This window comes from Microbacterium fluvii (assembly GCF_025515205.1).
Classification (GTDB): Bacteria; Actinomycetota; Actinomycetes; order Actinomycetales; family Microbacteriaceae; genus Microbacterium; species Microbacterium fluvii.
On sequence record NZ_JAOPFX010000001.1, the window covers coordinates 1 to 227,436 of the forward strand.

Below are 227,436 nucleotides of genomic sequence, written 5' to 3' on the forward strand. Positions count from 1 at the left end.
CCCGCCAAAACCCCCGCTTCACCGACCTCAACACCAACAGCATCGACACCCCTCACATCAGGGTGTTGCACTGACCCCTTGAGACCGCCCATCCGATCGTCCTGCGTAGGCCGAATCACCTGATCTGAGCGCCGCGAGCCGCGCGTCGCGAGCCGCGAGAGTGGGGGAACGGGCCGAGCAAGCCGAAGCCCGAGCAGCCTCAGAAGGTGGGCGCCTCGTCGGGCTCGGCGGCTCCCCGCGCGTGCAGCGTGAGCGCGTTTCGGGCGTCGCGGATGCTGCCCACCGACGAGTCGATCACCGTGCGGTAGCCCAGGCGCGCGGCCTCGCTGCGGCGCTGCGCCTGCTGGGTCACCGGCCGCACCTCGCCTGCAAGGCTCAGCTCTCCGATGACGGCGACGCCGCGCGCGAGCGCATGATTGTCCATCGAGCTCGCCACCGCGATCGCGATCGCGAGGTCGGCCGCCGGCTCCGTCAGCCGCACGCCGCCGACCGTCGAGACGTAGACGTCGCGGGTGCTCAGCTGCAGATTCAGGCGCTTCTCGAGCACGGCCAGCACCATCGCGACACGCGATCCGTCGACGCCGTTGACGATGCGCCGGGGGTTGCCGCCGTTGCCGGGGATCGTGAGCGCCTGCACCTCGACCGGCAGGGCGCGGCGTCCCTCGAGGGCGATCGTGACGCACGTGCCGGCGACCGGCTTGCCGTGACCGAGGAACAGGGCGCTGGGATCGGGCACCTCGGCGATGCCGGCGCCGGTCATGTCGAAGCATCCGCTCTCGTCGGTGGGTCCGAAGCGGTTCTTGAGCGCGCGGAGGAACCGCAGCGACGTCTGCCGGTCGCCCTCGAAGTGGCAGACGACGTCGACGAGGTGCTCGAGCACGCGAGGGCCGGCGATCGTGCCGTCTTTCGTGACGTGGCCGACGATGATGACGGGCAGATCGCGGTCTTTCGCGACGCGGATGAGCGTCGAGGCGACCTCGCGCACCTGGCTCGGATGCCCGGCCACACCGTCTGAGAGCGCCGACGAGACCGTCTGCACCGAGTCCACGATAATGAGGTCGGGCTGCACCTCGTCGACGTGCCCGAGGATCGTCGCGAGGTCGGTCTCTGCCGCGAGGTACAGCTCGTCGTGCAGCGCTCCGGTGCGCTCGGCGCGCAGCCGCACCTGCGCGGTCGACTCCTCGGCGCTCGCGTAGAGCACGCGGCGCCCCGCCCGCGCCGACTGCGCGGCGACCTCGAGCAGCAGCGTCGACTTGCCGACGCCGGGCTCGCCGCTGAGCAGGATCGCCGCCCCCGGCACGATGCCGCCGCCGAGCACCCGGTCGAACTCTCCGACTCCGCTCGTGCGTCGGGGTGCATCCGCAGTGTCGACCTCGGTGATGCGTCGCGCGGCCCTCTCGGCCGACGGCGCGACGGGAGTCATGGCGCGCAGGATGCCGGTCTGCTCGGATGCTTCGACCACCGTGCCCCACTGCTGGCACTCGCCGCAGCGGCCCACCCACTTGATCGTCGTCCAGCCGCACTCGGTGCAGCGGTACGGCGCGGTCGGGGTGGGGCGTCGGGCCATTCCCTCAGCGTAATCGTGGCCCGCGACATCGCCGCGAGGCCCGGGGCGTCAGTCGCGCAGGTCGTCGGCGACGGCACGCAGCGCGTCGGCCGAGCGGCGGAACAGGCCCAGCTCGCTCGGCGAGAACTGCGTCTGGCGGATCGGCTCGGCACCGGCCGCCGACACCACCGACGGCACCGACAGGGCGACGCCCGAGACTCCGTGGAAGTCGTCGAGCACCGTCGAGACCGGCATGACGGCGTGCTCGTCGTCGAGGATCGCCTCGACGATGCGTGCGCTCGACAGGCCGATCGCGTAGTTGGTGGCGCCCTTGCCCTGGATCACCTTGTAGGCCGCGTCGCGCACGTCGACGGCGATCTGGTCGAGCTCATCGACCGTGAACGGAGCCTGCCCGTCGAGCGGCTGCCACTCGAGGATCGGCACCTGGCCGATCGTCGCCTTCGACCACTGGGGAAACTCGGTATCGCCGTGCTCGCCGACGATGTAGGCGTGCACGCTCGCGATCGACACGCCCGCGCGCTGCGCGAGCTTCCACCGCAGGCGCGACGTGTCGAGCACGGTGCCCGACGCGAAGATGCGGTTGACCGGAAGCCCGGTCGTCTCCTGCGCGAGCACGGTGAGCACGTCGCACGGGTTGGTGACGATGACGAAGACGGCCTCGGGAGCCACCTCGAGCAGCTGCGGCATCATCGACTTGAGGATGTTGGCGTTGACTCCGGCGAGCTCCGTGCGGGTCTGCCCGGGCTTCTGCTTGGCGCCGGCGGTGATCACCACGACGTGCGACCCCTCGGCCACCGAGATGTCGGCACCGCCGATGATGTCGCTCGACCCCGTGAACATCGCGCCGTGCGAGAGGTCGAGCACCTCGGCCTCGGTCTTCTCGGCCGCGATGTCGTAGAGGGCCACGTGGCGGGCCGACCCGCGGATGAGGGCGGCATAGGCGACACTGGATCCAACCGCGCCGGCTCCGACGACGGTGAGTTTCGAGTTCTCGATCACGCTCATGTGCTCAGTCTGTCAGTGGACGGATGCGGCAACCAGAGGTATTTCTGGGGGCATTCTCTTCCGCGGCGGCGGCAGGCCGCATCCGTCAGCCGTGGCGGTGTTCGGCGCCGTAGACGGCGGCCTGCGTGCGGTGCGACATGCCGAGTTTGGCCAGCAGCCCGCTCACGTAGTTCTTCACGGTCTTCTCGGCAAGGCCGAGGTGCGCGCCGATCTCGCGGTTGGTCAGCCCGTCGGCGATGAGGTCGAGCACCTGCCGCTCGCGGTAGGTGAGTGCGACGCCCTCGTCGTCGTGCGGGGCGGGGGCGAGGGATGCCGCGGCCCGCCGCAGCAGGTCGGCCGACTGCACCGTGCCGCCCGCGGCCGTCTGCCGGATCGCGTCGATGAGCGATGCGCCACGGATGTCTTTGAGCACGTATCCGCTCGCCCCCGCCAGCGCCGCCGAGCGCAGGGCCGCGTCGTCGTCGTAGGCGGTGAGCATGAGGCACGCGATCTCGGGGCGCCGGGACCGCACCGTGCGGCACAGGTCGATGCCGCTGCCGTCGGGCAGACGCACGTCGAGCACCGCGACGTCGGGAGAGGTGGCCTCGATGCGGCGCAGCGCCTCGCGGGTGGTGGCCGCCTCGCCCACCACCTCGAGCCCTGCGGCCGAGCCGATCAGCTGCACGAGCCCCCGCCGCACGATCTCGTGCTCGTCGACGACGAAGACGCGGGTCACGCGGTGCCGCCTTCGACCAGCGGCACCGTCCAGGTGAGGGTGGTGCCGGCGACCGCGGCCGATCCGCCGCGGGCGGCGGCGCGCTCGCCGGCCACCGCGGCGAGGCCGTCGCCGATCCCCGGCAGATGCACCTCGAGCGTCACCGAGCCGGCGGCGGCGGTCAGCGAGACGTCGAGCGTCGGGGCGGCGGTGGCCGCCGCATCCGCCACCGCACGGCGCAGCAGAGCGGCGACGTCGTCGGCGACCTCGCGCGAGACGAGCGTGTCGATCGCCCCCGCGAAGCGGATGGTCGGGTGCAGCCCGACGTCGCCGCTGGCCTCGGCGAGCGCCGTGACGAGCCGCTCGCGCGCGCCGTCGGCAGACGGGGCGCCTTCGGCCCCGAGCGCGAGGATCACGGTGCGGATCTCGCGGATCGTGTCGTCGAGCGCGTCGATCTGCTCGTCGAGGCCGGTCGCGGGCGCCTCGGCGGCGAAAGCCTGCAGGGCGAGCCCCGCGCCGTAGAGGCGCTGGATGACGTGGTCGTGCAGGTCGCGGGCGATGTGCGCGCGGCTGCGGGCGAACTCGAGGCGGCGGCGGTCGTCGCGGCCGCGGGCGACCTCGATCGCCAGGCCCGCCTCGCCGGCGAACACGAACGCCATCTCGAGGTCGATGTCGCCGAAGGTGGGGGCGCCGGGAGCGCGCGAGATCGTGAGCACCCCGAGCGCCTCGTCGCCGGCGAACAGCGGCAGTGCGACGGTCGGCCCCTGCGGGGCGTCGGAGAGGGATGCCGCCGGCAGCGCCTCGACGCGGGCCGCGCGCCGCGAGCTCAGGGCGCGGCCCGCGAGCGTGCCGGTCGCCGACGAGACCCGGCCCCGCACGGTGTCGGCGGCCTGGCCGTGCGCGGCCGTGACGACGAGGTGCGTGCCGCCGCGCACCGGCACGGCGAGGGTCACCAGGCGTGCGCCGAGCACGGGGGCCACCCGTTCGACGACGACGTCGAGGGCGTCATCGCCGGTGGCGTCGAGCAGCGCCCCGAGCACGTCGGCCAGAGCCGTCGTCCAGGCTTCGCGGGTGCGGGTGCGCTCGTAGAGGCGGGCGTTCTCGATGGCGATGCCGGCCGTCGCGGCGAGCGCGACCACGAGGTCTTCGTCGTCGGCGGTGAACTCGCCCTGCGCGTCGGCGAGGTAGAGGTCGCCGTAGACGGCGTCGCGCACGCGGATCGGAACCCCCAGGAAGGGGTGCATCGGCGGGTGGTGGGGCGGGAAGCCCACCGAGCGCGGGTCGTCGCTCACGTGGGGGAGGCGGATCGGATGCTCGGCCGCGATCACCGCGCCCAGCACACCGCGCCCGTGCGGAGGGTCGCCGATCGCGCGGGCGGCGTCTGCCGGGATGCCGCGGTGGATGAACCGCTCGAGCAGCCCGTCGGGGCCGAGCACGCCGAGTGCTCCGTACTGTGCGCCGGTGAGGGAGCGGGCAGCATCCACGATCGCCGTCAAGACCTCGTCGAGCTCGAGATGCTCGACGACGCTGGTGCTGGCGCGCAGCAGATCGCGGAGTCGATCCCCGGCGGCGGCGGTGCCGGCAGCATCCATCTGAGCCTCCCGGGGGAAGTGTAGCGAGGGCCGATCCGCCGATGGCGGACCGGCCCCGCGTTCCCTCCGCACCCCTGAGGAGGGTGTCTGTGTCAGCTCTTCTCGCCCGGCACGATGCAGACCGGGCAGTGCACCTTGAACAGGATCTCCTGCGCGACCGAGCCGAGCATGGTGCCCACCCACAGGCCGCGGTGATGCGTGCCGAGCACGATCATCGACGCGCGGTCGGCGCGTGCTCGCAGGGCCGCGGCCGGGTGGTCGTTGACGAGCACCTCTTCGACGCCCAGTTCGGGGAACTCCGCTGTGACGAGCCGCCCCGCGTCATCGAGGATGCGCCGGTGCACGTTCTTGACCTCCAACGGCGACGACACCAGCGCGACGGCGCCGTCGATGGCGGGTGCCGGCATCTGCCAGGCGTGCACGAGCCGCAGCGGCACGTCGGCCCAGCTCGCCTCGTGGGCGGCCAGCCTGATCGCCGCATCCGCCGACTCGTCGACGTCGACGCCGACCATGACCGCCTGGCCGTTGGGCACCCAGCCTTCGGGCACGAGCACCGTCGGCACCGTCGCGCGCGCCGCCGTGCGCGTGGGGATCCAGCCGCGCAGCGCCGTGTGCATGGGGCGGGTGTTGGTGATGCCGACCACGAGCAGGTCGGCGCGCTCGGCCTCGCGGATGAGCGTGTCGGGCATCGAGCCGTCGGTCCAGTGCGATTCGACGTCGACCTCCGGAGCAAGCTGCCTCAACTCCCGGGTGCCCTTCTCGAGGGTCTCTTCGGTGTGGGTGTAGTCGCTCAGCAGCATGTTGGTCACCGTGACGACCTCGACGCTCGTGCGCCCGCGGGTCGCGCGGTCGGCGACCCAGGCCAGGGCGGAGTCTGCGGCGGGGCTGCCGTCGTATCCGACAACGATGTGCACCATGGTGTCCTCCTCGACGTTCGTGCGGCGCGGTGCCGGTCTCTGATTCGGACGTTAGGGGAGGGCGGATGCGGTGGGCAGGGCCGAAGGTCCCGCGCCGCCGTGGGACCTTCGGCCCTGCCGCCGGCGAGGGTGCGGGGCTTGGGTGGACCCCAGGGGAGCGGAGGAAAGGAGCACACCATGGACGAGCGATTCGCGACGGACGGGTGCCCGATCATCCCGACGGATCCGGATGCCGCCACTCCCGTCACCGGAACGCAGATGCCGCTGCAAGCACCGGGGGTGAAGGTGCGGCACTCCGAGTCGGTGACGCGCAGCGAGCGCCCGCGGCCCATTCCGCACATCACGCCGCGCTCGTGAGAGCGGGGCTGCGGCCCCGATTCGCGGCATCCGCCGACGTGACGTAAGCTATTCGGCGGTGACGTGTCCGAGCGGCCGAAGGTGCAACTCTCGAAAAGTTGTGTAGGGTAACCCCCTACCGTGGGTTCAAATCCCACCGTCACCGCCAGAAAAACCCCTGTTTCTCAGGGGTTTTTCCATTTGCCGACGTGCTCGTGCGAAAGAAATGCGCAAAGTCGGCGCGGCGTCCGGGCAACTGAGACCCGCGGAAATCCGCAGAGTTCGGCATTACATGCGAGTTCGCGCGGGCCCTGCGATGGGAACATGTCCCACCGCAGGGAAGGCGCAATCGCCCCCCGGCGGCGCCCTCGTCCATCTCCTCGGCGTGGTGCGGTGGGCGTCGCCGGCGCCGCGTCCGCGCCGACCGGGAACGGGGATCCGGGCCGGTGAAGTGCTCAGTCGAGGGTGTCGCGTGAGTAGCCACCATCGTGCAATTCATCGAGCCGGTCATGCGAACGATCGGGTGCCGGTCACCGGTAGCCCGCGACGATGCCGGTCGTCGACTGTGCCCGGGCCGCTGTGGATGGACCTCGAGTCCACCTCGCTGTGTCACCGCGCTGTTCGTTGAAGGACCGGCTACCGCGCGGCGTCAGACTATGCGCGGTAGCAACTCATCAGAGGTCAGCCATCGTCCGATTCGTCGGCGCCGTCGGATCGTTTTCGGTTTCGTTGAATGTTCGCGAAAGCGGCGATGCCACCCGTCGCTACCGCGCTGGCGACGACACGTCCAACGTCGAACGGTGCGCCGGATACCCAACTCCATAGTCCGTAAGCCGTGAAGCAAGCAAGGAGTGCGCAGACAAGCCAGAAGGCGACCAGGAACACCATTTCCATGATCGGAAGTCGGGCCATGGGTGAATCCTACGGGTAGCCAACGAGACAGCATGTAGGCAGCCAAGTCGGCAGCGCGCATCGGGACTGGCTAGCGAATCACGGTTCCCGGATTCGTCCGCAAAGATGTCGGATATGGAACTCGTTGTCGATGTGTTCCCAGTCGCGAGAGATCGGTGGATTGCCGTTGTCGGCGCGCCCCTCGGCGAGTTCTCGACAGAAGCCGTGACCCCGGATCGGATTCCTGACGAGGTCGCCTCGGCCATCTTCGGTGTCCTCGGGAGCAGCCACTCATGGCTGCTCGTGGACGAGCTCGGGCTTCCGTGGTCGCCCGACTCCGCACCGACGCAACTCCTTCGCATGCTCGGACTCGATAGCCCCTAATCATGCGTCAGTCGTCGACCGGCTTCAGGGCGAGGAAGAACTGCTCGGCGACGTTTGCGGGTCGGTGATCGTGCGTGTCATGTCTGCGTGTTCGGGTCGCCGTTCAGCCATGTTCGTGCGTGCTCGTCGGCTCCTGGTCCGAGTAGCCACTCAAGCGTCGCGCTTCCGGACCTGAGCGTATATATGTCGCCCGCAAGTGGGGCGCTCTCGAATAGTCGCGTTCGCCTGACCGGATCCGCGGACAGTTCGGAGACGCCAAGGCGCAGTTCGTCGATTCGCAGTTGGCCGACAGACACCTCGATGTCGCCGTACCGCCAGTCCTGCTTGTAGAAACCGGGAAGGTCGCCGGCCGTCACGCGGAGCGCGCTACGCAGTCGATGGCGACGGGTGTTGGACGCGTCCCGAATGCCCTCCGCGGCGCCCTGAATCGCGCCTTCTGCTGCGACGCCGAAGATCGCCTCCCAGAGCATGGGGCAAGGTTAGCGCGGCCGATCGGTTGGGCTGCAGACGGCTCGCGAACCGGAGGGACGGTGTTCGTGTCAGTCGATGAACAGACGGATCCGCTCGGCGAGGTCGACATTCATTCCCTGCTGCACGAGCCGCTCGAGGAGTTGTGTGTCCCCACCTCGGATGGCATCTTCGAGCGTGCTGCCCAGCCACGCGACGACCCAGTCGTCTTCCGGACGTTCGGGGTGATTCAGTGCCGCGAGCAAGAATTGATCAGCCCACTCGGGTTGGCGCATCACCGCTTCGACCTCTTCGTCGATGCGGTACAGATCCCCGCCCCACGACATCACCCTCACTCGCTCGTCTCGACGTGGGCTGCGAGATGCGGATTCGGCCTCCCAATACCGTGTCACCAGGGACGCGAGCGGATCAGAGTTCACGACAGCATCATTCCGCAAGAGGACCTCTCGCGGTGCTGCGTCACGAGGTGGATTTCGCGGAAGAGACCGCAAGCCCCCCACCCGCATGCGAGCGAAGGATCGACCGTGCAACTTACCCGCGCTCACGGCCTGGCAGCGGTGCACCTGCCAGAAACGCCTCATATGGCGTCCGTGCGTCATCGTCGACTATCGGCGTGTGATGGCGATAACGGGCGTCCGTCTGATCCCGCTTCGGCCCCGAGATCCAGTAGCGCTCTTGGGTCTCGACGTCGTAGAAGTTTGCATCGAAGTTCGAGTACGCGGTGCCCGTAATACGTCGGAGAGCGCGTCCATGAAAGTGGGCCGTGCGCCAGGTCTTGGTGAACCGAACCAAGCTGATCCAGGACGGGCCGGCGTCGGTGTCGTATCCGGTCTTGAGCTGGACGAACATGATCCGATCGGGCATGCGGCGATCCTATGGCGAGCGCGCCCGATGGTCAGTCGAACCCAGGTTAGCCAGCGTCGTGTTCCGCTTGCTTCAGGACCGGTGATCGCGCGTCACGCGGTGTGAGCTTTGGCGGACAACTTGGGCGCATGGCCTGCCGGACGGCCGGTCGTAGGTCGGCGCCGAGTAGCATCCGCTATGTGGGTGATCGTGTTCAGCCTCGGGTGATCGGTCGCGCGTACGAGTACGCAGGTGAGTCCAGTGTTCTTCTGAATCCCTGGCCGGCTGCGTCTGGACTGGTGAATCGGGCTACGCAAATGGCGATCCTCGGTGAGTGGGTTGATCTGTTGAGCGGACCGACGTCCATTGAGGACTTGACCCTGTGGGGGCGGGTATCGGATCGCCTGATGCAGGCGCTGGCGGGGCAGTCTCAGCTTCGCCGTTTGGAGCTCAAGTGGGGTCCGTATACCGATCTGGCGCCAATTGGTCAAATGGCGGACCTTGAGGAACTTGTTCTCGGTGGAGCGAGCGCGGTCACCGACTTGCGCCCGCTGGCGCGGTTGTCGCAGTTGAAGGTCCTCGATGTGGAGAACGGGCGGAGGGTCCTGGATTACTCGCCGCTAGGCGGTATCCCCTCATTGCGTCGACTCGCCGTAGGTCCGAGCATCAGCGGGAGCCGCACAGATGCGGAGTCCGTAGAGTTCCTCCGGACACTCCCGGATCTTGATGCTGTGTGTTGGGATCCTCGGGTCCGGTCCCTCGACTACTCACCCTTCCTCACCCTCACGAACGCATCGATGATTGCTCTGCGCGGACAGAAGGGGATGACGCCCAGCCTCGCGGATCTTGAGTGGGCACTACCTGGAATGCAGGCTCACGCCGCCGAAGTCGCGGACGAACAGTGGGTGCTTCACTCCCACGACGGAAGCGTCGCGGTGCTCGATACCGACATCACCGGACGAAGGGCCTTCCGGGAACCCACTGAACAGGAACGAGAGACGATTCTCACCACCCCGTTCGCGACGAAGACAGACGAGTGGGAAGACGAGCTGCGCGGTGCGATTTCCGGTACGACCATCCGAACTCTCGGTTCGACCGCAAGGACGCGGACCGAGAAGTTCTGGGTGCGCGTCGAGAGTCCCGAACGGGCGGACCAACATCCCCTGCCATTGCACCGCGAGCACATCGTCGGGAAGTTCGCTTTCGTGGGATCAGCCGAAGGGCCGTTACTCATCTGGGACTCACCCATCGCAAGCGAAGATGATCCCACATCGATTCACGCTTTTTTCACCGGCAACGTTGACGCGGCCACCTCAAGACCGGAACCCGAGGCTGTCGACGACGACGACTACTACGACTACGAAGATTGCGTCTCGCTGTCGCCCGCCCGGGCACTCGTACGCGTCGAGGGGACGCTGCGTGAACGTGTCGTCCTCGTCGACCTCGAGCGTGCAAGCCCCGGCGGTACATGGTCTGCGATCGTCGCCGCGTTCACGCAGTTCGGCGGCGAGATCGTCGCAGGACCGGAGCTAGGGCCAAACACAATCCCCCACCTGCCGACCGTGGAGCCGGTCTTCTGGATCCGCCGCCGTTCCAACGAGCCCGAAGGTTCCTACCTCTCACGATACGGCGCCAGCCCCCAACACTGACCACGAGAACACCGGCCGCCTGATTCGCGGAAGGATCCGCGCACCCACCGTCATGCGTCCCAGGGGGCGACGCGATCTCGGCCAAAGTCGATGAGGCGATCGAAACGCGATCGCCTGAAACCGCCGCGCGCGAGAGATTCAATTTGGCCCACAATCAGCCGGACGTGCGCGACCTCATCGTCGTCGAGCATCGGCTCATCCTCGAAGAAGATGAAGCGACCGCACTCCAGCGTGAACGACCAGTCAAAGTTCGCGTACAGAGTAATGATTGCACCGTCGGGGTTCGGTGGGACGAAATCGACGAGTGTGCAGTACTGCCCCTCGCGCTCCGGGGTCAGTTCTACGCTCACCGCGGGAAACGACTGCTTGACTTGGCTCGCGACAGCGTCGGCGAGGCGCGCGCTCCCTCGCTCAGCCGAATCACTCACCGAGCCAAACTAACCCACTCGCGGCGCCCGCACGCCGACCGTGCTGCGGTCCGCGGGGCGCCAAGCGTGGCTCGTCACGGTCTTGCCTGTCTCGAACTGCTCCGAACGAGCTACCTCGACCAGGGGTACGCGCTCGAGGGCGCAGCCTGACCCGGTCCTACTCCACCGACGTCAGCGTCAGGATGTAACGCTCCTGCAGATCCGGGTCGACTTCGTCCCACTCGGGCTCGTTGTGACCTGGGCGGTTCCGTCCCTGAACTCGCACGGTGTACCGGCCGGCGCGAGGAAGTGTGAATGCTATGCATCCGCCGAGACCACCGAGCGGTATCGCTTCCATCTCGATCGTGCTGAGTTCGATGTCGACGAGTGCGTACTCGATCCAACTTGGGTCGTCAGATGTTCGGCCGATCTCGTCGATGACGATCTTGACGCCGACGAGGCCGGTGTGCGTTCCGGTGATGAGCATGAGACCGTCCGGTGGGTCCCGTGAGCAGTGCGCAATGGGGCTTGCCGGATGGAGTCGCCCGTGGAGACCTGTCAACGCTCATTGTCGGACTCTCGCGAGGGTCCGGTATCGATCAGCCGGCATCCGCCGCGTTCGTATGATGTCGCGTGTGGAGATGAAGTGGTTCACCGCGGCGCTGCTTTGGGGTGACGGTGACGACGATGACCCGTATGCCCGGTATCGAGCCCATCTCGCGACCATCGAACCGGTGCTTCCGGTGGGTGTGCGTACCTTGGCGTACGACGTCGAGCTTCATGACGCGCGCGTGGAGTCGGTCGATCACGTCGGCTCGTCACTTGTTATCGATGTGATCACCAACGACGACGGTGGCACGTATCGACGTGTTCGACTCGCGTACAGCGGTGCGGAGATCCTCGACCCTGTCACGGGTGACCTCGCCGCGCTGCATCTGCTTTCTGACGAGGCGGAGATTCTGTACGACGAGGTCGATGTCACTGATGAGGGCAACTTCGTCCACCGCGGCTGGGTCTGGCCCACCGGGCAGTTCACCGTCACGTTCACCGGGCTCACCGTTGAGATCCGACCGGCAACTGCGGGTGAGTTCGAAGCGCTGCAAGGCCCGGACCGTGAACCCTTGACTGAGCACCCCTTGTCCGACAAGTGGCTCGACTTCGAACCGCCCCTGATCGCGGCCGCAGCCCGCGGGGACCTGGACGAGGTTCGGTCGTTGCTGCAGGACGGTGACGTCGTCGACACCACGACAGCCGACGGCGCGTCCGCATTACACCTGGCGGCCAGCCGATCCCACCTCGACGTGTGCGCCGCGCTGATCACCGCCGGCGCCACCGTGGACCTCTTGGACGTGGCAGGCGAGACACCGCTGTTCGGAGCGCTCCGCAGCGGAGAGGGCGTCGTGCTTCGCTACCTCATCGATCACGGAGCGGACCCTTTCGGACGTGAAACGGACCACGGAATGCTTGCGATCCACCAAGCAGCTAGCGGACCCAACATCGATGCCCTTGCACTGCTCCTCGAACACGGCGCCGCCATCGACGCCCAGGACGAAGACGGTTACACGGCCCTGATGTATGCCGCCGAAGCTGACACCGACCCCGCCGCCGTCAGCTTCCTCCTGGCACACGGAGCGAACCCGCACCTGCGCACCGGCAAGGACACCGACCCCACAAGCAGACACAAGCTCGCCTCTGAACTCGCGGAACGCGTCGGCCACCACGACATCGCTGCGGCAATACGCACCGCCGAACAACAGACCGCGCCATCAGCCCGCTGAAGGACCCGCAATCGCCCGCTCTCCAGTGCGCACGCCATCTGCCCCAGCGCGCCGGGTCGCGATCCGTACCTAGTAGCGCAAGAGCCAGTGCCGAGCTCGAGGTGACTCAAACCAGTCGGGGTCGAACGGTTCGCTGAGGCCGGTGTAGCTGGCGATCAGAAGGAGCGATGACGAGATGTGTCGACCCATGCTCCAGTCCAAGGCTGCCTCCGCGGGAAGCGGGTCGCCTTCGCCTTCGTCCGTCTCTCTGCGGAAGAGCGGGTCGAACTCTCGTGTGATCTGTCCGTCCTCGCCCAGAAGGAGGCGCGATACCGCATTGACGTTGACGAAGACAGAACCAGCCGGACCAGGCTCACAGAGCCGACGGAACTGCTCTTCGCTCGCCCCGAGATACCCGTTGTCTTCCCAGACGATCACATGGTGGTCGGTCTGAATCGTGATCGTGTGGCTGACCAGGCCATCATCCGCCCACGAGGCCTCCTGTGCGGCTTCGAAGCTCGCCATCTCCTGCGCACCCGGCAGAAGAGCGTGAATAGCGGCATCCGCTGAAGGCATGACAGTGACCGAAATGCACGCCACCAGTCCGTCGTCAGCCCACGGGTATTCAGTCATCGACTCGCTGCCTCCAGAGGCTCATCAGAAGAGTGCGGCATGGTTCAGCCGCGCCGCCATGCTCTCACCGTCCCCGCCAAAAGGGCGTGTCGCCTTCGCCGCCAGCGAGGACGGAGTGATCGGAGACAGTCGTGGCATACGCCGAGATGCGGCGATCAAGCGTGCGCGGCGCCGCGAGGGACATGTCGCACAATTGGTGGATGAGCTCGAAGACCTCGCTGCGGTTTGAGCTGTTCTGGTTCGTGTTCTCAGTGGCGGCGGTCGTGTTGTTCACGTCTACAGCGATTACGACAGTCGCACACCGAAGCGACTGGACGCCGGGATTCGTCGACCTCCCCGGCTGGGAGATGGAGCTCCCGACGTGGTTCACCTTCGGCGTGAACTGCGTCATCCTGGTCCTCACCGCGAGTCTCGCCGTGCTGACCGCGGCGCTCCTGATCCGTCGCCTGCGAGGTCAGAGCGAATCCGACATCGACGAAAGCAATTGATTCGACTTGGCGACCCAGGGTGGACACTTCGTGCGATAGGGCGACGAAGCCCGGTTCTCGGCGGGTGCACCATCCGCCGCCACGGAGCGGGCTGGTCGGCTGCAGCCGCTGAGAGATGCGCCCGAGCCTGCTCGTGGCCTTACGCCCCGAAGCCAGCTTGAGCAACGCGAGCAGTCCGCAGCGAATCCGGGTGCGCGATACTTCAGTCATGCCCCAGAAGCGGACTGCGCGCGTGGTGCTGCGGGATGTCGTCACCTCGGCGGACCGTGCGACGGTCCTCCATCTGCGTCTCGGTCCTGGCCAGGAGAGGTACCTCAACTCGATCGAGTCCATCTTCGAGGAGGCTGACAGCGAACCGCAGGGAATGCCGCACGGGTGGTCTGTTCGGGATGCAGACACCGACGAAGTCGTCGGTTTCGTGATGATCAGCGACAACATCCCCGATCCCATTCCGGAAGACATGGTCGGGCCGTACTTCCTGTGGAAGCTGCTCATCGATGAGTCGGCGCAGCGTAGGGGATATGGCACGGCGACGCTCGATGCTGTCATCGAGTACGTGAGGTCGCGCCCGGGTGCCGAGGTGCTCTCCACGAGTTGCTCAGACGGCCCAGGCTCTCCGCGCGGCTTCTATCTCGGCTACGGCTTCGTCGATACCGGTCGGGTGATGTGGGGCGAGAACATCCTGGCCATCGACCTGCAGCCACCCCGTCCCACCTCTGGTGCGAGCTGACGTCATCGGTCCACCTGGGCACGGCGACAGTGCGGCCGGCGTCTCGGTGGGAAGGCGCACAATGTCACTCTTCGAGCGGTTGAGTGACATTGTCGGGGGCGAGTTGCCCTTCAGGGCGCGTGACCGCTCGCCGGTGCCGAGATGCTCGCCGCAGCGTCACCGCCGGTCGCCGCAACCGCATCCTCGCGGGTCGCGCGGAACGGCACCTCTTTGATGAACAGCAGCAGCACGAACCCGGCCGCGACCATCGGAACGAGCACCAGGAAGACCGGGGTCAGCGCGTCGTTGTACGCGCCGACGATGAGGTCGCGGATCGCGTCGGGCAGGTCGTTCACGACGCCCGGGGTGAGCGCGTTGAGGTCGCCCGCGGCGCCGGTGCCTCCGAGGCTCGACAGCCGATCAGTGAGCAGATCGGTGAGGCGACTGGTGAACAGCGCGCCGACGAGTGCGCCGCCGATCGAGGCGCCGATCTCGCGGAAGAAGTTGTTCGAGGCCGTGGCGGTGCCGACCTCGCTGTCGGGGAACGAGTTCTGCACGACGAGTACGAGGATCTGCATCCCGAGTCCGATGCCGGCGCCGAGCGTGAACATGTAGCTCAGCAGCGCCCACAGCGACGTCTCGACGGTGAGCGTCGACATCAGCGTCAGGGCGATGCCGATGACCACCATGCTCGCCAGCGGCATCCACTTGTACCGGCCTGTGCGCGAGGCGAGGGCGCCGGTGGTGATGGTGGTGATCATGAGGCCCGCGATCATGGGCAGCATCAGATAGCCCGAGACCGTCGCGTTCACCCCGGTGACCATCTGCAGGTACGTCGGCAGGTAGGCGAGCGTGCCGAACATCGCGATGCCGATGAACAGCCCGGCGACGGTGGCGAGCACGAAGTTGCGGCTCTTGAACAGCTTCAGCGGGATCAGCGGATCGGATGCTGTGTGCTCCGCCAGCACGAAAGCGGCGGATGCGGCGACCGCCGTGACGATGAGCCACACGATCTGAGGCGAATACCACTCGTAGGTGTTGCCGCCCCAGGAGGTGACCAGGATGATCGAGGTCACCGCGACCGCCATCGTGAGTGTGCCCCTGATGTCGTACCGGAATGCGACTCGCCGTCGGGGCAGGCGCAGGAAGACGGCGGCGAAGATGATCGCGATGAGGCCGAGCGGGATGTTGATCCAGAAGGCCCACCGCCACCCGATGCCCTCGGTGAACCATCCGCCCAGCAGCGGCCCGATGACGGCCGAGAGGCCGAACACCGCGCCCATGATGCCCATGTACTTCGAGCGCTCCCGCACCGGGACGACGTCGGCGATGATCGCCTGCGACAGGATCATGAGGCCGCCGCCGCCGATGCCCTGGATGGCGCGGCCGATGATGAGCCACGTCATGTCCTGCGCCATGCCGCCCACGACCGAGCCGATCACGAAGACGCCGAGCCCGCCGATGAACAGCCACTTGCGGCCGACCAGGTCGCCGAGCTTGCCGTAGATCGGCATCACGATGGTCGCGGCGACCATGTATGCGGTCGTCACCCACAGCATGTGCTCGACGCCGTCCAGTTCGCCGACGATGGTCGGCAGCGCGGTCGAGAAGATCGTCTGATCGAGCGAGCCCAGCAGCATCGCCATCAGGAGGCCGGCGAAGACCAGAAGAACAGTGCGTCGGTCGATGGAGGGCGCCTGCTCGACGGGCGCGGTGGCGGTGAGGGAGGTCACTGTGCCACCTTCGCCGTCGAGGGCCGGTAGCCGCGTCCCCCCGAGGGGTGCACTTGTCGTACCCCAGCGGGGGTAGGCGCGATGGTCGATCTCGTCGGCCCCGGCGATCTCCGTCCGTCGGCTTCGCCGAGTTCCGTCGCCGCGACCTCGCCCGGGACACTCAGTGGTCGTCGTTCTCGAGGATCATGCCGACCGACGTCGCGCAGGCGTCGCCGCGCCATGCCTCGAGGCCCTCGCGGATGGCGAACCCGGCGATCACGAGTCCGGCGATGGCGTCGGCCCACCACCAGCCGAGAAGCGAGTTGAGGACCAGACCTGCGAGAACCGCTGAGGACAGGTAGGTGCAGATCAAGGTCTGCTTCGAATCGGCGACCGCGGTCGCCGAGCCGAGCTCCCGGCCCGCGCGCCGCTCCGCGAAGGAGAGGAACGGCATCACCACGACGCTGACCGCGGTGATCACGATGCCCAGCGTGCTGTGCCTCGGCTCGACGCCGCCGGACAAGGCGAACAGTGAGGTGGCGATCACGTACCCGGCGAGTGCGAAGAAGGCCACCGCGATCACCCGCAGCGTGCCCTTCTCCCACCGCTCCGGGTCGCGGCGGGTGAACTGCCAGGCGACGGCGGCGGCAGACAGCACCTCGATCATCGAATCCAGACCGAACGCGATCAGCGCACCGGACGACGCGAGCGTCCCCGCGGTCAACGCGACGCCCGCCTCGACAAGGTTGTATCCGATCGTCCCTGCGACGATCCACCGGATACGCCGTTCCAGCACGTGACGACGATCAGCAGCGAGAGTCGTTGTGCTCATGCGCAGGTGCACCCCTCACCCGTGCAGCAATCCGGCTCCACCGACAACACCACCTGCAGCAGCTCGCCGAGCGCCGGGGCCAGGTGCGGATCGGCGAGACGATACGAGGCGCGACGCCCCTCCGGTACGGCTTCGACCAAACCGCACCCCCGAAGACAGGCAAGCTGATTGGACATCACCTGCCTCGACACCCCCAGGGACTCCGCAAGATCCGACGGGTACGCGGGCCCGACGCGCAACGCGAGCAGCACCCCGGTGCGGGTCGTATCCGACAGCGCATGCCCCAGCCGGGCCAACGCTGCAGTGTGTGACATGGTCGCGGTCACCATAGCGCAACAGTACAGCAATCCGTGAACTAACCGCCTTTGACCGGTACTGGCCGTGTGGACGAGGTCCTCGAAGAGGACTGAGGTCACGTCGCCACCATGCTGTCGCGAGCGAGACCAGCGGCTACGCTGTGGCCGTGCCTGTGCCTGCCGACTGGTATCCACACCGCCGCCCCGACGGCGAGGGAGTGGGCTGGATCGTTCCCGACGGCGAAGGATTCCAGGCAGTCGATCTGCTGGGCCGCACGATCGGGCCGACATCTGTGGACTGGCTCGCGGCCGAAGTGCTGCTCGAAGAGCGCGGGATCGGCTATCTCGCCGACCGGTACACGCTGCGACTGCCGGACGGCACCGAGCGCAGCGTGCGCATTGCGGAAGTCAGCAGCGAGGGCATCAGCGTCGTCGCCGATGAGTTCGGGATCGCGTCCGCCGTCGGCGCGGTGCATGAGCACTTCCGGTTGCCGTTCCCGGCCCCGGAGGAACTCCAGATCATTACGTAGGAGCGACCGGAGTTCGGGTGGCGCGATCACGCCCGGATGCTGCGCCACGTCTACCCGGAGTCTCCGGGCCTGGTGGGCGGCGAGCGCGAGTTCTAGCATGTCGCTCGTTGATGCCGTCATGCCGATGGGGGTGGGCGATGGACGACGCGGTGGATCGCGACGGCGGGGAGGCCGACGAGCGGGCGGTCGACGACTTCGCGGGGTGGGTGTTCGACAGGTTCCTCGGCGGCATGGAGACGCTGTCGATCCACATCGGCTCCGCTCTCGGGCTCTATGCCGCACTCCGGGATGCGCCGGCCACGGCATCCGAACTCGCGGCGCGAGCCGGGATCGATCGACGGTATGCGCGCGAGTGGCTCGAGCAGCAGGCGACCGCCGGCATCCTTGCCGCCGACAGCAGGAGCGACGAGGTGACCTTCCATCTGCCGCCTGCGCAGGCAGAGGTGCTCACCGACCGCACGTCGCTCGGATACGCCGCGCCATTGGCCCGCATGTTCGCGACGGTCGCACTGCGCCTGCCCGACCTCATGGACGCCTATCGCGCAGGTGGGGGTGTTCCCTGGGCGGCGTTCGGCGCCGGCATGCGAGACAGCCAGGGTGACATCAACCGCCCATGGTTCGAGAGGATGCTCGCGGAAGCACTCGCATCCGTCCCGCAGGTGCACGAAGTGCTCTCTCGATCGGATGCCGGCATCGCCGACGTCGCGTGCGGGCACGGGTGGTCGACGATCGCGCTCGCCCGGGCGTATCCGGATGCGCTCATCGACGGCTACGACATCGATGCCCCCGCCATCGAGGCCGCCCGGGAGCATGCCGCAGATCTCGAGAATGTGACCTTCTCCGAGCTCCGAGGAGAGCAGCTCGCCGACGAGGGTGAGGATCGCTACGACGCCGCATTCGTGTTCGAAGCACTGCACGACCTGCCCGATCCGGTCGCCGTGCTCTCGTCGATCCGACGCGCGGTGCGAGACGACGGGGTCGTCGTGATCATGGACGAAGCGGTCGCCGAGACGTTCTCACCGCCCGGCGACGAGGTCGAGCGGGTGATGTACGCCTACAGCCTGCTGATCTGTCTGCCCGACTCGATGTCGACGCCCGACTCCGTCGCGACAGGAACGGTCATGCGACGCGCGACCCTCGAAGGCTACGCACGCGACGCGGGTTTCTCAGGCGTCAGCATCCTGCCGATCGACGGATTCAGCGCCTTCCGCTTCTTCCTGCTGGAGCGGTGAGGCTCATCGTCCCGAACGCCGCGGCCGAGCTCACGCGGCGGTGAGCGCGGCCTTCGTCTTGCCGCGGTGCAGAAACCACACCGGGCGGCCGTCATCTTTGCGGATGAGGGGCTCGAACGCCCACCACATCAACAGGGCGAACCCGGTGCCGCACACCAGCCCGAAGATCGTGTCGCTCAGCCAATGGGCGTTGATCAGGGTGCGCTGCCAGACGATGCCGACCATGAGCAGCCCCCCGATGATCCACCACGCGGCGCGCGCCGTGCGGCGCACGGCGGGGATGAGCGCCGCGACGCCGATGACGAGCGAGCCCACGGCGACGGCGTGTCCAGACGGGAATGAGCCGTGGTCGACCGAGAACAGCGGGCCATAGAGGCCGAGCGCCTCATCGGCGGCCGGCCGGGGGCGGTCGACGAGGCGCTTGAGGATCTGGGTGACGACGGCGATCGCGCCGAAGGTCGCGACGAAGAAGAAGAGCGCCGACCGCCAGCGTCCGACGATCAGCAGGGCGATCGGAATGCCGAAGGCGATCACCAGCTGGCCGAGCTCGCCGATGAACTGGAAGAACATCGGCAGCACCCAGGTGTACGTACCGCTGTCGGGCGTCGCGCCGTTGATGCCGCGCCACCAGTCGTCGACGCCCTGGGTGAACGGCGCCGACGGGCTGAGGCGAACGGCGACGGCCATCATCAGCAGCGCTGCGAGCAGACCGAGCGCCCACCAGAGCAGGGCTGCGGTGCGGCGAGGGGAGGATGCGGGGGCCGCGTGCGCCGCGGGCGCGGCGAGGGGGCTCTCAAGGGGTGACATCTTCGTCGAGTGGTCCTCTCAGCATCCGCCATGGACGCTGACGAAACCATATGCCACTCGGTATTGAAGAGCAAGCGTTGTTCGGGTTTCACACCTCCCGCGGCGCCGTCACCGCCGTCTCGGGCGCGGGGGAGCGGCCGCCGCCTCGCGTTCGGCGATCTGCGCGGCGACCTCGCGGCGGAGCACCTTGCCGATCAGAGAGCGGGGCAGGTCGTCGACGGCGACGACGCGCCGCGGCACCTTGTAGGCCGTGAGCCGCGAGCGGCAGTGATCGCGGAGCGCCTCGACATCGAGCGTCGCGCCGGCGCGCAGCACGACGGCCGCGACGACCTCTTCGCTGCCGTCGCCCTTGCGCGCTCCGACGACGGCCGCCTCCATGACGTCGGGATGCGTCTCGAGCACGTGCTCGACCTCACTCGGGGCGACGTTGAAGCCGCCCGTGATGATGAGCTCCTTGATCCGATCGACGATCGTGACGAATCCATCGGCGGAGACGGTGGCGATGTCGCCCGTGCGCAGCCAGCCTCCCTCCACCAGCGCGGCGGCGGTCTCGTCGGGTCGACTCCAGTAGCCGCGGAAGAGCTGAGGTCCGCGGATGAGCAGCTCGCCCGGCTCGCCCAGTTCGAGGTCGACGGTGGGGTCGTCCGGGTCGACCACGCGGATCTCGGTGCTCGGGAACGGCACTCCCACCGTGCCGGCGCGGCGGGTGGTGCCCATCGGATTGCCGAGGGCGACCGGCGAGGTCTCGGTCATCCCGTACCCCTCGACGAGCAGACCGCCGGTGACCGACTCCCAACGTTCGACGGTCTCTGCGGGCAGGCTCATCGCGCCCGAGATCGCGAAGCGCACGGTCGAGAGGTCGACGTCGCCGCGCTCCGCCGCGGCGGCCAGTCGATCGTAGATCGGGGGGACCGCGGGCAGGAACGTCGGAGGGCTGGTCTTGGCGGCCGCGACGACGAGGCCGACGTCGAAGGTGGGGAACAGCACGAGCTTCGCCCCGATGCTCATCGCGAAGGTGAGGCACAACGTCAAGCCGTAGGCGTGGAAGAGCGGGAGCACGCCGTAGAAGACCTCTGCGCCGTCCTTGAGACCGGGCACCCACGCGCGGCCCTGCATCGCGTTCGCGCGCAGCGCGGAGTGCGTGAGGATCGCGGCCTTCGGCGACCCTGTCGTTCCGCTCGTGTACTGCAGCAGCGCGATGTCGTCCAGGGCGGGGCCGGCGACGCGGCGGGAGACGCGGCGGTGATCGAGCAGCTTCTTCCACGTCTGCGCGGGCGCGGTGCGCGGAGTGCCCGTCAGTCGGCTGCGGGACTGCCGGGCCTTCGCTACGGGAAGCCGCAGCGCCAGGCGCTTGAGCAGCGGCAGCGCCTGCGTGATGTCGACGCTCACGATGTGCTCGATCCCGACGTCTGCGGGGAAGCCGGCGATCGTGTCGACCACCTTGTCCCACACGATCGCGACCCGCGCGCCGTGGTCTTCGAACTGATGCCTGAGTTCGCGGCCGGTGTAGAGCGGGTTGTGCTCGATGACGATCGCGCCCAGGCGCAGCGCCGCATAGAACGCGACCACGTGCTGGGGACAGTTGGGCAGCACGAGCGCGACGCGATCGCCCTTCGTCACGCCGAGTCGTCTGAGCCCCTCGGCGGCGCGCTCGATCTGCTCGCCGAGCTCGCGATAGGTCGTGACGGCGCCGAAGAACTCCAGCGCGGGCCGTTTGGCATGTGTGACGACACTGGCCGCGATCATCTGCGAGAGCGTCTGGGTCGGCTTGTCGATCTGCGCTGGCACACCGTCGGCGTACGAGGCGAGCCACGGTTTGGATTCGTAAGGGCTGTGCGGCACGGCGTCATCCCTCCTGATCGCCGATGAGGACTGGTGCGACATCCCGATCCGGCTCTCGAAGACTAACCCTTCCTGCTATCAGGCACCCGAGAGCGCCGCCCAGGCGATACCCGGCTGACATCTGAGAGCATCGATGCATGTCGTATGCCCCCGCACGCCGCTCGAACCCGACCGCCTGGGCCGCCTTCTGGCTGGGGCTGGCGGGGCTCGTGCTCATGCCCATCCCGCTGTTCATCGGGCTGATCGTCGGCGGCGGCCTCTCGATCATCGCCGCGGTGTTCGCGGTGATCGGACTTCTGAAGGGGCTCGCGCGCGGCGGCACCGGCATCGCCCCGGTCGTGTTCGCAGCGATCTTCATCGCCCTCACGTGGGGCGGCATCTCACTCGGCGGAGGCATCATCTGGTGAGCCGCCTGACGACGGTGTCGCCGGGAGCAGGTGGATGAGGTTCAGGCGCGCATCGCCTCGTCGGGGATCGCCTCGACGGGAATGATCGACACGTCCTGCATCTTCCAGTCGAGATCGGCGATGGCACGGGCGGCCGCGCTGAGCTTCGCCGTCGACACGCGATCCCGGTGCGGCACGACGAAGGCCTCGACGTGGAACACCTGCCCCATGTCTCGCATGCGCACACCCGCGTCCCGCACCCAGGGCTGTCGCTCGAGTTCGTCGACGATGCGCGCGACGAGCGGATGCGGGCCCGCATCGTCGACCGTCTGCGCGCGCTGATCGATGAGGTCACGCACCGCTGCGCGCGTGTTGCGGTACCCATCCCAGACGATGCCGAGCGAGATGAACAGCGCTGCGGCTCCGTCGAGCCACCACCAGCCGATGCCGATCCCGAGCACCCCGACGATCGACGCGACCGTGGTGGTCCAGTCGGCCTTCGCCATGTCGGCGTCGGCATAGAGCACCTTGTTGTGCAGCTGGGGCGCGAGCTTCGCCTTGGCGTGGCCATAGAAGAACGGCCCGACGACGATCACCGTCATGACCGCGATCATCAGCCAGCCCAGCCACACCGTCTGCCCGAACAGCTGCACCGTGCCGATCGCGGGGTGCTCCGCGCGCACGAGCCCGGCGATGGACTCCACGGCGAGATTGCCTCCGACCGCGAGCAGGGCGACGCCGGCGACCAGATGTCCCACGCCCATCACCCGGTGCAGACCGAAAGGAAAGGCCTGCGTCGGTCGTCGACGGATGAACAGCAGGGCGACCAGGAACGCGATCTGCGGAATGAGCGACAGCATGTCTTCGATCCACGCGGTCTTCATCGCCTGGGAGCCGCCGACGACCAGAGCGATCACTGCGATCGTGACGCAGGTGTAGCCGATGGTGAACCACTCCCAGCGGATGGCGCTGCGCAGTGCCTGCTGCTGCTGGTCGGGCAGGTCGACGCGCCCGACCGATTTCACGGCCCCACCTCTTCGTCGAGGTAGGTCTCGAGCGCTGTCTGCAGGGCGTTCTCGCCGAGCGGCATCAGCACGACCAGCGCGCGACCGTCGCTGCCGTCGATGCCGGTGTATCCCCGTGACACCGACACCCGGTCGCCCCACGGCGTGTCTTCGGTGATCCCGCCGACCCCGAGGTCGAGTTCGCCGTGCTCGAGGTCGTCGACGATGGTCTCTTCGCTGGCCACCACCCAGTCCACGTGAGCGCCGTTCGCGCGCGCGAACCCTTCGATCGCGTCGGCCAGCGGGCCGGTCACGTTCTGTTCGTCGATGACCAGCGCCCGTCCCGCCGGTGTCGCTCCCACACGAAGCTCTCCGCTGGTGGCGATGCGACCGAGTGTGCCGTCGGGATCGGTGGGGATGCTGATGCCGCACCCGGCGGTCAGCAGAGCGAGCGCCGCCACCGCGACGGCTGCCACCAGCCTCGAGCTGACCCGTGTCGTCGACCGCACGCGACTGAGGGTACGCCGCGGGCGGCCCGCAGCGAGGCCCTTGACACGCGCCGGCGCGGACCGCACGGCTACGCCGTCGCCGTGAGCGGCTTGCGCAGGAACACCTGCTCGATGCCTTCCGACTGCGGCACTCGCTCTGTCTCGCGATAGCCCAGTCGCAGATACAGCTCGAGGTTCTGCGTGCTCAGCGACCCCGTGAACAGCTCGGCCTCTGTGCATCCATGCTCGCGGCCGCGCTGCTCGACGACATCGAGCAGCCGGGGCCCGAGCCCGTCGCCCTGCTGGTCGGGCGCGATCGCGATGCGACCGACCAGCAGCAGAGTTCCGGAGGCGACCGCCCGCGCCGCCCCGACGATGCGCCCGGCGCGCTCGGCGATGCAGCCGAGGTTGCCGTGGAGCTCGTGCTCGAGCTCGGCGAGGGTCTGGGTGAGCGGCCCCATGTCCGCGTCGCCGTAGAGCAGCGCTTCGCTGACGAACGCAGCCCGCTGCACGGTCAGCACCTGTCCTGCATCGTCGACACGGATGGGTCGAAGGGTGATCGCGTTCTCGCCCATGAGGTCAGCGGACTTCCTCTCGTTCGTAGCCTGCCGAGATGTCGCCGGCCGCCGCCACGAGATCCTCACGAAGATATCGGGCGTATCCGCCTGGGGCGCGGCCGAAAGGACGGCCACTGGTGAGCACCCACGCAGCATCCGACGCGACCATGCGCGCGCCGCCCGAGCGGATCGCCTCGACGAGCAGCACATCCTCGTGCAGCGGGGTGGCCGCGAAGCCGCCGGCTCCGAGCAGCACGTCGGCGCGAACACCGAGGTTCGCGCCATGGACGTGACCGTTGGCCTCACCCGGGACGTGCGTGGCCAGCCAGGCGGTGCGCTGGGCTTCCGTGAGATCGTCGAAGTCCGGTCGCACGGTGCCGATCATCGCACCAGCGCCCCCGCGGGCCAGTTCGATCTGGTGCGTCAGCCAGTGCGGCGGCACGACCGAGTCGGCATCGGTGTGCGCCGTCCAGATGTGCGCGGTCGGCAGCGGTGCCAGCATCGACAGCGCGCGCTCCACCCCTGCCGCCCGCGCCGCGCCGACGCAGCGCGCATCGACGGTGACGACCTCGACCCCATGCGTCCGTGCGATCTGCGGCGAGGCGTCGCGACATGCGTCGAGCACGACGCAGACGATCACCTTCGGCATGAGGCGTCGCGCGTTGCGCACCGCCGACTCCAGGGCCCGTAGGCAGGCGGGCAGCAGCTGCTCTTCGTCATGGGCGGGCACGACCACCGCGACCGCATCGATACGTGCACTCATGCCAGACCCTCCGCTGCGGCTATGCTCTGTGCGCCGGGGCGGGTGAACACGTCGAGGACGAGGTCCGCTTCGATGTGGTGCACGGCCCGCTCCCATTGCGCACTGCGCGCCAGCAGCGCATGCACCTGATCGCCCGTGAGCGGCGCGTCGGAGATCGGATGACGCCAGTGGCAGGCGACCACGACACCGTCATCGGTCAACGACGCTGCGATCAGCTCCCTCGCTCGGATCAGGTCGTCCACCGCCCAGTAGTACCCGAGCTCGGACAGCACGATCAGGTCGAAACGCCCAGAGGGCCAGTCGGCCGGCAGGACCCTCTGCTCGAACACGACGGCGGTGCCGGCCACCCGGGCAGAGGCGTGCGCGAGAGCGGAGGCGACGGCGTCGACGGCCACGACGCGATCCGCGCGCTTCGCGAGCTGGGCGGTCAGCAGACCCGTCGCACAGCCGAGCTCCAGCGCATGTGCGAACCTACGCCGGGGCAGGGTCGCGAGCAGCAGATCGCGTTTGCGCTGTTCATACCATCGCGTTTCGTAGCCCCATGGGTCGTCGCGGCGAGCGTAGCGCCGTTCGAAGTCCGCGACCGCGACCGATTGATCGGCAGCCCGATCGGACGCGATGAACACCTCGACGTCGCGGGAGAAGTGCGCGGCCATCGACTCGTGCAGTATGGCGGCGTCGCCAGGATGCGAGGTCGCGGGCAGGGTCTGGGATTGATGCCGGCCGACGGCTCGCTTCTTCGCGGCCCTCGCCCAATCGGGGAGAGTCAGCGAACGCCAGTGGGCGGTGTCGACGGCATCGGGCCGGCCCCAGTGCCACAGCCAGATCGGGTAGCCGACGACTCGCACGCCCGGTCGCTGCAGGCGCAGGGCGATCTCTCCGAGAATCCGGTGGTCACGATGCCCGTCGCCCCACCACGGCGCGACCAGCAGCACACCCTCCGGTGACGGCCCGAGCTCGCGCTCGACCGCCGTCGAGACGGCGTCGACGTGCTCGCGCAGGCCCCCGTCGGGCATCCCGAGAAACCGCAGGCCCGCTGTCGGCGCGAGATCGGCCAGCGCCTGCGTCGACTCCAGGCGCCGCATCCTGGCCACCTCCGCAGGCGCGGTCGCGGGGTGTGACCCCTCGCCGTCGGTTGCGATCACGACGGTCACGTCGGTTCCTGCGGCGCACGCCACAGCGACCAGCCCGCCCGCCCCGAGGGTCTCATCGTCGGGGTGCGCGGCGAGCACGATCAGCCGCTCCCCGGCGATGACCAACTCCGGTGCGGCCTTCCACGGTGCGGCGGCGAGCCACTCCGCCTCCGCGGTTCCCGGATCTCTGTGGTCGAACGCGACACTCACGGCCGCACCAGGAGCCGGCCCAGTCGCGCGGCATCGCGCTGAGCATGGTGCTGACGGAGGTAGATGCGAAGGTCGGCGACCCGGCGGGCGTGATGTTCGTCGGAGGTCAGCGGAGCGGGTCCGAGAGCATGGTCGGCGATGATGAGCACGTGCTCGACTGCTTCGGCAACGACCGCACGGCATCGCTCGGCCAGCACCTTGGCGGCATCCGCCTCGGTGCCGGCATCGGCGGCGTCCGCAGCCTCGGCCAGCACCGCCCGGGCGGCCCAGAGGGCGGCATCCGCCTCTCCCAGTCCGGCCAGAGCGAGCTGATCCGCCTCCTCGCGCTCGGCGGCACGCGCGAGGGCGTCGCGCAGCGGCATCGCTGCGCCCCACCACACGGCGGCGACGCCGATGCCGCCCCACGCGAAGCCGGGGCGGCGCAGGTACCACTCATCGTCGCCGACCGGCTCGGCGGGAACGCCCTGGAAGTCCACGGCGGCGCTCACGATCTGCGAGAGCCCTCGAGACACCCACGGGCCCCTGTGCGCCGTGACGCCCGGCGACCGCAGTGCCACCGCGAACAGGCGCCGGGTGCCGGGCCCTGTCCACGCGGTCACCAGGGCATGACTGAGCTGTTCGGCCAATGAGCACCACGGCTTCGTGCCGCTGAGTGTCCACGAGCCGTCGGCGTCGCGGTCCGCGGTCAGACGCAGGTCGGGCGCCTCGGCCGCGAACACCCCCCATGTCGAGTCGGGGCCCGCGCCCAGAGCTTCGAAGGCGGGGGCGCCGTCGGCGGTCTCGGCCGCCTGCGCCAGGATCGAAAGGGCGTCCAGGCTCGAGAATGCGGGCGGCCCCGACATCGAGCATCGCCGTCGTCGCGAGAGTCTCCCAGGCTCGCGACGTCGCGCCGCGGCCAGGCAGCGGCGCGTGCCGACCGATCTCCACCGCCCAGTCCAGAGTCGCGGCGATGTGGGTGCCGAACCCGATCACCCTGCCGCTGGATTCGATGAGCGCAGAGACGTCGGCGCCCGGCGAACGGTGAAGCGGATGCAGCGACAACGGTGCGGGCTCGGTTCCCGTCTCCGTGCGCCCCATCTCGCCTCCGTCTCGTGACCGACGATAGGACTCCCGGTCGATGCCGCCCGTGGGATTGATTCGGTCCACCCCCTCTGCTAGACCGATCGCCGGTCGGCCCGCTTGCGCATTCAGCTCGCGGCGTCAACCCCCGCGATCTCGGCCAGCGCGCTGTCTAGCGTCGGAACGAGGAGGAACGACATGCCTGCTTCTGTGAGATGGATGCTCGTGATCGCGCTCGTCGGCGCCGCCTATGTGGCCGGCGCCAAGGCGGGACGCTCGAGATACAGGGAGATCAGTCGCGCCGCGCGGAACCTGTGGGACGACCCTGGCGTCAAGAAGGTGCGTGACAAGACCTACAAGAAGATCGAGAAGGCCGCCTCGCGGGCGGCGAAGAAGATCGGCGCCTGACCGGCGAGGGGGAGAATGCCATGACCGACCCGCGCACGGTCCACCACGACGGCGGCTTTCCCGATCAGGAGCAGGAGCAGCCGGGCCTCATCGACGCGATGATCCCGGAGCCCGACCACGGCGAGGAGTCCTACCGCGGCAGCGAGCGGCTGATCGGCCGCCGTGCCCTGATCACCGGGGGAGACTCCGGCATCGGGCGAGCCGTTGCGATCGCGTTCGCGCGCGAGGGTGCGGACGTTGCGATCGTGCACCTGCCCGAGGAGCAGGACGACGCGGATGCCACGCTGGCCCTGGTGGCAGAAGCCGGCCGCCGCGGAGTCTCGATCGCGGGTGACCTGCGCGAGGAGTCCTTCGCGACCGACATCGTCGACCGCGCGATCGATGCACTCGGGGGGCTCGAGATCGTCGTGCTGAACGCGGCCTATCAGAAAGACCGCGACGGCGTCGAAACGCTCGAGACCGAAGAGCTCGACCGGGTCTTCCGCACGAATCTGTACAGCATGGTGTTCACCGCACGTGCGGCACTGCCGCGACTGCAGGCGGGAGCATCCGTCATCGTCACGTCGTCGATCCAGGCGTTCCATCCCTCGCCCTCGCTCATCGACTACGCCATGACCAAGGCCGCGCAGGTCGCCTTCGTCCGCGCGCTCGCCGAAGACGTGGGGCCGCGGGGGATCCGCGTCAACGCCGTCGCCCCCGGTCCGATCTGGACGCCGCTGATCCCTGCGACCGGGTGGGATGCCGACCGGCTCGCGACCTTCGGACAGGACACCCCGCTGGGCCGCGCGGGTCAGCCCGCCGAGCTGGCCGGCGCGTACGTCTATCTCGCGTCGGATGCCGCCACCTACGTCTCGGGCGCCGTGCTGCCGGTCACCGGCGGCAAGCACCTGTGACGGCGCCCTGTCAACCCCCGTGCCGCCGCGGCCGTGCCGGGGTTAGCGTCGCGACGACGAAGGAGTCGAGATGAACACCGAAGACGATCGCAACGCACAGACCCCGCAACACGACGAAGAGGGCACGACCAAGCCCGGCGGGCTCGGCAAGGACGGCACCATCCCCAACGAGCCCGACGGGGTGGCGGCGGGGCACACCGGTGAGCCGTCGACGTTCGAGCCTGAGGAAGACGAGGCCGCTCCCGACGCGTGACGGCGACGCTGGTCGGCGGACTCTTCTCGGCCCTAGTGTCGTATCCGAGCGTGGCCGTTCGTGGATCTCATAGGCGGCCACCGGGGCCGTCGCGACCGAGAGCCGCGAGACGGCTCTCGTCCCGATGAGAAGGAGACGACAGTGCCGAAATACCTGATCGCATTCAACGACGAGTGGGTGCCGCCGCAGACCACCGAGCAGCTGCTGACCAAGAGCGCGGCCTCGAACGCCCTGCTCGACGAGATGACGGAGGCCGGCGTCTTCCTCTTCGCCGAGGGCGGCATCGACGCCTCGACCGCGATCTTCAGCGTCGTGTGCGACGGCGGCGAGCCGGTGTTCACCGACGGTCCCTTCGCCGAGACGAAGGAGCATCTCGGCGGGTTCACGGTCATCGAGGCCGCCGACGACGAGGCGGCGCGCTACTGGGCGGGCCGCATGGCCGTCTCTCTCGACTGGCCGCAAGAGGTGCACCGGTTCCCGGACGGCATGGACGAGATCGTCGAGCACCACGCCGTCGATGCGGTGGTGGAGTCGTAACGCCCACTCCCGTCGATCAGGCGATCGCCCGCGCCCACCGCGAGGAGTGGGCGCGGCTGGTCGCCGTGCTTGCGCGGCGGTTCGGCGATCTCTCCCTGGCAGAGGATGCCGCATCCGACGCCTTCGTCACGGCGCTGGAGCGCTGGCCGGGCGAGGGCGTGCCGCCCAACCCCGGCGGCTGGCTCACCACCACCGCGACCCGCAAGGCGATCGACCGGCTGCGACGCGAATCGCAGCGCGACGACAAGCACCAGGCGGCCCGCATGCTGCACGACGACACTCCGCCGGAGCCGATCGGCGCGGTCGACGACGACCGGCTGCGGCTCGTGTTCATCTGCTGCCATCCCGTGCTGTCGATCGAGGCGCGCGTCGCTCTGACACTGCGGCTGGTCGGCGGACTCACCGTCGTCCAGATCGCCCACGCGTTTCTCGTGCCGCAGGCGACGATGGCGCGGCGCATCACCCGCGCGAAGGCGAAGATCGCGGCGGAGCGCATCTCCTATCGGATGCCGTCGGCATCCGACCTGCGAGAGCGGCTGGCCGGAGTGCTCGCGGTGATCCTTCTCGTCTTCAACGAGGGGTATCTCGCGACGACGGGCGACGAGCCGGTGCGCGCCGACCTGGCCGACGAGGCGATCCGGCTGGGGCGCCTGCTGCACGGGCTGCTTCCTGACGAGGGGGAGGTGACGGGGCTTCTGGCCCTCATGCTGCTCGCCGACGCTCGGCGCGAAGCGCGGGTGACCGGGGCGGGAGAGCTCGTGATCCTCGACGAACAGGACCGTGCCGCGTGGAACCGCCCGCAGATCGCCGAGGGCCATGCCCTCGTGCGCGAGCGGATCGCCGCGGTCGCCGCCGGCGCCGAGCCGCCGGGGCGCTTCCAGCTGCTCGCCGCGATCAACGCGGTGCACACCTATCCCGCCTCTGCCGCCGACACCGACTGGGGCCAGATCGTCGCGCTCTACGACCGCCTGATCGCCGTCGACCCCTCGCCGATCGTGCGGCTGAACCGTGCCGTGGCGGTGGCCGAGCTCGACGGCCCCGACGTGGCGCTCGCCGAGGTCGAGCGGGTCGCCTCGGCCCTTGACGGGTACCACGCCTTCCACGCCGCCCGCGCCGAGCTGCTCCGGCGGGCGGGGCGCGACGGCGACGCGCGCACGGCGTACGACCGCGCCATCGCGCTGGCGGGCAACGCGGCCGAGCGCGCGTACCTCAGCCGACGGCGCGACCAGCTCGCCGGCTGAGCGCCGGGTGGGATACCACGCCAGGGTGACGCGCCCCGCACGGCCACGCGACAGACTGGGGGCATGACCGGCGACCTCGACACCGCACTCCCGCGGCTGCATCCGTCGCCGCCGGCATGGGTGGGCGATCTGATCGCGGTGCTGCTGATCGTCGCGATCGCGTTCGCCCCCTTTCCCGACGACGACTTCCGTGCGACGACGCCGCTCACGTGGATCCTCGTGCTGCTGCCGGCGGGGCTCGTCGTGCTGCGCCGGCGATGGCCGATCCCCGTGCTCGCCGCGTGCGTCGGGGTGTACGCGGCTCTCATGCTGCTGGGGGTCGTCTCGCTCGGTGCGGGGCTCGCCCTCGCCGTCGCGGCGTTCGGCGCCGCGAACCGGGTGCCGCGCCGCACCGGACTCATCGCGATCGCCGTGGTCGAGGCGGTCGTGATCGGTGTGAGCGTGCTGGTGTCGCTGCGCGGCGGCTTCGATCCGCGCACCGTGCAGGTCGCGCTCGCCATCGCCTTCGCCGCTGCGGCAGGCGATGCCACCCGCTCGCGCCGCGAGTACCTGCAGGCGGTGATCGACCGCGCTCGGCGCGCGGAGGAGACGAAGGATGCCGAGGCGCACCGCCGCGTGAGCGAAGAGCGCCTGCGCATCGCGCGCGACCTGCACGACGCGGTCGCGCACCAGATCTCGGTCATCAGTCTCAACGCCGGCGTGGCCTCGGCCTCCCTCGACGCGCGGCCCGAGAAGACCCGTGAGTCGCTGGCCACCATCCGCACCGCCTCCCGCGCCGTGCTGGGCGAGATCGGCGACCTCATGGCGGTGCTGCGGGCAGGCGACGACACGGCGTCCGGCCCCGCGCCGCAGCCGACGCTCGCCGAGCTCGACGCGCTCACGGCGGCCTTCGCCGAGACGGGCCTCGAGGTGGCGCTGCGCGTGGAGGGCGACCTCGCGGCGGCACCGCCGTCGGTCTCGCGCGTCGCGTACCGGGTCGTGCAGGAGGGGCTGACGAACGCCCTCAAGCACGGCGCCGACGGCCGCGCCCACGTGCTCGTGCACGCGGGCGCGCACGACCTGCAGGTCGTCGTCACGAACCCCGTGGCCGCGGCATCCGCAGAATCGGGCGAAGCTCGAGGCGGCTACGGCCTGGTTGGGCTGCGCGAGCGGGTCGCCTCGGTGCGCGGTGTGGTCGAGACCGGGCTCGTGCCGGGCGGGTTCCGCCTCGCCGCCGAGATCCCCTACCCCGAGGAGCCGCGATGACCACCGTGCTCGTCGTCGACGACCAGGCGCTCATCCGCGCCGCCGTGCGCGATCTGCTCGACGCCGACCCCGACATCGACGTCGTCGGCGAGGCGGTCGACGGCCGCGAGGCGGTGGATCAGGCGCGGATGCTGCGCCCCGACGTCGTGCTGATGGACATCCGCATGCCGCGGCTCGACGGCATCGCCGCGACGGCCGAGATCTGCGCCGACCCCGCTCTGGAAGAGACGCGAGTGCTCATCCTTACGACCTTCGAAGAAGACGAGTACCTCGTCGCGGCGCTGCGGGCGGGCGCGAGCGGCTTCATCGGCAAGGGCGCCGAACCCGACGAGATCGTGCGGGCGGTGCACTCCGTGCACGCGGGCGACGCTCTGCTCTCACCTGCGGCGACCCGCAGCCTCATCACGAAGTACGTGCTGCCGCATCCGTCTTCCGCAGCGGTTCCAGAGGAGCTCGCCGAGCTCACCGAGCGCGAGCGCGAGGTGCTGCTGCTGGTCGCCCGCGGCCGCTCGAACGACGAGATCGCGGCCGACCTGTTCATCTCGCCGCACACAGCCAAGACCCACCTCAAGCGCATCATGACCAAGCTTGCCGCGCACGACCGGGCGCAGCTGGTGATCCTCGCCTACGAGAGCGGGCTGCTGACCCCCGGCAGCTGAGATACCCCGGCGAGGGTACGCCAGGTGTCACCAGCGGGGGGACGCGCGCGAGGGCACCGCCGACAAGGCTGGAAGCATGACTTCAGCCCTCCCCGACACCCTGCTGTCGATCACCGACATCACCAAGACCTATGGCCGCGGCCAGAACCGCTTCGACGCGCTCCGCGGAGTGAGCCTTGACATCCGCGAGGGCGAGAGCCTCGCGATCGTCGGCAAGAGCGGTTCGGGCAAATCGACCCTCATGCACCTGCTCGCCCTGCTCGACGAGCCGTCGACCGGCACCATCGTGCTCTCGGGCGCCGACCCCCGGCGCCTCCGCGGCCGCTCGCTCAACCGCACCCGCAACAAGACGTTCGGCTTCGTCTTCCAGCAGTTCTTCCTCACTCCGAGCGCGACCGTGCTCGACAACGTGATCCTGCCGATGAAGATCGCCGGCGTCGGCCGCCGCGAGCGCCGCCGCCGAGGCATGGCCGCCCTCGAGCAGCTGGGCCTGGCCGACAAGGCGAAGAACAAGGCGACCGACCTGTCGGGCGGGCAGAAGCAGCGCACCGTCATCGCGCGGGCCCTGGTCAACAACCCTCGCGTCATCTTCGCCGACGAGCCCACGGGCAACCTCGATTCGGCCACCGGCGCCGTGGTCGAAGACATCCTCTTCGACCTCAACCGCGAGCACGGCATCACCCTCATCGTCGTCACCCACGACGAAGACCTGGCCGCCCGCTGCGACCGCCGCATCCACATCAAAGACGGGCTCATCGTCCCCGCGGAGGTGGCGGCATGAACACCGGCGACCTCATCACGACCGCGGCGGCCAACACCTTCCGCTCCAAGACGCGCTCGATCCTCACGATCCTCGCGATCTTCGTGGGGGCGTTCACCCTCACGCTGACCGGCGGCCTCGGCACGGGCATCAACGCCTACATCGACGACACGGTCAGCGGGGTCGGCGCCTCCGACGCCATGACGGTGACCAAGGTGCAGGATTCGGGCGTCACCTCGCCCGGCGACTCCGGACCCGTCGAATACGACCCGGATGCCGTCTCGACCGGCATCCCGGGGCAGACCGTCATCTCGCTCACCCCCGACGACATCGACACGATCGAGGGGATCGATGGGGTGCTCGATGTGCAGGCGAGCCGCACCATCAGCCCCGACTACATCGTCTACGGCGACGGCACGAAGTTCGTCGCGTCGGTGGGAAGCCTCGTGCCGGGGCAGACGACGCTGCTGACGGCGGGCGTCGCGCCCGACCCCGACAGCGCGGAGTACGAGGTGGGGCTCCCCGACAGTTACGTCGAGCCGCTCGGATTCGACTCCGCCGAAGATGCCGTGGGCTCCACCATCTCGATCGCCATCACCGACGCGAACCGCGAGCAGCACGTGCTCGAGGCCACCGTCGTGGGCGTGACGGAAGAGAGTCTCGCGTCTCCGCTGGGCTCCAGCATCCTGCTCGGAGATTCGCTGAGCGACGCGCTGTTCGAGGCGCAGAGCACGGGGCTGCCCGCCGACCAGGCCGACCGGTTCGCGTCGGCGACCGTGTGGTTCGACCCCGACGCGACGGATGCCGAGATCGACGCGCTGAAAGACGCGCTGGCCGACGAGGGCTTCACCGGCACGACCGTCGCCGACCAGCTCGGCACGATCACGAGCGTCATCGACGGCATCGTGCTGGTGCTCAACGGCTTCGCCGTCATCGCGCTGCTGGCCGCGAGCTTCGGCATCGTCAACACGCTGCTGATGAGCGTGCAGGAGCGCACCCGCGAGATCGGCCTCATGAAGGCGATGGGCATGGGCTCCGGCCGCGTCTTCTCGCTGTTCAGCCTGGAGGCCGTCTTCCTCGGGTTCCTCGGCAGCGCGATCGGCGCCGGCGTCGCGATGATCGCCGGCACCGCGATCAGCGGAGTGCTGTCGGCGGGGCTGCTCGCAGACCTCAACGGGCTGAGCCTCATCGCGTTCGACCCGGCATCGATCGCGACGATCATCGGCGTCGTGATGGTCATCGCGTTCCTGGCGGGGACGCTGCCCGCGTGGCGGGCGGCGAAGGCCGACCCCGTGGAGTCGCTGCGCTACGAGTGAGCCGCGGCCGGCGGCGGGCGTGGGACCCGTCGCCGGCCGTCTCGCTCTGGCCGGGTGCCGACGTCCTGCCCTAACGTCGTACCCGTGAGAGCGACGGACCCTCCGTCGCACGAAGCGGAGCGGACCGTGGGTGACTCCCAGCGCGCGACGAAATTCGGAAGGCCGACCGGCAAAGACGTCATCTCGGGCCTGGTCACCGGTCTGTTCTCGATCCCCGAGGGCATGGCCTACGCGAGCATCGGCGGGTTCGCCGCGCCGCTGGGGCTGTGGTCGGGGGTCGTGCCCACGATCGTGGGTTCGGTCTTCGCCCGCACGGTGCTCATGGTGACGACCCTCACGAGCGCCATCGCGCTGTCGGCGCAGAGCGTGCTCGCCGACGCCGGGCTCGACGCGGGTGACGTGGGGGCGCTGGCCACCCTGACGGTGCTCGTGGGCGTCGTCATGCTGATCCTCGGACTGCTGAAGCTCGGATCGGTGATGTCGTACGTGTCGACCGCCGTCATGGCGGGTTTCACCACCGGCATCGCCGTGCAGATCCTCGCGGGGGTCATCGGCGACGTCACCGGCTACGACCCCGACGCCCACAACACGGTCCTGAAGTTCGTGGACGCGTTCGCCCACATCGGCGAATGGGATGCGGTGGCCCTGCTGGTCTCGTTCGCGACAGTGGCCGTGTGGTTCCTCATCCGACTGGTCCGACCGCTGCGCAGCTATGCGCTGCTGGGCGCTCTCGTGATCGTGTCGGTGGTGGTCGGGCTGCTGCACACCGGGGTGGAACTCGTCGCCGACATCGCGGCGGTGCCGCGCTCGCTGCCGCCGTTCACTCTGCCCGACCTGGGGGCGTTCCCCGCGCTGATCACCGGCGCGGTCGCGATCGCGCTGGTGGCGCTCGCGCAGGCCGCCGGCATCGGTGCGGCCGTCCCCAACCCCGACGGCACCCGCTCCGACACCTCGAAGGACTTCTCCGCCCAGGGCGTCGCCAACATCGCCGGAGGCTTCTTCGGCGCCCTGCCGACCGGCGGCTCGCTCTCGCGCACCGGCGTGGCCACGAGCGCCGGTGCCCAGACGCGGTGGTCGGGCATCTTCGCGGGGGTGTGGCTGGCGGTCATCGTGCTCGTGGTGGGGCCTGTCGCGGGGCAGATCCCGATGGCGGTGATCGGCGGCCTCATGCTCGTCGTCGGCGGCGAGATCATCGTCGGCCGAGCCCGCGACATCGGGCTGGTGCTGCAGACCTCGGTGTTCTCGGCCGTCGCCATGATCGCGACCTTCGTGGCCACCACGATGCTGCCGCTGCAGCAGGCGATCTTCCTCGGGGCGGGGCTGTCGATCATCCTCACGGCGATCAGCGTGGGGCGCACGGCTCGGCTGACCGAGTTCACGCGCGACGTGGCCGGGGGGTGGACGGTCGCCGACCCGCCCTCAGAGCTGCCCTCCGGGAGGACGACGGTGCTGCACTACTGGGGTGCGGGGTTCTTCTCGGAGGTGAACCGGCTGCAGGAGGAGTGGCCGGACAGTGCGCAGGCGACGGATGCCGCCGTCGTGCTGTCGCTGCGCGGCTCGGCGCAGGTGCCGTCGGCCACCTTCCTCAAGGCGCTCGAGAAGGAGGTCGCGGTGCTGCGCTCCCGCGGCATCCACATCGTCGTGTGCGGCGTGCCTGAGCGCCAGCTCGCCGTGCTGCGCCGCACGGGAGCGCTCGAGCGGATCGGCGCCGACCGGGTGCTGCCATCGGAAGCCTCGCTCACCGGCGCCGTCGAGCGCGCGTGGGAACTGGCCGAACGGCTGCGCACGGCGCCCGACGAAGCAGCGGGGCAGGTGTCGCCGGATGCTTGAGGTCGGTCGCCGGACGTGTTTGCATGGCCGGTGGGGCACAGCGCCCTGATCACCCCCCAAGAGGGAGACACCCATGCAGCAGAACGCCGCGACCGAGGCCATCATCGCTCAGCAGCGCACGCTGCGCGAGACGCTGCCGTTCGACGACACCCGCGACTTCGCACAGGCCGACCGCGGCTACCTCGGCACGATCGCGGGCGGCGCCATCACCGCCCCCGACGGCAGCGTCGTGTGGGACACCGAGGAGTTCGACTTCATCGCGGGCGATGCTCCAGACACCGTCAACCCGAGCCTCTGGCGCCAGGCCACGCTCGTTGCCAAGCACGGGCTGTACGAGGTCGTCGAGGGCGTCTACCAGGTGCGTGGGTTCGACCTCTCCAACGTCAGCTTCATCGAGGGCGACTCCGGGGTCATCGTCATCGATCCGCTCATCTCGAAAGAGACCGCCGCCGCCGCCCTCGCGCTCTACCGCGAGCACCGCGGAGACCGCCCCGTGACGGCGGTGATCTACACGCACTCGCACATCGACCACTTCGGCGGCGTCTTCGGCGTCACGACGGCGGAGGAGGTCGCGTCGGGGGCCGTGCAGATCATCGGCCCCGCCGACATGGTCGGTCACGCCGTCGCCGAGAACGTCTACGCCGGTGTCGCGATGGGTCGCCGAGCCGGCTACATGTACGGCGCCGCCCTCGAGCGCGGGCCTCGGGGTGCGGTCGGGGCCGGCCTCGGCCAGTCGACCTCGACCGGAAGCGCCGGCATCCTCGTTCCCACCCTCGATGTGCACGAGACGGGTGAGACGCACGTGATCGACGGCCTCGAGATCGAGTTCCAGATGGCGCCGGGCACCGAGGCCCCCGCCGAGATGCACTTCTACTTTCCCAAGTACCGCGCGCTGTGCATGGCGGAGAACGCGACCCATACCCTGCACAACCTGCTGACGCTCCGAGGCGCGGTCGTGCGCGACCCGCACGTGTGGTCGCGCTACCTCACCGAGGCGATCGAGACGTTCGGCGACCGCACCGACGTCGTCTTCGCCTCGCACCACTGGCCCACATGGGGCGCCGACGAGATCCGCGAGTTCATCGGACAGCAGCGCGACCTCTACGCCTACCTGCACGACCAGACCCTTCGGATGCTCAACCAGGGCCTGACCGGAACCGAGATCGCCGAGGTCATCGAGCTGCCGCCGGCGCTCGTGAACGCCTGGAACACCCACGGCTACTACGGCTCGGTCAGCCACAACGTCAAGGCGATCTACCAGCGCTACATGGGCTGGTTCGACGGCAATCCCGCCCGCCTCTGGCCGCACCCGCCCCAGCCGCTCGCCGAGCGCTACGTCGCCGCGATCGGCGGCATCGATCGGGTCGTCGAGCTCGCGCGGATCGCCTATGAGGGGGGCGACTTCCGCTGGGCGGCGACGCTGCTCGACCACGCTGTGTTCGCCGACCAGACGCACGAGGCCGCGCGTTCGCTCTATGCCGACACCCTGGAGCAGCTGGCCTACGGGGCCGAGAACGGCACGTGGCGCAACTTCTTCCTCTCCGGGGCGACCGAGCTCCGCGGCGAGAACTTCGGCACTCCGACCACCACGAACGCCCCGGAGATCGTCGCGCAGCTCAGCCCCGAGCAGGTGTTCGATGCCATCGCCATCTCGATCGACGGGCCGAAGGCGTGGGATCTCGACCTCGCCTTCGATGTCGTGCTCAGCGACCTGGGCCGGTCGTTCCGCGTGACGCTGCGCAACGGCGTGCTGGTCTACGTCGAGAAGGCTGCCGATTCGGGCACCGCTCAGGCGACGCTCACGCTGACCAAGCCGCGGCTCATCGCACTGCTCGGCGGCGACACCCAGAGCGACGGCTTGGAGCTGACAGGCGACACCGAGGTTCTGGGGCGTCTGCTGTCGGTGACCGTGCAGGGCGACCCGTCGTTCAATATCGTGACCCCGTGACGCGAGCCGCATGTGCCCTGTCTGCGATAGCGCGTCGTGAGCGCGCACCACCCGAAGCGACGGCACGCCGTCGCTCGCCACGGACAGCTCACCTCGCCGCATCCGCTCGCCCGACTGGGGATCATCGCGGCCGTCACGGTGGCGGTGCTGGTGGTGTCGATCGGAAGCGTCGCAGGGTTCGCCGTCTGGGAATCGCTGCGAACGATCACGGTGAACGCCGTCGAGATCGAGCAGGACGCGGATGCTGCCCCGCTGCCGCCGTCGATCGGCGAGATCGAGGGCGGCGCGAACGTGCTCGTGGTCGGCACCGACTCGTGCGAGGGACAGGACATCGCCCAGTTCCCCCGGTGCGCGCACGACCCCGGCGGCGAACGCAACGACGTGACGATGCTCGTGCACATCGGCGACAACCCGCACCGCGTGACGGTCGTCTCGTTCCCTCGAGACATGCTCGTGCCGATCCCCTCGTGCCCCCGTGCCGACGGCACCGGATCGTATGCCGCGATGAGCTCGCAGATGATGAACGCCAGCTACATGTACGGCGGGCTGCCGTGCACCGTGATGACGGTCGAGGCGCTCACCGGCATCGACGTGCAGTTCGCCGCCGCCGTGCGCTGGACCGGGGTCATCGAGATGTCCGACGCGATCGGCGGCGTCGAGGTGTGTGTGTCTGAAGACATCTCCGACCGGCACACCGGGCTGAACCTGACCGAGGGCACGCACACGCTCGAGGGCGAGGAGGCGCTGCAGTTCCTGCGCATCCGCCACGGCATCGGCGACGGCTCCGACCTCGGACGCATCTCGAACCAGCAGCAGTTCATGAGCTCTCTCGTGCGCAAGCTGCAGAGCGAGGGGACCCTCTCCGACCCGTCGAAGCTGTTCTCGCTGGCATCCACCGCGTTGCAGCAGGTCAATGATCACCAGCTGATCCTCGACAAGAACCTCGCCGATCCGACTCGCATGGTGCAGATCGCGATGGCCGTGAGGAGCGTGCCCTACGACGAGATCGTCTTCGTGCAGTACCCCACCACCTATGCGGCCGACGGCAGCCACGTGCTGCCGGTGACCTCGGCGGCAGACGTGCTGTTCGACGCGCTGCGCGCGAACAAGGCGATCGAGCTCACCGGCGAGTCGAGTCAGGGCAACGGCGTCACCGTGATCGGCGAGGCGACCCCCACCCCGAAGCCCACGGCCAGTGCGACTCCGACCGCCACGGCGACGCCGGGCGGGACACTCAGCCCCACCCCCACCCCCACGGAGGCGGCCGTCGAGCTGCCGGGCAGCATCGCCGGTCAGACGGCGGCACAGGTGACGTGCACCAACAAGGAGCACGGCTGATCGCCCGGCGGAGGCGGATGTGCCAGGGTGAACGCATGACCGAGGTCGCAGCGAGGACGTCGGCGCGCCGACGCATCGGTACGGTGCTCGCGCGATTCCCGGTGACGCTCGGGCTGGTTCTGGCGATCCTGGCCGCCGGGGTGATCTGGCAGGGGCTGTGGACGCCCTTCGAAGACAGCGCGTGGTTCGATCGGGTGGCCTACGGCCTGCCCGCGCTGGAGGCGGGCCGGTGGTGGACGCCGATCACGGGTGCCTTCTTCGTCGTTCAGCCCTGGGTGTACCTGCCGACCATCCTGGCACTGTGCGGAATGGCCTTTCTCGAGCACATGCGCGGCTGGAAGGTGGCGCTCGCCTACTTCTGGATCGGCCACCTCTTCGCCGTCTTCGCGACGGCGTTGACGGTGTGGCTCCTCGCCTTTGTTGAGAAGTGGGCGTGGGCGCAGGAGCAGGCCGCGACGCTCGACGTCGGCCCGAGTGCAGGAGCATTCGCGTGCATGGCGGCCGCCGCGGGGCTGTTCGTCACGCCGTGGCGTGTGCGGGCGTGGCTGGTGCTGCTGGCAACGGCCATCGTCGGGCTGCTGTTCCTCGGAACCGTCGCCGACCTCGAGCACGTGTTCGCGGCACTGCTCGTTCTCGGCGTCGACCGCTCGCTGCACCTGTCGAAGACGACCGTGCGAGAACAGCGCCTCATCGCGTTCCTCGCGATGCTGAGCTTCGCAGCCATCGAGGTGATCTTCGCGCTCGTGCCCACCGACGGCCCGTTCGGCACCTCCGAGCCCCTGTCGGGGTCGGTGTGGACCACGGTGTTCGACGTGATCGTCGTCGTGCTGATCTCCGACGGACTGCGTCGGGCGCGCCGGTGGGCGTGGATCGTGGCGGTGGTGCTGCTGTCGTTCAACGTGCTTCTGGCGGCTCTGCTGGGCGTGCTGGTCGTGTTGGGCTCCGCGCTCGGGGTGCGAGGGCTGTTCGACGCCGAGGTGTCGCTCGACCTCGCGGGCGGCGTGCTCGCCCTGCTCGTGCTCATCTATCTCGTGCGGGTGCGTGCCGCGTTCCGCTGGCGGCGCCGTGGCGCGCTCGGCCTGCTGCCGGCACCCGACGTCGACGAGGCGCGGGCGCTGCTGCGCGCGTCCGGAGGCGGCACCATCTCGTGGATGACGACGTGGGAGCCCAATGCCTACGCCCGCACGTCGACCGGGATCATCGCCTATCAGCGGCGGGCGGGGGTGGCTCTCGCGCTGGCCGACCCGCTCGGGCCCGAAGTCGGTCGTGCGCAGTCGATCGCGGAGTTCATCGACCTCAGCCAGCGCGCCGGACTCACCCCGTGCTTCTTCAGCGTCGGCGAGCCGACGCGGCAGGCAGTGCCCGAGGGGTGGCGCAGCATCGTCGTCGCCGACGACACGATCGTCGATCTGCCGGGGCTCGCCTTCACCGGCAAGAACTGGAACTCGGTGCGCACCTCGCTCAACCGCGCAGGGCGCGAGGAGATGACCTTCCGCATGACGCGCCTGCGCGACGAGCCGTGGGGCGTCCAAGCCCAACTCGAGGCCATCTCGGCGATGTGGGTCGGCGACAAGAGCCTGCCCGAGATGGGATTCACGCTCGGCACGCTCGCGCAGGCCGAAGACCCCGAGGTGCGGCTCGCGCTCGCGATCTCGCCGCGGGGCGACGTCGACGGGTTCCTCTCGTGGCTGCCGGTCTACGGCGAGGGGGCTGTGCGCGGGTGGACCCTCGACCTGATGCGCCGCCGCGAGGGTGGGTTCGGCCCGGTGATGGAGTACCTCATCGGCATGTCGGCCACGCACTTCCGCGATGAGGGCGCCGAGATCATGTCGCTGTCGGGTGCGCCCCTGGCCCACGAGTATCCAGAGGGCGCCGGCGTCATCGCGGATCTGAGCGAGCGGCTGGCTGACATGCTCGAGCCGGTCTACGGGTTCCAGTCGCTGCACCGCTTCAAAGAGAAGTTCCACCCCCGCTACGAGACGATGTACCTGCTCTTCCGCGACGAGACCGACCTCCCGCGCATCGGCGCGGGGCTGACCAGGGCGTTCCTGCCCGACGCGACTCTGCGGCAGTTCGCCGGTGCCGGTCTCGAGCTCGTGCGCCGCGACGACTGACGTCAGCTCAGGCGGTCGGCGATCACCTTCGCCGTGGCGGCCGGGTCGGCGCGGTGCATGACCGACTCCGGCACGATCACCAGCTCTGCCTCCGGCAGTGCCGCGTGGAGCCGGTCTGCGGCGGAGATCAGCATGGGGAAGGTCTGCTGCCCGCGCAGGATCGTGATCGGATCCGGCACTCCCAGCATCCGTTCGGTCGGGGTCGAGACCTGCCTGGTCAGCCGCGCGTCGTAGACGGTGGACTGCGCGAGCAGTGCGAGGGACGCCGTCATTCCGGACGCGCGCATGCCCTCGACCATCTCGGGCGGGAGGCCCACGCCCTCGAGCTGGAAGGTCGCGACGGCGTCTTGGAGCAGACCCTCGTCGACGAGGCGCTGCAGTCGGTCGGCGAGGTCGTCGGCCGGCTCGTCCACTCCGAAGTGGAACGGCGGCTCGGAGAGGAACAGGGCACCCGTGGGTACCCCGAGCGATGCGGCGAACAGCGCGAGCACGGCGCCGGACGAGTGGCCGAGCACGCCCTCGACCCCGCCCGCCGCCGCGATGACGGCGGCGAGGTCTTCGGCCTCGCGCTCGGGGGCGGAGTCTCTGGCATCGCCGCTCGCGCCGCGGGCCCGGCGATCCCACGTGACCACCCGGAAGCAGGCGTCGGCCAGCGCGGCGGCGAGTTCGGCGGCATCGGCAGCAGTCGACATCGCGCCGTTGACGATGACGATCGCCGGCCCGTCGCCGGTCGTGTCGAAGAAGATCTCGGTGCCGTCGGCCGATGTCGTCGTGGTCATGCAGTCAGACAAGCACGGGCCGCCGACACGCGCCACTACCGCTGCCCTGCCGCCGTCGTGGATAGTGGGCGGGTGACCGATTCGCCCGCCGTCGCCTGGTCGTGGCGCAACGCCGCGCACGGTGCGGTGCTCGCGCTCCCCGCGGCGGTGCTCGGCTTGCTCGATCCGTCGCTCGCCCTTCCGCTGGCCGTCGGCGTGCTGCCTGCCGCCGCGCTCGGGCTTCGGAGCACCCGGCAGGAGCGTGCACTGGTGATGGTGGTGGGGGCGACGGCCGCGATCTCGCTCTTCCTCGGTGCCGCCGTCTCGCCATGGCCGGTGGTCGCCGTCGTCACGGTCTTCGTGCTCTGCGTCTTCGTGGCGACTCTGGCAGCCGATCCCACACGCCGGCTCGCCCCGCTCGTGCTGACACTGGGACTCCCTCTCTACGGGGCGGGGCTCTCGGAGGGGTCGTGGGCCAAAGGGCTGGCCGCGGCCGCACTGCTGCTGGCGGGTACGGTCTACGGATGGCTGGTCTCGCTCGCGTGGCCGGAGGGGGCGGCATCCGCTCGCCCGTCGCACGCCACAGCGCCGCGGTCATTCCTCATCGTCTACGGCGTGCAGATCGGGCTGGCCGCGGCGGTCGGCGCGGCACTGGGATACGCGCTCGGAGTCGATCACCCCGGGTGGGCCTGTGCGGCAGCCCTGCTGGTGAGCCGCCCCGACCGCGCGCAACTGGATGCGCGTGCGTGGGGACGATCGATGTCGGTGATCGCCGGCGCGCTGGCCGCTGCGCTGATCGCTGTGCTCGCACTGCCTCCGGCGGGGCTCTCGGTCGTGCTGATCGCGCTGCTCGGGGCCGCTGCGGGTGTCTCCGGGAGTCGCTCGTACATCTTTCCGTTCTTCTCGACCGCACTCGTGCTCGCACTGCTGATCGGTGACGAGCCGCAGACGATCGGGCACTGGCTCGTCGAGCGCGTCGTACTCACGATCGTCGGCGTGCTGCTCGCGCTCGGCGCCGCATGGCTGGTTCCGGCTGTCGCCCGGCGGCTGGGGGCCGCCGGGCAGGCGTCGAGATCTGAGCCGTGAACGACCCTCACTCGGCGTGAGGGAGGAGGCCGGGGAGGGCCGCGAGGAACGCGTCGCCGTCGAACTCGTCGAACAGTGCGCTCTGCAGCACGAACCCGGGGATGAGGCTCATCGTCACGGGAGCAGTCGCGTGCGCCCACCGCGCCGGATCGTCCGGCACCTGGTCGGGATGCGCCACGGCCCACCGCTGGAGAGCGTCTGCGATGGTGCCGCGCATGTCGCCGAGGGTGTGCTGCAGCAGGGTGCGCAGCTCGGGATCGACAGTCGCCTCTCCCCACACCTGGATGAGCACGGGCAGCGGTGCCTCGCTGCGCACGCCCTGCACGAGCAGCTGCGCGATGCCGGCAGGCGAGAGTGTGCGCTCGGTCTCGGCGAGGGCGAGCTCGGCCCGCCGTGCATCGAGGATGCGGGCGGCGACGGTGAGCACGAGGTCCGACTTGCTCGGGAAGTAGCCGTAGATGGCGCCGGCCGACAGGCCCGACTCGGCGATGATGTCGGCCATCGAGGTGCGCTGGTAGCCCGACCGCTTGAAGCAGCCCAGTGCGGCGTCGACGATCTCGGCGCGCCGCGCCTCGCGCTTGGCATCGCTGATCTTCGGCATCGGCGCCCTCCTGTTTGACAACTGTATCCGCCGGTCTCATTATAAAGAACGATCATTCGTTTTGTTTTGAAAGGCAGTGCCATGAGCACTCAACCCCCGGTCCTCGACCCAGAGGCCACCGTCCGCACCTCGTGGGCGCGCGTGCCCCTCATCGCCGCCGCGCTCTCGCTCGTGGTGGGCGTGATCCTGCTGGCCTTCGCGTGGCCGGCGGTCACGGCATCCGCCCACGATCTTCCCGTCGGCATCGTCGGCACCGACGAGCAGGTCGATCAGGTGACCGACGCCATCGACGAGAAGGCCGACGGCGCCATCGAACTCATCCGCTACGACGACCGCGACGCCGCCGTCACCGCCATCGACGAGCGGCAGGCCTACGGCGCCATCGTGCTCGGCGCCGAGCAGACTGACGCGCCCGAGGTGCTCAAGGCGACGGCGGCGAACTCCTCGGTGGCCCAGATGCTCGACGGCATCGCCGCGACGCTGCAGACCCAGATCGACGCGCAGATCCTCAGCGCTGTCGAGGCGAACATCGCCACGGCGCAGGAGAAGGCCGCAGAGAGCGTCAAGGCCGCGATCCAGGCCGCCGTGCAGGCGGCACTGTCGGGGCAGACGCCCGAGGCGCCCTCGACCGGCGACACCGCCGCGATCGAGATCCCCACGATCACGGTCGAGGTGACCGATCTGGCCCCGTTCGCCGACGCCGACCCGCGGGGCGCGGGCCTCACCGCCGCGATGTTCCCGCTCGTCATGGGCGGCATGATCGGCGGCATCGGCCTGACGCTGCTCGTCAAGGGCGGCGGCGGACGTCGCGCCGTGGGAGTGGTCGTGTACGCGGCGGCCGCGGGCATCGTGCTGGCGGGCGTCCTGCAGGGCGCGTTCGGTGCGCTGCAGGGCGACTGGTGGCTCAATGCCGCGGCGATCGCGGTGTCGATCGGCGCGATCTCGGGAACGATCACGGGCCTGGCCGGCCTCATCGGGCCGGCAGGCGTCGGCGTGGGTGCGGCGTTCACGATGCTCGTCGCCAACCCCATCTCGGCGGCGACGCTGCCCGTGGAGTTCATCGCGGCGCCGTGGGGCGCGATCGGCCAGCACCTGCCGCCTGGAGCGGCTGCGACCCTCATCCGCAACCTGTCGTACTTTCCGGATGCCGACGTCTCGGGCGCCTGGACGCTGCTGATCGTGTGGGCCCTCGTCGGCCTCACGCTCACCGCGATCGACATCCCCGGCCGCCGGCTGCGGGCGGGCGTGTCGCGGGCCGAGCACCCGCTGACCACCTGATCCGAAGCGGTTCGACTCGTGCGCCACGGGTGAGATTCGCTCTCACCCGTGGCGCGCGGCGCGTTAGTCGCTAGCGTGGGCGGGGTGGACCCGGTGACCTGGACTTTCCTCATCCTCGGCCTCGCCGTGCTCGCGTTCTTGAGCACCAAAGTGCCCCTCGTGATCGTGGCGATGGGCGTCGCGCTTGCGCTCTGGGCCACCGGGGTTCTCACCCTCAATGAAGCGCTCGCCGGCTTCGGCGACCCGACCGTGGTCTTCATCGCGGCACTGTTCGTGGTCAGCGAGTCGCTCGATGCCACGGGAGTCACCGCCTGGATAGGCCAGACCGTCGTCGGGCGTGCCGGCACGCGCCCTCGCCGGCTCATCGCGATCGTGGGCGCGATCGTGGCACTGCTCGCGGGCTTCATCAGCATCAACGGCGCCGTGGCGGCCCTGCTGCCGGTCGTGGTGGTCGTCGCGATCCGTGCGGGCCTTGTTCCCTCCAAGCTGCTGATCCCACTGGCCTTCGCCGCCAGTGCGGGGTCGCTTCTCACGCTTGCCGGAAGCCCTGTGAATCCGGTGGTGTCGGAGTTCGCCGCCGCCAGCGGCGGTCGTGCATTCGGCTTCTTCGAGTTCGCCCTGGTGGGTGTGCCGCTGGTGGCGCTGACCCTGCTCATCGTCGCGGTCCTCGGGCCACGGCTGCTTCCCGACCGCACGCCGGAGGCGCTGACGGTCGCCGCCGATCCGCAGGCCGCTGCCGCCGGCATCCGTCAGAGATACGAGGTCGACCTGTCGACCACGGCGATGTTCAGCGTGCGCGAGGGCGTCGTAGAGGTGCTCATCGCGCCGAACTCCCACTACATCGGCCGCACCGTCGCCCCCGGCATGGCCACGAAAGACGAACGGCTGGTGATCCTCGCCCTGCACCGCGGTGGCGCCGATGCGACCGACGCCGACTCCGACGGATCGCTCACACTCCAGGCAGGAGACGCGATTCTCGTTCAGGGGCCGTGGGCGGCGCTGGACCGCTACGTGCAATCGCCCGACGTCATCGCGACGACACCGCCCCAGGCGCTGCAGCGGGGCGTGCCGCTGGGGCGCGGAGCCAAGCGCGCGCTGGTGATCCTCGCGGCGATGATCGTGATGCTCGCGACGGGCGTCGTGCCGCCCGCGGTCGCCGCGCTGCTGGCCGCAGGAGCGCTCGTGATCACGCGCGTGCTCACGGTGCCGCAGACCTACCGCGCCATCTCGTGGACCACCGTGATCCTCATCGCAGGAATGCTGCCGCTGGCCACGGCATTCTCGACCACCGGTGCCGCCGACGTCGTCGCCGACCTCGTGCGCACCTCCGTGGGTCGGTCCTCTCCGCACTTGGCGCTGCTGGTGCTGTGCCTCGTCACCCTGGTGTTCGGTCAGTTCATCTCGAATGTCGCCACCGTGCTCATCGTGGCGCCGATCGCCGTCTCCCTGGCCGGCTCGATGCACGTGAGCGTGCAGCCGTTCATGATGGCGCTGTGTGTCGCGGGCGCGGCGGCGTTCTTGACGCCGATCGCCACACCGGCCAACACGATGGTGATGCAGCCGGGCGGATACCGCTTCGGCGACTACTGGCGGCTGGGGGTGCCTCTCGCGCTCGTGTTCTTGGCCGTCGCAGTACTCGTGACGCCGCTCATCTGGCCGTTTTGACGCGCGCAGCGCGCGTATCGAGACCCTTCCCATCACCGCTTCTTGACGGGATCCACCGAGACGTCGATCTTGTCCTGAGCGCCCAGCGACGACCACGCGCTGGCCTTGCCGGCGGCGGCATGGGCTGCGGCGCGCACCGCGCGCTCGTCGGCCCACTCGTTGAGGCGGTGGCCGCGGTGGCCCCGCACGTGCTCGAGCTCGACGTCGGGAAGCCCCGCCGCCCGCCGTGCGTCGCGCACGTCGATCAGCTGCTCGAGGATGTCCTGGTTCTTCACGGGCGCCTTGGCCGCCGTCTTCCAGCCGCGGCGGCGGTGGCCGTCCATCCACTTCTCGTAGGTGTCGATCGCGTACTTCGAGTCGGCCTGCACGTGCAGGTGCGTCACGTCGCCGTGATCGCGGATCGCGTAGAGCAGCGCGAGCAGCTCGCCGATGTTGTTGGTGCCCTCGACCAGCGATCCGGCCGCCCAGTGCCCGTCTTCTCCGACCCACGCCCAGCCGGTCGGCCCCGGGTTGCCCTTGCATGCGCCGTCGGTGGCGACGGTGTATCGATCGACCATGTCCTGCTCTCTGAGAAGTGCCCCAGCCAGGGTAACCACCGCGCGGGCCCGGCGCTGCAGCATCCGCCCGCCTCCTCGCCTCGGGCGAGGAGAATGCGGCAGGCGAGGGCTGGAATCGGCGATGCGATACTCGCTTCGCGAGACTTCCTCGCCTCGGGCGAGGGCGGGGCGGATGCTGAACGCAGCGGCGCCCCGGAGGCCGAAGCCGCCGGGGCGCCGCCACCCAGGGGGGATTACGCGGCCGACCAGCCTCCGTCGGAGGCGAGGGTGACACCGTTGATGTTCACGCCGTCGTCGCTCAGCAGGAAGGTGATGGATGCCGCCAGCGCCTCGGCCTCGGCGGCGTCGGGCAGGATCGTCATCGCCAGCTGCACGCGCTCGGCGCCCAGCGGCGAGGCGAAGCTGGCCTCGATGTTGGTGATGGTGGGTCCGGGCGCCACGGCGTTGCAGCGGATGCCGCTCGGGCCGTACATGAACGCCGTCGACTTCGTCAGGCCCACGACCGCGTGCTTCGATGCCGTGTAGGCGGCGCCGGCGGCCGAGCCGCGCAGGGCCGCCTCGCTGGCGGTGTTGACGATCGAGCCGCCGCCCTGAGCGAGCATCGTGGGGATCACGGCGCGCATGAGCTTCATGGTGCCGGTCACGTTGATGCGGATCACGCGCTCCCACACGGCGTCGGACATGTCGCCCACGGGCGTCATGTCGTCCATGATGCCGGCGATGTTGGCGAGGGCGTCGATCGTGCCGCCGGCCGCCTCCACGATGCGGGCGACGCCCGCGTCGTCGGTGATGTCGGCGGTGAGGGGCACGATGTCGGCACCGGCGTGCTCGGCGACGAACTCGTCGAGGCGCTCCTGGCTGACGTCCACCGCGATGACGCGGCCGCCCTCTCGCGCGACGCGCGACGCGGTGGCGCGGCCGATGCCCGAACCCGCGCCCGTGACGATGACGGTCTGCCCGGTGAACCGGCCCTGGTCGAGGCGCTCGGTCCACTCGCGCAGTTCGACGGCGGCGGGGGCTTCGGCCTGCTCCTCGCTGTCGGCGACGGGGGTGGTGGCGACAGCGGTCGGCACGAGGCCCGACTGCACGCGGCCGACCATGTCGTCGAGCATCTGCTGCGTGAACGCGCCCTTGCTCAGCTTGACGAGTCGCTTGATCGCCAGGCGCCGCACGGGCTTGAAGACCTCGGGAGTCTGCCCGCCCGCGGCGAGCATCTCGGTGAGGATGGCATTGCCCGCCGGGTCGGCGAGCCAGTCGGCGATCGAGGAGTCGCCGGAGAGGGTCTTGTTGCCCATGATGTTCCAATCTCTGAACCGGACATCTATGTCCGGTAATAGGCTACGTCCATGTCGCCCCCAGAGGAAGCGCCGGCGAAGACCAATCGCGGGCCGGCCGCCGGCCCCGAGAACCGGCGGGCGCTCATCGCCGCGGCGCGCGAGCTGTACGCGCGCGACGGCTTGAGCACTCCCTTCAGTGCGATCGCCAAGCGGGCGGGCGTGGGCCAGGGCAGCCTCTATCGGCACTTCCCCGATCCGACCGCGCTGGCAGCCGCCGTGTTCGAAGACAACGTGGGCGAACTCGAGGCCTACGTCGCTCCCGCCGATCGCACGCTGGAAGACCTCTTCGACGCCATCGTCGGGCAGGCCGTCACCTCCACGGCGCTCATCGACCTCATCGGCGCGCATCGGCACGACCCCGCGGTCTTCCGGCTCGGCGAGCGGTTCCGCGCCGTCGTCGAGACCCTGCTCGAGCGCGAGCACGCGGCGGGCAACGTCGGCGCGCACGTCGAGCCAGAAGACGTCATGCTGGCGGTCGGGATGCTGGGCGGCGAGCTCGCCCGCAGCGACGAGAGTGAGCGACCCGACGTCGCCCGACGCGCCAGGGTCATCTTCCGCACGGCGTTCGCGCCCTCGTCATCGCACTAGGCTCGGCGACATGGGGAGATTCATCTACGACACCATGTCGAACTCCGTCGACATCGACGATCGCACGCTGGCTCACCTGCGCATCGTCGTGATGAACAAGCTGCGCCGCGCCGAGTCGTTCATGTTCGACGTCGAGATGGGAGACGGCAGCGGGCGCCGCAGCTTCTGGATGCACCCCGGCGTGCCGATCCAGTTCCACTTCTTCGGCAGCCGTCAGCCGCGCATCAACCGCGCCTGGGTCGAAGACCTCATGCAGGCGGCGAGCGGACCCAACGGCCTGACGATCACGCCCGAGCCCCCAGAAGACGCGGCGCCGCTCATCGACGGCTGATCCGCCTACCGCGGGTCGTCCTGCTCGCCCTCGACGGCGAGGTGCTCGACCGACATCTCATCGACGGCCATCCGCGAGATCTCCACCGCCGCGGGGTTCGGGTCGACGATCGGGATGGGGCCCGTGACGATGTGCTCGGGCACCAGCATGATGCCGCCCGACGAGTTGGCCGAGTTGGCAAGGTCTTCGATCCACTCGCGGCTCAGCTCGGTGGGCTCGGGATCGTCGAAGACGAACCGCAGCGGGATCGACGGGTGCATCCAGATCGTGCTGCGCCCGCGGGGCTCGTCGTCGGGGTGACGCCACGACACCGTGAAGCTCTCGTTGCGGCGGAGTTTGGTGGCGATGACCACTTTGAGGTGCGCGAGCGCCCGGTCTTCGATGTGGATCGGCGTGGCGGTGCCCCCGTAGTAGATCGTCCCCATGGGGCGAGGATAACCCGGAACGGCCGGTCGATTAGCCTGTGCGGGTGACCGCGTTCGCCAAACTGCTCGCCGCCGCCCGGCGCCGACTCGCCGCTGCGCCGCGCGAGTCGCTCGGAGAGGTCGTCGCACCCCGCCGCATTCTCGGGATCCCCCGCGCCGAGCGCATCGTGCCCTGCGGCACCGCCTGGCACCTGGGGGTGCTCCTGCTCACCGACGACGCGGTGCTGGCCACCGGCGAGATCGTGCGGGCGCACGAAGACGTGCGCCGAGGATTCGCCGCCGAGTCCCAGCGCCGCCGCGCCGAAGTGGCGGCGGCCGCCCGGCGGGGCGGGTTCGCCGAGGGGCAGACGGTGCACATCGGGTGGCGGATGCTGGAGCTGCCCGGCGGCGAGGACGCTGCGGCATCCGACCCGCTGCGCCTGATCGACGGCGTGCCGTCGGTGCGCTGGAGCGCCGGCGGCGGATATGTGCCGCTGGCGGCATATCTCGACGAGCGGGTGGGACTGCTGCTCGAGCCTCCCGCCGGCGCATAAGCGGTCGCCGCGGCGCTGTCAACCCGGCGACAGCGAGGGGCGGACCGACCTAAAGTGACGGCATGAGGGCGTCGGATGCCGTTCGGCAGGCCGCGGTCGTGCTCGCCACCATCGCGATGATCGTGCTGGCCATGATCGGCACGGGCCTGTTCGGCGGCGTGCGGGTGCAGGACCTGCAGCAGGGAGCGCTCGACGCCGACGCGACCGTGCTCGCCCCCGGCCGCCCCGCCTTCGCGATCTGGACCGTGATCTATCTGGGGCTCATCGCCTATGCGCTCTGGCAGGCGCTGCCCTCGCAGCGCGAGAGCGTGCGCCACCGCGCGGTCGGCTGGTGGGTGGCCGCGTCGTGCCTGTTCAACGGCGCCTGGCTCGTGCTGGCGCAGGAGACGACCCTGGCGCTGACCGTGCTGGGCATCATCGGGCTGCTCATCGTGCTGTGCGTGCTCTTTCGCATCGCCGTCGCGACGCGCTCCCGCTCGGACGGCTTCGTCGACGCCCTGCTCATCGACGGGGTCACGGGGCTGCATCTCGGGTGGGTGACTCTGGCCACCGTCGCCAACATCACGGCGTGGCTCGCGACTCTCATCGACCCCGGGGGCTCGGCCGAGCTGATCGGCTGTCTCGTTCTCGCCGCCGTGGGTCTGATCGGGGTGGCGCTCGGCTGGACCAGCGGGTGGCGCCTGGCACCCGCCCTCGCGATCGCGTGGGGGCTGTCGTGGGTGGCGGTCGAGCGCCTGAGCGGCGAGCCTGCGAGCACGTCGGTGGGCATCACGGCGGCCGTCGTCGCGGCGGTCGTGCTCGTGCCGACCCTGGTGATCCGGCTGCTCAAGCTGCTGCGCTCGAACACCGATTGACCGACTGACCGAGCGGATCAGCCCGCGGCGAAGCGGTGGGCGAAGGCCCGCAGCAGCCGAACGGGTTCGGTGATGGATGCGGCCAGCACGCGCGCCGAGATGGCGTCGTAGGCCGACGACTCGAAGTAGCCGTCGTTGCGATAGATCGCCATGCGCTCGGTGAACGCCTTCGCGGTCGGCTCGGGGTGGAACTGGGTCGCATAGAGGCGGTCGCCGACGCGGTAGGCCTGCACGGGGCACGCGTCGTTCGTCGCGAGCAGCACGCCGCCCGGCGGCACGTGGGCGCTGCCCTCCTTGTGCGCCGTGAGGGCGCTGAAGCGGTCGGCGAGGCCGCCGAAGACGGGATCGGCCCTGCCTTCGGCGGTGAGTTCGATCGTGGTGGGCCCGGTGTCTTCCGGGAAGGCACGGCTGACCTCGGCGCCCAGCATCCGCCCCACGACACCGATGCCGTAGCAGGTGAACAGGGCCGCCGGCCCGTCGGCGGAGGCCGCCGCGGCGGCGATGCGCTCGAGCGCCGCCTCGAGCCGTCGCTGCGGGTCGGTCTTGGTCGACTCGGGGTCGGTCGCGTTGAAGGGGCTGCCGCCGACGACGAAGCCCGAGTAGCGGTCGAAGACGTCGTCGGGCAGGGCCTCGCGCACGAGGTCGAGCCGGTGCAGGCCGCTCTCGTCGAGGCGCGCGGCCGCACGGAACGACTCGTACTCGGCGGCCGCCGCGCCCTGCTGCGGGCGCACGCAGACATAGAGCAAGGTCATGGCGCGATTCTAGGCGGCCCCTCCCCTTCCGCAACTTGGCAGCTGTTGCCGCCTGCGAGGGGTCGAAGCCGGCAACAGGTGCCAACTTGCGGAAGGGGAGGTGGGGCGCCGGGGAGGCGATCAGGAGCGGGAGGAGTTGGCCGTGCGGCCGCGGACGATGCCGACGAACGCCTCGACCGCCGGCGTCGTGGCCTCGGCCGGCCAGGCGAGGGCCACGCGCGAGGTGGGGGCGCCGCGCAGCGGCCGGTAGTCCACGTCTTTGCGGCGGTGCAGGCGCGCGAGCGACATGGGCACGACGATCACTCCCACGCCGGCGGCGACCGTGGCGATGGCCTCGGCGGTGTCGACGGGCGGCGTGAACGCGGGGGCGACGGCACCGGGGATCACCGCGGCCAGCACGTCGTCGCGCGGCACGATGACGATCTCGCCGGCGAGGTCGTCGAGGGTGAGCTCGTCGGCCGCGGTCAGGTGCGAGTCGACCGAGACCACCGCGACCGGCACCTCGTCGTAGAGCGGGATGACGTGCAGTCCCTCGCGGTCGAGGGGCAGCCGCACGATCGCGGCGTCGATCTCGCCCGAGCGCAGCTGCGCGAGCTGGTCGGCGACCGAGAACGGGCGCAGCTCGAGTGGCGCCTCGGGGTGGCGCTGCTGCCACGCGTCGATCCACTTGCCGGGGGTCGCCCCCGGTACGACGCCGAGCACGAACGTCCCGGTGAGCGGCGCGGGCTGCGGTTCGGGCTTCTGCGCGCGCTTCGTGGCACTCTTGGGGCTGCCTGCGCCCGAGCGGCGCGCGGCAGAGGCCGACCGAGCGGATGCCGCGGCCTTCGCGCCCGCCGCGGGGCGCCGCTTGCGGGAACCGCCGCCACCGACCATGCCGCAAGCCTAACCGGGGCGCTACGTTCGAATCATGGTGGCGATCATCGGAACGGTCTTCGCGGCGTTGGCCGCTCTGCTGCACGTGTACATCTTCGTCATGGAGTCGGTGCAGTGGACCCAGCCCCGCGTCTGGAAGCGCTTCGGCCTCACGAGCCAGGCCGATGCCGACACGACCAAGGGCATGGCCTACAACCAGGGCTTCTACAACCTGTTCCTCGCCATCGGCGCGATCGTGGGCATCGCCCTGTTCTGGGCCGGCGAGCCCTCCACGGTCGCGGCGGTCGCGGGGCGCACCCTCGTGCTGTTCTCGCTCGGCTCGATGGTCGCGGCGTCGCTCGTGCTGCTGACCTCGGGCGGCAAGTACCTGCGCGCGGCGCTCACCCAGGGCACTCTGCCGCTGATCGGCTTCGTGCTGTTCCTGTTCGCCTGAGGCCTGCTCAGCCGCACGCTCCCCACCGTCCGACCCCGTCGGCGCGCGCCTGAGCGGTGCCCGCTTCGAACAGCGCCTCGTAGGTCGTGTTGGGCTCGATCGACATCGGCTCGGCGGCCCCGGAGGCGGTCAACTCGTAGTTGATGAAGCGGCCGTCGTCGGTCCAGAGGTAGAAGAGCCACCGGTCGTAGCGGTCGAGCGGATCGGCGTCGGGTGCGGCCCAGATGGTCGAGCCGACCGGCGCGAGGGCCAGCAGGTCGTCACGCGCCGACATCGCCCCGCACTCCTCGTCGGGCGAGCGCTCCGGGGTGTCGATGCCGATGAGACGGATCTTGATCTCGTCGGTGCCGACCAGATCGCTCGATTCCTGCGCGACCGCGCGCAGCGTGTCGCCGTCCCACACCGAGGCCACCGTCAGCGCAACGGCATCGTCGGGGCGGGCGGGCAGATCGGATGCCGTGGCCACGGCATCCGCTTCGCCGGCCGGCGCCGTCAGCTGGAAGGAGGCCCAGCCGACGCCGATGGCGACCACCGCGACCGCGAGCACCGCGATCGCGCCACGGCCCCGACGTCTGCTGCGCACCCTGCGAGGCTAGCGGCCGCCTCGGACACCCGAGGGTCAGGCGGCCAGACGCAGCCCTCGGCGGTCGGTGGCGACCCGGTCGCCGTCGGGGATGGTCTCGTCGTCGCCGATGAGCGAGCCCGTCGTGACGGTCGCGTCGTTGCCGACGTGCGCGCGGATGCCGATCTTGGCATGCGGTCCGATCGCGGCGCGGGCGCCGATGTGCGCGTGCGGAGCGATCTCGGCGCCTGGTCCGATCTCTGCGCCCACTTCGACCCACACGCCGCGCCCGATGTGCGCGTCGGCGGCGATCTTCACGCCCGGTTCGACATAGGCACCCGTCTCGACCACGGCGGTCGGGTGCACCTTCGCGCCGTGCGCGATCAGGCCACGGCCGTTGACATGCTTGCGGTAACGCAGCGTCTCGCCCCGGTCGTTCTCGATGTCGATGTAGTTCTTCCCCACGGATTCCTCCCACAGCGCAGACTTCGCTGAGTACATCAACAACCACCGACCGCCCGCATTCATTCCCAATGGGTTCGGGTACCCTTGCACGTCGTGACCGACGCCCCCGAGCCCGACGAGGCAGCCCCCACCGGCCCCACCCTCGTGTTCGAGGGGCAGGCGGCGCCGCACAGTCTGCTCGAAGACGTGCTCGGCATCCTCACCGGCACGTTCCTGGCCTCGCTGGGGCTGATGCTGCTGCAGGCCAGCGCCTCGGTCACCGGCGGCACGGCGGGCCTCGCCCTCATCGTCGACTACGCGACCGATCTGCCGTTCTGGCTCGTCTTCGCGATCGTCAATCTGCCGTTCGCGGCCCTCGCGATCTGGCAGAAGGGGTGGGACTTCACGATCCGCTCGGCCGTCTCGATCGCGCTCGTCTCGGGCTTCTCGGTCGTGCACCACGCGTTCTTCCAGATCGCCGCCATCGACCCGGTCTACGGCACGCTGGGCGGCAACGTGCTGGCCGGCGTCGGGCTGCTCATCCTCTTCCGACACCGCGCGAGCCTGGGCGGGGTCAACGTGATCGCCCTCGTGCTGCAGGAGCGCGCCGGCATCCGCGCCGGCTGGACGCAGATGGCCTTCGACGTGCTCATCATCGTCGCGGGCCTGCTGGTCGTGCCGTGGCCCAACGTCATCCTCAGCGCCGTCGGCGCGGTCGTGCTGAGCCTCATCCTCGCCCTCAACCATCGCCCGGGGCGCTACATCGGGCACTGAGCGGATGCCGCGGCGTCACCCCGCAGGCGGTGCGCCTCGCCGGGGCCTGCGCGCGACGAGGTAGATCACGCCGGCGACGATGCCGGCCGCCCCGATGCCGATCACCCAGGGCACCCAGCCGGGGGTGCCGGTCTCGGACGATGCGGCCGCCTCGGTCGGGGTGGGGGTCGGGGTCGCGCTGGGGGTCGCGGTCGGCGTGCTCGTCGGCGTGACCGTGGGCTCCGTCGTCGGCTCCACGGTCGGCTCTGTGGTGGGTTCGACGGTCGGTTCTGTGGTCGGTTCTGTGGTCGGCTCGGTCGTCGCCGAGTCGGTCGGGGTGGGCGTGCGGGTCGGCAGCGAGGGCTTCGTGCGGGTCGGCGTCGGGGTCGGCACCGTGCGGGTGGGCGTGGGCATCACCGCGGTGCGGGTGGGGGTGGGCATCGTCGCGGTCGGCGTCGCGGTGATGCGGTCGATGACCCCACCGGTGCAGGCGGTGAGGGCGGCGGTCAGCGCCAGACCCGCGAGCGCGGCGGCGACGCGGGCGGCGGGGGAGATTCTGGGCATCGACGGGCTCTCTCACGTGCGGGCGGGCTGACGTGAGAGTGGCACCGCCGACCGGCGCAGGGCATCGCCCGAGTGGGGTGAGAAGTCGCCGCGCGCTCAGCGCTGGCAGGTCGGGCACCAGAACACGATGCGCTCCCTCGTGGGGTCGGCGCCGAGCGCGCCACCGACGATGAGGGTGCCGCACCGCCGGCACGGCCGATGCTCGCGGCGGTAGACCCACGTCGTGCGGCCGGGGCGGGCGTCACCGGTGAAGGTGCGGTCACGGCGGTCGCGGTTCGCTCGGATCATGCGGGCGCCGAGGTCGATCGTGGCCGCGGCATCCGTCTGCGACGCGGGGGTCGTCGGAAGGATGCCGCGCACGAAGAGGATCTCGTTCGCGTACTCGTTGCCGAACCCCGCGACGTTGCGCTGATCCTGCAGCGCCACGTGGATCGCGCGATCGTCGGCCTGCAGGTTCGCGGCGGCGCGCGCCGGATCCCAGTCGCCGGCGAGCGGGTCGGGGCCGAGGTGGCCGACGAGACTGTGCTCGTCGGAGGTGGGCACGAGGCGCACCTCGGCGAGGTCGAAGCCGACCGCTTCGTGCGCGGCGGTGCCGACGACGGCGCGGGCCGTGTGCGCGGGCTTGCGCCAGCGCTCACCGGGGGAGAAGACGCGCCACGAGCCCTCCATCTTCAGGTGCGAGTGCAGCGTGAGATCGCCGATGCGCAGGAGCAGGTGCTTGCCGTGCGCGGCGCTGTCGACGACGCGCTCGCCGGTGAGGTCGGCCGTCGCCGCGCGGGGCACCCGCAGGTCGAACCGGGTGACCTCTTCGCCCACGAGCGCGTCGAGGCGGCGCGCCGTGCGCCAGACGGTGTCGCCCTCAGGCACGGGCCGCGCTCCGCACCGCGTCGCCCGCCGTGGCCTTGCGCAGTGTGAGGCCGCGCGTCGACTCGACGAAGCCCGCGTCGCGCAGGGCCCGCCCCACCGCCGTGCCGAACACGAACTCGCCGTTGACCTGCTCGATCGTGAGGGTCTCCAGGCGCCGTGCGTGCGCCGTCTCGGCGAGGCTGCGGGTGGCGGCGGCGAGGCGCTCGTCGGCGTCGGTGAAGGCGAGCGCCGACTTGCCGCCGCGCTCGAGGTAGAGCGTGAGGGCGCCGTCGACGAGCACGACGAGCCCGCCGGCCTTTCGGCCGGGGCGGTGCGTGACGCCCTCGAGCGGAGGCCATGCCAGCGCCGCGCCGTAGGGATTGGCGGGGTCGGTCGCTGCGAGGGTCACCGCCCGCAGCGGCGGCGGGTCGGCAAGGCCCGCGAACTCGCGCAGGCGGTCGACGGTGGCAGACGCCGCGAACTGCGCGGCCCCGAGCTTCTCGATGACGTAGCCGCGGCGGCAGTGGCCGGCCTGCTCGAAGCCGGCGAGCACCCGGTACACCTGCGCGAACCCGCCGGGCACACCCTCGGACTGCACCGAGCCGCGCGTGACGACGCCGTAGCGGTCGAGCAGCAGACTCGCCGATGCCGTGGCCCGCAGCGCAGGGTCGCCCTCGGGGGCGGGCAGCAGCGACCAGCGCCCGCCGAGCGCGGGCGGCCGAGGGGCAGCGGCGGGGCGAGGCAGAGAAGCGCCACGGTACATCCGCGCCCGCGGCGTCTTGCGCGCGGCGCGGTGCGCCTGGGAGCCGCCGCCCAGCAGCATCCGCACCGGCGCGAAGGTGTCGTTGGTGATGCGCCCCGCCCACGTGAGGCTCCACAGCGCCTCGATGACCGACTGCTCGTTCTCGGCGCCGGTGAGCTGCTGCAGCTGCGCGGCGAAATAGGCGCCGCCGCCGGCGAGGGCGGCGAGCAGCTGCGCTTCGAGCGAGCCGGGGGCGACCTCGTCGTCTGGTGGCTGCAGGGTGAGGGGCGCGGCGTCTGCCGGATGCAGGGCGATCCAGCCGTCTCGGCCCGGCAGCGTGCCGTGCCCCGACCAGATGACCTCGCCGGTCGCGGTGAGCTCGTCGAGCATCCCGGGCGCGTAGTCGCGCACGCGGCTCGGCAGGATCAGCGACTCCCACGCACTCGCCGGAACCGGCACGCCGGCCAGCTGCTCGATGACGGCCGCGACGCCGTCGAGTCCATCGAGGGGACGGGTGAGGTGCTGCCAGGTCGGCAGGAACCGCGCGTACGCCTCCTGAGAGACCGGTTCGACGCTGCCGCGGATCGCCGCGAGCGAGCGCATGCGCAGCCGCCGCAGCACCTCGGTGTCGCACCACTCCGGCTCGTCGCCGGCGGTGGCGCTCGCGGGCCCTGAGCCTGTCGCGGTCCCTGAGCCTGTCGAAGGGTCGGGCAGGAAGAACCCGCTCGACAGCCGCCCCTGCGCCTCGAGCCGCTGCAGCGTGAGCCGCGCGACGGCCGTGCCGATGCCGAAGCGGGTGGCGACGGCATCCGTCGTGAACGGGCCGTGGGTGCGCGCGTGGCGGGCGACGAGATCGCCCAGCGGATCGGCGAGCGGCTCGAGGAACGCCGTCGGGATGCCCACAGGCAGGGCTGCGCCGAGGGCGTCGCGCAGGCGCCCGGCGTCTTCGATCGCGGCGAAGCGCGCAGAGCCGGCGATCGACACCGCGATGGCGCGGCGGGCGTCGACCAGCTCGTGCAGCAGGGCGGATGCCGTGGCCACCGCTGCGCCGTCCGCCGAGCCCGTCGAGGCGTCGGCTGTCGGCTCGAGCCGGGCTGCGACCTCCTCGGCGTCGAGGGGGCCCAGCATCCGCAGCAGATCGGCGACGCCCTCGACGCCGCGCGCGCGGCGCTCGGGGTCGAGACGCTGGGCCTCGCGCTCGAACTGCGCGATCACCTCGGGGTCGAGCAGCTCCCGCATCTCGACCTTGCCGAGCAGCTCGCTCAGCAGCGCGGGGTCGACGGCCAGCGCGGCGGCGCGGCGCTCGGCCAGTGGCGAGTCGCCCTCGTACATGAACGCGCCGACATATCCGAACAGCAGATCGCGGGCGTAGGGACTCGGCTGGGAGGGCTCCGTCTCGACGAGGCGGATGCGGCGCTCGCCGATCGCCTTCGCGATGCGCAGCAGGGCGGGCACGTCGTAGACGTCCTGCAGCACTTCGCGCAGGGTCTCGAGGATGATCGGGAACGTCGGGTAGCGGCGGGCGACCTCGAGCAGCTGCGCCGAACGCTGCCGCTGCTGCCACAGCGGGGTGCGCTTCTGCGGATTCATGCGGGGCATGAGCAGGGCCCGCGCGGCGCACTCTCGGAAGCGCGAGGCGAACAGCGCCGACCCGCCGACCTCCGAGGTGACGATGTCGTCGAGCTCGTCGGGGTCGAAGACGAACAGCTCGGCCCCTGGCGGCTCGGCGGTCGCGTCGGGGACGCGGGCGATGATGCCGTCGTCGCTGGCGACGGCCGAGCCGTCGACGCCCAGGCGCTCGCGGATGCGCGCGCTCACCGCCAGCGCCCACGGCCCGTGCACCTTCATGCCGTAGGGGGAATGCAGAATGATGCGCCAGTCGCCGACCTCGTCGCGACCGCGTTCGACGGTGAGCGTGCGGTCGGTCGGAAGGGTGCCGGTGGCCTCGCGCTGCTCGGCGAGGTAGGCGAGCAGGTTCGCCTGCGCATAGCCGTCGAGGCCTGCCTCGGTGAGGCGGTCGGCGGCCTTGTCGGGCTCGGCGGCGGCGAGCTCCCGCGAGAACTTCCCGAGCGCCTCGCCGAGCTCGGCGGGCCGGCCGAGGCCGTCGCCGTGCCAGAACGGCACCTTGCCGGGCTGCCCGAACGCGGGCACGACGTTGACGCGATCGTGGGTGATCTCGACGATGCGCCAACTGGTCGTGCCGAGGGTGAACACGTCGTTCACGCGCGATTCGTAGACCATCTCCTCATCGAGCTCGCCGACGCGCGCGTTCTGCGTCTCGCCCGCGACGAACACGCCGAAAAGGCCACGATCGGGGATCGTGCCGCCGCTGGTGACCGCGATGCGCTGGGAGCCGGGGCGACCGGTCAGGGTGCCGTGATCGCGATCCCACACGAGGCGCGGGCGCAGCTCGGCGAACTCGTCGGAGGGGAAGCGGCCGGCCAGCAGATCGAGCGTCGCCTCGTAGGCCGAGCGCGGCAGGGTGCGAAACGGCGCCGAGCGCTTCACCGTCTCGAACCAGCCCTCCACATCGATCGGGCCCAGGGCGGATGCGGCGACGGTCTGCTGCGCGAGGATGTCGAGCGGATTCTGCGGCACCGCGATCGCCTCGATCCTCCCCGCCAGCATCCGCTCCGTGACGATCGCGGTGTGCAGCACGTCGCTGCGGTGCTTGGGGAACAGGGCCGCGCGGCTGACCTCGCCGACCTGGTGTCCGGCGCGGCCGATCCGCTGCAGGCCGCTCGCGGCCGACGGCGGGGCCTCGACCTGGATCACGAGGTCGACGGCGCCCATGTCGATGCCGAGCTCGAGGCTCGAGGTGGCCACGACGCAGCGCAGGGCCCCGCTCTTGAGCTCTTCTTCGACCTGGGCGCGCTGCTCCTTCGACACCGAGCCGTGGTGGGCCTTCGCGAGCACGGGGTCGGCGCCCGCCGTCGCGCCGGACTGTGCCATCATCCCGGCCGGGATCGCCGGCTCCGGCAGCTCGAGCCCGAGCCGCTCGGTGTAGATCTCGTTGAGCCGCGCGGTGAGGCGCTCGCCGAGGCGGCGCGAGTTGACGAACACGATCGTCGAGCGGTGCAGCAGGATGCGGTCGACGATCGCCTCTTCGACGTGCGGCCAGACCGAGCCGGTCATCTCTGTGGCTTCAGGCCGCGCGCGGGGGCCGCCGTCTCCGAACCAGTCCTCGTCGATGCCGCCCTCGGTCCCCGAGCCTGTCGAGGTGTCGTCCGCTCCCGGCGGCGGAGGCGGGTTGAGCATGTCGTCGACCGGCACGACCACCCGGAGGTCGAACGCCTTGGTCGCCCGCGGAGCGACGATCTCGACCGGCTCCGCACCGCCGAGGAACCGCGCGACCTCGTCGATCGGCCGCACCGTCGCCGACAGGCCGATGCGCTGCGCCGGCTTCGCATCGGGGTCGGCCGCCCGCCGCAGGGCGTCGAGTCGCTCGAGGCTCACCGCGAGGTGCGCTCCGCGCTTGGTGGCCGCCACCGCGTGCACCTCGTCGATGATGACGGTGTGCACGCCCCGCAGCGTCTGGCCCGCCTGGCTCGTGAGCATGAGATACAGCGACTCGGGGGTCGTGATGAGGATGTCGGGCGGATGGGTGAGGAGCTTGCGTCGATCGCTGGAGGTCGTGTCGCCCGAGCGCACCCCTACCGAGATCTCGGGCACGCGCACGCCCAGGCGCCTGGCCGACTGCCCGATGCCCACGAGCGGAGACCGGAGGTTGCGCTCGACGTCGACGCCGAGAGCCTTCAACGGCGAGATGTAGAGCACCTTGGTCGGCGCGCCGGCTGAGGCAGCCGCATCCGCCTTGTCGTGGAAGAGCCGGTCGATCGCCCAGAGGAACGCCGAGAGGGTCTTGCCCGAGCCGGTCGGGGCGACCACGAGGGCGTGCTTTCCGGCCGAGATCGCGTCCCAGGCGCCCGCCTGCGCCGTGGTGGGCTGGGCGAAGGCGCCACGGAACCAGTCCTGCGTGGCAGGACCGAATCGTTCGAGCACATCGCCCATCCCCTCCATCTTCGCCGGGATGTGCGACATCCGGGCGGATCCGGCCGATCGGGGCGACAATGGGGCATGGCCGCGATCAAGACCCAGCCGACCGATGCAGATGTGCAGGCCTTCCTCGAGGCGGCGACCCCCGCCAGGCGACGCGACGACGGGCTCGCCCTCGCGCGGCTGTTCGCCGAGGTCACCGGCGCCGACCCGGTGATGTGGGGGCCGACGATGGTCGGCTACGGCAGTTATGTGTACGTGTCGCCGTCGGATCCGCGTCGCCGAGGCGAGTGGCCCAAGACGGCGTTCTCTCCTCGCAAGGCGCAGCTGTCGCTGTACGGCCTCAAAGACCTCCCGGAGGGCGCGGCGCTGCTGCCCGAGCTCGGCCGGTACACCGAGGGCCCGGGCTGCGTGTACGTGCGCACGCTCGACGACATCGATCTCGACGTGCTGCGCCGGCTCATCGCGATCGCCTGGACCCGCGGCGACGACCCCGGGGCGTGAGACCCCGGGGCACCGGCGCCCGCCTCATTCCCGCTCGATGAGGCCTCCTTCCCGGTCGAGCTCGAGTGTCAGGTGCAGGCCGAGCCTGGCCAGGAACGCGTCGTCATGGCTGACCACGAGCACGGCGCCGCGATAGGCCGACAGGGCGTCGACGAGCTGGTCGACCGTGTCGAGGTCGAGGTTGTTCGTCGGCTCGTCGAGCACGAGCAGCTGCGGCGGCGGGTCGGCCAGCAGCAGCCGCGCCAGCGCGACGCGGAACCGCTCGCCGCCCGACAGCGCCGCCACCGGCCGCAGCACCGTGTCACCGCGCACGAGGAAGCGCGCGAGACGGTTGCGCAGCGCGACGTCGTCCGCTCCGGGGGTGCGCACGTTCTCGAGCACCGAACGGGCGTCGTCGAGCCCGTCGACGCGCTGCGACAGATAGCCGATGCGGTCGGTGTGCGCGCGCACGGGGCCGACCGCGCCGGCGACCAGCCGCTCGAGCAGCGTGGTCTTGCCGACGCCGTTCGGCCCAACCAGAGCGACGCGCTCCGGCCCTTGGATCACCCACGACCGCTCGCCGTCGCCGAGCGTCGCGATGCGCCGGCCCGCTGCCACGGCGGGGTCGGGCAGGTCGATCAGCACGCTCTCGTCGTCGCGCACGCGGCGCTCGGCCGCGTCGTGGGCGGCGCGGGCCGCCGACTCGCGTTCGCCCATCTCGCCGCGGAGCCTGCCGGCCGACACCTGGGCCGCGCGCTTGCGGGCGCCGGCGATGATGCCGGGCACGCGCTTCTCGATCTGCGCCTTGCGGCCCACGGCGGCGCGCCGCGCGAGCTTGGTCTCGGTCTCGATGCGCTCGCGCTTCTCGCGCCTGACCACCTGGGCAGCCGCGCGCTCGGCCTGGCGGGCCGCGGCCTGCTCGGTTTCGAGCCATGCGCGCCATGCCGAGTACGGCCCGCCGAACACCGACAGCTCATTCGCGTACAGCTCGGCGGTCTCGTCCATGAGCTCGAGCAGGGCGACGTCGTGACTGACGACGACCAGGGCTCCCGGCCAGGCGCGCACCATGGCGTACAGCCGTGCCCGCGCGTCGCGGTCGAGGTTGTTGGTGGGCTCGTCGAGCAGCGTCACCGGTGCGCGTCGCAGGCGGATGCCGGCGATCGCGGTCAAGACGGCCTCGCCGCCGGAGAGCTCGCCCACGGTGCGATCGAGCGCGTCTGCGGGCAGCCCCGCGTCGGCCAGCGCCGCGATCGCGCGCGCCTCGACGTCCCAGTCGTCGCCGACGGCATCGAAATGGGCGGGGTCGGGATCGCCCGACTCGATCGCGCGCAGCGCGCGCAGCGCCGGGCCCACGCCGAGCAGGTCGACGACGGGCCGTTCGACACCGAGTGTGAGGGTCTGCGGCAGTCGAGCGACGTCGCCGGGGACGCAGATGTGACCGGAGGTCGGAGTGAGCTCTCCCGCGATCAGGCGCAGCAGCGTCGACTTGCCGGTGCCGTTGCGGCCGACCAGTCCGGTGCGGCCGGTGCCGAACGCACCGGAGACGGCGGAGAGGGCGGGTGTGCCGTCTGGCCACGCGAACGTGACGCCGTCGAGCACGACAGAGGGGGTGAGGGTGTGGGCGGGCATGGTGATCCTTCGGTGTCGTGGATGCACTGACACCGGGATGCCGCGAAGGCCCTGAACAGGGAGGCGGGGAGTCGACGGGTCAGCGCGGATGGGGGCGCGGACGCGTCGGTCGACGGTCGGCGCGGGTCACAGCGCGGACGCGAAGATCTCCACCGATTCGATTCCTCACACTCGGAACAAGGACTCCCGACTGTACCCGAAGACCATGGGAGCGGGCCAGCCGCTCAGCCGTCGGCCTTCAGCCGCAGGCGCAGGAAGGCCACGACGTCGTCGAGCTCGTCCTGAGAGACGCTGTGCGCCAGCTGCGGATAGACCCGGCCGCTGAGGGTGGAGTGCTGCGGCAGCCACTCGGTCGTGTGGGCGACCAGGGGTGCCGGGATCACCTGATCGTGCGATCCTCGTCCCCAGAAGACCGGCGGTCGCAGCTCCCGCAGCACCGCGTCGCCTTCGAGCTCACCGGGGGCGGCGTACCCGGCGAGGTTCACGACGAACGCGAAGCGCTCCGGCCGCAGCCGCAGCGCCTGCACCGCGACGACCGAGCCCTGCGAGAAGCCGAGCAGACCGATCGGGCGGTCTGCGGCATCCGTCGCATCGATCCATTCGATGAAGCGGGATGCGGCGGCGGTCACCGTGTCCGGGTCGTGCGCGTCGAGGTTCTCTATCGCGTACCAGGAGTGTCCAGGCATGGGGAAGGGCGGCGTCAGCGGTGCGCGCACGGCGGCGACGGTGAACTCCGCGGGCAGATGCGGGGCGAGCCCGAACAGATCGGACTCGTCGGTGCCGTAGCCGTGCAGCAGCACGAGCAGGGGAGCGTCGGGGCGGGCGGTGAGCGGCTCCGACCACCGAACGGCGGCCGAGTCGAGCGGCGGGATCTCTGGCAGCACCATGCCGCCATCCTGGCAGGAGCCTCCGACGCGGGCGGCATCCGGCGATGGAGGCGTCAGCCCGCAGATCCCGCGCGCTGCGCCGAGTCGAGGATCATCTCGACGCCGGCCTGGAACATCTCCACGTCGCGCAGCTCCGCCAGCGGCACGCTGTTCGCGGCGATGAGGGGGAACTCGCGCGGGTCGACCAGCACCGGCCCGTCGAGCCAAGTCGTCTGAGTGTGGTCGGCGTCGGCCCGCTGTGCGCGTACACGGGCGATGTTCGCCGCCGTCGAGAGCACGTGCGCGGCCAGCACGGCGTAGTGGCGCACGAGCTCGTCGCCGGTGAGGCCGGCGCGCGTGAATGCGTCGAGCATGAACTCGATGGCGCGGTGCTCGGCCGGTCCGCCGGTGGTGAGCACGATCGCCTCGACGCCGATCGCCGGGTACCGCTCGAACTCGGTCAGCGTTCCCGTCGCCAGCTCTCGCAGTCGATCGCGCCAGGCCGCGGGGTCGGCCGTCACATGCTGCATCGCGCGGTCGGCGAGATCGTCGAGAAGCGCGGCCATCAGCTCTTCCTTGTTGCGGAAGTGCCGGTACACGGCGGTCGGGTCGACGCCCAGCTCGGCGCCGAGGTCGCGGAACGAGATCGTCGAGACACCTGGGGTGCCCGCGAGGGTGCGGGCGGCGTCGAGGATCGTCTCGCGGTCGAGGCGGTGGCGCGCGGGTGTCGCCTTTCGAGTCGCCATCGCCGGCCTCCCTCTCCGTGCCACCTGCACGGTCGACCGCCAGCTTAGCGGCCGGAGTCCTCGATCCTGTCAACAGCGTTGACAAAGACGTTGTCATGCGCATAGTCTCCCTCCCACCGCACCGCGCAGACGAGCGCAGCACGAGAAGGAGGCGACGATGCCGACAGCAGACGTCCTGTTCACGGGAGGGGCGATCTTCACCGGAGCTGGTGAACCCCTCGACGGCTTCGCCGTCGCGGTGGTCGGCGACCGCATCGCCGCGCTCGTCCGCGCCGACGAGACGGCCGCACTGATCGGCCCCGCCACCGAGGTCGTCGACCTATCCGGCGCGCTGCTGTCACCCGGCTTCCAGGATGCGCACGTGCACCCCGTCGCCGGCGGCACCGAGCTGCTGCAGTGCAACCTCGCTGACTCCGCCGACGCGGCCGAGTCCATCGCCCGCGTCGCCGCCTATGCGCTGAGCCACCCCGACGTGGAGTGGATCCTCGGCGGCGGCTGGTCGATGGACCACTTCGCCGGCGGCGCTCCCACGCGGCAGGCGCTGGATGCGGTCGTGCCCGACCGCCCCGTGCTGCTGATGAGTCGCGACCACCACAGCACGTGGGCCAACACCGCCGCCATCCGCCTCGCCGGCATCGACCGCGACACCTCCGATCCCGTCGACGGCCGCATCGAGCGCGAGCCCGACGGCGCGCCGGCCGGCACCTTCCATGAGGGAGCGGGCGACCTGTTCGCCGCCGCGCGCCCCGCCTTCGACGACGAACTGGCCTACCGGGGCCTGCTCGCAGCCCAGGCGGAGCTCATCCCGCTCGGGATCACGGGGTGGCAGGACGCCGCCGTGCGCGCCTCGGGCGCGGGCATCCCCGATCCCGTGCCCGCGTATCTCCGCGCCGCGGCCGACGGCACCCTCAAGGTGCACGTGGTCGGCGCGCAGTGGTGGCGCCGCGACGGCGGCATCGAGCAGGTCGAGGCGATCGTCGCCGAACGCGACCGCATCGCCGAGCTCGTCGACCCGCGCAGGGTGAGCCTGGGCGCCGCCAAGCTCATGGTCGACGGGGTGGCAGAGAACGGCACGGCCGCGATGCTCTCGCCCTATCACGACCACCACGGCCACCCGACCGACAACAGCGGGCTGTCGTTCATCGACCCCGAGCTGCTGCGCGAGGCGGTGACGGCGCTCGATGCGGCCGGCATCCAGGCGCACTTCCACGCCCTCGGCGACCGCGCGGTGCGCGAGGCGCTCGACGCCGTCGCCGCCGCGCGCGGGGCCAACGGTCCCGGCGGCGCGCGCCACCACCTCGCGCACCTGCAGATGATCGCCGAGAGCGACGTCGACCGCTTCGCCGAGCACGATGCCGTGGCGAACCTGCAGGCGCTGTGGGCCACCCACGAGCCGCAGCTCGACGAGCTCACCCTGCCGTTCCTGCCTGACGGGGCGGAGTCGCGCCACTATCCGTTCGGCGACCTCGTGCGCGCCGGCACCCGCCTGGCCGCCGGCAGCGACTGGCCGGTCTCGAGCGCCGACCCCATGCAGGCGATCCACGTGGCCGTCAACCGCACCTTCCCCGGCAGCGACGCCGAGCCGCTCGGCGGTGCCGCACAGCAGATCGACCTCGTCACGGCGATGACCGCCTACACCTCGGGCACCGCCTACGTGAACGGCCGCGAACACGACACCGGCAGCATCCGCGAGGGCTACCTCGCGAACCTCGTCGTGCTCTCACCCGACCCCTTCGCCGCACCGGCGGAGCAGCTCCACCGCACCACCGTCCTGTCCACCTGGATCGAAGGCGCACCCGTCTACCGCCTGTCGTCCGTCACCGTGAAGGAACCGTCATGAGGCATCACCTCCCCCGCGCCGTCGCCGTCGTCGCCGGCCTCGCCGCCGCTGCGCTCGCCGTGAGCGCGTGCTCGGCATCCTCCCCCTCCCCGCAGACATCGGCGGTCGAGTGGGAGCTCACCGACACCACGGCGGCGCCGTCCGGCGACATCGACACGATCTCGTGGGCGACCTATGCCGAGCCCTACTCGCTCGACTACGCCTATGCGTTCGACTACGCCGACAACCAGATCCTCGCGAACGTCTGCGAGTCGCTGCTGCGCCTGAATCCCGACTACACGCTGTCGCCTGGGCTGGCCGAGTCGTACGACCATCCCGACGCGAACACGTGGGTCTACACGATCCGCGACGGCGTCACCTTCCACGACGGCACGCCGCTCACGGCCGCCGACGTCGTCGCGTCGATGAACCGCCACCTCGATCCCGCGGTGGGCTCGTTCTGGTACTCGGTGTACCAGAACGTCACCTCGATCGAGCAGACCGGCGACCGCGAGGTCACCGTGACCCTGTCGGTGCCGGGCTCGCAGTTCAACCTCGCGATGGGCAGCTCGGCCGGCGTCGTCGAGTCGGCCGCGACCCTCGCCGAGAAGGGCGCCGACTACGGCAACTCCACCGGCGGCGTCAACTGCACCGGACCCTTCAGCCTCGAGGAGTGGAAGTCGGGCGAGTCGATCACCCTGGCCCGTTACGACGACTACTGGGACGCCGATCTCACGCCGCACGCAGCCGAGGTCGAGTTCGACTTCATGACCGACCCCACGGCGCGCGTCAACGCGTTGGCCTCGGGCGAGGTCGACGGATCGTGGATGCTGCCCTCCTCGGCGTTCGCGCAGCTGCAGTCGTCCGACGTGGGTGACGTGTACTTCGGGCTCACGAGCGCCGTCGGCAGCCTCGTGGTCAGCGACCTCGAGGGGCCCCTGGGCGACGTGCGCGTGCGGCAGGCGCTGCTGATGGCGATGGACCGCGAGGGCATCCTCGATGCCGCAGCCGGCGGCGTCGGCGAGGTCACCGACGTGCTGACCACCGACTCGGTCTGGGTCGACGCCGACCCCGCGGCGGTCACGACGGCCTTCGAGGACGTGACCGCCTACGAGCACGACCTCGATGCGGCCAAGGCGCTCGTCGCCGAGGCCGGCGTCGAAGGCCAGGAGATCACGATCATGACCGCGCCGATCTCGAACGAGTTCTCGGTCGTCTCGCAGGCCGCCGCCGCAGCCGCCGAGTCGATCGGCCTCACCGCGAACATCGAGTCGGTCACCCCTGGCGCCTACACGGCGCTGTTCTCCGACCCGAGTGCGCGCGAGGGCGTCGACCTCTTCTTCACGAGCTGGTACCTCTCCAGCCCCGACCCGCTCGAGATGTACAGCGTGCTGCGCACGGGCGAGTTCAGCAACTACGGCGGCTGGAGCGACCAGGAGTTCGACGACACCGTCAACGGGGCCATCGCGATCGACGACCCCGCCCAGCGCAGCGTCGAGACGGCGAAGGCCCAGCAGATCGCGAACGAGCAGCTGCCGTGGCTCCCGCTGTACACGACGCCGATGTCGGTGTTCCTGGGCGAACGCATCACGGGTCTGTCCCCGTCGATCGCGTTCCTCTACTATCCGTGGGCGGCCACCCTCGGCGCGAGCTGAGCGGCCCGCATCCGTCATGATCGCCGTCCGTCGCGTCGCGGGGAAGCTGGGTGGGCTCCTGCTCACCCTCTTCCTCGCCTCGCTCCTGGTGTTCTTCTCGCGGTTCCTCGTGCCCGGCGACCCGGTGAGCTTCCTGCTGCGCGGCCGCAAGCCGAGTCCCGAGGCGGTCGCCGAGGTGACCGCCCAGTACGGGCTCGACCTGCCGCCGTGGCAGCAGTACCTCGCCTGGGTCTCCGGCATGCTGCACGGCGACTTCGGCCGGTCGCTGCAGTACCGGCAGGACGTGACGGCGGTCATCGGCGAGCGGCTGCCGGTGACACTGGGCCTGGTCGTGCTGGCCGGGATCATGATCGCGATCGCGGGCCTCGCGGGCGGCACGATCGCGGCGCTGAGCCGCGGGCGGCTGCCCGACCGGCTCGTGCTGATCGTGCTGACGATCCTCGGCGCGATCCCGTCGTTCGTCGGGTCGATCGTGCTCATCTCGGTGTTCTCGGTGCAGCTGGGGTGGTTCCCCTCGTTCGGGTCGGGGGAGGGCTTCGTCGACACGGTGTGGCACCTCGTGCTGCCGGCCACGGCCCTCGCGATCGTCTTCACGGTGCTGGTGGCCAAGGTGACCCGCTCGGCGATGGTCGAGCAGCTCGACCGCGAGCACGTCGAGGTCGCCACGAGCCGCGGGCTCACCCGCGCGGTCGTGGTGCGCCGGCACGTGCTGCGCAACGCCCTGCGGCCGATCCTCACCGTGAGCGGTGTGCTGGTGGCCGGTCTCATCGTGGCGAGCTCGATCGTCGAGTCGGCCTTCGGGCTGGCCGGGATCGGGTCGCTGCTGGTGCAGTCGGTCGACCGGCTCGACTTTCCCGTCGTGCAGGCCATCGTGCTGCTGGTAGTGACGGCGTTCGTCGTCGTGAACGCCGTGATCGATCTGCTCGAGCCGTGGGTCGATCCGCGCACGGCGGCGGGAGCGGGTGCCCGATGATGGTCTCTCCCACTCTGTCGGTGCGCGTGCTGCGCACTCCGCGCGCGGCGCGAGGCGACCTCGCCGTGACCGTGAGCCTCATCGTGCTCGCCGCCTTCGCGCTCGCCGCCGTCTTCGCCCCGTTCCTCGCGCCCTACGACCCCGAGGCGGTCGACTTCGGCGCGGTGCACGCCGGTGCGAGCACCGCCCACTGGCTCGGCACCGACGCACTCGGCCGCGACACGCTCAGCCGCATCCTCTACGGCGCCCGGACGGCCCTGCTCGGTCCCCTGCTGGTGGTCGTGCTCTCGACGGTGCTGGGCGCCCTGCTGGGACTTCTCGCCGGCTGGCGGGGCGGCTGGCTCGATGCGGTGCTCGCGCGGCTGTTCGACGTGATCTTCGCCTTCCCGTCGCTTCTGATCGCGATCATGGCGGTCGCGCTGTTCGGCAAGGGGCTCACGGCGCCGGTGGTCGCGATGAGCATCGCCTACATCCCGTTCGTCGCGCGACTGACCCGCACGCTCGTGATCGCCGAGCGCCATCGGCCCTATGTCGCGGCGTATCGCGTGCAGGGCTTCGCCGGGGCCTGGATCGCGCTGCGCCGCGTGCTGCCCAACGTCACCCCCGTCGTCGGCGCGCAGTCGACGCTCAACTTCGGCTACGTGCTGGCCGAGCTCGCGGCCCTGTCGTTCCTGGGCCTCGGCGTGCAGCCGCCCACGCCCGACTGGGGCGCGATGATCAACGAGGCCCAGTCGGGCGTCGCCGGCGGGTACTTCCTGCCGGCGCTCGCCCCCGCCGTGGCCGTCGTGATCGTCGTGGTGGCCGTCAACATCGTCGGCGAAGAGCTCTCTCGCCGCGTGGGAGGAGCATCGTGAGCCTGCTCGAGATCGACCGCCTGGGGCTCTCACTGCCGGACGGCAGGATGCTGCTGCACGACGTCTCGCTCACCGTCGAACGCGGCCAGACCGTGGGCCTGGTCGGCGAGTCGGGCTCGGGGAAGTCGCTCACCTCGCGCGCCGTGCTGGGGCTGCTGCCCGCAGCCGCAGCGACGACCGGCGCCGTGCGGGTGGAGGGCGCCGACGTGCTGGGTGCGGGCTCTCGCACCCTGACCGACGTGCGCCGGCATCGGGCGGCGATGGTCTTCCAAGATCCCCGCGCCGGAATCAACCCGATGCGCACGATCGGCGACCACCTCACCGAGGCGCTGCGGCTGAACGAGGGGTGGGGCGCCCCGAGGGCGCGCGACAAGGCCCTGGAGCTTCTCGCCGCCGTGCAGCTGCCCCGCCCGCAGGAGCACCTGCGGCAGTACCCGCACGAGCTGTCGGGCGGCATGCTCCAGCGCGTCATGATCGCCGGCGCCCTCACGACCGACCCGGCGCTGCTGGTGTGCGATGAGCCGACCACGGCGCTCGACGTGACGACCCAGGCCGAGATCATCGCGCTGTTGAAGCGTCTGCGCGACGAGCGCGGCATGGGCATGCTGTTCGTCACGCACGACCTGAACCTGGCGGCATCCCTCTGCGATCGCCTCGTCGTGCTGCGCGCCGGGGTCGTCGAAGAGGAGGGGCCCGCCCGCGAGGTGCTGCGCAGCCCCCGCTCCGACTATGCGAGACGGCTGATCGCGGCGACGCCCACGCTCGCCGGCGCCAGCCCCGACGCGCCTGCCGGGCCCGAGCCGATGCTCGAGGTGCGCGGCCTCGCCAAGACCTACACGCCCCGGGGCAAGCAGCCGGTCGTCGCCGTGCGCGACGCCGACCTCGACGTGCCCGCCGGTGGCGCCCTCGCGATCGTGGGGGAGTCGGGGTCGGGCAAGTCGACGCTCGCGCGCATGATCGTGGGGCTCGAGCAGCCCGACGCCGGTGAGATCCGCATCGCCGGGCGCGAACGCACCGCGGCTCCGCGGGGCCGCGCGGCGCGCCTCGCGCACGCCCGCAGCGTGCAGATGGTCTTCCAAGACCCCTACCTCTCGCTCGATCCCCGCATCCCGGTCGGCCGCGCAGTCGCCGACGCCCTGCGGCTGCACGACGGGGCGGCGGATGCGGCGACCCGCGTCGACGAGCTGCTGGCGGCCGTGGGGCTCGATCCGGCTCTCGCCGGGCGGCGCCCGCGCACCCTTTCGGGAGGGCAGCGCCAGCGCGTGGCGATCGCCCGTGCGCTGGCGGTCGAGCCCGACGTGCTCGTGATGGACGAGGCCACCAGCGCCCTCGACGTGTCGGTGCAGGCGCAGGTGCTCGAGCTCGTCTCGCGCATCCGGGCCGAGCGGGGTCTCACGCTGCTGTTCATCAGCCACGATCTGGCAGTCGTTCGTCAGGTGTGCGAGGAGGCGATCGTCATGCGCCGCGGAGAGATCGTCGAACGCGGTCGCACCGCGCGGCTGCTCGCCGCCCCGCAGCACGACTACACCCGCGCGCTGCTGGCGTCGGTGCCCGCCGCCCTCGGCGCCTGATCACGGCTTCCGGCGCCCCTGGGGTATACAGGAGACATGCCGGTGCGCACCCCTGACCCCGATCCCAACGAGAGCGACGACGAGGGCACCCCTCGCGATCCCCTCGGCGGCATCGGCGCGTCGTTCGGGCGCAGCGGCCATCCCGTCGGCGACGGCAGCTTCGGCTCGCCGGCGCCCGGCAACGCGGCCAACCCCGGCTGGCTCACCGACATCGAGCTCGCCGAAGCACGTCGGCGCCTCCCGATGCTCTACGTCGAGGCCGTGCCGGTGCGCACCGACGGCGTCGGGCAGGTCACCGAGGTCGGGATCCTGCTGCGCGCCACCCCCGTGGGCGAGATCGCCCGCACGATCGTCTCCGGCCGCGTGCGCTACGGCGAGACGGTGCGCGACGCCCTCTTCCGCCACCTCGAGAACGACCTCGGGCCGATGGCCTTCCCGCTGCTGCCGGCCCAGCCGACGCCGTTCACCGTCGCCGAATACTTTCCCATCCCCGGCCTCAGCGCCTTCCACGACGACCGCCAGCACGCCGTGTCGCTCGCGTTCGTCGTGCCGGTGACCGGCACCTGCGAGCCGCGCCAGGATGCGCTGGAGGTGACCTGGATGACACCGGAGGAGGCGGCATCCGACGCCCTCGCCTCCGAGATGGAGGGCGGCCGCGGCACGCTCGTGCGGCTGGCGCTGGCCAGCGTCGGCGCGCTGCGCTGAGGGTCGGTATGCGCAACGAGGTGATGATCGAGTTCGCGATCGCGCTGCCGATCGCCCTGCTGGTCTCATTCCTGATCGCCCGGATCATGCTCGGGATGTTCGGCGCGCGCCTGCGGATCGGCCTGACGGCGCTCACGATTATCTCCGCGGTCGGGCTGAGCATCGGGATCCTGCTCGCGGCCCTGCTCATCCCCGACGTGCGGGTGTGGATGCTGCCCACGTTCCTGCTCGCGTTCGGCTGCAGCCTCGCGCTGTCGTTCCTCGTCGCGGGCATCGCGACGGCGCTGCACCGCGGCGCCGGCGACGTCGACGTGGCTAAGGTGCTCGCGGCGGGGGAGTCGGATCGCGTCGAGTTCAAAGAGACGGCCCGCTGGAACGTGCGGGAGGACAAGAAGGACGCCCGCATGGAGCTGGCGATCGCCAAGACCGTCGCCGCATTCCTCAACACCGGCGGCGGAACGCTCATCATCGGCGCGAACGACGCCGGCGAAGCGGTGGGACTCGACCGCGACCTCGCCACGCTGCGGGTGCCCGACGTCGACCGCTTCGAGCTGTGGCTGCGCGACCTCTTCTCGAATCTGCTCGGCCGCAACGCCGCGGGGCTGCCGCATCTGCAGTTCGGCGAGGCGGCGAACGGCGTCACGGTGTGCGCCGTGGTGTGCCCGCGGGCCTCCAAGCCGGTCTTCCTCAGCCAGGCCAAAGACGGCAGCTCGACCGACCTGTGGGTGCGCATCGGCAACTCGACGCGCTCGCTCGGAGTCGATGAGGCGGTCGAGTACGTCGCGCGGCACTGGCGGCCGAGCGTGTCGAGCCTGCTTCTCGGCCGGCCGACGGCGCGCTGAACGCGTCCGCCTGGGCGGATGCTGCCGCCTTGCGCGGAGTGGGCTATGAATGCCCTGAAATCGTGGTAGGCGAACCCGTCGGTGCGGCGGATAATGGAGGCACCCCCCGGCGCCGTATCGGCGCGCCCACCCTCTCGCATTCCCGGAGCGCCCATGTCCGACCAGCAGACTTCGACCCGCCCCTCCGACGACGAGAGCCGTTCGCCGTTCGATGAGCTGATCGGCGCCGTCGCGCCGGCGTCGGCCGCCGTCGAGACCGGGTTCACGACGGCCTTCCGCGGCTATGACAAAGACGAGGTCGACGCGGCGTTCGCGCAGCTGCAGCAGCGCCAGCGCGCCGCAGCCGACGAGGTCGCGGCCCTCGAAGACCGCTGGCGCCGCTCCGCCGACGACGTCGTGACCCTGCGCCGAGAGCTCGAAGACGCGCACTCGCGCGGCGCCGATGCCGAAGCAGAGTCGGCCGAGGGGCGTGATGAGCTGCAGCGGCTGCGCGACGAGCTGACGGCCGCCGATGCGCGCGCGGCCGCGGCCGAGCAGAAGATCGACGCGCTCACCGAAGAGCTCATGGGCGCCGGCGGCGAGAGCGAGAACCGGCAGAAGTTCGAAGAGATCCTGCGGGTGGCAGAAGACCAGGCCAGCCAGCTCATCAAGAACGCGAGCGTGCAGGCCGACCGGCTTCTGGAGGCCTCGCGCGAAGAGATCCAGAACCGCCGCAAAGAGCTGCAGGCCGAAGCGGAGGCCGTGCGCTCGCAGGCCCAGCACGACGCCGCCCAGGTGCGGTTGCGCATCGACACCGAGCTGACCGCGCACGAGGCGCAGCTCGAGCGCGAGGCCGCGCACGCCGCCGAGAAGGTCGCGCAGGCCGACCAGGAGGCCGCGGCCATCCGCACCGAGGCCGAGAAGGGCGCCGCCGCACTGCGCTCGCTCGTCGCGCGCGAGACCGCGCAGGACCGGGCCGACGCCGAGGAGGCGGTTCGGGAACTGCGGGTGCGCACCCTCGAGTTCGAGGAGTCGCTGACCCGCCGGCAGGACGACGCGCAGCAGGAGTTCCTCATGCTGCACAACCAGGCCGTCGCCCACGCCGAGCGCATCACCCAGGACGCCAACGAGCAGGTGGCCGCGTCGCTCGAGCACGCTCAGCGCGTGTCGGCCAAGGCCGAGGACTTCGACAAGCTCATGCGCGCCCAGGCGCAGCAGATCGAGGCCGACGCGACGCTGCGCGCGAACGAGATCCTCGATCGCGCCCGCGCGAAGGCCCAGAAGATCATCGACACCGTGACGAACAACTCGCAGTCGGTGCTGCGCGATGCCGAAGACCGCACCCGCCAGCTGCGCTGGCAGCAGCACCAGCTGACGAGCTTCATGGCCGAGGTCAAGGAGCTCATCCGCCCCGAGGCGCCGCTGCCCGGCGAGGCGGCGGATGCTGCCGAGGTCGAGGCTGAGGCTGAGGCTGAGGTCGAGCCGGAGTCGGAGTCGGAGTCGGAGTCGGAGTAACGGCCCACGGGCCGCAGTCGCAGAAGGTGCGGGTTGCGGCCGCCCGGAGCCGCATCTTGTGCGACCGGGGGCGGTGTCGTGTCGCAGAAGCTGCGGGTTGCGGCCGCCGGAGTCGCAACTAGTGCGACCGGCCGCCGCGCGAGGTCGCAGCATCCGTCGCCCGACGCGTGCCCAGTCGCCCTATAGTGCGACCGGGGTCGGGCGGGCACCCGGTGTGGCTCGGGCGTCGACCGCGGAGTCGACCGCGAAGGAGCCGCCGAGTCTGCAGCGGCACCGATGGCCGGTCGCAGAAGGTGTCGGATGCGGCTGCCTCAGCCGCAGGTTGTGAGACCGGCGCCGTGACCGCGTCGCAGAAGGTGCGGGATGTGGCTGCCTCAGCCGCAGGTTGTGAGACCTGCGAGCGTGCCCGGTCGCAGCATCCGCGACCTTGCGACGTCCCGGTCACCCTATAGTGCGACCGGGTCGGTCGAGCCGAGTGGGACCCGGGTCGGTCGAGCCGGGTGCGACCGGGGACGGTCGAGCAGGCCCCGACCGCAGCCGGTCGAGGCGGCTCACCCCGTCACACCGGCGCCCCGGCCAACCGGATAACGGAATTCTCGGCCCGTCATGTATCACCGACGGGGTCGCCGTGCTCCTGTCGATGTGGCCAGAATGGGCGCTATGACCGAACTCGACCCCTCGCACCTCCGGAACGACCCGGACGGCGAGGGGCAAGACGGCGTGCCCGAGACCATCTGGCAGCGCGCCGCCGCGTCCTTCGCGCGCTGGCGGGCCGGCGACACCCTCGCGATGGACGAGCTCGTGCGCACCATGACGCCCGTGTTGTGGCACGTCGTGCGCGCCTACGGCGTCGAGCGGATGCTGGCAGAAGACGTCGTGCAGGCCACCTGGATGGCGTTGGTCACCCACCACGAATCGATCGCCGACGAGCGGGCGGTGGCCGGCTGGCTCACGACCTGCGCGCGCCGCGAGGCGTGGCGGGTCGGCAAGGCGCATCAGCGAGTGCGCCCCACCGAGATCGTCGACCTCGAGCCGCACCTGCCCGTGGAGGAGTCCGCCGAGGCGCGGGCGCATGTCGCCGACCGCGACCGGCGCCTGTGGACCGCCGTGGGCGGGCTCGACGAGCGCTGCCGGCGACTGCTGCGCATCGTGGCGTTCGAGGAGCGCCCCGACTATGCGCGCATCGCACACGACCTGGCGATGCCGATCGGCTCGATCGGCCCCACGAGGCAGCGCTGCCTCGGCAAGCTGCGCGCGGCGCTGCAGGCGGACGGATGGACGGGAGACGACCATGACCTCTGACACCCCGAATACGGATGCGGCCCTCTTCCGCGCCCTGCGGCGCACATGGGAGACGGTGGACCCCGTGCCCGCCGACCTCGTCGATCGGATGATCGCGTCGGTGGCCACGGCAGACCTCACCCGCGAGTACGCACTGCTGGCGCTGGTGGAATCGGCCTCGGAGAGCGCCGTGCGCGGCGACGCCGACATGCTCACGCTGCAGTTCAGCGACGGCAAGACCAGCGTGCTCGTGCACGTGACCCCGACCGAGTCCGGCGGACGACGCCTCGACGGCTGGGTCGACGGATCGGCGGCCGAGATCGAGCTCATCCAGGACGGCGGCTCGCAGACCACGGCTCCCGAGTCGGGGCGGTTCGCCTTCGACGAGGTGCCGGTGGGGGTCGCACGCCTGCGGGTCGTGCTGGCGGCCGAGCAGGACGCCGAGCTGACCACCCCCCGATTCGAACTGTGAGCGGCAGCATCCGCTTCTGAAACAGGCGCCGCGGCGCCGACACGAGTGAGGAGCCATGATGGCGGACGACGACGTGCGTGCGGGCGGACCCCTGCCGAAGGGCTGGTCGTGGCGCGACCGGGCCAAGGGCACGATCCCCGAGGGCGTGCTCCTCGACCCGGCGGCCGAGCCGATCGACGGCCTCGAGGTCTTTCCGACCGTGTACGTGCCCAGTCGGCTGCTCGTCTCGGGTGGGCCGGACGGCAAGCTGCTCGGGGGCGGGTTCGACACCGTCGTGAAGGCGGCCGAGCAGTTCGGATGGAGCGCGAAGCGCGAGCTGCTCGACGGCACGCCGCTCGACGGCGACGAGGTGCCCCGATCCGAGGTGCCCGGCACTCCCGTCGTCGTGCGCGTGCGGCTGGAGGCGACGCCCCACGACGACCGCACCGGCGCCGTCTCGCCCGGCATGCCCGACGCGTGGCGGGTGCTGCAGCAGATCCGCCGCGACGTGCTGTTCGACGAGAAGGGCAACGACCTCAGCAAGGGCGACCGTGAGGCGCGGGCGCGGCTGCTGAAGGATGCCGGCGCCGACCGCATCGGTCTCGACCACGTGCTCACCGTCGACCCGATCGGGATCAACCCGTTCGCCAAGACCAATCCCTATGCCCGCACCAACCCCTACGCGAAGACGAACCCGTACGCGAAGACCAACCCCTATGCCAAGACGAACCCGGTGAGCGAATACGGCGACTCCGGCTCGGGCGGCAGGCAGCCGGTGAGCTGGATCGGCCCCGACCTGCCGCGCACGCGACTGACCGACGGCACCCGTCGCCGAGCCGTCGTGGCGGTGCTCGACACCGGCGCCGGCGACCACTGGTGGCTCGACGGGGTGGTCAACCGCGAGGTCACGCTCGACGGGCGCCCGGTGGGGCTGCACGACGACGCCAATCCGGAGTACTACCCCGACCTGTACGGCCCGCTCGACGGTGAGCTCGACCCCGTCGCCGGTCACGGCACCTTCATCGCCGGCATCATCCGGCAGGCAGCACCCGAGGCCGACATCCTCGCCATCCGCGTCGCCGATGCGCTGGGGGTCGTGGAGGAGACGAACCTGCTGCAGGTGCTGCGCGACCTCGTCGTGCTGGTGCAGCGTCATCGCGACGGTGTGCACGGCGGTCAGGCGATCGACGTGCTGAACATGTCGCTCGGGTACTACCACGAGACCCCGGAAGACGGCCTCTACACCCATGACCTCTACGACCTGCTGACGCAACTGCGGGCCCTCGGCACGGTCGTCGTGGTCTCGGCGGGCAACGACGCCATCGACCGGCCCACCTTCCCCGCGTCGCTGTGGCGCTGGCCGGGCTCCGACAACGGGCTCCCCGACGACGACTACGCGAAGCACCTGTCGGTGGGGGCGCTCAACCCCAACGGCACGACGGCGCTGTTCTCCAACGTCGGCCCGTGGGTGCGCCGGTACGCGCGGGGGGCGTCGGTGGTCAGCATCCTGCCCGCCTTCACCGGCGGCATCCAGGCGTCGGCGCGCGACGACGAGTACGACCGGCAGCGTCTCACGATCGGCCCGGAGGACTACCGCGGCGGCTTCGCCGTGTGGAGCGGCACGTCGTTCGCGGCTCCCCTGGTCGCCGGCCGCGTCGCGGCGCGGCTGCACACGCGGCCGCTTCAGGCCGAGCCGGTCGCGGATGCCGTGAAGGATGCAGCGGCCGCCGTCGACGCCGTGCTCTCGGGTCCGGAGGTGAAGCTCGGCGCGGCCGACTGAGGCCCGACCTCGACGCCGTGCGAGCCCCGGAGCGCGCACGCCGGGCCCTGAGGCGCCATATTGGAGGGGTGACCCCCTCGGCAGCGGATCTGCATCAGCGTGGCGTGCGTCTGACCAATCAGCGCCGCTACGCCGAGGCGGTGCCGCTGCTCGAGCGCGCCGCGGCGGCGACCTCCGACCCCGATCTCGCCGCGCGCATCGCCGGAACGCTCGCCTACGCCCTCGGTCAGCTGGGTCGGCTCGCCGAGGGCGAGCGCATGGTGCGGGAGGCCCTGGACGCACCGGGGATCGGCGCGGAGACCGCGGCGATCGTGGCGGGGCAGCTCGCGAGCCTGCTGTGGAACCTGGGCCGGCTCGACGAGGCGCAGGAGTGGTTCGCCCTGGCCATCGGCGGGCTCGACGGCACCTCGATCGCCGGGGCCAACCTCCGGATGAACCGATCGATCCTGCTCATGCAGCGGGGCGAGCTCACGGCGGCCATCGCCGATCTCGAGCAGGCCTACGCGACCTATGACGCCGCCGACAGCGCGGCCGACCGCGCCGAGGCTCAGCACAACCTCGGCTACGCCGCCCTGCTCGGCGGCGACCTCGTGCGCGCGATGCGCGAGATGGCCGCCGCCCGCACCGTCGTGGCGGTCGTCTCCGTCGAGAACGCGGCGATCGGCGACATGGACATGGCCGAGGTGCTGCGCGACGCGGGGCTGGTCACCGAGGCGGAGCGGCTGCTCGAGGGTGCGGCCGCGGTGTTCGCCGACAAGCGCATCCCGCAGGCGCGCGCGGAGGCGGAGTTCCATCTCGCCCGCTCCCTGCTGCGCCACGACGCGCAGCGCGCGGCCGACGTCGCGCGCGACGCCGCGCGGGGGTTCGGGCGCCTGGGCAACGAGCTGTGGCAGGCGCGCGCCGAGGCCGTGGCACTGCGTGCCGCATTCGCGGCGGGCGCGATGGACCGCAGCGGTCGCATCGTCGAGGGGGCACGCACCCGGGTGCGCGCGACGGAGGTCGCCCGCGTCGCCGAGCTGCTCCGCCGTGGGGGCATGCGCAGCGACGCGATGGCGCTGCGCCTCGACCACGAGCTGTGGCTCGCGCGCCGCGGCGATGCGACCCATCGCCTGCCCGTGGTGCCGGCGTCGGCATCGCTGGAGGTGCGGCTGCTCGCCCACGAGGTGCGCGCCACCCGCGCCGGCAACGCGGGGCGCAGGGCGCAGGCACGCAAGCACGCCGCAGCGGGCCTCGACGAGCTCGCCCGCTGGCGGGCCTCGTTCGGAAGCCTCGACATGCAGACCTCCCTCGCGATGCATGGCAACGCGCTGCTGCTGTCGGGGCTCGATGCCGCCGTCGCCGCACGCCGCGCCGACCAGGTGTTCGAGTGGTCGGAGCGCGCCAGGCACCTGAGCAATCAGGTCGTCCCGCTTCGCCCTCCGCCCGACCCGGAGCTGGCGGCCGACCTCGCCGAGCTGCGGATGCTGCGCGCCGACCTCGCCGGCCGGGACTGGCTCGCCGACCCCCGGGCCGCGGAGCTCAGCGATCGGCTGCGGCACCGTCAGTGGGTCGCCACCGGAGCCGCGGGCCTGGAAGACCGCATCGACCTGGTCGCGCTGCAGGCGGGACTCGACGCCGACACGGCGGTGCTCGCCTACGTCTACAGCACGGCGGGACTCAGCTGCCTCGTCGTGACGTCCTCCGACGCGCGGCTCGTGGACCTGCCGGAATGGTCGGCGGTGCGCACGACGCTGTCGGGCCTGCGCTCCGACCTCGACGTGTCGGCTGCCGTGCGCACGGGGCCGATGGCCGCCGTCGTGCGGCGTTCGCTCGACGCGCGGCTCGCCGACCTCTCCACGGCGCTGCTGAGCGGTGCGCTCGCCGCAGTCGACGCGCACCGGCTCGTGCTGACCACCCCCGGTGTGCTCGCGGGGCTGCCGTGGGGCATGCTGCCGGGGCTCGCCGGTCGCCCGTTCACCCTCGCCGGCTCGGTGTCGCGGTGGGCGCACGGGCGCGGCGAGGTCCGCGCCGCGGCGACGGCGGGCTTCGCCGTGGGGCCGCGGGTGGCCAGGGCTCAGGAGGAGGCGCAGGCGGCGGCATCCGTCTGGTCGTCGGCGTCGATGCTCGCCGAGGGTGAGGCGACCGTCGATGCCGTGACGGCACTGGGCGGCCGCGTCGACGTGCTGCACGTCGCGGCCCACGGGCGTCACGCGGTCGACAACCCGCTGTTCTCGGGCCTGGAACTGGCCGACGGAGTGCTGTTCGGCTACGACATCGACAGGATGCCGGCCGTTCCCCCCACCGTGATCCTGTCGGCCTGCGAGGTGGGCCGCTCCGCCGTGCGGTGGGGGGAGGAGGCGGTGGGCATGACGCGTGCGTGGCTGCACGCGGGAGCGCGCTGCGTCGTGGCCGCCCCCGTCGTGGTCGCCGACGACGATGCGACCGAGCTGCTCGGCGCGATGCACGCGGGGCTCGCGGTGGGGCGCGCCCCGGCCGTCGCGCTCGCCGAGGCGGCCGCGGTCACCGGCATCCGCGCGCCCTTCCAATGCCACGGAGACGGATTCTGAATCCGATGTATCAGGCCGCGGGGCCGCCGCTCCTGGTCAATGGAACGACAATCCGGTCACGACGCGCAGTCGCGATCGGGCCGCCGCGAGGGTGAATTCGCTGGGGCGCGGCGGAGATCGTTCCCGAGGACGGCCGTTCCGGGGGGTTCATCGCCCGTCCGAGAGGGGTCGGCGGCTCTTGGGGGGAGTCGCCGGCCCCGGTACCCGCCTCAGCGAGACGTGAGGTTCGACAGCTCCGCGACGAACGCGTCGACGTCGGCCTCGGATGTGTCGAACGAGCACATCCAGCGCACCTCGCTGCGGGCCGCGTCCCAATCGTAGAAGCGGAAGCTCTTGCGCAGCTCGTCGGCCACACCCTCAGGCAGGGTCGCGAACACGCCGTTGGACTGGGTGGGCTGGGTGAAGGCGACACCGGTGATCGTGCCGTCGGCGATGCCCGTCTCGACGCCCTGGCGCAGGCGCTGGGCCATCGCGTTGGAGTGACGCGCGTTGCGCAGATACAGGTCGCCCTCCAGCAGCGCGATCAACTGCGCCGAGACGAAGCGCATCTTGCTCGACAGCTGCATGTTGAGCTTGCGCAGGAACAGGAGCCCATCGGACGCCGCGGGCTCGAGCACGACGACGGCTTCACCGAGCATCGCCCCGTTCTTGGTGCCCCCGAAGCTCAGCACGTCGACGCCCACGTCGCGGGTGAAGGCGCGCAGCGGCAGGTCGAGGGCCGCGGCGGCGTTGGAGATGCGTGCGCCGTCCATGTGCAGGCGCATGCCCAGCGGGTGGATGTGGTCGGCGATCGCGCGGATCTCGTCGGGCGTGTAGAGAGTGCCGAGCTCGGTGGACTGCGTGATCGAGACGACCAGCGGCTGCGCGCGGTGCTCGTCGCCCCAGCCCCACGCCTCCTGGTCGATGAGCTCGGGGGTGAGCTTGCCGTCGTCGGTGGGAACGGTGAGCAGCTTGATGCCGGCGACTCGCTCGGGCGCCCCGCCCTCGTCGACGTTGATGTGCGCGGTCTTCGCGGCGATCACCGCGCCCCAGCGGGGGAGCATCGACTGCAGCCCCGTGACGTTGGCGCCGGTGCCGTTGAACACCGGGAACGCCTCGACGCCCTCGCCGAAGTGGTGGGCGAACACCTCCTGCAGGCGGGCCGTGTAGGCGTCTTCGCCGTAGGCGATCTGGTGCCCCTCGTTGGCGTCTGCGATCGCGGCGAGCACCTCGGGGTGCACGCCGGAGTAGTTGTCGGAGGCGAACCCGCGCACGGCGCGGTCATGCAGGGTGGTCACGATCATCCAGCCTAAATCCCCGTCTGCAGATCGCCGCGCGGCCGTTCACCCCGGCGCCACGCGGCGGCAACCCCGGCGTCAGCGAGCGCGTGTTCGCTGAGCCGGTGATCGAGAAGCGGATGCCGTCGCTCGCCGCCGCGGCCGCGGCGGGCGCCCTCATGCTCGGGCTGAGCGGCTGCGCCGCCGCGGAGCCGGTGGGCGCAGCATCCGCCGTCTCGACGAGCGCTGCGGATGCCGATGCCTACGCCGTCGTGCCCGAGCCGGGTCGCACCATCGCGGCGCGGGCGCCGGAGCACGCCGAGGAGCTTCCTGGCTACCGCATCGCGGCGGTGGTGCCGACCGCAACTGCCGGCGCCGATCGGCTGGCGGCGGCCCTCGGAGCATTCGCCGCGCGTGCGGGTGCCGAGGTGGAGGTCTTCTCTGCGGCCGACGACGGCGAGGTGGGCGACGCGCTCGCCCAGGCGGTCGAGACCGAGCCGGACCTCGTGATCGGCCTGGGCGAGGGCGTCGTCGACGTGTTCTCGCTGGAGACCGCGCAGCGACTCGATCAGCAGTTCCTCATCGTGGGCGCGCAGGTCGCCGAGCCCACCGCGAACGTCACGGCGGTGATCTGGCCGGGGGCGACCTCCCGCGGTGCCGCGGCGTCGGCCGACGGCGCCATCGAGGCCGCCGCGATCACCGAGCGGCGCGGCCTGGACGCGCTCGCCGCCGGCATCGCGAGCGTGCGCGACGGGGTCACCGGGATCGTGCTCGACCTCGGCGAGTGAGCGAAGACCGCGCCGAAACCGAGGCTTCTTCTCGTGTTCACCCTGCGGGGGGCACCCCGTCACCGCGCCCGGCCAGCCTGATCCGCGGTGCGCCCGTCGCATCGTTCCCCCGACTGACACCCAGATAGGCAGAGGCATTGAGAAACACTGAACTCCCGCCGGTCGAGCGCGCTTCCCGCGTGCGCCCCGGCCGCCGCACCGTCGCCGGCGTGGCGCTCTTCGCGCTGACGGCCGGCACCCTCGCCGCCACGGCGCTGCCGGCATCGGCCGCCGTCGCGCTGCCGGAGAGCTACCTCGGCGGCGCGACCGTGTGGGCGTACTCCGACGACGGCTCCGACCCGTCCGGCGACGGCACGCTGTCGTGGACGACCGAGGCCTTCGACGACTCGGCGTGGAAGGAGGCCGCCGGCGCGTTCGGCGCGAAGAACAACTCCGCCACCCCGAACCTCGGCTCCGCCTTCCCGGTGACCACCGTGCTGCGCCACTACCTCAACGGCACCTCGCAGCCGACCGTGCCGACCTATCACTTCCGCACCGACGTCACGATCACCGCCGCCGAGCTCGATGAGATCTCGGCCCTGCAAGGCTCGATCACCTACGACGACGCGGTGCGCGTCTACGTCAACGGGCAGAAGGTCGCCGGCTTCGTCGACAGCCGCGTCGACGAGGCGACCAACCAGAACGTCACCTACGCCGGCAACAGCGCGGGCGACCCCGCCACGAGCACCTTCAGCATCCCCGCCGATGTGCTCGAGCCTGGCGAGAACACGATCGCCGTCGCGCTCTACCAGGATCGCGCGTCGTCGAGCGACATCTATCTGAACCTCGCTTCGCTCGCCCCCGTGCACAAAGACCTGCCTGTCACCATCTCCGACATCGTGCTGGGCGTGGGCGCCACCGAGGCCGAGCGCAACCTCACGTGGTACTCCGACCAGGACGTGGCACAGGTGGCCCAGCTCGCGAAGACCTCCGAGGTCGTCGGCGACGCGTTCCCCGCCTCGGCGACCACGTTCGCGACCACGGCCGGTGGCGCGACCACGAGCGGCGAGTTCTTCCGCGACACGACGCTGAGCGGCCTCGCCGAGAACACCGAGTACGCGTACCGCGTCGGCAGCGATGAGAACGGCTGGTCGCCGGTCTCCACCTTCCGCACGCAGAGCTTCTCGGGCGACTTCTCATTCCTCTTCTTCGGCGACCCCCAGGTCGGCGCCTCCGGGAACCTCGCGAACGACGAGGCCGGCTGGGTCGACACCGTGAACGTCGCGACCGAGACCTACCCCGACGCCGAGCTGCTGTTCTCGGCAGGAGACCAGGTCGAGAACGCGTCGAACGAGGCGCAGTACGCGACCTTCCTCGCCCCCGACCAGGTGCGCAGCATCCCGGTCGTCGCCACCAACGGTAACCACGACGTCGGATCGAAGGCCTACGAGCAGCACTTCAACGTGCCGAACGAAGACCTCACCGCGGGTGCCGCGTCGTCGGCGACCGCCTCGGGTGGCGACTACTGGTTCATCTACAAGGATGTGCTGTTCGTCAACATCAACTCGAACAGCCGCGACTACGCCTCGCACAACGCGTTCCTCGAGGACGTGGTGGCGGAGCACGGCGACGAGGCCAGCTGGAAGGTGCTCGCCTTCCACCACTCGATCTACTCGGTGGCCTCGCACACGGCCGACAGCGACATCGTCGACCGCCGCGCGAACCTGCCGACCGAGATCTCGACGCTCGGCTTCGACGTCGTGCTGATGGGCCACGACCACAACTACACGCGCAGCTACCTCATCGAGGACGGCGAGCTCGCCGATGCGCAGGAGCTGTCCGGCCAGGCGACCGTCGAGGCGAAGGACGGCGAGGTGCTCTATCTCACCGCTAACTCGGCGAGCGGCTCGAAGTACTACAACACGACTGCCCCCGACGCCTGGTTCGCCTCGGTGATCAACCAGGAGAAGGTGCGCAACTACTCGGTGGTCGAGGTCACCGGCGACGCCATCACGCTGCGGACCCTCCGCAGCCAGGCCTCCGGCGACGAGAAGCCCGTGAACAGCGTCGTCGACGAAGTGACGCTGAAGCGGGATGCCGCACCCGAGCTGACCGTGCCGGCCTCCGCGTCGGTGAGCTACGGCTCGGCCTTCGATGCGCGTGCAGGGGTCTCGGCGATCGACAACGTCGACGGCGACCTCACGGCATCCGTCACGATCTCCGGCTCCGTCGACACCTCGGTGCTCGGAGCCCACACGCTGACCTACGCGGTCAGCGACGCCCGCGGCAACCAGGCGACCGAGACCCGCGTGGTCACCGTCGTCAAGGCCGCGCTGACCGCGGCGACACCCGCCATCAGCGGCACGGTGAAGGTCGGCTCTACGGTCAAGGCGTCGGCCGGCACCTGGACGAAGGGCGCGAAGCTCACCTATCAGTGGCTGCGAGACGGCAAGGCGATCAGCAAGGCGACGGGCTCGTCGTACAAGCTCGTGCGCGCCGATGCCGGCACGCGCGTCTCGGTGAAGGTGACCGGATCGCTCGCGGGCTACGAGACGGTCGCGAAGACGTCGTCGGCGAAGACCGTGGCCAAGGGCACGCTGAGCACCAAGACCCCGACGATCAGCGGCACCGCGAAGGCGGGCAAGACGCTCAAGGCGAAGACGGGCACGTGGACCAGCGGCACGTCGTTCACCTACCAGTGGCTCCGAGACGGCAAGGCCATCAAGGGCGCGTCGAAGTCGTCGTACAAGGTGGTCTCGGCCGACCGCGGCCACCGCGTCTCGGTCAAAGTCACCGGACACCTGACCGGCTACACGACCGTCGCCAAGACCTCGGCGAAGAAGTACGTCCCGAAGTCGCGATAGCGCGTATCGGAGGGCGGGGCCGCACGTGTGGCCCCGCCCTTCGTCGCGCCGGGGGCTAGCCGATGTCGGAGGCGGTCCGTAGCCTCGATGCCATGGCCGACGAGACCGCTTCCGCCGCGCAGGCCCCGCCCCGCCAGGTGCCGCCCGACGGCATGCGCGTGTTCCTGCACGTGCTCGTGAACACCGCCGCGGCCAACATCACTACGAGCTTCCTGTGGTTCGCCCTCACCTTCTGGGCCTACCTCGAGACGAAGTCGGTGCTGGCCACCGGCGTCATCGGCGGCGTCTACATGCTGCTGATCGCCGTGTTCGGCATGCTGTTCGGCACGATCGTCGACCGGCACCGCAAGCATCCGGTCATGGTCGCCTCCGCGTTCGTGACGCTGGCGGCCTTCATCATCAGCGGCGGGCTCTTCTTCGCGCTCGGCGAGAGCACGATGTCGAACCTCGGCGAGCCGTGGTTCTGGATCTTCTCGGCCGTGCTGCTGCTGGGCGCCGTCGTCGAGAACCTGCGCAGCATCGCGCTGTCGACGACCGTGACGCTGCTGGTGCCCACCGAGCGCCATGCCAACGCCAACGGGCTCGTGGGCACCGTGCAGGGCGTCGCCTTCATGATCACGAGCGTGTTCAGCGGGCTCGCCGTCGGCCTTCTCGGCATGGGGTGGACCCTCGTGATCGCCGTCGTGCTCACGGCGGTCGCCCTCGTGCACCTCCTGACGATCCGAATCCCCGAAGACCAGCCGGCCGCGGCCGGGCAGCGCGTGCCGTTGATCGACCTGCGGGGCAGCATCCGCGCCGTCGCCGCCGTCTCCGGGCTGTTCGCGCTGATCCTCTTCTCGACCCTGAACAACCTCATCGGCGGCGTCTACATGGCGCTGATGGACCCCTACGGCCTGACCCTATTCCCGGTGGAGTGGTGGGGTGTCGTGCTCGGGGTGACGGCGACCGGGTTCATCATCGGCGGCGGGCTGATCGCGAAGTTCGGGCTCGGGCGCAACCCGATCCGCACGATGCTGGTGTTCGCGATCGGCATGGGGCTGCTCGGGAGCCTGTTCACGATCCGCGAGTGGTGGTGGCTGTACGCCCTCGGCATCTGGGTGTACATGTGCCTCATCCCCGTGATCGAGGCGGCCGAGCAGACGGTGATCCAGCGTGTCGTGCCCTACGAGACGCAGGGGCGCGTCTTCGGGTTCGCGCAGGCGTTCGAGGCGGCCGCGGCGCCCGTCACGGCGTTCGTCATCGCACCGCTCGCGCAGTTCTGGATCATTCCGTACATGGAATCGGACGCCGGACAGCAGCAGTGGGGGTGGCTCGTCGGCGAGGGAGATGCGCGCGGCATCGCACTCGTGTTCTTCTTCGCGGGACTCGTGATGGTGGTGCTGGCCCTGCTCGCCTTCACGACCAAGGCGTACCGCACGCTGTCGGCCGAGTACGCCGAGGCGCCGGCGTCGGTCGAGGCCGCCGAGGTGCCCGCGCCCGAGGCGCACGCGCGCTCAGGCGCGACCGACCTCGACGCCCCCGACCACCGCCGCTGAGGGCGTCGCGCGTCAGTCGCGCCCCGTGATCCCCACGGTCGACTCGATGACGGGCTTCATCTTCTTGTCGAGCGCCTCGAAGAACATCGACAGCGGGAACTCGTCGTCGAGCACGGCGTCGGTGAAGCCCTTGGGTGCGCCCGCGAGCACCTCGTCGGACAGGCCCCGCGCCCACTGCGACGCCGGGTGCGGCGTGAGCGTCGAGCGCACGAGGTCGTAGGCGGCGAGCCAGTGCGCCGTCTTCGGGCGATCGATCGAGCGCCAGTACAGCTCGTCGATCGCGTCGCTGAGGGCGACGACGGCGGCAGGGACCGCCTCCCAGTCGAAAGCGAGGGCCGTGTCGGTCCAGTGCAGAACGCCGCGCTGGTGCAGCCATGCGAACAGCAGCTGCCCGCCGAGGCCGTCGTAGTTGCGCACGCGCGACCCGGTGATCGCGAAGCGGAAGATGCGGTCGAAGATCACTGCGTACTGCACGAGCACGGCGTGGTCGAGCATCGCCTGCTCGGACGGCTCGAGGGTCTCGCCGCCGTCGCGCCGCGCGCGCAGGCGCTGCGTGATCCCGACGCACTCGCGGAAGGCGGTGAGGTCGCACCGCAGCTCTTCGAGCGAGTAGAGGAAGTACGGCATCCGCTGCTTGATCATGAACGGGTCGAACGGCAGGTCGCCGCGCATGTGGGTGCGGTCGTGGATGAGGTCCCACATCACGAACGTCTCTTCGGCCAGCTGCTGGTCGTCCAGCATCCGCGCTGCGTCGGCAGGCAGGTCGAGCTTCGTGATCTCGGATGCCGCGCGCACGACGCGCCGGTAGCGCGCGGCCTCCCGGTCCTGGAAGATCGCGCCCCACGTGAAGGTCGGGATCTCGCGCATCGCGACGGTCTCGGGGAACAGCACGGCGCTGTTGGTGTCGTAGCCGGGCGTGAAGTCGATGAGCCGCAGCGAGACGAAGAGCTTGTTGGTGTACTCCGTCTCGAGCTGCGCGATGAACTCGGGCCAGATCACCTCGACGATGAGGGCCTCGACGTGGCGGTCGCGCGAGCCGTTCTGCGTGTACATCGGGAAGACCACGAGGTGCCGCATCCCGTCGACGCGATGCTGCTGCGGCTGGAACGCGACGAGCGACTCGAGGAAGTCGGGCACCGCGAACCCGCCGTCGACCCAGCGCTCGAAGTCGTGCATGCTCGCGGCAAGGTACTCGGCGTCGTGCGGGAAGGCGGGCGCGAGCGCGCGGATCGACTCGACGATCGCCTGGACGCACGAGCGGGCCTCGGCGTGGTCGTCCGCTTCGGGCACCGAGCCGTCTTGCGCCTGCAGTGACTGCAGTGTCGTCGCGGCGTCTTTCAGGGCGAGCCACGCGGGCGAGGTCTCGACGACGGCGGCGTCTGCCACGACGGCCGGGGACAGGCGGGTTGCGGTCATGTGTGCCTCCGATCAGACGACACGACAGGAATAATTCCTGTCGAGCAAGTGTTCTGCAGATATTCTTCCATGTATGGAGGATGCTGTCGATCACGCTCTCGTCACCGCCATCGCCGAGGACGGCCAGGCCACCCTCGCGCACCTGTCGGAGCGGGTCGGGCTGTCGGTCTCGGCGGTGCAGGCCAGGCTCAAGCGGCTCGAGGCGCGCGGCGTCATCTCGGGCTACCGGGCCGTGATCGACCCGGAGTCGGTCGGCAAGCCCCTCGCGGCCTTCGTCGAGATCACCCCGCTCGACCCCGCCCAGCCCGACAACGCCCCCGAGCTGCTCGAGCACCTCGCCGAGATCGAGGCGTGCCATTCGATCGCGGGAGATGCCGCCTACATGCTGTTCGTGCGGGTGGCCTCGCCTCGGCGGCTCGAGGAGCTCATCCGCGACATCCGGCAGGCCGCATCCGTCAACACCCGCACGACGATCGTGCTGCAGACCTTCTACGAGCACCGCCCGCTCCTCCCCGCGTGAACGACCGAGGGGCCCGGGCGCATGCGCCCGAGCCCCTCCGCAGTGCCGTTGCGGTTACTGACCGCCCTCGGTGAGGGTCACGTCGATGGGCGTGTACTCGCCCGCCACCTCGACGCCCTCGTCGGCGAGCTCCGACAGCGCCTTCTCGATGTACTCGTTCGAGTAGGCAGAGTCGGCGGGCTCGGCCGTGATGAGGTTCAGGCCGTCCTGGTTCTTCGCCGACAGGGCGCCGGCGACCGTCTTGTCCCACGCCGCGTCGTCGACCACGCCGAAGTCGGCGCCTGTCCAGATGAGCTTGTTGACCTCGTTCATCTGCCACAGCTGGTGCGTGGGGCCGACCGGGTAGGCCAGCTCCGCGTTCGAGGCGATGTCGAAGACGATGGATGCCGCATCCTCGGGGTTGTCCCTGGCGTACAGCCAGCCCTTCGTGATCGCCTTGAGGAAGCGCACGGCGGCGTCGGCGTAGGCCGGGTCGCTGTCGAGCCGCTCGGTGTCGGCCCAGATCGCATCCTGGAGCATGGCGCCCTCGGTGTCTTCGTACGAGACGACGTCGAAGTCCTCGGGCTGGTAGAGCTCGCCGGTCTCGGGGTTGGTCACCTCGAGGATCTGCGCCCACTCGTTGTAGGTCATCGCCTGGGCGGCGTCGACGTCGCCGTCCAGCAGCGCGTTCATCGAGAAGTCCTGCGTCGTGATCGAGACGCTGGTCGAGTCGAGGCCCTCGGCTGCCATCGCCGCGAAGATCTCCCACTCGTTGCCGAAGCCCCACGAGCCGATCTTCTTGCCCTCGAAGTCGGCGACCGAGGTGATGCCGTCACCGGCCCACGACACCTGCAGGGTGCCCGACTTCTGGAAGACCTGCGCGATGTCGGTCAGTTCGACGCCGGAGGCCTCGAGGGTGCCGAGCACCTTGGGAACCCACGCGATCGCGAAGTCGGCGTCGCCGGCGACCAGGGCGTCCTGCGGGACGATGTCGCCGCCCGAGGGGATGATCTCGACGTCGTCGAAGCCCTCCTCCTCGAAGTAGCCCTTCTCCTGCGCGATGTAGTACCCCGCGAACTGCGCCTGGGGCAGCCACTGCAGCTGGAGCTTGATCGAGGTGAGCGGCTCGAAATCGGCATCGGCCGATCCGGACGAGGCGGGCTCGGACGAGCCGGAGCACGCCGCGAGCGCGAGGGACGCGATCGTGACGACGGACGCGGCGGCGAGGCCGCGACGGATGCTGTGTCTCATGCTGTGTTCCTTTCTGGTGGTGCGGTGGTGGTGCAGGGTGTCACGGTCGACCTCGGGTCAGGTCGGCCGCCTTCTCGTGGCGAGGCGCTCGGCGAGCGCCGTGACGAGGAAGAATGCGAGTCCGATGCCGATGCCGCCGGCGACATACGCCCACGCGAGGGCGGCGCGGCCCGACTTGGCATAGGTGGCGATCGCGGTGCCGACCCCGTCGGCAGGACCGCCGAAGTACTCGGCGACCAGCGCCGAGATGACGGCGAGGGATGCCGCCAGCCGCAGGCCCGTGAGCAGGTACGGCACGGCGGTGGGAAGAGTCAGGAAGCGGAAGGTCTGCGCACCCGAGGCGGCCGACGCCCGCAGCACATCGCGGTGCACGGGGCGCGTCTGCCGCAGCCCCCGCAGCACATTGACGAACACCGGCACGAACGCCGCGATCGCCGCCACGGCCTGCCGGCCGAACTGGCTCGATGCGCCGAACATCGTGTTGAGGATCGGGGTGAGCGCGACGATCGGCACCACGGCGACGGCGGCGACGAGGGGCGCCAGCATCCCGTCGACGAAGCGCATCGATGCCGCCAGGCCCGCCAGCAGGATGCCGAGCACACTGCCGGCGACGAGACCGATGAACGCGTTGGTCGCGGTGATGCCCATGTCTTCGGCGATGATCGGCCATCGGAGCACGAGCTCCTGCGCGATGGCGACGGGGCTCGGCACCATGCGCGGAGCGGTCTGCAGCACCTCGACCCACACGTACCAGAGCACGAGTCCCACGACGCCGACCACCGCAGGCGCGGCCCAGCGCAGCCAGCCGGGCAGCGGGCGCGCGTCGGCCGTCAGGGCGCTCACCGCTCGTTCGCCCTTTCGACGGGGGCGCCGTGCAGCGCCTCGCGCACCGCCGTGACCCGCTCGAAGTACTCCGGAGACTCGCGCAGCGCCTCGTCGCGGGGACCGCCGAGCCCGATCGGGAGCACGTCGGTGATGCGTCCTGGCCGAGGGCTCATGACGACGACGCGGTCGGAGAGGAACACCGCCTCGGGAATGGAGTGGGTCACGAACACGACGGCGGCACCCGTCTCGGCGGCGATGCGGGCGAGCTCGGACTGCAGGTACTCGCGGGTCATCTCGTCGAGGGCGCCGAACGGCTCGTCCATGAGCAGCAGCTTCGGCTGCGACGCGAGGGCGCGGGCGATCGCGACGCGCTGCTGCATGCCGCCGGAGAGCTGGTCGGGGTAGCGGTCGGTGAACTCGGTCAGGCCCACCAGCTCGACGAGTTCGCGCACGCGGGCGGCGCGCTCGGCCTTGCCGGTGCCGTGCAGCTGCAGCGGCAGGCCGATGTTGTCGGCGACGGTGCGCCAGGGGAGGAGCCCCGCCTGCTGGAAGGCGATGCCGTAGTCCTGGTCGAGCCGGGCGCGGCGTGCGTGCTTGCCGAACAGCTCGACGGTGCCCGAGGAGGCTTGGTCGAGGTCGGCGATGAGCCGCAGCAGGGTCGACTTGCCGCAGCCGGAGGGGCCGATGAGCGAGACGAACTCGCCCGCAGCGACCTCGAGCTCCACCCCGGTGAGGGCGACCACCTCGCCCTCACGGGTCGAGAAGATCTTGCCCGCGCCGGCGACGCGCACCGCGGGTGCGGTCGTGGTCGTCGAAGGCTGCGCTTCGCTCTGGTCCAGGGTCATGCTGTTTCCTCGCCTCTGCGGTATCTGTGAAGTCCGATGCCGAGCACGGCGACGGATGCGGCCGCCACCAGCCCGAGCGCGATGGTGCCGAACGTCGGGCCCCACGGTGCCGCCGGATCGCTGGAGGCCTGCCCTGCCAGCTGGATCAGCATCCTCCCGATGCCGCCGCGCATGCCGATCGAGACCTCCGCGACGATGGCCCCGACCACCGCGTTGGCGGCGGCCAGGCGCAGCGCCGGCAGCAGGTGCGGCACGGCGGCGGGAAGCCGCAGCCGGAAGAGGGTCGCCCAGTACCCCGACGCGTAGGTGCGCATGAGGTCGAGGTGGATGCGATCGGGGGAATCGAGGCCGCGGAGCACGCCGACCGCGACAGGGAAGAACGCGAGGTACGACGCGATGAGGGCCACCGACAGCCACTGCGGCCAGGGGAACCCCTCGCGGTCGATCTGGTTGCCGATCGCGTTGACCACGGGGGCGAAGGCGATGAGCGGCACGATCTGGCTGAGCACGATCCAGGGGAGGAGCCCCCATTCGGCCAGGCGCCAGCGCTGCATGACGGCGCCGAGCACGAAGCCGACGACGACGCCGATGATCCAGCCGGCAGCGGCGATGCCGAGGGTCACCAGGCCCGCTCCCACGACGGTGACCCACAGCGGCGGGGTGTCGCCGCCGCTGGTCGGGTCGAACAGGCGCGCGACCATGTCCCACACGTGCGGCATGGCGCGGTCGTTGGTCCGAGGCAGGATGATGACGCCCGAGCCCGCCTCGCCCTCGACCCCGCCCACGACGACGCCCTGCGCGGGACCTGCGAACTTGTAGAGCTCCCACAGCGCGACCACCGCGAAGATGCCGAGCGCCCCCCATGCGGCCGCGACCCACGGCCTGCGGCGGGGCCGCACCCGCCGCGCGGCCACGGGCCGGGTCGTGGTGGGGCCCGCGGTCATCGCTTGGCCGTCACGTGGGTCTGCAGGGCCGGGATCACGGTCTCGCCGTAGACCCGCATCGTCTCTTCCTTGTTGTCGTGCTGCAGGTAGCCGGCGAACTGCGTCACGCCGAGCTCGCGCAGCTGCTCGAGCTTCTCGATGTGGTGCTTGGCGGAGCCCAGGATGCAGAAGCGATCCACGATCTCGTCCGGCACGAAGTCGACGTGGTCGTTGTCGCTCTTGCCGTGCGTGTTGTAGTCGTAGCCCGTGCGCCCGGCGATGTAGTCGGTGAGGGCCTCTGGGACTTCGCCGTGGTGGCCGTACTTCGACACGATGTCGGCGACGTGGTTGCCCACCATGCCGCCGAACCACCGGCACTGGTCGCGCATGTGCTCCCAGTCGGTGCCGATGTACATGGGGGCGGCCACGCAGAACTTCAGCGACTCGGGGTCGCGTCCGGCGGCGGCAGCCGCATCCTTCACCGTCTTGATCATCCAGGCGGCGATGTCGACGTCGGCCAGCTGCAGGATGAACCCGTCGCCGACCTCGCCGGTGAGCTTCAGGGCCATCGGGCCGTAGGCGGCGACCCACACGTCGAGCTCGGAGCCGCGGCTCCACGGGAACTGCAGCGTCGCGCCCTTGTATTCGACGGGGCGCGAGTTGCCGAGCTCGCGGATGACGTGGATCGACTCGCGCAGCTCGGCCATCGTCGTGGGCCTGCCGTTGGTGACCCGCACCGCCGAGTCGCCGCGGCCGATGCCGCAGATCGTGCGGTTGCCGTACATCTCGTTGAGGGTCGCGAACACGCTCGCCGTCACGGTCCAGTCGCGCGTGGCGGGGTTGGTGACGAACGGCCCCACGACGACTCGGTTGGTCGCGGCGAGGATCGCCGAGTGGATGACGTAGGGCTCCTCCCACAGCAGGTGCGAGTCGAAGGTCCACACGTGGCTGAAGCCGTGCGCCTCGGCCAGCTGCGAGAGCTGCACGACGCGGGCGGCGGGCGGATTGGTCTGAAGGACGACGCCGAAATCCACGGGCTACACCAGGTACTGCGACAGGCCGCGCTTGAGGAAGCGCCCGTCGCCCTTCGATCCGAGGTACTGGCCGCCGTCGACGAGCACCTTGCCTCGCGAGATCACGGTGTCGACGTGTCCGTCGATCTCGTAGCCCTCCCACGCGGAGTGGTCCATGTTCATGTGGTGGGTCCTGCCCTCGCCGAACCCGATCGAGGTGTGCCCGTTGGGGTCGTAGACGACGATGTCGCCGTCGGCACCCGGCTGGATGACGCCCTTGCGGCCGTAGAGCCCGAACATGCGCGCGGGGGTGGTGCTCGTGAGCTCGACCCAGCGCTCGAGGGTGATCTTGCCGGTCACGACGCCCTGGTACATGAGATCCATGCGGTGCTCGACCGACCCGATGCCGTTGGGGATCGCGCGGAAGTCGCCGAGACCGAGGTCTTTCTGGCCCTTCATGCAGAACGGGCAGTGGTCGGTGGAGACCATCTGGATGTCGTTGGTGCGAAGGGCCTGCCACATGTGGTGCTGGTGGCCTTCCTCGTGTGAGCGCAGCGGCGTCGAGCACACCCACTTCGCGCCCTCGAACGTGCCCCACTCGTCGCTCGAGGCGCCCAGCTGCTCTTCGAGCGAGAGGTAGAGGTACTGCGGGCAGGTCTCGCCGAACACGTTCTTGCCGTTGTCGCGGGCCCAGGCGAGCTGCGCGACGGCCTGCTTGGCCGACACGTGCACGACGTACAGCGGCGCCCCGGTGACGTCGGCGAGCATGATGGCGCGGTGCGTCGCCTCCTCCTCGAGCTGCCACGCGCGGGCGACGCCGTGCCAGTAGGGGTCGGTCTTGCCCTGTGCCACGAGCTGTTCGGCGAGCACGTCGATGGCCGGGCCGTTCTCGGCGTGCATCATCGTCAGCATCCCGGTCTCCGCCGAGACCTGCATGGCCTTGAGGATCTGCGCGTCGTCGGAGTAGAAGACGCCGGGGTAGGCCATGAAGAGCTTGAAGCTCGAGATGCCCTCGTCGACCAGGCCCCGCATCGCCGCGAGCGAATCGTCGTCGACGCCGCCGATGATCTGGTGGAAGCCGTAGTCGACGGCGCAGTTGCCCGCGGCCAGCTCGTGCCAGTGCGCCAGGCCGTCCTGCACGCGCTCGCCGGTGCGCTGCACGGCGAAGTCGATGATGCTCGTCGTGCCGCCCCACGCCGCCGCCCTGGTGCCGGTCTCGAACGTGTCGCTGGCGAACGTGCCGCCGAAGGGCAGCTGCATGTGCGTGTGGGCGTCGATGCCGCCGGGGATGACGTACTTGCCGGTGGCGTCGATGACGGTGTCGACGGATGCCGTCAGGTCGGTGCCCAGCAGTTCCGAGCCGGGCTGCAGCACCGCGACGATGGTCTCGCCGTCGATGAGGACGTCGGCCTCGCCGCGCCCCGTGGCCGACACGACCGTGCCGCCGGTGATGAGAGTGGTGCTCATTGTTCTCGCTCCAGAGGGTCAGGGTGCCGTGATGTCGCCGTAGGTGTCGGGCCGGCGGTCGCGGTAGAACTGCCAGTCGTCGCGCATCTGCTGCACCATGTCCATGTCGAGGTCGCGGATCAGCACCTCCTCGTGCTCGCCGGAGCCGATCGCCCCGACGAAGTTGCCCCGAGGGTCGATCACCTGGCTCGAGCCGTAGAAGGTGACCGCCTCGTCGCCGTATTCGTTGTCCTCGCGGCCGACGCGGTTGGGCTGCAGCACGAAGTAGCCGTTGGCGACGGCGGCGCAGGGGCCCTCGACCTCCCACAGCCGGTTCGACAGGCCGGGCTTGGTGGCGTTGGGGTTGAACACCATGTGCGCCCCGTTCAGGCCCAGCTCGCGCCACCCCTCGGGGAAGTGCCGGTCGTAGCAGATGTACATGCCGACCTTGCCGACGGCCGTGTCGAAGACGGGGTAGCCCTGGTTTCCCGGTCGGAAGTAGAACTTCTCCCAGAACTTCTCGACGTGCGGGATGTGGTTCTTGCGGTACTGGCCGAGGATCGTGCCGTCGGCGTCGACGAGCACGGAGGTGTTGTAGTACACCCCGGTCTGGGCCTCTTCGTAGATCGGCAGCACCATGACGGTGCCGAGCTCCTTGGCGATCGAGGCGAAGCGCTGCACGATCGGGCCGTCTGCCGGCTCTGCGTACCGGTAGTACTTCTTGTCCTGCGTGATGCCGAAGTAGGGACCGTAGAACAGCTCCTGGAAGCACACCACCTGTGCGCCCCGCGCGGCGGCATCCCGCGCGAAGCCTTCGTGCTTGTCGAGCATGGACGCCTTGTCGCCCGTCCAGGTGGTCTGCGTGATCGCTGCGCGCACCGTCGTCATCGTCGCCTCCTCAGGGAAGGGCCGATCCGCCGGCGGCTATCGGGTGCGTCGGTGGGTCGACCTCGTTCTGTTATCTTTCGGGTTGAACATTTCTCAGCGGTTTCGTCCTGTGTCGCGAGCGTAAATGCTCAGGTCGCGGCGCGAAAGGGTGGATGTGAACGCAGCCGATTTTCCTGACCGCTCTCCGCAGGGCATCGCGAGCGTCATCGCGCGGCTCGGGGCCGAGGGCGTGCTCGCCCCCGGCGACCGGCTGCCGACCGTGCGCGACCTCGCCGCCGAGCTCGGCGTGAGCCCCGCGACGGTGAGCGCGGCGTGGCAGGCACTGGCCCGCACCGGCATGATCGTCTCTCGGGGGCGGGCGGGCACGTTCGTCCGAGGCGTGCAGCGCGATTGGCTCACCCGGCGCGTCCGCGGGCTGGCGCCGACGGCGGCGGAGTGGCGGCTCGACCTGTCGCTGGGCACCCCCGACCCGGCCCTGCTGCCCTCCCTCGAGAGCGCGTTCGCGCGCGTGTCGCTGCGCGCCGACACCGGCAGATACCACGACCTCCCCGTGCTGCCCGAGCTCTTCGCGGTGCTGCAGCGCTCGTGGCCCTCGCACCCCGAGGCGCTCACGGTGGTCGACGGCGCCCTCGACGGCATCTCGCGCACCCTCGAGCAGGTCGTGCGCTTCGGCGACCGGGTCGCCGTCGAATCCCCCGGCTTCCCCTACTTCTTCGATCTGCTCGATGCGCTCGGCGCCGAGCCGCTGCCCCTCGAGGTCGACGACGAGGGGGTGGTGCCGGCATCCCTCGCCCACGCCCTCACCGGCAGGCCCTCGGCCGTGCTGCTGCAGCCGCGGGCGCAGAACCCGACGGGCGCGTCGATGTCGAGCGAGCGCGCCCGGCGGCTGGCGGCCGTGATCCGCGCCGCGCGCGACGGCGATCGGGCCCTGGTCATCGAAGACGACCACTCCGGGCTCATCTCGATGGCGCCCGACGTGACCCTCGGCCGCTGGCTGCCCGAGCAGGTCGTGCACGTGCGCAGCTTCTCGAAGTCGCACGGCCCCGATCTGCGCATCGCGGCCCTGGGCGGACCCGCGCGCGTCGTCGAGCGCATCATCGCGCGACGGATGCTGGGCCCGGGGTGGACGTCGCGGCTGCTGCAGACCGTGCTGCTGGACATGCTCACCGACCCGGGCGCCCTCTCCGCCGTGCGCGCGGCGCGACTGATCTACCGCGACCGCGAAGAAGCACTCGTGGCTGGGCTGCGCCGCGAGGGGATCGCGGCGGCGCACCCCGACGGCCTGAACCTGTGGCTGCCGGTCGTCGATGAGCGCGCCGCGATCGTGCACCTGGCGGCGTCGGGCATCGCCGTGGCGGCCGGTTCCCCCTTCGTCGTGGGCGAGGCCGCTCCGCACGTGCGGGTCACGAGCGGCCTCGTGGCCGCCGATGCGTCGGACGTCGCGCGCGAGCTCGCCGCGGCATCCCGCGCACCCGCCCGCTGAGCGCGCGCCCTTCGGATACATCGCGAGACGGATGCCGCCGGCGCCGGTCTCGCGTAGCGTCGATGCCGTGCTGCGCGCCCTCACCCCCACCCAGCGCGTCATCGACGTCACGGCGGCGGCGCTGTTCGGGCTCATCGCGATGCCGATCGAGCTGGAGGCGGGCAGGGCGACGGACTTCAACGCTCTGTCGACGGCCCTCGTGTGCGTGCTGTTCGCGGGGGCGCTGGCGCTGCGGCGGTTGGCGCCCGGTCTGTCGCTGACTGTCGCCTGGGCCGCAGCGTCCGTGCAGATGGCCTTTGCGCGCCCGCCGAGTTTCGTCGACCTCGCGATCTTCGGCGTGCTCTACGCGACCGCGGCCTACGGCTCGCGGCGGGTGTTCTGGGCCGGCCTCGTCTCGGCTGTCGTGGGGGCGGCGGTCATCACGGCGTACATCTTCGTGCCGGCTGCGGCCGCGGGCGGGGTGAGCGGGTCGATGGTCACGACCGCCGTGGCGGTGCTCGTGGCGGCGCTGTTCGGCCTGGGTCTCGCGTGGACCGTCGGCGCGCTCGTGCGCACGGGGCTCGCCGCGAGGGCGACCCGCGCCGCGCAGGTGAAGGCGGAGGCGGAGGCACAGGCCGAGGCCGAGCGCGTGCGCATCGCCCGCGACATGCACGACATCGTTGCGCACTCCCTCGCCGTCGTGATCGCACAGGCCGACGGCGCGCGCTATGCCGCGGCCGCCGATCCCGAGGTCGCCGGCGCCGCCCTCGGCACGATCTCGTCGACGGCGCGTGCCGCCCTCGCCGACGTGCGGCTGCTGCTCGCGCAGCTGCGGCACACGCAGGGCGACGGTCCGCAGCCGACCCTCGCCGACCTCGAGCAGCTCTATGCCCAGGTGCGCGCCGCCGGCGTCGACCTGCGGGTCGATGTGGATCCGGCCCCGGCCGCGGAGCCGCCCGCCGCCGTGCAGCTGGCGGTCTACCGCATTCTGCAGGAGGCCCTCACCAATGCCCTCCGGCACGGCGACGGCGGAACGGTCGAGGTGGTGCTCGCCTGGCGGGCGGATGCCGTCGACCTGTCGGTGCGCAACGGCATCGCCCCCGGGTCGCCAGAGCCCCGCGGCGGGCACGGCCTCATCGGCATGCGCGAGCGCGCGCAGCTCGTGGGCGGCACGATCGACGCCGGCGCGGAGGGCGACGCATTCGTCGTGCGGGTCGCCGTCCCGATCGGGAGTGGGCCGATGGGGAGCGCGTCGTGACGGCATCCGTCATCCGCGTCGCGCTGGTCGACGACCAGGCGCTGTTCCGTGCGGGCATCCGCATGCTCGTCGACTCGCAGCCCGACCTCGAGGTGGTCGCCGAGGCCGGCGATGGCGCCGAGGCACTGCGCATCGTGCGCGAGACGCGCCCCGACGTCGTGCTCATGGACATCCGCATGCCGATCATGGACGGCCTGGCCGCGACCGCCGAGCTGCTGCGCGACGCCGATCCGCCGCGCGTCGTCATGCTCACGACGTTCGACCTCGACGAGGCCGCCGCGCGCGCCATCCGCCAGGGCGCGAGCGGGTTCCTGCTCAAAGACGCCGACCCCGAGTTCCTGCTCGCGGCCATCCGCACGGTGCACTCCGGCGCGGCGGTCATCGCCGCATCCGCGACGCGCGACCTGTTCGCACACTTCGCCGACGCCGCGCCGCGGCCCGTGCCGCCGGCCTTCGACGGGCTCACCGAGCGCGAGCGCGAGATCTTCGCCCTCGCCGCCCGAGGGCTCTCGAACGCCGAGATCGCGGCGCGCGAGTTCCTCTCCGAAGCCACCGTCAAGACCCACATCAGCCGCATCCTCGCCAAGCTCGCCCTGCGCGACCGCGTGCAGCTGGTGGTCTTCGCCTTCGAGCACGGCCTGGCCTGAAACGTCATCCTTGGGATGTAGGCGGATGCTCCGCCCGGCCGACGCGGCGGGGCGCCGGTCGTCCGTAGCTTCGGTGGCATGGAGATCTCAACCACAGAGCTCGGGCTCGCCGCCCGGGTGCAGCAGCTGACCAAGACCTACGGCACGGGCTCGGGCGCCGTGCGCGCACTCGACGGTGTGACCGTCGGCATCCGCCGCGGCGAGTTCACCGCGATCATGGGCCCGTCGGGGTCGGGCAAGTCCACCCTCATGCACATCATGGCGGGGCTCGACGCCCCCACCGCGGGCCGCGCCTGGCTCGCCGACACCGAGATCACCGGGCTCTCCGACCTCGAGCTCACGATCCTGCGCCGCCGACGCGTCGGATTCGTGTTCCAGTCGTTCAACCTCGTGCCCACCCTCGACGCGATCGGCAACATCCTGCTGCCGTTCGACCTCGACGGGCGCCGGCCCACGGCGCTCGAGCGCGCCCGCATCGACGGGCTCGTCGAGACCCTCGGGCTCGCGGGGCGCCTGCGGCACCGCCCGCACGAGCTCAGCGGCGGCCAGCAGCAGCGCGTCGCGATCGCCCGGGCTCTGGCCACCGCCCCCGACCTCGTCTTCGCCGACGAGCCCACCGGCAACCTCGACTCCCGCAGCGGCCGCGAGGTGCTCGCCCTGCTGCGAACGGCGAGCGCCGAGCACGGGCAGTCGATCGCGATGGTCACCCACGATCCCGTCGCTGCCGCGCACGCCGACCGCGTGATCTTCCTCGGCGACGGCCGCATCGTCGCCGACAAGCCCCGCCAGAGCGCCGAGCAGATCTCGGCCTACATGCTCGCCGCCGAGCCCGTCGCTCCCGCCGAGGCGGTGGCCTCGTGACCACCGTCGCGCTCCCCACTGCCCGGCCGCGGGCGGCCGCGCCCTCGCTCGCCTGGCTGCGTGAGCGCGGCATGGGCGCCAGCATCCTGGTCTCGGCGATCTCGACCGCCTTCGGCGTCGTGCTCATCACGATGACCGGGTACATCGGGGCGATGCTGCAGGCGGTGCCCGACTACGGCACGTCCGACACGCTCGCGGCGATCGTGATGATCCTCGGGATGCTGCTGCTCGGCGTCGCGGTCTATGTCGGGGCGATCGTCACGGCGAACACCTTCGCCACGATCGTCGCGGGCCGCACGCGCCGCATCGCCCTGCTGCGGCTCATCGGCGCCTCCGCCCGCGCGCAGCGACAGGAGGTCGCCGGTCAGGGCCTCGTGGTCGGACTCATCGGCGCGTTCGCGGGGCTGGCCGTCGGCACGGCGGGCGCCTACGCGCTCGTCGCCGTCGCCGACCGGCTCACCGGCACGACGGCCGAGTACGCCGTCGCGCGGCCCGAGCTGCTGCTGCCGGCCATCGCCGTCGCCCTCACCACCTGGACCGCCGCCTGGGCGGGCTCGCGCCGCGTGCTCGCGGTCACCCCGCTGCAGGCTCTCGGCGGCACGGTCGAGCTCAGTGCCGACGAGGTCTCCGGCCGCCGCGGCCGCCACGCCGCCGCGATCGTGCTCGGGGTTCTCGGGCTCGCCCTGTTGGCCGGCGGCGTCGCGATCGGCATGATCACCCCGCTGGGGGTCGTCGTCGCCTTCTTCGGCGGGCTGTTCTCGTTCACGGCGCTGACGATGTCGGCCGCTGCCGTCATGCCGCCGCTGCTGCGGCTGACCGCGCGGCTGTTCGGCCGCTCGGTGCCGGCGCGCATGGCCGCGCAGAACGCCCTCCGCTACCCCGAGCGCTCGAGCCGCATGGCGATCGGCGTCGTGATGGGCGTCGCGCTCGTGACGATGTTCGCGGTGGCCACCGAATCGGTCAAGGCGATGGCGGCCGTCTCGGCCGGCGGGCAGCTCGACGCCGCGTTCGCGCAGATGATGGACTCGTTCTCGGCGGTCATGATGACCCTCGTGGCCGTCAGCGCCGTCATCGCCGCCGTCGGGCTCGTGAACCTCCTCACGATCGGCGTCGTGCAGCGCCGCCGTGAGCTCGGGATGCTGCGGGCGCTGGGCCTGAGCGCCGCGCAGGTGCGTCGCATGGTGCTGCTGGAGGCCGTGCACCTGACCGTCACGGCGCTCGTGTTCGGGCTCGTGCTCGGCATCGGCTACGGGTGGATCGCCGCGCAGTCGGTGCTCGGCTCGGTGCCGATGCCGCCGGCCTGGCTGTCGCCGACCTTCGTGCCGCCGGCCGTGCCGCTCGTGCCGGTGCTCGTGGTCGTCGTCGCGACAGCCGTGCTCACGCTCGTGGCCGCCGTCGTGCCGACGCGGCTCGCGACCCGCGTCGCCCCGGTCGAGGCGCTGGTCGAGTAGCGGTCAGTCGGCGGTCGGGTCGCGGCCGTCGGCGGGCGCCGGGTCGTGCGCCCAGGTCGGGGCGAGGGCGCGGATGCGGCCGGCCCGCCACTGCCAGATGCCCCACAGCACGGGCCACAGCGCGGGGGCCGCGGCGCCGCCGATGACGAGGCGCTCGCGCCAGAGGGTGGTCGCCTCGGATGCCGGGGAGACCGCCATCTGGTGATCCCACACGTCGAGGGCCGACAGGGCGCCGGTCAGCGGCATCCCGCTGTCGCGGAGGATCCGCACGGGGCCCTCGGCAGACTCCACGAACCGGTCGCTCACGTGGATGAGCTGCCGCCCGAGCGGCACCGGGCCGACGGTCAACTGCACCGGAACGTCGGCGCCGGGTGCGAGCGAGGGGGGCATGCCGCCCGCCTCGAGCGGGGCGAGTTCGAGCAGCGGACCGTAGAGTTCGGCGATCGCGCGCGGGGAGTGCAGCGCCCGCCAGGCGGCGTCGGCGTCGCAGTCGATGACGAGCTTCAGCATGATCCGCATGCCCCAGTGTCGCACCCGCATAGGCTGGACGGATGCCCGAGAGCGCGCCGTTCGACCAGTCCCGCTATCAGGTGCGGCTGGAGTGGGGTGTGGCGGGGCTCGCGCGCCTCGCGCCGGCCGAGACCGTCGTGGTCGTCGACGTGCTGCGGTTCTCGACGACCGTGACCGGCCGTCTGGAAGAGGCGGAATCCGTCGCGTTCGACGACGCGCTGCGCACCGCATCCCTCAACGGCGCCGCCGTCGCCGATGCGGCGGCTGCGGCGGGGGCCACCGTGCTGCTCGGGAGCCTCGTCAACGCGACCGCGGTCGCGCACGCCGTCATGGCCGAGCAGCATCGCCGCGCGGCGCGCACCTCGATCGCGGTCGTCGCCGCCGGCGAGCTCGCCGCCGCGGCCGGCCCGCTGCGCGTAGCTGTCGAGGACCAGCTCGGCGCCGGCGCCGTCGTCGACGCGCTCGGGTCGCTGGGCATCGACCACACGTCGCCCGAGGCGGCCGTCGCGGGCGAGGGCTTCCGCGCCCTGCGGACGGCGACCCGGCACCTGCTCACCGCCTCGGGGTCAGGGCAGGAGCTCGTCGAGCGGGGCCTCCGCGACGACGTGCTGGCGGCGACATCCGTCGATTCCTCGGCGGTCGTGCCGGTGCTGCGCGGCGGCCTCTTCGTCGCGTTCTGAGCGTTTCGTCTCGCTTCGCCCGCTCAACGCCCGATGGGCGGGCGGACCGTTCGTCGCCTACGGGGCGTCGCGAGGGGTCATCGCGGCGAGTCTGGTCGCCGGCGTGATCTCGCGTCGCGCCCAGTGGAAGAGGAACCGCTCGCTGTAGGCCGGCGCGCACGTCGCGCACGAGGTCTGCCTGGTCGGGCGGCGGTGGCGGTAGGCGACGTGACCGGCCGGGCACACCCCGACCCACGGCGCGAGCTCGGTGGCCGTCTCGCCCTGGTGGGTCGTGCCGCCGACGTAGCCGAGATCGCGTGCGATCGCCTTCCACCGCGAGCCGTGCCCCGCCGCCGAGCCCGCGAGGGCGTGGGCGACCTCGTGCAGCAGCGTCTGGTGGTTGGTCTCGTCGTCGTAGCGGGCGGCGAGGTAGCGCGACACGCTGATGCGCTTGCGTGAGTAGTCGCACAGCCCCGCTCGTCGCTTGGCGTTGTCGAACCCGAAGGTCCAGCTCGCATCGAGGTGGGCCGTGATCAGCGCCTCGGCCCAGTGGCGCACACGTTGCAGATCGGACATGCCCGTGAGATTAGAACAAACCTACGACACTAGCTCGCGACGCGAGCCCGGCGGCGGTCGGCGGCGTCGATGGCGGCCAGAGTCGTCTGCAGCTGCGCGTCGTCGGCCCCGGCCTCCTGCCGCAGGAACAGCGCCCGCTTGAAGTCGGCGCGGGCGGCATCGAAGTCGTGCGCGTCGTAGTGCACCTTGCCGCGGTGCTGGTAGGCGAACGCCGCGATCGCGCTCCACCCCTGGCCCTCGGCCTCGTGTGCGCAGGTCGTCAGCTCCTGGTCGGCGGCGGCGAACGCGCGGCGCACCTGCAGCACCGAGGCGTGCAGGATGCGGGCGCGCAGCAGGTCTTTGCGGGTGCCGGCCATGCGGGCCACGCGCACCGACTCCTCCGCCAGCACGAGGGCGTCGTCGGGGCGGTCGAGCACCTTCAGCAGCCAGACCCGCTCCAGCAGGGCCGGCAGGCTCCGCTTCTCGCCGATCTCGTCCAGGCGCTCCAGGCACTCGTGCGCCACCACCTGTTCGCGGAGGGTGTCGGGGTCATACCCGTGGATGTAGCTCACTGTCGACTCCTTCCGCGGCGGCTGTGTTCCAGTGTCACCCGCCCTCGCCCTCACCCCCGTCCGGCACGCCGCCCCCGTCCGTTTACGGTCGCGACGCGCCGTGCGCGGGTCGCGACCTCGCGGCGCGTCGTGACCGTAAACGGGTCGGAAGTCAGCGCTCGAAGAGGGATGCCGCGGGCTTGGGCGACGGCCCGGCGTCGGCATCGGTGGCCACCGACGACCCCCGCGCGAACTCGACGACCTCGGCCCCTTCTGCCACCTTCGCGGGGTGGGGTCCTGCCGCCATCAGGCGGGGCAGCCACTGCGTCGGCAGGGGGGAGGCCGATGCCGCGACAACGAGATTGCCGAACCGCCTGCCCTTGAGCGTCTGCACCTCGGCGAGCACGATGACGTGCTCCAGCACGCGCTGCACGGTCGCCACCTGCCGGCGCGCGAAGGCGAGGCCGGCTCCGTCGGCGACGTTGACCAGCAGCACCCCCTCTGGTGCCAGCATCCGCGCCGCCTCGCGATAGAACTCGATCGTCGTCAGGTGCGCGGGCGTCTGGGCCCCCGAGTAGACGTCCGACACGAGCAGGTCGACCTGGCCGACCAGCGAGGCGGGCAGGCGCGCGAGCCCCGCGCGGGCGTCTCCGATCCGCACCCTGATCGCCGCGCCGCGGGGCAGCGGCAGGTTCTCGCGCACGAGGTCCCACAGGCCCTGTTCGAGCTCGATCACCTGCTGGCGCGAGCCGGGCCTGGTCGCCTCGATGTAGCGCGGGATCGTCAGCGCCCCCGCTCCGAGGTGCACCGCCGTGAGCGGCTGCCGCGGCATCCGCAGCTGGTCGATCACCGCTCCCATGCGGGCGACGTACTCGAAGTGCAGGTGCGTGGGGTCGTCGAGATCGACGTGGGACTGCGGGGTGCCGTCGACCACGAGCTCGAAGCCGGTCGTGTAGTCACTGGGCACGACGCGGGCGACCGAGCCGCCACCGAGCCGCGCCTGCGGCGCCGCGTCGTCGTCGCGCCTGGTCCTGCCCACCCCTCCACGTTAGCGAGTGCATCGAAACACGATCGAGACACAGGCGTAATGGTCGGCACCCCCGGCCGCGGGTAGCGTCATGACATCATCCCCAACTCATGGAAGGTGCACAGCATGCTCCAAAGTCCGAGGAGGCGCCTGCTCGCAGGCGTCGCGGCGCTCGCCGTCAGCGCGATCGCCCTCACCGCCTGCGCCAGCGAGCGCGGCAATGACACCGACACGACCGCCGACAGCGATGTCGACAGCACGTTCGTGTTCGCCTCGTCGGGAGACCCGGCCAGCCTCGACCCCGCGTTCGCCAGCGACGGCGAGACGTTCCGCGTCGCCCGCCAGATCTTCGAGGGCCTCGTCGGCACCGTGCCCGGCACCGCAGACCCGGCGCCGCTGCTCGCCAAGAGCTGGGAGCAGCCCGACGACACGACCTACGTCTTCACCCTGGAAGAGGGCGTGACCTTCCACGACGGCACCGACTTCAACGCCGAAGCGGTCTGCTACAACTTCGACCGGCAGAACGCCTTCACCGGCGTCGCGGCGTCGCAGAGCATGGCCTATTACTGGGGCGTCATCATGCGCGGGTTCGGCGACGACTCGATCTACGACAGCTGCACAGCCGACAGCGACACCCAGGCGACCATCACGCTGAAGCAGCCCTTCGCCGGATTCATCCCGGCGCTGTCGCTGCCGTCGTTCTCGATCCAGAGCCCCACGGCGCTGGAGAAGTACGGCGCAGACGAGGTCGGCGGCACCGAAGAGGCGCCCGTGCAGAGCGAGTACGGCCAGGGCCACCCCACCGGCACGGGGCCGTTCGTCTTCGACTCGATCTCGCCCGGTGAGCAGGTCGTGCTCAAGGCCAACGCCGACTACTGGGGCGAGCAGGGCCAGGTGCAGGAGGTCATCTTCAAGGTGATCGCCGACACCACCGCTCGGCGCCAGGCCCTCGAGGCCGGCAGCATCGACGGCTACGACCTCGTCGCCCCCGCCGACCTGCAGGCGCTTGACGACGCGGGCTTCTCGCTCGTGAACCGTGAGCCGTTCAACGTGCTCTACCTGGGCATCAACCAGGCCGCCGAGGGACTCGACGACATCAAGGTGCGCCAGGCGATCGCGTACGCGATCGACAAGGACGCCCTGATCTCGCAGGTGCTTCCCGAGGGCACAGAGGCGGCGACGCAGTTCATGCCGCCCGCGGTCATCGGCTGGAACGAGTCGGTCACGACCTACGACTACGACCCCGCCAAGGCCGAGGAGCTGCTCGCCGAGGCAGGCTACGACGAGTCGAACCCGCTGGAGATCACCTTCAACTACCCGGTGAACATCTCCCGCCCGTACATGCCCAACCCGGAGCAGATCTTCACGAACCTCTCGAGCCAGCTCGAGGCGGTCGGGATCAAGCTGACGCCCGTGACCAACGAGTGGGTCGAGTATCTCGACCTGATCCAGGGCGGCTCCGACCACGGCATCCACCTGCTGGGCTGGACCGGAGACTACAACGACCCCGACAACTTCGTGGGCACGTTCTTCGGCCTTCAGACCAACGAGTGGGGCTTCGACAACCCGGAGCTGTTCGACGCGCTGAGCGAGGCCCGCGGCCTCGCCACCGAAGAGGAGCAGGAAGCGGCCTACATCGACATCAACGAGCAGATCATGCAGTTCCTGCCCGGCGTGCCGCTGGCCCACCCGGTTCCGACCCTCGCGTTCGACCCGCGCGTCACGTCCTACCCGGCCAGCCCGGTGCAGGACGAGGTGTTCAACATGATCGAGCTGAGCGAGTAAGACGCACACGGATGCTGCGCCCGCCCGCCCCCGTATCGTCGGGGGCGGGCGGGTCGCCGCATCCGATCCGTCCTTCGTCGCCTTCGTCTGCACCCTGGAGCCCTTCACGTGCTGCGCACCATCGGCAGGAGACTCCTGCTGCTCATCCCGACCCTGCTGGGGCTGACCGTCCTGCTCTTCTTCTGGGTCAGGGCCCTCCCCGGCGGCCCCGCCGTGGCCCTCCTCGGTGAGCGCGCGACCCCCGAGCGGGTCGCCGAGATCAACGAGCTGTACGGCTTCAACGAACCCCTGATCATCCAGTACTTCACGTGGCTCGGGCGCCTCTTGCAGGGGGACTTCGGCGTCTCGCTGCAGACGCAGCGCCCCGTCACCGAGGAGTTCGCGCGGCGCTTCCCCGCGACCCTCGAGCTCACGATCTTCGCGATCACCGTCGCCGTCGCCGTGGGCGTCGCACTCGGCTACTGGGCCGCGCGCCGCCGCGGCAAGGCCGTCGACCACTTCGCCGTGTTCGCGAGCCTCATCGGCATCACGATCCCGGTCTTCTTCCTCGCGTTCATGCTCAAGTGGCTCTTCGCCGTGCAGCTGGGGTGGCTGCCCTCCGACGGCAGGCAGGATCCTCGGCTGGATGCGACCCACTACACCAATCTGTATGTGCTCGACGGCATCCTCACGGGGGAGTGGGATGCCGCGTGGGATGCCTTCCTGCACCTGATCCTGCCCGGGCTGGCGCTGGCCAGCATCCCGCTCGCCATCATCACGCGCATCACGCGGGCCTCCGTGCTCGAGGTGCAGAACTCCGACTACGTGCGCACCGGCATGGCCAAGGGCGTCTCGCGCTCGACGATCCGCGGCCGGTTCATCATGCGCAACGCGCTGCTGCCGGTGACCACCACGATCGGCCTGCAGGTCGGTCTGCTGCTGGCCGGCGCCATCCTCACCGAGTCGGTCTTCGCCTACCCCGGCATCGGCTCGTTCCTGCAGCGGGCGATCTTCACCAGGGACTTCCCGGTGCTGCAAGGCTTCATCCTCTTCATCGCCGTGCTCTACGCCCTGATCAACCTGATCGTCGACGTGTCGTACAGCTTCATCGACCCGAGAGTGAGGGTCCAATGAGTTCCGCCATGCTTCCTCCCGCCCCTTCGGGCGGGCCGGTCGACGACACCGCCGTCGTCGACCGCGGCCTCATGGAGGCCAAGACCCAGGGCGGCGGCTACTGGCGCGACGTGTTCCGCCGGCTGCGGCAGAACCCGAGCGCCTGGGTGGGCGCCGTCATCATCGTCATCTTCGTGCTGGTCGCCGTGTTCGCCCCGTGGCTGGCGCCGTACGGCGGCGAGGAGCTGCCGGGGCAGAAGTACATCACCCCCTCGCACATCCCCGGCCCCGGCGAGATCCCCGGGTTCCCGCTCGGCCTCGACCGCTTCGGCGGCGACATGCTCTCAAAGCTCATCTGGGGTGCCCGCGCCTCGCTCGTGATGGGCGTCGTCTCGACCTTCCTCGGGCTCGCCGGCGGCATGGCCCTGGGGCTTCTGGCCGCGACCTTCGGCGGCTGGGTCGACACCCTCATCATGCGGTTCGTCGACATCCTGCTGTCGGTGCCGTCGCTGCTGCTGGCGGTGTCGATCGCGGCGATCATGGGGCAGACCCCCGTGGCGATCATGATCGCGATCGGGGCGGCGCAGGTGCCGATCTTCGCGCGGCTGCTGCGGGCATCCATGCTCCAGCAGCGCTCGAGCGACTATGTGCTCTCTGCCGGCACCCTGGGCCTCGGCCGCGGGCGCATCACGATGACCCACGTGCTGCCCAACGCCGTCGGCCCCGTCATCGTGCAGGCGACCCTGACGCTTGCGACCGCCGTCATCGAGGCGGCGGGGCTCGCCTACCTCGGCCTCGGCGGCGGCGTGCCGCAGACGGCGGAGTGGGGGCGCATGCTCGCCTACGCGCAGCTCGAGCTCGCGGTCAACCCGTGGGTCGCGTTCCTGCCCGGCATCTGCATCACCGTCACGGCGCTGGGCTTCACGCTGCTGGGCGAGTCGCTGCGCGAGGCCATGGATCCGCGCACCCGCGCGCGCTGAGTCCGGCCTCGGTCGCCGCCCCCGCCGCCGAGATCAGGTGATTCGGCTGGGACAGGTCGTTCAGCATCCGATCGTCCTGTGCCGGCGAGATCTCCTGATCTCGCACCGGGCGCGACAGGCGCAGGGCCCGCGGGCTCAGACGGCGATGTCGAGCTCGTTGCCGGGGATCGAGGCGAGGAGCTTGCGCGTGTAGGGGTGCCGCGGGTTGGTGAAGATCTCCTCGCTCGAGGCGGCCTCGACCATCTGCCCGTTCTGCATCACGCAGACCCAGTCCGAGATGAGCCGCACGACGGCGAGGTCGTGCGAGATGAACAGGTAGCTCAGCCCGTACTCGCGCTGCAGGTCGCCGAGCAGGTGCAGGATCTGATCCTGCACGAGCACGTCGAGCGCCGACACCGGCTCGTCGCACACGATGAGCTCGGGCGAGAGAGCGAGGGCCCTCGCGATGGCCACGCGCTGGCGCTGTCCGCCCGAGAGCTCCGACGGGTACCGGCGCAGCATCGACTGCGGCAGGGCGACGTCGTCGAGCAGCTGCCGCACGCGCGCCGTGCGCTCCTTCGACGAGCCGCGCCGGTAGAACTCGAGGGGCTCCGAGATGATCCGCTCGATCGAGAACATCGGGTTCAGCGACGAGTACGGGTCTTGGAAGATCGGCTGCACCTTCTGGCGGAACTCGCGCAGCGGCTTGCCCTTGAGCCCCGCCACATCGGTGCCCTCGTACGAGATCGACCCGCTCGTGGGGTCGTAGATCTTCAGGATCATCCGCGCGGTCGTGGTCTTTCCCGACCCCGATTCGCCCACGATCGCGACGGTCTCGCCGCGGGGCACGACGAACGACACGTCGTCGACGGCGACGAAGTCCTCCTTCTGCCCGCGCACCGGGAACACCTTGGTGAGGCCCTCGACCTCGATGATGTTGTCGGGGGCGGATGCGGGGGCCGCCGCATCCGCCGCCTCGACGTCGACCGGGGCGGGCTCGACGACCTCGGCCGCGGGCTGTGCGCGGAACACCTCGGGCCGCAGCCGCACGGCGGCCACCGACGGAGCCGCCTTGACGAGCGCCTGCGTGTACGGGTGCTGCGGGTCTTCGAGGATCTGGCGGGCGGGGCCCTGCTCGACGATGCGGCCTCGATTCATCACGACGACCCGCTGCGCGCGCTCGGCGGCGAGCCCGAGGTCGTGGGTGATGAGCATGACGGCGGTGCCGAGCTCGCCCGTCATGCGGTCGAGCTGGTCGAGGATCGTCTTCTGCACCGTCACGTCGAGGGCGCTCGTGGGCTCGTCGGCGATGAGCAGCTTCGGGTTGCAGGCCAGGCCGATCGCGATGAGGGCGCGCTGGCGCATGCCGCCCGAGAACTCGTGCGGGTACTGCGTGGCGCGCTTCTCGGCGTCGGGGAGGCCTGCCGCGGCGAGGGTCTCGACGACCTTGCGGTCGACGTCCTTCTTGGTGGCCAGGCCGTGGGCGAGCAGGGCCTCGGCGACCTGCGTGCCGATCTTGGTGACCGGGTTGAGGTTCGACATCGGATCCTGCGGCACGAGGCCGATCGTGCGGCCGCGGACGGTCCGCATGACCGACTCGGGGGCGCCGACGAGGTTGCGGCCCTCGAGCAGGATGCTGCCCTGCGTGACCCGGCCGTTGCCTGGCAGCAGTCCGATCACGGCCATCGCCGTCGTCGACTTGCCCGAGCCCGACTCGCCCACGATCGCGAGCGTCTCGCCGGCGGCGAGGTCGAGGTCGACGCTCTCGACGGCCTTCACGGGCCCGTCCATCGTGCGGAACTCGACGGCGACGTCGCGCACCTGCAGGAGCGGGGCACCGGGAACGGGGGCGGATGCTGCGGACATGCGACCATCCTGCCGCCCTCGGCTCGCGGCGGCGAGCGGGGCGGCGCAGGCGTAACCCAGTCGTAACGCCCTCGGCGCGGGCTACCGTGGTGCCATGGCCACGATCGACCTCAACGCCGACCTCGGTGAGACGGTCGACGGGGTGCCCACCGCCGACGACGCGGCGATGTTCGCGGTGATCTCGAGCGCCTCGATCGCCTGCGGCGGCCATGCCGGCGATGCCGTGTCGATGGCCGAGGCCGTCGGCGTCGCCGCGCGCTCGGGTGTCGCCGTCGGCGCCCACCCCTCCTACCTCGACCGCCCGGGTTTCGGCCGCCGCGCGCTCGCCGTCGACCCCGAGCTGCTGCGCACCCAGGTCTCCGGTCAGCTCGACGCGCTCGCGGCGGCGGGTGCCGACGTGCGCTACGTCAAGCCGCACGGCGCGCTCTACCACGCGGTCTCGGCCGACGCCGCGGCCGCCCGGGCCGTCGTCGCGGCCGTCGTCGCACTGTCCGACTCCCTCGGCAGGGCCGTGCCGGTGCTCGGCCTCGACGGCCCGATCGTGCGCGAGAGCGCCGCAGCCGGGCTCCCCTTCGTGCGCGAGGCGTTCCTCGACCGCGGATACCTCGCTGACGGCCGGCTCGTGCCTCGGGGCGCGCCGGGCGACCTGCTGCACGACCCCGACGAGGTCGCCGCCCGCGCCGTGCGCCTCGCGCTCACGGGCGACGTGATGGCCGTCGACGGGTCGGTGGTCACCGCCGATGCCGTCTCGCTGTGCCTGCACGGCGACACCCCCGCCGCCGTGCTGATGGCCCGTGCCGTGCGCGCAGCCCTCGAGGCGGCCGGCGTCGGGGTGGCCGCGCCGTGGTGAACGCGGATCGCCCGGTGATCCTGCACCCGATGGGGGAGTCGGCGCTGCTCGTCGAGGTCGATGCGCTCGAGGCCGTGCTGCGTCTGCGCGCCCAGCTGGCGGCATCCGCCCCCGAGGGCGTCGTCGACCTCGTGCCGGCGGCGCGCACGGTGCTGGTGCGGGTCGATCCGCACGTGCTCGCTCTGCCGGCGGCGCGCGCGTGGGTGCAGCGTGCGGCCGCGGCGGATGCCGTGGCCCGCGCATCCGCCGAGACCGACGAGGTCGAGCTGCCTGTCGTCTACGACGGCGCCGACCTCGCCGAGACCGCGGCGCTGCTGGGCGTCTCGGTCGAGGCGCTCGTGCGTGCGCACCTCGCCGCCGCGTGGACGGTCGCTTTCACGGGCTTCGCCCCCGGGTTCGGGTACCTCGTGAGCGACGACTGGCCGTTCGACGTGCCGCGCCTCGACAGCCCGCGCACCCGCGTGCCGGCCGGTGCCGTGGGCCTCGCCGGTCGGTTCAGCGGCGCCTACCCCCGCGAGACCCCGGGCGGCTGGCGCCTCATCGGCACGACCGGCGCCGCGCTCTTCGACCCCCGCGCCGCGTCGCCCGCGCTGCTGCGCCCCGGCGCCCGTGTGCGCTTCGCCGTCGCCCGAGCGCCGGCCTCCGTCGCCGCCGCTGCGGCGCCCGTGCCGGCCGAGCCTGCCGTCCCTTCCGCGAGACGGCAGCTGCCGGACGAGACCGCGGTCAGCACCGGCGGTCTCGGCAGCCGGATGCAGTCTCGCGGCGAAGCGGGGGCGGCGCCGGCGGATGCGGATGCGCACGGCCCGGCGGCGTTCGAGGTCGTGGAGCCGGGGCTGCTGGCCACCGTGCAAGACCTCGGGCGCGCAGGGGCGGCCTCGCTCGGTGTCGCCCGCTCGGGTGCTCTGGACCGCGGAGCGCTGCGCACCGCGAACCGGCTGGTGGGAAACCCCGAGGCAGCCGCAGCGGTCGAGGTGACGATGGGCGGGCTGCGCGCGGTCGCGCGACGCGACCTGTGGGTCGCGGTCGCCGGGGCGTGGGGGCCGATCGTGCTCGACGGCCGCGAGGTCGATCCCTACCTGGCGCACCCCTGGCCCGCCGGCACGGCGCTGCACCTCGACTGGTTCGGGCACGGGGCGCGGGCCTACCTCGCGGTGCGCGGCGGCGTGGCGGCCGACCAGGTGCTGGCGTCGCGGGCCACCGATCTGCTCGCCGGGCTCGGCCCCGCGCCGCTGCGGGCCGGCGACGTGCTCGCGGTCGCCTCCGAGGCGACCGCCCCGATCCCGCCTTTCGACATCACCCCCTGGGGTGCGCCGCACGACGACGAGGTCGAGCTCGACTTGCTGCCGGGGCCGCGTGCCGACTGGTTCTCGCCCGAGGCCCATCGCCGCCTGTTCGAGGAGGTCTGGACGGTCACGAACGACGCCGACCGCGTCGGCGTGCGCCTCGACGGACCGGTGCTCGACCGCATCCGCCAGGGGGAGCTGCCCAGCGAGGGCATGGTGCCGGGCGCCTTCCAGGTGCCGCCGACGGGGCGCCCGACGGTGCTGCTGGCCGACGGGCCGGTCACCGGCGGCTACCCCGTCATCGCCGTGGCGACCGAGGCTGCCCTCGACCTGCTCGCTCAGGCGCGGCCTGGCACCCGCATCCGCTTCCGCCACGCCCGCCCCTGACGCCCGTCCCTCCCCGCAACTTGGCACCTGTTGCCGCCTGGCCGGCAGCCGCAGCGACCGCAGGTGCCAAGTCGCGGGAGGGAGAGGGGCGGATCACCAGTGCGCGAGCGCGTCGCCGAGCCCGGCGCGGGCCTGGTCGGGCAGGGCCACCGCGATCGCCTCGGCGACCGACAGCTCGGCGCCCGCCGCCTCGCCGGCGGCCAGCGCCGACGGATCGCTCTCGCGCACGGCCTTCAGGTGCGGCGTGTGCACCGTGAAGGCCTCGACGTCGAAGAATCCGATGCGGTGCCTGATCGATCCGGCCGCCGTCGACAGGGCGCCCGCCCGCCACGCCTCGCCGCGCGCGGCGGCGACGGCGCACAGGCCCTCCAACCCGTAGGCCACGCCCTCGTCGTGGTGCAGCCGCACCGACAGCACGAGCGTGCGGGCGAACCCCGCCGCCGCCGCATCGGTCTCGCCGCGCATCAGCTGCAGCCGTGCGCGCTGGTTGCCGGCGACCGACTGCGTGAACAGGTCCTGCCCCGCCTCGGCGACCCCCGCGGCGTGGTCGAAGTGCTCCATCGCCTCGTCGGTGCGCCCCTGTAGCCACGCCAGCCGCCCCAGCGACACCTCGGTGATGGCCTCGGCCCAGCCGTTGCCGATCTCGTGCAGCTTCGCCGTGGCCTCGGTGAGCTCCTCGAAGGCGAGGTCGGCGTCGCCGTCGGGGAACTGCACCCGCGCCGTCGCCCGCGCGGCCTGCGTCATGGCGGCCGCGTCGTCGTCCCCGCTCTCGCGGAAGAGCCGAACGCACTCGCCGAGGCCGGCGATCACCTGCTGCGACGGATGCTGCCAGAGCTCGCCCCAGAGGGTGAAGAACCAGGCGACGGCTCTCGTGTGCTGCGAGATCGGGCTCTCCTTCTCGAGCAGCTCCAGCATCCACACCCGCACTTCGGCGAAGAAGCCGGCGATCCACCAGTAGATGAGCATGCTCCAGGCGAAGTCGCCCGCATCGTCGAGGCGGTCGGTGAAGACGAGGTGGCGCGCCGCGGCGCGCAGGTTGGTCAGCTCGAGGCCGAGCTGCTCGACGGCCTCCGCCTGCCCCTCGCCGCGCAGGGCGGGGGCGAGCCGCGTCACGAGGGCGCGGTAGTGGTCGGCGTGCGCGGCGCGCATGCGGTCGGCGTCGCCGCCGTCTTTCAGGCGCCCGACGGCGTACTCGCGCACGATGGCCAGCAGCGACAGCACGGGGCGGCCGCCGATCTCCTCCTGCTTGACGAGCGACCCGTCCACCAGTGCGGCGATGCCGTCGATCGCCGTGCCGTCCCACACCCGGCCCGCCCCGATCGCCTCGACGGCGTCGAGGGTGAAGCGCCGGGCGAACACCCCGAGGTCTTCCAGCAGCGCGCGGTGCTCGGGCACCAGCAGGCTCAGGCTCCACTCGATCGTCGCGCGCATCGTGCGGTGCCGCTCGGGCAGGTCGCGCACCGCCGCCGTCAACAGCGGCAGGCTCTTCTCGAGGCGCTGGGCGATGCCGCGGGTGCCCAGCAGCCGCACCTTGGCGGCGGCCAGCTCGATGGCAAGGGGCAGCCCCTCCAGCCGCCGGCAGATGTCGACGATGTCGTCGGCGTTCTCGTCGGTCAGGCAGAACCCGGGCTTGGCGGCCTCTGCGCGGTCGACGAACAGTGCGACCGCCGACGACCGGGCCGCCGGCACCCGGCCGGTTCCGGCCGGCGTCGTGAGCGCGGCGACGTCGTACACCTGCTCGCCGCGGATGCGCAGCACGACCCGGCTCGTCACGAGGAACGCCGCATCGGGCGCCACGGTGTACAGCCGCACGAGCACGGGGGCGGCATCCACGATCTGCTCGAAGTTGTCGAGCACCAGCAGCACGCGGCGGCCGGCGAGCGCGCGCGAGATGCGCTCTTCGAGCGCGGCCTCGCCGTTGTCGCGGATGCCGAGGCTGTAGGCGATGGTCGGCAGCAGCAGTCCGGGCTCGAGCACGCCCTCGAGCGCGACGAAGTAGATGCCGTCGGGGAAGAGATCCTCGGTCGCGTAGGCGACCTCGATGCCCAGGCGGCTCTTGCCGATGCCGCCGGGGCCGATGAGGCTCACGACGCGGTGGTCGCCGCCGGCCAGCAGCTGCCGCACCCTGGCGATGTCCTGCTCGCGACCGATCGTGGTGGTGTAGGGCACCGGCACCCGCGAGACCAGCGAGGCAGCTGCACCCTCGACGGGCTCCGGCTGGCGCGACTGCTCGAACCGCTCGGCCAGCAGCACCGCCAGGTCGTCGGCGATGCGGCCCTGCAGCTCGTCGGCGTCGTCGAAGGGCAGATAGGCCGCCGTGTCGTCGGAGCGGATGCGGTCGATCAGGGCCGCGAGGCGCTCCTCCCGGCGATCGCTGGCCTTGATGTAGATGAGCTTGGGCATCTCGCGCGGCGCGAGCACGTACTCGTCTTCCAGGCCCGAGATCTGCTCGTCGGGGGCGATCCAGCCGTAGCTCTCCCAGTAGATGCCCACGAACACATCGCTCTGATCGAGGTACGACCGGTAGAGCTCGCGCGGCGGATGCGGCCTCGCGCCCAGTTCGAACATGACGGGCGCGAGATGCATCGCCTCGATCGCGCGCCGCACGGCGCGACGCTCGTCGGCGAGCTCGCGCAGGGTGGAACTGACGAAGACCCGGATCCGCTGATCAGGCGTGCGGATCACGGGTTCGAAACCCCCGGCCATGTGCGCGGTTATACCGCAGCCGCAGAAACTCGTCAAGGATCCGCTGGACAAGGCGCGTCGCGACACGTATAGTTGGTAGTTGCGCTCTTGGATTCCCCCTGCCTTCATATGGTGGTCGGCTGGTCTGCGTGCCCCCGCTTTCGCGAGCGGGTGCGGCATCCGGACTTCGGGGACGAGAGCACTCCACCCTGACGACAAGGAAACGAGCCCTACGGGCCCACGGAGGTAATCCCCTTGGCTGCTGCGCGCAACGCATCCACCACCACCCCCAAGAACGGACGCGGAGCTTCCCGCCTCTCGTTCGCCAAGATCTCCGACACGCTGACGGTCCCCGACCTGCTGGCGCTGCAGACGGAGTCGTTCGACTGGCTCGTCGGAAACGACGCCTGGAAGGCCCGTGTCGCACAGGCGCAGGCCGAGGGCCGCACCGACGTGCCCCAGGTCAGCGGCCTGGAGGAGATCTTCGAGGAGATCTCGCCGATCGAAGACCTCAGCGAGACGATGCAGCTGAGCTTCACCAACCCCTACCTCGAGCCCGAGAAGTACTCGATCGAAGAGTGCAAGGAGCGCGGCAAGACCTACGCCGCCCCTCTGTACGTCGAGGCCGAGTTCATGAACCACCAGACCGGTGAGATCAAGACCCAGACCGTCTTCATGGGCGACTTCCCGCTGCAGACCGACAAGGGCACGTTCATCATCAACGGCACCGAGCGCGTCGTCGTCTCGCAGCTCGTGCGCTCGCCCGGCGTCTACTTCGACAAGACGCCCGACAAGACCAGCGACAAGGACATCGTCTCGGCGCGCATCATCCCGAGCCGCGGTGCGTGGCTCGAGTTCGAGATCGACAAGCGCGACCAGGTCGGCGTGCGCATCGACCGCAAGCGCAAGCAGTCGGTCACGGTGTTCCTGAAGGCCCTGGGTCTTACCACCGAGGCGATCCTCGACGAGTTCGCCGGCTTCGACTCCATCGAAGAGACGCTGTCGAAGGACACGATCCTCACGAAGGAAGACGCCCTCCGCGACATCTACCGCAAGCTCCGTCCGGGCGAGCAGGTGGCCGCCGAGGCCGCACGCGCGCTGCTGGACAACTTCTACTTCAACCCGAAGCGCTACGACCTGGCCAAGGTCGGTCGCTACAAGATCAACCAGAAGCTCGGCCTCGACTCGGCCCTCAGCGACTCGGTGCTCACGGTCGACGACATCGTCGCCACGATCAAGTACCTCGTGCGCCTGCACCGCGGCGACACGACCTTCGACGGCGTGCGCGGCGGGGCTGCGGCCGAGATCCGTCTGGACGTCGACGACATCGACAACTTCGGCAACCGCCGCATCCGCGCGGTCGGCGAGCTCATCCAGAACCAGGTGCGCACGGGCCTGTCGCGCATGGAGCGCGTCGTGCGCGAGCGCATGACGACGCAGGACATCGAGGCGATCACGCCGCAGACCCTGATCAACGTGCGCCCCGTCGTGGCCGCGATCAAGGAGTTCTTCGGCACGTCGCAGCTGTCGCAGTTCATGGACCAGAACAACCCGCTCGCGGGCCTCACCCACAAGCGCCGCCTGTCGGCGCTGGGCCCCGGCGGTCTGTCGCGTGAGCGCGCAGGCGTCGAGGTGCGCGACGTGCACCCCTCGCACTACGGCCGCATGTGCCCCATCGAGACCCCCGAAGGCCCGAACATCGGTCTGATCGGCTCGCTGGCCTCGTTCGCGCGCATCAACGCGTTCGGCTTCATCGAGACGCCGTACCGTCGCGTCGAGGGCCGCAAGGTCACCGACCAGATCGACTACCTCACGGCGAGCGAAGAGAGCGATTACATCGTCGCCCAGGCCGGCGCCGAGCTGAAGGCCGACGGCACGTTCGCGAACGAGCGCGTGCTGGCCCGCCGCGGCCAGGGTGGCGAGGTCGACCTGTTCCACGCCGACGAGATCGGCTACATGGACGTCTCGCCCCGCCAGATGGTGTCGGTCGCAACCTCGCTCATCCCCTTCCTCGAGCACGACGACGCGAACCGCGCGCTCATGGGCGCGAACATGCAGCGTCAGGCCGTGCCGCTGCTGCGCAGCGAGTCGCCCGTGGTCGGCACCGGCATGGAGGGCTTCGCGGCCATCGACGCCGGTGACGTCATCACCGCCGACAAGGCCGGTGTCGTCGCCGAGGTCTCGGCCGACGTCGTGACGATCCAGCTCGACGAGGGCGGCACGCAGGACTACTACCTGCGCAAGTTCGACCGCTCCAACCAGGGCACGTCGTACAACCAGCGCGTCGTGGTCTCGGCCGGCGAGCGCATCGAGGCCGGCGAGGTCATCGCCGACGGCCCCGCGACCGAGAACGGCGAGCTCGCGCTCGGCAAGAACCTCCTCGTCGCGTTCATGACGTGGGAGGGCCACAACTTCGAAGACGCGATCATCCTCAGCCAGAACCTGGTCAAGGACGACACGCTCTCCTCGATCCACATCGAGGAGTACGAGGTCGACGCCCGCGACACGAAGCTCGGCAAGGAGGAGATCACCCGTGACCTCCCCAACGTCGCTCCCGACCTGCTGAAGGACCTCGACGAGCGCGGCATCATCCGCATCGGCGCCGAGGTGCGCCCCGGCGACATCCTCGTCGGCAAGGTCACGCCCAAGGGCGAGACCGAGCTGTCGGCCGAGGAGCGGCTGCTGCGCGCCATCTTCAACGAGAAGAGCCGCGAGGTCCGCGACACGTCGCTGAAGGTCCCGCACGGCGAGCAGGGCACGATCATCGCGGTCAAGGAGTTCAACGCCGAAGACGGCGACGACGAGCTCGGCTCTGGCGTCAACCGCCGCGTCGTGGTCTACATCGCCCAGAAGCGCAAGATCACCGAGGGCGACAAGCTCGCCGGCCGCCACGGCAACAAGGGTGTCATCGCCAAGATCCTCCCGATCGAAGACATGCCCTTCCTCGCCGACGGCACGCCGGTCGACGTGATCCTCAACCCGCTCGGCATCCCCGGTCGAATGAACTTCGGCCAGGTGCTGGAGCTCCACCTCGGCTGGATCGCCAAGCAGGGCTGGAAGGTCGAGGGCAACCCGGAGTGGGCAGTCCAGCTGCCCGAGTCGGCCCGCGAGGCCGCGCCGGGCACGAAGGTCGCCACGCCGGTGTTCGACGGTGCGCACGAGGAGGAGATCGCGGGTCTGCTCGACTCGACGAACCTCACGCGCGACGGCGAGCGCCTGATCGACTCCACCGGAAAGACGCTGCTGTTCGACGGCCGCTCCGGCGAGCCGTTCCCGGCGCCCATCTCGGTCGGCTACATGTACATCCTGAAGCTGCACCACCTCGTCGACGACAAGATCCACGCGCGCTCGACGGGCCCCTACTCGATGATCACGCAGCAGCCCCTGGGCGGTAAGGCCCAGTTCGGCGGCCAGCGGTTCGGCGAGATGGAGGTGTGGGCCCTCGAGGCCTACGGTGCCGCCTACGCGCTGCAGGAGCTGCTGACGATCAAGTCCGACGACATCCTCGGCCGCGTCAAGGTGTACGAGGCGATCGTCAAGGGCGAGAACATCCAGGAGCCCGGCATCCCGGAGTCGTTCAAGGTGCTCATGAAGGAGATGCAGTCGCTCTGCCTGAACGTCGAGGTGCTCTCGGCCGACGGCACGGCGGTCAACCTCCGCGACACCGACGACGAGGCCTTCCGTGCTGCCGAGGAGCTCGGCATCAACATCTCCAGCCGCTTCGAGTCCTCGTCGATCGACGAGATCTGATCCCGGCCAGCTGATTCAAGAATTCCGACACAGGAGAACTAGTGCTCGACGCAACAACTTTCGATGAGCTTCGCATCGGCCTGGCCACCGCCGACGACATCCGTCGCTGGTCGTACGGTGAGGTCAAGAAGCCCGAGACCATCAACTACCGCACGCTCAAGCCCGAGAAGGACGGCCTCTTCGGAGAGCAGATCTTCGGACCCTCCCGCGACTGGGAGTGCGCCTGCGGCAAGTACAAGCGCGTCCGCTTCAAGGGCATCGTCTGCGAGCGCTGCGGCGTGGAGGTCACCAAGAGCTCCGTCCGCCGCGAGCGGATGGGCCACATCGAGCTCGCCGCGCCCGTGACCCACATCTGGTACTTCAAGGGCGTGCCCTCGCGCCTCGGGTACCTGCTGGACATGGCCCCGAAGGACCTCGAGAAGGTCATCTACTTCGCCGCCTACATGGTCATCTCGGTCGACGAGGATGCTCGTCACCGCGACCTCGCCGTGCAGGAGAACAACATCCGCCTCGAGCTGAAGACGCTCGGCGACCGCCGCGACTCGCGCATCGCCGCCCGCCTCCAGAAGCTCGAGGAGGAGCTCGCCGCCCTCGAAGAGGAAGGCGCCAAGGCCGACCAGAAGAAGAAGGCCAAGGACGCCGCCGAGAAGGAGATGGCGTCGATCCGCAAGAGCTCCGACGACCAGATCGTGCGTCTGGAGAAGGTGTGGGAGGACTTCCGCACCCTCGAGGTCGGCCAGCTCAAGGGCGAGGACGAGATCTTCCACGAGCTGCAGGACCGCTTCGGTCAGTACTTCGAGGCCCACATGGGCGCCGAGTCGATCAAGCGCCGCCTGGAGGCGTTCGACCTGGCCGCCGAGGCCGACAGCCTGCACCTGCAGATCTCCGAGGGCAAGGGTCAGCGCAAGATCCGCGCGATCAAGCGCCTCAAGGTCGTCAACTCGTTCCTGTCGACGGGCATGAGCCCGGCATCCATGGTGCTCGACGTCGTGCCGGTGATCCCGCCGGAGCTGCGCCCCATGGTGCAGCTCGACGGTGGCCGCTTCGCCACGAGCGACCTCAACGACCTGTACCGCCGCGTCATCAACCGCAACAACCGCCTCCGTCGCCTGATCGACCTCGGTGCCCCCGAGATCATCGTCAACAACGAGAAGCGGATGCTGCAGGAGGCCGTCGACGCGCTGTTCGACAACGGCCGCCGCGGTCGTCCCGTCACCGGCACCGGCAACCGCGCCCTCAAGTCCCTGAGCGACATGCTCAAGGGCAAGCAGGGACGCTTCCGCCAGAACCTGCTCGGAAAGCGCGTCGACTACTCGGGCCGTTCGGTCATCATCGTCGGCCCGCAGCTCAAGCTCCACCAGTGCGGCCTTCCCAAGCAGATGGCCCTGGAGCTGTTCAAGCCGTTCGTGATCAAGCGCCTGATCGACCTCGGTCACTCGCAGAACATCAAGGCCGCCAAGCGCGCCGTCGAGCGCACCCGCCCCGAGGTGTGGGACGTGCTCGAGGAGATCATCCGCGAGCGCCCCGTGCTGCTCAACCGCGCGCCCACGCTGCACCGCCTCGGCATCCAGGCGTTCGAGCCGCAGCTCGTGGAGGGCAAGGCCATCCAGCTGCACCCGCTCGTGTGCGCGGCGTTCAACGCCGACTTCGACGGCGACCAGATGGCCGTGCACCTGCCGCTGTCGGTGGAGGCCCAGGCCGAGGCCCGCATCCTGATGCTCGCCTCGAACAACATCCTGAAGCCGTCCGACGGCCGCCCGGTCACCCTGCCCTCGCAGGACATGATCATCGGCCTGCACCACCTGACCACGGTCAAGGAGGGCGCAGCCGGTGAGGGTCGTGTGTTCGGCTCGGTGGGCGAGGCGATCCTGGCCAAGGACGAGGGCACCCTCGACCTGCAGGCCAAGGTGCGCATCCGCGTCCCCGGCCTCACGTTCCTCGAGGGCGAAGCCCCCGAGGGCTACGAGCGCCACGGCCTCGTCGACGCCTCGCTCGGCCAGGCGATCTTCAACGACACGCTCCCCAAGGGCTACCCGTTCGTGCGCGAGCAGGCCGACAAGGGCAAGCTGTCGCAGATCGTCAACAAGCTGGCCGAGGAGTACCCCAAGACCGAGGTCGCCGCGTCGCTGGACCGCATCAAGGACGCCGGCTTCTACTGGGCCACCCGTTCGGGTGTGACCGTCGCCCTCAGCGACATCCTCACGCCGCCGAACAAGGGCGAGATCGTCGCGGGCTACGAGAAGCAGGCCGCCAAGGTCGTCTCGCAGTTCGAGAAGGGCCTCATCACCGACGCCGAGCGTCGTCAGGAGCTCATCAAGATCTGGACCGAGGCCACCGACGAGGTGCAGGCCGCGATGAAGGCGAACTTCCCCGCGGACAACACCATCAACCGCATGGTGTCCTCCGGCGCCCGTGGTAACTGGCTGCAGATCCGCAACATCGCCGGTATGCGCGGCCTCGTGAACAACCCCAAGGGCGAGATCATCCCGCGCCCGATCATCTCCTCGTACCGCGAGGGGCTGTCGGTGGCGGAGTACTTCATCGCGACGCACGGTGCCCGAAAGGGTCTGGCCGACACGGCCCTGCGTACCGCCGACTCGGGCTACCTCACGCGGCGTCTCGTCGACGTCTCGCAGGATGTCATCATCCGCGAAGAGGACTGCGGCACGACCAAGGGCCTGGACTTCACGATCGCGGCGGTGGACTCCACCGGCACGCTCGTCAAGGACGCCAACGTCGAGAACTCGGTGTTCGCACGCACGCTGGCCGCCGACGTGGTCGACGCCAAGGGCGAGGTGCTCGCCGCGGCGGGCTCCGACGTGGGCGACGTGCTCATCAACCGCCTGGTCGAGGCCGGAGTCGAGTCGATCAAGGTGCGCTCGGTGCTCACCTGCGACTCCGCCGTCGGCGTCTGCGCGCAGTGCTACGGCCGTTCGCTCGCGACCGGCAAGATCGTCGACATCGGCGAGGCCGTCGGCATCATCGCGGCCCAGTCGATCGGTGAGCCCGGCACGCAGCTGACGATGCGCACCTTCCACACCGGTGGTTCGGCATCCGCCGACGACATCACGCAGGGTCTTCCCCGCGTGCAGGAGCTCTTCGAGGCGCGTACCCCCAAGGGCGCGTCGCCGATCGCCGAGAGCGACGGTCGCATCACGATCGACGAGACCGACAAGGCCAAGAAGGTCATCCTCACGCCCGACAACGGCGACGAGCCGCACGTCTACCCCGTGCTCAAGCGCGCGACGCTGCTGGTCGAGGACGGCCAGCACGTCACGGTGGGCCAGCCCCTGCAGGTCGGCACGCTCGACCCCAAGGAGGTCATGCGCGTCATGGGTGCCCGCGAGGTGCAGAAGTACCTCGTCGGCGGCGTGCAGGGCGTCTACCGCTCGCAGGGTGTGCCGATCCACGACAAGCACATCGAGGTCATCGTCCGCCAGATGCTGCGCAAGGTCACCGTGGTCGACCACGGCGAGACGACGCTGCTCCCAGGTGAGCTGGTCGACTTCAAGAAGTACCAGAACATCAACCGGGAGGCCGTGGCAGAGGGCAAGCGCCCCGCGTCGGGCCGCCCCGAGCTGATGGGTATCACGAAGGCGTCGCTCGCGACCGAGTCGTGGCTGTCGGCCGCCTCCTTCCAGGAGACGACCCGCGTGCTCACGCAGGCGGCCATGGAGGGCAAGAGCGACCCGCTCGTCGGCCTCAAGGAGAACGTCATCATCGGAAAGCTCATCCCCGCCGGAACCGGACTTGCGAAGTACCGCAACGTCACGGTCGAGGCGACGGAAGAGGCCAAGAGCGAGCGGTACCCCAACCGCATCTTCGCCTCGGACGGCGCGTACTCCGACGCCGACCTGAGCTACGTCGACTTCGACAGCTTCTCGACGGACGACTTCACCTCGTATAACTGAGTCATCCCGACGCGGATGCTGCCCGCATCCGCTCACACGAAGGGCCCCGGTTCGCCGGGGCCCTTCGCCGTTCCCGGACTCACGCCGCGTCGCTGCGCCGTGCGCCGCCGCTCGCGCTTAGCGTGGAGGGAGGACCGGACGACGTGGGGAGGAGGTACCGTGGCGCGCATCGGCGGACGCAGCACCTGGATCGCGCTGCCCGCGGGCCTGCTCTGCGCAGGCGTCGTGGGGGCGCTGCTGTGGCTGGCGGCGCCCATGGTGCCGGTGACCGTCGCATGGGTCGGGGACTCGCTGCGCGCCGCCACCGATCGGGCCGCGCAGACGCCGGCCGACGTCTCCTCCGGCGGCATCGAACCCGGCGGCGGCATCGACTGCCGTGACCTGTACCCGAGCGATCTGTGGACCGAGCTGGTGTGGACGCCGCAGTCGCTGCTGGCCCAGACGACGGCCGCGCCCACGACGGCCGCGGAGGGCCTCGCCGACGCCCTCGCCCCGGTGGTCGAGCGCACCTGCACGTGGACGGGCCCTGCCGGAACGATCACCAGCACCCTGGCCCAGGTCGACGGCGACGCGGCGACGGTCGCGCAGGCGACACTGGCCGCCGCGGGGTTCGACTGCGCCACGACGACCGACCAGCTGGCGTGCACCCGATCGCGCGGAGCGGTCAGGGAGGACGACGTCATGCGCGGCGGGCTGTGGCTGTCGAGCGTGCAGACCGGCTGGCAGCCCGAGGACTACTCCGACCGCCTCACCCGGTTCATCTGGGGCGGGTGACCCCGCCCGCTCACCCGAACAGGTGTGCGGCGATCGAGGCCGTGTAGCCGTCGATCATCATGTTCGAGTACTGCGTGTCGACGAGGGTGTCGTCGCGCCAATAGAGCGTCCGCCCGTCGGTGACCGGATAGGTGTCGTTCTTCCACGTCTTCTCGCACCGCGTGCCCTCATCGGGCTGGTAGCAGGTGTAGCCGTCGTCGGCGAGGCCGTTGAGCAGGTCGAGGGCATCGCCTCGGTAGACGCGGCTGATCGTCGTGGTCATCCCGGTGGTGTCGGCGGTCGGATCGCCCCACACGCAGATGAGGGTGCCGTCGGGCTGCACGCCGGTCGGCGAGAAGGCGGGGTCGTTCAGCGGCACTCCCTCGAGCTGGTCGAGCACGTCGTCGCCGAGGATCGCCCGGCAGTCGGTGGGCAGCGCGCCCGATGTGCTGGACGGGTCGGGAGTCGGCGTGGCGGTCGCGACGGGCGTCGCCGAGGCGCTCGCAGCCGGTGTCGTCGGGCCGGGCGCGCTCCCTTCGCCCTGGGGCGTCGCGTCGGCGGCGCAGCCGGTCAGCATCAGCGCGGTCAGGGCGAGCGCCGCAGCGGCCGCGTGCGGCGCGGAGAGGAGGTGAACGCGGGGCATGCCGCCACGATAACGGCCGCCGCGCGGCGCGAGCCGACACCGCGCGGCGAGGCTTCCGGGTTCGCGCCGACACTCGGGTTACTCTCGCTAGGGCAGGGACCAGCCCTGCGTGAGGAGTGCATCCGATGAGTGACCCCACATCGTCGTACGGTGAGCCCGTGGAAGAGAACGCCGACGTGGACGACGTCGTCGGACGCGCCCACGAGGGCCTCGCGGATGCCGAGGCCGCCGGCCGCGACGCGGTCGAGGGCGACGAGCCTGCCGCGCCGGCGACGACCGCCGAGGGGGAGACCGTCGAGGCCGTGCCCGCCGACGCTGCGCCCGCCGACGCCGCTCCCGCGGTCGCCGAGCCCGCCGTGACCGAGCCCGACCCGTGGGACTCCGCCGACGCGCAGTCGCTCAGCGTGGAGCCCGCCATCGAACCGGCCACCGACGCCGCCGCCGCGACCACGGCCTACGACACCACGAGCGCGTACGACACCACGAGCGCCTACGAGGCCGCCCCCGTCGAGCCCGTCGTCACCGCGAGCGAGCCGTTCGCCGAGGCGCCGGTCTACGCCGCGCCCGCCGCCGTCGTGACCCCGCAGCCGATCTTCGTGCAGGCCCCCGAGGCGCCGCGCGCCCGAGGCAACCGCGCCGCCGCCGGCGCGATCGGCCTGCTCGCCGCGCTCGCGTTCGGCGTGCTCTACCTCGCCGCCGCGCTCGGCTTCGGCGCGATCGACGGCACCGTGACCGACGCCAACGTCGTGAGCCAGATCACCGGCATCCTCGCCACCGCGGCGTTCTGGGTGCCCGTCATCGTCTTCTACATCGCGTTCTGGCTGCTCGGTGCGATCATCAACCGCGGCCGGTGGGGCTCGTGGGTGATCTTCGGACTGCTCGTCGGCTTCGCCAGCTACGGCGGGCACCTGCTCGGCCAGCTCTTCCAGGCGCCGTTCTGGACGCTCACCGCGAGCGAGGGCGCCGCGCTCATCGACAGCCAGCTGCTCGCGCCGCTCGCGATCGCGGCGCTGGTGATCGGCCGCGAGCTGACGATCTGGTTCGGCGCGTGGGTCGCCGCGCGCGGCAAGCGCGTCACCGAGCTGAACGTCGAGGCGCGTCGCGAGTACGAGCGCACCCTCGAGGCGGGGCCGCAGCTCGTCCAGCAGTGACATGAGCGGCACCGCGTCGGCGCCCGGTGGGCCGGTGCGCCCCGGCGTCACGGTGGCGTTCGCGACGATCGGGTTCGGCGCCCTCGTGATCGCCGGTCTCGGGCTGGTCTCGCTGGCCCTCGACGAAGACGTCATCGTCGCGCCTGGCCTCGGCCAGACTCCGGGGATCGTCGCCGTCGGCGTCGCGGTGGCGGTGTTCGCCGTCGGGCTCTGGCTCGCCGTGCGCCGGCCGCAGCCCTCGTACGGGTCGGCACTCGCGGTCGCCCTCGCCGCGGCGCTGGCCCACCTCGGAGGCCTGTGGATCACCGCCCTCGCGGTCGGGGCCGATCCTGCCGCCGCCACGGCTGCCGTCGGACGCATCGCGACGACCTGGTTCGGCGCGGTGCTCCTCGGTGCCGCCTTCATCGCGGCCTGGGCCGGCGTCGCCCTCCGCCGCACCCGGTCGTCCCGCCCCCGATGGCCGTGGGAGCGACGCTCGGACGACGGCTGAGCCGCGCCGCTGCGCGGGAAAAGCGGGCATCGAGCGGATGCGGCGGCTACCGTGGAGGCGTGGAGCGGTCGCTCGAGACCCAGGTCAGCCAGGCTGTCGATGCCTGGCTGCGCTGGCTGCCGCGCTGGGAGCCCGCGACGCACCGCGGCAGGGTCGCCCCCTGTCGACGCTGCCTCGGCTCGCCCGTGCTGTCGGCGGCGGGCCTCGGAGCCGACATCCCGCACGGCGTGCAGCACGGCCTCTCGACGCGCATCAAGACGATCATCGACCACGGCGTCGCCGAGTACACGGCGGTCAACCTGCCGATGCTGCAGGCCGAGCTCGACCAGCAGGCGGCGCGCAACCGCGCGCGCAGCTACCGCCCGAGCGAGGGGCTCGCCCCGGAGTTCGAGGGGATGCCGCTCGACCCTGAGCCCCTCCCCGGCGCACCGTTCCTGTTCACGGTGGCGGGCATGGCCGAAGAGGCCGACGCCGACGTGCCCGCCCTGCCGCCGCTGAGCGCCGAGGCCAAGGCGGCGCTGCGGCAGGAGGTGGGCCTGGCCGACGACTACGCGAACATGATCGGGCGCGAGGTGTGCAGCATCCTGCTGCATCATCGCCTCCGCATCCAGGCCGCCATCGCGGAGTACGTCGAGCCGCAGATCGCCGCGATGCTCGACGAGCTCACCCGCTCGCTCGACGCGCCGTTCGACCCGAACGAGCCCACCGGACCGTGACACGCGCCCGCATCCGCCGCGGGTTTTGTTAGCATGGCCGGGCTGTACGTCGGCTCTGGGGAGCGCCGCCGCACGAGACGATGACCGGAGGTGTCGGGTGGCTGCTCGCTTGCCGTCTGCGCCCCCGATCCTGCCCGGACTCACCTACATCCGACCGCTCGGCTCCGGCGGCTTCGCCGATGTCTTCCTCTACGAGCAGGACATGCCGCGGCGCAACGTCGCCGTCAAGGTGCTGCCGAGCGATGTGCGCGACCCCGAGCTGCGGCGCATGTTCAACGCCGAGGCCGACGTGCTCGCGCACCTGTCGGCGCACCCCTCGATCGTCACGGTCTATCAGGCGGGCATCTCGGCCGAGGGTCGCCCCTACATCGTCATGGAGTACTGCCCCGGCTCGCTCGCCCAGCGCTACCGTCTCGAGCGCCTCCCCGTCGCGGAGGTGCTCTCGATCGGGGTGAAGATGGCCGGAGCGCTCGAGTCGGCCCACCGCGCAGGGCTCGCCCACCGCGACGTCAAGCCCAGCAACATCCTCATCACGACCTTCGGGGCGCCGGTGCTGGCCGACTTCGGCATCTCGTCGTCGCTTGTTCAGGCCGGCTCCGACGAGGTGCTGGCGATGTCGATCCCATGGAGCGCCCCCGAAGTGGTGGCAGAGGAGTCGCCGGGGACCGTGGCCAGCGAGGTGTGGAGCCTGGGCGCGACGGTGTACTCGCTGCTGGCGGGGCACAGCCCGTTCGAGAAGCGCGAGCGCGGCCAGAACGGCAAAGACCAGCTGCGCCGCCGCATCGCGAGGGCCGCCTACACCGAGATCGCGCGCACCGACGTGCCGGGCTCGCTGCAGGCCGTGCTGGCCAAGGCCATGAGTCGCGACCCCGCCCGCCGCTACCCCAGCGCCCGCGAGTTCGCCGATGCGCTGCGCGAAGTGCAGCGCGAGCTCGGCATCACGCCGACGCCGCTCGAGGTGCCGGAGGACGACTGGGCCCCGGCCTCCGCCGCCGTCGACTTCGACGACCGCACGATGCGCGGCACCGTGCGCAGCCGCGTCGAGCGCGAGTCGCGGCGCAAGACCCACGACAGCGGCGTCGCCGGCCTCGCCCGCGACGAAGACACCGACTTCACCGGCCCCGACCGCGTCGGCCGCCGAGCGCTCGGATGGGTGCTGGCCGCCGCCGCAGCGGTGGTCGTGCTCGCTGTCGTGTGCGTCGTCGTCCTGCTGGCGACCGGGGTGCTGTAGTGCGCCGTCGCACGCTCGTCGCGCTGGGGTCTGCCGTCGCCTCGGCGGCGCTCATCGTCGGCGTGAGCGTCGTGTGGCCGGGGCTCGACGCGCAGGAGACCCCCGAGCGCGACACCGCGGTGTGGGCGGTGCAGTCGGGCGACGGCCGCCGCTACGCGCGGGTGAACACCGCGATCGGCGAGCTCGACACGGTGCGATCGGTGAGCAATCCGTCGGGCGTCGTGCAGACCGGCGACGGGGCGTTCCTGTTCTCCGACAGCTACAGCAAGGTCACCCCGATCGATCAGGCACTGCCCGCCGACCTCGACGACGAGGCCCTCAAGGCCTCGCCGTCGACACCGGCCGGAACCGTCGACGTCGTCACGAGCGGCGACTTCGTGGCCTACCGCACCGACACCGGCACGGTGTACGCGGGCAGGCTGTCGGCCGCGAGCACGCCGCAGGTCGACCCGTTCGCGTCTGATGACGAAGACGCCCCGCAGTACACCGCCGATGCCATCGCCGTCGACTCCCGCGGCATGCTGTTCGCCTACTCGAGCGCCGACGGCGCCGTGCTGCGCTACGACATCGCCGCCTCCGAGGTGCGCGGGCGCGATGCGCTGGAGGGCGCCGAGCTGACCACTCCGGTGATCACGGCGGCGGGCGACGACTGGGTGGTCGTCGACGCCGAAGACGGCGAGGTCTGGGTGCGGGGGGCGGATGCCGCCGGCACGGCCGCGACGACGGGCACGGTCGTCGCGGGCGAGCCCGATCCGGAGGGCGACGAGGTCTACATCGCCGACGAGACCTCGCTCGTGCGCATCGCGGCGGACGGATCGGAGATCGAGACCGTGTTCGTCGGCGGCACGGGCGGCGCCGTGCTCGGCGTTCCCGCGAAGCCCGTCGTCTTCGACGGTCGCACCTACGCCGCGTGGCTGCCGCAGGGCGGTGGAGGCGGCACGCTGTGGAGCGAGGACGCGACACCGGTCGAACTCGACTACGGCGGCCTCGAGCTCGGCGACGAGCGCCGGCCCGCGTTCGTGGCCAGCGCCGACGCCATCATCCTCAACGAGACCCGCAGCGGCTGGGTGTGGACGGTGCCGGACGGCGCCCTCGTGGCCTCGAGCCAGGACTGGTCGCTCGACGACGCCACCAATCCCGACACCCAGCCGAGCGAAGAGCAGCTCGAGGTGCAGATCGATCCGAAGCCCCCGATCGCCGTCGACGACGCGTTCGGGGTGCGCGCGGGGAGCCTCGTGACCCTCCCAGTGCTCATGAACGATCACGACCCGAACCTCGACGTGCTCAGCATCGACCCGGAATCGGTCACGGGCCTGGACCCCGGCTTCGGCACGGTCTCGCTCACCGACGACGGGCAGCGGCTCGCGGTGCACGTCGACCCAGGGGCCACCGGATCGGCGAGCTTCGAGTACGTCGTCACCGACGGCACGACCGACGCGGGGCTTCTCTCCGACGCCGCGACCGTCACCCTGACGGTCGCCCCGGAGTCGGCCGACACGGCGCCGAAGTGGTGCGGGGTCGACGACTGCCTTCTCGAGTGGCCGCAGCCGGAGGTCGCGCGCGGCGGCACCGTCACCGTCCCGGTGCTCCCGGGGTGGGTCGACCCCGAGGGCGACCCGCTGCTGCTGCTGTCGGTCGACAACCCGTCGGGCATCGGCAACGTCGCCGCCACACCCACCGGCGAGGTCGTCTATCAGCACAGCGACGACGGCGACGGCGGAGAGCAGCTCATCGAGCTCGAGGTCACCGTCTCCGACACGCGGGGCGAGACCTCCACCAAGTCGCTCACGGTCCGGGTGAGCCCCGACCCTGCGCTGAGCGTGCAGTCGTTCGCCGTTGTCGACTCCATCGACGCGGGGCTCACCGTCGACGTCGCACCGCACATCACCGGCACCGCCGGCGCCCTCACCCTCGACACCGCGCGTGTGCTCGACGACGCCACGGCCACCGCCACCGTCGTCGGGGGCACGACGTCGTTCGACTTCAGCGCCGAGGAGCCCGGCACCTACCGGGTCTCGTTCACGGTGCGCAGCGACACCGACGAGCAGACCGGAACCGCGCGGATCACGCTGCTTCCCGCCGACGCGGCGGCGCAGTTGGCGACCTCTCCCGTGGTGGCGTTCGTGCGCCCGCAGGAGGACGCGACCCTCGACGTGTTCGCGGCCGTCTCCAACCCCACCCGCCGGGTGCTGCTGCTGAGCGACGTCACCTCGTATGCCGCCACCGGCGCGACCCTCTCGGTGGATGCCGTGGGCCAGAGCGACCTGCGCGTCTCGGGCACGACCGCGACGGGCGCTGCGGGCCTGCTCGGCACGGTCGACTACCTCGTCAGCGACGGCACCTCCGACGCGGGCTCGCAGGTGCAGGGCGAGGCGACGGTGTTCCTGCTGCCGGAGGCGCCGGAGCTCTCGCCGATCGCCGTCGACGACACCGTCGTGGTGCGCGCGGGATCCCAGATCGACATCCCGGTGCTCGACAACGACATCGCGCCCTCCGGAGGAAGGCCCGCGATCAACCCGACGCTGGTCACCTCGTCGACCGACGAGGCCCTCGCCTTCGCGTCGGGCGACGTCGTGCGCTACCTCGCCCCGAGCGAGCCCGGCCAGTACACCGTCGACTACACGGTGTACACGACGGGCACCCCGACGCTGGCCGACACCGCGACGGTGCGCATCACCGTGCTCTCCGACGACGAGAACCGGCCGCCGGTACCGGAGCGGCTGGAGGGCCGCGTGCTCAGCGGCGCGTCGACGGTCGTCGACTTCGACGGCTTCGGCATGGACCCCGACGGCGACGTCGTGAGCCTGCTGCGCATTCCGGAGCAGCCGGAGGCCGGCATCGCGTCGATCTCGGCCGACGGCGCGTCGATCGTCTACACGAGCGTCCCCGGCCAGAGCGGTCAGGTCTCGTTCCGCTACGAGGTGGTCGACGCCTTCGGTCGTACCGGAACCGGCTCGGTGCGGGTGGGCGTGCTCGACAGCGACGCCAACCCGAGCCCGGTGACCTTCACCGACTACGTGCAGGTGCAGGTCGGCGAAGAGGGCAAGGTGCGGGTGAGCCCGGTCGCCAACGACGTCGACCCCACGATGGGCGCCCTCACGCTCACGGGCGTGCGCCCCGACCTCCCCTCGACGCTCGAGGACGGCGAACCCAATCCCGAATACGAGCGGCTCGCCGCCCGCATCCTCTCCTCCGACGACTCGACGGTCGTCATCGCCGCCGGCACCGAGCCGACGACGATGTCGTTCCTCTACGACGTCGAGTCCGATTCGGGCAATACGGGGCGAGGGCTCATCGTGGTCAAGGCGGTCCGGGAGAGCGTGCCCGACTATCCGGTGGTCTCCGACACGGTGCTCACCGCCGAGACCCGAGACGACTTCCCCCGCGGCGTCGACGTGCTCGCCGGCAAGGTGGCCTGGTCGGGCGGCGAGGTCTCCGACCTCACGCTCTCGCTGTGGGGCGATCAGGACGGCGTGGTCGTCGACGGTGCGTCGCTTCGGGGCGCCCTGCCCGCCCGCAGCCGCATCGTGCCGTTCGCCGTCACGGGGGAGGGCGCGTCGGGCGAGGTGACGACCTACGCCTTCCTGCGCATCCCGGGCGATGACGACGTGACGCTGTCGCTGCGCTCCGGCACCCCTGCGGTCGCGGTCGACGAGCTGGCCTCGACCACGTTCGACGTCACGAAGCTCATCGCCGGTCCGCGCGACGCCGTGATCGAGGTCGGCGACGCGGTGCGCGCCTCGGGCGCCCGCGAAGAGGGCGTTTGCACCCTCGAGTCGCGCACCTCGATCCGCTACGACGCGGGCCAGGGCGCGCCCTGGACCGACGCCTGTCAGGTGCCGGTGCGCATCGCCGGGCAGGAGGACTGGACCTACGTCTCGGTGCCGATCGCGGTGACCGCCCTCGATCCGCAGCCCGAGCTGCGCCCCGCCTCGCTCACGATCGGTCCGGGCGAGTCGGCCGGATTCGATCTGCGCACCATGACGACGTGGCAGCTCGGCCGCGAGGACTGGGGCGACATCGACTACGCGGTCGACTACGCAGGCTCCGCCTTCCGCATCGAGCAGTCCGGCTCGACGCTCACCGTCACGGGTGCCGACGATGCGACTCCTGGCGCAGAAGACGTCGCCATGGTGTCGGTGACGAGCCACGAGGGCGTCGCTCCGGTGCGCCTGATCCTGCGGGTGGGTGCCGCTCCATCGACCCTGCCTCGGGGAGGCTCGGTCACCAAGACCTGCTCGCAGTCCGACGGCGGCTCGTGCACCATCTCGGTCGTGGGCGCTTCGGGCGAGGTCAATCCGCTCCCAGGCACCCCGCTGGAGGTCGTCGCGGTGCAGCCGGCGGGGGCGTGCGTCGGGGTGAGCTTCGCCGTGGCCTCGCCCACGAGCGTCACCGCGTCGTGGACGGACGACGCCCCGGGGGCGACGTGCTCGGCGACCTTCTCGGTGCGCGACGCGCAGGGCCGCAGCACCAATGCCGAGCGCAACGGCAGGCTGCTGCTCGACCTGCAGGGCTACCCGAAGGCGCCCGCCTCGGTGGCGCAGTCGGCCTACGCCGACGGGTCGCTCACGCTGCGCGTCTCGCCCGGCCAGGCGTCGCAGGCCTACCCCGCGCTGTCGGGCTTCATCATCCGCGAGGCCGGCGACGTGGTGGCGCGCTGCACGGCAGACGGCGTGTGCCCCTCGATCGAGTCCGAGAACGGGCAGGAGCGCGAGTTCGAGGCGTTCGCGGTGAACTCCGTGGGCGAGTCGCGGGCGTCCGTGCGCACGACCGCGTGGGCCTACGACCCGCCCAAGCGCCCGGAGCGGGTCACCGCGAGCCCCGTCGTGTCGTCGGACGGCGCCGGTGGAGTGGTCGCGCTCGTGATCGACGGAGTGGATGCGGCCCAGACGGGCACCCTGGAGATCTCCAGCCCCGCCGGCGAGACGCTGAAGGTCAGCGTCGGCCGCGGGCAGACCCGCGTCGACGTGCCCTCGTTCCGGGTCGGCAGCAACTCCTCGACGCGCATCACCGTCACTCCGCTCTCGCGCTTCGACACCCCGCCGGGGCTGGGCGGCACCGCCTCCGGCGAGACGGCCGTCGTGTGGGGCAACGGCGTGGGTGCACCGCAGGATGTGCGGCTCTCGCTCTCGTCGCAGGCGAACGACGACGGCACCTCGACGATCAGCGCCACGGTGAGCGCCTCGGTCAACGGCGACGGCTCGCGACTGCGCTACGGGATCGTGCGCGACGACCGCGTGTGCGTCGCGAGCTCGTCCTCGGCCACCGCGACCTTCTCGGTGCAAAGCGGCGAGGAGTACGTCTTCCGCGCCTGCGTCGAGTCGGTGATCGACAGCACCGTGTTCGGGCGCACCGAGACGACGGCATCGGTGCGCGCCACGCAGAGCACGCGCGCCCCCCGCGGCTACACGTTCGTGGTCGACAGCAGACCCGACGTCGCCTCCGGACGCGCCCAGTGGGTCATCCGCGATGAGCCGACCTCGACCGAGCAGCCGCCGAACAACAACCACGCCGAGTTCGGCGGATGGCCGTCGAGCATCTTCGACGACGCCCCCGGCATCACGGTGCGCTACGTGCACGACTTCTTCTCGGGCTGGCGCACCGACGACGCCGTCGTGACGGCCGCCGCCGGCAGCGCGCCCTACCAGCTGGCCGCGACGTGGCAGGTCAGCCGCTGTGTCGGAGGCGAAGCCGTCGCCTCGACGGGGTCGTCGCGGTCCGGCACCTTCTCGTTCGCGTTCGATTACTCCCGCGCCCAATACCGTGATGTCGACGGTGCGGTGCTGGCGGCCGCCGATCCCGCCATCGCGCCGGTGGGAGCCGTGAGCGTATCCGGCATCCGCGCCACCGTCACCTCCGACGGCGGGTGGGGGCTGGCGGCGGCGTCGGGGGCCGACACCGCGTTCAGCGGCACGTGCGACCCGAACCTCCCCGACCCCACCCCCACCCCGACCCCCTGATCCCCCCGACCAGAAGGACGATCCGCATGACCATCACGCAGGAACAGGCGACCTGGTTCGCCCAGACGTTCGGCCAGATCGCCGACAACGTCGAGCGGGCGATCCTGGGCAAGCGTCATGTCGTCGACCTCGTGCTGACCTCGATGCTCAGCGACGGCCACGTGCTGCTCGAAGACGTGCCGGGCACCGGCAAGACCTCGCTCGCCCGCGCGCTCGCGCAGTCGGTGCAGGGAACGAACACGCGCATCCAGTTCACCCCCGATCTGCTGCCCGGCGACATCACCGGCATCACCGTCTACGACCAGAAGACGGGCGCCTTCGAGTTCCACTCCGGCCCGATCTTCGCCAACATCGTGCTCGCCGACGAGATCAACCGCGCGAGCCCCAAGACGCAGTCGGCCCTCCTCGAGGTGATGGAGGAGGGGCGCGTCACGATCGACGGCGTCAGCCGCCAGGTCGGCGACCCCTTCCTCGTGCTGGCGACGCAGAACCCGGTCGAGCAGGCCGGCACCTATCGGCTGCCCGAAGCGCAGCTCGACCGGTTCATGATGCGCACCTCGCTCGGCTACCCCGACCACGCCGCGACCGTGCGCATCCTCGACGGCGCCGCCACCGCCACCGACGACCTCGCGCCGATCATCACGCCGCAGGCGCTCGCGGGCATGGCCGACCTCGCCGCAGGCGTCTACGTCGACGCGCTCGTGCTCGACTACATCGCCCGCCTCGTGGATGCGACGCGCTCGGCCGACGAGGTGCGCCTGGGGGTCAGCATCCGCGGCGCCCTCGCCCTCACCCGCGCCAGCCGCACCCGCGCGGCCTCGCAGGGGCGCACCTATGCGACGCCGGACGATGTGAAGGCGCTCGCCGTCGCGGTGCTCTCGCACCGGCTGATCCTGCATCCAGAGGCCGAGTTCGACGGGGTCGCGCCCGAAGCGGTCGTCGGCCAGGTGCTGCTGGATGTCGCGCCCCCGAGCAGACGCGAGGCCGGATGACCCAGCTCGACTCCCGCCTCACCCGCACGACCGCCTCGACCGGCACCGCCGGCACGGGCGCCGGCGGCACCACGACCCGCACGCAGGTCACCTCCGCGCGCGGGCGGCGGTTCGTGCGCGCCGTCGTGTGGGGGACAGCGGCCAGCCGCGCGTTCGGCGGCGCGGTGCGCGCGGCGGCGCAGTGGGCGGCCGACACCGTGCGACCGGCCGGCGCTCTCGTGGCGCTCGCGGCGACGGCGGGCCTCGTGCTGGGCATCGCCTTCGGCTGGGTGGAGTGGATGGTCGCCGGCGCCGTCTCGGTGCTGCTGCTGGTGATGGCCGTGCCCTTCCTGTTCGGCTCGCGCGCCTACGACGTCGACCTCACGCTGACCCACGAGCGCATCGTCGCCGGCGAGGGGGTCGCCGGCGAGATCGTCGTGCGCAACGACGGGGAACGGGTCGCGCTCCCCGGTCGCATCGACATCCCGGTGGGTGCGGGGCTCGTGGAGTTCGGGGTGCCGCTGCTGCGCCCAGGGCACACCATCGCGCAGCCTCTCGAGATCCCGAGCCTGCGCCGCGGCATCGTGACGGTGGGACCGGCCACGACGGTGCGCACCGACCCGATCGGGCTGCTGCGCCGTGAGCACGCGTTCGACGACGTGCATGAGCTCTATGTGCACCCCCGCACGGTCGCCGTGCCCTCCACCAGCGCCGGACTCATCCGCGACCTCGAGGGCGCCCCCACCCGGCGCCTGGTCGATGCCGACATGTCGTTCCACGCGATCCGCGAATACGCTCCGGGCGACTCCCGCCGGCAGGTCCACTGGAAGTCGACGGCCAAGACGGGGCAGCTGATGGTGCGCCAGTACGAGGAGTCCCGGCGCTCGCGCATGGCGATCGTGCTCGCGGCGGCCGAGGCCGAGTACGCCGACGCCGACGAGTTCGAACTCGCCGTCAGCTGCGCGGCCTCGTTGGGCCTTCGTGCCGTGCGCGACGCCCGCGACATCGACATCGTCACGGGGTCCGAGATCCCACGGGTGGTGCGCGGCCGACTGCGGGCGATCCAGCACGTCGCGTCGGCGTCGCCGCGCACGATGCTCGACGGGTTCAGCGCCGTTCAGCAGTACGAGTCGACGATGCGCGTCGAAGAGATCTGCCGCCTCGCGGCCGAGGCGAACGAGCGGCTCTCGATCGCCTTCGTCGTCGTGGGGTCCACCGTTCCGGTCGGTCGGCTGCGACAGGCGGCCCTCGCCTTCCCCGCCGACACCGCGGTGGTCGGGGTGATCTGCGACGAGCGTGCGCATCCGCGGATGCAGGCGGTCGCGGGGCTGAGCGTGCTCACCGTCGGCGTCATCGAAGACCTCTCCGGGCTGCTGCTGAGGGGGGCGACCTCATGAGCAGGACCCTCCCCGTGGCCCGTGCCGATCGCACGCGGATCGTCGTCGTGCCGCGCATCGTCGCGGGGTCGCTGTACGCGGCCGTGACCGTCGCGGTGGCAGCGGCCGCCGCCTGGCCGATCTACCGCACGGGCTGGTTCGCGCTGCTGGTGGTCGCCTCGGCCGCCGCCGCCGCGGTCATCGCCGCGGTGGCCCACCGGCGGCGCTGGCCGGGATGGGCCGTGGTGGTGGGTGTCGCCGGCGCGATCGCGGTCACCGGCGTGCCGCTGGCGGTGCCCTCTCGGCTGGGCGGCGGCCCGCTGGAGGTGGTGCGGGGCCTCGGTGACCTCGGTGCGGGCCTGGTCGTGGGGTGGAAGGACCTCCTGACGGTCGATCTGCCGGTCGGCACCTATCGCAACCTGCTGGTTCCCGCACTCGTGGTGTTCCTAGTCGGAACGTGCGCCGCTCTGCTGCTGTCGTGGCGAGACGACCGGGTCGCCGTCGCGGCGGCGCCGACGGCGCTCGCGATGGTCGCCTTCGGGCTCTTCTTCGGCCGCACGTCGGTCAGCGAGCCTCTCACGCTCGGCCCCGTCGTGCTGCACGCGCCGCTCGAGACGGCGATCGGCGCGACCGCCCTGCTGTCGAGCCTGCTGTGGCTGGCCTGGCGCAGCCGCGACGAGCGGGTGCGCGCCCTGCAGCGGGCCGCGATCTCGAGCGGGGTGCGCATCTCGCGGCGGGCGTCGCCGACCGACAGAAGACGGGGGATGCTGGCCGCAGGCATGATCGCCGTCGCCCTGGTCGTCGCCGTCGCCGTCGTGCCCTACGCGGCCAGCGGCGCCGACCGCGAGGTGCTGCGCTCGTCGATCGGACCCGATGTCGATCTGTCGGCCGAAGTCAGCCCGCTCGCGTCGTACCGGGCGCTGTTCGCCGACGACCGGGCCGACGAGGTGCTGTTCACCGTCAGCGCCCAGGGCGCCCTGCCCGACCGCGTGCGCATCGCGACGCTCGACAGCTACGACGGTCAGACCTACCGCTCTGGCGGCAGCGCGGCCGTCGACCAGGCGCGCTTCGTGCGCGTGCCCTCGACCCTCGACGCGGGGGAGGGCGAGCCGATCGACCTCACCGTCTCGATCGAGGGTCTGGACGGCGTCTGGATGCCGACGGCGGGGCAGCTCGAATCGGTCGCCTTCTCCGGGGGGCGCAGCAGCGCCCTCGCCGACGGCTTCTACTACAGCGCCGCGGCCGCCGCAGGCGTGCAGACGGCCGGCGGCGGGCTGCAGACCGGCGATCGGTTCGAGGTGAGCGCCGTCGTTCCCGCGACGCAGGATCTGCGGGCGCTGTCGGCCCCCGGCGGCGTCTCCGATGCCGTCTCGGCGCCCGACAGCCTCATCGCCTGGGTCGACGCCCACCGCAGCGGCAGCGGCGGCGCGGCGCTGGCGGGCCTGGTCGATCTGCTCCGAGAGCGCGGCTATCTCAGCCACGCGCTGACCGAGGGCGAGACGACCCCCGCGTGGGCCGCCGACCTGCCCGGCTACACCTTCCAGCCGAGCGCGTCCGGTCATTCGCTCGCGCGCATCGACGCGATGTTCACCCGGCTGCTCGAGCGCGAGGCCGATTCGCGCGCTGTCGACACCGGCAACTACGTCGCCGCCGTCGGCGACGACGAGCAGTTCGCCGTCGCCGTCGCCCTGATCGCGGGCCGACTCGGCTTTCCCGCTCGGGTCGTGCTGGGTGCCAGGCTGAGCTCGTCCGACCCGTCGCTGCCGACCTGCGACGCGGGCGAGTGCCGTGCGCAGGACGCCGCGGTGTGGACCGAGGTGCGCGGCACCGACGGCACCTGGGTGCCGATCGATGTGACGCCGCAGTTCGCGCAGTCGCCGAGCCTGGAGCGCACCGAGCAGCGCGACCCCGAGAACGTCACCGACGTGATCCCCGACGCGGTCGAAGAGGTCGTTCCGCCGGAGCCGCTGCAGGACGACACCGCCTCCGCCGCCGACGACGATGCCGCCGACGGCTGGAACCTCGCGTGGCTGTGGCCGATCCTGAGGGTCGCCGGCATCGTGCTGCTGCTGCTCGCACTCGCCTTCGGTCCGTTCCTGGTCGTGATCGTGGCCAAGGCCGCCCGCCGCGGTCGGCGCCGCCGCGACGGGTCGCCCGCAGCGCGACTCGCCGGCGGCTGGGACGAATACGTGGATGCCGCCATCGACGCCCGCCGGGAGGCGCCGCGCGCCGCGACCCGCGGCGAACTCGCCGCCGCCTTCGACACTCCTGCGGGCGGTGCGCTGGCCGTCGCCGCCGACCGCGCGGTCTTCTCGCACGACGCCGTCGACGAGGCCGAGGCCGTGCGGTACTGGGAGCTCGTCGACGCCGAGCGGCGGATGCTGGCCGGGCAGAACGGCTTCTGGCGGCGCCTGCGCGCGGCCGTATCGTTGAGATCATTCATTCGTCACCTCGCGCCGCCGGTCGCGAGCACGCGCCTCTCGGAGAGGGGGAAGCGACGGTCTGCACAGACCGCGCGCACCACATGAACAACACCATCGACGCCACCCCGCTCGTCGCCGTGTGGCTGAGTTCGCTCGCTCTGGGCCTGGTCGTCTACGTGTGGACGGCGATCGCCCTGGCGGCCGTCTTCAAGAAGACCGGCGAGCAGCAGTACAAGGCGTGGGTGCCGTTTCTCAACGTCTTCGTCGTGCTCCAGCTCGGCGGATACTCGGGCTGGCTCGTGCTGCTGACGCTCATCCCGGTCGCCGGCCCCCTCGTGCTGTGGATCGTCTCGATCGCCGCGGCCCACCGCATCAACCTGTGCTTCGGCTACCGCGCCGGCATGACGGTGCTGGCGGCGCTGCTGTTCCCGGTGTGGGCATCGGTGCTCGGCTTCGGCTCGGCGACGTGGGTCGGCATCGACGACGAGGCGGCACCGGCCGGCCCCCGCCGCAGCGACCCCTCCGACCCCCAGGCGGCACCGCCGGCGGCCCAGGCCTCCGCGGCCGACCAGTGGGCGCCCCGGCCCGAGGCCGCTCCCCCCGTCGCCGCGGCGGAGCCGGCACACGAAGACGACGGCATCGACGACCCGCTGCCGGCGCCGGCGGTGCGCGCGCCCGCCCAGGCGGCGCCCGCGCAGGCGGCGCCCGAGCAGGCCGCGCCTGCCCAGGCGTCGCCCGCACCGGCGTCGCCGCCCGCCGACGCCGCGCCGGTCGCCGAGGCCGCCGCGCCCCGATGGGGAGGGTTCGATCTGGGCGGAGCGGGTGCCACCTCCGATGTGACGGAGGTGCCGGACGAGGCGCCAGACCCGATCGCCGCCGTGCCGATCCTGCGCCGCTCCACGGCGGTGCCCGCGCCGCTGCCCGAGGTCGTTCCGCCCGTCACCCGGGTGCCGGAGCCCCCGGCGCAGGAGGATGCGCCCGAGGGCGAGGAGCCCTGGGTGCCGGGGCCGCTGCGGGGCGGTGCCCGCGCGATGGACGAGGCGTTCGACGAGTCGTCGGGGTCGGTCTCGGCGATCGCCGAGGCTCCGGTGGCGGGCACGCCGCGGTCCGCCACGACGTCGGTGTCGGCCCAGCACACCCGCCCCGAGATCCCCGACGAGCTCGACGAGCAGACCGTCGTGGCGCGCCGCCGGCGCTCAGGATGGTCGCTCGTGCCGCCGACGGGCCCCGCCGTCGCGATCACCTCCGACGTCGTGATCCTCGGCCGCCGGCCGCAGCGCGACCGGCAGCATCCGCAGGCGCAGCTCATCGAGATCGAAGACGAGACGGTGTCCAAGACCCACGCACGTCTCGTGCTGCGCTCCGAGAAGTGGTTCGTCACCGACCTCGACTCGACCAACGGCGTGCTGTTCGCGACCTTCATGGGCACCGACGTCGAGGCTCCTCCCGGGGTCGAGACCGAGGCGGGCGAGAAGTTCCTGCTCGGCGACGCCGAGATCAAGCTCGTCAAGAGCGAGGCATGACACCCGAGCAGGGAGAGCCCGACGACGACACCGTGCTCTCGCGTCGTCGGGCGGATGCGGCGCCGCACGGCGCCGACGACCTCGACGCGACGGCGCTGCGCCGCGCGCAGCGCGGCCCCGCGCCCGAACCGCCGGCCGACGAGCCGCACCCCGACGGCGACTTCGAACTGACGCTGCTGCGCGAAGGGGTGCGCATCGCGCCGGCGGGCGCCCCGGCGCCGCCGAGCGAAGACACCGAGACGGTCCGCCGCACGGCGCCGTCGACCCGTGCGGCCACGCCCGCGCCCCCGGCCGCCGACCTCGCCTCGACTGCGCCGGAGGCGCCGGCCGACCAGGAGCCGTTCGGCGCCACCGAGGCGCTCGAAGAGACGCTGCTGCGCACGACCGGCGCGCCGACCCCTTCGACCCCGGTCGCACCCCCCGCCGTCGACCTCGTCGAGGCGCGACGTGACGTGCGCGTGCCGGAGCAGGCGATCTTCCGCACCCCCGCCCCTCCGCCGCGCGAGGCGCCCGTCGTCGCGCCGCGCGCTCCGGCGCAGCCCTCGCGGTCGCCTGCGCAGGCCGATCATGAGAGTGTGGAGCGCGCCGCGCGCACCCGTGCACGGCGCCGGGCCGTCGTGGTCGTGGTGCTCGTCGCCGTGGTCGCGGTGCTGGCCGCCGGTGCCCTCGCGGTGCTGCTGACGATGAACTGAGGAGCGCGATGACCACGCCGACCGCCGCGGCCGACGAGGCCAGGAGCCTGGGGCTCGTCGCCGCCTCGCCCGGGCTGCGCTCGCTCGCCTTCGCGATCGACGCCGCCCTCATGCTGGTGCTGCTGAGTCCTGTCGTGGTCGGCGCCGTGATGGCGGCGCAGGACGGCTGGTCGACCATCGCCGCCGTGCTCGTGATCGCCGGCGGCGCCGCGGCCGTGGTGCTGGCGGTCGTGCAGCTGATCACGCACGGGCTGCGGGGCGTCACGATCGGCAAGGCCTCGCTGCGGCTGCGGTCGATCGATGCCGCGACCTACCGCCGCCCGGGGTTCTGGCGCATCGTGCTGCGGGCGTGCGTGCTGGCCGCCGGCTGCATCGTGCCGCTCGTCGGACCCGCCGTGCTGCTGTGCTCCGGGCTGTGGGATCCGCAGCGTCGGGGCCGCAGCATCCTCGACCGCACGGCGGGATGCTGGCTGATCGACACCCGCGCGGGCATCGACCCCTTCGACGCCACCGCGCTGCGCCGCGCGCGCCGTGCGCTCGTGGAGCGCTCCGACGGCATCGACGAGCAGCTCGCCTCGATGGCCACGGGAGCCGACGGCGATGCCGTGCTGCGCGCGCCGGCCGTGCGCTCTCGCGCGGGAGTCGTGGGCTCCGACGCAGGGGCGCAGTGGGCGCTCGCGGCCGCGCTGGCCTCGCCCCCGCCCATCGACGCGCTCCCCGGAGCGGAGGTGGCCGCCGCGCCCACGCCGACGCCCTCGGCCCCCGTGTCGCCTCCGGCACCCGCGCCCGAGCCGGCACCCGCGCCCGAGCCGGCCGTCGTGCCTGCACCGGCCCCCGCGCCCGAGCCGGCAGCCGCGCCCCCTCTCATCGAGCCGCCCGCCACCGACACCGTGCTCGTGCCCCCGGCCGCCCCCGCCCGCCGTCGCCGGGCGAAGGGGCGACTGCTGCTCGACGACGGCAGCGAGGTGCGCGTGCCCGTCTTCGGACTCATCGGGCGCGACCCGGCCGCCGAGCCCGACGATCCAGAGGCGATGCTCGTGCCGCTCGCCGATCCCGAGCGGCTGATCTCCAAGACCCACCTCGCCTTCGGCGAAGACGACGAGGGGCTCTGGATCGTCGACCGCGGCTCCCGCAACGGCACGCAGCTCGTCTCGCCGTCGGGCGAGCAGGTCGAGGCCGTCGCCGGCGACCGCACGCGGGTGCCGACCGGGTGGACCGTGCAGGTCGGCGGCCGCTCGTTCGCCCCGACTCCGAGGAGTGACCGCCCGTGAAGCTCAAGCTGGGTCTGCGCCGCAGCGCCGAGTCCGTCGTCGACGTCGTCGTGACCGCCGACGCCACCGTCGTCGTCGAAGACGTCGCGCGCGCCCTCGCCGACGGCGCCCGGTTCGCCGACGGCACCGTGCCGACGCTCGTGGTGACCACGCCCACCGGCCAGTCGATGCAGCTCGAGCCGGGGGCGCTCGTGGCCGAGGCCACGATCGGCTCGGGGTTCGAGGTGGCCGTCGTGGCGGCGGCTTCCTCTCCCACCGGCGCGTCGGCGCCTGCCGCCCTCATGCACATCCACTCCGGCCCGCAGGCGGGGCGCAGCGTCGCGCTCCCACGGGGCGCGTCGGTGATCGGCCGCACCGAACCGGCCGCCGTGCTGATCGACGACGCCCTCGTCTCGAAGCGCCACGCGCGCGTCGAGGTCGACAACGGCATCGAACTGGTCGATCTCAACAGTGCCAACGGCCTGCTCGTCGACGGCGGACTCGTCTCGCGGGTGCGGGTGCGCCCTGGGCAGCTCATCACCATCGGCGCCACCGAGGTGTCGTTCGCGATGGTCGCGGGGGCCACGGGCGACGACTCGCGTGTGCTCGAGCGCGGCGGGTCGCTGCTGTTCAACCGGTCGCCCAGGGTCGAGGTGCGCTATCCGGGCACCGAGCACCGGCATCCGCTCATCCCCACCGAGGCCGACCCCCGCATCTTCCCGTGGCCGATGATCATGGCCCCGGTGCTGCTCGGCCTCGCCATGTTCGGCATCACGCAGCGGCCCACGGCGCTCCTCATCGTCGCGATGGCGCCGCTGATGATGCTCGGCAACTTCATCGGGCAGCGCACGCAGCAGGGCAAGAAGCTCCAGCTCGAGATCGAGACCTTCGAGACGCAGATCGACGAGCTCGAAGACCGCCTGCTGGCCGGCGAGGTCGTCGAGCGCGAGCGTCGCCGGGCCGAGGCCCCCGCGACGGCGACGGTGTACGAGCAGGCCATGTCGCTCGGGCCGCTCCTGTGGACGCGGCGCCCCGAGCACTGGAACTTCCTGGGCCTGCGGCTCGGCGTCGGCTCCGCCGCGAGCCGCAGCTCGATCGCCGAGCCCAACGACCAGCGCGGCATCGCCGCCTACGCGCACCGCGTGAACGCGCTGCGCGAGCGGTTCTCGCGCATCGAGGGCGTGCCGCTGGTCGAGCTGCTGCCCTCGGCCGGCGCGATCGGCATCGCGGGGCCCAAGGACCTCGCCGCCGACGCCGTGCGCGGCCTGGCCGTGCAGCTGTTCGGCCTGCACGCGCCCAACGAGCTGGTCACCGCCGCGATCATCGACCCCGGCTGGACGGGGGAGCTGGAGTGGATGAAGTGGCTTCCGCACACGACGAGCGCGCGCTCGCCCCTCGGTGGGGTGGCTCTCGCCGACAGCCCGTCGGCGGGCACGATCCTGGTGAACGCGCTCGAGGAGATCATCCTCGCGCGCCTGTCGTCGACCTCCACGCGCCGCGGCCCGCTCGATCCCTCAGACACCGCGATGGAACTCGGCAAGCAGGTGGGCGCGGGGCGCGCGGAGCGATCGGGGCCCGCCGACGACGTCTCGCTCGTGCTGTTCGTCACCGGCGACGCGCCCGTCGACCGAGCCCGGCTCACGCAGATCATCGAGCGCGGACCGGATGCGGGCGTCTACACGGTGTTCGTGGCGCCGACGGTCGAGTCGCTCCCGGCCGCCTGCCGCACCTTCCTCGATGTCACCGGCGGCCTCGACGACGCCGTCGTCGGGTGGGTGCGCGCGGGTGAGCGCGCCGAGGGCGTCGCGGTGGAAGGCGTCTCGCGCGCCTTCGCCGAGCTGTTCGCGACGCGCATGGCGCCCGTCGTCGACTCCAGCTCGGTCGACGCCGACTCGTCCGACCTGCCTGGTTCGGTGTCGCTGCTGCGGCTGATCGGCACCGATCTCGCCGACGACGCGGATGCCGCTGCCGAGCGCTGGCGCGAGACGGGCTCGATCATCGACCGCACGCCGGGGCCCAAGCCCCGCCTCAAGCGCGCGGGCACGCTCAAGGCGTTCGTCGGTCAGGGCAGCCCCGACGCGATGTCGCTCGATCTGCGCACGCAGGGCCCGCACGCGCTCGTCGGCGGCACGACGGGGTCGGGCAAGAGCGAGTTCCTGCAGGCGTGGGTGCTCGGCATGGCCGCGGAGTACAGCCCCGACCGGGTGACGTTCCTGTTCGTCGACTACAAGGGCGGCTCGGCGTTCGCCGACTGCGTCGACCTGCCGCACTGCGTGGGGCTGGTCACCGACCTGAGTCCGCATCTCGTGCGCCGCGCCCTGACGAGCCTGCGCGCGGAGCTGCACCACCGCGAGCACCTGTTCAACCGCAAGAAGGCGAAAGACCTGCTCGAGCTCGAGAAGCGCCAGGACCCCGAGACCCCGCCCGCGCTCGTGCTGGTCATCGACGAGTTCGCGGCGCTGGCGGGCGAAGTGCCCGAGTTCGTCGACGGCGTCGTCGACATCGCCCAGCGCGGCCGGTCGCTGGGCATCCACCTGATCATGGCGACCCAGCGGCCCGCCGGCGTCATCAAAGACAACCTGCGCGCCAACACCAACCTGCGGGTCGCCCTGCGCATGGCCGACGAGTCCGACTCCACCGACGTCGTCGGCGAGCCGCTCGCGGCGGGCTTCGACCCGTCGCTCCCCGGTCGAGGCGTCGCCAAGACGGGGCCCGGCCGGCTCGTGCCGTTCCAGTCGGGCTACGCGGGCGGATGGACCAGCGACGAGCCCGACCGCGCGCAGGTGCGGGTGGCCGAGCTGCGCTTCGGCACGCTCGTGCAATGGGAGGCCCCCGCCGACGAGGCGGCCGACGTGCACGAGGAGGACCTCGGCCCGAACGATCAGAAGCGGCTTGTGGCGACGCTCGTGCGCGCCGCCGACGACGCCGGCATCCCCGTGCCCCGACGCCCCTGGCTCGACGACCTCGCCGCCACGATCGACCTGCGCTCTCTTCCGCTCGACGGCGGCGATGCGCGCATTCCGCTGGGGCTCGCCGACATCCCCGAGCGTCAGCTGCAGGCCCCGGTCTTCTTCGAGCCCGACCTCGACGGCCACATGCTCGTCTACGGCACGAGCGGTGCGGGCAAGAGCGTGGCGCTGCGCACCGTCGCGATCGCGGCGGGTGCCAGGCCCGACCTCGGCCGCACGGCCGTGTACGCGATCGACTTCGGCACCGGTGCCCTGCGTTCGCTCGAGTCGCTCCCGCACGTCGGCTCGGTCGTGACCGGAGACGACGTCGAGCGCGTGCAGCGGCTGCTGCGCACCCTGCGCGGCGTGCTCGACGACCGCGCTCGCCGCTACTCGGCGGTCAATGCGTCGAGCCTCAGCGAGTACCGCGAGATCACCGGCGATGCGAGCGAGGCGCGCATCGTCGTGCTCATCGACGGGTTCGGGGTGTTCAAGCAGGACTGGGAGACCACGTCGGCGCGCGCCGCGTACTACGCCGTCTTCATGCGGATGCTGGGCGAGGGGCGCCCGCTGGGCGTGCACGTCGTGGCCACCGCCGACCGCTACGGAGCGGTGCCGACGGCGGTCAGCGCCAACGTGACCAAGCGCATCGTGCTGCGGATGGCCGATGAGGGCGCGTATTCGATCCTGGGCGTCCCCAAAGACGTGCTCAACGAGCGCAGCGCCCCCGGGCGGGCCATCGTCGACGGGCTCGAGACGCAGGTCGCCGTCATCGGCGGGACCACCAACGTCGCCGAGCAGAACGCGGCCACCGAGCGGTTCGCCGCCGAGCTGCGCGCCGCGGGAGCCGTCGACGCCGGCGAGATCGGCTCCCTGCCGGTGCAGCTGGCTCCCTCCGCCCTGCCCGACCGCGCCGACGACCTGCCGGTGCTCGGCATCGGCGAAGACACGCTCGGCCCGATCGGCTTCGAGCCGATCGGCACCTTCGTCGTGGCGGGCCCGCCGGCAAGCGGCAAGACGACGGCGGTGCGCGCCGTCGTGACGGCGCTGGAGCGCTTCGACCCGACGGTGCAGCTGTTCCACATCGGCGGCCGCCGCGCGGCCCTGCGCGACTGGCGCACGTGGCGGGGCAGTGCCACGGCGATCGACGACGTGCGCGCCCTCGCGAAGGAGCTGCGCGACCTCGTCGCCGCCGAGCCTGCCGCCGGGCGCATCGCGATCGTCGTCGAGAACATCGCCGACTTCGGCGACACCGACGCCGAGCGGCCGCTCAAAGAGCTCTTCCAGGCCGTCAATCGCGGCGACCACTTCCTCGTGGCCGACGGCGACGTGGCGCAGCTGGGAAGCGGCTACGGCCTCATCGGCGAGCTCAAGGCGGGCCGCCACGGCATCGCACTGCGGCCGGACTCGTACGACGGGGACTCGCTGTTCAAGCTGCCCTTCCCCAAGGTGCAGCGGCACGAGTTCCCCCCTGGCCGAGGGCTGTTCGTCGAGAACGGCCGCGTCGTGGCCGTGCAGGTGGCGAACCTGCCGGGGGAGAAATGAATTATCCGATCCCGGCGTGAAACGGCGCAGGGGCTCGGGTTAGCCTGAGTGGGCCGGTGGGCAGCCGGCACGCAGACCGAAAGGAATGATCGATGGCGGATTTCAAGGCGTCCTATGGCGAGATGGAGGCCATGGCCGGAAAGCTCGACTCCGGTCGGGAAGAGATCGGCGATGTGCTGCGGCGACTCAAGAGCGACGTCGACCGGCTGCTGGGCGACGACTTCAAGACCCAGCACGCGTCGGGCAAGTTCGGCGAGGGCTACAACGAACTCACCACGGGACTCGAGAAGGCCATCGAGGGCATCTCCGACATGGGTGAATCGCTGCGCAAGATGATGCAGGCGATCAAGGACACCGACCAGGCGCTCGCGGGCAACTGACGCACGATCGAGGGTGACGGCGGCCGCATGGCCGCCGTCACCCCGTCACGCGAGGAGACGACATGGACATCATGCTCGACCTCGAGCGGCTCCGGACGACGCAGGCGGGCCTGAAGGCGTCCATCGCCGAGTTCGAGTCGGCGGGGAAGATCAACGACGATCTCGAGGAGGCCGTCGGCCGGCCGGACGACCGCGGAGAGCTCCGAGGCAAAGTGGGCGACTTCGAGTCGTCGTGGGACGGCAAGCGCGGCAAGCTCACCGAGAACCTGCAGGGGATCCTCGACCAGCTGACATCGATCGTCGACGGCTGGACGGAGTGGGACACCTCCACGGCGTCCGATCTCGACAGCGGGTGCAGCACCAGCACCACGACCGCGCGGAGGGTGGGCTGATGCGCTCCCCAGAGGGCAACCACGAGCTGCGCTGGCTGGAGGGCACGCCAGGCTCGATCTGGCAGCGCGGAGACGACTGGGTCAAGCTCGGCACGACCATGGATTCCACCGCCGACGACCTCACGGCGATCGCCGACTCCGACGCGTGCAAGAGCAAGGGCACCGACAAACTCGCCGAGCTCGCCGGCGAGACGGCAGGAGACCTCAAGAAGGCCGCGACGCGCTACGTCGACACCGGTCGAGAGCTGCGCACCTACGCCGACGCCCTCGACACCGCCCAGACCTGGCTGAGCCGCAACCTCGCCTCGGTCGAGGCCGCGGAGCGCGACTACCAGAGCGCCCTCGACGCGAAGGACGACGCCGTCTCGGCGAAGTCGTCGCTGGATCACCAGTGGCCGTGGGAAGACGACCCCACCCCCGCCGAGACGGCAGCGGCCGCCGACGCGGTCTCGGATGCGACGGCGCGCGTGGGCACGGCCAAGACCCATCGCGACGCGATGTGGACCGAGTTCGACCAGGTGTTCGAGGCATGGGAAGAGGCCTACGACGACGCCGTGGGCGGCATCCAGAAGGCGATGGACACGGCGGGCAACAACGACGGCTTCTGGGAGTTCGTCGACGATGCGCTGTTCGTGATCAGCGTCGTACTGGTCGTGCTCAGCGTCGTCGCCCTCATCATCGGCGCGCCCCTGGTGGGACTGCTGGGCCTGGCGATCCTCGCCCTCACGGTCGTCTCGATCGGCCTGACGCTGTTGAAGTTCGCCTACGGCAGGGCGACGCTCAGCGACGTGGCCTGGAGCCTGGTCGCGCTCATCCCCTTCGGCGTCGGCAAGCTGCTCTCGCGCGGCGCGCCGATCCTCTCGAACGTCGTCAGCGGCGGCCGCAGCGTCGTCACCGGTGCCATCCGCTCCGGCCTTCCCCGGCTGAGCCTTCTGCGCCCGACGTCGTGGTTCACCCCCGTGCGGTCGCTGTTCGCTCCGCTCACCTCGCGCCTCGCGCTGCGCTCGCCGAGCATGTTCGTCAACCCGGCGCGCTCGATCTCGCTCGGCTCGTCCGACCTCGTGCAGGTCGAGAACTTCCTGCGCACGATGACGCAGTCCAAGTGGGCGGCCAATCCCGCCGTCGCCGAGTTCGTGGCCACCACGACCAAGGCGATGCCGGGCACGGCCGCGCAGAACATCTTCCGCACCGTCTGGCTCGGCTCGACCGCGACCGACTTCGGGGGTCTCATCGACGTGCTGCCCGACATCCCCGGGCTGAAGGACGTCACGCTGTGACCGCTCGTCCCGCCGCGGGCCCCGCCTGGCGCGCGCCGCTGTGGCGGGCCGCGGCCGCGGTGCACCTGGTCATCGCGGGACTGCTGGTCGTCTACCTCGTCGGCTCCCTGCTGCTCACGGGCGGTCAGGTCGTCGCATCCCGTGGTCCGATATGGGGCGCGGCTCTCGACTTCCCGCTGTTCGTCGTGCCGGCGTGGATGCTGATCGCCCTCGCCGCCGTCGGTGCGGCGCTGTACCTCCCGCTGCTGCTGACGGTGCGCGTGCTCGACGCCCGGCGCCTCTCCGGAGCGTGGGGCGTGGTCGCCGCATCCGTCTTCACACCTCTGCTGTTCTCGGCCGTCGTCGACGACGACATCTGGCGCGCCTTCCGCGAGCAGGGCTACTGGATCGCCTCGGCGATCTCGGCCGTGTGCGTGCTCGCCCTGGCGATCGCGGCGTTCACGACGGCGCCCCGCTACGACCGGCTGGCCCGCGCGGGCGAGCTCCCGCCGGGGTACCTGTGAGCGGCGAGCCGGCGCAGGCCGCGCCGACGGGCTTCCACCTCATGCTGCCGACGGGGTGGCGCCGCTATCTCGTCGACGACGAGGGACGCCGTGCGCTGACGGCGCAGCTGGCGGCGCGCATGAAGGAGCTCGGCCGCCCCGACCTCGACGTGCAGGCGCGCACGCTCGTCGAGGCGCAGTGGCGCCGGCTGCGCTCGGCCAAGGTGAGCGCCGTCTATCTCGCCGAAGGCTCCGAGGCCGCGCAGGCGCTTCCCGCCTCGATCGCCGTCAGGCAGCACGTCGCACCGGTCGGCACCGACTTCGCCGCGTCGGTGCGCACCATGGCGCGTGTGCCGGTCGAGCAGATCGAGACCCCGGTGGGCGTCTTCCTGCGCTGGATCACCGACGGGCAGGGCGAAGGCGAGACCGGCGAGGTGCGCACGCGCCAGGTCGGCTACGCCGTGGCCCTTCCCGGCGAAGGCGAGCGGCGAGGGCTCGTGTTCCTGTCGTCGATCCCTCACCTCGACGACGCCGATCCCACCCTGGTGGCCCTGCTCGTAGAGCAGAGCGACCTCATCATGGAGACCTTCCGCTGGCGATGAGCATCGAATACTCGATCGAGCTGGATCACCGCCTCTGGATGCCGGTGCCGCTGTCCTTCCCCTGGAACGACTACGAGAGCCCCGAGCGCTGGGCCGCCGACATCGCGCACGATCTGCTGCAGGGGCTCGGGGCGCCCCCCGAGGTGCAGCAGGCGCTCGAAGACACGGCGCTGCACCACGCGCTGGTGGCGCCGCCCCTGCCCGAGGCGATCGAGCGGTTCTGGCGACGGCCGGAGGCGGGAGCCCCCGACCGCCTCGTGCACCTGTATGCCCTCGAGACCGACGCCTTCGCGGCGGAGGAGCTCGTCGAGATCTCGCGCGTCGGCATCGGCGGTCTCGTGCAGACGGTCACGGTGCTCGAAGAGACCGGGTTCGACGTCGCGCTGCGGGTCGTTCTGCTGCTGGAGGTGGGGGAGAGTCCGATCGCCGTCGTGCGGCTGATCGGCACCGGCGGCGGGGGAGCGCTGATGCTCGAGCAGATCGACGCCGACCTCGGCGCGGTCGCCGCGCTCGAGCCCGATCTCGAGGCGCTGCTGCGCAGCATCCGCGTGCGGCCGGGCTCCGACGCGACCGCCGACTGAGCGCGTTTGACCCTGCACGCCCCGCGCGCGTATCATTGATCGGGTGTGCGCATTCGCGCGCCCTGAGTCGTGCCTCGGCATGCGCCCAGGTGTGCGAGCGCCGCATTTTCGGGAACGCGCCTGCGAACAGGCCGCCCCCACGGCATATCCACCACGAAAGCACGGCACAGCCGCGCCGGTGGATCTGTGGTGAAACCACGAACGCTGTCACCGTGCAGCACTACAAGGAGAGAACGTGCCAACCATTCAGCAGTTGGTTCGCAAGGGTCGCTCGCCCAAGGTCACCAAGACCAAGGCGCCCGCCCTGAAGGCGAACCCGCAGCAGGCGGGTGTCTGCACCCGCGTGTACACGACCACGCCCAAGAAGCCGAACTCGGCGATGCGCAAGGTCGCCCGTGTCAAGCTCCGCAACGGCACCGAGGTCACCGCCTACATCCCCGGCGAGGGTCACAACCTGCAGGAGCACTCGCTCGTGCTGGTGCGCGGCGGCCGTGTGAAGGACCTTCCCGGTGTGCGCTACAAGATCGTCCGCGGTGCCCTGGACACCCAGGCCGTCAAGAACCGTAAGCAGGCTCGCAGCCGCTACGGCGCGAAGAAGGGTTGAGTTAGATGCCTCGTAAGGGACCCGCCCCCAAGCGCCCGGTCGTCAACGACCCGGTCTACGGCGCACCGATCGTCAGCCAGCTGGTCAACAAGATCCTCGTCGACGGCAAGAAGTCGCTCGCCGAGTCGATCGTGTACGGCGCCCTCCAGGGCGTCGAGTCCAAGAACGGCCAGGATGCCGTCGCCACCCTCAAGAAGGCGCTCGACAACGTGCGCCCCACCCTCGAGGTCAAGAGCCGTCGCGTCGGCGGCTCGACCTACCAGGTGCCCGTCGAGGTCAAGCCGCACCGCGCGAACACCCTCGCGCTGCGCTGGCTCGTCAGCTACGCGAAGGGTCGTCGTGAGAAGACGATGACCGAGCGTCTGCAGAACGAGATCCTCGACGCCTCGAACGGCCTCGGTGCCGCGGTCAAGCGCCGCGAAGACACCCACAAGATGGCCGAGTCGAACCGCGCCTTCGCGCACTACCGCTGGTAATCAGCGCTCCGGTCGCCGGCCGGGGGCGAACCTCCCGGCCGGCACCCCGCGACATCCCTCTCCATACGTAAGGAAGACACCCCGTGGCACAAGAAGTGCTCACCGACCTCAAGAAGGTCCGCAACATCGGCATCATGGCGCACATCGATGCCGGCAAGACGACGACGACCGAGCGCATCCTGTTCTACACGGGCGTCAACCACAAGATCGGCGAGACCCACGACGGCGCTGCGACCACCGACTGGATGGAGCAGGAGCAGGAGCGTGGCATCACCATCACCTCCGCCGCCGTGACCTGCTTCTGGGACAAGCACCAGATCAACATCATCGACACGCCCGGCCACGTCGACTTCACCGTCGAGGTCGAGCGCTCCCTGCGCGTCCTCGACGGCGCGGTCGCCGTCTTCGACGGCAAGGAGGGCGTCGAGCCCCAGTCCGAGACCGTGTGGCGTCAGGCCGACAAGTACGACGTCCCCCGCATCTGCTTCGTCAACAAGATGGACAAGCTGGGCGCCGACTTCTACTTCACGGTCGACACGATCGTCAACCGCCTCAAGGCCAAGCCCCTCGTGCTGCAGCTGCCGATCGGCGCCGAGAGCGACTTCGTCGGGGTCATCGACCTCGTCGAGATGCGCGCGCTCGTGTGGCCCGGCGACGCCAAGGGCGACGTGACCATGGGCGCCAAGTACGAGATCCAGGAGATCCCGGCAGACCTGGCCGACCGCGCGGCGGAGTACCGCGAGAAGCTCCTCGAGACGGTCGCCGAGACCGACGAGGCGCTGCTCGAGAAGTACTTCGGCGGCGAGGAGCTCACGGTCGCCGAGATCAAGGGCGCGATCCGCAAGCTCACCGTCGGCGGCGAGATCTACCCCGTGCTCTGCGGCTCGGCGTTCAAGAACCGCGGTGTGCAGCCGATGCTGGACGCCGTCGTCGACTACCTCCCCTCGCCCCTGGACGTGCCGGCCATCGAGGCCCACGACCCCAAGGACGAAGAGATCGTCATCGAGCGCCACCCCGACGCCAACGACCCGTTCGCGGCCCTCGCGTTCAAGGTCGCCGTGCACCCGTTCTTCGGTCGCCTGACCTACATCCGCGTCTACTCGGGTCACCTCGACTCGGGCGCGCAGGTCATCAACTCGACCAAGGGCAAGAAGGAGCGCATCGGAAAGATCTTCCAGATGCACGCCAACAAGGAGAACCCGGTCGACTCGGTCACCGCGGGCAACATCTACGCCGTCATCGGCCTGAAGGACACCACCACCGGTGACACCCTGGCCGACCCGGCCGCGCCCGTCGTCCTCGAGTCGATGACGTTCCCCGAGCCCGTCATCGAGGTCGCCATCGAGCCGAAGACGAAGGCCGACCAGGAGAAGCTGGGTCTTGCGATCCAGAAGCTCGCCGAAGAGGACCCTACCTTCCGCACCGAGCTCAACCCCGAGACCGGCCAGACGGTCATCAAGGGCATGGGCGAGCTGCACCTGGACATCCTCGTCGACCGCATGAAGCGCGAGTTCCGCGTCGAGGCGAACGTCGGCAAGCCCCAGGTGGCCTACCGCGAGACGATCAAGAAGTCCGTCGAGCGTCACGACTACACGCACAAGAAGCAGACCGGTGGCTCCGGTCAGTTCGCGAAGATCCAGTTCGCGCTCGAGCCCCTCGAGGTCACGGCCGACAAGTCGTACGAGTTCGAGAACAAGGTCACCGGTGGCCGCATCCCGCGCGAGTACATCGAGCCGACCAACCAGGGCTTCCAGGACGCCATGACCGTGGGCGTGCTCGCGGGCTACCCCATGGTGGGCGTCAAGGCGATCCTGCTCGACGGTGCATCGCACGACGTCGACTCCTCGGAGATGGCGTTCAAGATCGCCGGCTCGATGGGCTTCAAGGAGGCCGTCCGCAAGGCGAACCCGGTGCTCCTCGAGCCGCTCATGGCCGTCGAGGTGCGTACGCCCGAGGAGTACATGGGCGACGTCATCGGCGACCTGAACTCGCGTCGTGGCCAGATCCAGTCGATGGAGGACGCCGCCGGCGTCAAGGTCGTGCGTGCCCTCGTGCCGCTGTCCGAGATGTTCGGCTACATCGGCGACCTGCGCTCGAAGACCTCGGGCCGTGCGGTCTACTCGATGGAGTTCGACTCGTACTCCGAGGTTCCCCGCAACGTCGCAGACGAGATCGTCCAGAAGAACAAGGGCGAGTAAGCCTTTCTCTCGGGATGCCGGTGCTGCCGGCATCCCGAGAAAAACACAACTTCATACACCTAAACTAGAAACATCCCCGTAGAGAGCCGGTCGCAAACCAGTGCCCGGAGCTTCTACACGAACGTCCTGAGGAGGACCCAGTGGCCAAGGCCAAGTTCGAGCGCACCAAGCCGCACGTGAACATCGGAACGATCGGACACGTCGACCACGGCAAGACCACGCTCACCGCAGCGATCTCGAAGGTGCTCGCCGACAAGTACCCGTCGGCCACCAACGTGCAGCGCGACTTCGCGTCGATCGACTCCGCTCCCGAGGAGCGCCAGCGCGGCATCACGATCAACATCTCGCACGTCGAGTACGAGACCCCCAAGCGTCACTACGCGCACGTGGACGCCCCCGGTCACGCCGACTACATCAAGAACATGATCACCGGTGCCGCTCAGATGGACGGCGCGATCCTCGTGGTCGCCGCCACCGACGGCCCGATGGCCCAGACGCGCGAGCACGTGCTGCTGGCCAAGCAGGTCGGCGTGCCCTACCTGCTGGTGGCGCTCAACAAGAGCGACATGGTCGACGACGAGGAGATCCTGGAGCTCGTCGAGCTCGAGGTGCGCGAGCTGCTCTCGTCGCAGGACTTCGACGGTGACAACGCCCCCGTCGTGCGCGTCTCGGGCCTGAAGGCTCTCGAGGGCGACGCCGAGTGGGTCGAGAAGATCGTCGAGCTCATGGACGCCGTCGACGAGTCGATCCCCGACCCGGTGCGTGACAAGGACAAGCCCTTCCTCATGCCCATCGAGGACGTCTTCACGATCACCGGTCGTGGCACCGTCGTCACGGGCCGCGCCGAGCGTGGCACGCTGGCCATCAACTCCGAGGTCGAGATCGTGGGTCTGCGCCCGACGCAGAAGACGACCGTCACCGGTATCGAGATGTTCCACAAGCAGCTCGACGAGGCGTGGGCCGGCGAGAACTGTGGTCTGCTCCTTCGTGGCACCAAGCGTGACGACGTCGAGCGCGGCCAGGTCGTCGTCAAGCCCGGCTCCGTGACCCCGCACACCAACTTCGAGGGCACGGCGTACATCCTGTCCAAGGAGGAGGGCGGCCGTCACAACCCGTTCTTCACGAACTACCGCCCGCAGTTCTACTTCCGCACCACCGACGTCACCGGCGTCATCACGCTGCCCGAGGGCACCGAGATGGTCATGCCCGGCGACACCACCGACATGACGGTCGAGCTGATCCAGCCCATCGCCATGGAAGAGGGCCTCGGCTACGCGATCCGTGAGGGTGGCCGCACCGTCGGCGCCGGCACGGTCACGAAGATCCTCAAGTAAGTCACTCGCTGACTGCTCGGAAAGCCCCCCGGAACCTGGTTCCGGGGGGCTTTTCGCATCTGTGCGCATGTGATGCTTGACCGCGCGGGCTCCGCTGTCATAGGTTGCACATGAGCAATACCCGAAAGCGGAGCCTGGGGAGGCAGCAGTACCGCGCAGGGCGTTGTCTTGGGGGAGCCCAGGGGGGACCCTTCAGTCGAATACGACGAGGGATGGCACAGGTGCAGTCTGGTTCGGAAATGCACGGTCTGCGACGCATGGGGGTGCGTCGCCCGCAGCGCGGAGCCCAGCGGCTCGACAGCCGCATCGGCACGCGCGCGATGACACTGCCGCTCTCGTCCCGTTCGACGATCGCCCGTGGGCGCGACGGCCGGAGTCTCCGTCGTCGCGCCCACGGCGCCACCGACCGTCGCGGTGCGCACGCGCCGCGAACGTCGGTGGACCGCTAGCCGCGGCGAGGGACGAGAGGCCCCAAGCTCTCGTCCCCTACCGCCGGCGGGGGGAGCAGGCGGCCGGCGCCGCACCCCGCCCGGTCCTCCTCCACAAGCACCGTGCGCACACCTCTCCAGCGCAGGCGATGTGGGGGAGGACCCTCGCCTGTGCGGATGCTGTGCGCGACACGCCCGAGTTTGCGACACGCCCGGGCTGCACGTAGACTAGTGAGGTTCCACATTCCGTGGCCCTTCTGCGCGCGAGCGCGTCGGGCAGCGGATCACTGCCAGGGCAGTGCATAGGCGGCGCTCACGCGCGAGGACCTAGGCCGCGGGCAGCAGAACGACAACGTCCAACACCTTCCACCCCGGTGGTCGTGCGCGCGTGCGCGCGGTGGTGCTGGAGCCGGATGCCGCGAGGCGCCGGTTTGACACGAGAACAGTGGTGCAGCATCCCTCGCGAAGGCGGGGAGAGAAGTGCCAGGCGCGCAAGCGCCCAATGCGTCCAATGCCCGAGAGGTACGACGCGGAAAAGAGAGTGAGCAATGGCGGGACAGAAGATCCGCATTCGCCTGAAGTCGTACGACCACGCCGGTCTCGACTCGTCGGCGCGCAAGATCGTCGACACGGTGACCCGTGCCGGCGCGACCGTGGTGGGCCCCGTGCCCCTCCCGACCGAGAAGAACGTGGTCTGCGTCATCCGGTCGCCCCACAAGTACAAGGACAGCCGCGAGCACTTCGAGATGCGCACCCACAAGCGCCTCATCGACATCATCGACCCGACGCCCAAGGCCGTCGACTCGCTGATGCGTCTCGACCTCCCGGCCGATGTCAACATCGAGATCAAGCTCTGAGGCTCGCCATGACTGACATCAACTCCAAGGTTTCCAAGGGTCTGCTGGGCACCAAGCTCGGCATGACCCAGGTCTGGAACGAGAACGGCAAGCTCGTTCCCGTCACCGTCATCGAGATCGCTCCGAACGTTGTCACCCAGGTGCGCACGCCGGAGAAGGACGGCTACAACGCCGTGCAGATCGGCTATGGCCAGATCGACCCCCGCAAGGTGAACCAGCCCCTCACGGCCCACTTCGAGGCCGCGGGCGTCACCCCCCGCCGTCACCTCACCGAGGTGCGCACCGCGGATGCTGCTGACTACTCACTCGGTCAGGAGCTCACCGTCGACGCCACCTTCGAGGCCGGCCAGCTGGTCGACGTCGTCGGCACCAGCAAGGGCAAGGGCACCGCGGGTGTCATGAAGCGCCACAACTTCAAGGGCGTCTCCGCTTCGCACGGTGCGCACCGCAACCACCGCAAGCCCGGCTCGATCGGCGCCTCGTCGACCCCGAGCCGCGTGTTCAAGGGCATGCGCATGGCCGGTCGCATGGGTGGCGAGCGCGTCACCGTCCTCAACCTCACGGTGCACGCCGTCGACGCCGAGAAGGGTCTGCTGCTCGTCAAGGGCGCCGTCCCCGGTGCGCGCGGCCGCATCGTCTACGTCCGCAACGCAGTGAAGGGTGCCTGATCCCAATGGCTGACCAGACTCTCGCGCTCGACGTCCACGGTGTGGGCGGCAAGAAGGCCGGCTCGGTCGACCTGCCCGCCGCGCTGTTCGACGTCAAGACCAACATCCCCCTGATCCACCAGGTCGTCGTCGCGCAGCTCGCGGCGGCTCGCCAGGGCACCCACTCGACCAAGCGTCGCGGTGAGGTCTCGGGCGCCGGCCGCAAGCCCTTCAAGCAGAAGGGCACGGGTAACGCCCGTCAGGGCTCGATCCGCGCGCCGCACATGACCGGCGGTGGCATCGTCCACGGCCCGAAGCCGCGCGACTACTCGCAGCGCACCCCCAAGAAGATGATCGCCGCCGCCCTCCTGGGCGCGCTCAGCGACCGCGCTCGGGGCGACCGCCTGCACGTCGTCGACAGCTTCGGCATCGAGGGCGCTCCGTCGACCAAGGCCGCAGCATCCGTGCTGAACGACCTGAACGCGACCAAGAACGTCCTGGTGGTCATCGACCGCGACGACGAGCTCACCGTCAAGAGCGTGCGCAACCTCGCGTACGTGCACGTGCTGCCCTTCGGCCAGCTCAACGCCTACGACGTGCTCGTCTCGGACGACATCGTCTTCACCAAGGCCGCCTTCGACGCGTTCGTCGCTGCGAAGACCGCCACCACCGAGGAGGTCTCGGCATGACCGCCGTCAACAAGGACCCGCGCGACATCATCCTGAAGCCGGTCGTCTCCGAGAAGAGCTACGGCCTGATCGACGAGGGCAAGTACACCTTCCTCGTCGACCCCCGCGCCACCAAGACCGAGATCAAGCTCGCCATCGAGAAGATCTTCGGCGTCAAGGTCGCAGCGGTCAACACGATCAACCGCGTCGGCAAGGCCCGTCGCACCCGCTTCGGCACCGGCAAGCGCAAGGACACCAAGCGCGCCATCGTGACCCTGAAGTCGGGCACCATCGACATCTTCACGGCAGTCGGCTGACGGTCGGGATAGAGGACAAGAACTATGGCTATTCGCAAGTACAAGCCCACGACCCCCGGTCGTCGCGGTTCGTCGGTGGCCGACTTCGCCGAGATCACCCGATCGACGCCCGAGAAGTCGCTGCTTCGCCCCCTGGCGAAGACCGGCGGTCGCAACAACCAGGGCCGCATCACGACCCGCCACATCGGCGGTGGCCACAAGCGCCAGTACCGCGTCATCGACTTCCGTCGCAATGACAAGGACGGCGTGAACGCCAAGGTCGCCCACATCGAGTACGACCCCAACCGCACCGCGCGCATCGCGCTGCTGCACTACTTCGACGGCGAGAAGCGCTACATCCTCGCGCCGAACAAGCTGGCTCAGGGCGACATCGTCGAGTCGGGCGCATCGGCCGACATCAAGCCGGGCAACAACCTGCCGCTGAAGAACATCCCCACCGGTACCGTGATCCACGCGATCGAGCTCCGCCCCGGCGGCGGCGCGAAGCTGGCACGCTCGGCGGGCACCTCGGTGCGCCTCGTCGCCAAGGACGGCCCCTACGCGCAGCTGCGTCTGCCCTCGGGCGAGATCCGCAACGTCGATGCGCGCTGCCGCGCGACCATCGGCGAGGTCGGCAACGCCGAGCAGTCGAACATCAACTGGGGCAAGGCCGGCCGCAAGCGCTGGAAGGGCGTGCGCCCGACCGTCCGCGGTGTCGCGATGAACCCCGTCGACCACCCGCACGGTGGTGGTGAGGGCAAGACGTCCGGTGGTCGTCACCCCGTCACTCCTTGGGGCCAGGCCGAGGGTCGCACCCGGCACGCCAACAAGGAAAGCGACAAGTACATCGTCCGTCGTCGCAACGCCGGCAAGAAGCGCAAGTAGGAGTAGAGGAAGATGCCTCGCAGCCTTAAGAAGGGCCCCTTCGTCGACGAGCACCTGCTCCGCAAGGTCGTCGTCCAGAACGAAGCCGGCACCAAGAACGTCATCAAGACCTGGTCGCGCCGTTCGATGATCATCCCGGCCATGCTGGGTCACACCATCGCCGTGCACGACGGTCGCAAGCACATCCCCGTGTTCGTGACCGAGACCATGGTCGGCCACAAGTTGGGCGAGTTCGCGCCCACCCGCACCTTCCGCGGCCACGTGAAGGACGACAAGAAGGGCCGTCGCCGCTGAGGCGGCGACGCAAGAGGAGAGAGAAATGGTGGAGTCCATCGCCCGCGTGCGACACATCCGCGTGACCCCTCAGAAGGCTCGTCGTGTCGTTGCGCTCATCAAGGGCAAGCAGGCCGAAGAGGCGCTCGCGATCCTGAAGTTCGCGCAGCAGTCGGCCAGCGAGCCGATCTACAAGCTCGTCCACTCGGCGATCGCGAACGCTCGCGTCACCGCCGACAAGGACGGCGAGTACCTCGACGAGGCCGACCTGTACGTGAAGAACGCGTACGTCGACGAGGGCACGACGCTCAAGCGTTTCCAGCCCCGTGCACAGGGTCGCGCCTTCCAGATCAAGAAGCGCACGAGCCACATCACGGTCGTGCTGTCGACCCCGGAGGCAGCCGAGGCCGCCCCCGTCAAGACCAAGAAGGCGAGCAAGTAATGGGACAGAAGGTCAACCCGTACGGCTTCCGCCTCGGCATCACCACGGACCACGTGTCGCGTTGGTTCTCGGACTCGACCAAGCCCGGGCAGCGCTACGCCGACTACGTCGCCGAGGACATCAAGATCCGCAAGCTTCTGCAGACGCAGCTCGACCGCGCCGGCGTGAGCAACATCGAGATCGAGCGCACGCGTGACCGCGTCCGCGTCGACATCCACACCGCCCGTCCCGGCATCGTGATCGGCCGCCGCGGCGCCGAGGCCGAGCGCATCCGCGCCGACCTCGAGAAGCTCACCGGCAAGCAGATCCAGCTGAACATCCTCGAGGTCAAGAACCCCGAGGCCGACGCTCAGCTGGTCGCGCAGGGCATCGCCGAGCAGCTGTCTGCTCGTGTGGCGTTCCGTCGCGCGATGCGCAAGGGTCTGCAGGGCGCGCAGCGCGCCGGCGCCAAGGGCGTCCGCATCCAGGTCTCCGGCCGCCTCGGCGGCGCCGAGATGAGCCGTTCGGAGTTCTACCGCGAGGGTCGTGTGCCGCTGCACACGCTGCGCGCGAACATCGACTACGGCTTCTACGAGGCCAAGACCACCTTCGGCCGCATCGGCGTGAAGGTCTGGATCTACAAGGGCGACCTGACCAACAAGGAGCTCGCCCGCGAGCAGGCGAACGCGCCGAAGGCACCCCGCGGTCGTGACGACCGTGGCGACCGTCGTCGTGGCCCCCGCAACGAGGCGCCCGTCGCAGAAGGAGCATCGGCATAATGCTTATCCCCCGTAAGGTCAAGTACCGCAAGCAGCACCACCCCGGCCGTTCGGGCCAGGCGACCGGCGGCACGAAGGTCTCCTTCGGCGAGTTCGGCATCCAGGCGCTGACCCCGGCCTACGTGACGAACCGTCAGATCGAGTCCGCTCGTATCGCGATGACCCGTCACATCAAGCGCGGCGGAAAGGTGTGGATCAACATCTACCCCGACCGTCCGCTCACCAAGAAGCCGGCCGAGACCCGCATGGGTTCGGGTAAGGGCTCGCCCGAGTGGTGGGTCGCAAACGTCAAGCCGGGTCGCGTCCTCTTCGAGGTCGCCGGCGTCAACGAGGAACTCGCTCGTGAGGCCCTGACCCGTGCCATCCACAAGCTGCCCCTGAAGGCACGCATCATCAAGCGCGAGGAGGGCGACGCGTAATGGCTGTCGGCACCAAGACGCTCGCTCCGAGCGAGCTCGATACGTTCGAAGACCAGCGCCTCGTCGAGGAGCTGCGCAAGGCCAAGGAAGAGCTGTTCAACCTGCGCTTCCAGTCGGCCACCGGCCAGCTCGAGAGCCACGGCCGCATCCGTGCGGTCAAGCGCGACATCGCGCGGCTCTACACCGTGATCCGTGAGCGCGAGCTCGGCATCCGTGCCACGCCCGCCGCTGTCGAGGTCCCGGCGAAGGCGAAGAAGACCAAGGCCAAGAAGGCGGATGCCGCCGAGGCCGTGAAGGAAGAGGCCGAGTGATGGCTGAGACCAAGAGGAAGGCCGAGGCCGTCGAGGCCGAGGGCCACGAGCACGCCGAGCACGACGTGCGCGACGCCGAGGCCCGCGGTTACCGCAAGGCCCGCCGTGGCTACGTCGTCAGCGACAAGATGGACAAGACCATCGTCGTCGAGGTCGAAGACCGCGTGAAGCACCCGCTCTACGGCAAGGTCATCCGTCGCACCTCGAAGGTGAAGGCCCACGATGAGGCCAACACCGCCGGCATCGGCGACCTCGTCCTCATCAACGAGACCCGTCCGCTCAGCGCCACAAAGCGCTGGCGCCTGGTCGAGATCCTGGAGAAGGCAAAGTGATCCAGACCGAGTCTCGCCTCAAGGTCGCCGACAACACCGGCGCCAAGGAGCTGCTCACGATCCGTGTGCTCGGCGGTTCCAACCGTCGCTACGCGGGCCTGGGCGATGTCATCGTCGCGACCGTCAAGGACGCGATCCCCGGTGGCAACGTCAAGAAGGGTGACGTCGTCAAGGCCGTCATCGTGCGCACCGTCAAGCAGACCCGTCGTCCCGACGGCTCGTACATCAAGTTCGACGAGAACGCCGCCGTGATCCTGAAGAACGACGGGGAGCCCCGCGGCACCCGCATCTTCGGCCCGGTCGGCCGTGAGCTTCGCGACAAGAAGTTCATGAAGATCGTCTCGCTCGCCCCGGAGGTCATCTGATCATGGCGAAGATCAAGAAGGGCGACCTGGTTCAGGTCATCTCGGGCGCCAAGCCCGAGCGCGGCGGCGACCGCGGCAAGCAGGGCAAGGTCCTCGAGATCCTTGTCGAGCAGAACCGCGTCATCGTCGAGGGCGTGAACTACGTCACCAAGCACAACCGCGTGGGCCAGTCCCAGCGCGGCACCAAGACGGGCGGCATCGAAACGATGGAAGCCCCGATCCACATCTCGAACGTCGCACTCGTCGACCCCTCGACCAAGAAGCCGACCCGTGTCGGCCACCGCGTCGAGGAGCAGACCAAGGACGGCGTCAAGCGCACCGTCCGTGTGCGCTACGCGAAGAAGAGCGGCAAGGACCTCTGAACATGAGCACCACCACTGCCGCGGCGGCTGGCAAGATCCAGCCCCGCCTGAAGCAGAAGTACAACGGCGAGATCAAGTCGGCACTGCAGGAGCAGTTCGGCTACGAGAACGTCATGCAGATCCCTGGCCTGGTCAAGGTCGTCGTCAACACCGGTGTCGGTGAGGCGGCTCGTGACAGCAAGGTGATCGACGGCGCGGTGGAAGACCTCGTCAAGATCACCGGTCAGAAGCCGGTCGTCACGAAGGCCCGCAAGTCCATCGCGCAGTTCAAGCTGCGCGAGGGTCAGGCCATCGGCGCGCACGTCACGCTGCGTGGCGACCGCGCGTGGGAGTTCGTCGACCGCCTCGTCAACCTGGCGCTGCCGCGCATCCGCGACTTCCGCGGTCTGTCGGCCAACCAGTTCGACGGTCACGGCAACTACACCTTCGGCCTCCAGGAGCAGTCGGTGTTCCACGAGATCGACCAGGACAAGATCGACCGCGTGCGCGGCTTCGACATCACCGTGGTGACGTCGGCGAAGACGGACGACGAGGGTCGCGCCCTGCTGCGCGCGCTCGGCTTCCCGTTCCGCACCGAGGACGCCCAGCAGTAACACCAACCACGCTCGGTCCTCCGGCACACCGGAGGGCCGAGCATCCATGGAAGGTCGTCAGTCGTGTAACGGCTGCCGATACCTCATGACAGAAAGAGAAGAACACCCATGACGATGACAGACCCGGTCGCAGACATGCTGACCCGTCTGCGCAACGCGAACTCGGCCCACCACGACTCCGTGTCGCTGCCGAGCTCCAAGCTCAAGACGCATATCGCCGACATCCTCAAGCAGGAGGGCTACATCGCCGAGTGGGTCGTCTCCGACGCCCGCGTCGGTCAGACGCTCACCCTGACGCTGAAGTACGGCCCCAACCGCGAGCGTTCGATCGCGGGCATCAAGCGCGTGTCGAAGCCCGGCCTGCGCGTCTACGCGAAGTCGACCGAGCTGCCCAAGGTCCTCGGTGGCCTCGGCGTCGCGATCCTGTCCACCTCCTCCGGTCTTCTCACCGACCGTCAGGCCGAGCAGAAGGGCGTGGGTGGGGAAGTCCTCGCCTACGTGTGGTGATCTGACATGTCGCGAATCGGACGTCTTCCCATCGACATCCCCGCCGACGTGACCATCGAGGTCGCCGGCCAGAACGTCGCCGTCAAGGGCCCGAAGGGCGAGCTCACCCTCGCCGTCGCCAGCCCCATCGAGGTCAAGGTCGAAGAGGGCCAGGTGCTGGTCACCCGCCCCGACGACGAGCGCGAGTCGCGTTCGCTGCACGGCCTGACCCGCACGCTCATCAACAACAACATCATCGGTGTCACCCAGGGGTACACCAAGGGCCTCGAGGTCGTCGGCACGGGTTACCGCGTCGCGCAGAAGGGCAGCTCGATCGAGTTCGCCCTCGGCTTCTCGCACCCGGTGCTGGTCGACCCGCCCGCCGGGATCACCTTCACGGTCGAGGGCAACAACAAGGTCACCGTGAGCGGCATCGACAAGCAGGCCGTCGGCGAGGCGGCTGCGAACATCCGCAAGATCCGTAAGCCCGAGCCGTACAAGGGCAAGGGTGTGCGTTACGCCGGCGAGGTCGTGCGTCGCAAGGCCGGAAAGGCTGGTAAGTAACCATGGCTGTGAAGTCGAAGTCCGACGCCCGCGCGCGTCGTCACGCCCGCCTTCGCAAGAAGGTCGTCGGCACCGAGGTGCGTCCGCGCCTTGTCGTGACCCGTTCGGCACGTCACGTGTTCGTCCAGGTCGTCGACGACAGCAAGGGCCACACCGTGGCATCCGCCTCGACGCTCGAGAACGACCTGCGTGCGTTCGACGGTGACAAGACCGCCAAGGCCCGCAAGGTCGGCGAGCTCGTCGCCGAGCGTGCGAAGGCCGCCGGGGTCTCCGAGGTCGTGTTCGACCGCGGCGGCAACCGCTACGCGGGACGGGTCGCGGCGATCGCCGACGGCGCTCGTGAGGGAGGCCTGAACCTGTGAGTGAAATCAAGGAGAACGAAGTGACCACCGAGCAGACTGCTCCCGAGGGTCAGACCGCCGCCGAGGCGCCCGCCGAGCGTGAGCGCGAGCCGCGCCGCGGTGGCCGCGAGCGCAACCCCAACCGCGACCGCAACTCGCGCGACCGTTCGGAGAGCCAGTTCCTCGAGCGCGTCGTGACGATCAACCGCGTGTCGAAGGTCGTCAAGGGCGGCCGCCGCTTCAGCTTCACCGCGCTCGTCGTCGTCGGCGACGGCAACGGTGTCGTGGGCGTCGGCTACGGCAAGGCCCGCGAGGTGCCGCTGGCGATCTCGAAGGGTGTCGAAGAGGCCAAGCGCAACTTCTTCCGCGTGCCGCGCGTCGGCTCCACCATCCCGCACCCCGTGCAGGGTGAGGCCGCGGCCGGTGTCGTGCTGCTTCGTCCGGCCGCCGCCGGTACCGGTGTCATCGCCGGTGGTCCGGTGCGTGCCGTGCTCGAGTGCGCCGGCATCCACGACGTGCTGTCGAAGTCGCTCGGCTCGTCGAACACCATCAACATCGTCCACGCGACGGTGGAGGCCCTGAAGCAGCTCGAGGAGCCCCGTGCGGTCGCCGCGCGCCGCGGTCTCGAGTTCGACCAGGTCGCCCCCGCCCGTCTCGTTCGCGCCGAGGCCGCTGCGGCCGAGGCTGCGCGTCAGCAGAAGGTAGGTGCCTGATGGCCGCCCGTCTGAAGGTGACCCAGGTCAAGTCCAAGGTGAGTGAGAAGCAGAACCAGCGCGACACGCTGCGTTCGCTGGGCCTGAAGCGGATCGGCGACTCGGTCGTGCGCCCCGACGACGCCCAGACGCGCGGCTACGTGCGTACCGTCGCCCACCTCGTGAAGGTTGAGGAGATCGACTGATGGCCGAGAAGGCTGAGAAGGCGACCGAAGAGGTCGTCGAGAAGAAGACGGCTGCCAAGAAGGCTCCGGCGAAGGCTCCGGCCAAGGCCGCTGCCAAGCCGGCTGCTGAGAAGAAGCCCGCTGCCGAGAAGAAGCCGGCCGCGAAGAAGGCCGCCCCGAAGAAGGATGCCGAGGCCTCGCGCCCCGGTGTGCTCAAGGTGCACCACCTTCGCCCGGTTCCCGGTTCCAACACCGCCAAGACCCGCGTGGGTCGCGGTGAGGGCTCCAAGGGCAAGACCGCTGGCCGTGGCACCAAGGGCACCAAGGCCCGCTACCAGGTCAAGGTCGGCTTCGAGGGCGGCCAGATGCCGCTGCACATGCGCACCCCGAAGCTGCGCGGGTTCAAGAACCCGTTCCGCGTCGAGTACCAGGTCGTGAACCTGGACAAGCTCGCCGAGCTCTACCCCTCGGGCGGCGCCGTCACCGTGAGCGACCTGGTCGCCAAGGGTGCCGTGCGCAAGAACGAGAAGGTCAAGGTTCTCGGAGGCGGCGACATCGCGGTCAAGCTCGACGTTTCGGTGGACAAGGTCTCCGGCTCGGCTGAGCAGAAGATCGTCGCCGCAGGCGGTTCCGTCAAGTAAAGGCGTCAGTGGGGGCCGGAGCATCGCTCCGGCCCCCACTGGGCTACCCTGGAGGTCGGCACGCCCTCGCGCTGCCGGCATCCCCTCTGGAGGCATCCTCTTGTTCAGCGCAATCGCGCGGGTCTTCCGTACACCCGATCTGCGACGGAAGATCGCATTCACCCTCGGCATCATCGCCATCTATCGCTTCGGCGCGCACATCCCCGCCCCGTTCGTGGACTTCCCGAACGTGCAGTCGTGTCTGCGCCAGAGCTCAGGCACCGAGGGTCTGCTCTCGCTCGTCAACCTCTTCTCCGGCGGTGCCCTGCTGCAGCTGTCGATCTTCGCCCTCGGCGTCATGCCGTACATCACGGCGACGATCATCGTGCAGCTGCTGCGCGTGGTGATCCCGCACTTCGAGACCCTCTACAAGGAGGGTCAGGCGGGCCAGGCGCGACTGACGCAGTACACCCGCTACCTGACGATCGCGCTGGCACTGCTGCAGTCGACGACGCTGGTCACGGTCGCCCGCAGCGGAGCCCTCTTCGGCACCACCGGCATCGCCGAGTGCGAGGAGCTGCTCACCAACAGCGTGTGGTGGGCGCAGCTGCTCATGATCATCACGATGACCGCCGGCACCGGGCTGATCATGTGGTTCGCCGAGCTCGTCACCGAGCGCGGCATCGGCAACGGCATGTCGCTGCTGATCTTCACCTCGATCGCCGCCTCCTTCCCCTCGTCGATGTGGGCGATCTGGCAGGCCAAGGGCTTCGAGATCTTCCTGCTGGTGCTCGCGGTCGGCATCGTCGTGATGGCGCTGGTCGTCTTCGTCGAGCAGTCGCAGCGGCGCGTGCCCGTGCAGTACGCCAAGCGCATGGTCGGCCGCCGCACCTACGGCGGCACCAACACCTACATCCCGATCAAGGTCAACATGGCCGGCGTCGTGCCGGTGATCTTCGCTTCGTCGCTGCTGTACATCCCCGTGCTGATCGCGCAGTTCAACCAGCCGCAGGCGGGCGAAGAGGCCGCCGGCTGGGTCGCGTGGATCGCGCAGTACTTCACCACAGGCGACAGCCCGCTGTACATGCTGGTGTACTTCCTGCTCATCGTCGGGTTCACCTACTTCTACGTCGCGATCACCTTCAACCCCGTCGAGGTCGCCGACAACATGAAGAAGTACGGCGGGTTCATCCCCGGCATCCGTGCCGGCCGGCCCACCGCCGAGTACCTCGACTACGTGCTGACGCGCATCACCCTGCCTGGCTCGCTGTACCTCGGTCTGATCGCCCTGCTGCCGCTCATCGCCCTGGCCACGGTCGGTGCCAACCAGAACTTCCCGTTCGGCGGCGCTTCGATCCTGATCATCGTCGGCGTCGGCCTCGAGACGGTCAAGCAGATCGACGCGCAGCTGCAGCAGCGCCACTACGAAGGGCTTCTCCGCTGATGACCGCACGTCTTCTCATCGTCGGCCCGCAGGGCTCGGGCAAGGGCACGCAGGGCGTGCGCATCGCCGAGGTGGGCGGCATCCCCGCCATCTCGACGGGCGACATGTTCCGCGCCGCGATCTCGGGCGGCACCGAGCTCGGCGAGAAGGTCAAGGCGATCATCGAGGCGGGCGACCTGGTGCCCGACGAGGTCACCAGCGAGGTCGTGCGCGACCGCCTGTCGCAGGATGACGCCGCGGGCGGGTTCCTGCTCGACGGCTACCCCCGCAACCTCGGGCAGGTCGCCGACCTCGACGCGTTCCTCAGTGGCCGCGGCGAGCAGCTCGACGCCGTCATCGAGCTGTCGGTGCCTCGGGCCGAGTCGATCAACCGGCTCACCCGCCGCGCCTTCGAGCAGGGCCGCACCGACGACACCGAAGACGTCATCGAGAACCGCCTCGCGATCTACGAGCGCGAGACCGCGCCGATCCTCGACGTCTACCGCGCGCGCGGCATCGTCGACGAGATCGACGGCGTCGGCTCGCTCGACGAGATCACCGAGCGCATCGTCGCCGCCCTCACGGCACGCGGGCTGCTGCGCACCCCCGCGGTCTAGCCCGTGCTGCGGCGCTCGCTCTACAAGACCCCTGCCCAGCTGCGGGCGATGGTCGAGCCCGGTCTGATCACCGCCGCCGCCCTCGATGAGGTGCGGGCTCTGGTGGCGCCAGGGGTGACGACTCTCGAGCTCGACGCGGCAGCATCCGCTCTCATCCGTGGTCGAGGGGCGCTGTCGAACTTCCAGATGGTGCGCGGGTACCGGCACACCGTCTGCGCGTCGGTGAACGAGCAGGTCGTGCACGGCATCCCGTCGGATCGGATGCTGGAGCCCGGCGACATCGTCTCGATCGACGCCGGCGCGGAGTACCGCGGCTGGAACGGCGACTCGGCGATCACCGTCGTGGTGCCCGATCCGTCGCGACCCGAGCTCGTCGCCGAGCGCGAACGGCTGTCGGAGGTCACCCGAGGATCCATGTGGGCGGGCATCGCCTCGCTCGCCTCGGCGCGCACCCTCAACGAGGTGGGCGCGGCGATCCAGGGCTACATCGAGGCGAACGAGCCCGAGGGTGCGCCCTACGGCATCCTGCGCGAGTACGTCGGCCACGGCATCGGGCGAAAGATGCACGAGTCGCCCTCCGTGTTCAACTACCGGGTCGCAGACCCCGGGCCGGCGATCCGTCCGGGGCTCGCGCTCGCGATCGAGCCGATGGTCGTGATCGGCTCGGACGAGACTTTCGTCGAAGACGACGGCTGGACCGTTTCGACGGTCGACGGCACCGCCGGCTCCCACTGGGAGCACAGCGTGGCCGTGCATGATGATGGAATCTGGGTGCTGACCGCGAAAGACGGCGGCGCCGAGGGGCTCGCGCCGTTCGGCGTGACACCCCGGCCGATGGTGTGAGGACGAAAATGGCAACGGCTGCGCGCAAGACGAACTGGTTCGCGATCTGGATCAGCCTCGCGGTGGTGGTGGTGCTCGTGCTGGTCGCGGGCCTGGTGATCTGGATGAACAACCAGTCGTCCGCGCCCGGAGAGGTCCCCGACAGCGCGGGCATCAACCAGGAGACCGGCGCGATCGCCGTCGGCGACGGGTCGAACGTGCTCGACACCTACATCGACTTCATGTGCCCGATCTGCGGTCAGTTCGAGGAGCTCTACGGCGAGACGATCGAGGGCCTCGTCAACGACGGCTCGATCACCCTCAACATCCACCCGATCTCGATCCTCGACCGCGCCTCGATGGGCACCGAGTTCTCCACGCGCTCCGCCAATGCCGCGTACTGCGTGGCCGAGGCGCAGCCCGAGTCGTCGCTGGCGTTCCTGCAGGCCATGTTCGCCAACCAGCCTGAGGAGTCGACCGAGGGCCTGACCGATGCGCAGATCCTCGACATCGCCGCCCAGGCCGGGGTCACCGGCATCGACGACTGCGTCGCCGACCAGACCTACGCCGACTTCGTCGCCACGATGACCGACCAGACCCCGGTGCAGCCAGGTGCCTCCGGAATCGGCACCCCGACCGTGCTGCTGAACGACGAGTTCGTCACGCTCACGGGCGACCCCCAGGCCGACCTGGTCGACGCGCTGCAGTAGTCGCTCCGGCGGGCCCCGCGTCGCGGGGCCCGGCCACGGCTATCATGACGCCATGAGCCGACGCCCGGTGCTCACAGGGCTTCTCGTGGCCGCGGGCTGCGCCGTGATCGCGCTCTGCCCCGCGGGCGCGGCGGCCGCGGTGGCATCTGCGACTCCCACCCCGACCGCGACCGCGACCCTCACTCCGACTCCGACTCCGACTCCGACTCCGACGCCGACCCGGACGCCGACTCCGACTCCGACACCGGCGCCCGCGGCGCGCGCGGCGGCCGTCGCCTCCTTCACCGTCGAGAAGGATCTCGTCGACGCCGGCTCTGGCTTCGACGGCACGTTCACGGTCTTGTGGTCCTGCGATTCCGGGGAGGCCGGCACCCTGCACCTCGCCGCCGGTGAGGTCTCCGCGCCGATCGCCGTGCCGGTGGGCGCCGAGTGCGGCGTGCAGGAGAGCCTCCCGTTGCCGCCGGCCGGCTGGGACTGGGCGGAGCCGCTGATCTCGGGCATGCCCGCGTCGGGGATCATCCCGCCGTCCGCGGTCGACGACCCGCTGCCGATCGTCGTCCACAACCACGCGCTGCAGGTGCTCGGCTACCTCGTCATCCGGCCCGTCGTCACAGACCCCGACGGGGTGTCGTTCACCGACCGCTTCTCGGGCACGTGGACCTGCACCTACCGCGGCGAGGTGAGCACGGGTGCGTGGGCGGCGAGTACGACGACGACGCACGTCGAGCGGATCCCCGAGACATCGGTGTGCAGTGTCACCGAGGACGCGCCCGCCGATCCGCCGGGGGGCACGTGGGCGGATGCCGTCGTCTCGGACGCCGTCATGATCGGCGACGACGACAATCCCGTCGTCGTCACCGTGACCAACACGCTCCGGGCGCGGGCGACGCTCGCCGGAACCGGCGGCGGGATGCCGTGGGGCATCGCCACGGCGGGGCTCGCCGCGGCGGGCGCCGGCATTCTGGCGGCCACGGCACGCAGACGGGACGGACGCGCGGGCGGCTGACTCCGATCGGTGGTTTGCCGGGTGCCTGCCTATCACGTATGATTGATCTTTGGTGCCTTGCGCCCTTGTCGGCGTGTCGACGCACCGAGCAATCCATCCACCGCAGACCGATCGGGTCTGCAGAAGTGTTAGCGAGTCTATGGCGAAAAAAGACGGTGTCATCGAAATCGAAGGCACGGTGTCCGAGGCGCTGCCCAACGCGATGTTCCGCGTCGAGCTGACCAACGGCCACAAGGTGCTCGCCACGATCTCGGGCAAGATGCGGCAGAACTACATCCGCATCATCCCCGAAGACCGTGTCGTCGTGGAGCTGAGCCCCTACGACCTCACGCGTGGCCGCATCGTCTACCGCTACCGCTAACCCCTCGAGTCCGATCGAGAAGTAACGCCCCGCGCTCGCGCGCGCCCGGCGAGGACAGCGAACAGGAAAGAAACATGAAGGTCAACCCCTCCGTCAAGCCCATCTGCGACCACTGCAAGGTCATCCGTCGCCACGGTCGCGTCATGGTCATCTGCAAGTCGAACCCTCGACACAAGCAGCGCCAGGGTTGAGACGGGACGGATCAATGCGGCGCAGCCGCGTTGATGCGTCATCGTCTCAAGGTTGAGCGAGGGCCGAAGGCCCGAGTCGAAACCCACGACACAGCGCACTTCGGATGCTGCGGCATCCGCATCCGCATAACTGAACACACCACAACTGCAGCGTCAGAACCCCGCGAGGGGGGACACCCCGGGTCGGAGGCCCGGGCACCGATTCTGCTCCACACCTCCGATTCACTCCAGGAGACCGCATGGCACGTCTTGCCGGCGTCGACATCCCGCGCGACAAGCGCGTGGTGATCGCACTCACCTACATCTACGGCGTTGGCCGTACCCGCTCGAACGAGATCCTCACCGCGACGGAGATCGACGAGAACATCCGCGTCAAGGACCTCACCGACGACCAGCTCGTCGCCCTGCGCGACTACATCGAGGCCAACTACAAGGTGGAGGGTGACCTGCGCCGCGAGGTGGCCGCCGATATCCGCCGCAAGGTCGAGATCGGCTCGTACGAGGGCCTGCGCCACCGCCGCGGCCTGCCGGTGCGCGGTCAGCGCACGAAGACCAACGCCCGTACCCGCAAGGGCCCGAAGCGCACCGTCGCCGGCAAGAAGAAGGCGCGCTAAGGCGCCGCCAGGGTTTAGGAGAACATACTCATGGCACAGGCCAAGACCGCCGCGCGCAAGCCGCGCCGCAAGGAGAAGAAGAACATCGCGCTGGGCCAGGCCCACATCAAGTCGACGTTCAACAACACCATCGTCTCGATCACCGACCCCTCGGGCGCCGTCATCAGCTGGGCGTCGTCGGGTGGCGTGGGCTTCAAGGGCTCGCGCAAGTCGACTCCCTACGCTGCAGGCATGGCGGCCGAGTCCGCCGCCCGCCAGGCGCAGGAGCACGGCGTCAAGAAGGTCGACGTCTTCGTGAAGGGTCCGGGTTCGGGCCGCGAGACCGCGATCCGCTCGCTCCAGGCCGCCGGCCTCGAGGTGGGTTCGATCCAGGACGTCACCCCGCAGGCGCACAACGGCTGCCGCCCGCCGAAGCGTCGCCGGGTCTGATTTTCGGATGCAGGGGCCCCGCCGTCGGCGGCGGCCCCCGCATCCGCGTCTTCGACAACTCAACATCACACCCACCGCACGTGTCATATAGCGGGCACGTGATCGAAAGGAACACATAGTGCTCATTGCACAGCGTCCCACTCTGACCGAGGAGAAGGTCGGGGAGTTCCGCAGCCGCTTCGTCATCGAGCCGCTGGAACCCGGCTTCGGTTACACGATCGGCAACGCGCTGCGTCGCAGCCTGCTCTCGTCGATCCCCGGGGCTGCCGTCACCAGCATCCGCATCGACGGAGTGCTGCACGAGTTCAGCACCATCCCGGGCGTGAAGGAGGATGTCACCGAGATCATCCTCAACATCAAGCAGCTCGTCGTCTCGAGCGAGCGCGACGAGCCCATCACGGCGTACCTGCGCAAGACCGGCGCCGGTGAGGTCACCGCCGCCGACATCTCGGCTCCCGCCGGTGTCGAGGTGCACAACCCCGAGCTGGTCATCGCGACGCTCAACGACACGGCCAAGTTCGAGCTCGAGCTCACGATCGAGCGTGGCCGCGGCTACGTCTCGGCCACCCAGAACCGCAACGAGTACGCCGAGGCCGGGGTCATCCCGATCGACTCGATCTACTCGCCGGTGCTCAAGGTGAGCTACCGCGTCGAGGCCACCCGTGCCGGTGAGCGCACCGACTTCGACAAGCTCGTGCTGGACGTCGAGACCAAGCCCGCGATCGACCCCCGCGACGCCGTCGCCTCGGCCGGCCGCACCCTGACCGAGCTGTTCGGTCTGGCGCGCGAGCTCAACGTCGAGGCCGAGGGCATCGAGATCGGCCCGGCGCCGGTGGAGACCGTGCTCTCCAACGAGCTGTCGATGCCGATCGAGGACCTCGATCTGTCGGTGCGTTCGTACAACTGCCTCAAGCGCGAGGGCATCAACACGGTGTCGGAGCTCGTCGCCCTCTCGGAGACGCAGCTCATGAACATCCGCAACTTCGGCCAGAAGTCGGTCGACGAGGTGCGCGACAAGCTCATCTCGCTCGGCCTGTCGCTGAAGGACTCGGTCCCCGGGTTCGACGGCGCGCACTTCTACGGCGGATACGACGACGAGACCGTCTGACCCTTTTTCACACTGGAGTAACTGAGAATGCCCAAGCCCACGAAGGGTCCCCGCCTCGGAGGCGGCCCCGCACACGAGCGTCTGCTGCTTGCGAACCTCGCCGCAGCGCTGTTCACCCACCGCTCGATCAAGACGACCGAGACCAAGGCCAAGCGCCTGCGTCCGCTCGCCGAGCGCCTGATCACCTTCGCCAAGCGCGGCGACCTGCACGCCCGTCGCCGGGTGCTGTCGGTCATCGGTGACAAGGAAGTCGTGCACGTCCTGTTCACCGAGATCGCGCCGCTGGTCGCCGAGCGTGAGGGCGGCTACACCCGCATCACGAAGATCGGCAACCGCAAGGGCGACAACGCCCCCATGGCCCAGATCGAGCTCGTGCTCGAGCCGGTCGCCAAGAAGGCGTCGGCCAAGAAGACCGCGGCGAAGAAGGATGCTGCTGCTCCTGCCGCCGAGGCCGCCCAGGCCGACGAGAGCGCTGTCGAGGAGGCTCCCGTCGAGGAGGCCGCCGAGGCCGGCGCCGAGTCGCCCGAGGAGGGCGCCGCTGCCGAGGCTGCGGCCGAAGAGGCCGTCGAGGCTCCAGAAGAGGCTGCGGCCTCCGAGGAGAAGTCCGCGTAAGTCGGACACCTTGCACCAGCGAGGCCCGCACCCTTCGGGGTGCGGGCCTCGCGGCGTTGCAGGGCGGGCGTAGGGTGGCGGGGTGAGCAGCGACAGCATCCCCACGCTCGCCGAGCGCCTGGGGCCGACCCCCGACGCCGTGCCGCGCGCGCACCCCGATGTGGCGCAGTGGCGCGCGGCGACGATGGCCGACGTCGACGCGATCCACACGGTGTTCGCCGCGGCGGCGCCGGTCGATCACCCGACCTACACGAGTCCCCGAGAAGAGATCGAAGAGACCCTCGAGCTCAGCCACGTCGACATCGCCCGCGACACGATGATCGCGTTCGGCCATGACGGCGCGGCGCTGGCGGCCGGGGTCGTGCTCAACCACCCCGACCGCACGACCACCGTCAAGGCCTACCTGATGGGCGCCGTGCACCCCGCGCACCGGCGCCGAGGCATCGGCTCGGCGCTCATCGGGTGGCAGTATGCGCGGGCGCGTCAGCAGCTGGCCTCCAGCGGCGTGAGCCTCCCCGGCGAGGTCGACGTCTACGCCGACGAGGGCAACGACGGGCTCGTGCACCTGGCGGAGCGCCTGGGCCTTCTCACGGAGCGCTGGTTCAGCTCGATGGTGCGCGACAGCGCGACCGCGGTGCCCGAGACGACGGATGCCGAGGGCATCGCGATCGTGCCGTTCACCGCCGAGCGGGCCGAGGCCGTGCGCGCCGCCCGCAACGACGCGTTCCGCGACCATTGGGGGAGCCTGCCGACCGACCCCGAGCGGTGGGCGCAGTTCGTGGGCGGCCCGTTCTTCCGCCCCGACCTGTCGCGCCTCGCGCTCGACGGGGATCGGGTGGTCGCCTTCTGCCTCTCGTCGGTCAACGAAGACGACTGGGCCACGCTCGGCGCCTCGAACGCGTACATCGATCTCATCGGGGTCGTCCGCGACCACCGCGGCCGCGGCCTCGCGCCGCGCGTCATCGCGGCGGGGCTGCGGGCGATCGCCGCCGCGGGGCTCGAGAAGGCCGTTCTCGACGTCGACACGGCCAGCCCCACCGGGGCGAACGCGCTCTACGAGGGCCTCGGGTTCGTGGCCACCGAGCGCAGTCGCGCGCTCGTGCGGCACCTGTAGCGACAGCATCCGCCGCCGCGAATATTCACGGCGGCGTGCCCCGTGTCGGCGCCGATGCGGGCCGTAATGTGGTGTCAACGGAAGACGCCGAAGGGCCACAGCCCCCGGATCTTCCCGCAGATGTGACGAGCCCGCATGGCAGGCCACCGGAGTCCGGTGCCGATGCGGGCTCGTTCTGCGTGCGTCGACGGGTGGCGGCGATCGCTACGCTGGAAGCCGTGCGCCTTCGCCTCGACCTCGCCTACGACGGCACGAACTTCCGCGGGTGGGCTCGGCAGCCGCAGCTGCGCACCGTGCAGGGCACGCTCGAGGGGGCCCTCGCCCGCGTGCTGGGCGGCGACCCGCGGGTGGTCGTGGCCGGCCGCACCGACGCCGGCGTGCACGCCAGAGGCCAGGTGGCGCACCTCGACCTCGACGAGGCGCAGCAGCAGCGGCTGCAGCTGCGTTCGGGGCGATACGGCGACACGCGCGACCCCATCGAGGCGCTCGCCCGTCGGCTGACGGGTGCCCTCGGCGCCTACTCCGACCTGGCGGTGATCCGCTCGAGCATCGCCCCCGAGGGGTTCGATGCGCGGTTCTCCGCCGTGTGGCGCCGCTATGAATACCGCCTCGCCGACCGCGCGGCCGGCTACGACCCGCTCGAGCGTCACCGCACGACCTTCGTGCGCGCCGACCTCGATGCGCAGGCGATGGATGCCGCTGCCCGATCGCTCATCGGACTGCACGATTTCGCCGCCTACTGCAAGCCGCGGCCCGAGGCGACGACCATCCGCACGCTGCTCGAGTTCGACTGGCGCCGCGACGAGGCCGGAGTGCTGGTGGCGCACGTGAAGGCCGACGCGTTCTGCCACAGCATGGTGCGGGCGCTCGTGGGCGGCTGCGTCGCGGTGGGGGAGGACAGGCTGGCCGTCGACGATCTCGCCGAGATCCGCGATGGGCTCGAGCGCGTGCCCGAGGTCAAGGTGCTCGCCGCACGGGGGCTCACCCTCACCGAGGTCGGCTACCCCACAGACGAGCTGCTCGCGACCCGCGCAGAGCAGACGCGCGCGCGGCGCGACGGCGACGTCGACGACGACTGAACCCCGAGAGCAACCGGTGCGCTGATGGATTCGCTCAGAACCGGCGGCACGGCCTGCGCACCCCCCGCGACGCGCAATAGGGTGGGAGCGATGAAGGTCATCTCGTACAACCTGCGCAAGCATCGGGCCGCCAGCGAGCTCGCCGAGCTGGTCGAGACGCACGCCGCCGACGTGCTGTGTCTGCAGGAGTACGACACCTCCGAGATCCCGGAGCGCATCGGCGGCCTGCACCTGGCCGAGGCGACGCAGCGCAACCGCTTGGGCCTTGCGGTCTATTACCGCGAGAACCAGTTCCGCCCCGTCGAGGTGCGTTCGCTGGCGCTGAAGAAGTCGCTGCACGACCGCGTGCTCAAGCCCGCAGAGGAACGGCTGCTGGGGGTGCGGCTGCACGACATCGACGAGGGACACGACGTGATCGTCGCGTCGTTCCACGCCGCGCCGCTCACGGCGCTGAACTCGCTGCGGCGACACCAGATCCGCGCGGCCCTCGACGAGCTCGCGACCCTCGGCGAGGGACTTCCTGCGCTCATGGTGGGCGACTACAACTACCCCGTCTTCAAAGAGAAGCTCGGCGAGCGGGTGCGCGAGCACGGCTACGAGCTGACCCTCAGCGATGCCCGCACCTACACGCGCTACCGCTTCTTCCGCGGGCACTACGACTTCGCCACTTCGGTGGGCTTCTCGATCGACCGCATCAAGACGCTGCCGCAGGGGCGCAGCGATCATCTGCCGATCCTCGTGACGGCCTCGCCGACGCCGCAGGCGCAGGCGACGGATGCTGCCGCCGACGTCGCCTGAGAGGCCGCGGCGTCGAACGCCCGAGTGACGTGAGCGCGAAGCTCTGACGTCGACGGCCGGTGCCGACCGCGCCCCCTGAAAATCAGATGCGGCCGGCGCCTGCTCGTCTGCGACGATCCCCCCGTCGCATGAGTATTACACCGCGTCGGCGGCGGAAATTGCGGTATTTGCGCGGGAATTGCGTCAGAAATATCGCGCTCGATCCGCCTTGTCCGCTAGGCGCACGACATGGCGCCAGGCGAACGAAGAGGGTCCCCGAGCCGAAGCTCGGGGACCCTCTTCGTGAAGTGTCTGTGTCAGGCCGAGGTGCTCTGGCGCTGACGACGCACCGTGGCGGCGACGGCGATCGAGGCGCCGGCGAGCACGAGGGCGCCGCCGCCGACCCAGAGGCCGAGAAGCGCCGTGCTGTCGGAGCCGGTGCCGGCGAGGTCATCGGTCGTCGCGGTGCCGTCTGCGGCGACCGAGAGAACCGTGGAGCCCACGATGCCGCTGGTGGCGCCGGTGCCGGTCAGCGTGTAGTCGCCAGAAGCGTTCGACGGCAGCGTCACGGCGACCGAAGCGGCGCCGTCGGAGCCTGCGGTCTTGGTGGTCGAGGCGCTCGAGACGGCGAACTTGACGAAGGCGAGCGTGGCGCCCGCGCCGTTCTCGCCGGTCAGCGTGAAGCTCACCGTCTCGCTCGGGTCGAAGCCTGCGAACGAGAACGTCCCGCTGCCACCGGGAGCGATGGTCGCCGGGCCGGTGATGTCGCCCGACGGGATGTAGGCGTTGGCTGCGGCCGGTGCGGCGAAGATGGCCACGGCCAGCAGTGCTGCCGCGGCGGTTGCCTTGATCGTCTTCTTCATGGGTGCGTTCCGTCCGTCTGCCGTATCGGCCGCCCACGCGCGCGAGAGTTCAGAGAACCGTCGTCGGGGAGACCTGCGTTCAGCCAGTATTCAGGATGAGCACGTTCTCATGCAAATCTTGCGGGTTTCGGTTCTGTAAACACTTCGAATCGTTACGGACCCGTCCAGGCGGGCGCTCCGCATAGACTGACGGACGATCGGCAGGAGAGGCAGATGGCACACCGACGGGTTCGCATGGCAGCATCCGCGGGCGCTGCGGCGCTGGCAGTCCTCGCGCTTTCCGGCTGCGGTCCCGCACCGTGGCAGGGGGAGTCGTCGGCGTCGCCGACGCCCACGACCTCGGTGAGCGTCGCGCCTCCGGTCTCGAACGACCTGTCGTCGGGCAGCACGGAGCGAGAGCTCACGGCCGGGGCCGTGACCGCGACCGTGAACTACTGGTCGGAGCTGTCGATGGACCGTTGGACGGCCAACGCGGTCAAGCCGATCAGCCTGTCGCTGGTGACCGAGATCACCCCCGACGACGGTCAGAAGGTGTATCTGCAGAAGGCGACGATGGTGGCCGTCCCAGGCAACGCCGACGAGACCTTCGCCGCTCTCGACCCGCAGACGGATGCCGCCACCGTGACTCCCGGTTACCTCGTGCTCGACCCCTACAGCTATTCGCAGACCTTCAACGTGGGCGCGGTGCCGGCGGAGGCGACCTTCGTGACGGTGCAGTTCACCTACGACTTCCTGGTGCAGACGGCGCCGAAGTCGAAGGAGTACGCGAAGCAGACCGCGACCGACACCCTGACGATCGCGATCGCCCAGGGCTGACCCGAGCGATCACCGGGTCTTGAGGATTCCTTGAGGATCCGTTGGCGATACATCGGCGCAAACCGGAGGTCGAGCCGCCAGGATTGAGGCAGCGGAACACCCCGCACCCCCCCCCGAACGTCAGGAACTCCACCGTGTCGAACACGCCCTCCGAGCCCGTCGAGCAGACAGCTGCCGACGTCCACGGCTTCGCCGACGACTTCTCGTCGGTGCTGGAGAACACGACGGGGCACCGCTCGACGATCGGCTGCGTCATCCCCGCCTACAACGAGGAGGAGTCGATCGCGGCGGTCATCCAGTCGCTGCTCGACCAGACGCGTGTGCCCGACGTCATCCACGTCGTCGTCAACAACACCTCCGACGCGACCGTGAAGATCGCCAGCGACTTCAGCGGACCGCACGAGATCACCACCGAGCTCGGCGAGCAGTTCACCGAGGTGTTCGTGCACGACATCGGCAAGAACCCCGACAAGAAGGTCGGCGCGCTCAACTACGGCTATGCGCTGGTCGAGGGCTACGACTACCTGCTCGGTGTCGACGGCGACACGATCGCCGACCCTCGGGCCGTCGAATACCTCGAGACCGAAGCGGTCAGCGACTCGCGCATCGGCGGCATCTCGGCGATCTACTCGATCGACGACCGCCCCATCAAGGGCGGCATCGCCAAGTTCCTCATCGCCGGCCAGCGCACCCAGTTCGCGGCCTTCAACCTGCAGAACCTGCTCCGCGGCCGCAACATGGCGGTGCTGGGCGGTCAGTTCTCGATCTTCTCGACGACCGCCCTGCGCGACGTCATGACGGCCAATCACCAGTCGACGCCGTGGGTGAAAGACAGCGAGGTCGAAGACTCGCTGCTGTCGCTGCAGATCAAGAGCGCCGGCTACCTCACCAAGATCAGCCCCTTCGCCCGCGCCGACGTCGGCGGCATGACGACGCTCCGAGGCTACGACGCCCAGCAGGTCAAGTGGACCTACGGCGCCATCGAGCTGATGTGGCCGGGGCAGCGCGGCGACACGAAGGGTCAGCCCTTCCACCCGAACCTGCGCATCCGCTGGTTCGAGAACCTCGGCATGCTCACGAACCTGTTCGTGCGCGTCGCGTTCCTGATCCTGCTCGCCGGGTCCCTCTCGATCAACGCGTTCGTGTTCTCGGCGTGGTGGCTCATTCCGCCGCTCGTCGCGATCCTGCTCAACGTGCGCATCGCCTTCACGCTGCACAGCCGCACGACCCGCGACGTGCTGTTCGCGGCGCTGATCGTGCCGGCCGAGGTGTTCATGTGGATCCGGCTCAGCCACTTCGTGCGCTCGTGGACCCGATTCCTCTCGCGCAAGAAGGTCGACAACTGGGCCATGCAGGCCAAGGCCGAGCGCGGCGGCGGCTCCGGGCACTGGATGCCCTTCATCCTGCTGGGCGTCGTCGGCATCGCCGTCGCGGTGATCTGGTCGATGCTCGGGCCCATGGTGCAGTCCACGATCCTGTGGATCGGCTGGCCGATCGTGGGGATCGTCACGGTGCTGCAGACCGTGATGATGCTGTTCAAGCTGCTGCGCCGCCAGCAGGGCTACAAGGTCTGACGTCGGGGGGAGACGTCGGAGGGGGTCTCGGCCGGTTCTTGGGGGACGGCCGAGGCCCCTGTTTCTGTTGGTGCCGGCCTACGCGCCCGACACGTACTCGCTCGTGAGGCGGTAGCCGACGCCGCGCACCGTCTCGATGTAGCGCGGGTTGACCGGGTTGTCGCCGATCTTGCGGCGGAGGTTGGTCATGTGCGCCTCGATGGCGCGCTTGTCGGCGTCGCCGACGAAGTAGCTCGTCACGTACGACTCGCCGCGGAGCACGAGGGTCAGATCGGCCTTGCTGCGCACGCGGCGCTTCGACTCCATGAGGGTGGCGAGCAGGTCGAACTCGGTGCGGGTGAGCTCGAGCTCTTCGTGCCCGGCGAGCACGACCCGGCTCTCGGGGTCGAGCCGCAGGTCGCGGTGGGTGAGGGTGTGCGGGCCCAGTGCGGGCGTCGCGGATGCCGCCGGCACGAGATCGCCGCCGGGTGCGGGCGATGCGGGCACGACCACGGGCTGCACCGGCGTCGCGATGAACTCGATGGGCGCGGGCTCGGCGGCGGGGGCGGCCGGCTGCTCACCCGGCCGCAGCGTCGGGATGGCGGAGGTGGCCGGCCGTGCGGCGGGGAACGAGGGTCCCACCTGGTCCTGCCTGGGAGCCGACACGGGGGCGGCGGAGCCGCCCAGCCGCGGCCGGCGCAGCAGCGCGTCGATGCGCGCCCGCAGCTCCCGAGGGCGGAACGGCTTGTTGAGGTACTCGTCGGCACCGGCGCCCAGGCCCAGCACGACGTCGGCCTCTTCTTCGAGCCCCGTGAGCATGATGATGTAGGTGTCGCTCTGCGCGCGGATGCGGCGGGCGGCCTCGAATCCGTCGATCCCCGGCATGTTGACGTCGAGCGTCGTGATCAGCGGCTGGTACTGCAGCACGGCGCGCACGCCGTCGATGCCGTTGCCCACCGAGACCGTCGAGAAGCCCATCGCCTCGAGCACTTCGACCAGGAGGTGCCGGATGTCGGGGTCGTCTTCGACGATCACCGCTGTTCTGAGGGCGGTGACGTCGTTCATGCGGGGGTACTCCGAGGCTGGGGGCGGTATATCGGTGCCCATGCTACACAGCCCGTCCAGGGCTGAGGGCCGCTGACGCTCGGCGCCGCGGAAGCGACGGCATCCGTCGTCATCGCACCTCGCGGGTGAGCTCCACGGCGGCCTGCGGCCACCAGACACCGGCGGCGGGGCCGCCGTTGCACTCGCCGTCGCTCTCGCCGGGCGGCTTGATCCACAGGTTGGTGTCGACGACCTCGTCGCCGAAGGTGCCGCCGGGCTCGCCCACGAGGCGGCCTTCGGGGTTGCACCATTCGCCGTTCGTGCCGGCGCCGCTGCGCGACGTGTCGATGATCGCGTGGCCGCCGCCGAGGGCGGAGGCCAGTGCGTGCGCGTAGTCGAACTCGGCGGAGGCGGCGTTGTAGTTCGACACGTTCGTGGAGAAGCCGCGCACGCGGTCGTAGAGGCCGGTGGCGCGGATGATCTCGGCCATCTTCGCCGCCGTGTGCCACGTGGAGTGGCCGCCGTCGAGATAGATCCAGGTATCGGTGCCGGCCAGCGCGTCGATGGCCCCGCCGAGCTGCCGGGAGCGGTCGGCGAGGTTGCCGCATTCGTCGGAGAGGGCGAGGCTGTCGGGCTCGAGGATCACGATCTGGCGCACGTCGCGGGCGACCTGCAGGGCCTGGCCGATCTCGGCGGTCCACGTGGCGTAGTCGGCCTCGTCGAGTCCGCCGGCGGAGTGGTTGCCGCAGTCGCGCCCCGGCAGGCCGTAGACGACGATGGCGAGGGTCGCGTCCTGCTCGCGCGCCTGTGAGGCCAGGTGCGCCACCCGCGCGCCGACCTCGCCGATCGGCTCCTTCTCTGGAGTGAGCCAGAACGCGGTGGGCTGGGCGGCGAGGTAGGCGGCGGCCGCGCGTTCGTCGGCGGTCGCGGAGGCGTCTTCGGATGCCGTGGCCGCCGGTGCCTCGGCGGGCACGACGATGCGCGTGCCGACGGCCGGCGGCTGCGCGCCGAGGCTGCGCAGGGCGCTCGAGACGCCGATCGAGGCGGCGACGACGGCGCCGACGACCACGAGCGCTGCGACGACGATCATCGCGATGACGAGGGCCCTCGGCATCCGTCGTCGGCGCGTGCGTGCAGGCGACGAGGGGGAGGCGGGGGCGGAGGGCACACCCGGACTCTACCGGCCAGGAGTGCGGTCAGTCGCGCTCGCGGCGGCGCCGCGCGACGGTGACGGCGACGATCACGGCACCGGCCAGCAGCAGCACTCCGCCGCCGACCCACAGTCCGATCAGGCGGGCGCTGTCGGCGCCGGTGACCGGCAGCGATCCGTCGGCCGCCGTCACGGTGGTGCTCGCGGCACCGCCCGCGGAGGTCGGCGAGATGGCCGCGAAGTTGTAGACGCCGCTGGCATCGGCGGGCAGCGTGATCGTCACGCCCTCGAGCGCACCGGTCGCGGTGGAGGTGCGGGTGGTGCTGCCGGTCGAGACGGCGAACTTGACGAAGCCGAACTCGACTCCCGCACCGTTCTCTCCGGTCACGGTGATCGTGACGGTCTCTGCCGCGCCGAAGGTGCCGTCGCCGCACTCGAAGGTCACGGTGGAGCCCGCCGTCATCGTGGAGGGTGAGACCGAGCAGGCGTCGGAGGGCGGATAGAGGGTCGATGCGCTCGCCGCGGTGGGGGCGGCGAACGCCGCGATGCCGACGACGGCCATGGCCAGTGGTGCGTGCCAGAACCGGCGCTTCATGCAGATCCCCTCCCCCGACGGCCCGAAGGCGCGCCTGCAGAGAATTCTACGGCGTGTTGCAGGTGGCGGCGTACGAGGTGGGCAGATCGGCGTCGATGGTCGGAGTGAGCTCGGCGATCACCGTCGGGGCGGCCGGCTCGGGAGAGCGCACCGTGACCTCGGCGGTGGTGGACTCGCCGGGCTTCAGGTCGACCTCGAACGAGAGCACCTGCCGGTCGTCGTGGAAGCCGCCGCCGAAGCCGTCGTCGTTGCTCAGCGTCGCCGACATGAGGTCGTACCCCGTCGGCAGATAGACGTAGGCGACGGTGCGAGCGGTGCCAGGGGGAACGCCGAAGCCGCCGCCGCCGGTGACGTAGTCGGGGAGCGAGGTCGCGGCATCGTCGGGGGCCGTGTTGGTCAGTGTCAGCGTGAGGGTCGTCATGCCCGTGGCCCTGCCGCGTGCGTCGACGGCGCACGACTCCCACTGCAGCGACGTCTCGGGGGTGACGTAGTAGTCCATCTTCGAGCCGGTGCCGTCGTTGAGGTACACGCCGATGCGGGCGGTCTGCTTCGTGGTCGTGGGCAGCCCGCCGGCGAGCGTCGTGCCCTCGAGCACGGACTGGTCGCGGTCGACGGCGCTCCAGATGAGCAGTCGGCGTTCGTCGCCGGCGCGACCGAGCGCCGAGACCAGGGTCGCGGGGTCGGCGTCTCCGCCGGCGAGGGCGTCGAAGACCGACGCGGCGGCCAGCGCGAAGAAGGCGTCTTGGTCGGAGGGGTTCTCGTAGCGCTTGTAGACGTCGTTGAGCAGCAGCTGCACAGCGTTGTCGGAGGTGAGGGTGTCGCCGGTGGGCAGGGTCACCGGGCCGGTCGCCTCGAGCAGATACGACAGCGCGACCGGGTCCATCGCGAGCACGCCGTCGACCTCGTCGCCGGTCTCGCGCAGCCACATCTCGCGGGCCAGCTCGCCCGACAGGGTGAAGTCGGGCACCTGCGTGACGTTCTGGATCCACTGGGCCGGCCGCGTGCCGTAGATGCGCTCGACGTCTGCGGGCAGCTCGATGACGGCATCCGAGAACTTGTCGAAGTCGCTCGACGAGCCCTGCGCCGCCATCGTCATTTTGCCCTCGTCGGTGTGCACGACGCTCATGGCACCGACGATGCCGCCCAGCGACCGCCACTCCGCGTTGTTCTGGAAGACGATCAGGTAGTCCCGAGGTCCGTCGGCGCCGAGCATCGCGGGCAGCAGCTCGGTGGCGCGCGCCAGGGCGTCGGTCGCCGTCGCCGAGGTCTGCAGCAGCTGCGAGACCTGGTCGACGGCGTCGCGCACGGGGCCGAGCAGCACCGATCCGTCGAGGCGGGCGACGGATGCCGCGGCCGCGGCGACGCCGTCGGCACCGGTGCGGGCGGGCTCGGCGATCGAGCTGAACACCGTCGTGTCGATGCGCCCGTCGGTGGGGCGGAAGGCGTCGAGCGAGAACTCGGCGGCGACCTCTGCGAGCGGCGTGAGCGCGGTGCCGGCGACGTCGTCGGCGGCGGCGGCCACCGTCGACACCGCCGTGAGCTGGGCACCCAGCCACGGGGTCTGCTCGAGCAGCCTCCAGACCGGGTCGGAGGTGAGCGAGCGTGCGGCCGACGTGTCGGCCGACAGCTCGGAGATGAGCGCGGAGGCCTGCGTGGGGTCGCTGAGGTTGTCGACGGCCTCGGTGACGGTCGATTCGGCGGCCCGCAGGTGGGAGTAGGCGGCGGCGCCGCGGGCGCCGACCCAGGCGAGGGCGGCGAGGCTCAGCAGCACGACGACGCCGAGCGCGCTCGCGAAGACGATCCCTGCGATGCGTGCGGGCCGCGGCAGGACGGGTTCGCTCACCCGACTACCCTACGGGCGTCTTGCTGGGCGACCGCCGCGGTCCCTCGGCCGAGGCGGCTGCGGCCGCCTCCTCCTGCTGCATGCGCTTGCGCCACTGGCGTCTGGTCATCGGCTGCCACTCGGAGGTGTAGTAGCCGCGGTACTGGTAGCCGTAATAGGCGGCTCCCGCGCCGCGCCGAGGCACCTTGTTGAGCACGACGCCCAGCACGCGGCCGCCGACGCGGTCGATGTTGCCCAGCGCCTTCTGCATGATCTCGTAGGTCGTGCGACCGGCCGAGACCACCAGCAGCATGCCGTCGGCCGCGGTCGAGAGCACGGCCGCGTCGGTCACGGGGATCGTGGGGGGCGAGTCGACGATGACGGTCGCCTCGCGGGCGAGGCCGGCCAGCAGCTCGCGCATGCGCTGCGAGCCGAGCACCTCGCTCGGGTTCGGGGGGAGCCGGCCCGCCGGCAGCACGCGCAGGTTGCCCGTCGCGTCGGGCGAGTGCGCGACATCGACGACCTTCGCCCGGCCGGCGAGCACGTCGGTGAGGCCCGCGCCCTCGGGCAGATCGAAGAGGTTCGCGATGACGGGGCGGCGGAGATCGGCGTCGACGAGCACGACCTTCTGGCCGGCCGCGGCGAGGCTGAGGGCGATGTTGGCCGAGGTGGTCGACTTGCCGTCGCCGGGGAGAGGGCTGGAGACCACGATGATGCGCGGCGGACGGTCGACGTCCATGAACTGCAGGTTGGTGCGCAGCTCCCGCATCGCCTCGGTCATCGCGGTGGAGTTCTGGGTGCGCCCAGCGCCCTCGAAGGCGAGCACGCCGCGCTGGGCGACGAGATCCTTCTCGAGCGGCAGGGTGCCCACCACGGCGGCGCCGGTCTCGCGCTCGATGTCGCGCGGATTGCGCACGCGGCGGTCGAGCACATGGCGGATCACCGCGTAGCCCACGCCGAGCGCCAGACCGATGAGGGCGCCGAGGGCGACATCGAGTCGCGTATTCGGCGACGACGGGCTCGAGGGCAGACGGGCGGAGTCGCCGGGGATGAGCGTGATGGCGGCAGAGCCCGGCGAGCCGTCGCCCTCGATGTCGTCGATCTGGGCGAGCATGCCGCGGGTCCACGATTCGGCGAGGTCGCGGGCCTCTTCGGGCGACCCCGCCGAGGCGTCGACCTGGATGATCACGGTGTCGAGCGGATTCGACACGTCGACGCGGGTGACCAGCGCCTCGGGAGTGGTGTCCAGGCCGAGGTCGTCGATGGCGTATTCGGCGACCGAGCGCCACGAGCCGATGTCGACATAGGAGGTGACCTTGGCGCGGGCGAGCTGGTCTGCCACGAGCGACGAGCCGGTGTCGGCGCCGGTGGTCGTGCTGGCGACGTAGCCCGACGAGGTCGCCGTGTACACCCGCGGCTGCAGCGCGCTCCAGCCGTAGGCGATCGCCGCGCCCAGCACCGTGAGCAGAACGATGCCCAGCCAGTGCGCGCGCAGGATGCGCAGGTAATCCCGCAGTTCCACCGTGCCTCCCCAAGTACTCCGTACACTACCTGCTGTGCCTTGGACTCAGCGGATCTCGGCGCTGGGCGCCGTCGTGCGGCTTGAGGGTTCCTTGAGCTTGTCCGAGCGCGAGGCGATCGGCGACGCGTGGGCCGATGCCGCGGCCGCAGACGACGGCGACGACGCGGTGCTGGAGGTTGCGGCATCCGACGATCTGGCCGGCACGCTCGACGCGCTGTCGCAGCGGGTGACGCTGGCCGCGATCGGGGCACGCCGCGGCGGACCGTGGATGCTGCATGCCGCCGGCCTCGCCCTGCCCGACGGCCGCGTGGTCGCCCTCGTCGGCCCCTCCGGCCGCGGCAAGACGACGGCCGCGCGCGTGCTGGGCCGTGCGTACGGCTACGTCTCCGACGAGACGGTGGCGATCGAGCCGGACGGCGTCGTGCGGCCGTATCGCAAGCCGCTGTCGATCATCGAGAGCCAGGGGGCGCCGAAGGCGCAGCGGTCGCCGTCGTCGCTGGGGCTGCTGCCGCTGCCGGAGGTCGAGCTGCGGCTGGCCGCCGTCGTGCTGCTGGATCGGCGCGACGACGGGCCCGAGGAGCCGCAGATCGAACCGGTGGACTTCGGCGATGCCCTCGAAGAGCTGGTGGAGCAGTCGAGCTATCTGCCCGACCTGCCCGCGCCGCTGCAGACGATGGCGGCGCTCGCCGCGGCCGTCGGGGGTGTGCAGCGGGTCACGTACCGCGAGGCCGAGTCGCTCGTCGGGGTGCTCGAGCGGGTCGCCGTTCCGGGCTCGACGTCTGTCGCGCGCCCCCTCGACGAGAACCCGCTCGCCGCGGCCACAGCATCCGCGGGCTCCGCCTACTTCCGCACCCCGACCCGCGACGCGCTCGCCCTCGACGACCCCGACCGGCTCGCGCTGCTGCACGTCGATGAGGACGGCGACGGCACCGTGCGGATGCTGGCGGGCATCGCCCCCGCCCTGTGGCGGGCGGCGGGCGGGGCGTCGACGGCTGAACTGGTGGCCGCGGCCGTGGCCGCTCACGGCGCACCCGACGATGCCGACGCCGAGGCGCTCGTGATCGCGACGGTCGACGAACTCGTCGGCGAGGGTGTGCTCGAGTTGCGCGAGCCGCGCTGGCGCATCGGCGACGAGGTCGCCTGGACGGACGACGGATACCGCATCGTCGTGCTCGGCCTCGACGATCCCGAACTTCAGCCGTGCGTGCTCGAGGGTTCGGCCGCGCTCATCTGGCGCGCGCTCGCCGCCGGCGGCACCCTCGACGAGCTCACGGGTGCGGCGGCCGATGCCGTCGGGGTCGACCCGGGCGCGGTCGCCGCCGACGTCGCGGCCTTCATCTCACAGCTTGCGACCGAGGGCCTCGCCGGGTCGGCGTGAACCTCAGTTGAAGGTCTTGGTCGCCGTGATCGACTTGCCGTCGGCGGGGTAGGGCTCGATCGGCGTCGCCGTGTAGGTGGCGATGATCTGCTTGCCGCTGGCTGCCGAGGTGAGGTTCACGCGGAAGTGGACGACGTCGGTGTCGGTCACGCGATCGGCGACCTGCGCCACGCCGTTCGCGTTCGTCGCCTGCAGCGGCCGCGGCGTCGTGCGGTCGGCCTTGACGAACGCGAACCGGAAGATGATGTTCGAGCCCTCGACGCGCCGATCGACGTACTTCCAGTTGTTGTTCGACGAGATGGTGGGCGCGGCATCGGCCACGTACGCGGCCGGGAACGAGGCCTCGGCGATGAAGGTGACGGGCATCTGGGTGACCGGCCAGAGCTGGCTGTAGTTGACGCCCACCTGCATCTGCATGTTGAGGTAGGTGCTCTGACGGTTCGATCCGCCCGTGGTGCCTTCGTTGAAGTACCAGAACGAGATGCCCGAGGCCGTCGCCTGCGTGACGGCGCGCTGACTGATCGTGGTCGGTGTCGCGTCGGCGGCGTTCGCCACGTTCGTGACCTCGACGATCGGCTGGCTCACCATCGACGAGCCGACGACGAGCTGATAGCTCAGCGTGTTCGTGGTCGCGCCGACGGCGACGGTCGGGGCGTAGAGGAACGAGTAGGTGACCGTCGAGGCGCCGACCGACTTCGACACGAACGACCACCCGGTACCCGACAGCGACGTCGGGTTGGGCGGCGTGGAGCCGATCTGCGACGTCTGGTAGACGGCGTTGAGGGTGATGCCCCCCAGAGACGCCTGGGCGGCGGCCGACACGCGCACCGATGCGGTGGAGGTCACGCCGGCGGGGTACTGGTTGCTGCCGTACAGCCACGAGACCGTGCTCGAGGCGAACTCCCACGGGATGCTGGGCGCCGTGGGCGCTTGGGACGCGGCGGCGGCGGGGGCGGCGGTCGCGAGCACCAGCACGGGTGCTGCCCACACGCCCGCCTGGATGAGCTGGCGTCGGCTGAGGGCCGGCTTCGTGCCCTCAGACAACGGCTCCAGGCGCGCTGAGCGTGCCTTCTGCATCGACGTCCCCAATATTCCCCAAGGCAGGGCGAGCCGAGCCCCCCAGCTCGCCCCTGACGTTGCGGCTCCCCAGCTCGCTTCCGGTCAGGCGCCGATCGACCAGAGGACTTCGGGTGTCGCTCTCCCAGAGGGTTCGGGTCCCTCGGCGGGTAGGTCTGTCATCGCCTAGTGCGAGGCTACGAGCGGGTTTTCGATGCTTGCGGGGATTGCGGTTAACTTGCGGCGCAATCGCACGAGAATTGCGTGACGTGTCGCGGCGTCAGGCCTCGACGAGGGCGCGCTCCCAGCGGTCTCCGCCGGCGATCTCGGCGCGGTCGCCGGCCGTGCGCGCGGCGGCGAGCAGGGTGTCGAGGGTGTAGCCGTGGGCGTCGACGCCGGCCCAGCCGATGCTCGCCGACAGCCGCACGGCGATCGGCTGGTCTTCGGTGGGCGTGGCGACGCGCTCGAGCAGCTGCGACAGCAGCTGCCGCACGGCGCCTTCGGGGCGCGGCAGCAGCACGACGAAGGCGGCCGTTCCCCGGGCTTCGATGTCGGCGTCGGGCGGCATGATCGCGCGCACGTCGGCGGCGAAGCTCTCGGTGACCCGCAGGAAGGCGGCCGTGCTGGAAGCCTCGCGCAGGTCGGCGGGGTCGTCGAGGCGGATGTCGAGCACCGACCACCAGCGGTCGTGGGCCTCGCCGGCGCGGCGCAGCCGGTCTTCGGCGACGGAGCGGAAGCGGGATGCAGCCGCCACCGGCGCCTGATCGCCCGGCTCTGCGCGGGTGAGCAGCAGCAGCGAGATCAGCGCCGCCATGAGGTACACGAGCGACCCCATGACGTTGAGTTCGCGCACCATCTCGAGGGCGTCGCCGTCTGCGGCCACCGTGCCGCTGTTCGACAGCTGGATGATGCCGTCGAGAACGCTGATGACGCCGAAGATCATGAACGCGGCCGACGAGAGCGCCAGCGGCAGGGCCTCGTCGCGCAGGTGGGGTCCGAGGCGCACGAGCTCGGCGATCGCGAGCGCGGCGAAGACGGCGGCCGACATGAAGATCACCCGGAACACGGCCGAGAACAGCTCCGTGTCGGCCGTCAGCCCCAGCGCCGTCGACACCACGACCGTGAACGCGACGGCGATCTGCCAGAGCGGGGGCGCATCGCGCCGCGCCCGAAGGCCCGACCACACGAAGGCCACGGCGCCCAGTTCGATCCCCGAGGCGATCGCGCGCAGGGTGACGTTGCCGGCAGCATCCGCCGCCACCCACACGTACGACGAGACCATCGCGACCGCGAACGCGATCGCCCACATCGCCGCGGCCCGCGACGGACGAGGGAGGAACCCGAGACCGATGTAGACCGCCGTCGCGAAGGTGGTGAGCATGACGAGCATGACGCCGAGACCGGTGTTGATCATGCGGTGGGGGTCCCTTCGGAGCGGGCGGGCAGCAGCACCGTCGCGGTGGTGCCCTGCCCGAGCGTGCTGTCGATCTCGAGGCGGCCGCCGTGCTGCTCGACGATCTCGCGGGCGATCGCCATGCCCAGGCCCGTGCCCGAGATCCCGCTGTCGCGGGCGGTCTTGGCGCGGAAGTAGCGGTCGAACACGTGCGGCAGGTCGTCGCGTGAGATGCCGATGCCGCTGTCGTCGATGAGGATGCGCACCTTGTCGCCGACGTGCTGCGCGTCGACCGAGACGTGTCCGCCGCGCGGGGTGTACTTCACGGCGTTGCCGACGAGGTTGTCGACAACCTGGCGCAGCCGGAAGGCGTCGCCGCCCACGAGGAGGTCGCGGCCGAGGTCCGCCTCGAGCGTCACCTGGGCGGCCTCCGCGGCGGGCAGGAAGGCATCGACCGACGCCGTGATCACGCGTCGGAAGTCGACGGCCTCGTCGACCGGGGCCACCTGCTTGTCGGTCTCGAGCGCCGAGGCGATGAGCTGCTGCATCCGCTGCCCCGCGTTCTCGACGACGGTGAGCTTGTCGACGACGTCGGCCGGCAGATCGTCGCGGTCGAGCAGCAGGTCGACGTGGCCGACGATGGCCGTGAGCGGGTTGCGCAGCTCGTGCGAGACGATGCTGGTCATCGTCTTGCGGTCGCGCTCGGCGTCGAGGGCGGCGGTGACGTCGCGCACGGTGAGCAGCGTCGTCTCACCCTCGCCGAGTCCGGCGGCGACGGCCCTGGTGGCGACGTCGAGTGCGTGCCAGTGGCCGTCGGTGTCGAAAAGCCACACCCGCGTCTCGAACACCTCGCCGCGCACGGCGCGGGCCATCGTGGTCTCGCCCGCAGGCAGGGCGGAGCCTCGGTAGGCGCCGTACTCTACGGCGCCGGTCGGATGCGGCTGCGCGACGTCGTCGATCGAGTAGAGCCGTCGATAGGCGTCGTTGGCGCCACGGATGCTGCCTCGGCGGTCGACGCGGGCAAGACCCGTGTCGAGCGAGTTGAACAGGATCATCGAGCGCTGGTCTTGCAGCTCGACGCGGCGGAAGGCGCGGCTGAGCTGGGTGAACTGGCGGCGCAGCAGTCCGCTGAAGGCGCGCGTGCGGCGGGCGCCGATGTGGATCGTGACGCCCAGGAAGCCGAGGCACAGCAGCACCACGATCATGCGCAGCATGTAGATCGGGGTGAGGCCGGCCGCGAGGGTGTCGACCACGAGCACCGCCGCGACGACCGAGAGGCCGCCGATCAGCCACGGCAGGGAGTAGTAGGTCGCGATCCAGGCGATGGGAAAGACCCACAGGCTCGACATGCGGCCCTCGGTGCCGCTGGCGAGCATGCCGATCGCGACGATGTCGAGCAGCGGCACGAACACCACGGTGCGCTTGCTCGCCCGGTGCCACGGGGTGGCCAGCACGGCGCACGTGATCGCGACGATCGCGACGGCCCCGGCGATGAACTGGGGCAGCTGCAGCACCGACGGCACCAGCAGCGCCACCGACACGACGAGTGCGACGACGCTGACGGCGAGGATCAGCTGCCACTGCCAGATCGAGCGGCTGCGTCCGTCGCCCCAGCGGCGGGTGTCGGCGGGTGTCGCCTGCGTACCCGTGCCGACCCCCATCCGGTCAGTCTATCCAGGCCGCGGCGGCTGACTCGCGGCTGCTGAGAGGCGGTCAGCCGGCTGCGGTGGCGGCGGGGGAGGCGACGGTGCGGTAGCCGACGCCGCGCACGGTCTCGATGAAGCGCGGCTGCGCCGCCGTCTCGCCGAGCTTGCGGCGCAGGTTCGTCATGTGGGCCTCGATCGCGCGCTCGTCGGCGTCGCTGACCCTGGCCGGGTCGAGGTAGGTCTCGTCGTGCAGAGTGAGCACGAGGTCGGCCTTGCTGCGCACACGGCGCCCCGACTCGAGGATCGTGGCGAGCAGCTCGAACTCGGTGCGGGTGAGCACGACGTCGCGCTGGTCGACGACCACGGCTCGCGTGGCGCGGTCGAGGGTGAGGCCGTTGTGGGCGAGCACATCGGGATCGGATGCCGCCTCGACGGCCGCCGCGGGCGCCGTGGCGATGATGGGGATCGAGCCGCTGGGCGTGGCGCGCGGGAAGCGGGGGCGGCGCAGCATGGCCACGAGGCGTGCCCGCAGCTCGCGTGCGCGGAAGGGCTTGACGACGACATCGTCGGCGCCGACGCCGAAGCCCAGCACGGCGTCGGCCTCGTCGGTGAGGGCGGTGATGATGACGATGTAGGTGTCGCTGAGTTCGCGGATGCGGCGGGTCGCCTCATAGCCGTCGATGCCGGGCATGTTGACGTCGATCGTGGTGAGCACCGGGTCGTGCTCTTCGACGGCGGCTACGCCGTCGAGCCCGTTGTCGACATCGACCACCGTGAAGCCGGCGCTCGTGAGGATGTCGACGAGCAGGTGGCGCACGTCGGGATCGTCGTCGATGACGACCGCCGTGCGGGCGGGTGCGGGTTCGGCCATGATGTCCCTCAGGAAAGGAGGGCCAGCCCCAAGCCGGGCCCTCAGTGAGACCGATTGTGCCAGATCGCGCGGGCCGTTCTGGGGAGCGATTTCACGCCCCGACCCCAGCGCAAGATTCGCGCAAGAAGCTTGTGGGCGGGGCGGTCCTGCACTTCGGGTCTCGACAGCAGCAGATCGCGGTCGGAGGGCCAGAACGCGGTCCACAGAATGCGGGGGCGTTCGCGCCACGGCGAGCGGCGCAGAGCGACGGTCCACATGTAGGCGCCGGCCCATCCGGAGTCGACGCGTTCGCGCCATTCGTGCAGGTCGGTCGAGGCGAGTTCGGCCTCGGTCGGCTCGACGTGCACGCCGAGGCGAGGCAGCACCGATTCGAGCGTCGCGACGCAGCCGGTGACACGGGCCAGCGCGCCGATCTCGGCGATCTCCTCGGCGCTCAGCGGGAGTCGGACGAGGTGCTCGAGCTCGTCGACGTGGCGGCGCTGCACGCGGGTGCCGCGCAGCGAGTGCAGGGCGAGGATCAGGATGCTGGCGGCCCTGCCAGGGATGTCGCACGTGCGATGCGCGAAGTCGAGCCGCTCGCGCGCGACCCAGAGCGCGTCGAACACGTCGGCCGGGTCGGCGAGGAACCCGGGGAAGAAGCTGTGCACGTCGAGGTCGCACGGCCACCCGTCGCGCAGGAAGGTGCGCGAGTGCAGCGTCGTGAGGCGACTGATCAAGATGTCGGGGCGCTTGCGCCAGCCTTCCGCAAGAATCGCGTCGCACAGCTCGTCGAATCGGCCGGGTTCGATGAGGGCGTCGACGTCGGCCGAGGTGCGCGGGTCGCGCAGGCCGTGGTGGCTGAGCGAGGCGCCTTTGATCAGCAGCATCCGGATTCCGCGCTCATCGGCGAGGTGCTGCACCCACGCCGACGCGAGCGCGTCGGCCTCGGCGAGCTGCAGGATGCTGTCGGGCACGGCTCCACGGTAGTGGCGGTGTGGGCGGGTGCACTCTCACGTCACCCAGTCGAACCGTCTTCGCCCGCCCAGTTGCGGCGTGCGGTCGGGGTCGACCCACGGCGGGGGGATGAACCAGACCCAGGCCGAGACCCCGACCCCCTCGATGCGGATCTCCCACCCGTTGTCGTGCACGTCGTGGTGGCAGCCGTCGCAGAGCAGCACCCCGTTGCCGAGGTCGGTGCGCCCGCCGTCTCGCCGCCACCAGTGGATGTGGTGCACCTTGGTGTGGCTGATCGGAGCGCCGCACCGCGCGCATCCGCCGTCTCTCTCGGCCAGCGCCAGCTTCTGCGCGCGGGTGAACAGGCGCTTGGCGCGGCCCCAGTCGAGGATCTCGCTCTCGCCGCCGAGTACGCACGGGATGATCTGCGCGTCGGCGGCCATGCGTCGGGCCGTGGCGATCGAGACGGGGGCTGCCAGGCCGTCGATCGTGGCGTGGCCGGTGCCGGCCTCGAGGTCTTCGAGGTTCATGCGCACCACGACGGTGGCGCCGCCGATGGGCAGGTCTCTGTGCTCGCACCCGAGCACGTGCTCGCACATGATCGCGAGGGCGTCGGCCTGCATCTGCGGGATCGTGCGGCGGTCGGCGGCTGCTCCCGCGGTCTCGCCGGGTGCGGATGCCGGTGAGCCGAGCCCGAAGGCCGCACCGGTGTTCGCCTCACGGTCGCGGGCCGCGCGCAGCTCCGCCGCGACGAAAGCCTCGAGGGCGACCTTGATGGGCGCACCGCGCTCGGGGTCGAACTTGGCCTTGAGGATGAGGGCGCCGAAGCGGTCTTCGTGCATGTGGAGGTAGCGGTCGGCGCGCAGCTCGTCTTCGCTCGGCGCCACCCCGTCGGGGTCGAGCCACGCCTCTGCGCGCTGGAGGATGCGCTGGAGGTCTTCGAGCGAGGGCCCCGGAGCCTTCTCGACCAGCAGGCGCTCGGCCTCCGCGACGGCGTCGGCCCCTGCCCGCAGCGCCACCCGGTCGAGCATCGTGATGATCGCCGATGCGGCGGGCGAGCCGATCGCCCCGGCATCGAGCGCCGCCGCGACGTGCGGGTGCCGTGCCGGTGCGTCGACCCCGGAGAGCTGGCGGCGCGGCGCCGTGGCCTCGCCCACCTGCACGATGCGGGTGGCTTCGCCGAGGGTCGTGCCGGTGGTGGCTGCGATGAGCTTCTTGGCATTGCGGAACCCCTGCTTGCGCGCCAGGCTGTCGGCCCCCAGCTCGGGGCGGGACTGGCGGGCGAGCTCTGCGGCCAGCGGTGCGTGGGCGGCGTCGAGGTGACGGCGCAGGCGCCCGACGATGTCGTTCAGCCGCATCAGCGTCGCCGAGGCGATGCCCTCGACGGGGGCCGACCCCATCAGCTCGCGCGCTTCGCACGCGAGCTCTGAGATGCGAGTGAAACTATCGTTCATAGTTTCTAATCTACGACACGCCTCCGAGGTTCGCAGTAGCAGATGCGAACATGTGGATAACTCGCCGAATCCCTGGCCCTCGCCGATATTTCCCGGCTCTCAGCCCGCCCGCGCAGAGCCCTTCGCGAGTAGCGTGGAAGTGACGCCCGAAGAAGGGAACGGCCATGAGCGAGAACACCATCATCGTCGGAATGACCTCGGCGCCGGCGGCCCGCAGAGCCGCAGACTGGGCCGTCGAGCGAGCGCGCGAGCGCGGTCAGCGTGTGGAGTTGATCGGCGTCGTGGGCGGCGCCGTCGGCAGCGTGGGCGAAGCGCGCTTCGTCGAGCAGGTGACCGGCAGCACGCAGCACGCCCTCGAAGCCGAGGCGGCGCGGCACGCCGACAGCGGTGTGGCGGTGACCGCCCGCGTCGAGGTGGGCGACCCCGTGCGCACGCTGCTGGAGGCCTCCAAGAACGCGGCGCTGCTGGTGATCGGCAGCGACTATCGCGGCCCGGGCGACGGCCCGGCGCGCGGTGCCCACGGCATCCGCATCGCCGCGGGAGCGGAATGCCCCGTGGTCGTCGTGCCCGATGTCGACCTCGGCGCGCGCCGAGGAGTGGTCGTGGGCGTCGACGGATCGCCGGTGTCGGCGGCCGCCGTGGCGTTCGCCGCCGCCGAGGCCGATCGCCTCGGCGAGCCGCTGATCGCGGTGAGCGTGTGGACGCCCCTGGAGGCGCCGCGGCATTCGGGGCTCGTGTATCCGGCCGAGTATCTGGCCAACATGCAGACCTCCACCGAAGAGACGCAGGCCGTCGCCCTGGCCGGGCTCGCGACCCAGTACCCCGACCTCGAGGTCGTGCACCGGGTCGAGCGCGGCTATCCGTCGCAGGTGATCAACGAGATCGCCGGCGATGCGCGCCTCACGGTGATGGGCTCGCGCGGGCACGGTGCGTTCCTGCGGTTCCTGCTCGGCTCGATCAGCCAAGAGGTGCTCACGCGGCTGGCGACGGTCACCGCGATCGTCCGATAGCCCCGCGCCCCCTCCCCATCCCTCACACCCCTCCACATCCCCGCGACTTGGCACCTGTTGCCGCTGCGGGCCCCCAGCGAGCGGCAACAGGTGTCAAGTCGCGGGATAGCGTGGGCGCATGGATCTGCAACTCGACTCCCGCGTCGTGCTCGTCGTCGGCGCCACCGGTTACATCGGCTCGGCGATCGCGGGGCGTCTCGCCGACGAGGGTGCGATCGTGGTCGGCGCCTCGCGCAGCGGCGACGCCGATCTGACGATCGACGGAACGGATGCGGCATCCGTCGCCGCCGGCATCGCTGCGGTGCTCGCCGAGCACGGTCGCATCGACGGGGTCGTCGTGACGGCGGCGCCGAGCCTCGGCACGCTCGACCCGGCGCTGAGCTCCGATCCCGAGCAGGTGCTCGCGGCCGTCGACGGCAAGGCGATGAGCTTTCTGCGCATCGCGAGTGCGGCGCTGCCCGCGATGCGCGACCGCGGCTACGGGCGCATCGTGGGCATCAGCGGGCAGAACGCCTATTTCACCGGCAGCATCACGGGGTCGATCCGCAATGCGGCGCTCAACATCGCCGCCAAGAACCTCGCCGACGCGCATGCCGGCACCGGCATCACCGTCAACACCGTCAATCCCGGTCACGTGCGCGACGAGCCGACCTCGACGGTGAAGCCGGCCGGGGCGGGCGACTCGAGCCCCGACCAGATCGCCGATCTCGTCGCCTTTCTCGTGTCGCCGCGGGCGGCGGCGATCTCGGGCGAGGCGATCGCCGTCGGTCATCGCGTGCGGGGCATCGCGAGCTTCTGAGCGTCAGTGCCCGGCGGTGCGCAGCCGAGGCAGAATCTCCGCGCCGTAGAAGCGAAGGAAGGTCTCTTGATCCTGCCCCGGGTCATGGAAGACCAGATGACGGAACCCCATGCGTGCGTAGGTGAGGATCGCCTCGACATGCTCGTCCACATCGGTCGAGACGATGAACCGCGAGGCGGCTCGTTCGATCGGAAGCGCGTCCGCACGTCGCTGCATCTCGCGAGGGTCGTCGAGTCCCGTTTTCTCTTCCGGGCTCAGCGCCAGGGCGGCCCAGAATCGCGTCTTCTGCATCGCCGCGATCCGATCGGCGGCGAAAGAGACCTTCACTTCGATGAGGGTGTCGACGTCTTGCGGTCGCCGTCCTGCGCTGCCGAGGCCGGTCGCCAACGCCGGCAGAAGGGTGTCGGTATAGAGTTCCCGGGCCTTGCCCGATGTCGTGATGAAACCGTCGGCAATCCGCCCCGCGAGCCTTGTCGCGGCGGGCCCGGAGGCACCGATGTAGATCGGCACGCGTTTCGCGGGCAGATCGAAGATCGTCGCGTTCTTCGTCGAATAGAACGCTCCGTCGAAGGTGACCCGTTCACCACTCCAGAGGGCGTCGATGAGCTGGAGCGACTCCTTCAGACGCTGGAAGCGTTCGGGCGGTGCCGGCCATTCCAGGCCGAGAGTCACTTCGTTGAGTGCTTCGCCGGTTCCCGTTCCCAAGATGATGCGCCCGGGGAACATGGATCCGAGCGTCGCGAACGCCTGTGCGATCACGCCGGGGTGATACCGGAAAGTGGGGGTGAGGACCGACGTGCCCAGCGTGACGTGTTGGGTTCGGGCTGCTGCTGCGCCGAGCCACGGCAATGCGGCAGGTGCGTGGCCGCCTTCGTGCCGCCACGGTTGCAGATGGTCGGAGATGAATACGGAGTCGAACCCCACATCTTCGGCGAGCACGGTGAACTTGAGGAGTTCGGTCGGAGTGAACTGCTCGGCCGAGGCCTTGTACCCCAGCCGAAGACCACCGGTCACGCGCGACCCGACGCGCGCCAGATCAGCGGGAGAGAGGCTGCCGCGATCAGCCACTTGATGGCTCCGCCGAGGAGGAAAGGTGTGACACCGGCCGCGACGATGGTGTCCAGGTCGTGAGCCATCCCCAGATGCGCGAGGACGAACGCCATATAGGGCAGGCCGAACACGAACGGCACGATGCTCGCCCCGAGGAAGCCGAGGAAGGCGAGGCCCGGATGACGGTCCCACTTGCGTTCCGAGAGCCAGCCCACGAGGGCCGCCGCGAAGACGAAGCCCACGATGAATCCGAAACTGGGTTTGAAGATCGCAGCGGGCCCTCCCGTGAACGATGCGAACACCGGCAGGCCGGCGAGTCCCGCGACTGCGTAGGTGAGCAGAGCGAGCGCGCCACGACGGGCGCCCAGCGCCGCCCCGACGAGCAGCACCGCCAGGGTCTGTCCCGTCACAGGCACTGGCCACAACGGCACGCTGATCTGTGCGAACAAGGCCACCACGCCCGCACCGCCGGCGACGAGTCCGGCATCGGTCGCGAGTGATCGGCGGCCGACGAGGGCGTCGGCAAGCGTCGACGGACCAGAAGACGAAGTGATGTGCGCTGTGGTCACGCTCGAGCCTTTCGTAAAGAACCGTAACTGTTGATAAAAGTAACAATAACGACTTCACGTCCACTGCGAAAGGGGCAGCTCGCGAACCCAGGCCGAGAGAGCGTCGGAGAGGAGGCGGGGATGACTCAGCATGATGTGATGGCCGGCGCCGGGGATGAGGGTCGCACGCTCGGTCTGGGCGAACAGCTCGATCGCCGCGTCGGCCTGCTCCGCGGAGAGCATTCCATGCTCGCCGCGGACGAGACGGATGGGACACGGCGCGGGTCCTAGGGGCTCCGTCGCGCGTTCTGCGGAGAACACTCGGGGGTCGACCTTCCACTGATATCCCGCCCCCGTCGAGCGGATCGATTGGGACGCGACTCGCTCGACCAGCGTCGGGATGAGTCCGCCTTCGTCTGGCATGGGTCGGAACCGCGTGACGGCCTCGCTGGACGTTGCCATAGTGACGAGCGGAGAGGATGCGCGCGCCTGCAGGCGCCGAGTGCGATCGCGTGGGAGCGGGTGAAGAGGGGAGTCGACCACGATGCAGCCGCGCAGGCGGGCGCCGTGCGAGCGTGCGGCGGTGAGGGCGACGAGCCCGCCCAGGCTGTGGCCGATCAGAATCGCTGGTCGTCTGTCTGCTGTTGCTATGGACATTGCCTCGTTCGCCCATGTCTGGATCGAGTACGAGGAGTGCCGACCGCTGTCTCCGTGCCCTGAAAGGTCGATCGCGATCACTTCATGGTCGACGCTCAACGCGGGTGCGACGGAGTCCCACCATCCGCTGTGGGCGGCCATGCCGTGGATCAGGACGATCTTCGGGAGATCCGGATCGCCCCACGTGCGCAGGGCGATCTCGACTCTGCCGACGCGCTGACGGGAATGGTGCGGTGTCTGTGCCAGCGTGTGAGTGATCCACGTCGTCTGTGAAGGGTTCAGCGGTGAAGTCGGCATCGTCGCACCTGAGTCAATCTGTTGATAAAAACAACTGTATAGACATCGGACCATTTAGCGGTATAACAGTTATAGGTTGGTGTACTCACGCTGACGACAACGGTGTCGAGATCCCTCGCTGGAGCGCGGGATGGAACGGAGTCCTCATGATCTCTTTCAAGCGCGTTCGTGCCGCGGGAGGTGTCGCCGCGCTCGCGCTGGCGGTCACCGCGCTCGTGGGGTGCAGCTCTTCGGAGGCCGCGCCACCGAGCGATGAGGTCGGCGCCGACGAGGTGCTGCCGATTCGCGTCGGGTACAGCCAGGGTCCGTCGACGCTGCCGATCATCATCGCCGAGAAGAACGGCATCTTCGCCGATCACGGTCTCGACTTCACCGGGACGATCGTGACCCCGGGCCCGACCGCGATGCAGGGGCTGGGCAAGCAGTACGACGTACTGCAGACCTCGACGCAGGCCGTCTTCGAGGCGGCTGACCAAGGGTTGGACATCGCGTTCGTGACCGGGATGGGCAACTCCACGACTGAGCTGCCGGCGTTCCCCGTTTACGTCGGTGACGCATCGATCAGCACGTGGGGAGATCTAGGCGGCAAGGTCTTCGGGGTCCCTTCGCTCACCGGGTTCGCCACGACGACCGCGCTCTTCCTCGCGGAGAAGGAGGGCGCCGATCCTGCATCGATCGAGACACCCGTCGTCCCATGGGACACTCAGGCGGATCAGCTTGCCGCCGGGCAAGTGGATGCCGTCTGGACTGTCATTCCCTACAGCTTCCTCATGAACTCAAAGGGGTTCACTCTGCTTGGCGACCCGACTCTGCAGGCCACGGGTGTCGACGAACTCGTCGCCAGTGTGACGGCGGCGCCAGGGGACTTCGCAGAGAAGAACCCTGAGACGCTCAGCCGCTTCAAGGCTGCGCTGGAGGAGGCGGCGCAGTGGGTCGCCGACAACGAAGACGAGGCCAAGCAGGTGGTCGTCGATGTGCTCGGCCTGCCCGAGCAGCTCATTATGTCCAACCCCATGCAGAGCTACAAGATCGACCTGGCTCCCGCCGACCTCGAGCCCATGTTCGTCGTCTACGACCAGCTCGACATGCTCCAAGACCTTCCCGAGCTCGACGAGCTGTTCGCGAAGTTCTGACCCGCCGCCGGCCGCCTGCCCCTGCAGGCGGCCGGCTCGCTCACGAAAGGGAGATCCGGAATGACTCTGCCGGACCAGTTCAGCGATCCAGCGCCCGCGACCGCCGAGCCCGCGATGATGTACGACCTGCGCGCCGTCGATGTCGACCTCGAGGTCGCGTCGGGCACACTGCCGATCCTCCGCGATGTCTCACTTTCCGTGCGGCCGGGCGAGATCGTCGCGATCGTCGGCCGCTCCGGTACCGGCAAGACCACCCTTCTTCGGGTACTCGGAGGGCTCCTCCGTCCCACGAGGGGGGAGGCGCTCGTCAAGGGCCGACCGCTCACCGCGCCGCCGGCCGAAGCGGTGACGATCTTCCAGGACTACGGCAATGCGCTTCTTCCCTGGCGGACCGTCGAGCGCAATGTGGAACTGGGCCTCGAGAGACGGATGCCTCGTTCCGAGGTGAGGCAGCGCGCCGCGCAGGCGATCGAGATGGTCGGCCTTACCGCGCGGCGGGGCGAGTACCCGTGGCGCCTGTCGGGGGGAATGCAGCAGCGTGTCCAGATCGCCCGTGCCCTCGCGATGCGGCCTCAAGTGCTGCTCATGGATGAGCCCTTCGGGGCCCTGGATGCGTTCACGAAGGCATCCTTGCAGGATCAACTGCTCGAACTGCAGGCTGCGACCGGCTCGTCGATCGTACTGATCACGCACGATATGGAAGAGGCGGTCTACCTCTCGGACCGGGTCTTCGTGATCGCTGGCGCCCCGGGAACCATCACGCTGGAGCTGGCCGTGGATCTCCCGCGCCCGAGAGTGCAGCTCGCCACGCGAGAGCTTCCCGCGTTCCTCGCGGCTCGCCATCGTCTCAGCGATGAACTGCACGAGACGGCGCCGTGAGCGTTCCGCTGCTTCGTCGCATCAACGTGCCAGCGCTGGCCGTGGCGCTCGCGATTCTGCTGGTGTGGCAGCTCTCGGTCGAGAGCGGCCTGATCGACTTCGAATACCTGCCGTCGCCCACCGAGGTGTGGCAGGGATTCCTCGAGATCCTCGCCCGCGGGCAGCTCGTGCCGGCGATATCGCACACACTCGGCGTCACCGCCGCCTCGGCCGCCGTCGCCATCGTCATCGGCGTCGTCCTCGGTGCGGCCGTCGGGCTCTTCCGGGGCTTCCGCACCTACACGATGGCCTCATTCAATGTCCTGCGCACACTGCCGATCGTTGCCCTCATGCCCGTCGCGTTGATGATCTGGGGTCCCACGGGGGAGGCCGAGTTCTATATCGCCACCTTCTCGTCGATCTGGCCGGTGCTGCTGAGTACGGCCTCCGGCGTGCGCAACGTCCACCCCCGGCTCACCGAGGTCGCACGCAGCCTCCGGTTCTCGCGCCCCGACTTCTACGGCAAGATCCTTCTGCCCGCCTCGCTGCCCTCGATCCTGGTGGGCGCCAGGCTGGCAGTGGTTCATGCCTTGGTGGTGGTGGTCGTCGCTGAGGTCATCGTCAACCCCGCCGGCCTCGGCGGGGCCCTTCTGCACGCGCAGAGCGCTCTGCAGCCGGGGCAGGTGTGGGCATGGGTCATCATCAGCGGCATCATCGGCTACCTGCTGAACGTCGCCCTGGTCGCGATGGTGCGCTACGGCGTGCCGGGCGGCAATCTCAGCACCGGCGCACTGCGGAAGGCGGGCCGCTCATGACCGCATCCACCGAAACCATCATCGCCGTCGCCAAGCGCCGTCGTGCGCGTCGCGGGCGCGATGTCGTGCTTGCCCCGGTCAAGGCAGTCCGGGGTCTGCTTCTGCTGATCATCCCCCTCGTGGTCTGGCAGCTCGTGGGTGATCCGGAGTCGTTCTCGTTCCCCCCGCCATCGTCGTGGTGGGACGCGCTGGTGGTGCTCTACGAGGACGGCTCGCTCATGCGCGCGCTCGCGGTGACCGCCACGACATTCACGATCGGACTCCTGCTGGCACTTCTTCTCGGAGTGCTCGCCGGAATAGTGATCGGCTCGGTGCCGATCGTCGACCGAGCGCTGAGTCCACTGATCGACTTCATCCGCTCCATGCCACCTCCCGCGATTGTTCCCGCCATCGGGCTGATCGTCGGATCGGGGCTCGGGTCATCGATCGTCATCGTCGTCATCGCGGTGATGTGGCCGATCCTGCTGAACACCGTGGTCGGAGTGCGGTCCATCCCGCAGGTGCGCCGCGACACAGCGCGCACGCTTGCATTGAGTCCGGACGCGCGATTGCTCAAGGTGACGATCCCCTCCCTCGCCCCATACGTCATGTCGGGCCTGCGCATTGCGGTATCGATGACCCTGATCGTCACGCTGTTCACCGACATCCTCGGCAGTGGTCAGGGGCTTGGGCGACTCCTGCAGGAGATGCAGCACTTCTTCCGCGCCGACGCGGTGTGGGGTCTGCTGGTCTTCATCGGCGCACTCGGATATCTCATCAATCTTGCATTCGATCTCATCCAGCGAATCGTGTTCCGTCGATGGCCGGAGACGCTCAGGCCAGATGCGTGACTTCTGCTATAGTTAAGAATTAGAACAGTTAGGATAAGCACATGTTGAATGGCGAGGGATACCGCGCATCGCTGGATGACGGGCGCAGCGTGTACATCCGCGGCGAGCGCATCGAGAACATGGCGCGCTACGCTCCTGTCGCCGCGACCATCGACAGGATCGCGCGGACCTACGACCGCGGCTACGATCCCGCGCCGGGCGCGACCAACCCGCTGCTAGCCGCCCCCCGGTCGGCCGAGGAGTTCCGCGAACGCCTCGCCCAACTGCACGGCGAAGATCTGATGCTGCACGTCACTTATCAGTCCCTCATGGCACTACTGACGGCGGCGGGCCGCATCGAGCAGGACTTCCCGGAGGGTGCCGCGCGCGTGCGGGCGTATGTCGAGGACTGCCGACGCCGCGACGTACGAATGGTGCAGTGCATCACCGACTCGAAGGGAGACCGGTCGAGGTCGGCTGGTGCTCAGACGGATCCCGATCAATACCTCCACGTCGTGGAGCGGCGTGACGACGGAGTCGTCATCCGCGGTGCGAAGCTGCATATCAGCGGCGCCGCGATCGCGCACGAGCTCATGGTGATGCCCACGAAGCGGATGAAGCCGGGTGAGGAGGAGTATGCCGTCGCCTGCGGCGTTGCGGTGAATACACCGGGCGTCAAGATCGTCTCGACGATGCCGGATCAGCCGGGCGACGCTGATCCGCGTGAGTTCCCACTGAGCTGGGATCGCGTCCTGCCCGAAGCTCTCATCGTCTTCGACGATGTCTTCGTTCCCAACGAGCGCATCTTCCTCGATGGCCATGTCGCAAGTTCCGCTGCGTTCGCTCACAGTCTGGGGCTGTGGGAGCGGCTCTCGGCCACCGGCGGCCAGGTGCGGCGTGCCGAGCAGGCCGTCGGTCTGGCACAGCTGATCGCCGAAGCGAACGGAACGGAGCGCATCCCCCATATCCGCGACAAGGTCAACGACCTCGTGCTGCACGCGACCCTGCTCAGGGCGACATTCGATGCTGCGCTGGTGAAGTCGCGCGAGGACTCGGACGGCATCCTGATTCCGGACGAGCTGAACACGAACGCGGCGAAGGTGCTCGCCGGCGAGGGTTGGGCGGCGGTCGTCGCACGGCTGGTCGACATCGCCGGAGGATCGACGATGACCGCGCCGTCGCCGTTGGATTTCGACCACCCCGATGTCGCGGAGCATCTCGACAAGTACATGTCTGGCGTCGATGGCATATCCGGCATCTATCGCGCGCGACTGTTCCACCTGATCAAGAACATGACCGCCGACGGTTTCGGCGGTTGGCTCAACGTCACCACGATTCACGCCGGCGGTGGCCTCTATGCGCAGCGACTCGTCATGCGCAAGCACTTCGACATGGATTCGGCCAAGGCGACGGCCCTGGCGCTGCTCGGCGGTGTGAACCCGGTCCAGGCGGAGCGCGCTGGCGCGCCGGCCGGAGGAATCGCCAGGTGAGCGAGCGAGACAGCCGCGGAATCGAAGAGCGTCGCCGCCGCATCCGCGAAGACATGGGCGGCAGCGAACGCATCGACGCGCTGCGGGCGCGCGGTCGTCTCACCGCACGGGAGGCGATCGATGCTCTGCTCGACGAGGACTCTTTCCGTGAGTGGGGTACGTTCGTCGTCTCTCGCATCCGCGGCGACTGGGATCGCACGCCCGCGGACGGCAAGATCGTCGGCTTCGGCACGGTGAGCGGCCGCCCCGTGGCGATCGCCGCGGATGATGTCACGGTCAAACGCGGCGCCTCCGGATCTATGGGCGGGCGCAAGAAGGCGCGCATCATGCAGCAGGCACTGCGTGCACGCATACCCCTCGTGCTCTTCGGAGAGAGCGCGGGCGCCCGCATTCCCGACACACTCGGTGCGGAGGATGCGGCGGAGTTCGCGATCGACACGGCACCGTCGATGCGGGGTCGCGCCATACCGATGATCTCGGTGATCGCGGGAGATTCGTTCGGGGGGTCGTCGTTCGCGGCCGCGCAGTCCGACCTCGTCGTCCAGGTCGAAGGGTCATGCATTGCCGTGACTTCGCCCCGTCTGATCGAGGTCGCGACCGGCGAGAAGATCACCGGAGAGGCGCTGGGCGGCAGCGAGGTCCACGCACGGCGCACGGGACAGGTCGATGTCGTCGTGGCAGATGAGTCGACCGGACTGTCGGCCGTTGGAGAGTTCCTCTCCTATCTTCCGCAGCACAGTGCGGAACTCCCCCCGCGTGTCGCCTCGAGCCCGCCGCTGGTGGATCGAGAGCTCGTGTCGATCGTCCCGGCCCGTGCGCAGCGTGCCTACGACATGCGCGTGCTGCTGCAGCGAGTGGTCGACGAGGGTCGCATCTTCGAGCTGAAGCGAGACTTCGGCTCCTCGGTGATCACGGCACTCGCGCGGCTGGGCGGACACTCCGTGGGTGTCATCGCCAGCCAGCCGATGCAGCAGGCGGGGGCTCTCGACCACGATGCCTGCGACAAGATCACGCGCTTCATCTGCATGTGCGAGGCCTTCAACGTCCCGCTCGTGTTCCTCCAGGACGTGCCCGGATTCATGGTGGGATCCGCCGTGGAGCACGAACGGCTCCTTTCGAAGGTCATCAAGCTGCAGCAGGCGCTGGCCCTCTCGACGATGCCCAAGTTCACCGTCGTCGTGCGAAAGGGGTTCGGGCTGGCCTACCTCGCCCTCGGTGGCGCCCCCGAGATCGTTGACGGGCTCTACGCGTGGTCGAGTGCCCAGATCGGTTTCATGGAGCGCAAGGCCGGCGCCCAGGTACTCCACGGCAGCGACCTCTCGGGCTTGAGCGGCGCCGAGCGCGCCGGGCTTCTGGATGCAGCCTCTGCCGGGGTCGAGGCGGAGTTCGACGCATGGGGGCCTGCGCGTCGCATGCGCATCGACGAGGTGATCGACCCGAGCGAGACGCGCGAGGTTCTGATCTCCGACCTCGATCGTCATGCCGATCGAGAGGTTCTGGACGATCGGGAACGGCCGCTCACCCACTGGCCGATGTGGTGACCGAAAAACTCTGACGGACGAATGGAGACGGAGACAGTGACGATGGAGTCCTACCGCGAAGTGCTCGCACACGGGTCACGACGCTATGGAACGCGGGTGGCCCTGAGAGATGCGACATCGTCGTACACCTACCCCGAACTGGAGCACGCCGCCGAAGCGCTCGCGAGGGGCCTGCGGGGTCTCGGAATGGCGCAGGGGGCGAGGTGTGCGTGGCTCAGTCCGAACACGGCCAAATACCTGCCGACGTTCTTTGCGACGGCGCGGGCAGGCCTCATGATCAGTCCGCTCAACTTCTGGCTGGCGGAGTCCGAGCTGCGCAGTCAGATGGAGACGCTTGCGGCAGACTGCGTCTTGACCACCGCGGATCGCATCTCCTCCTTCGAGCCGACCCTCGACGACCTGAACGTCACGCACCGCATCGTGCTCGACAGCGAAGAGCCCATCGCGGAGTGGGTGCCCTGGCGGGAGTTGTTCTCTCGCGAGGGCGACCTGCCCGACATCGATCCCGATCTCCCCCACGAGATCATCTTCACGAGTGGCACGACGGGTCAATCCAAGGGCGTGGTGCACTCGCAGCGCCAGCGCGTCACGGAGTCCAAGGTCGTCATCGATCTCATCCCGCATCCCGAGCAAGCCCACGTGCTGCGGGGATCGCCCCAGTTCCACATCGGCGGGATCATCGGCCCGTTGCAGACCCTGCTTCAGGGCGGCATGACCACCATCTACAAGTTCAACCCTCGCCAACACGCCGAGTTCGTCGGCGGAGGCGTCGACTATGTCTCGGGAGTCCCCGCCCAATACGCGATAGTGGCGGAGTCGGGCGCGCTCGACGGTGTGGACGTGTCGCATGTGAAGGCGTGCTCGGTAGGTGGCAACGGCGCCTCGGTGAGCAGCTTCCAGAGGATTCTCGACCAGTACCCGAACGCCGAACTCGTGCACTTCTACGGATCCACCGAGTCCGGACTGGTCACGGCGATCCACGGCGACGATTTCCTCGCTCATCTGCGATCGGTCGGTCGAGTCGCGCCGGGCGTCGACCTGCGAATCGTCGGCGACGACGGGCGAGAGGTGTCCGACGGCGCAGTCGGAGAAGTCGTCGTGCGGTCCCCTTACGTCATGCGCGAATACTTCGGTCGGCCTGAGCTGACCGCTCAAGCTCTGGACGACGATGGCTACCTGCGCATGGGGGATCTCGGTCGCCTCGAAGACGGATATCTCTACATCGTCGGCCGCAAGAAGGACATGATCATCTCCGGAGGGGAGAACGTCTACCCGAAGGAGGTGGAAGACGTCATCGAAGGCCACCCTGACATGCTCGAGGCGGCGGTGATCGGTGTGCCGGACGACGTCTTCGAAGAGCGTGCGATCGCGTACGTGATCGCCGATCCGCGTTTCAACGACAGCCACGAGACGCGTGAGCAGCTGCGGGGCCACGTGCGGTCGGTCTTGGCCGGCTACAAGGTTCCCGCCGAGTTCCGCTTCGTCGACGACCTCCCGCGCAACGCGCTGGGCAAGGTCGATAAGGTCGCCCTGCGTCGCGAGTACCAGCCATGAGCGCATCACCCGGCTGGCGCCCCGAGGTCGACGAGCTCCACCGGCGTCGCAGACGCGCGCTGGGCATGGGCGGTCCCGACGCCCTTGCGCGACAGCACGGAAAGGGCAAGCTGGATGCCCGAGAGCGGATCGCTCGCATGGTCGACTCCGGCACGTTCCGCGAGGTGGGGGTGCTCACCGGCACGGACGGCGATGACGGCTTCCTCCCCTCGAACATCGTGGTGGGTACGGGGCGCGTGGGCGGGCGTCGCGTGGTGGTGGAAAGTGACGATTTCACGGTTCGTGCGGGCACTCCCGAGCAGGCGGCGGGCGAGAAGCGCACGTATATCGAGACGTACGCGAAGACGATGCGGTTGCCGATCGTGAGGTTCGTCGATCAGGCCGGGGCGAGCCTTCGCATGATCCAGGAGACCGGCTACACCAAGATCCCGTCGAACCCGCTCTGGGATTGGCTCGACATCCTCTCGGAGATCCCTGTCGTTGCGATCGCCAGCGGTCCGGCACCGGGCATGGGGGTATGGCGTGTCGCAGCGAGCCACTTCAGCGTGCAGGTTCGGGGAATCGGCCAGGTGTTCGCGGCGGGGCCGCCCATCGTCGCAGCCGGGATGGGCCAGACCGTCACTGCGGAGGAGCTCGGCGGTGCTCAGGTCCATGCCGAGTACAGCGGTGTCGTCGACAATGTCGCCGACACCGAAGACGAAGCGATGGAACAGGCGCGGCGCTTCTTGTCGTACCTCCCACAGAACGCCTATCGTCTGCCGGAGCGGATCGACTGCCATGATCCCGTCGATCGGGCCGACGAGAGCCTGGTGGATGCCATCCCTCGCAACCCGCGTCGTGTCTACGACGCTCGCGCCGTCATCGCCTCGATCTTCGACGAGTCGAGCGTGTTCGAGATCGGTCCCGGCTGGGGCCGGTCGCTGGTCACGGGCTTTGCGAGGCTCGACGGGTATGCGGTGGGCTTCTTCGCAAACGACGGGCGGTTCTTCGGGGGAGGCATGGACGACCTCGCCGCCGAGAAGTTCGCGCGACACGTGGACCTGTGCGACACGTTCCACCTGCCGATCGTGAATCTCGTCGACCAGCCGGGCACAGTGATCGGTGTGGAGCATGAGCGTCGAGGCACAGCTCGCAAAGGGCTTCGTGCGCTCGCGGCCGTCGAGCAGTCGTCGGTGCCGTGGTGCAGTGTCGTGCTGCGCCGGCTCTTCGGACTCGGAGGCGCCACATACGGACCCTGGCGCCGCCTGAACACACGCATCGCATGGCCGTCCGCCCGCTGGGGATCGATGCCGATCGAGGGCGGAGTCGATGCTTTGTTCCGCCGCGAGATCGAGGCCGCCGACGACCCGGCCGCACGCCGAGGCGAACTCGAGGCGCACTTCGCCGCCATGGGCTCTCCTCAAAAGACCGCCGAGAAGTTCGGCATCAACGATGTGATCGACCCGCGCGAGACGCGCGGCTTCTTGTGCGACTGGGTACTCGACGCGTACGGCGTGCTCGAAGCCGGCGTGCGTCGGCGCGGGATGCGCCCATGAGAGAGCGGAGCCTGAAAATGGAACTGAGATCAGACATGACGGCCGTCGTCCTGTCCGTCGAGCACGGGGTGGGCGACCGCGTGAGCGCAGGCGACGAGGTGATCGTGCTCGAGTCGATGAAGATGGAGATCCCGATCGTCGCGGAGGCTGACGGTGTTGTCGCGCAGGTGCTCGTCTCGGCTGGCACGACGGTGAACGCACGGGATCTGCTCGCCGTGATCGACAGGGACTGACGATCGTGTTCTCGAGAGTTCTCATCGCCAATCGCGGCGAGATCGTGGTGCGGATCGCGCGCACACTTCGCGCGCTGGGCATCGAGTCGATCGGTGTCTACGGCGCCGATGACGCGGACGCCGTGCACGTCCGTGCGGTGGATCGTGCTGTCGCACTGGGTGGTTCGGTGCTGAATGAGACCTATCTGAGTCCCGACGCGCTCGTGGCAGCGGCCACGAGCAGCGGAGCAGAGGCGGTCCATCCCGGATATGGCTTCTTGGCGGAGTCGGCGGAGTTCGCCGAGGCCTGCGCAGAAGCCGGTCTGGTGTTCATCGGGCCGCCGGCGGACGTGATCCGTCGGATGGGCTCGAAGACGCAGGCGCGCCGAACGATGCGCGCAGCCGGTGTGCCCGTCGTACCGGGGAGCACCGAGGCGATCCGCGACACCGCGCACCTTCATGCCGTCGCGAGCGCCGTCGGCTTTCCGCTGGTGTTGAAGGCCAGCAACGGCGGAGGCGGCAAGGGGTTTCGCATCGTGCGCGACGAGTCTGAGCTCGATAGATCGTGGGAGCGGGCCTCGGCCGAAGCACTGCGTTACTTCGGCGACGACGCGGTGTACATCGAGAGGCTCGTCGAAGACGCTCGCCACGTTGAGGTGCAGATCCTCGCCGACGCGCACGGGACGACCGTGCACCTGCTGGACCGGGACTGCTCGGTGCAGCGGCGGCAGCAGAAGCTCGTCGAGGAGGCACCCGCCCCCACGGTCGACGCCGAGCTTCGCGAACGCATCTGCCGTGTCGCCGTGGATGCCGCCACGGCGGTCGGCTATCGGTCGCTGGGTACGGTCGAAGGCCTCCTGGCAGGCGAGGACTTCTACTTTCTCGAGATGAACACCCGAATCCAGGTAGAGCATCCCGTCACCGAGATGATCACCGGACGAGACCTCGTGGCCGACCAGATCCGCGTCGCCGCAGGAGAGCCGCTGGGGTTCACCCAAGCAGACATCGTCGCCCGTGGTCACGCCATCGAGTGCCGCATCAACGCAGAGGACGCATCGCGCGGCTTCTTGCCTTCGCCGGGGACCGTCATGACTTTCGACGTGCCCGAGGGCGAGGGAGTGCGCGTGGACAGCGGGGTCGAGCCGGGAAGCGTCGTCAGTCCCCGCTACGACTCGCTCATCGCGAAGCTCATCGTGTGGGGCGAAGACCGAGAGCAGGCCACGCGACGCATGCTGCGAGCCCTGGACGAGCTGCATATCGAAGGACCTTCAACCCTCGTTCCTTTCCATCGCAGGCTGCTCTCGAGCCGGCAGTGGGCGGCGGCGGAGACCTGCGCCGATCTGGTCACGGACCCGCTCTGGCTGAAGGAGGTCGCGCTCCCCGCGAAGCTCTGAGTCAGCTCTTCTGCGTCACTCCGATGGAACGCGACTCGGCAACCCGGATGAGCAGTCCGAGCAGGTGCTCTCGTTCGTCTGTGGAGAGTGCCCCGAGAAGCTCGTCCTCGTACGCCTGGGTCAGGGGCTCGATCGCATGGAGCGCGGCCCGTCCCTCGGCGGTGATCACGACGTCGTATGCTCGACGGTCCGCTCCGTTGCGCGCTCGCCGCACGTAGCCCTTCGATTCGAGGTCATCGATCAGGAGCACCATCGCGCTGCGGTGAACGGCGATCAGATCGCTGAGCGTCTGCTGACTTGCGCCGTGCTCCGACTCGTCGAGGTAGGAGAGGATCGCCGACTGGCGAGGATGCAGACCTGTACTGGACATGACGTCTTTGAGTTCGCGTACGACCGTGTTACCCAGTTGGGCCAGAAGCGGGAGGCTCCTATGCGCCGGGTCGCGGCGAGAGGTCATGCTCGTGAGTCTAGTGGAGCGGCTCGCTTCACATCGCGTGCGGGGCATCGCGAGCTTCTGAGCCGCGGAGTATCCTCTCAGCCAGCATCGGGCTTCTGGGGGGAGGCGCCGACATGGTGTTCGACGCTCGGCGGGCAGTGCGCGCACTGCTGGGGATGGTCGTCGTCGCGGCGCTGTGCGCGGCGTGCAGCGATGACGGCGGTGGCGGAGGAGGGGGCTCGGGCCCCGATGCCGGATGCCCTGCCGAATGGCCTTCGCAGTCGAACCTCGCGGGATCGGGTCCGGAGGCCGAGTACCTCGACGACCTGAGAGTGTGCGTCGACCCCGACGACCCCACCTCCGCATGGCTCTCGAATGAGTCCGGCGTGGTGTGGAACTTCCAGACCGCCGACCTGAGCGCTGCGGCCGAGCTCTATGGCGACACGGACGAGTCGAGCATTTTCCGAGAGGGCGTGCAGCAGTTCATGCCGGGCATTCGGTACTACTTCATGGCGCCGGGCGAGTCGACGGTGTTCGGCGCCGACACTGCCGACGGCACGCGCTCCATCCGGTGGTTCATCGACTCCGACCTCACGGCGGCCTGGCTCGCGCAGGAGGTCGTGGTCGACAAGCTCGAGACGCTCGAGCAGTCCGCGGTGACCACGGTGCTCGGCGCCGGCAGCGCCGCCCGCCGCGCGGTGCTCAGCTGCGGATTCGCCGCCGGCACGAGCGCCGAGGCGATCGCGGGCGTCGAGAGCGGCTCCGACGCGTTCTTCGCGGCCTTCGCAGTGGTGGGCAGTTCACCCGTGTGCGTCAAGGACTGGTCGGCGGCTCGCATCGAAGCCGGAGCGACGAAGATCCCCACCCTGGAAGAAGGGGTCATCACGGTCGCACGCTACGCCGACAACGTCACGACCGCCCAGAAGGTGCTCTCGTTCCTGCAGCGCGCCTGCAGCGCCCTGTGCCATTGACCGACGCCCCCCGCCCCCCGCACCTCTATACTCGGACCAATCTGCGCGGCACTGTGGCGGCGCCCGAGCAGAGGAGGCGGCATGTCTGATCCGCACGACGCGCGCGCCGTGGCGATCGCCGATGCGCTCGACGATGCACCTCTGCAGACGGCGGATGCGGCATCCTCCGCCCGCACGGCGGCATGGGTGCTCGTGGCCTACCTCACGGCCCTCGCTCTCATCGCGTTCTGGCCGGTTCCGGTCGATCGTGACGCTGCGGGCCTCGTGCACGCGATTCTGCGGGCGATTCCCGGGCTGAGTTATCCGGCGCTCGAGTTCACGGCGAACATCGTGCTGTTCGTGCCGTTCGGGGTGCTGCTCACGCTCGCCGCTCCCCATCGTCGCGGGCTCGTGATGCCGATCGCCCTGGCGACGACGCTCGTGATCGAGACGGGTCAGGCGCTGCTGCTGGTGCAGCGCACTCCGAGCGTGCTCGACATCATCGCGAACGTCACCGGGGCTGCGATCGGCCTCGGCGCGGTGGTGCTGGTCGAGCGGCTGCGCGCTCGCCGCTGAGCGCGACACCCCTCGCGGCGACGCCGCAGACCTGCTATCTCTGAACCCAGGCGACGCCGCCTGTTCGGCTGTGGGATCGGGGGATCCATGGTCCAGATGCTCGCTGACCCGCCCTGGAGCGGGCCGGTCGATCCGCCGCGCGCGACCTATCTGCAGCGTCTCACGATCCCGCTGCTGCTGACCATCGGGGTCGCCGCGCTCATCGCGATGCTCGAGGTCGATCGCCTGCTCGGCTCCTTCGTCGTGACCGGCGCGGGCGATCGGGCGGGGCAGGCGGCGACTCTCGCCGATGCGACGGGGTTCGCGGCATGGACGAGCCAGGACGTCTGGCAGACGTGGGCGGCCGCGGCGGGCGCCGGTGAGGGCGTCGGCGCACAGATCGCGACGCTCATCCACATCTACGTCGCGCTCGACACGCTGTTCCTGGTCACCTACGTGCCGCTGCTGGTGATGCTCGTGTGGCGATCGTCCGCGGCGGGAGTGGGCGTCGCGCTCCTCGCCCTCGCGGAGCTGTTCGAGAGCGGCGCGATCCTCCTCGCGGCCGGCTCGCCCGTCGACCCTTTCGTGACGGGGACCGTCGCCGTGGCCGCCTACGTCAAGTGGGGCGCGGTCGTGTTCATCGTGGCAGCGGCAATGGCTGCGTCCGCGGCAAGACGCGCGATCTGGCTGCGGCTGCGCCGGGCGGTCGCGGCGGTGCGCGTGCACGCGCTGGCACTCGTGTTCGTGATCGTGCTCGGCATGCTGACCCTCGTGTCGCGCTCGGGCATCTTCGATCAGCTTCCCGATGTGCAGAGGGAGTGGGCCGGTACGAACGGCATCGCGTACGCGCCGCTGCTGTGGGCCGGTTTCGCCGTCTTCGTCGCGGCCTTCTCGTTCTGGCTGCTGGGCAGGCGCCGCTCCGAGATCGCGCGCCGCGAGCGGTGGGACGGGCTGCCCGAAGCGTCGCCGGCCTGGTGGGTCGCTCTTCCCTTCGGCGCGCTGTGCCTCGTGATCGTCGCGGCGGTCGCCGCCGGCGGGCGCGAGAGTGCGGTGTGGATGCTGCCGCTCATGCTCTTCGTGACCTTCGTCGTCGCGATGGCCGCAGATCGCGCGGCGGTGTGGTGGTCGAAGCATCGCGTCGCCTCGGTGTTCGCGTGGCTCTTCGTCGGTCTGGCACTGTGGCTCGTGATCTGGCTGGCGGTGCAGGTGGGAGGGCCGGTCACCGACTTCGGGCCGATCATCCTGCTCGGCTCGACGTCGCTCGTCGTGCTCGTGCTCTCGCTGGTGATGGTGTGGGTGAGCATGCACCGCCCAGGGCCGGGCATCCTGGCGGAGCAGGAGGCGCCTCGCTACGCGGGAGGCGCCTCGGCGGCACGCACGATCTGGCTGACCGGTGACGCGATCTGGGTGTTCACGCTCGTGCTCGTGCCGTGGGGGCTCATCCGCTCGTTCACCTCGCCGGTGCTCGCCTACGCGATCGGGGTGGTCGACGACGACCCCAACGCGATTCCTGCTCAGACTCTGCTGGCGCTGGGCGTCGGCCTGACGATACTGGGGCCTCCGGTCGCGGTGGGGCTGGTGTGGGCGTTCGACCGGTTCGTGCTCACCGCGACGGCGCGCGAAGGCTGGCGCGCCTTCTTCGATCCGCGGATGCCGAGTGCACCGCACCCGCTGGTGAGCCTCATCACCGACGTGGCGGCGGTCGCCGTGGGCATCGGCATCGTCGGGTTCGCGACGCTCGAGCCCGAGCTGTTCGCGAGCGCGGGGCCGGTGGCGGCGACGGTGCTGCTGCTGACCGGCTGGCTGTGTCTGCTGGGCGGGGTGATCCTGTCGCTGCAGCGGCACAAGCCGATGCCGATCTTCCGCGCGTTCGGACTCAAGGCCACTCCCGTGCTCGTGCTGACCCTGGCCTGCGGGGTGATCACCTCGCTGTTCCTCACCGACGCACGAGTGCATGCGGTGCGGGTGGCAGAGACCGCCACGCCGGCATCCGACGTCGTCGGCTCGACCGACTCCGCCGATGCGCGGTTCACCGCTGCTCTGGAGGAGCGGTTCACGCAGTGGCAGGAGTCGGCCCAGACGTGCACGGTGACCAGCGGCGCGACGCAGACAGAGATCACGCCTCTCGTGCTCGTGGCCGCGGCGGGCGGCGGAGGCCGCGCCGCCTATTGGACGGTCGCCTCGCTCGACGCCTTCCGCGCCGTCACCGGCGGGCAGGTCGACGGCGAATGGACGACCGGCGCCAGGGCCGGCTGCCTGAGCAACGCGCTGTTCGCGGCCAGCGGCATCAGCGGCGGCAGCGTGGGGCTCGTGATGGATCAGGTGAGCGAGAGCCCACTGGAACAGACCGACGATCTCATCAGCCCCGATCCGCTCGCACGCGTGGTCACCGGGCTGTTGGCCGGCGACCTTGTGGCCGGCTATACCGGTGTGCGCGTGCCGACCATCGATGAGAGATGGACCGACCGAGCGGGATTGCTCGAGACGGGGTGGGAGAACGCCACGGTCACGGGCACCGTCGAGTCGCCGCTGGCTTCTGCCTACACGCGCACCCCCGACGATGACGAAGGCGCGCAGCATCCGTTCCTCTTGATCAACTCGGCCGATGCGGTGTCGGGCTGCCGCGTGACGGTCGTGCAGCTCGACGTCGATGCGCCGGCGACGGCACCGGGCGCGGGCCAGCTCGCTGAGACCGACTGCGGCCGGCAAGACACCGGGGCCGCCTACACGGTGGCCTTCGACGACATGTGGCCGGGCTGCAGCGAGCGGCTCAACTGGTCGACCGTCGCCCTGCTGTCGGCGCGCTTTCCGTATGTGACCCCGGGCGGACGCATGCCGGTGCCCGACGATGCGGGCTGCGACGAAGGCCGCACGGCGCAGCTGGTCGACGGGGGATACAGCGAAGACACCGGGCTCGCGAGCCTCGCCGACCTGCTGCCCGAGCTGAGCGACCTCATCGTCGAGCACAACGCCGGCCCCGGGCCCGACGTGGTGCCGTACGTGCTCTTCTTGAAGAACGACCTGGGCTTCGAGCTCAGCCCCGAGGTCAAGCAGGCGGCGGCCGAAGCGGTGGTGCCGCTGACGGGACTCGATGCGCGCGCGCAGCAGAATCGCGAGGCGGCGTGGCTGCAGCGCATCGCCGATCAGCTCGAAGAGGTGCCGGCCGATTCGGATATCGGCCCTCGCATCGTCGTGATGTCGCCGAACACCGTGCCGACCGTGTCGCCGCCGCTGGGGTGGACGCTGTCGAAGTTCAGCCGCAACGCCCTCGACCAGGCCGTGCAGGACCAACTCGACGGCCGGTGCGTGTCGGGTCAGTACCTCTGCATCGACGACTTCATCGGCAGCTTCACCGGGTGAGACCCTCGGACCCGACCACCGCGACGGCGGCGAGCGAGTGCGCGTCGGCGAGCTCGCCGGCGGCGACCATGCGCGAAAGCTCGACGGCCGGCACCCAGCGGGCCTCGAGCACTTCGCCGTCGGTGTCGCCCGCGGTCAGGTCGTCGACGTCGCACACGACGACCCGCACCTCGCCGGGCAGAAGGGTCGAGTCGGTCACGTAGCTGCCGGCGACGCGGGCGGCCGAGGCGGTGAGTCCGGTCTCTTCTCGGAGCTCCCGGCGGGCCTCGGCGGCAGCGTCCGCCGAGGTGCCGAAGCCGCGCGGCAGCTCCCACAGCTCGCGCCCGACCGCGGGGCGCCACGAGCGCACGAGCAGCACCTGGCCCGCGTGCCGGGCGTAGATGACCACGCCCGGATGCTGCGCCCGCACCCGCAGCGCATGCCCCGTGTAGCTGAGGCCGCTCGGCAGGGTGACCGGGCCGCGCCACAGTTCGAGCGGCACCTCGCCGCCGGAGGAGTAGACGAGTTCGCTGTCGGGCGCGCCGGGGCCGGGGGTCGGGGTCGCGGTCATGAATCCTCCTGCACCTGGATCGACAGCAGCGGCACCTTCTCGCGCCGCAGCGTCTGAAACAGCAATCCGATCGCCGAGTAGGGGATGGTGGCGACAGCAGAGACGGCGAAGATCGCCCACGCGAAGCCCAGCGCCTCGAGCCCGTCGGCGAAGCCGGGCACGATGAGGGCGATCGCGATGCCGGCGATCGCGAGGCGCATGACCGCGTCGACGAGCGCTCGCCACAGCTTCGGGCTCTGCCCGGTCTGCGTGACCGCGTAGGTGAGCGCGCGCATCCGCCACCACGAAGCGCCCGTGCGCAGTCGGCGGCGATGGGGTGCCGTGTTCGAGCGGATCATGCCGAACAGGGGAGCGGCGGCATCCGTCGCGGTCTCGACGAGGGTCGGCGACACCGACAGTCGGCGGCGGCCCCTGGCCGCTTCGCGCTCGAGCCCGTCGTCGTGGTCGTCGACCGCGTCGAAGCGCAGCCAGTCGGCGTCGAGCGCCTGCGCGATGGCGATGTTGTAGACGGTCGACCACCATGCGGCCACGCGAGCGATGTGCCGATCGAGCGGATGCTGCTGCGCCGCCTCGGCGACGGCCGCGGTCGCGACGCTTCGGCGCTGCTCGCCGCGCAGCGAGTCGAGCAGTGCGGCGGCGGCCGGGGTGAGCGCGGCGACCCACTCGGCGTCGGGAGCCGAGAATGCCGGGAGCGGCCGGTATTGCGTGGTCGGCACTCGTCCCTCGAGCGCGAGCCAGGCGTCCCAGTGGCGTGCGGCGTGCGCGTCGGTGACGCGCGGGGTGAGCTGCCAGTCGAAGGCGGGATTGTCGCGCTTGGCGGCGAGGGATGCGGCCAGCGACTCGTGCGAAGTCACGACCTCGATCGGCAGCGCCGACGAGTGCACCCCGAGCGCCTGCGCGAGTGCGTCGGGCGGCATGTGGGCGAAGTAGACGCCGTCGAACAGCATCGAGTCGGTCACGGTGATGCGGTCTGCCAGCAGCAGAGCCGTGCGCACGATGCCGGTGAGTTCGTGCACCGCCGCCTCGACCGACGGGGCCTTGTCGAAGCGCGCCGCCTGCTGCACGCTGTCGAGCTCGAGCACCAGCACGCGCGACTTGATCGTGGGCGCGGGTCGACGTCGCCACGGCAGAGGGCTCATGCCGTGATCCTACGGGGCGGGTGGGAGCGGGGCGGGTGGGAGCGGGGCGGCTGGGAGAGGGGCGGGTGGGAGAGGGGCGGGTGGGAGCGTGGCGGTGCCGCGTGACGGTGATCACGGTAGACCGGGCGACCGGGGAGTGCCGATGGCCGGGCAGACACCCCTCGCAGCCTGAGCGCGGTGCGTTCAGGCTGCGAAGCTGTAGCGTTTTCGGCCGCCGAGTCGCGGGGTCTGTTGTGGGTCGATCCAGACCGGTGGGGTGAACCAGACTTCGGCGTCGATGCCGGTGCCTGTGATGCGGATCTCCCACCCGGAGTCGTGGATCTGGTGGTGGCAGCTGTCGCAGAGCAGGACGCCTTCGTTGAGGTTGGTGTTGCCGTGGTCTCTGGTCCACCAGTTGATGTGGTGGGCGTGGGTGTGGGTGAGGGGGGCTCCGCATTTGGCGCAGCCGCCGTCGCGTTCGGCGAGGGCGAGGCGTTGGGTGCGGGTGAACAGTCTCTTGCGGCGTCCCCAATCCAGGATCTCGCTGTCACCGCCGAGCACGCAGGGGATGATCCCGCCGGCGGCGGCCATCCGGCGGGCGGTGGACACCGAGATCGGAGCGGACAGCCCGTCGATGGTGGCGCTGCCGGTGCCGTTCTGCAGGTCGTCGAGGGTGAGTCGTACGACGACGGTGGCGCCGCCGGTGGGGAGGTTCTTGTCGTCGCAGTCCAGCAGATGCGCGCACACCTGGGCGAGGGCGTCGAGTTGCATCTGCGGGATGCTGCGCCGCACCGCATCCGGCTCCCCGGCGCCCAGCCCGACCCCGGCGCCCAGCCCGGCTGCGCCGCCCGCCTGTTCGTGGTCGCGGGCGGCCCTCAGCTCGGCTCCGACGAGAGCTTCGATGACGGCCTTGATGGGGGCGGCGTGTTCGGGGTCGGCCTTCCCGCTGAAAACCAGCATCCCGGTGCGGTCCTCGTGCAGGTGCAGGTACCGGTCGGCGCGGAGTTGTTCTTCGCGGGGTGCGACGCCGTCGGGGTCGAGCCACGCTTCGGCGCGCAGCAGCACCCGGTTCAGATCGTTCAACGTGAGCCCGGGCGCCTGCTCGACCAGGGTCTGCTCGGCCTGCGCGATCGCCGCAGCCCCTGCCCGGATCGCGACCCGATCCAGCAGCGAGATGATCGCCGCCGCAGCCGGTGCCCCGATCCGCCCGGCCGCGAGCGCCTCGGCGACCTGCGGGTGCTTCGCCGGCCCGGCAACCCCCGACAGCTGCATCCTGGGGGCGGTGCCTTCGCCGACCTGCACGATCCGCACCGCATCCCCGATCGTGGTGCCGGTGGTCGCGGCGATCAGGGTGGTCGCGTTGCGGAACCCCTGCTTCTTCGCCAACGAGTCCGACCCCAACTCCGGCCGCGACTGCCGCGCCAGCTCCGCCGCGACCGGGGCCTGCGCCGCGTCGGTCTTGCGGCGGATCTGACCCAGCAGATCGGTCAACTGCATCAACGTCGCCGCATCCATCCCCGCGCACCCGCCCGCCGACAGCGCGTCGGCACGCAGCGCGAGGGCCGCGATATCAGCGAGAGGAGTGGTCATACATTCGATAGTAGGTACCACCCCCGACACTCGGAGAACGAAAGTATGATATGGGGACAAGTCGCCCAGTCCCTCCGCCTAGGGAGGAGAAGTGCCGGCTCATCCCGTCGACGCGCAGCTCGATTCCGACGACTTCGAAGCGATCGCTTGACACGACGGCGCGCTCTCGCCATGATCATTTGTACATAGTTGTCCACATACAAAGTTGTACGGATCGAATCAATGAAGATTGCAGTTGTCGGCAGTTACGGAGTCGGCCTCACCATGCGGGTCGCACGGATGCCGGAGGCAGGCGAGACGCTTTCGGGCGCGCAGTTCGACTCGGGCCCGGGAGGCAAGGGCTCGAACCAGGCGATCGGCGCCGCACGCCTGGGCGCCGAGGTGAACCTCCTCACCGCGGTCGGCGACGACGATTACGGCCGGGCGGCCTTCGAGCTCTGGGCGCAGGAGAAGGTGGGCTCGAGCCACGTGGTCGTGTCGACCGAGGCCGCCACGATGGTCGGCTTCATCCTGGTCGAGCCGTCGGGCGAGAACCGCATCGCGATCGCCCCCGGGGCGCTCGACACCCTGGACGCGCAGGCCGTCGCCACCTTCCGCGATGCGATCGCGGCTGCAGACGTGCTCGTCGTGTCGATGGAGATTCCGCTCCCCGCGGTGGTGGCGGCGCTTCGCCTCGGGCGGGAGACCGGCACTCGCACCCTCTTGAACCCCGCGCCCGCGCAGCCGCTCCCCGACGAGGCATGGCCCCTGATCGACGTGATCACGCCGAACCAGTCGGAGGCACCCGTGCTGCTGGGGCTCGACCCCGACCACGGCCACGACGACGAAGACCTCGTGCGTCTGCTGGCAGGCCGCACTGCCGGCAGCGTCGTGCTCACTCGAGGCGGCGCGGGGGCGCTGCTCTTCGACGACGGCACCCTCACGACGGTTGCGCCGGTGCGAGTCGAGAACGTGGTCGACACGACCGGGGCGGGCGACTCCTTCACGGCTGCCCTCGCCGTCCGGCTCGCCGAAGGCGCGAGTCTCGCCGACGCGGCAGAGACCGCTGCTCGCGCCGGCGCCCACACCGTGACCACAGCCGGGGTCATCCCCGCACTTCCCACCCGAACCGACCTCGACGACGAAATCGGAGCCACCCAATGACCGCAACGGTCGTGGGCGCACCCCGCGCCACGTTCAATCCCCGAAAGTTCCTCCACGTGCGTGAGCTCGGCGTGCTCGCCGCGCTGGTGCTGCTCTTCCTGCTTGGCGCGGTGCTGTCGCCGAGCTTCCTCCAGGCGGGCAACCTGCTCTCGGTCGGTCAGCAGATCTCGCAGATCGGCATCATGGCGATCGGTGCCACCTTCGTGATCATCAACGGCGAGATCGACCTCTCGGTCGGATCGATCTACGCACTGGCGGCGATCTGCACCGGCATGGCCATCGCCGGCGGCGTCGCGTGGCCCGTGGCTGCGCTGATCGGTCTTGCGGCCGGCACGTTCGCCGGTCTGCTCAACGGCCTCGCGGTGGTTCTTCTCGGAGTCCCCAGCTTCATCGTGACGCTCGGCAGCCTGAGCGTGTTCCGCGGCGTCGCGCTGCTCATCTCGGACGGCGCTCCGATCTCGCTCAGCTCCGACCAGCCCGGCGTCGCCGAGTTCAACCTTCTCGGCCAGGGGCGGCTGTTCGGCGTCATTCCGATGCAGCTGCTGATCTTCATCTTCATCGCGGCCATCGGCATCGTGCTGCTGTCTCGTTCGCGGCTCGGGTTCAACACCTACGCGGTCGGCGGCAACCAGGAGGCCGCACGTCTTGTCGGCATCAACGTGAAGGCGGTCAAGGCGTCGGCATTCGTGCTGTCGGGCTTCACGGCGGCGGTCGCGGGCGTGCTCGGTCTCTCGTTCCTGTCGTACGTGCAGGGTGTGACCGGAACGGGGCTCGAACTCACCGTGATCTCGGCCGTCATCATCGGCGGCGCCGCCCTGTTCGGCGGCTCGGGCACGATGTGGGGCACCATCATCGGCGTCGCCTTCATCGGTCTACTGCAGAACATCCTCAACATCAACGGAATCTCGTCGTTCTGGCAGACCGTGATCACCGGACTCGTCATCGTCGCGGCCGTCGCCGCCGATACCTGGCAGAGGCGCCGCAAGACGAAAGCCTGACCTCTCGCCGCGATCCACCGGCGTGCCCACGAGGCGCGTCGGATGGACGAACACGCCCAGAAACACCACACCACCTCATTCGGACCAAGGGAGGACCGATGTCTGTACGTACCCGTTCCCGCCGCCTCATGGCGTGGGCAGCCCTCGCCGTCGCAGGAGCGCTCGCGCTCTCTGGCTGCGGTGCCATCACCAGCGGCAGCGCGACCGAGAGCGACGGCGGCTTCCAGCTCGCCGACTACATCCAGAAGCGCATCGACGACGGTGAGACGCTGCGCATCAAGCTCAGCTACCACGACCCGTCGCTCGCCTTCGCCACGCCCATCAAGGCGGGCATGGAGAAGGCCGGAGAAGAACTCGGCGTCGACGTGCAGCTGATCGGCCCGACCGGCGGCGACGCCGCCAAGCAGGTCTCCGAGCTGCAGACGCTCATCCAGCAGCAGGCGGTCGACGGCCTGGCCGTCTCGTCGGCATCGAGCGACGCTCTGAAGCCGGTCATTGCGCAGGCCTACGAGGCCGGCATCCCGATCATCTCGTTCAACACTGACAACCCCGACTCCGACCAGATGGCGTTCGTGGGTCAGGACCTCACCGGTTCTGGCCAGTCGCAGGCCGAAGAGCTCGTCTCGGTGCTGGGCGAAGGTGCGACCGGCAAGGTCGTCGTCTTCTCGCTCGACACCGGCGCCGGCTGGTCGCACGACCGCTTCAGCGGGTTCGAGGCGGGCCTCGAGGGCAGTGGTCTTGAGATCGTCGGCCCGGTGAACGTCGGCAACGAGCCGAGCGCCGCCTACAACACCGTCGAGTCGACGATGGCCGGCCAGTCCGACGTCGTCGCGATCGCGGGTCTGGACTGCTGCTCGACCACCGCCGGCGCGAAGTGGGTCGACCAGTCGGGCAACGCCGGCAAGGTCACGATGGTCGGCTTCGACCTGCTCTCGTCGACCGCCGACTACATCGATGACGGCGTGATGGCGTTCACCATCAGCCAGAACCCGACCGAGCAGGGCTACCAGGCGGTCAAGGTGCTGGCCGACTTCCTCATCGACGGCACGCCCATCGACAACGTCGACACCGGTGCCCAGTTCATCACCAAGGCGAACCTCGCCGACGCGACGGTGGAGGACTGATGTCTCAGCTCCCGCCGCTCGACGGCACGGCAGATCCCGAGATCGCGGTTCGCATCACGGGCATCAGCCGGAGCTTCGGCCCGGTCAAGGCGCTCGATGATGTGAGCTTCGACATCACCGCGGGGGAGGTGACGGCCCTGCTCGGCGAGAACGGTGCAGGCAAGTCGACCCTGCTGAAGATCCTCGCCGGCCTGCAGCCGCCGAGCGGCGGGAGCATCTCGGTGTTCGGCGAAGAGATCGCCTCCTACGACCCGAACACCGTGCTCACGAAGCACTCGGTCGCGATCGTTCCGCAGGAGCTCTCGCTGCTGCCCGACCGCACCGTCGCCGAGAACATCCTCGTCGGCATCGAACCCGGCTCGCGCCTGTTCCCCGCCAAGCGCCGCATGAACGCGCGCGCCGCGGAGCTGCTGAACCAGCTCGGGCTCGAGATCGACCCCACGGCCGGCGTGCGCGGGCTCGATCTCGCCGTGCAGCAGCTCGTCGTCGTGGCGCGGGCCGTGGCCCGCGACTGCAAGGTGCTCATCCTCGATGAGCCGACGGCGATGCTCACTCCCGCAGAGGCGGATCGCCTGTTCGCGCTCATGGCGCGACTGAAGGATGCCGGCACCACCATGGTCTACGTCTCGCACCGCATGCCCGAGGTATTCGCCCTGTGCGACCGCCTCGAGATCCTGCGCGACGGCCGCCATGTCGCTTCCGCACGCAGGGAAGAGATGACTCCCGACGCGGCCGTCGCCGCGATGGTCGGGCGCGAGCTGGGTCACTTCGCGGGCCGCGCCGCCAACTCGACGGCGCAGGATGCGGCACCCGTGCTGGCCCTGGAGGGGCTGACGGGTGTGCGGCACAGCGACGTCACGCTCGAGGTGCGGCCTGGTGAGATCGTCGGCATCGCGGGGCTGCCCGACTCGGGTCGGGTCGAACTGCTGGCGAACATCTTCGGCGCCGGCCCCTCCCGCGGCGGGCGCGTGTTCGTCGGCGGCACCGAGTACGCCGACCGCTCGCCGATCGTCAGCGTCGGTCGACGGCTGGGGCTTCTGCCCGGAGAGCGCCGTGCCCAGGGCATCCTCACCACGATGTCGGTGGGCGAGAACATCGGCGCCCTTACGACGCGTCGCTACGCGACGGCCGGCCTCATCAACCGCCGCCGACTCGACGCCAACGCCGAAGAGCTGTCGAAGCGGATGCGGGTCAAGACCGCGACGATCGCGCAGCCCATCACCAACCTCTCCGGCGGAAACCAGCAGAAAGCCCTGCTCGCCCGCTGGCTGGCCGTGGACCCTCAGGTGCTCATGCTCGACGAGCCGACCCGCGGCGTCGACGTCGGCGCGAAGGTCGAGATCTACGAGGAGATGTTCCAGCTTGCCGCTCGGGGCGTGGGCATCGTCTGCTCGTCGTCCGATCTGCCCGAGCTGCTCACCGTCACCGACCGCATCGTCGTCATGTGCCAGGGGCGCGTGGCGGGGGTGCTCGACGCGAGCGAGGCCACCGAGGAATCCATCATGGCGCTCGCCACCGACGCCGCCGCCAGCGCGGCCTGACCCAAGGAGAACCGATATGAAGCGCAACGGCATCCTGAACGCCCAGCTCAGCGGCGCGCTCGCCACGCTCGGTCACACCGACCTCATCATGGTCGTCGACGCGGGCTTTCCGATTCCGCCCACCGCCCACCGCATCGACCTCGCGATCGCCGAGAACCTGCCCGATCTGCGCACCGTGATCGACCTCATCGCCGACGAGATCGTCGTCGAGGGCGTCGTGCGCGCCGAAGACGTGCCGACCAACAATCCGCGCCTCGATGAGTGGCTCCAGGGCCGCTTCGCCGATGCGGAGTTCACGCTGCGCACCCACGCCGACGTGCTGGGCATGCTCGCCCGCCAGGCCAAAGTCATCGTGCGCACCGGCGCCTTCGAGCCCTGGGGCAACGTGGGCCTGTTCTGCGGCGTCGACGTGCCCAAGTGGTTCGGCGGCGATGGCGTCATCGCACCCGACTACTACGCATCCAAGCTCTGAGACCTCAAGAGAGAACAGGAAGACACTCCCGTGACCGAAACGACAGCATCCGACCAGCTGACCCTCACGCCGTCGCAGATGGCGCCCTACATCCAGCACACCAAGATCGAGGTGGGTTCGACCCGCGACGAGATGATCGCGCACGCCCGTGAGACGGTCGAGCACGGCTTCAACGCGGCCATGGTTCCCGCATCGTGGGTGCCGCTCGTCGCGGCTGAGCTCGCCGGCACCGGTGTCGGCGTGGCGTCGGCACTCGACTTTCCGACCGTCGGGGTGACCACGAGCGCCGGCAAGGCGGCCGAGGCCGAGCAGATCGCCAAGCAGGGCGCCACCCAGCTCGACATCGGCGTGCAGGTGGGCTGGCTCAAGAGCGGCATGTACGACGAGTTCCGCGAAGACATCGCGGGCGTGGTGCGCGCGAGCGGCATCCCGGTGAAGGTCATGCTCGAGCTGCCCCTGCTGACCGACGCGGAGAAGGATGCGGCGATCGAGCTCGCGATGGACGCCGGCGCCGCCTACCTCAAGAACGCGTCGAGCGGCCAGATCGAGACGGCGAACCCCGCCAGCATCCGCTATCTCGTCGAGCGGGCCCGCGACGGAGTGCTCGTCAAGGCGTCGGGCTCGATCAAGTCGTACGCTCAGGGTCTCGAACTGCTGCGCGCCGGCGCCGTTCTGCTGGGCACGAGCGCGGGGCTGTCGATCATCAGCGACACCGGCGACGACGACACCGTCAGCTACTGATCCGGGGGGATCGGCCGTGGCGTACCGCCGTCCTGTCGCCTCAAGGCGCAGGACGGTGGTAGCCAAGATGTAGAAGATGAGGAGGTCGCGTGGACGCGACGGATGTGAGCGGTGCTGCCGATATCCATCGGGAGCTGCCGGTGGCGATCCATGCGCAGATCTCCGACGGGTTCCGGGCGAAGATCGCGTCGGGTGAGTGGCCGTCGCACTACCGGCTCAAGAGCGAGCCCGAGCTCGCCGCCGAGCTCGGCGTCAGCCGGGGAACGCTGCGCCGGGCGATGACGACGCTCATCGAGGAGGGGCTGCTGCGCCAGGTGCGCGGCCGCGGCACCTTCGTGACGTCCACGACGATCGAGCCGGCCATCGCGCAGAAGCTCAGCACTCTCTCCGAAGACTTCGCCAACCAGGGCGTCGTCACGACCACACGCGTCATCGAGTGCACGCTCATCGACCCGCCGCGGCCAGTCGCTGCGCTCCTCGAGGTGCCGGCCGGCGGAATGGTGCTCAAGCTCGTGCGTCTGCGCAGCACCGAGAGCGGGCCGGTCGTGCTGCTGTTCAACTATGTGCGCACCGACTTCGCGCCCGGCATCGAGACGGTCGACTTCGCGACGGCCAGCCTGTTCGGCACGCTCGAGGGCAGATACAGCCTGCGCATCTCGTCGGCGCGACGCACCTTCAGCGCGGAAGCCGCGCAGGGCGACGTGGCCGAGCTGCTGCAGATCGCACCGGGAGGCCCCGTGCAGTATCTCGAGCAGGTCACCTATCTCTCCAACGACAAGCCCGTCGAGTACTCCGATGTCTGGATCCACTCGGGCAGGCTGCGCGTGACCTCGATGCTCTCGCGCCGGTGACCCGCCCCGGGCCAGACTGATCCCCATGAGAATCGCCGTGGCCGGGGCAACAGGGCTCATGGGAAGACTCGTCGTCGCAGAGGCCGAAGCGCGCGGCCACGAGATCTCCGCCATCGCCAGGAGCGCCGGCGTCGACCTGACCACGGGCGCGGGCCTCGCCGGAGCGCTGCGAGGCGCCGACGCCGTGATCGACGTCACCAACATCGGCACGCTCAACGAGCAGCAGGCGACCGGCTTCTTCGAGGCGACGACGCGCACCCTGCTCGAGGCCGAGCGGGCGGCGGGCATCGACCGCCACGTCGCCCTCGCGATCGTGGGGGTCGACCGCGCCCCGCACGGCT

215 protein-coding genes, 1 tRNA gene and 1 pseudogene (1 of these 217 only partly in view) are annotated in these 227,436 nt (G+C 70.3%); 144 read left to right on the top strand and 73 right to left on the bottom strand.

The window, feature by feature from the left end; translation table 11 throughout:
- Positions 1 to 199 precede the first annotated feature (199 nt).
- The 5 genes from radA to OAW74_RS00025 form a co-directional block, all read right to left on the bottom strand.
- Entirely contained in the window at positions 200 to 1,567 is a 1,368-nt protein-coding gene (radA, locus tag OAW74_RS00005; protein ID WP_262872286.1) for a DNA repair protein RadA, read from the bottom strand.
- A gap of 48 nt (positions 1,568 to 1,615) precedes the next feature.
- On the bottom strand, positions 1,616 to 2,572 hold the full coding sequence (locus OAW74_RS00010; RefSeq protein ID WP_262872287.1) for an L-lactate dehydrogenase: 957 nt from the start codon (positions 2,570 to 2,572) through the stop codon (positions 1,616 to 1,618).
- An 85-nt stretch (positions 2,573 to 2,657) separates the two neighbouring features.
- Complete coding sequence (locus tag OAW74_RS00015) at positions 2,658 to 3,287, bottom strand: response regulator (protein WP_262872288.1); 630 nt, start codon at positions 3,285 to 3,287, stop codon at positions 2,658 to 2,660.
- A complete protein-coding gene (locus OAW74_RS00020) occupies positions 3,284 to 4,858 on the bottom strand; it encodes a GAF domain-containing protein (RefSeq protein ID WP_262872289.1) in 1,575 nt (524 codons plus the stop codon). Before OAW74_RS00020 ends, OAW74_RS00015 begins: the two co-directional genes overlap by 4 nt.
- Before the next feature lie 92 nt (positions 4,859 to 4,950).
- Positions 4,951 to 5,775, bottom strand: a complete 825-nt coding sequence (locus OAW74_RS00025) for a universal stress protein (protein WP_262872290.1) — start codon at positions 5,773 to 5,775, stop codon at positions 4,951 to 4,953.
- A 177-nt stretch (positions 5,776 to 5,952) separates the two neighbouring features.
- Here OAW74_RS00025 and OAW74_RS00030 point away from each other — a divergent pair, with 177 nt between their 5' ends.
- Both OAW74_RS00030 and OAW74_RS00035 read left to right on the top strand, forming a co-directional pair.
- Positions 5,953 to 6,132: a hypothetical protein gene (locus tag OAW74_RS00030; protein ID WP_262872291.1), complete on the top strand. Its 180-nt coding sequence runs from the start codon at positions 5,953 to 5,955 to the stop codon at positions 6,130 to 6,132.
- A gap of 57 nt (positions 6,133 to 6,189) precedes the next feature.
- Positions 6,190 to 6,280: transfer RNA gene (locus tag OAW74_RS00035), tRNA-Ser, on the top strand.
- Between the two features lie 512 nt (positions 6,281 to 6,792).
- Here the strand turns inward: OAW74_RS00035 and OAW74_RS00040 are convergent.
- The 4 genes from OAW74_RS00040 to OAW74_RS00055 all read right to left on the bottom strand — a co-directional run bounded on the left by OAW74_RS00040 (position 6,793) and on the right by OAW74_RS00055 (position 8,718).
- Positions 6,793 to 7,023, bottom strand: a complete 231-nt coding sequence (locus OAW74_RS00040; RefSeq protein WP_262872292.1) for a hypothetical protein — start codon at positions 7,021 to 7,023, stop codon at positions 6,793 to 6,795.
- Between the two features lie 440 nt (positions 7,024 to 7,463).
- Positions 7,464 to 7,856, bottom strand: a complete 393-nt coding sequence (locus OAW74_RS00045; RefSeq protein ID WP_262872293.1) for a hypothetical protein — start codon at positions 7,854 to 7,856, stop codon at positions 7,464 to 7,466.
- A gap of 69 nt (positions 7,857 to 7,925) precedes the next feature.
- Positions 7,926 to 8,273 (bottom strand): hypothetical protein, encoded by a 348-nt coding sequence (locus OAW74_RS00050; RefSeq protein ID WP_262872294.1) that lies wholly within the window; start codon positions 8,271 to 8,273, stop codon positions 7,926 to 7,928.
- Between the two features lie 112 nt (positions 8,274 to 8,385).
- Positions 8,386 to 8,718, bottom strand: a complete 333-nt coding sequence (locus OAW74_RS00055; RefSeq protein WP_262872295.1) for a hypothetical protein — start codon at positions 8,716 to 8,718, stop codon at positions 8,386 to 8,388.
- Between the two features lie 296 nt (positions 8,719 to 9,014).
- Between OAW74_RS00055 and OAW74_RS00060 the strand changes: the two genes are divergently transcribed.
- A complete protein-coding gene (locus OAW74_RS00060) occupies positions 9,015 to 10,346 on the top strand; it encodes a hypothetical protein (protein WP_262872296.1) in 1,332 nt (443 codons plus the stop codon).
- A 50-nt stretch (positions 10,347 to 10,396) separates the two neighbouring features.
- On the opposite strand, the gene OAW74_RS00065 is transcribed toward OAW74_RS00060, so the two are convergent.
- Positions 10,397 to 10,774 carry a hypothetical protein gene (locus OAW74_RS00065; RefSeq protein WP_262872297.1) on the bottom strand — a complete coding sequence of 126 codons (378 nt, stop codon included), beginning with the start codon at positions 10,772 to 10,774 and terminating at the stop codon, positions 10,397 to 10,399.
- Positions 10,775 to 10,931: 157 nt separating this feature from the next.
- On the bottom strand, positions 10,932 to 11,240 hold the full coding sequence (locus tag OAW74_RS00070; protein WP_262872298.1) for a hypothetical protein: 309 nt from the start codon (positions 11,238 to 11,240) through the stop codon (positions 10,932 to 10,934).
- Positions 11,241 to 11,394: 154 nt separating this feature from the next.
- On the opposite strand from OAW74_RS00070, the gene OAW74_RS00075 reads away from it, so the two are divergent.
- On the top strand, positions 11,395 to 12,531 hold the full coding sequence (locus tag OAW74_RS00075; protein ID WP_262872299.1) for an ankyrin repeat domain-containing protein: 1,137 nt from the start codon (positions 11,395 to 11,397) through the stop codon (positions 12,529 to 12,531).
- 69 nt (positions 12,532 to 12,600) lie between these two features.
- Here OAW74_RS00075 and OAW74_RS00080 read toward each other — a convergent pair whose 3' ends face one another.
- Positions 12,601 to 13,143, bottom strand: coding sequence for a DUF6461 domain-containing protein (locus OAW74_RS00080; protein WP_262872300.1), 543 nt, complete (start codon positions 13,141 to 13,143; stop codon positions 12,601 to 12,603).
- Positions 13,144 to 13,343: 200 nt separating this feature from the next.
- Between OAW74_RS00080 and OAW74_RS00085 the strand changes: the two genes are divergently transcribed.
- Positions 13,344 to 13,631, top strand: a complete 288-nt coding sequence (locus OAW74_RS00085; RefSeq protein WP_262872301.1) for a hypothetical protein — start codon at positions 13,344 to 13,346, stop codon at positions 13,629 to 13,631.
- A gap of 115 nt (positions 13,632 to 13,746) precedes the next feature.
- Positions 13,747 to 14,361, top strand: coding sequence for a GNAT family N-acetyltransferase (locus tag OAW74_RS00090; protein WP_262872302.1), 615 nt, complete (start codon positions 13,747 to 13,749; stop codon positions 14,359 to 14,361).
- A gap of 110 nt (positions 14,362 to 14,471) precedes the next feature.
- Here OAW74_RS00090 and OAW74_RS00095 read toward each other — a convergent pair whose 3' ends face one another.
- The 3 genes from OAW74_RS00095 to OAW74_RS00105 form a co-directional block, all read right to left on the bottom strand.
- A complete protein-coding gene (locus tag OAW74_RS00095) occupies positions 14,472 to 16,073 on the bottom strand; it encodes an MDR family MFS transporter (RefSeq protein ID WP_262872303.1) in 1,602 nt (533 codons plus the stop codon).
- A gap of 160 nt (positions 16,074 to 16,233) precedes the next feature.
- Positions 16,234 to 16,884 (bottom strand): cation diffusion facilitator family transporter, encoded by a 651-nt coding sequence (locus OAW74_RS00100; RefSeq protein WP_262873888.1) that lies wholly within the window; start codon positions 16,882 to 16,884, stop codon positions 16,234 to 16,236.
- A complete protein-coding gene (locus OAW74_RS00105; protein WP_262872304.1) occupies positions 16,881 to 17,213 on the bottom strand; it encodes an ArsR/SmtB family transcription factor in 333 nt (110 codons plus the stop codon). The genes OAW74_RS00100 and OAW74_RS00105 overlap by 4 nt, the downstream gene beginning before the upstream one ends.
- Before the next feature lie 134 nt (positions 17,214 to 17,347).
- Between OAW74_RS00105 and OAW74_RS00110 the strand changes: the two genes are divergently transcribed.
- A complete protein-coding gene (locus tag OAW74_RS00110; protein ID WP_262872305.1) occupies positions 17,348 to 17,710 on the top strand; it encodes a hypothetical protein in 363 nt (120 codons plus the stop codon).
- 137 nt (positions 17,711 to 17,847) lie between these two features.
- On the top strand, positions 17,848 to 18,942 hold the full coding sequence (locus tag OAW74_RS00115; protein ID WP_262872306.1) for a class I SAM-dependent methyltransferase: 1,095 nt from the start codon (positions 17,848 to 17,850) through the stop codon (positions 18,940 to 18,942).
- A 30-nt stretch (positions 18,943 to 18,972) separates the two neighbouring features.
- On the opposite strand, the gene OAW74_RS00120 is transcribed toward OAW74_RS00115, so the two are convergent.
- Complete coding sequence (locus OAW74_RS00120) at positions 18,973 to 19,749, bottom strand: phosphatase PAP2 family protein (protein WP_262872307.1); 777 nt, start codon at positions 19,747 to 19,749, stop codon at positions 18,973 to 18,975.
- 108 nt (positions 19,750 to 19,857) lie between these two features.
- Positions 19,858 to 21,591 (bottom strand): long-chain-fatty-acid--CoA ligase, encoded by a 1,734-nt coding sequence (locus OAW74_RS00125; RefSeq protein ID WP_262872308.1) that lies wholly within the window; start codon positions 21,589 to 21,591, stop codon positions 19,858 to 19,860.
- A 137-nt stretch (positions 21,592 to 21,728) separates the two neighbouring features.
- Here OAW74_RS00125 and OAW74_RS00130 point away from each other — a divergent pair, with 137 nt between their 5' ends.
- The gene (locus OAW74_RS00130; RefSeq protein WP_262872309.1) at positions 21,729 to 21,998 is read left to right on the top strand and encodes a hypothetical protein; all 270 of its coding nucleotides are present in this window, start codon (positions 21,729 to 21,731) and stop codon (positions 21,996 to 21,998) included.
- A 41-nt stretch (positions 21,999 to 22,039) separates the two neighbouring features.
- Here the strand turns inward: OAW74_RS00130 and OAW74_RS00135 are convergent, their stop codons facing one another.
- The 6 genes from OAW74_RS00135 to OAW74_RS00160 form a co-directional block, all read right to left on the bottom strand.
- Positions 22,040 to 23,002, bottom strand: coding sequence for a cation diffusion facilitator family transporter (locus OAW74_RS00135; RefSeq protein WP_262872310.1), 963 nt, complete (start codon positions 23,000 to 23,002; stop codon positions 22,040 to 22,042).
- Positions 22,999 to 23,490, bottom strand: a complete 492-nt coding sequence (locus OAW74_RS00140) for a hypothetical protein (RefSeq protein ID WP_262872311.1) — start codon at positions 23,488 to 23,490, stop codon at positions 22,999 to 23,001. The genes OAW74_RS00135 and OAW74_RS00140 overlap by 4 nt, the downstream gene beginning before the upstream one ends.
- Before the next feature lie 68 nt (positions 23,491 to 23,558).
- Positions 23,559 to 24,044, bottom strand: a complete 486-nt coding sequence (locus tag OAW74_RS00145; RefSeq protein WP_262872312.1) for a GNAT family N-acetyltransferase — start codon at positions 24,042 to 24,044, stop codon at positions 23,559 to 23,561.
- 4 nt (positions 24,045 to 24,048) lie between these two features.
- Entirely contained in the window at positions 24,049 to 24,789 is a 741-nt protein-coding gene (locus OAW74_RS00150) for a glycosyltransferase (protein ID WP_262872313.1), read from the bottom strand.
- A complete protein-coding gene (locus OAW74_RS00155; RefSeq protein WP_262872314.1) occupies positions 24,786 to 26,132 on the bottom strand; it encodes a bifunctional PIG-L family deacetylase/class I SAM-dependent methyltransferase in 1,347 nt (448 codons plus the stop codon). The genes OAW74_RS00150 and OAW74_RS00155 overlap by 4 nt, the downstream gene beginning before the upstream one ends.
- On the bottom strand, positions 26,129 to 26,974 hold the full coding sequence (locus OAW74_RS00160) for an acyl-CoA dehydrogenase (protein ID WP_262872315.1): 846 nt from the start codon (positions 26,972 to 26,974) through the stop codon (positions 26,129 to 26,131). Before OAW74_RS00160 ends, OAW74_RS00155 begins: the two co-directional genes overlap by 4 nt.
- A gap of 415 nt (positions 26,975 to 27,389) precedes the next feature.
- On the opposite strand from OAW74_RS00160, the gene OAW74_RS00165 reads away from it, so the two are divergent.
- The 13 genes from OAW74_RS00165 to OAW74_RS00225 all read left to right on the top strand — a co-directional run bounded on the left by OAW74_RS00165 (position 27,390) and on the right by OAW74_RS00225 (position 41,733).
- Positions 27,390 to 27,599 (top strand): hypothetical protein, encoded by a 210-nt coding sequence (locus tag OAW74_RS00165; protein WP_262872316.1) that lies wholly within the window; start codon positions 27,390 to 27,392, stop codon positions 27,597 to 27,599.
- Positions 27,600 to 27,619: 20 nt separating this feature from the next.
- A complete protein-coding gene (locus OAW74_RS00170) occupies positions 27,620 to 28,492 on the top strand; it encodes an SDR family oxidoreductase (RefSeq protein ID WP_262872317.1) in 873 nt (290 codons plus the stop codon).
- Positions 28,493 to 28,562: 70 nt separating this feature from the next.
- On the top strand, positions 28,563 to 28,745 hold the full coding sequence (locus tag OAW74_RS00175) for a hypothetical protein (RefSeq protein ID WP_262872318.1): 183 nt from the start codon (positions 28,563 to 28,565) through the stop codon (positions 28,743 to 28,745).
- Positions 28,746 to 28,886: 141 nt separating this feature from the next.
- A complete protein-coding gene (locus OAW74_RS00180) occupies positions 28,887 to 29,282 on the top strand; it encodes a YciI family protein (RefSeq protein ID WP_262872319.1) in 396 nt (131 codons plus the stop codon).
- 56 nt (positions 29,283 to 29,338) lie between these two features.
- Positions 29,339 to 30,523, top strand: a complete 1,185-nt coding sequence (locus OAW74_RS00185; RefSeq protein ID WP_262873889.1) for an RNA polymerase sigma factor — start codon at positions 29,339 to 29,341, stop codon at positions 30,521 to 30,523.
- A gap of 63 nt (positions 30,524 to 30,586) precedes the next feature.
- Entirely contained in the window at positions 30,587 to 31,768 is a 1,182-nt protein-coding gene (locus tag OAW74_RS00190; protein WP_262872320.1) for a sensor histidine kinase, read from the top strand.
- Positions 31,765 to 32,427, top strand: a complete 663-nt coding sequence (locus tag OAW74_RS00195; RefSeq protein ID WP_262872321.1) for a response regulator transcription factor — start codon at positions 31,765 to 31,767, stop codon at positions 32,425 to 32,427. Before OAW74_RS00190 ends, OAW74_RS00195 begins: the two co-directional genes overlap by 4 nt.
- A gap of 76 nt (positions 32,428 to 32,503) precedes the next feature.
- Entirely contained in the window at positions 32,504 to 33,208 is a 705-nt protein-coding gene (locus OAW74_RS00200; protein ID WP_262872322.1) for an ABC transporter ATP-binding protein, read from the top strand.
- Entirely contained in the window at positions 33,205 to 34,503 is a 1,299-nt protein-coding gene (locus tag OAW74_RS00205; protein ID WP_262872323.1) for an ABC transporter permease, read from the top strand. The genes OAW74_RS00200 and OAW74_RS00205 overlap by 4 nt, the downstream gene beginning before the upstream one ends.
- Positions 34,504 to 34,629: 126 nt before the next feature.
- On the top strand, positions 34,630 to 36,333 hold the full coding sequence (locus OAW74_RS00210; RefSeq protein ID WP_262872324.1) for a SulP family inorganic anion transporter: 1,704 nt from the start codon (positions 34,630 to 34,632) through the stop codon (positions 36,331 to 36,333).
- Between the two features lie 73 nt (positions 36,334 to 36,406).
- Positions 36,407 to 38,281, top strand: coding sequence for an alkyl/aryl-sulfatase (locus tag OAW74_RS00215; RefSeq protein ID WP_262872325.1), 1,875 nt, complete (start codon positions 36,407 to 36,409; stop codon positions 38,279 to 38,281).
- A 36-nt stretch (positions 38,282 to 38,317) separates the two neighbouring features.
- On the top strand, positions 38,318 to 39,619 hold the full coding sequence (locus tag OAW74_RS00220) for an LCP family protein (protein ID WP_262872326.1): 1,302 nt from the start codon (positions 38,318 to 38,320) through the stop codon (positions 39,617 to 39,619).
- Positions 39,620 to 39,654: 35 nt separating this feature from the next.
- The gene (locus tag OAW74_RS00225) at positions 39,655 to 41,733 is read left to right on the top strand and encodes a bifunctional lysylphosphatidylglycerol flippase/synthetase MprF (RefSeq protein ID WP_262872327.1); all 2,079 of its coding nucleotides are present in this window, start codon (positions 39,655 to 39,657) and stop codon (positions 41,731 to 41,733) included.
- 2 nt (positions 41,734 to 41,735) lie between these two features.
- Here the strand turns inward: OAW74_RS00225 and OAW74_RS00230 are convergent, their stop codons facing one another.
- Entirely contained in the window at positions 41,736 to 42,512 is a 777-nt protein-coding gene (locus OAW74_RS00230) for an alpha/beta fold hydrolase (RefSeq protein WP_262872328.1), read from the bottom strand.
- Between the two features lie 72 nt (positions 42,513 to 42,584).
- Between OAW74_RS00230 and OAW74_RS00235 the strand changes: the two genes are divergently transcribed.
- Positions 42,585 to 43,577 (top strand): FUSC family protein, encoded by a 993-nt coding sequence (locus OAW74_RS00235; RefSeq protein ID WP_262872329.1) that lies wholly within the window; start codon positions 42,585 to 42,587, stop codon positions 43,575 to 43,577.
- A 7-nt stretch (positions 43,578 to 43,584) separates the two neighbouring features.
- Here the strand turns inward: OAW74_RS00235 and OAW74_RS00240 are convergent, their stop codons facing one another.
- Positions 43,585 to 44,178, bottom strand: a complete 594-nt coding sequence (locus OAW74_RS00240) for a TetR/AcrR family transcriptional regulator (protein WP_262872330.1) — start codon at positions 44,176 to 44,178, stop codon at positions 43,585 to 43,587.
- Positions 44,179 to 44,259: 81 nt separating this feature from the next.
- On the opposite strand from OAW74_RS00240, the gene OAW74_RS00245 reads away from it, so the two are divergent.
- Positions 44,260 to 45,456: a hypothetical protein gene (locus tag OAW74_RS00245; RefSeq protein WP_262872331.1), complete on the top strand. Its 1,197-nt coding sequence runs from the start codon at positions 44,260 to 44,262 to the stop codon at positions 45,454 to 45,456.
- 84 nt (positions 45,457 to 45,540) lie between these two features.
- Positions 45,541 to 47,121, top strand: a complete 1,581-nt coding sequence (locus tag OAW74_RS00250; protein WP_262872332.1) for an SLC13 family permease — start codon at positions 45,541 to 45,543, stop codon at positions 47,119 to 47,121.
- 32 nt (positions 47,122 to 47,153) lie between these two features.
- Here the strand turns inward: OAW74_RS00250 and OAW74_RS00255 are convergent, their stop codons facing one another.
- Together OAW74_RS00255 and OAW74_RS00260 are read right to left on the bottom strand one after the other, a co-directional pair.
- Positions 47,154 to 47,678, bottom strand: coding sequence for a ribonuclease H family protein (locus OAW74_RS00255; protein ID WP_262872333.1), 525 nt, complete (start codon positions 47,676 to 47,678; stop codon positions 47,154 to 47,156).
- 233 nt (positions 47,679 to 47,911) lie between these two features.
- Positions 47,912 to 48,973, bottom strand: coding sequence for an SDR family NAD(P)-dependent oxidoreductase (locus OAW74_RS00260; protein WP_262872334.1), 1,062 nt, complete (start codon positions 48,971 to 48,973; stop codon positions 47,912 to 47,914).
- A 51-nt stretch (positions 48,974 to 49,024) separates the two neighbouring features.
- Between OAW74_RS00260 and OAW74_RS00265 the strand changes: the two genes are divergently transcribed.
- A complete protein-coding gene (locus OAW74_RS00265) occupies positions 49,025 to 49,603 on the top strand; it encodes a TetR/AcrR family transcriptional regulator (RefSeq protein ID WP_262872335.1) in 579 nt (192 codons plus the stop codon).
- A 10-nt stretch (positions 49,604 to 49,613) separates the two neighbouring features.
- Entirely contained in the window at positions 49,614 to 49,934 is a 321-nt protein-coding gene (locus OAW74_RS00270; RefSeq protein WP_262872336.1) for a DUF7882 family protein, read from the top strand.
- Between the two features lie 128 nt (positions 49,935 to 50,062).
- Here OAW74_RS00270 and OAW74_RS00275 read toward each other — a convergent pair.
- Positions 50,063 to 50,359 (bottom strand): annotated as a pseudogene (locus tag OAW74_RS00275) (DUF7882 family protein); the annotation flags it as partial.
- 44 nt (positions 50,360 to 50,403) lie between these two features.
- On the opposite strand from OAW74_RS00275, the gene OAW74_RS00280 reads away from it, so the two are divergent.
- Positions 50,404 to 50,892 carry a glutaminase gene (locus tag OAW74_RS00280; RefSeq protein ID WP_262872337.1) on the top strand — a complete coding sequence of 163 codons (489 nt, stop codon included), beginning with the start codon at positions 50,404 to 50,406 and terminating at the stop codon, positions 50,890 to 50,892.
- 62 nt (positions 50,893 to 50,954) lie between these two features.
- Positions 50,955 to 51,746 (top strand): TspO/MBR family protein, encoded by a 792-nt coding sequence (locus OAW74_RS00285; protein WP_262872338.1) that lies wholly within the window; start codon positions 50,955 to 50,957, stop codon positions 51,744 to 51,746.
- 17 nt (positions 51,747 to 51,763) lie between these two features.
- On the opposite strand, the gene OAW74_RS00290 is transcribed toward OAW74_RS00285, so the two are convergent.
- Together OAW74_RS00290 and OAW74_RS00295 are read right to left on the bottom strand one after the other, a co-directional pair.
- Positions 51,764 to 52,498: a glutamine amidotransferase-related protein gene (locus OAW74_RS00290; protein WP_262872339.1), complete on the bottom strand. Its 735-nt coding sequence runs from the start codon at positions 52,496 to 52,498 to the stop codon at positions 51,764 to 51,766.
- Between the two features lie 120 nt (positions 52,499 to 52,618).
- Positions 52,619 to 53,371, bottom strand: a complete 753-nt coding sequence (locus tag OAW74_RS00295; protein WP_262872340.1) for a LysR family substrate-binding domain-containing protein — start codon at positions 53,369 to 53,371, stop codon at positions 52,619 to 52,621.
- Between the two features lie 34 nt (positions 53,372 to 53,405).
- Here OAW74_RS00295 and OAW74_RS00300 point away from each other — a divergent pair, with 34 nt between their 5' ends.
- Positions 53,406 to 53,804 carry a DUF1304 domain-containing protein gene (locus OAW74_RS00300; RefSeq protein ID WP_262872341.1) on the top strand — a complete coding sequence of 133 codons (399 nt, stop codon included), beginning with the start codon at positions 53,406 to 53,408 and terminating at the stop codon, positions 53,802 to 53,804.
- Between the two features lie 7 nt (positions 53,805 to 53,811).
- On the opposite strand, the gene OAW74_RS00305 is transcribed toward OAW74_RS00300, so the two are convergent.
- On the bottom strand, positions 53,812 to 54,387 hold the full coding sequence (locus OAW74_RS00305) for a thermonuclease family protein (RefSeq protein WP_262872342.1): 576 nt from the start codon (positions 54,385 to 54,387) through the stop codon (positions 53,812 to 53,814).
- Positions 54,388 to 54,423: 36 nt separating this feature from the next.
- The gene (locus tag OAW74_RS00310) at positions 54,424 to 54,831 is read right to left on the bottom strand and encodes a transferase (RefSeq protein WP_262872343.1); all 408 of its coding nucleotides are present in this window, start codon (positions 54,829 to 54,831) and stop codon (positions 54,424 to 54,426) included.
- Between the two features lie 93 nt (positions 54,832 to 54,924).
- Between OAW74_RS00310 and OAW74_RS00315 the strand changes: the two genes are divergently transcribed.
- Positions 54,925 to 55,584: a YitT family protein gene (locus tag OAW74_RS00315; protein ID WP_262872344.1), complete on the top strand. Its 660-nt coding sequence runs from the start codon at positions 54,925 to 54,927 to the stop codon at positions 55,582 to 55,584.
- Positions 55,585 to 55,599: 15 nt separating this feature from the next.
- On the opposite strand, the gene OAW74_RS00320 is transcribed toward OAW74_RS00315, so the two are convergent.
- The 3 genes from OAW74_RS00320 to OAW74_RS00330 all read right to left on the bottom strand — a co-directional run bounded on the left by OAW74_RS00320 (position 55,600) and on the right by OAW74_RS00330 (position 61,726).
- A complete protein-coding gene (locus tag OAW74_RS00320; RefSeq protein WP_262872345.1) occupies positions 55,600 to 56,127 on the bottom strand; it encodes a hypothetical protein in 528 nt (175 codons plus the stop codon).
- 96 nt (positions 56,128 to 56,223) lie between these two features.
- A complete protein-coding gene (locus OAW74_RS00325) occupies positions 56,224 to 56,994 on the bottom strand; it encodes a DNA-formamidopyrimidine glycosylase family protein (protein WP_262872346.1) in 771 nt (256 codons plus the stop codon).
- A complete protein-coding gene (locus OAW74_RS00330; RefSeq protein WP_262873890.1) occupies positions 56,987 to 61,726 on the bottom strand; it encodes an ATP-dependent helicase in 4,740 nt (1,579 codons plus the stop codon). The genes OAW74_RS00325 and OAW74_RS00330 overlap by 8 nt, the downstream gene beginning before the upstream one ends.
- 66 nt (positions 61,727 to 61,792) lie before the next feature.
- Here OAW74_RS00330 and OAW74_RS00335 point away from each other — a divergent pair, with 66 nt between their 5' ends.
- On the top strand, positions 61,793 to 62,215 hold the full coding sequence (locus OAW74_RS00335; protein ID WP_262872347.1) for a DUF1801 domain-containing protein: 423 nt from the start codon (positions 61,793 to 61,795) through the stop codon (positions 62,213 to 62,215).
- 24 nt (positions 62,216 to 62,239) lie between these two features.
- Here OAW74_RS00335 and OAW74_RS00340 read toward each other — a convergent pair whose 3' ends face one another.
- From OAW74_RS00340 to OAW74_RS00350, 3 genes are all read right to left on the bottom strand, one after another.
- A complete protein-coding gene (locus OAW74_RS00340; RefSeq protein ID WP_262872348.1) occupies positions 62,240 to 63,823 on the bottom strand; it encodes an ABC-F family ATP-binding cassette domain-containing protein in 1,584 nt (527 codons plus the stop codon).
- 224 nt (positions 63,824 to 64,047) lie between these two features.
- On the bottom strand, positions 64,048 to 64,710 hold the full coding sequence (locus OAW74_RS00345) for an alpha/beta hydrolase (RefSeq protein WP_262872349.1): 663 nt from the start codon (positions 64,708 to 64,710) through the stop codon (positions 64,048 to 64,050).
- A 53-nt stretch (positions 64,711 to 64,763) separates the two neighbouring features.
- Positions 64,764 to 65,435 carry a TetR/AcrR family transcriptional regulator gene (locus OAW74_RS00350; protein WP_262872350.1) on the bottom strand — a complete coding sequence of 224 codons (672 nt, stop codon included), beginning with the start codon at positions 65,433 to 65,435 and terminating at the stop codon, positions 64,764 to 64,766.
- A gap of 157 nt (positions 65,436 to 65,592) precedes the next feature.
- Between OAW74_RS00350 and OAW74_RS00355 the strand changes: the two genes are divergently transcribed.
- From OAW74_RS00355 to OAW74_RS00410, 12 genes are all read left to right on the top strand, one after another.
- Positions 65,593 to 67,275 (top strand): amidohydrolase, encoded by a 1,683-nt coding sequence (locus tag OAW74_RS00355; protein WP_262872351.1) that lies wholly within the window; start codon positions 65,593 to 65,595, stop codon positions 67,273 to 67,275.
- On the top strand, positions 67,272 to 68,909 hold the full coding sequence (locus tag OAW74_RS00360; RefSeq protein ID WP_262872352.1) for an ABC transporter substrate-binding protein: 1,638 nt from the start codon (positions 67,272 to 67,274) through the stop codon (positions 68,907 to 68,909). The genes OAW74_RS00355 and OAW74_RS00360 overlap by 4 nt, the downstream gene beginning before the upstream one ends.
- Positions 68,910 to 68,925: 16 nt before the next feature.
- Positions 68,926 to 69,882, top strand: coding sequence for an ABC transporter permease (locus tag OAW74_RS00365; protein WP_262872353.1), 957 nt, complete (start codon positions 68,926 to 68,928; stop codon positions 69,880 to 69,882).
- Positions 69,882 to 70,736, top strand: a complete 855-nt coding sequence (locus tag OAW74_RS00370; protein WP_262872354.1) for an ABC transporter permease — start codon at positions 69,882 to 69,884, stop codon at positions 70,734 to 70,736. Before OAW74_RS00365 ends, OAW74_RS00370 begins: the two co-directional genes overlap by 1 nt.
- A complete protein-coding gene (locus OAW74_RS00375; RefSeq protein WP_262872355.1) occupies positions 70,733 to 72,307 on the top strand; it encodes a dipeptide ABC transporter ATP-binding protein in 1,575 nt (524 codons plus the stop codon). Before OAW74_RS00370 ends, OAW74_RS00375 begins: the two co-directional genes overlap by 4 nt.
- Before the next feature lie 36 nt (positions 72,308 to 72,343).
- Positions 72,344 to 73,012 carry an NUDIX hydrolase family protein gene (locus OAW74_RS00380; RefSeq protein WP_262872356.1) on the top strand — a complete coding sequence of 223 codons (669 nt, stop codon included), beginning with the start codon at positions 72,344 to 72,346 and terminating at the stop codon, positions 73,010 to 73,012.
- Between the two features lie 8 nt (positions 73,013 to 73,020).
- Positions 73,021 to 73,854 (top strand): AlbA family DNA-binding domain-containing protein, encoded by an 834-nt coding sequence (locus tag OAW74_RS00385; RefSeq protein ID WP_262872357.1) that lies wholly within the window; start codon positions 73,021 to 73,023, stop codon positions 73,852 to 73,854.
- Positions 73,855 to 74,007: 153 nt separating this feature from the next.
- Positions 74,008 to 75,348 carry a cell division initiation protein gene (locus OAW74_RS00390; RefSeq protein ID WP_262872358.1) on the top strand — a complete coding sequence of 447 codons (1,341 nt, stop codon included), beginning with the start codon at positions 74,008 to 74,010 and terminating at the stop codon, positions 75,346 to 75,348.
- Positions 75,349 to 76,008: 660 nt separating this feature from the next.
- Positions 76,009 to 76,650 (top strand): RNA polymerase sigma factor, encoded by a 642-nt coding sequence (locus tag OAW74_RS00395; protein ID WP_262872359.1) that lies wholly within the window; start codon positions 76,009 to 76,011, stop codon positions 76,648 to 76,650.
- Positions 76,640 to 77,101, top strand: coding sequence for a hypothetical protein (locus OAW74_RS00400; RefSeq protein ID WP_262872360.1), 462 nt, complete (start codon positions 76,640 to 76,642; stop codon positions 77,099 to 77,101). The genes OAW74_RS00395 and OAW74_RS00400 overlap by 11 nt, the downstream gene beginning before the upstream one ends.
- Before the next feature lie 58 nt (positions 77,102 to 77,159).
- Complete coding sequence (locus OAW74_RS00405; protein ID WP_262872361.1) at positions 77,160 to 78,860, top strand: S8 family peptidase; 1,701 nt, start codon at positions 77,160 to 77,162, stop codon at positions 78,858 to 78,860.
- Between the two features lie 68 nt (positions 78,861 to 78,928).
- The gene (locus OAW74_RS00410; RefSeq protein WP_262872362.1) at positions 78,929 to 81,406 is read left to right on the top strand and encodes a CHAT domain-containing protein; all 2,478 of its coding nucleotides are present in this window, start codon (positions 78,929 to 78,931) and stop codon (positions 81,404 to 81,406) included.
- A 209-nt stretch (positions 81,407 to 81,615) separates the two neighbouring features.
- Here OAW74_RS00410 and OAW74_RS00415 read toward each other — a convergent pair whose 3' ends face one another.
- Positions 81,616 to 82,689 carry a threonine aldolase family protein gene (locus OAW74_RS00415; protein ID WP_378732969.1) on the bottom strand — a complete coding sequence of 358 codons (1,074 nt, stop codon included), beginning with the start codon at positions 82,687 to 82,689 and terminating at the stop codon, positions 81,616 to 81,618.
- Positions 82,690 to 82,772: 83 nt separating this feature from the next.
- On the opposite strand from OAW74_RS00415, the gene OAW74_RS00420 reads away from it, so the two are divergent.
- From OAW74_RS00420 to OAW74_RS00430, 3 genes are all read left to right on the top strand, one after another.
- Positions 82,773 to 83,450: a BMP family ABC transporter substrate-binding protein gene (locus OAW74_RS00420; RefSeq protein ID WP_262872364.1), complete on the top strand. Its 678-nt coding sequence runs from the start codon at positions 82,773 to 82,775 to the stop codon at positions 83,448 to 83,450.
- Positions 83,451 to 83,587: 137 nt separating this feature from the next.
- Entirely contained in the window at positions 83,588 to 86,293 is a 2,706-nt protein-coding gene (locus tag OAW74_RS00425) for an immunoglobulin-like domain-containing protein (protein WP_262872365.1), read from the top strand.
- 92 nt (positions 86,294 to 86,385) lie between these two features.
- Entirely contained in the window at positions 86,386 to 87,828 is a 1,443-nt protein-coding gene (locus tag OAW74_RS00430) for an MFS transporter (protein ID WP_378732974.1), read from the top strand.
- Positions 87,829 to 87,840: 12 nt separating this feature from the next.
- On the opposite strand, the gene OAW74_RS00435 is transcribed toward OAW74_RS00430, so the two are convergent.
- Entirely contained in the window at positions 87,841 to 89,244 is a 1,404-nt protein-coding gene (locus tag OAW74_RS00435; RefSeq protein ID WP_262872366.1) for a DUF6421 family protein, read from the bottom strand.
- Positions 89,245 to 89,317: 73 nt separating this feature from the next.
- Between OAW74_RS00435 and OAW74_RS00440 the strand changes: the two genes are divergently transcribed.
- A complete protein-coding gene (locus OAW74_RS00440) occupies positions 89,318 to 89,764 on the top strand; it encodes an Lrp/AsnC family transcriptional regulator (protein ID WP_262872367.1) in 447 nt (148 codons plus the stop codon).
- Positions 89,765 to 89,818: 54 nt separating this feature from the next.
- Here the strand turns inward: OAW74_RS00440 and OAW74_RS00445 are convergent, their stop codons facing one another.
- From OAW74_RS00445 to OAW74_RS00475, 7 genes are read right to left on the bottom strand one after another with little or no spacing between them, the layout of a single operon-like run.
- Positions 89,819 to 90,994: an ABC transporter substrate-binding protein gene (locus OAW74_RS00445; RefSeq protein ID WP_262872368.1), complete on the bottom strand. Its 1,176-nt coding sequence runs from the start codon at positions 90,992 to 90,994 to the stop codon at positions 89,819 to 89,821.
- A gap of 57 nt (positions 90,995 to 91,051) precedes the next feature.
- Complete coding sequence (locus OAW74_RS00450; RefSeq protein WP_262872369.1) at positions 91,052 to 91,837, bottom strand: ABC transporter permease; 786 nt, start codon at positions 91,835 to 91,837, stop codon at positions 91,052 to 91,054.
- Positions 91,834 to 92,664, bottom strand: a complete 831-nt coding sequence (locus tag OAW74_RS00455; RefSeq protein WP_262872370.1) for an ABC transporter ATP-binding protein — start codon at positions 92,662 to 92,664, stop codon at positions 91,834 to 91,836. Before OAW74_RS00455 ends, OAW74_RS00450 begins: the two co-directional genes overlap by 4 nt.
- Positions 92,661 to 93,608: an ABC transporter permease gene (locus tag OAW74_RS00460; RefSeq protein ID WP_262872371.1), complete on the bottom strand. Its 948-nt coding sequence runs from the start codon at positions 93,606 to 93,608 to the stop codon at positions 92,661 to 92,663. The genes OAW74_RS00455 and OAW74_RS00460 overlap by 4 nt, the downstream gene beginning before the upstream one ends.
- Positions 93,605 to 94,621: a TIGR03842 family LLM class F420-dependent oxidoreductase gene (locus tag OAW74_RS00465; RefSeq protein ID WP_262872372.1), complete on the bottom strand. Its 1,017-nt coding sequence runs from the start codon at positions 94,619 to 94,621 to the stop codon at positions 93,605 to 93,607. The genes OAW74_RS00460 and OAW74_RS00465 overlap by 4 nt, the downstream gene beginning before the upstream one ends.
- A 3-nt stretch (positions 94,622 to 94,624) precedes the next feature.
- Positions 94,625 to 96,067 carry a dihydropyrimidinase gene (gene hydA / locus OAW74_RS00470; protein ID WP_262872373.1) on the bottom strand — a complete coding sequence of 481 codons (1,443 nt, stop codon included), beginning with the start codon at positions 96,065 to 96,067 and terminating at the stop codon, positions 94,625 to 94,627.
- Positions 96,068 to 96,085: 18 nt separating this feature from the next.
- A complete protein-coding gene (locus OAW74_RS00475) occupies positions 96,086 to 96,934 on the bottom strand; it encodes a nitrilase-related carbon-nitrogen hydrolase (RefSeq protein WP_262872374.1) in 849 nt (282 codons plus the stop codon).
- Between the two features lie 154 nt (positions 96,935 to 97,088).
- On the opposite strand from OAW74_RS00475, the gene OAW74_RS00480 reads away from it, so the two are divergent.
- The 5 genes from OAW74_RS00480 (at position 97,089) to OAW74_RS00500 (ending at position 102,613) form a co-directional block, all read left to right on the top strand.
- Positions 97,089 to 98,417 (top strand): aminotransferase class I/II-fold pyridoxal phosphate-dependent enzyme, encoded by a 1,329-nt coding sequence (locus OAW74_RS00480; RefSeq protein WP_262872375.1) that lies wholly within the window; start codon positions 97,089 to 97,091, stop codon positions 98,415 to 98,417.
- Positions 98,418 to 98,484: 67 nt separating this feature from the next.
- Positions 98,485 to 99,654: a sensor histidine kinase gene (locus tag OAW74_RS00485; protein ID WP_262872376.1), complete on the top strand. Its 1,170-nt coding sequence runs from the start codon at positions 98,485 to 98,487 to the stop codon at positions 99,652 to 99,654.
- Positions 99,651 to 100,301, top strand: a complete 651-nt coding sequence (locus OAW74_RS00490; RefSeq protein ID WP_262872377.1) for a response regulator — start codon at positions 99,651 to 99,653, stop codon at positions 100,299 to 100,301. The genes OAW74_RS00485 and OAW74_RS00490 overlap by 4 nt, the downstream gene beginning before the upstream one ends.
- 78 nt (positions 100,302 to 100,379) lie before the next feature.
- Positions 100,380 to 101,162: an ABC transporter ATP-binding protein gene (locus OAW74_RS00495; RefSeq protein ID WP_262872378.1), complete on the top strand. Its 783-nt coding sequence runs from the start codon at positions 100,380 to 100,382 to the stop codon at positions 101,160 to 101,162.
- A complete protein-coding gene (locus OAW74_RS00500; RefSeq protein ID WP_378732985.1) occupies positions 101,159 to 102,613 on the top strand; it encodes an FtsX-like permease family protein in 1,455 nt (484 codons plus the stop codon). Before OAW74_RS00495 ends, OAW74_RS00500 begins: the two co-directional genes overlap by 4 nt.
- A gap of 3 nt (positions 102,614 to 102,616) precedes the next feature.
- Here OAW74_RS00500 and OAW74_RS00505 read toward each other — a convergent pair whose 3' ends face one another.
- Positions 102,617 to 103,132 carry a hypothetical protein gene (locus OAW74_RS00505; RefSeq protein ID WP_262872379.1) on the bottom strand — a complete coding sequence of 172 codons (516 nt, stop codon included), beginning with the start codon at positions 103,130 to 103,132 and terminating at the stop codon, positions 102,617 to 102,619.
- A 32-nt stretch (positions 103,133 to 103,164) separates the two neighbouring features.
- On the opposite strand from OAW74_RS00505, the gene OAW74_RS00510 reads away from it, so the two are divergent.
- Positions 103,165 to 103,803 (top strand): 2-phosphosulfolactate phosphatase, encoded by a 639-nt coding sequence (locus OAW74_RS00510; protein WP_262872380.1) that lies wholly within the window; start codon positions 103,165 to 103,167, stop codon positions 103,801 to 103,803.
- Between the two features lie 57 nt (positions 103,804 to 103,860).
- Here the strand turns inward: OAW74_RS00510 and OAW74_RS00515 are convergent, their stop codons facing one another.
- The 3 genes from OAW74_RS00515 to OAW74_RS00525 form a co-directional block, all read right to left on the bottom strand.
- Positions 103,861 to 104,358 (bottom strand): SprT-like domain-containing protein, encoded by a 498-nt coding sequence (locus OAW74_RS00515; RefSeq protein ID WP_262872381.1) that lies wholly within the window; start codon positions 104,356 to 104,358, stop codon positions 103,861 to 103,863.
- A gap of 29 nt (positions 104,359 to 104,387) precedes the next feature.
- The gene (locus OAW74_RS00520; protein ID WP_262872382.1) at positions 104,388 to 104,909 is read right to left on the bottom strand and encodes a hypothetical protein; all 522 of its coding nucleotides are present in this window, start codon (positions 104,907 to 104,909) and stop codon (positions 104,388 to 104,390) included.
- A gap of 151 nt (positions 104,910 to 105,060) precedes the next feature.
- Positions 105,061 to 105,927, bottom strand: coding sequence for a spermidine synthase (locus OAW74_RS00525; protein WP_262872383.1), 867 nt, complete (start codon positions 105,925 to 105,927; stop codon positions 105,061 to 105,063).
- Positions 105,928 to 106,041: 114 nt separating this feature from the next.
- Here OAW74_RS00525 and OAW74_RS00530 point away from each other — a divergent pair, with 114 nt between their 5' ends.
- From OAW74_RS00530 to OAW74_RS00540, 3 genes are all read left to right on the top strand, one after another.
- Positions 106,042 to 107,700, top strand: coding sequence for an ABC transporter substrate-binding protein (locus tag OAW74_RS00530; protein WP_262872384.1), 1,659 nt, complete (start codon positions 106,042 to 106,044; stop codon positions 107,698 to 107,700).
- Between the two features lie 108 nt (positions 107,701 to 107,808).
- Positions 107,809 to 108,813, top strand: a complete 1,005-nt coding sequence (locus tag OAW74_RS00535) for an ABC transporter permease (protein WP_262872385.1) — start codon at positions 107,809 to 107,811, stop codon at positions 108,811 to 108,813.
- Positions 108,810 to 109,772, top strand: a complete 963-nt coding sequence (locus OAW74_RS00540; protein WP_378732992.1) for an ABC transporter permease — start codon at positions 108,810 to 108,812, stop codon at positions 109,770 to 109,772. The genes OAW74_RS00535 and OAW74_RS00540 overlap by 4 nt, the downstream gene beginning before the upstream one ends.
- Before the next feature lie 135 nt (positions 109,773 to 109,907).
- Here OAW74_RS00540 and OAW74_RS00545 read toward each other — a convergent pair whose 3' ends face one another.
- Positions 109,908 to 111,617 carry an ABC transporter ATP-binding protein gene (locus OAW74_RS00545; RefSeq protein WP_262872386.1) on the bottom strand — a complete coding sequence of 570 codons (1,710 nt, stop codon included), beginning with the start codon at positions 111,615 to 111,617 and terminating at the stop codon, positions 109,908 to 109,910.
- 94 nt (positions 111,618 to 111,711) lie between these two features.
- Here OAW74_RS00545 and pxpA point away from each other — a divergent pair, with 94 nt between their 5' ends.
- Both pxpA and OAW74_RS00555 read left to right on the top strand, forming a co-directional pair.
- Positions 111,712 to 112,467 (top strand): 5-oxoprolinase subunit PxpA, encoded by a 756-nt coding sequence (pxpA, locus tag OAW74_RS00550; RefSeq protein ID WP_262872387.1) that lies wholly within the window; start codon positions 111,712 to 111,714, stop codon positions 112,465 to 112,467.
- A gap of 14 nt (positions 112,468 to 112,481) precedes the next feature.
- A complete protein-coding gene (locus tag OAW74_RS00555; protein WP_316250197.1) occupies positions 112,482 to 114,137 on the top strand; it encodes a 5-oxoprolinase subunit B/C family protein in 1,656 nt (551 codons plus the stop codon).
- A gap of 93 nt (positions 114,138 to 114,230) precedes the next feature.
- Here OAW74_RS00555 and OAW74_RS00560 read toward each other — a convergent pair whose 3' ends face one another.
- Positions 114,231 to 116,843, bottom strand: a complete 2,613-nt coding sequence (locus OAW74_RS00560; protein ID WP_262872388.1) for a DUF4062 domain-containing protein — start codon at positions 116,841 to 116,843, stop codon at positions 114,231 to 114,233.
- Between the two features lie 234 nt (positions 116,844 to 117,077).
- Here OAW74_RS00560 and rpoB point away from each other — a divergent pair, with 234 nt between their 5' ends.
- The 3 genes from rpoB to OAW74_RS00575 all read left to right on the top strand — a co-directional run bounded on the left by rpoB (position 117,078) and on the right by OAW74_RS00575 (position 125,257).
- Entirely contained in the window at positions 117,078 to 120,572 is a 3,495-nt protein-coding gene (rpoB, locus tag OAW74_RS00565; protein ID WP_262872389.1) for a DNA-directed RNA polymerase subunit beta, read from the top strand.
- A 41-nt stretch (positions 120,573 to 120,613) separates the two neighbouring features.
- Positions 120,614 to 124,483 (top strand): DNA-directed RNA polymerase subunit beta', encoded by a 3,870-nt coding sequence (locus OAW74_RS00570; protein ID WP_262872390.1) that lies wholly within the window; start codon positions 120,614 to 120,616, stop codon positions 124,481 to 124,483.
- A gap of 159 nt (positions 124,484 to 124,642) precedes the next feature.
- Positions 124,643 to 125,257: a hypothetical protein gene (locus tag OAW74_RS00575; protein WP_262872391.1), complete on the top strand. Its 615-nt coding sequence runs from the start codon at positions 124,643 to 124,645 to the stop codon at positions 125,255 to 125,257.
- A 10-nt stretch (positions 125,258 to 125,267) separates the two neighbouring features.
- Here OAW74_RS00575 and OAW74_RS00580 read toward each other — a convergent pair whose 3' ends face one another.
- Positions 125,268 to 125,879: a hypothetical protein gene (locus tag OAW74_RS00580; RefSeq protein WP_262872392.1), complete on the bottom strand. Its 612-nt coding sequence runs from the start codon at positions 125,877 to 125,879 to the stop codon at positions 125,268 to 125,270.
- A gap of 125 nt (positions 125,880 to 126,004) precedes the next feature.
- Here OAW74_RS00580 and OAW74_RS00585 point away from each other — a divergent pair, with 125 nt between their 5' ends.
- From OAW74_RS00585 to OAW74_RS00860, 56 genes are all read left to right on the top strand, one after another.
- Complete coding sequence (locus OAW74_RS00585) at positions 126,005 to 127,030, top strand: ABC transporter (RefSeq protein WP_262872393.1); 1,026 nt, start codon at positions 126,005 to 126,007, stop codon at positions 127,028 to 127,030.
- A gap of 1 nt (position 127,031) precedes the next feature.
- Positions 127,032 to 127,520: a hypothetical protein gene (locus tag OAW74_RS00590; RefSeq protein ID WP_262872394.1), complete on the top strand. Its 489-nt coding sequence runs from the start codon at positions 127,032 to 127,034 to the stop codon at positions 127,518 to 127,520.
- Between the two features lie 59 nt (positions 127,521 to 127,579).
- A complete protein-coding gene (locus OAW74_RS00595; protein WP_262872395.1) occupies positions 127,580 to 128,236 on the top strand; it encodes a spermidine/putrescine ABC transporter substrate-binding protein in 657 nt (218 codons plus the stop codon).
- 97 nt (positions 128,237 to 128,333) lie between these two features.
- Positions 128,334 to 129,467 carry a serine/threonine-protein kinase gene (locus OAW74_RS00600; protein ID WP_378733002.1) on the top strand — a complete coding sequence of 378 codons (1,134 nt, stop codon included), beginning with the start codon at positions 128,334 to 128,336 and terminating at the stop codon, positions 129,465 to 129,467.
- Positions 129,467 to 135,427: an Ig-like domain-containing protein gene (locus tag OAW74_RS00605; RefSeq protein WP_262872397.1), complete on the top strand. Its 5,961-nt coding sequence runs from the start codon at positions 129,467 to 129,469 to the stop codon at positions 135,425 to 135,427. Before OAW74_RS00600 ends, OAW74_RS00605 begins: the two co-directional genes overlap by 1 nt.
- A 26-nt stretch (positions 135,428 to 135,453) precedes the next feature.
- A complete protein-coding gene (locus tag OAW74_RS00610; RefSeq protein ID WP_262872398.1) occupies positions 135,454 to 136,419 on the top strand; it encodes an AAA family ATPase in 966 nt (321 codons plus the stop codon).
- Positions 136,416 to 137,795 carry a DUF58 domain-containing protein gene (locus OAW74_RS00615; protein ID WP_262872399.1) on the top strand — a complete coding sequence of 460 codons (1,380 nt, stop codon included), beginning with the start codon at positions 136,416 to 136,418 and terminating at the stop codon, positions 137,793 to 137,795. The genes OAW74_RS00610 and OAW74_RS00615 overlap by 4 nt, the downstream gene beginning before the upstream one ends.
- On the top strand, positions 137,792 to 140,302 hold the full coding sequence (locus tag OAW74_RS00620) for a transglutaminase-like domain-containing protein (protein WP_262872400.1): 2,511 nt from the start codon (positions 137,792 to 137,794) through the stop codon (positions 140,300 to 140,302). The genes OAW74_RS00615 and OAW74_RS00620 overlap by 4 nt, the downstream gene beginning before the upstream one ends.
- The gene (locus OAW74_RS00625) at positions 140,299 to 141,720 is read left to right on the top strand and encodes a DUF5684 domain-containing protein (RefSeq protein ID WP_262872401.1); all 1,422 of its coding nucleotides are present in this window, start codon (positions 140,299 to 140,301) and stop codon (positions 141,718 to 141,720) included. The genes OAW74_RS00620 and OAW74_RS00625 overlap by 4 nt, the downstream gene beginning before the upstream one ends.
- Positions 141,717 to 142,412, top strand: a complete 696-nt coding sequence (locus OAW74_RS00630) for a hypothetical protein (protein ID WP_262872402.1) — start codon at positions 141,717 to 141,719, stop codon at positions 142,410 to 142,412. Before OAW74_RS00625 ends, OAW74_RS00630 begins: the two co-directional genes overlap by 4 nt.
- Positions 142,413 to 142,420: 8 nt before the next feature.
- A complete protein-coding gene (locus tag OAW74_RS00635) occupies positions 142,421 to 143,683 on the top strand; it encodes an RDD family protein (RefSeq protein WP_262872403.1) in 1,263 nt (420 codons plus the stop codon).
- Complete coding sequence (locus OAW74_RS00640; RefSeq protein ID WP_262872404.1) at positions 143,680 to 148,155, top strand: FtsK/SpoIIIE domain-containing protein; 4,476 nt, start codon at positions 143,680 to 143,682, stop codon at positions 148,153 to 148,155. Before OAW74_RS00635 ends, OAW74_RS00640 begins: the two co-directional genes overlap by 4 nt.
- A 92-nt stretch (positions 148,156 to 148,247) precedes the next feature.
- Positions 148,248 to 148,535 (top strand): WXG100 family type VII secretion target, encoded by a 288-nt coding sequence (locus OAW74_RS00645; RefSeq protein ID WP_183531571.1) that lies wholly within the window; start codon positions 148,248 to 148,250, stop codon positions 148,533 to 148,535.
- A 62-nt stretch (positions 148,536 to 148,597) separates the two neighbouring features.
- Positions 148,598 to 148,927, top strand: a complete 330-nt coding sequence (locus OAW74_RS00650; RefSeq protein ID WP_262872405.1) for a hypothetical protein — start codon at positions 148,598 to 148,600, stop codon at positions 148,925 to 148,927.
- A complete protein-coding gene (locus OAW74_RS00655) occupies positions 148,927 to 150,204 on the top strand; it encodes a hypothetical protein (RefSeq protein WP_262872406.1) in 1,278 nt (425 codons plus the stop codon). Before OAW74_RS00650 ends, OAW74_RS00655 begins: the two co-directional genes overlap by 1 nt.
- Positions 150,201 to 150,707 carry a hypothetical protein gene (locus OAW74_RS00660; RefSeq protein WP_262872407.1) on the top strand — a complete coding sequence of 169 codons (507 nt, stop codon included), beginning with the start codon at positions 150,201 to 150,203 and terminating at the stop codon, positions 150,705 to 150,707. The genes OAW74_RS00655 and OAW74_RS00660 overlap by 4 nt, the downstream gene beginning before the upstream one ends.
- On the top strand, positions 150,704 to 151,288 hold the full coding sequence (locus OAW74_RS00665) for a hypothetical protein (RefSeq protein ID WP_262872408.1): 585 nt from the start codon (positions 150,704 to 150,706) through the stop codon (positions 151,286 to 151,288). The genes OAW74_RS00660 and OAW74_RS00665 overlap by 4 nt, the downstream gene beginning before the upstream one ends.
- The gene (locus OAW74_RS00670) at positions 151,285 to 151,869 is read left to right on the top strand and encodes a hypothetical protein (protein WP_262872409.1); all 585 of its coding nucleotides are present in this window, start codon (positions 151,285 to 151,287) and stop codon (positions 151,867 to 151,869) included. The genes OAW74_RS00665 and OAW74_RS00670 overlap by 4 nt, the downstream gene beginning before the upstream one ends.
- A 235-nt stretch (positions 151,870 to 152,104) precedes the next feature.
- Complete coding sequence (rpsL, locus tag OAW74_RS00675; RefSeq protein WP_018187369.1) at positions 152,105 to 152,473, top strand: 30S ribosomal protein S12; 369 nt, start codon at positions 152,105 to 152,107, stop codon at positions 152,471 to 152,473.
- Positions 152,474 to 152,478: 5 nt separating this feature from the next.
- Positions 152,479 to 152,949, top strand: a complete 471-nt coding sequence (gene rpsG / locus OAW74_RS00680) for a 30S ribosomal protein S7 (RefSeq protein ID WP_262872410.1) — start codon at positions 152,479 to 152,481, stop codon at positions 152,947 to 152,949.
- An 83-nt stretch (positions 152,950 to 153,032) separates the two neighbouring features.
- The gene (gene fusA / locus OAW74_RS00685) at positions 153,033 to 155,147 is read left to right on the top strand and encodes an elongation factor G (protein ID WP_262872411.1); all 2,115 of its coding nucleotides are present in this window, start codon (positions 153,033 to 153,035) and stop codon (positions 155,145 to 155,147) included.
- Positions 155,148 to 155,287: 140 nt separating this feature from the next.
- The gene (gene tuf, locus OAW74_RS00690) at positions 155,288 to 156,481 is read left to right on the top strand and encodes an elongation factor Tu (RefSeq protein ID WP_262872412.1); all 1,194 of its coding nucleotides are present in this window, start codon (positions 155,288 to 155,290) and stop codon (positions 156,479 to 156,481) included.
- 976 nt (positions 156,482 to 157,457) lie between these two features.
- The gene (rpsJ, locus tag OAW74_RS00695) at positions 157,458 to 157,766 is read left to right on the top strand and encodes a 30S ribosomal protein S10 (RefSeq protein WP_013584016.1); all 309 of its coding nucleotides are present in this window, start codon (positions 157,458 to 157,460) and stop codon (positions 157,764 to 157,766) included.
- A gap of 8 nt (positions 157,767 to 157,774) precedes the next feature.
- The gene (rplC, locus tag OAW74_RS00700; RefSeq protein WP_262872413.1) at positions 157,775 to 158,434 is read left to right on the top strand and encodes a 50S ribosomal protein L3; all 660 of its coding nucleotides are present in this window, start codon (positions 157,775 to 157,777) and stop codon (positions 158,432 to 158,434) included.
- Positions 158,435 to 158,439: 5 nt separating this feature from the next.
- Entirely contained in the window at positions 158,440 to 159,102 is a 663-nt protein-coding gene (gene rplD, locus OAW74_RS00705) for a 50S ribosomal protein L4 (RefSeq protein WP_262872414.1), read from the top strand.
- Entirely contained in the window at positions 159,099 to 159,398 is a 300-nt protein-coding gene (rplW, locus tag OAW74_RS00710) for a 50S ribosomal protein L23 (protein WP_056117679.1), read from the top strand. Before rplD ends, rplW begins: the two co-directional genes overlap by 4 nt.
- A 24-nt stretch (positions 159,399 to 159,422) precedes the next feature.
- On the top strand, positions 159,423 to 160,262 hold the full coding sequence (rplB, locus tag OAW74_RS00715) for a 50S ribosomal protein L2 (protein WP_262872415.1): 840 nt from the start codon (positions 159,423 to 159,425) through the stop codon (positions 160,260 to 160,262).
- Positions 160,263 to 160,274: 12 nt separating this feature from the next.
- The gene (gene rpsS / locus OAW74_RS00720) at positions 160,275 to 160,556 is read left to right on the top strand and encodes a 30S ribosomal protein S19 (RefSeq protein ID WP_018171448.1); all 282 of its coding nucleotides are present in this window, start codon (positions 160,275 to 160,277) and stop codon (positions 160,554 to 160,556) included.
- 25 nt (positions 160,557 to 160,581) lie between these two features.
- Positions 160,582 to 160,977 (top strand): 50S ribosomal protein L22, encoded by a 396-nt coding sequence (gene rplV / locus OAW74_RS00725; protein ID WP_262872416.1) that lies wholly within the window; start codon positions 160,582 to 160,584, stop codon positions 160,975 to 160,977.
- On the top strand, positions 160,977 to 161,735 hold the full coding sequence (gene rpsC / locus OAW74_RS00730; protein ID WP_262872417.1) for a 30S ribosomal protein S3: 759 nt from the start codon (positions 160,977 to 160,979) through the stop codon (positions 161,733 to 161,735). The genes rplV and rpsC overlap by 1 nt, the downstream gene beginning before the upstream one ends.
- Complete coding sequence (gene rplP / locus OAW74_RS00735; RefSeq protein ID WP_018171451.1) at positions 161,735 to 162,154, top strand: 50S ribosomal protein L16; 420 nt, start codon at positions 161,735 to 161,737, stop codon at positions 162,152 to 162,154. Before rpsC ends, rplP begins: the two co-directional genes overlap by 1 nt.
- Positions 162,154 to 162,465: a 50S ribosomal protein L29 gene (gene rpmC, locus OAW74_RS00740; RefSeq protein WP_316250200.1), complete on the top strand. Its 312-nt coding sequence runs from the start codon at positions 162,154 to 162,156 to the stop codon at positions 162,463 to 162,465. Before rplP ends, rpmC begins: the two co-directional genes overlap by 1 nt.
- The gene (gene rpsQ / locus OAW74_RS00745) at positions 162,465 to 162,797 is read left to right on the top strand and encodes a 30S ribosomal protein S17 (protein WP_262872418.1); all 333 of its coding nucleotides are present in this window, start codon (positions 162,465 to 162,467) and stop codon (positions 162,795 to 162,797) included. The genes rpmC and rpsQ overlap by 1 nt, the downstream gene beginning before the upstream one ends.
- Complete coding sequence (gene rplN / locus OAW74_RS00750) at positions 162,794 to 163,162, top strand: 50S ribosomal protein L14 (protein ID WP_262872419.1); 369 nt, start codon at positions 162,794 to 162,796, stop codon at positions 163,160 to 163,162. Before rpsQ ends, rplN begins: the two co-directional genes overlap by 4 nt.
- Before the next feature lie 2 nt (positions 163,163 to 163,164).
- A complete protein-coding gene (rplX, locus tag OAW74_RS00755) occupies positions 163,165 to 163,524 on the top strand; it encodes a 50S ribosomal protein L24 (RefSeq protein WP_262872420.1) in 360 nt (119 codons plus the stop codon).
- A gap of 2 nt (positions 163,525 to 163,526) precedes the next feature.
- A complete protein-coding gene (gene rplE / locus OAW74_RS00760) occupies positions 163,527 to 164,117 on the top strand; it encodes a 50S ribosomal protein L5 (protein WP_262872421.1) in 591 nt (196 codons plus the stop codon).
- A 108-nt stretch (positions 164,118 to 164,225) separates the two neighbouring features.
- The gene (gene rpsH, locus OAW74_RS00765; protein ID WP_262872422.1) at positions 164,226 to 164,624 is read left to right on the top strand and encodes a 30S ribosomal protein S8; all 399 of its coding nucleotides are present in this window, start codon (positions 164,226 to 164,228) and stop codon (positions 164,622 to 164,624) included.
- A 6-nt stretch (positions 164,625 to 164,630) separates the two neighbouring features.
- Complete coding sequence (rplF, locus tag OAW74_RS00770) at positions 164,631 to 165,167, top strand: 50S ribosomal protein L6 (protein WP_262872423.1); 537 nt, start codon at positions 164,631 to 164,633, stop codon at positions 165,165 to 165,167.
- 2 nt (positions 165,168 to 165,169) lie between these two features.
- Positions 165,170 to 165,529 (top strand): 50S ribosomal protein L18, encoded by a 360-nt coding sequence (gene rplR / locus OAW74_RS00775; protein WP_262872424.1) that lies wholly within the window; start codon positions 165,170 to 165,172, stop codon positions 165,527 to 165,529.
- Entirely contained in the window at positions 165,526 to 166,221 is a 696-nt protein-coding gene (rpsE, locus tag OAW74_RS00780; protein ID WP_378733025.1) for a 30S ribosomal protein S5, read from the top strand. Before rplR ends, rpsE begins: the two co-directional genes overlap by 4 nt.
- Positions 166,221 to 166,406: a 50S ribosomal protein L30 gene (gene rpmD, locus OAW74_RS00785; protein WP_018171461.1), complete on the top strand. Its 186-nt coding sequence runs from the start codon at positions 166,221 to 166,223 to the stop codon at positions 166,404 to 166,406. The genes rpsE and rpmD overlap by 1 nt, the downstream gene beginning before the upstream one ends.
- Positions 166,406 to 167,026, top strand: a complete 621-nt coding sequence (rplO, locus tag OAW74_RS00790) for a 50S ribosomal protein L15 (protein WP_262872426.1) — start codon at positions 166,406 to 166,408, stop codon at positions 167,024 to 167,026. The genes rpmD and rplO overlap by 1 nt, the downstream gene beginning before the upstream one ends.
- Positions 167,027 to 167,126: 100 nt before the next feature.
- Positions 167,127 to 168,449, top strand: a complete 1,323-nt coding sequence (secY, locus tag OAW74_RS00795; RefSeq protein ID WP_262872427.1) for a preprotein translocase subunit SecY — start codon at positions 167,127 to 167,129, stop codon at positions 168,447 to 168,449.
- Complete coding sequence (locus tag OAW74_RS00800) at positions 168,449 to 169,045, top strand: adenylate kinase (RefSeq protein WP_262872428.1); 597 nt, start codon at positions 168,449 to 168,451, stop codon at positions 169,043 to 169,045. The genes secY and OAW74_RS00800 overlap by 1 nt, the downstream gene beginning before the upstream one ends.
- A 3-nt stretch (positions 169,046 to 169,048) precedes the next feature.
- Positions 169,049 to 169,888: a type I methionyl aminopeptidase gene (gene map / locus OAW74_RS00805; protein WP_262872429.1), complete on the top strand. Its 840-nt coding sequence runs from the start codon at positions 169,049 to 169,051 to the stop codon at positions 169,886 to 169,888.
- Positions 169,889 to 169,896: 8 nt separating this feature from the next.
- Entirely contained in the window at positions 169,897 to 170,577 is a 681-nt protein-coding gene (locus OAW74_RS00810) for a DsbA family protein (RefSeq protein WP_262872430.1), read from the top strand.
- 52 nt (positions 170,578 to 170,629) lie between these two features.
- Positions 170,630 to 171,583 carry a DUF5979 domain-containing protein gene (locus tag OAW74_RS00815; RefSeq protein ID WP_262872431.1) on the top strand — a complete coding sequence of 318 codons (954 nt, stop codon included), beginning with the start codon at positions 170,630 to 170,632 and terminating at the stop codon, positions 171,581 to 171,583.
- A 139-nt stretch (positions 171,584 to 171,722) separates the two neighbouring features.
- Entirely contained in the window at positions 171,723 to 171,944 is a 222-nt protein-coding gene (infA, locus tag OAW74_RS00820; RefSeq protein ID WP_013583992.1) for a translation initiation factor IF-1, read from the top strand.
- A gap of 74 nt (positions 171,945 to 172,018) precedes the next feature.
- Entirely contained in the window at positions 172,019 to 172,135 is a 117-nt protein-coding gene (gene rpmJ, locus OAW74_RS00825; protein ID WP_005050492.1) for a 50S ribosomal protein L36, read from the top strand.
- A 239-nt stretch (positions 172,136 to 172,374) separates the two neighbouring features.
- Positions 172,375 to 172,749, top strand: coding sequence for a 30S ribosomal protein S13 (gene rpsM / locus OAW74_RS00830; protein ID WP_262872432.1), 375 nt, complete (start codon positions 172,375 to 172,377; stop codon positions 172,747 to 172,749).
- A gap of 30 nt (positions 172,750 to 172,779) precedes the next feature.
- The gene (gene rpsK / locus OAW74_RS00835) at positions 172,780 to 173,178 is read left to right on the top strand and encodes a 30S ribosomal protein S11 (protein ID WP_056117708.1); all 399 of its coding nucleotides are present in this window, start codon (positions 172,780 to 172,782) and stop codon (positions 173,176 to 173,178) included.
- 118 nt (positions 173,179 to 173,296) lie between these two features.
- Positions 173,297 to 174,286 carry a DNA-directed RNA polymerase subunit alpha gene (locus OAW74_RS00840; protein ID WP_262872433.1) on the top strand — a complete coding sequence of 330 codons (990 nt, stop codon included), beginning with the start codon at positions 173,297 to 173,299 and terminating at the stop codon, positions 174,284 to 174,286.
- Between the two features lie 27 nt (positions 174,287 to 174,313).
- On the top strand, positions 174,314 to 174,898 hold the full coding sequence (gene rplQ / locus OAW74_RS00845) for a 50S ribosomal protein L17 (RefSeq protein ID WP_262872434.1): 585 nt from the start codon (positions 174,314 to 174,316) through the stop codon (positions 174,896 to 174,898).
- Between the two features lie 82 nt (positions 174,899 to 174,980).
- Positions 174,981 to 176,012: a GNAT family N-acetyltransferase gene (locus tag OAW74_RS00850; protein WP_262872435.1), complete on the top strand. Its 1,032-nt coding sequence runs from the start codon at positions 174,981 to 174,983 to the stop codon at positions 176,010 to 176,012.
- 218 nt (positions 176,013 to 176,230) lie between these two features.
- The gene (gene truA, locus OAW74_RS00855) at positions 176,231 to 177,091 is read left to right on the top strand and encodes a tRNA pseudouridine(38-40) synthase TruA (RefSeq protein WP_262872436.1); all 861 of its coding nucleotides are present in this window, start codon (positions 176,231 to 176,233) and stop codon (positions 177,089 to 177,091) included.
- Between the two features lie 90 nt (positions 177,092 to 177,181).
- Positions 177,182 to 177,889 carry an endonuclease/exonuclease/phosphatase family protein gene (locus OAW74_RS00860; protein WP_262872437.1) on the top strand — a complete coding sequence of 236 codons (708 nt, stop codon included), beginning with the start codon at positions 177,182 to 177,184 and terminating at the stop codon, positions 177,887 to 177,889.
- A 296-nt stretch (positions 177,890 to 178,185) separates the two neighbouring features.
- Here OAW74_RS00860 and OAW74_RS00865 read toward each other — a convergent pair whose 3' ends face one another.
- Positions 178,186 to 178,731, bottom strand: a complete 546-nt coding sequence (locus OAW74_RS00865) for a hypothetical protein (protein ID WP_262872438.1) — start codon at positions 178,729 to 178,731, stop codon at positions 178,186 to 178,188.
- A 213-nt stretch (positions 178,732 to 178,944) separates the two neighbouring features.
- Between OAW74_RS00865 and OAW74_RS00870 the strand changes: the two genes are divergently transcribed.
- On the top strand, positions 178,945 to 179,547 hold the full coding sequence (locus OAW74_RS00870; RefSeq protein WP_262872439.1) for a hypothetical protein: 603 nt from the start codon (positions 178,945 to 178,947) through the stop codon (positions 179,545 to 179,547).
- A gap of 134 nt (positions 179,548 to 179,681) precedes the next feature.
- A complete protein-coding gene (locus OAW74_RS00875; protein ID WP_262872440.1) occupies positions 179,682 to 181,121 on the top strand; it encodes a glycosyltransferase family 2 protein in 1,440 nt (479 codons plus the stop codon).
- A 78-nt stretch (positions 181,122 to 181,199) separates the two neighbouring features.
- On the opposite strand, the gene OAW74_RS00880 is transcribed toward OAW74_RS00875, so the two are convergent.
- The 5 genes from OAW74_RS00880 to OAW74_RS00900 all read right to left on the bottom strand — a co-directional run bounded on the left by OAW74_RS00880 (position 181,200) and on the right by OAW74_RS00900 (position 187,233).
- Positions 181,200 to 182,165: a response regulator transcription factor gene (locus OAW74_RS00880; RefSeq protein ID WP_262872441.1), complete on the bottom strand. Its 966-nt coding sequence runs from the start codon at positions 182,163 to 182,165 to the stop codon at positions 181,200 to 181,202.
- A gap of 109 nt (positions 182,166 to 182,274) precedes the next feature.
- Positions 182,275 to 183,312, bottom strand: a complete 1,038-nt coding sequence (locus tag OAW74_RS00885; RefSeq protein ID WP_262872442.1) for a glycoside hydrolase family 6 protein — start codon at positions 183,310 to 183,312, stop codon at positions 182,275 to 182,277.
- A 28-nt stretch (positions 183,313 to 183,340) separates the two neighbouring features.
- Positions 183,341 to 183,889 carry a cell wall protein gene (locus tag OAW74_RS00890; RefSeq protein ID WP_262872443.1) on the bottom strand — a complete coding sequence of 183 codons (549 nt, stop codon included), beginning with the start codon at positions 183,887 to 183,889 and terminating at the stop codon, positions 183,341 to 183,343.
- A gap of 46 nt (positions 183,890 to 183,935) precedes the next feature.
- Entirely contained in the window at positions 183,936 to 185,732 is a 1,797-nt protein-coding gene (locus OAW74_RS00895; RefSeq protein ID WP_262872444.1) for a DUF4012 domain-containing protein, read from the bottom strand.
- 4 nt (positions 185,733 to 185,736) lie between these two features.
- The gene (locus tag OAW74_RS00900) at positions 185,737 to 187,233 is read right to left on the bottom strand and encodes a polysaccharide biosynthesis tyrosine autokinase (protein ID WP_262872445.1); all 1,497 of its coding nucleotides are present in this window, start codon (positions 187,231 to 187,233) and stop codon (positions 185,737 to 185,739) included.
- 34 nt (positions 187,234 to 187,267) lie between these two features.
- On the opposite strand from OAW74_RS00900, the gene OAW74_RS00905 reads away from it, so the two are divergent.
- Positions 187,268 to 188,611: a PqqD family peptide modification chaperone gene (locus OAW74_RS00905; protein ID WP_262872446.1), complete on the top strand. Its 1,344-nt coding sequence runs from the start codon at positions 187,268 to 187,270 to the stop codon at positions 188,609 to 188,611.
- Positions 188,612 to 188,614: 3 nt separating this feature from the next.
- On the opposite strand, the gene OAW74_RS00910 is transcribed toward OAW74_RS00905, so the two are convergent.
- The 6 genes from OAW74_RS00910 to OAW74_RS00935 all read right to left on the bottom strand — a co-directional run bounded on the left by OAW74_RS00910 (position 188,615) and on the right by OAW74_RS00935 (position 195,964).
- Complete coding sequence (locus OAW74_RS00910; protein WP_262872447.1) at positions 188,615 to 189,688, bottom strand: hypothetical protein; 1,074 nt, start codon at positions 189,686 to 189,688, stop codon at positions 188,615 to 188,617.
- Between the two features lie 259 nt (positions 189,689 to 189,947).
- Positions 189,948 to 191,081, bottom strand: coding sequence for a hypothetical protein (locus tag OAW74_RS00915; protein WP_262872448.1), 1,134 nt, complete (start codon positions 191,079 to 191,081; stop codon positions 189,948 to 189,950).
- Complete coding sequence (locus OAW74_RS00920; protein ID WP_262872449.1) at positions 191,078 to 192,721, bottom strand: sensor histidine kinase; 1,644 nt, start codon at positions 192,719 to 192,721, stop codon at positions 191,078 to 191,080. The genes OAW74_RS00915 and OAW74_RS00920 overlap by 4 nt, the downstream gene beginning before the upstream one ends.
- A gap of 52 nt (positions 192,722 to 192,773) precedes the next feature.
- Positions 192,774 to 193,577, bottom strand: a complete 804-nt coding sequence (locus tag OAW74_RS00925; RefSeq protein ID WP_262872450.1) for a response regulator transcription factor — start codon at positions 193,575 to 193,577, stop codon at positions 192,774 to 192,776.
- A 41-nt stretch (positions 193,578 to 193,618) separates the two neighbouring features.
- Positions 193,619 to 194,530 carry a nucleotidyltransferase family protein gene (locus OAW74_RS00930; RefSeq protein ID WP_262872451.1) on the bottom strand — a complete coding sequence of 304 codons (912 nt, stop codon included), beginning with the start codon at positions 194,528 to 194,530 and terminating at the stop codon, positions 193,619 to 193,621.
- Positions 194,531 to 194,566: 36 nt separating this feature from the next.
- On the bottom strand, positions 194,567 to 195,964 hold the full coding sequence (locus OAW74_RS00935; protein ID WP_262872452.1) for an HNH endonuclease: 1,398 nt from the start codon (positions 195,962 to 195,964) through the stop codon (positions 194,567 to 194,569).
- A gap of 164 nt (positions 195,965 to 196,128) precedes the next feature.
- Between OAW74_RS00935 and OAW74_RS00940 the strand changes: the two genes are divergently transcribed.
- A complete protein-coding gene (locus tag OAW74_RS00940; RefSeq protein ID WP_262872453.1) occupies positions 196,129 to 196,974 on the top strand; it encodes a universal stress protein in 846 nt (281 codons plus the stop codon).
- 118 nt (positions 196,975 to 197,092) lie between these two features.
- Positions 197,093 to 197,773, top strand: a complete 681-nt coding sequence (locus tag OAW74_RS00945; RefSeq protein WP_262872454.1) for an SDR family NAD(P)-dependent oxidoreductase — start codon at positions 197,093 to 197,095, stop codon at positions 197,771 to 197,773.
- A gap of 3 nt (positions 197,774 to 197,776) precedes the next feature.
- Here the strand turns inward: OAW74_RS00945 and fgd are convergent, their stop codons facing one another.
- From fgd to OAW74_RS00960, 3 genes are read right to left on the bottom strand one after another with little or no spacing between them, the layout of a single operon-like run.
- Entirely contained in the window at positions 197,777 to 198,787 is a 1,011-nt protein-coding gene (fgd, locus tag OAW74_RS00950) for a glucose-6-phosphate dehydrogenase (coenzyme-F420) (RefSeq protein ID WP_262873895.1), read from the bottom strand.
- Positions 198,784 to 199,392, bottom strand: coding sequence for a biotin transporter BioY (locus tag OAW74_RS00955; protein ID WP_262872455.1), 609 nt, complete (start codon positions 199,390 to 199,392; stop codon positions 198,784 to 198,786). Before OAW74_RS00955 ends, fgd begins: the two co-directional genes overlap by 4 nt.
- A gap of 54 nt (positions 199,393 to 199,446) precedes the next feature.
- Positions 199,447 to 200,325 (bottom strand): alpha/beta fold hydrolase, encoded by an 879-nt coding sequence (locus OAW74_RS00960; protein ID WP_262872456.1) that lies wholly within the window; start codon positions 200,323 to 200,325, stop codon positions 199,447 to 199,449.
- A 146-nt stretch (positions 200,326 to 200,471) separates the two neighbouring features.
- Between OAW74_RS00960 and OAW74_RS00965 the strand changes: the two genes are divergently transcribed.
- The 10 genes from OAW74_RS00965 (at position 200,472) to OAW74_RS01010 (ending at position 211,666) form a co-directional block, all read left to right on the top strand.
- Positions 200,472 to 201,458: an ABC transporter substrate-binding protein gene (locus OAW74_RS00965; RefSeq protein WP_262872457.1), complete on the top strand. Its 987-nt coding sequence runs from the start codon at positions 200,472 to 200,474 to the stop codon at positions 201,456 to 201,458.
- 60 nt (positions 201,459 to 201,518) lie between these two features.
- Complete coding sequence (locus OAW74_RS00970; protein WP_262872458.1) at positions 201,519 to 202,337, top strand: ABC transporter ATP-binding protein; 819 nt, start codon at positions 201,519 to 201,521, stop codon at positions 202,335 to 202,337.
- Positions 202,334 to 203,131, top strand: coding sequence for an ABC transporter permease (locus OAW74_RS00975; protein ID WP_262872459.1), 798 nt, complete (start codon positions 202,334 to 202,336; stop codon positions 203,129 to 203,131). Before OAW74_RS00970 ends, OAW74_RS00975 begins: the two co-directional genes overlap by 4 nt.
- A 218-nt stretch (positions 203,132 to 203,349) precedes the next feature.
- Complete coding sequence (locus OAW74_RS00980) at positions 203,350 to 203,961, top strand: ABC transporter permease (protein ID WP_262873896.1); 612 nt, start codon at positions 203,350 to 203,352, stop codon at positions 203,959 to 203,961.
- A gap of 41 nt (positions 203,962 to 204,002) precedes the next feature.
- Positions 204,003 to 205,430 carry a 4-hydroxyphenylacetate 3-hydroxylase N-terminal domain-containing protein gene (locus OAW74_RS00985; RefSeq protein WP_262872461.1) on the top strand — a complete coding sequence of 476 codons (1,428 nt, stop codon included), beginning with the start codon at positions 204,003 to 204,005 and terminating at the stop codon, positions 205,428 to 205,430.
- The gene (locus tag OAW74_RS00990) at positions 205,427 to 206,971 is read left to right on the top strand and encodes an acyl-CoA carboxylase subunit beta (protein ID WP_262872462.1); all 1,545 of its coding nucleotides are present in this window, start codon (positions 205,427 to 205,429) and stop codon (positions 206,969 to 206,971) included. Before OAW74_RS00985 ends, OAW74_RS00990 begins: the two co-directional genes overlap by 4 nt.
- Before the next feature lie 42 nt (positions 206,972 to 207,013).
- Complete coding sequence (locus OAW74_RS00995) at positions 207,014 to 208,525, top strand: class I adenylate-forming enzyme family protein (RefSeq protein WP_262873897.1); 1,512 nt, start codon at positions 207,014 to 207,016, stop codon at positions 208,523 to 208,525.
- Between the two features lie 65 nt (positions 208,526 to 208,590).
- Positions 208,591 to 210,060: an acyl-CoA carboxylase subunit beta gene (locus OAW74_RS01000; protein ID WP_262872463.1), complete on the top strand. Its 1,470-nt coding sequence runs from the start codon at positions 208,591 to 208,593 to the stop codon at positions 210,058 to 210,060.
- 35 nt (positions 210,061 to 210,095) lie between these two features.
- Positions 210,096 to 210,293, top strand: a complete 198-nt coding sequence (locus OAW74_RS01005; RefSeq protein WP_262872464.1) for a biotin/lipoyl-containing protein — start codon at positions 210,096 to 210,098, stop codon at positions 210,291 to 210,293.
- A gap of 5 nt (positions 210,294 to 210,298) precedes the next feature.
- Entirely contained in the window at positions 210,299 to 211,666 is a 1,368-nt protein-coding gene (locus OAW74_RS01010) for an acetyl-CoA carboxylase biotin carboxylase subunit (protein WP_262872465.1), read from the top strand.
- A gap of 1 nt (position 211,667) precedes the next feature.
- Here the strand turns inward: OAW74_RS01010 and OAW74_RS01015 are convergent, their stop codons facing one another.
- Positions 211,668 to 212,123: a MarR family winged helix-turn-helix transcriptional regulator gene (locus tag OAW74_RS01015; protein WP_262872466.1), complete on the bottom strand. Its 456-nt coding sequence runs from the start codon at positions 212,121 to 212,123 to the stop codon at positions 211,668 to 211,670.
- Positions 212,124 to 212,236: 113 nt separating this feature from the next.
- On the opposite strand from OAW74_RS01015, the gene OAW74_RS01020 reads away from it, so the two are divergent.
- The 3 genes from OAW74_RS01020 to OAW74_RS01030 all read left to right on the top strand — a co-directional run bounded on the left by OAW74_RS01020 (position 212,237) and on the right by OAW74_RS01030 (position 216,967).
- Complete coding sequence (locus OAW74_RS01020; protein WP_262872467.1) at positions 212,237 to 213,073, top strand: hypothetical protein; 837 nt, start codon at positions 212,237 to 212,239, stop codon at positions 213,071 to 213,073.
- An 81-nt stretch (positions 213,074 to 213,154) separates the two neighbouring features.
- On the top strand, positions 213,155 to 213,628 hold the full coding sequence (locus OAW74_RS01025; RefSeq protein ID WP_262872468.1) for a VanZ family protein: 474 nt from the start codon (positions 213,155 to 213,157) through the stop codon (positions 213,626 to 213,628).
- 87 nt (positions 213,629 to 213,715) lie between these two features.
- Positions 213,716 to 216,967, top strand: a complete 3,252-nt coding sequence (locus OAW74_RS01030; protein WP_262872469.1) for a hypothetical protein — start codon at positions 213,716 to 213,718, stop codon at positions 216,965 to 216,967.
- Here OAW74_RS01030 and OAW74_RS01035 read toward each other — a convergent pair.
- The 3 genes from OAW74_RS01035 to OAW74_RS01045 all read right to left on the bottom strand — a co-directional run bounded on the left by OAW74_RS01035 (position 216,957) and on the right by OAW74_RS01045 (position 220,225).
- A complete protein-coding gene (locus OAW74_RS01035; protein ID WP_262872470.1) occupies positions 216,957 to 217,517 on the bottom strand; it encodes an NUDIX domain-containing protein in 561 nt (186 codons plus the stop codon). The two genes, OAW74_RS01030 and OAW74_RS01035, sit on opposite strands and share 11 nt — an antisense overlap.
- A complete protein-coding gene (locus tag OAW74_RS01040) occupies positions 217,514 to 218,656 on the bottom strand; it encodes a hypothetical protein (RefSeq protein ID WP_262872471.1) in 1,143 nt (380 codons plus the stop codon). Before OAW74_RS01040 ends, OAW74_RS01035 begins: the two co-directional genes overlap by 4 nt.
- 183 nt (positions 218,657 to 218,839) lie before the next feature.
- Complete coding sequence (locus tag OAW74_RS01045) at positions 218,840 to 220,225, bottom strand: HNH endonuclease signature motif containing protein (RefSeq protein ID WP_262872472.1); 1,386 nt, start codon at positions 220,223 to 220,225, stop codon at positions 218,840 to 218,842.
- Between the two features lie 222 nt (positions 220,226 to 220,447).
- Here OAW74_RS01045 and OAW74_RS01050 point away from each other — a divergent pair, with 222 nt between their 5' ends.
- The 8 genes from OAW74_RS01050 to OAW74_RS01085 form a co-directional block, all read left to right on the top strand.
- Complete coding sequence (locus OAW74_RS01050; protein WP_262872473.1) at positions 220,448 to 221,368, top strand: ribokinase; 921 nt, start codon at positions 220,448 to 220,450, stop codon at positions 221,366 to 221,368.
- Complete coding sequence (locus OAW74_RS01055) at positions 221,365 to 222,366, top strand: ABC transporter permease (protein WP_262872474.1); 1,002 nt, start codon at positions 221,365 to 221,367, stop codon at positions 222,364 to 222,366. Before OAW74_RS01050 ends, OAW74_RS01055 begins: the two co-directional genes overlap by 4 nt.
- A 98-nt stretch (positions 222,367 to 222,464) precedes the next feature.
- Positions 222,465 to 223,490: a sugar ABC transporter substrate-binding protein gene (locus OAW74_RS01060; RefSeq protein ID WP_262872475.1), complete on the top strand. Its 1,026-nt coding sequence runs from the start codon at positions 222,465 to 222,467 to the stop codon at positions 223,488 to 223,490.
- Positions 223,490 to 225,031 (top strand): sugar ABC transporter ATP-binding protein, encoded by a 1,542-nt coding sequence (locus tag OAW74_RS01065; RefSeq protein ID WP_262872476.1) that lies wholly within the window; start codon positions 223,490 to 223,492, stop codon positions 225,029 to 225,031. Before OAW74_RS01060 ends, OAW74_RS01065 begins: the two co-directional genes overlap by 1 nt.
- 16 nt (positions 225,032 to 225,047) lie before the next feature.
- On the top strand, positions 225,048 to 225,503 hold the full coding sequence (gene rbsD / locus OAW74_RS01070; protein ID WP_262872477.1) for a D-ribose pyranase: 456 nt from the start codon (positions 225,048 to 225,050) through the stop codon (positions 225,501 to 225,503).
- 30 nt (positions 225,504 to 225,533) lie between these two features.
- Positions 225,534 to 226,244, top strand: coding sequence for a deoxyribose-phosphate aldolase (deoC, locus tag OAW74_RS01075; RefSeq protein WP_262872478.1), 711 nt, complete (start codon positions 225,534 to 225,536; stop codon positions 226,242 to 226,244).
- A gap of 89 nt (positions 226,245 to 226,333) precedes the next feature.
- Positions 226,334 to 227,095, top strand: a complete 762-nt coding sequence (locus OAW74_RS01080) for a GntR family transcriptional regulator (protein WP_262872479.1) — start codon at positions 226,334 to 226,336, stop codon at positions 227,093 to 227,095.
- A gap of 25 nt (positions 227,096 to 227,120) precedes the next feature.
- Positions 227,121 to 227,436, top strand: the beginning of a protein-coding gene (locus OAW74_RS01085; protein WP_262872480.1) for an SDR family oxidoreductase. It continues 455 nt past the right edge of the window; only the first 316 of its 771 coding nucleotides appear in the window; the start codon lies at positions 227,121 to 227,123; its stop codon lies off the right edge, out of view.

What these genes read in the sequence shown, in the direction of transcription:
- radA (WP_262872286.1), bottom strand. Translation starts at nt 1,567, where the DNA reads ATGGCCCGACGCCCCACCCCGACCGCGCCGTACCGCTGCACCGAGTGC.
- OAW74_RS00010 (WP_262872287.1), bottom strand. Translation starts at nt 2,572, where the DNA reads ATGAGCGTGATCGAGAACTCGAAACTCACCGTCGTCGGAGCCGGCGCG.
- OAW74_RS00020 (WP_262872289.1), bottom strand. Translation starts at nt 4,858, where the DNA reads ATGGATGCTGCCGGCACCGCCGCCGCCGGGGATCGACTCCGCGATCTG.
- OAW74_RS00025 (WP_262872290.1), bottom strand. Translation starts at nt 5,775, where the DNA reads ATGGTGCACATCGTTGTCGGATACGACGGCAGCCCCGCCGCAGACTCC.
- OAW74_RS00030 (WP_262872291.1), top strand. Translation starts at nt 5,953, where the DNA reads ATGGACGAGCGATTCGCGACGGACGGGTGCCCGATCATCCCGACGGAT.
- OAW74_RS00040 (WP_262872292.1), bottom strand. Translation starts at nt 7,023, where the DNA reads ATGGCCCGACTTCCGATCATGGAAATGGTGTTCCTGGTCGCCTTCTGG.
- OAW74_RS00045 (WP_262872293.1), bottom strand. Translation starts at nt 7,856, where the DNA reads ATGCTCTGGGAGGCGATCTTCGGCGTCGCAGCAGAAGGCGCGATTCAG.
- OAW74_RS00055 (WP_262872295.1), bottom strand. Translation starts at nt 8,718, where the DNA reads ATGCCCGATCGGATCATGTTCGTCCAGCTCAAGACCGGATACGACACC.
- OAW74_RS00060 (WP_262872296.1), top strand. Translation starts at nt 9,015, where the DNA reads ATGGCGATCCTCGGTGAGTGGGTTGATCTGTTGAGCGGACCGACGTCC.
- OAW74_RS00070 (WP_262872298.1), bottom strand. Translation starts at nt 11,240, where the DNA reads ATGCTCATCACCGGAACGCACACCGGCCTCGTCGGCGTCAAGATCGTC.
- OAW74_RS00075 (WP_262872299.1), top strand. Translation starts at nt 11,395, where the DNA reads ATGAAGTGGTTCACCGCGGCGCTGCTTTGGGGTGACGGTGACGACGAT.
- OAW74_RS00080 (WP_262872300.1), bottom strand. Translation starts at nt 13,143, where the DNA reads ATGACTGAATACCCGTGGGCTGACGACGGACTGGTGGCGTGCATTTCG.
- OAW74_RS00085 (WP_262872301.1), top strand. Translation starts at nt 13,344, where the DNA reads ATGAGCTCGAAGACCTCGCTGCGGTTTGAGCTGTTCTGGTTCGTGTTC.
- OAW74_RS00090 (WP_262872302.1), top strand. Translation starts at nt 13,747, where the DNA reads ATGCGCCCGAGCCTGCTCGTGGCCTTACGCCCCGAAGCCAGCTTGAGC.
- OAW74_RS00100 (WP_262873888.1), bottom strand. Translation starts at nt 16,884, where the DNA reads ATGAGCACAACGACTCTCGCTGCTGATCGTCGTCACGTGCTGGAACGG.
- OAW74_RS00105 (WP_262872304.1), bottom strand. Translation starts at nt 17,213, where the DNA reads ATGGTGACCGCGACCATGTCACACACTGCAGCGTTGGCCCGGCTGGGG.
- OAW74_RS00115 (WP_262872306.1), top strand. Translation starts at nt 17,848, where the DNA reads ATGGACGACGCGGTGGATCGCGACGGCGGGGAGGCCGACGAGCGGGCG.
- OAW74_RS00120 (WP_262872307.1), bottom strand. Translation starts at nt 19,749, where the DNA reads ATGTCACCCCTTGAGAGCCCCCTCGCCGCGCCCGCGGCGCACGCGGCC.
- OAW74_RS00130 (WP_262872309.1), top strand. Translation starts at nt 21,729, where the DNA reads ATGTCGTATGCCCCCGCACGCCGCTCGAACCCGACCGCCTGGGCCGCC.
- OAW74_RS00145 (WP_262872312.1), bottom strand. Translation starts at nt 24,044, where the DNA reads ATGGGCGAGAACGCGATCACCCTTCGACCCATCCGTGTCGACGATGCA.
- OAW74_RS00150 (WP_262872313.1), bottom strand. Translation starts at nt 24,789, where the DNA reads ATGAGTGCACGTATCGATGCGGTCGCGGTGGTCGTGCCCGCCCATGAC.
- OAW74_RS00160 (WP_262872315.1), bottom strand. Translation starts at nt 26,974, where the DNA reads ATGTCGGGGCCGCCCGCATTCTCGAGCCTGGACGCCCTTTCGATCCTG.
- OAW74_RS00165 (WP_262872316.1), top strand. Translation starts at nt 27,390, where the DNA reads ATGCCTGCTTCTGTGAGATGGATGCTCGTGATCGCGCTCGTCGGCGCC.
- OAW74_RS00170 (WP_262872317.1), top strand. Translation starts at nt 27,620, where the DNA reads ATGACCGACCCGCGCACGGTCCACCACGACGGCGGCTTTCCCGATCAG.
- OAW74_RS00175 (WP_262872318.1), top strand. Translation starts at nt 28,563, where the DNA reads ATGAACACCGAAGACGATCGCAACGCACAGACCCCGCAACACGACGAA.
- OAW74_RS00190 (WP_262872320.1), top strand. Translation starts at nt 30,587, where the DNA reads ATGACCGGCGACCTCGACACCGCACTCCCGCGGCTGCATCCGTCGCCG.
- OAW74_RS00195 (WP_262872321.1), top strand. Translation starts at nt 31,765, where the DNA reads ATGACCACCGTGCTCGTCGTCGACGACCAGGCGCTCATCCGCGCCGCC.
- OAW74_RS00200 (WP_262872322.1), top strand. Translation starts at nt 32,504, where the DNA reads ATGACTTCAGCCCTCCCCGACACCCTGCTGTCGATCACCGACATCACC.
- OAW74_RS00205 (WP_262872323.1), top strand. Translation starts at nt 33,205, where the DNA reads ATGAACACCGGCGACCTCATCACGACCGCGGCGGCCAACACCTTCCGC.
- OAW74_RS00215 (WP_262872325.1), top strand. Translation starts at nt 36,407, where the DNA reads ATGCAGCAGAACGCCGCGACCGAGGCCATCATCGCTCAGCAGCGCACG.
- OAW74_RS00225 (WP_262872327.1), top strand. Translation starts at nt 39,655, where the DNA reads ATGACCGAGGTCGCAGCGAGGACGTCGGCGCGCCGACGCATCGGTACG.
- OAW74_RS00230 (WP_262872328.1), bottom strand. Translation starts at nt 42,512, where the DNA reads ATGACCACGACGACATCGGCCGACGGCACCGAGATCTTCTTCGACACG.
- OAW74_RS00240 (WP_262872330.1), bottom strand. Translation starts at nt 44,178, where the DNA reads ATGCCGAAGATCAGCGATGCCAAGCGCGAGGCGCGGCGCGCCGAGATC.
- OAW74_RS00245 (WP_262872331.1), top strand. Translation starts at nt 44,260, where the DNA reads ATGAGCACTCAACCCCCGGTCCTCGACCCAGAGGCCACCGTCCGCACC.
- OAW74_RS00255 (WP_262872333.1), bottom strand. Translation starts at nt 47,678, where the DNA reads ATGGTCGATCGATACACCGTCGCCACCGACGGCGCATGCAAGGGCAAC.
- OAW74_RS00260 (WP_262872334.1), bottom strand. Translation starts at nt 48,973, where the DNA reads ATGGGCAACAAGACCCTCTCCGGCGACTCCTCGATCGCCGACTGGCTC.
- OAW74_RS00265 (WP_262872335.1), top strand. Translation starts at nt 49,025, where the DNA reads ATGTCGCCCCCAGAGGAAGCGCCGGCGAAGACCAATCGCGGGCCGGCC.
- OAW74_RS00270 (WP_262872336.1), top strand. Translation starts at nt 49,614, where the DNA reads ATGGGGAGATTCATCTACGACACCATGTCGAACTCCGTCGACATCGAC.
- OAW74_RS00285 (WP_262872338.1), top strand. Translation starts at nt 50,955, where the DNA reads ATGAGGGCGTCGGATGCCGTTCGGCAGGCCGCGGTCGTGCTCGCCACC.
- OAW74_RS00290 (WP_262872339.1), bottom strand. Translation starts at nt 52,498, where the DNA reads ATGACCTTGCTCTATGTCTGCGTGCGCCCGCAGCAGGGCGCGGCGGCC.
- OAW74_RS00295 (WP_262872340.1), bottom strand. Translation starts at nt 53,371, where the DNA reads ATGGTCGGTGGCGGCGGTTCCCGCAAGCGGCGCCCCGCGGCGGGCGCG.
- OAW74_RS00300 (WP_262872341.1), top strand. Translation starts at nt 53,406, where the DNA reads ATGGTGGCGATCATCGGAACGGTCTTCGCGGCGTTGGCCGCTCTGCTG.
- OAW74_RS00320 (WP_262872345.1), bottom strand. Translation starts at nt 56,127, where the DNA reads ATGCCCAGAATCTCCCCCGCCGCCCGCGTCGCCGCCGCGCTCGCGGGT.
- OAW74_RS00330 (WP_262873890.1), bottom strand. Translation starts at nt 61,726, where the DNA reads ATGGGCGATGTGCTCGAACGATTCGGTCCTGCCACGCAGGACTGGTTC.
- OAW74_RS00335 (WP_262872347.1), top strand. Translation starts at nt 61,793, where the DNA reads ATGGCCGCGATCAAGACCCAGCCGACCGATGCAGATGTGCAGGCCTTC.
- OAW74_RS00340 (WP_262872348.1), bottom strand. Translation starts at nt 63,823, where the DNA reads ATGCCCGCCCACACCCTCACCCCCTCTGTCGTGCTCGACGGCGTCACG.
- OAW74_RS00345 (WP_262872349.1), bottom strand. Translation starts at nt 64,710, where the DNA reads ATGGTGCTGCCAGAGATCCCGCCGCTCGACTCGGCCGCCGTTCGGTGG.
- OAW74_RS00350 (WP_262872350.1), bottom strand. Translation starts at nt 65,435, where the DNA reads ATGGCGACTCGAAAGGCGACACCCGCGCGCCACCGCCTCGACCGCGAG.
- OAW74_RS00355 (WP_262872351.1), top strand. Translation starts at nt 65,593, where the DNA reads ATGCCGACAGCAGACGTCCTGTTCACGGGAGGGGCGATCTTCACCGGA.
- OAW74_RS00360 (WP_262872352.1), top strand. Translation starts at nt 67,272, where the DNA reads ATGAGGCATCACCTCCCCCGCGCCGTCGCCGTCGTCGCCGGCCTCGCC.
- OAW74_RS00365 (WP_262872353.1), top strand. Translation starts at nt 68,926, where the DNA reads ATGATCGCCGTCCGTCGCGTCGCGGGGAAGCTGGGTGGGCTCCTGCTC.
- OAW74_RS00370 (WP_262872354.1), top strand. Translation starts at nt 69,882, where the DNA reads ATGGTCTCTCCCACTCTGTCGGTGCGCGTGCTGCGCACTCCGCGCGCG.
- OAW74_RS00380 (WP_262872356.1), top strand. Translation starts at nt 72,344, where the DNA reads ATGCCGGTGCGCACCCCTGACCCCGATCCCAACGAGAGCGACGACGAG.
- OAW74_RS00385 (WP_262872357.1), top strand. Translation starts at nt 73,021, where the DNA reads ATGCGCAACGAGGTGATGATCGAGTTCGCGATCGCGCTGCCGATCGCC.
- OAW74_RS00390 (WP_262872358.1), top strand. Translation starts at nt 74,008, where the DNA reads ATGTCCGACCAGCAGACTTCGACCCGCCCCTCCGACGACGAGAGCCGT.
- OAW74_RS00395 (WP_262872359.1), top strand. Translation starts at nt 76,009, where the DNA reads ATGACCGAACTCGACCCCTCGCACCTCCGGAACGACCCGGACGGCGAG.
- OAW74_RS00400 (WP_262872360.1), top strand. Translation starts at nt 76,640, where the DNA reads ATGACCTCTGACACCCCGAATACGGATGCGGCCCTCTTCCGCGCCCTG.
- OAW74_RS00405 (WP_262872361.1), top strand. Translation starts at nt 77,160, where the DNA reads ATGGCGGACGACGACGTGCGTGCGGGCGGACCCCTGCCGAAGGGCTGG.
- OAW74_RS00415 (WP_378732969.1), bottom strand. Translation starts at nt 82,689, where the DNA reads ATGATCGTGACCACCCTGCATGACCGCGCCGTGCGCGGGTTCGCCTCC.
- OAW74_RS00430 (WP_378732974.1), top strand. Translation starts at nt 86,386, where the DNA reads ATGGCCGACGAGACCGCTTCCGCCGCGCAGGCCCCGCCCCGCCAGGTG.
- OAW74_RS00435 (WP_262872366.1), bottom strand. Translation starts at nt 89,244, where the DNA reads ATGACCGCAACCCGCCTGTCCCCGGCCGTCGTGGCAGACGCCGCCGTC.
- OAW74_RS00440 (WP_262872367.1), top strand. Translation starts at nt 89,318, where the DNA reads ATGGAGGATGCTGTCGATCACGCTCTCGTCACCGCCATCGCCGAGGAC.
- OAW74_RS00445 (WP_262872368.1), bottom strand. Translation starts at nt 90,994, where the DNA reads ATGAGACACAGCATCCGTCGCGGCCTCGCCGCCGCGTCCGTCGTCACG.
- OAW74_RS00455 (WP_262872370.1), bottom strand. Translation starts at nt 92,664, where the DNA reads ATGACCCTGGACCAGAGCGAAGCGCAGCCTTCGACGACCACGACCGCA.
- OAW74_RS00460 (WP_262872371.1), bottom strand. Translation starts at nt 93,608, where the DNA reads ATGACCGCGGGCCCCACCACGACCCGGCCCGTGGCCGCGCGGCGGGTG.
- hydA (WP_262872373.1), bottom strand. Translation starts at nt 96,067, where the DNA reads ATGAGCACCACTCTCATCACCGGCGGCACGGTCGTGTCGGCCACGGGG.
- OAW74_RS00475 (WP_262872374.1), bottom strand. Translation starts at nt 96,934, where the DNA reads ATGACGACGGTGCGCGCAGCGATCACGCAGACCACCTGGACGGGCGAC.
- OAW74_RS00495 (WP_262872378.1), top strand. Translation starts at nt 100,380, where the DNA reads ATGGAGATCTCAACCACAGAGCTCGGGCTCGCCGCCCGGGTGCAGCAG.
- OAW74_RS00505 (WP_262872379.1), bottom strand. Translation starts at nt 103,132, where the DNA reads ATGCGGATCATGCTGAAGCTCGTCATCGACTGCGACGCCGACGCCGCC.
- OAW74_RS00510 (WP_262872380.1), top strand. Translation starts at nt 103,165, where the DNA reads ATGCCCGAGAGCGCGCCGTTCGACCAGTCCCGCTATCAGGTGCGGCTG.
- OAW74_RS00515 (WP_262872381.1), bottom strand. Translation starts at nt 104,358, where the DNA reads ATGTCCGATCTGCAACGTGTGCGCCACTGGGCCGAGGCGCTGATCACG.
- OAW74_RS00530 (WP_262872384.1), top strand. Translation starts at nt 106,042, where the DNA reads ATGCTCCAAAGTCCGAGGAGGCGCCTGCTCGCAGGCGTCGCGGCGCTC.
- OAW74_RS00540 (WP_378732992.1), top strand. Translation starts at nt 108,810, where the DNA reads ATGAGTTCCGCCATGCTTCCTCCCGCCCCTTCGGGCGGGCCGGTCGAC.
- OAW74_RS00545 (WP_262872386.1), bottom strand. Translation starts at nt 111,617, where the DNA reads ATGTCCGCAGCATCCGCCCCCGTTCCCGGTGCCCCGCTCCTGCAGGTG.
- pxpA (WP_262872387.1), top strand. Translation starts at nt 111,712, where the DNA reads ATGGCCACGATCGACCTCAACGCCGACCTCGGTGAGACGGTCGACGGG.
- OAW74_RS00560 (WP_262872388.1), bottom strand. Translation starts at nt 116,843, where the DNA reads ATGGCCGGGGGTTTCGAACCCGTGATCCGCACGCCTGATCAGCGGATC.
- OAW74_RS00580 (WP_262872392.1), bottom strand. Translation starts at nt 125,879, where the DNA reads ATGCCCCGCGTTCACCTCCTCTCCGCGCCGCACGCGGCCGCTGCGGCG.
- OAW74_RS00585 (WP_262872393.1), top strand. Translation starts at nt 126,005, where the DNA reads ATGAGTGACCCCACATCGTCGTACGGTGAGCCCGTGGAAGAGAACGCC.
- OAW74_RS00590 (WP_262872394.1), top strand. Translation starts at nt 127,032, where the DNA reads ATGAGCGGCACCGCGTCGGCGCCCGGTGGGCCGGTGCGCCCCGGCGTC.
- OAW74_RS00610 (WP_262872398.1), top strand. Translation starts at nt 135,454, where the DNA reads ATGACCATCACGCAGGAACAGGCGACCTGGTTCGCCCAGACGTTCGGC.
- OAW74_RS00615 (WP_262872399.1), top strand. Translation starts at nt 136,416, where the DNA reads ATGACCCAGCTCGACTCCCGCCTCACCCGCACGACCGCCTCGACCGGC.
- OAW74_RS00620 (WP_262872400.1), top strand. Translation starts at nt 137,792, where the DNA reads ATGAGCAGGACCCTCCCCGTGGCCCGTGCCGATCGCACGCGGATCGTC.
- OAW74_RS00625 (WP_262872401.1), top strand. Translation starts at nt 140,299, where the DNA reads ATGAACAACACCATCGACGCCACCCCGCTCGTCGCCGTGTGGCTGAGT.
- OAW74_RS00630 (WP_262872402.1), top strand. Translation starts at nt 141,717, where the DNA reads ATGACACCCGAGCAGGGAGAGCCCGACGACGACACCGTGCTCTCGCGT.
- OAW74_RS00635 (WP_262872403.1), top strand. Translation starts at nt 142,421, where the DNA reads ATGACCACGCCGACCGCCGCGGCCGACGAGGCCAGGAGCCTGGGGCTC.
- OAW74_RS00645 (WP_183531571.1), top strand. Translation starts at nt 148,248, where the DNA reads ATGGCGGATTTCAAGGCGTCCTATGGCGAGATGGAGGCCATGGCCGGA.
- OAW74_RS00650 (WP_262872405.1), top strand. Translation starts at nt 148,598, where the DNA reads ATGGACATCATGCTCGACCTCGAGCGGCTCCGGACGACGCAGGCGGGC.
- OAW74_RS00655 (WP_262872406.1), top strand. Translation starts at nt 148,927, where the DNA reads ATGCGCTCCCCAGAGGGCAACCACGAGCTGCGCTGGCTGGAGGGCACG.
- OAW74_RS00670 (WP_262872409.1), top strand. Translation starts at nt 151,285, where the DNA reads ATGAGCATCGAATACTCGATCGAGCTGGATCACCGCCTCTGGATGCCG.
- rpsG (WP_262872410.1), top strand. Translation starts at nt 152,479, where the DNA reads ATGCCTCGTAAGGGACCCGCCCCCAAGCGCCCGGTCGTCAACGACCCG.
- rpsJ (WP_013584016.1), top strand. Translation starts at nt 157,458, where the DNA reads ATGGCGGGACAGAAGATCCGCATTCGCCTGAAGTCGTACGACCACGCC.
- rplC (WP_262872413.1), top strand. Translation starts at nt 157,775, where the DNA reads ATGACTGACATCAACTCCAAGGTTTCCAAGGGTCTGCTGGGCACCAAG.
- rplD (WP_262872414.1), top strand. Translation starts at nt 158,440, where the DNA reads ATGGCTGACCAGACTCTCGCGCTCGACGTCCACGGTGTGGGCGGCAAG.
- rplW (WP_056117679.1), top strand. Translation starts at nt 159,099, where the DNA reads ATGACCGCCGTCAACAAGGACCCGCGCGACATCATCCTGAAGCCGGTC.
- rplB (WP_262872415.1), top strand. Translation starts at nt 159,423, where the DNA reads ATGGCTATTCGCAAGTACAAGCCCACGACCCCCGGTCGTCGCGGTTCG.
- rpsS (WP_018171448.1), top strand. Translation starts at nt 160,275, where the DNA reads ATGCCTCGCAGCCTTAAGAAGGGCCCCTTCGTCGACGAGCACCTGCTC.
- rplV (WP_262872416.1), top strand. Translation starts at nt 160,582, where the DNA reads ATGGTGGAGTCCATCGCCCGCGTGCGACACATCCGCGTGACCCCTCAG.
- rpsC (WP_262872417.1), top strand. Translation starts at nt 160,977, where the DNA reads ATGGGACAGAAGGTCAACCCGTACGGCTTCCGCCTCGGCATCACCACG.
- rplP (WP_018171451.1), top strand. Translation starts at nt 161,735, where the DNA reads ATGCTTATCCCCCGTAAGGTCAAGTACCGCAAGCAGCACCACCCCGGC.
- rpmC (WP_316250200.1), top strand. Translation starts at nt 162,154, where the DNA reads ATGGCTGTCGGCACCAAGACGCTCGCTCCGAGCGAGCTCGATACGTTC.
- rpsQ (WP_262872418.1), top strand. Translation starts at nt 162,465, where the DNA reads ATGGCTGAGACCAAGAGGAAGGCCGAGGCCGTCGAGGCCGAGGGCCAC.
- rplX (WP_262872420.1), top strand. Translation starts at nt 163,165, where the DNA reads ATGGCGAAGATCAAGAAGGGCGACCTGGTTCAGGTCATCTCGGGCGCC.
- rplE (WP_262872421.1), top strand. Translation starts at nt 163,527, where the DNA reads ATGAGCACCACCACTGCCGCGGCGGCTGGCAAGATCCAGCCCCGCCTG.
- rpsH (WP_262872422.1), top strand. Translation starts at nt 164,226, where the DNA reads ATGACGATGACAGACCCGGTCGCAGACATGCTGACCCGTCTGCGCAAC.
- rplF (WP_262872423.1), top strand. Translation starts at nt 164,631, where the DNA reads ATGTCGCGAATCGGACGTCTTCCCATCGACATCCCCGCCGACGTGACC.
- rplR (WP_262872424.1), top strand. Translation starts at nt 165,170, where the DNA reads ATGGCTGTGAAGTCGAAGTCCGACGCCCGCGCGCGTCGTCACGCCCGC.
- rpmD (WP_018171461.1), top strand. Translation starts at nt 166,221, where the DNA reads ATGGCCGCCCGTCTGAAGGTGACCCAGGTCAAGTCCAAGGTGAGTGAG.
- rplO (WP_262872426.1), top strand. Translation starts at nt 166,406, where the DNA reads ATGGCCGAGAAGGCTGAGAAGGCGACCGAAGAGGTCGTCGAGAAGAAG.
- OAW74_RS00800 (WP_262872428.1), top strand. Translation starts at nt 168,449, where the DNA reads ATGACCGCACGTCTTCTCATCGTCGGCCCGCAGGGCTCGGGCAAGGGC.
- OAW74_RS00810 (WP_262872430.1), top strand. Translation starts at nt 169,897, where the DNA reads ATGGCAACGGCTGCGCGCAAGACGAACTGGTTCGCGATCTGGATCAGC.
- OAW74_RS00815 (WP_262872431.1), top strand. Translation starts at nt 170,630, where the DNA reads ATGAGCCGACGCCCGGTGCTCACAGGGCTTCTCGTGGCCGCGGGCTGC.
- infA (WP_013583992.1), top strand. Translation starts at nt 171,723, where the DNA reads ATGGCGAAAAAAGACGGTGTCATCGAAATCGAAGGCACGGTGTCCGAG.
- rpmJ (WP_005050492.1), top strand. Translation starts at nt 172,019, where the DNA reads ATGAAGGTCAACCCCTCCGTCAAGCCCATCTGCGACCACTGCAAGGTC.
- rpsM (WP_262872432.1), top strand. Translation starts at nt 172,375, where the DNA reads ATGGCACGTCTTGCCGGCGTCGACATCCCGCGCGACAAGCGCGTGGTG.
- rpsK (WP_056117708.1), top strand. Translation starts at nt 172,780, where the DNA reads ATGGCACAGGCCAAGACCGCCGCGCGCAAGCCGCGCCGCAAGGAGAAG.
- rplQ (WP_262872434.1), top strand. Translation starts at nt 174,314, where the DNA reads ATGCCCAAGCCCACGAAGGGTCCCCGCCTCGGAGGCGGCCCCGCACAC.
- OAW74_RS00860 (WP_262872437.1), top strand. Translation starts at nt 177,182, where the DNA reads ATGAAGGTCATCTCGTACAACCTGCGCAAGCATCGGGCCGCCAGCGAG.
- OAW74_RS00865 (WP_262872438.1), bottom strand. Translation starts at nt 178,731, where the DNA reads ATGAAGAAGACGATCAAGGCAACCGCCGCGGCAGCACTGCTGGCCGTG.
- OAW74_RS00870 (WP_262872439.1), top strand. Translation starts at nt 178,945, where the DNA reads ATGGCACACCGACGGGTTCGCATGGCAGCATCCGCGGGCGCTGCGGCG.
- OAW74_RS00880 (WP_262872441.1), bottom strand. Translation starts at nt 182,165, where the DNA reads ATGAACGACGTCACCGCCCTCAGAACAGCGGTGATCGTCGAAGACGAC.
- OAW74_RS00890 (WP_262872443.1), bottom strand. Translation starts at nt 183,889, where the DNA reads ATGAAGCGCCGGTTCTGGCACGCACCACTGGCCATGGCCGTCGTCGGC.
- OAW74_RS00910 (WP_262872447.1), bottom strand. Translation starts at nt 189,688, where the DNA reads ATGCAGAAGGCACGCTCAGCGCGCCTGGAGCCGTTGTCTGAGGGCACG.
- OAW74_RS00915 (WP_262872448.1), bottom strand. Translation starts at nt 191,081, where the DNA reads ATGATCAACACCGGTCTCGGCGTCATGCTCGTCATGCTCACCACCTTC.
- OAW74_RS00920 (WP_262872449.1), bottom strand. Translation starts at nt 192,721, where the DNA reads ATGGGGGTCGGCACGGGTACGCAGGCGACACCCGCCGACACCCGCCGC.
- OAW74_RS00925 (WP_262872450.1), bottom strand. Translation starts at nt 193,577, where the DNA reads ATGGCCGAACCCGCACCCGCCCGCACGGCGGTCGTCATCGACGACGAT.
- OAW74_RS00935 (WP_262872452.1), bottom strand. Translation starts at nt 195,964, where the DNA reads ATGAACGATAGTTTCACTCGCATCTCAGAGCTCGCGTGCGAAGCGCGC.
- OAW74_RS00940 (WP_262872453.1), top strand. Translation starts at nt 196,129, where the DNA reads ATGAGCGAGAACACCATCATCGTCGGAATGACCTCGGCGCCGGCGGCC.
- OAW74_RS00945 (WP_262872454.1), top strand. Translation starts at nt 197,093, where the DNA reads ATGGATCTGCAACTCGACTCCCGCGTCGTGCTCGTCGTCGGCGCCACC.
- OAW74_RS00960 (WP_262872456.1), bottom strand. Translation starts at nt 200,325, where the DNA reads ATGCCGACTTCACCGCTGAACCCTTCACAGACGACGTGGATCACTCAC.
- OAW74_RS00965 (WP_262872457.1), top strand. Translation starts at nt 200,472, where the DNA reads ATGATCTCTTTCAAGCGCGTTCGTGCCGCGGGAGGTGTCGCCGCGCTC.
- OAW74_RS00970 (WP_262872458.1), top strand. Translation starts at nt 201,519, where the DNA reads ATGACTCTGCCGGACCAGTTCAGCGATCCAGCGCCCGCGACCGCCGAG.
- OAW74_RS00980 (WP_262873896.1), top strand. Translation starts at nt 203,350, where the DNA reads ATGCGCGCGCTCGCGGTGACCGCCACGACATTCACGATCGGACTCCTG.
- OAW74_RS00985 (WP_262872461.1), top strand. Translation starts at nt 204,003, where the DNA reads ATGTTGAATGGCGAGGGATACCGCGCATCGCTGGATGACGGGCGCAGC.
- OAW74_RS00995 (WP_262873897.1), top strand. Translation starts at nt 207,014, where the DNA reads ATGGAGTCCTACCGCGAAGTGCTCGCACACGGGTCACGACGCTATGGA.
- OAW74_RS01000 (WP_262872463.1), top strand. Translation starts at nt 208,591, where the DNA reads ATGGGCGGTCCCGACGCCCTTGCGCGACAGCACGGAAAGGGCAAGCTG.
- OAW74_RS01005 (WP_262872464.1), top strand. Translation starts at nt 210,096, where the DNA reads ATGACGGCCGTCGTCCTGTCCGTCGAGCACGGGGTGGGCGACCGCGTG.
- OAW74_RS01015 (WP_262872466.1), bottom strand. Translation starts at nt 212,123, where the DNA reads ATGACCTCTCGCCGCGACCCGGCGCATAGGAGCCTCCCGCTTCTGGCC.
- OAW74_RS01020 (WP_262872467.1), top strand. Translation starts at nt 212,237, where the DNA reads ATGGTGTTCGACGCTCGGCGGGCAGTGCGCGCACTGCTGGGGATGGTC.
- OAW74_RS01025 (WP_262872468.1), top strand. Translation starts at nt 213,155, where the DNA reads ATGTCTGATCCGCACGACGCGCGCGCCGTGGCGATCGCCGATGCGCTC.
- OAW74_RS01030 (WP_262872469.1), top strand. Translation starts at nt 213,716, where the DNA reads ATGGTCCAGATGCTCGCTGACCCGCCCTGGAGCGGGCCGGTCGATCCG.
- OAW74_RS01035 (WP_262872470.1), bottom strand. Translation starts at nt 217,517, where the DNA reads ATGACCGCGACCCCGACCCCCGGCCCCGGCGCGCCCGACAGCGAACTC.
- OAW74_RS01040 (WP_262872471.1), bottom strand. Translation starts at nt 218,656, where the DNA reads ATGAGCCCTCTGCCGTGGCGACGTCGACCCGCGCCCACGATCAAGTCG.
- OAW74_RS01045 (WP_262872472.1), bottom strand. Translation starts at nt 220,225, where the DNA reads ATGACCACTCCTCTCGCTGATATCGCGGCCCTCGCGCTGCGTGCCGAC.
- OAW74_RS01050 (WP_262872473.1), top strand. Translation starts at nt 220,448, where the DNA reads ATGAAGATTGCAGTTGTCGGCAGTTACGGAGTCGGCCTCACCATGCGG.
- OAW74_RS01055 (WP_262872474.1), top strand. Translation starts at nt 221,365, where the DNA reads ATGACCGCAACGGTCGTGGGCGCACCCCGCGCCACGTTCAATCCCCGA.
- OAW74_RS01060 (WP_262872475.1), top strand. Translation starts at nt 222,465, where the DNA reads ATGTCTGTACGTACCCGTTCCCGCCGCCTCATGGCGTGGGCAGCCCTC.
- OAW74_RS01065 (WP_262872476.1), top strand. Translation starts at nt 223,490, where the DNA reads ATGTCTCAGCTCCCGCCGCTCGACGGCACGGCAGATCCCGAGATCGCG.
- rbsD (WP_262872477.1), top strand. Translation starts at nt 225,048, where the DNA reads ATGAAGCGCAACGGCATCCTGAACGCCCAGCTCAGCGGCGCGCTCGCC.